Source organism: Pseudomonas sp. BNK-7 (genome assembly GCF_048072025.1).
Taxonomy (GTDB): Bacteria; Pseudomonadota; Gammaproteobacteria; order Pseudomonadales; family Pseudomonadaceae; genus Aquipseudomonas; species Aquipseudomonas danubii.
The window spans coordinates 2962786-3191532 of sequence record NZ_CP182252.1 but is presented as its reverse complement, the minus strand read 5'-3'; the positions used below and the strand labels follow the sequence as shown (position 1 = coordinate 3191532).

The following is a 228747-nucleotide window of genomic DNA, read 5'->3' as shown; positions in this document are numbered from 1 at the left end:
TCGACCCCTTCGGGCAACGCCTGGGCAATCGCTACCCGGTGCAGCACGTTGAGAATTTCCGAGAGCACGCCGTTCCAGTCCGGGCCCTGCTCCGCCAGATGGCGCACAGCCTCCAGCAACGTCTTGGCGTCACCATTGATCAGGGCATGGAGAACGTCATAGACCTGGCCGTGATCGAGGGTGCCGAGCATCGCTCGCACGTCGGCGGCCATGACCTTGCCTTCACCGAAGGCGATGGCCTGATCGGTCAGGCTCATGGCGTCACGCATCGAGCCGTCGGCGGCGCGGCCCAGCAGCCACAATGCGTCGTCTTCGAACGGCACGTTCTCTACACCCAGCACGTGGCTCAGGTGCTCGACCACCCGTTCGGGGGTCATGTTCTTCAGGGAGAACTGCAGGCAACGGGACAAAATGGTCGCCGGCAGCTTCTGCGGGTCGGTGGTTGCGAGGATGAACTTGACGTAGGGTGGCGGCTCTTCGAGGGTCTTGAGCAAGGCGTTGAACGAGTGGCTGGAAAGCATGTGCACTTCGTCGATCAGGTAGACCTTGAAGCGCCCGCGGCTCGGCGCGTATTGCACGTTATCCAGCAGTTCACGAGTGTCCTCGACCTTGGTCCGGCTCGCGGCGTCGATCTCGATCAGGTCGACGAAGCGTCCTTCGTCGATCTCGCAGCACACCGAACAGGTGCCGCACGGCGTGGAAGTGATGCCTGTTTCACAATTCAGACATTTGGCAATGATCCGCGCGATGGTGGTCTTGCCCACCCCGCGGGTGCCGGTAAACAGATAGGCGTGGTGCAGCCGCTGGCTGTCCAAGGCATTGATCAGAGCCTTGAGCACATGGGTCTGGCCGACCATTTCGCGGAACGAGCGCGGACGCCATTTACGTGCAAGAACCTGATAACTCATCGAAAACCGTCGCAACTGGAAAGCGGAAGCCGGTAATGCTAGCGGAGCAAGGGCGAAATTGCATCCGGCGCGCTCGTCTAATCTGTCTAAGCTGCATTTCGCAAAGGATTGCTCGGTCGTTGGAACCGTGGGAGACCGTATGCATTTGACCTGGGGCGCCCTGCTACTCTTGAGCACCAGCCTGGAAGCCGCCGAAGCGCCTTTACGCTTTGTCATCGCCGACAGCTGGGCCATGCCGACCATCGAGGTCGATGGCGAGCAACCCACCGCCGGCATCCTTTACGACACCATGAACAGCCTCGCCCGGCATATGGGCACCCGTGCCGAGTTCCACGTCCTGGCTCGCGCCCGGGTGCAGAACGCCATGGCCCAGGGCGAAGTCGACGTGCGCTGCTTCGCCGCACAAGCCTGGCTGCCGAACCTGTCCGGGGATTACCTGTGGAGCGTGCCGCTGTTCGTGCAACGTAACCTGCTGGTCAGTAACCGCTACCATCATGAGCAGATCAACCCGCAGCAGTTGCCCACTCAGCACATCGGCACCGTACTGAGCTACACCTACACCTCGCTGCAACCTCTGTTCGAGAGCGCCCAGCTGATTCGTGACGATGCCCGCAACGAGGAGCAAGTCCTGCAAAAGCTCCAGGTAGGACGCTACCAGTACGCTATCGCCAGCCAGTGGACCCTGGACTGGTTCAACAAGACCCAGTCCTCCGGCAACCCCTTGCACCGCGTCGCGCTGCTGCAGGAGCAAGCCGTGGGCTGCTACGTGCGCAATGACCCGGCAGTGCCGGCCCAGCGAATTCTGCGGACCCTGCTGAAGATGAAGATGTCCGGCGAGATCGAGGCCATCGTCCAGCGCTACGTCGACCCGCAGACCGGCGCTCAGGCCTCCGACACCGTGTCGCCCTGAAGCGTGCCGCACCGCCACGACAGCGGCGGCTCGAAGTTGCTTACCCACTCCAGCACGGCGTCAGCGGGCATGGGCGCAGCAATGAACTCACCCTGAGCCACCTCACATCCGAGGGCCATCAATCGCTCACCATGGGCCAGGCTTTCCAGGCCCTCGGCCACAACTTGGCGGCCAAACGCCCGGGCCAGTCCGACCAGAGCCTGAATCAGGGCCTGGTCATCCTGGTCGTGAAGCATGTCGCGGACAAACAATCGATCGATCTTGATGGTCTGGGTACGCAGACGTTTGAGGTAGCTCAGGGACGAATGCCCAGTACCGAAGTCCCCCAGGGAAAACTGCACACCAAAGCCCTGGCAGGCATCGAGGCAATCGCTGACTCGCTGGATATTGTCGATGGCCACCGACTCGACGATCTCCAGATCCAGCAAGACGGGTGACACATCCGGGTAGCGATCGAGCATCCCCTTGAGCCGCTCGACAAAATCCGTGCGCTGGAAATGCCGGGCCGCGACGTTCAGGCTCACCGGCCAGACATGGCCTGCCGCCTGCCAGCGTTGCAGCTGACTCATCACCTGATCCATGACCCACTCGCCGATATCGACGATGAGGTCGGTCTCTTCCACCTGAGGCAGGAAATCCTGGGAACCCAGCATCCCGCGCTGCGGGTGCTGCCAGCGCAACATGGCTTCAAACCCCACCACCGCGCCGCTGCGCATGTTGACCTTGGGCTGGAAATACAGCTGCAGCTCGCCGCTGTTCAGCGCCTGGCGCACGTGCTCCACCGTCTGGTAGGTGACCATCACTTCACGATCACGCAGGACATCGAACAGGTGGAAGCGATTGCGTCCGCTTTGCTTGGCCACGTACATCGCCTGGTCGGCGTGGCGCAGCAAGGTATCGGCATCATGGTTGTCGGTGGGAAACAGGGTCACCCCAATGCTGGCAAACACATTGATGTCCTTGCCCTGGATCGAATACGGCTGGGAAATGGTCGCCAACACCCGCTGCAGTGCCGCCCGCAGCTCCAGCATGTCCCTGACGTAACGCAGGATCAGCACGAACTCGTCTCCGGCCAGGCGTGCCACCACATCTTCACCCCTGATGATCGAACGCAGGCGCGCAGCCACTTCCACCAGCAGCAGGTCACCACAGGCGTGACCGTAGCCATCATTGACCGCCTTGAAACCGTCCAGATCGAGCATGCATACCGCCAGGGGAATATTCTCCTGGCGGGAGAAGTCCAGCGCCTGGTGCAACAGGTCGGAAAGGAAGGCCCGATTGGGCAGACCAGTGAGCACGTCATGCCCAACTCGCCATTGCAGCGAATGCAGCAACTGACGCTTCTCGCTGACATCGAAGCGGATCGATACATAGCGCATCACCTTGCCGGAGCGCTGATCCACCAGGGGCACCATGGTGCTGTCGACCCAGTACAGGCTGCCGTCCTTGGCACGGTTGCAGATCTCACCTTTCCACACCCGCCCCTGGATGATGGTCTGCCACAGCTCGGTAAAGAACTCCGGTGGATGCAGACCCGAACTGAGCATCCGGTGATTGGCTCCGATCAGCTCTTCACGGCTGTAGCCCGAGATCTGGCAGAACAGGTCGTTGACATAGGTGATGCAACCGCCGAGATCTGTCTCGGAGAAGATGGCGGCGGCATCGACGGCCCTGCGGTATTTCTCATCCATGAGTCGAACTCACTGTCGCTAGCGGTTGAACCGCTCGACCAAGGCACGCAGCCCGGAAGAGATGTTTTCCAGCTCCGCGCCGCGAACGACTCCGGCGCTGGCATTCTCGGCAGTGCGCTGCACCGTGGCGGCGACACTGTTGATCTGTTCGGAAACCGATTCCGCTACATGGGACTGCTCCTGGGACGCCGCAGCCATCTGCTGACTCATGTCGGTGATACGCTCCACCGCCGCGCCTATGCCCTGCAAGGCTTGCTGCGCCTGCAAGACCTGCTGCACCCCTTGCTCGGCTTCCTCGATGCCCAGGCTGGCGATCTGCACCGCCTCATCGGCACCGGCCCGCAGGCTCTGGATGATGCCCTGGATCTGCTGGGTGGACTCACGAGTCTTACCGGCCAGGGCGCGCACCTCATCGGCCACCACGGCAAACCCGCGCCCCTGCTCTCCGGCCCGAGCGGCTTCGATGGCTGCGTTCAAGGCCAGCAGGTTGGTCTGGTCGGCAATCGCCTGGATCATGCTCGCCGCCACCATGATGTCCTGGGTCTGCCCGGCCAGATCACCCACCGCCTGATTGATCTGGGTAACAGTGCGGGCCAGCAACTGGATGGCGTCACGGGAAGTGCCCGCCACCTGGCTGCCTTGCTGGGCCAGCAGGTTGGCAGTGTGAGCCTCACTGGCGGTGTGCTGTACGTGTTCGGCAACCTCGGTGATCGAAGCGGCCATCTGGGTCATGGCAGCGGCCGTCATGTCGGTCTCTGCTCGCTGCTCCAGCAGCGCCGACTCAGTGCGGCTGGACAACTGACTGGAATCGGCCGCCGCCGTAGCCATCTGTCGAGCCAGGTCGCTGAGTCGGGTCAAGGCGGTTTTCAGCCGCGCCTCTTCACTGGCCAGGATCAGTTGCAACTGCGCCGCCGGCCCCAGCGCGTCGCTGTAAGCCAGGGCACAGATCGGATCGGCAAAGGTGTTTGGAGTGCTACGGACAATCTGCTTGAGCTGCTGCCCCAAACGGCGCTGGGCCATCAGCCCGACCCCCACGAATCCCGTGACCGTCAGCCCCTGGGCCAGCAGCGTCGGCAACCAGGTGAACGCCGCCAGGCAACCCACCGCCACCGCAACCGGCAACAGCAATGGCCTGGCTGCTGCCTCCAGGTGCCGCCAGGCCGAGACCGGTGCCTTGTCAGCACGCAATCGCGCATAGAGAATTTCAGCGCGGTTCACTTGCTCCCGGGTCGGCTTGACCCGCACCGACTCATAACCCACCAGTCGACCCTCTTCGAGGATGGGCGTGACATAGGCGCTGACCCAGTAGAAATTGCCGTTTTTGCAGCGGTTCTTCACCACGCCCATCCAGCTCTGCCCTGCCTTGAGATACCCCCACATCGACTCGAACACCGCCGCCGGCATATCCGGGTGACGCACCAGGTTATGGGTGCTGCCAATCAGCTCGGCCTGGCTGAAACCACTCATCGCGGCGAATTCGGCATTGCAGTAGGTGATGTGGCTGTTGGTATCGGTGGCGGATATGAGCCGCTGCTGGTCGGGAAAGGTCTGCTCAACAGAGGTGACCGGCAAATTGAGACGCACTTTAGAACTCCATAGACAGCCTGCGATCAACAGCACCGGGAAGCCGGCAACAGGTTGATTCGAAATGTACTTTCCTGGCGGTACGACTCAATCGAAAGGATCGCCCTGATTGCGGCCGTACAGCGGTTTGCGCGGCAGTTGACCGTCGATTCGACGAAGATCAACTAGGATCAGATAAGGCGTCAGGTGGGGGACGGCGGACGGTGCGTTGGCGGGATTTACGAGACGGTCGAGCCTCTGCCAAGTCCTCGGTTTAGGTGAACAAGGGAAATGCAATGATTTCTTGTTTCATAAACCTGCCCTCTGAAACTAGATCACCAAATACCTGTCCGAAGCGCCGATTCTACGAAATGCATCACATTTTGCAAAGCAAGGTGATGAATCATGGTGTTGTCTAATGCCAATATTTATCGTTAAGTTCTTGATTCTAAATGGGAATTGAGCGATGCAAATTTCAAGTTTGGGTGCAGCCATCAAGCGTTATCGAAAGGTAGCGGGGCTTACTCAGGCTGAACTAGGTGAAAAAACCGGTTTTGACCCAAAAACCATCAGCCGCTTCGAAACCGGCACCTACACCCCCAGCGTTGAAGCTCTATTTCTGCTAGCCGAAGTACTGGGAGTGAAGCTGAAAGCCTTCTTCGCCGATCTGGGCGACGAAGAGGAACAGCGGGCTTATTTGTTCGGTGTCATTCACAAAGCCACCCCGAAGGATCTGGGAAAGCTGATAGCAGCGGTAGACCAGGCCTTGTCCAAGCCTTGAGCCCCGCAACAAATCAACGAGAAGAGGCACGCTTATCACCCCTGATAAGTTGGCCTCTTTTTTAATCCACGACTCCTGACAGGAACTGACAGACCCAGCCCATAAGCTTGTGCCCACAGCACAGCCCAAAGGCCCCTGGAGTCGTCATGATCAATAACACCTACTTCCTGCTTTATGTGGACAGCCCGCCCCTCAGTGCAGAGTTCTACAGCCGCCTACTGGACAAACAGCCGGTGGAATCATCCCCATCCTTCGCCCTGTTCATCCTCGACTCGGGGATCAAGCTCGGCCTCTGGTCCCGGCACACGGTTGAACCGAGCGCCCAATCAACCGGTGGTGGCGGCGAACTGGGCTGGGCCGTGGACAGTCGAGAAGCCGTGGACAAATTGCATCGCCGCTGGCAGGCGCTGGACATGACCATCGCCCAGCCCCCCACCCAGATGGACTTCGGCTACACCCTGCTCGCCCTTGATCCGGACGGACATCGCTTGCGCGTGCTCTATCTCACTGCCGACTGAATCCATGCCCCAACAGAGGCGCTATACCAGCGCCTTCCCCGCCAACGCTGAGAGATTACTAGAAACACCTCATTGAGCCCTCCAACACTCATCGCTATCCTCCCCTCCGACTTGTCACAATTTGTAAGGGAATACGATGAAGTACCTGCGCCTCCTCATGGCGATGGCCGTCCTCTGCGCCACGCCCCTCCTTGCCTTTGCCGCCGCGCCGAACGAGAACAAGGACGCCGAACCCCAGACCGCCGAACAGTTTCTCGCCTCGCTCTCCCCACGCCACGGCAACGTCAAGCTGCCCGGTGATATCGCCAGCCTCGACCTGAGCCAGGAGTTCTACTACCTCAACCCCAAGGACACCGAGAAGCTGCTGACCGAGGGCTGGGGCAACCCGCCCGGCTTCACCACCCTGGGCATGATCGTGCCCAGCGCAGTCAGCCCGCTGTCCGCCGAAGGCTGGGGCGTGATCATCAGCTACAAGAATGACGGCCACATTTCCGATGACGACGCGGCGAAAATCGATTATCAGGACCTGCTCAAGCAAATGCAGGAAGCGGACGAGGAAGACAATAAGCAACGCAAGGAACAGGGCTATGGCGCCATCCACTTGCTGGGCTGGGCCGAACAGCCAAGCTATGACGCGCAATCCCACAAGATGTACTGGGCCCGCGAACTCAAGGCTGAAGGCGCCGAGAGCCACACCCTGAACTACAGCATCCGGGTGCTGGGACGCGAAGGCGTGCTGGAACTCAACGCAGTCGCCTCCATGGACGACCTGGCAACTATCAAGCGCGAAATTCCCAAGGTACTGGCCTTCACCAACTTCACCGACGGCAACCGCTACGCCGACTACAACCCAAGCACCGACAAACTGGCGTCCTACGGCCTGGCCGCCCTGGTGGCCGGAGGCCTGGCCAGCAAGGCTGGCTTGTTCGCCAAGCTGGGGGTACTGCTCCTGGCCGGCAAGAAGTTCATTGTCATCGGCGTGCTCGCACTTGCCGCGTTCGCCGGCCGGCTGTTCAAGAAAAAAGGCTGACTGCAAGGTGCAACGCCTCCCGCATGATGAGGGGGCGTTGCAACTCATCAATCACCCTGTTTTACCTGCACATCTCGCTCCTTCGCCGGCAAGGCCCGCAGCCGCCAACGCCCTTCCAATTGCATGGCCATCACACTGCCCAGCACCACGGCCGCCCCCAGCATCACAGAAGATTGCACCCGCTCTCCCAGGACCATCGCAGCCAGCAGCATCGCCACCGGCGGAATCAGATACATGGCGATCGATGCCCGACTGACCTCCACCCGCTCCAATACGTAAGCCCAGGCCAGATAGGCCAAAGCACTGGGAAACAACCCCAGCAACAGCACCGCCAGATTTACCCGCCACGACGCCTGTGCCACCGCCTCGGGCAACCCGGGTGCGTACACCGACAACAGCAACGTACCGCCCCAAACCATGTAGCACACCGTGGTCAACACGCCATAGTGCCCGGAAAAGCGCCGCTGCAAAACGAAGTACAACCCCCAGGAAAAAGCCGCCAACAACACCAGCAATCCGCGCGGTTCGACCGAGCCCAGCCCCTTGTCGGCCGCCACCACCAGCACCGCTCCAAGCAAACCCACCCCCACGCAGCCCCAGCGCCAACCACTGACCGGCTCCTTGAGCCAGAAGAAGGCGATCAGCGTGCTGAAGATCGGTGCCGACTGCGCCAGCACGCTCGACGCGCCGGCACTCAAGCCCTGCTGACCATAATTGAGGCTGACGTGATGCAGGGTGATAGCAAAAAAACCCAGCACCAGCAGCCAAGGCAGATCACGCCAGCGCGGCAGGGATATTTTCAACGCCACTGCCATTGCCGCCATGAACAGCGAAGCGATCAGGAAGCGCAGCAGCGCCAGATGCCCCGGACTGTAGCCCTCAAGGCCAATATGGATACCCACCGGTGAATAGGCCCAGCACAGAATGACCGCAGCGGTAGCCAGCAATGACTTGAACCCAGGTAAGCGCTTCACGGCACAGGCATCCAGACAATAAGAAGAAACGCAGTCTCTCGCCCCCCCATAACTCACCACAACTAACCGATACTAACGCCACCCATCACTGGAAATGAGCAATGGAACTGACCCAATTGAAGATGGTGAAAGCCGTGGCCCGCTCCGGCAGCATTGCCCGCGCAGCCGAGCAATTGCATTGCGTGCCCTCCAACATCACCAACCGCCTCAAGCAACTGGAGAACGAGCTCGGGACCCCGCTGTTCACCCGGGTCGGGCGCGGCCTGAAGATCAGCCCGGCCGGGGAAATATTCCTCGGCTACAGCGAGCGAATCCTGGCTCTGGTCGACGAAGCCAAACGCGCCGTGGACAGCCAGGCGGAGCCCAGCGGATTGCTGCGCCTGGGCTCGATCGAGTCCTGCGCTGGCGGCCGCCTGCCACCGCTGCTGGCGCAATACCACCGACGCTACCCCAAAGTGAACGTGGAACTGGTAACCGGCACCTGGTCGCAACTCTTTGAAGAACTGCAACACCAGCGTATCGACGGCGCCCTGGTGGCCATCGACACCTTGCCGCCCAAGCTTCAGCAAACCGTGCTCTACCACGAGCCACTGGTGCTGATCTCCAGCGCAGGCACCGCCGCCATCCGCAGCGCCAGCGATTTGCAGGGGCAGAATCTGTTCATGTGGCCACCGGGCTGCCCCTATCGCCGCGCCCTGGAAACCTGGCTCGCCAGGCACGGCCTGAACCTGCCCATTACTGGGTATGCCAGCTGGGGCACCATTATCGGCTGCGTCAGTGTCGGTGCCGGCGTCTCGCTGATACCGGAAGGCGTGCTGGAGCGCTATTCGCAATCGGCGACCCTGAACGTGCAGCGTTTCAGCGACCTGCTGCCGGTGGACAACCGCTTTGTCTGGCACCAGGACGTGCCGCGACACAGCGCGCGGGACGCATTTGCCCAGTTGTTGCGGGAACAGCTGGGAGCATGACGCCCTTTCCCGGCAAGCCGGCGAGCGTTTCGGCACAATGCACGAGCGCCCCGGCACAACAACGGACTCAGCCGGCCAATAGACTCGTCTTTCATCACCAACACCCAGACGAGCCCCTCATGAAAAACCGACTTTTACTCAGCGTGCTTTCCTTGGGTCTGAGCCTTGGCGCCCACGCCGCCGAGTTCAGCATCAGCAGCCACGACATCAGCGACGGCCACCCCTTGAGCCCTCGTGAAGTGTTCCAGGGCTTTGGCTGCGAAGGCGGCAACACCTCTCCCGAACTGTCCTGGAAGAATGCCCCACCGGGTACTAAAAGCTTTGCCATCACTGTTTATGATCCGGACGCCCCCACCGGCAGCGGCTGGTGGCACTGGACCCTGGTCAACCTCCCGACGTCCACCCAGCAATTGCCCAGGGGCGCCGGTAGCGCCAACGGCGAGCAACTGCCGCCCGGCGCCATTCAGGGGCGTACCGATTACGGCCAACCCGGCTTTGGCGGCGCCTGCCCGCCAGTGGGCGATAAACCGCATCGCTATCAATTCACCGTCTGGGCATTGAAGGTGGATAAACTGCCCCTCGATGCCCAGGCCAGCGGTGCATTGGTGGGCTACATGCTCAACGCCAACGCCTTGGCCAAGACCACACTGACCGCTACTTACGGACGCTAGTAACGATGAATGCTCCTGCCGGCCTGCTGCATCATGAAAGCCGTATCGACACCTGCGTCATCCGCGCCCGGCAAGCCCATGTCCTGCAACGGGTACCGATTTTCGTCAGTGCTCTGTGCCGGGTGCGCCAGGGCGAGAAACGCATGGAGTGGGACGACCGCCAGATGCGCGTGGGCGGCCAGCACCTGATCCTGCTGCCGGCGGGACGCGAAGTGGGCATCAGCAACTATCCGGGCGCGCAGGGTCACTACATCGCCGATGTCGTGACCTTTCCTGCACCGGCCTTGCGGGCGTTCAGCCTGCGCTACCGCCAGCAGATCATTACCCGTCCCGGGCGCAGCGGCGCGGACCTCTGCGTCCCCCTGGAGCGGCACACCGCCCTGGCCTGGGACAACCTGCTGGAGTGCATTGCCAGCGATGCACCGGACGCCCTGCGCAGCCACTACGGCGAAGCGGTGCTGCTGGCCCTGGCCCTTGGCGGCTGGGCCGGCCCATTGCTACTGGATCGTCACGACCCACTGTGCGAACGGGTGCAACAGATCCTCATGAGCAACCCGGCGCGGGACTGGACAGTAGCCTGCGTCGCCGAGCGCCTGAACCTTGGGGCTTCCACATTGCGTCGCCAGCTGGCGAACGAGAACGACAGTTTCAGCAACATCCTCGAGAACGTCAGGCTGGGCCTGGCCCTGCAGTGGCTGCAAACCACGCCACGCCCCATCGGTGAAATCGCCGCAGCCAGCGGCTACGCCTCGGCATCACGCTTTGCGGTGCGCTTTCGCAAACATTACGGGCTTTCGCCCCGAGAACTGCGGGCAGCGATCTAGCCAGCGCGCATCACTGCGACAGGCCATCCATCACCGCATCGATGAAGGGCGCCTTTTGCGCGAGATACTCGCCAATGCCCTCGCGATTGCCGGCTTCAAGCCGAAGCTTAAGATCCTGATACTGCTGACGGATGCCGCTGTCCTGACGCAACAGATCACGAAAACGCAGCATGCGCCCGATCTGCTCATGACCACAGATGCAGACATGCACTTTGTGGGTGCGCACGCCCTCGACATCGCGGCGGTAAAAGTGATGCCCCGGGGACAGATCACTGCCCCGGACATAGCCCAGGGTTGCCATGAAGGCGTTGCGCGCAACCTCATCCCGATGCTCCACGACCACTGCCAGAAGATCGATTTCCGGCTTGGCCGCCAGCCCAGGCACAGCCGTGCTACCCACGTGATGTACCGCTATCAGTTCGCAACCGAAACCTTTGGCTAGGCGCCCCTTCTCAGCGCTGAATGCACCAGGCCACTGATCGTCATAGAGGGAAATCTTACTGGTAAGCGCCATGACCACTCCTTGATGCAAAGGCGTTGGATATTCCAGAAACGAACCGCACGGGCTTGCTGGACAAGGGATTAGCGAACCAGAAATCGGGCGCACGACAAAAAACACGCCAACAGGGATGCTGCGCGGCTTCGAAGACTTTCAGGTGCTTTAAGAATTTTGATCAATCTCGCTGAGGACCAACGAGAAGCGTTATGGAGGCAACCCCACCAGCCACACCCCGGCACACAATGTTCCCGCTGTGGCTGCTGCCTTCCGGCTCTGACCAGGTTCACGGGTAATCGTTGCGGGGGGACCGATGGGGTCACCATAACGACGTTCGCCTGACGGCGAGCCGCGCCATTGTACCTATCTGAGTTGAACTTACAACCGCTCGTTGCAGATTAAAAAATCCGATGAGCTTCAAGCACTTGGATACACCTCTGGGTAAAAGCCTTCCCCCACCGCCTGAAGGACGGTGGAGTCAGTCCAGGGACAGCACTTCGTCGGCGCGGCCGCCTTCTTGCTGGATCACCAAATGAATGAAATGCAGCTTGGCAATCACCGCCGGCGACAGGATGAAGGGGTAGAAATCCGGCTGGCCCATGCTGCGGGACAGTTCGTTGAGCATGCCAGCCAATTCGATCCAAGCGTTGACGAAGGCCAGGAACGCCGGTCCGCCAGGATGCTGCGGGTCGTACAGGCTGCTCAGGGGAAACGGCTGGTAGTCGAGATCGACGTCGCGGGCACTCATGCCAAAGCCCAGGGCGGTGTCCACCGCGTCCATCATGTGCAGGTAGTGAGCCCAGGTTTCCGCCCAGTCCTCCCAGGGGTGCATGGTGGCGTAGGCGCTGACGTGACTTTGCTGCCAGCCGTTTGGCGCGCCCTGCTGATAGTGCTGCTCCAGAGCCTCGGCGTAGCTGTAGCGCTCGTCGCCGAACAAGCTGCGAAACGACTCCAGCCAGGGGCTGTTGGCAATCAGCCGATCCCAGTAGTAGTGCCCCACTTCATGGCGAAAGTGCCCAAGCAGGGTGCGGTAAGGTTCGTGCATCTGCGCCCGCACCCGCTCGCGATGGGCATCATCGGCTTCCTTGATATCCAGGGTGACCAGGCCATTGGCATGCCCGGTAATCGGCGTCCTTCCCTCAAGATCAACACCAAGGAAGTCGAAAGCCAGGCCCCGCTCCTCGTCGTCGCTCTTGGGGATCACTTGCAGCCCGAGGGCGATCAGTTGGGCGACCAGGCGGCGCTTGGCGATTTCCACTTTGCGCCAGCGCTCAGGATTCTCCGGGACGGACAAGTCGGGGATCGTGCGGTTGAGGCTGCAGGCTACGCACAGATTGCCGGTCAGGTGGGCCGGCAGCAGCCAGTTACAAGCGGCGGGCGTATCGAGGTTGGCGCAGCGCTTGAAGGCACCCGCCTCAGGCTCGGCATCCAGCAGCCAGGTCCCGGCGGCGGGCCCTGGCTGCAGGGACGACAGACAGCCTGATTGCGGCGCATAACCGAGCAAGGCAGAGCACGCCAGGCACTGGCTGTTGCGAAAGAACAGCGACTGCCCACAGCGGCATGACCAGAGTTTGCTGTTGCGTGAGCGGTCGCCGACGAAGGGCGCGGCGATCCGGGAACTGAGCTGCTCGAAGAAACGGTACATGACGCATCCTCCCTGGGGCTTGCCAAGACTAGATCATCCTGGCTGCCTCATCGTTCCCTCGGCCTGTCAGGAGCCGGCTTGCCGGCGAAACCATCGCTGCCCAGCCGGCTCCCAAGGATCACGCGGGGATGGGGATGCCGTGGTCGACGAGAAAGGCGACAAAGGCCGCTTCATCCAGGACCTTGAGCCCCAGCTCATTGGCCTTGGCCAGTTTGGAGCCGGCTCCGGGGCCGGCGACGACGCAGTGGGTTTTCGCCGAAACGGACCCCGCCACCTTGGCCCCCAGGCTTTCCAGCTTTTCCTTGGCCACATCGCGACTCATCAACTCCAGGGAGCCGGTGAGCACCCAGGTTTTGCCAGCCAACGGCAGGCCTTCGACCACCTTCTTCTCGCTCTGCCAATGCATGCCAAAGGCCTTGAGCTGCTCTTCGATGGCCTGGGCCAACCGGGCATTGGCCGGGTTGTCGAAGAACTCCCGCACCGACTTGGCCTGCTTCTCCGGCAGGGCCTGGCGCATATCCAGCCAGTCAGCCGCAATCACGCCCTGCAGGGAACCGAACTTGTCTGCCAGTTTCTGCGCCGCACCCGGCCCCACCGAGGGGATATTGAGCTTGTCGAGCATGCCGCCCAGCGTGGTGCTGGCGGCAAACTCTGCCCCCAGCTCACCCTGATCCTGCAACACCAGGCCGCATTGATCCTCGGCCAGCAAGGCACCAATCACGCTCTGGTTATGACTGTCTTCGAAAAAGCTGTGAATCTCGTGGGCCACTTCCAGCCCCACATCCGGCAGGTAGGTCAGCACCTGGGGCAAAGCCTGCTGGACCCGTTCCAGGGTTCCCAGGGAACGGGCCAGGACCTTGGCGGTTTCCTCACCCACATCAGGAATACCCAAGGCATAGATGAAGCGAGCCAGGGCCGGACGCTTGCTGTCCTCGATGGCCTTGAGCAGCTTGTTGCTGGAAACCTCGGCAAAACCTTCCAGATCGATGATCTGTTCGTACTTGAGCTGATAAAGATCCGCAGGCGAAGCAATGAGCTTTTCGTCCACCAGTTGCTCGATGGTCTTGTCCCCCAGGCCTTCGATGTCCATGGCTCGACGGGAAACGAAGTGGATGATCGCCTGCTTGAGCTGGGCACCGCAGGCCAGACGACCAACACAGCGATACACCGCGCCTTCGCTGACGGTTTCCCGGCCCTTGCTGCGCTTGACCAGTTGCGTGCGTTCGACATGAGAGCCACAGACCGGGCAGCTTTGCGGAATCTGTACCGGCCGGGCGTTTTCAGGGCGACGCTCAACGACCACCTGCACCACTTGCGGGATCACGTCACCGGCGCGGCGGATGATCACCGTGTCGCCGATCATCAGCCCCAGGCGCGCCACCTCATCCATATTGTGCAAAGTAGCGTTGGACACAGTGACTCCCGCCACCTTGACGGGCTTCAGGCGTGCCACCGGCGTCACGGCACCGGTGCGGCCGACCTGGAATTCCACATCCAGCAACTCGGTGAGCTCTTCCATGGCCGGGAATTTATGGGCAATGGCCCAACGCGGCTCCCGGGCACGGAAGCCCAGTTCACGCTGAGAGGCGATGCTGTTGACCTTGAACACCACACCGTCGATCTCATAGGGCAACGCATTGCGCCGCTCGCCGATCTCACGGTAATAGTCCAGGCATTCATCAACCCCTTTGGCCAGGCGCAGCTCACGACTGATGGGCATGCCCCACTGCTTGAGTTGCTCCAGGTTGCCGATATGCGTGTCGGCAATGTCGGCACTGACTTGGCCCAGGCCGTAGCAGCAGAACTCCAGCGGCCGGCTGGCAGTGATCTTCGAATCCAGCTGGCGCAGGCTACCCGCCGCCGCATTGCGCGGGTTGGCGAAGGTCTTGCCGCCCGACTCCAGTTGCGCCGCATTCAAGCGCTCGAAACCGGCCTTGGACATGAAGACTTCGCCGCGCACTTCCAGGGTCGCCGGCCAGCCGCTGCCTTGCAGCTTGAGCGGAATGTTGCGCACGGTACGCACGTTGACGCTGATGTCTTCACCGGTGGTGCCGTCGCCACGGGTGGCGCCACGGACCAGCACACCATCCTGATACAGCAGGCTGACTGCCAGGCCGTCGAGCTTGGGCTCGCAGCTGTACTCCACCGCCGCACCGCCACCAAACAGATCGCCCGCCGGCAGGTCCAGGCCCTCGTTGACCCGGCGATCAAACTCGCGCATGTCGACTTCTTCAAAGGCGTTCCCCAGGCTGAGCATGGGGATTTCATGGCGCACCTGGGTGAAGGCCGAGAGCGCCGCGCTGCCCACACGCTGGGTTGGAGAGTCACTGGTGACCAGCTCCGGGTGCTCGGCCTCCAGGGCCTTGAGCTCGTGGTACAGGCGGTCGTACTCGACGTCCGGAATGCTCGGTTCGTCCAGTACGTGATAACGGTAGTTGTGTTGGTCCAGCTCGGCGCGCAGCTCAAGAATGCGGGTTTCAGCGGCGGTCATGGGGGTTCTCTCATAAAGCAAAAGAGCAGCCTAGGCTGCTCGATCTGAAGATGGGGGCGTGGGCTTCGCTGGCAAGCCAGTTCCTGCACAGTCAGCTCCTGCGAGAGGAACTGACTGTGGAAGCTTAGCGCTTCTGGGTCAGAGCGCGGCGTTCGAATTCGACGATACGCTGGCGGTAGTGCTCGATGGTCTGGGCAGTCAGCACGCTGCGCTGGTCGTCCTTGAGTTCGCCATTGAGCTCCTGGGACAGCTTGCGCGCCGCCGCCACCATCACGTCGAAGGCTTGCTTCGGGTGACGCGGGCCAGGCAAGCCGAGGAAGAAGCTCACCGCCGGAGTGCTGAAGTGATCGATATCATCCAGATCGAACACGCCGGGCTTGACCGCATTGGCCATGGAGAAAAGCACTTCGCCATTGCCCGCCATGCTTTCGTGGCGGTGGAAGATATCCATCTCGCCAAAACGCAGGCCACTTTCAAGGATATTCTGCAACAGCGCCGGGCCTTTGAAACCGGCGCTGTCACGGCAGATCACACTGATCACCAGCACTTCTTCGGCCTGCGGCTGTTCCTTGTCGCTGTGACTGGCAGCCTTGCCTTCATCCGCCGGGAAGTCATCGTCGCGGCTACTGAAGCTTGGGCCGCTATCCAGATCCAGGTCCAGATTGAGGTCACCCTGATGAGGCTCGCCCCCACGCTTGCCGCGCTTGGACGAAGAACTATCCCGAGGCTCGCGGGCAGGCATGCTCACCGACGGCAGATCGTGCTCGTCCAGTTGCGGTTCTTTATGAGTATCCAGCACCCGAGGCGGACCCAGGAGTTCGGCACTGCCTTCATCGTCCGGCAGATTGGAAAGACTTCGATCAAGACGGAACTTCAACTTCCCCTTGCCGCCGCGCATACGCCGCCAGCCATCAAAAAGAATACCGGCGATAACAATAATGCCGATGACGATCAGCCACTCGCGCAGACCGATTTCCATGTAATCCCGTGCCTCTATAAAAAATGCTGAAAAATAAGGGGTTTACAATCTGCAAACCGCTTTAAAACGTGGCGCCAACTCTATGTTCTGAATGGCGTTTTGCCCACGCATAGGAAAAATTGACATTAAACTAGCACGACCAAAGGCAACTTTACACCGTCTGTCGCAACGGTTACGGCCAATATGTCGATTGGCCAGCTTGGTAATGGGAAAAATCCCCCGGCTTGCCGTCCAATAGTCGCCTTAGTCGCACAGACTCAAGCGTCCACCATCGCCATCGCCTCCTCGACATCCACGGCTACCAGGCGCGAACAACCGGGTTCGTGCATCGTCACACCCATCAACTGATCGGCCATTTCCATGGCGATCTTGTTGTGGGTGATATAGATGAACTGCACAGTCTGCGACATCTCTTTAACCAATCTTGCATAGCGTCCAACGTTAGCGTCATCCAGCGGCGCGTCAACTTCATCGAGCATGCAGAATGGCGCCGGATTCAACTTGAAGATGGCGAATACCAGGGCCAAGGCAGTCAATGCCTTTTCGCCCCCCGAGAGCAAATGAATGGTGCTGTTCTTCTTCCCGGGAGGACGCGCCATGATCGTTACCCCTGTATCGAGTAGATCTTCGCCCGTCAGTTCCAAATAAGCGCTGCCGCCACCGAAAACTTTTGGAAAGAGTGCCTGCAAACCGCCGTTGATCTGATCAAAGGTATCTTTGAATCGATTGCGGGTTTCCTTGTCGATCTTGCGAATCACGTTTTCCAGGGTTTCCAGGGCCTCCACCAGATCGGCGTCCTGGGCATCCAGATAGCGCTTGCGCTCGGACTGCTGCTGATACTCGTCGATGGCCGCAAGGTTGATTGCGCCCAAGCGTTGAATTCTTGCCGCAATGCGCTCCAGCTCTTCTTCGGCGGCCTGCTCGCTGGCCTCCCCGGCCAGGGTCGCCAGCACGCCGTCCAGGTCGTAGCCATCGGCCAGCAACTGCTCCTGCAAGGTCTTGCGGCGCACGGTCAGGGCTTGCCATTCCATGCGTTGCTGTTCGAGCTGGCCGCGGATCAGTTGGGATTGCTGCTCGGCCTGGTTACGGCGCTTCTCGGCATCGCGCAGTTCGCGATCGGCATCTTCCAGGGCGATCTGCGCGGTCTTGAGCTCGACATCTACGGTCATGCGCTTTTCCAGCAGCTCTTCGAGCTTGAGGCGCAGTTCTTCCAGCGGTGCCTCGCCCTCCTCCAGGTTGAGGCTGAGCTGTTCGCGCTTCTCGGTCAGGCGCTCGGACTGCAGCTCCAGGCGCTCCAGGGCCTGACGCGTGGAATCGTGCTGGGCCTTGAGGGAGCCCATGCGCACCGCCAATTGATGAGCGTGATCCTTGTGCTGGCGTGCTTCCTGGCGCACCCGATCAAGGCGCTCGCGCAAGCTGTCGCGCTGGGCCAACAGCAGCTCACGCTGCTCGGTGTCCAGGGCCATGCTGTCGAGGGCCTCCTGCAATTGCAGGCGCGCCTCGCCCACTTGTTCATGCTCCAGCTCACGCTGCTCGCCGAGCTCTACCAGTTCCTCATCGAGGCGGGTACGACGCAGATTCAACTGCTCGGCCTTGGCCTTGCCGGCGGACAGCTTGGCTTTCAATTCACCCTGCTGGCGAGCCTCATCCTGCAACAGGCGACGCAAGTGTTCGCGACCGTTCTCCTGCTGACGTTGCTGGGCCCGCAGGTTGAGCAATTGACTCTCCAGGGCTTCGACACTGGCTTCGCGCTCATCGCGCTCCAGGGTCAGTTGCTGGATTTCCTGGCCTCGCGCCAGCACGCCACTTTCCGCTTCGCTGGCCCGCCGTACCCGCAGGAAATGCCGGCCGACCCAGTAGCCGTCGCGACTGATCAGGCTCTGCCCGGCTGCCAGTTGCCCACGCAAGGCCAGGGCCTGCTCGAGGTTTTCCACCGGTTTGACCTGCCCCAGCCAGGGCGACAGATCGACCGTGGATTCCACCTTGTCCAGCAAGCTGCCGGGCATGCGCAGCGCATCGTCTTGCAGGCTCAGCAGACGCAGGTCGCCTTGCTGGAAACCGGCCAGATCGATACCGGTGAAATCATCCACCAGCACCGCTTGCAGATCGGCGCCAAGCACGGTTTCCACCGCCAGCTCCCAGCCCGCCTCCACCTGCATGCCATCGGCCAGGCGCGGACGCTCGGCCAACTGCTGTTCACGCAGCCACTGTGCAGTACCGGTGCCCGGGTCCAGCGCGGCTTGCTGCAGGGCCTCCAGAGACGCCAAGCGGCCATTGAGCCGCTGCAATTCACCCTGGGCCTGCTGCTGGGCCTGGGTCGCCTGCTGCAATTGCTGACGCAGTTGCTCCAGGCGCTCGACCTGGGATTCCTCACTGGCTTGCAGGTCTTCCAGAGTTGCTTCGCTGGCGGCTAGTTGTTCGTTGAGTTCGAGGATCGCCGCGTCTTCCGGGTCGGCCGAGAGCAATTCGCGCTCCTCCCCCAGGCGTCGCTGACGCTCGGCCAGCCGCTCCATGCTGCTTTCGAGCTGCTGGATGCGCGACTGCTGCACTTCCGCCTGGCGCCGCGGCTCGGCGGAACTCAGGTTGAAGGCGTCCCACTGCTCCTGCCAGCCGTGCATGGTGGTTTCGGCTTCTTCCAGGGTCGCGGCGGCTTCCTCGGCGGCGGCTGCAGTGACCTCCTGCTCGGGCTCGAGCATGGCCAGCTCTTCCCCCAGAGTTGCCAGCAAGGTGCGGTCGTGGCCCAGGTGTGACTCGGTCTCCAGGCGCGCACGCTCGGCTTCCTTGAGATCATCCTGCAATTGCCGCAGGCGCTGCTGGCCGTGCTGGATGCTTTGCTCGACCCGGGCAATGTCGCCGCCCACCGAATAGAAGCGCCCCTGCACCAGATTGAAGCGCTCGGACAATTCATGGTGACCGTCACGCAAGCGTTCGATAGCAGCATCGGCATTGCGCTGCTCAGCCACCAGGGCCTCGAAGCTGACTTCCTGGCTACCGATCACCGACTCGCGCTGGCCGACCTGCTCATTCAATGCCTGCCAGCGCAGAGCCGACAGTTGCGCCTTGAGCTGGCGCTCCTCGGCCTTGTATTCCTGATACTTCTCGGCGGCCTGGGCCTGGCGATGCAGGCGTTCCAGCTGACGCTCCAGCTCTTCGCGCAGATCGGTCAGGCGGGCGAGGTTCTCATGGGTGCGGCGGATGCGGTTTTCCGTCTCGCGCCGGCGCTCCTTGTACTTGGAGATGCCCGCGGCTTCTTCAATGAAGTTGCGCAGGTCCTCGGGCTTGGCCTCGATCAGCTTGGAGATCATGCCCTGCTCGATGATCGAGTAGCTGCGTGGCCCCAGGCCGGTACCAAGGAAGATGTCGGTGATGTCCCGACGGCGGCACTTGGCGCCGTTGAGGAAATAGCTGTTCTGGCTGTCGCGTGTGACCTTGCGGCGAATGGAGATCTCGGCGTAGGCCGCGTATTCACCCACCAGGGTGCCGTCGGAGTTGTCGAACACCAGTTCGATACTGGCCTGGCTCACCGGCTTGCGACTGGTGGAGCCATTGAAGATGACATCGGTCATCGACTCGCCACGCAGGTTTTTCGCCGAGCTTTCGCCCATCACCCAGCGCACGGCGTCGATGATATTCGACTTGCCGCAGCCATTGGGCCCCACCACCGCCGCCATGTTACTGGGGAAGTTCACCGTGGTCGGATCGACGAAGGACTTGAACCCCGCCAGCTTGATGCACTTGAGTCGCACGCTTAAGCATCCGCCAACGCAGACACCACCAGATCGCTGCTGCGCTGGGCGTAGGCCGTCAACACCTGGCGGATCTGCTCCAGATCACGGGCCAGCACTGCAGCCAGCAACTGCTCGAACAACTCCAGGTACTCGCTCATCGACGCCTTGCGCTGCTCCAGTGCCAGGTAATAGGCACGGCTCATGGCCGGCTGCAGATTCTCGACGGTTTCCTGCAGGTAAGGGTTGTTGGCAAAAGGATAGGCCGCGCGCATCACGCTGAAGCTGTCCTCGACGAAGGCCCGGATGTCCTGGCGCTCGTAGGCACCCTCCAGACGCTGCTGGATCTGCAGGAACGGCGTCATGTCGCTCTGCTGCACCCAGCCACTGGCCACGCAGTTGCCCAGCAGGATGTACAACTCGCTCATCAGGGTGCAAAGACTGCGGACCTTGTGCTCGGTGAGCTCGGTCACGTGGGCACCACGGCGCGGCAGGATGGCAATCAGATGGCGGCGCTCAAGAATCAGCAAGGCCTCGCGGACCGAACCACGACTGACATTGAGGGCCAAGGTGACCTTCTGTTCCTGAATGCGCTCTCCAGGCTTGAGATCCCCGCGAATGATACGTTCGGCGAGGTGGTGAGCAATCTGCTCGGCGAGGCTGTCCGGCGCCTTGAACGTCATGGTTTTCCTTCAAAATCTTTAATCGGCACAAGCGGCGCAGTGTAGCGCAATTGCTACCTCATCGCGGAGTGCTCCGACAGGGGAATTTGGCATGAAACAAGCAGATTGATGTTGATTCAAGGGTTTCTCAAATGCCGTTCATACTTGAAATGTTGAGCACAGAAATTTCCTGACCCAAAGGTCAGAAAATCATTGACCGAAAAGTCAGACATGACTAAATTCGGCTCAGTTCGCTTAACAACAATAAAGAGTCTGCGAGGCCTTCCGTGATCCAGTTTTTACTCAACCAGGAACTCCGTAGCGAGCACGCCCTGGACCCAAACCTGACCGTGCTCAACTATCTGCGCGAGCACCTGGGCAAACCCGGCACCAAGGAAGGCTGCGCCAGCGGCGACTGCGGCGCCTGCACCGTGGTGGTGGGCGAGTTGCAGGTGGATGCCCAGGGCGGCGAATCCATTCGCTATCGCAGCCTCAACTCGTGCCTGACCTTCGTCTCCTCCTTGCACGGCAAACAGCTGATCAGCGTCGAAGGCCTCAAGCACCAGGGCCAACTGCACAGCGTGCAGCAGGCCATGGTCGAATGCCACGGTTCACAATGCGGCTTTTGCACCCCGGGCTTCGTCATGTCGCTGTTCGCCCTGCAAAAGAACAGCAGTGAACCCGACGCCCACAAGGCCCATGAGGCCCTGGCCGGCAACCTGTGCCGTTGCACCGGCTACCGGCCGATCCTCGCTGCTGCCGAACAGGCCTGCTGCGGCCAGCAGAGCGATCAGTTCGACGCCCGCCAGACCGAGACCATCAGTCGCCTCAAGGCCATCGCTCCCAAGGACACCGGTGAACTCAACAGTGGCGACAAGCGCTGCCTGGTGCCGCTGACCGTGGCCGACCTGGCCGACCTCTACGACGCCTACCCCCAGGCACGGCTGCTGGCCGGTGGCACCGACCTGGCCCTGGAAGTCACCCAGTTCCACCGCACCCTGCCCGTGCTGATCTACGTCGGTAACATTGCCGAGATGAAACGCGTCGAACGCTTCGACGATCGCCTGGAGATCGGCGCGGCCACGGCCCTCACCGACTGCTACGACGCACTGCGCGCCGAGTACCCGGACTTCGGCGAATTGCTGCAGCGCTTCGCCTCGTTGCAGATCCGCAACCAGGGCACCCTGGGGGGCAACATCGGCAACGCCTCGCCCATCGGCGACTCACCGCCCCTGCTGATCGCCCTGGGTGCGCAGATCGTACTGTGCAAGGGTGAAGTACGCCGTACCCTGGCCCTGGAAGACTATTTCATCGATTACCGGGTCACGGCCCGTCAGGACAGCGAGTTCATCGAAAAGATCATCGTGCCCCGGGCCAGCGCCGAACGGCTGTTCCGTGCGTACAAGGTCTCCAAGCGCCTGGACGACGATATCTCTGCGGTCTGCGCGGCATTCAACCTGCAGATCGAAAACGGCGTGGTCAGCGACGCGCGCATTGCCTTCGGCGGTATGGCGGCGATCCCGAAACGAGCCAAGAGCTGTGAAACCGCACTGATTGGCGCGCCCTGGAACCTGTCCACGGTGGAGCGCGCCTGCGCGGCCCTGGCGGAGGATTTCACCCCGCTTTCGGATTTCCGTGCGAGCAAGGAATACCGCCTGCTGAGTGCGCAGAACCTGCTGCGCAAGTACTTCATCGAACTGCAAACACCGCACATCGAGACCCGGGTGACCGCTTATGTCTAATCATCACAAAGTCGAGAAGACTCAAGCCGAACTGACGGCCCTGTTTCACCAGGACCTGACCACGGGCGTTGGCCGCAGCGTCAAGCACGACAGCGCCGACAAACACGTGTCCGGCGAGGCGCTGTACATCGACGACCGCCTGGAATTCCCCAACCAGTTGCACGTCTACGCGCGACTGTCGGACCGAGCCCATGCCAAAGTCATCAGCATTGACACCGACCCCTGCTACGCCTTCGAAGGCGTGCGCATCGCCATTACTCATGAAGACATTCCCGGCCTCAAGGACATCGGCCCGCTGCTGCCCGGCGACCCGCTGCTGGCCATCGATACCGTGCAGTTCGTCGGCCAGCCGGTGCTGGCGGTGGCCGCCAAGGACCTGGAAACCGCGCGCAAGGCGGCCATGGCCGCGATCATCGAGTACGAGGACCTGGAGCCGGTGCTGGACGTGGTGGAAGCCCTGCGCAAGCGCCACTTCGTGCTGGACAGCCACACTCACCAGCGCGGCGATTCCGCCGGCGCCCTGGCCAGCGCCGAACACCGCATCCAGGGCACGCTGCATATCGGCGGCCAGGAGCATTTCTACCTGGAAACCCAGATCTCCTCGGTGATGCCCACCGAAGACGGCGGCATGATCGTCTACTGCTCGACCCAGAACCCCACCGAAGTGCAGAAACTGGTGGCGGAAGTGCTCGACGTGTCGATGAACAAGATTGTGGTCGACATGCGGCGCATGGGCGGCGGCTTCGGCGGCAAGGAAACCCAGGCCGCCAGCCCCGCCTGCCTGTGCGCGGTGATCGCCCGCCTCACCGGCCAGCCCACCAAGATGCGCCTGCCCCGGGTCGAAGACATGCTCATGACCGGCAAGCGTCACCCGTTCTACATCGAATACGACGTGGGCTTCGACAGCAACGGCCGCCTGCACGGCATCCAGCTGGAACTGGCGGGCAACTGCGGCTGCTCACCGGACCTCTCGGCGTCCATCGTCGACCGGGCGATGTTCCACTCCGACAACGCCTACTACCTGGGCGATGCCACCATCAACGGCCACCGCTGCAAGACCAACACCGCCTCCAACACCGCCTACCGCGGTTTCGGCGGCCCGCAAGGCATGGTCGCCATTGAAGAGGTGATGGACGCCATCGCCCGCCACCTGCACCTGGACCCGCTGGCGGTGCGCAAGGCCAACTACTACGGCAAGACCGAACGCAACGTCACCCACTACTACCAGACCGTCGAGCACAACATGCTCGAAGAGATGACGGCCGAACTGGAAGCCAGCAGCCAGTACGCCGAGCGTCGCGAAGCCATCCGGCTGTACAACGCCAACAGCCCGATCTTGAAAAAGGGCCTGGCACTGACCCCGGTGAAGTTCGGCATCTCCTTCACCGCCAGCTTCCTCAACCAGGCCGGCGCACTGATCCACATCTACACCGACGGCAGCATCCACCTGAACCACGGCGGCACCGAAATGGGCCAGGGCCTGAACGTCAAGGTGGCCCAGGTAGTGGCCGAGGTGTTCCAGGTGGACATCGAGCGGGTACAGATCACTGCCACCAACACCGACAAGGTGCCCAACACCTCACCGACCGCGGCATCCAGTGGCGCCGACCTCAACGGCAAGGCCGCGCAGAACGCGGCGCAGACCATCAAGTCGCGCCTGGTGGAGTTTGCCGCGCGCAAGTACCAGGTCAGCGAAGAGGATGTGGAATTCCACAACGGCCACGTACGGGTCCGCGACCATATCCTGACCTTCGAGGAACTGATCCAGCAGGCGTATTTCGCCCAGGTGTCGCTGTCCAGCACCGGTTTCTACAAGACCCCGAAGATCTACTACGACCGCAGCCAGGCTCGGGGTCGGCCGTTCTATTACTTCGCCTTTGGCGCAGCCTGCGCCGAGGTGATAGTCGATACCCTGACCGGCGAGTACAAGATGCTGCGTACCGACATCCTGCACGACGTCGGTGCCTCGCTGAACCCAGCCATCGACATCGGCCAGGTGGAAGGCGGTTACATCCAGGGCATGGGCTGGCTGACCACCGAAGAACTGGTGTGGAACGCCAAAGGCAAGCTGATGACCAATGGTCCCGCCAGCTACAAGATCCCGGCGGTGGCTGACATGCCCCTGGACCTGCGGGTCAAGCTGGTGGAGAACCGCAAGAACCCGGAAGACACGGTGTTCCACTCCAAGGCCGTGGGCGAGCCGCCGTTCATGCTTGGCATCGCTGCCTGGTGCGCCATCAAGGACGCAGTAGCGAGCCTGGGCGACTACCGCCATCAACCGCAGATCGATGCCCCGGCGACACCGGAGCGAGTGTTGTGGGGCTGCGAGCAGATGCGTCGCTTGCAGGTGACCAGGGCCGCGGATCAGCAAGTCGAGCTGGCGCCGCTGTAACGGCCTTCACGGGCAAGCCCGCTCCTGCACCGCGCCCGTAGGAGCTGGCTTGCCGGCGAAGCAGCCCGAACAGACCACCAAGATGTCGAGGTGAACATGTACAACTGGATCAGCGCCCTCGCCGACCTGCAGACCCAGGGTGAACCCTGCGTGTTGGTGACCATTATCGAGGAGCTTGGCTCAACGCCGCGTAATGCCGGTTCGAAAATGGTTGTCAGCGCCACCCAGGCCTTCGACACCATCGGTGGCGGGCACCTGGAATACAAGGCCATGCAGATCGCCCGTGACCTGCTCGCCAGCGGCCAGCAGGCCACCCACCTGGAGCGCTTCAGCCTCGGTGCCAGCCTCGGCCAGTGCTGCGGCGGCGCCACGGTGCTGCTGTTCGAACCCATGGGCCAGGTGCAAGCGCAAATCGCCGTGTTCGGTGCCGGCCACGTCGGCCGCGCCCTGGTGCCACTCCTGGCCAGCCTGCCGTGCCGGGTACGCTGGATCGATTCCCGGGAACAGGAATTCCCCGAACAGATTCCCCAGGGCGTGAGCAAGATCGTCAGCGAAGAACCGGTGGAGGAAATCGATAACCTGCCACCTGGCAGCTATTGCATCGTCATGACCCATAATCACCAGCTGGACCTGGAGTTGACCGCCGCCCTGCTCAAGCGCAACGACTTTGCCTATTTCGGCCTGATCGGCTCGAAGACCAAGCGGGTGAAGTTCGAGCACCGCTTGCGCGATCGCGGTTTCGACGCAACCACCTTGCAGCGCATGCGTTGCCCGATGGGGCTCGCTGAAGTCAAAGGCAAGTTGCCCGTGGAAATCGCCATCTCCATTGCCGGTGAGATCATCGCTACCTACAACGCCCATTTCGGCCAGTCCAGCGCCAGCGCCGAACCCATTGCCAAGCTGCTGCCGGTCTCGCGCCGCAGCCAGACTTCGAACTGACACGCCACACACTGAGAACGACCATGCCTTTGACTCGCAAAGCCTACCGTGCCGCCATCCTGCACAGCATCGCCGACCCGGCCGAAGTCGGAATCGAAGCCTCCTACGAGTATTTCGAAGACGGCCTGCTGGTGGTCGAGGACGGCCGGATCAGCGCCCTCGGCCACGCCAGTGAACTGCTTGCCGGCCTGCCCGCCGATGTAGAGATCAATCATTACCCCGATGCCCTGATCACCCCGGGCTTCATCGACACCCACATCCACCTGCCCCAGACCGGCATGGTCGGTGCCTATGGCGAACAGTTGCTGGACTGGCTGAACACCTACACCTTCCCCTGTGAACGCCAGTTCGCCGATCAGGCCCACGCCGATGAAGTGGCGGACATCTTCATCAAGGAATTGCTGCGCAACGGCACCACCACCGCGCTGGTGTTCGGCAGCGTGCATCCACAGTCGGTCAACGCCTTCTTCGCCGCCGCCGAGAAACTCGACCTGCGGATGATCGCCGGCAAGGTGATGATGGACCGCAACGCCCCGGACTACCTGACCGACACCGCAGAGTCCGGCTACCTGGAAAGCAAGGAACTGATCGAACGTTGGCACGGCAAAGGGCGCCTGCACTACGCAGTGACCCCGCGTTTCGCCCCGACCAGCACCCCGGAACAACTGACCCTGGCCGGCAAACTGCTGACCGAGTACCCCGATCTCTACATGCAGACTCACATCAGTGAAAACCTGCAGGAGATCGAATGGGTCAAGGAACTGTTCCCGGAGCGCAAGGGTTACCTGGACGTTTATGACCACTATCAACTGCTGGGGGAACGCTCGGTGTTCGCCCACGGCGTGCACCTGTGCGATGACGAATGTGCGCGCATGGCGGAAACCGGTTCGGCCGTGGCCTTCTGCCCAACCTCGAACTTCTTCCTCGGCAGTGGCCTGTTCAACCTGCCCATGGCGGAAAAACACAAACTCAATGTCGGCCTGGGCACCGACGTCGGTGGCGGCACCAGTTTCTCGCTGCTGCAGACCCTGAACGAAGCCTACAAAGTCATGCAGTTGCAAGGCGCACGCCTGAGCCCGTTCAAGTCCCTGTACCTGGCGACCCTGGGCGGCGCCCGCGCCCTGCGCCTGGAGGAGCGAATCGGCACTCTGCACCCTGGCACCGACGCCGACTTCGTGGTCCTCGACTACCACGCCACTCCCTTGCTCAGCTATCGCCTGAAGCAGGCCAACAGCATCGCTGAAACCCTGTTTGTACTGATGACCCTGGGGGACGATCGCACCGTGCTGCAGACCTACGCCGCCGGCCAGCCAGTCCACCAGCGCTAACCCCGCAAACGAAAAATCCCCCGCTCGCGAAACATCGAACGGGGGATTTTTCATGCCTGAGTCCCAGGCGATCAGGTGCAGATCTAGAACGTCACTTCCATGTTCAAGGTCGGCGCCGTGGTCCGCGTACCCCGTCCACCGTCCACCCCGAACTTGTTGTGCCAGTACTCGTAGCCAACACCCAGGTACAGGTTGGGCTTGACGTTCTTGCCGGGCAACACGGCCACCATCAGCGACGTCCGCACCAGGGTTTCCGCTGCGGTGTCACGATAGTTGTAGTCGTGGCCCTTTTCCCCGGTGTAGTTGACGAAGCCCTGGAACTTGGCGGCGTGACTGCCAACTTCGAAGGGACGCATCCAGGCCAGGTTGAGCATGTATGTATCGTCGAAGGTGTGATCCGGGTCCTTGGCCCCGGGGATGCCGGAATGGTTGTTTTCCTTGTAGTACAGCAAGCTCAGGTCCAGCACGCCGACGGTGTTGAATTTCAGGGTTGGACCGAAGACCAGGGCGCGTTTCTTGGCCGAACCCAGGTTGTTGTTGCGACTGGCATCGAAGCCCAGGGTCAGCGCGTAGTCCTTGACGAGGCCGGTGCCCAAGGGGGTATCGAACACCCGGGATGCGAAGAGCTGGTGACGATAGACGCCATAGACTTCGCTGCTGCCCTTGTGGGTGCCCTTGCGCGGATCGTCGCTGTCAGAGAGCAGCAGGTCCAGGTGCAGGTAGTTGCTGCCGTACTGGTAGCCACTGGCGTGGGTGAAACTGTAGATGCGCTTGCTGATGTAGTGCGGATTGTTCGGGTTGGTGAACTCCTTGCCGTACCGAAAGCCGACGCTGTTGTTCATCCACTCCAGGGCGGCTGCTTCCCCTGCTCCGATCAGTGTCATCAGCAGGGTTGCGCCTTGTAATGCCTTTTTCATTTTTATTATGTCCTGTGGCGGTGTGGCGTAAGGCAGCTTCGCTGGCTGCCATCCACACGCAGTATCGGCACAAGCGCCACAGGCCCCAAAGCACAGAATATCGATCAGCGCGCTGCCAAAACGGCAACAGCCGCCCACAACCATGGACTCAGAGCGTTAGCTGGCCGAAAGCGCGCTCGGCCCGCTCGCGAATGGCGATCTCCTCGCCAAGCAGATGCGCCAGCGCCTCCACCGCGCTGGGCAGATCGCGACCGCTGCGGGCATAGAGCCCCAGGTCGCTGTAGATACCTCCCTGATCGCTCAGCGGGATATGCACCAGTTCGCCCTTGCTCAGGTCGCCCTCGACCCCGACCCGGGTCTGGAAGGCCACCCCCATGTTGTGCCGGGCCATCTGCCGCGCCAGCTCCATGGAGTTGCTCTGCAAGGGCGGTTTGTCCAACAGCCCCAGGCGCTTGTGCAACGGCGCCAGCAAGTGATGGATCGACAGCTCGCTCTTGGCCAGGATCAGCCCGTGCTCGGCGCAGGTGGCGAAATTGACGCTGCCCCGCTCGGCCAAGGGATGATCGGGACTGACCAGAGCCCCCAGGCGAAAATGACCGACGCTCAACGGGCGGATCTCCGGCGCCCTGGGCAAGGCGAACGCCAGGCCCAGGTCCGCACGACTGTTGATCAAGGCCTGGGGAATGGATTGCGAGCCCTGCACCGTGACGCCGATGGTCACCTGTGGATACAGATCGCGCATGCGCTTGAGCACCGAGGGCAGCAAATCCACCGTCGCGCCTTCCACAGCGGCAATCTCCACATGCCCGCTCTTGAGGCCACGCAGAGCATCGAACTCCAGGCGCACCCGCTCCAGGTCCTGCAGCACCAGATTGACATGACGGCTCATGACCTCTCCCGCCAGGGTCAGGCGCAGGCCGCCCGGCAGGCGTTCGAACAAGGGCGCGCCGATTTCATCCTCGATCTTCAGGATCTGCCGGTTCACCGCCGAAGACGCGACATTCAGGCGCCGAGCAGCTTCGCGGATCGAATGACAGCGACGAACCATGTCGAAGTAATGGATGGCGGAAGAATGAATACGTAGCGTTCTGCCGATCATGCCGCGGGCTCCTTTCGCAGGACCAGAGGCGCACGGATTGCCGGCCGTGAGCCTCGAAGCAGGCACTGTATACAATCTTAATTGAAATTTAAAACAATCTTCCTGATCAGCAGGCAGACCCGCCGCCAAACAAAAATCCCCCGCTGCATAGGGCTACACAGCGAGGGATTTTCAGTCTGATCGAAGCTTACAGCTTGGCCGTCGGCCGCCCCGGCTTCTTGGTCTGCAGCAGGTGCGAGAACACCGCATGCAGGTCGTCCGAGGCGCTTTCCTCGTCGAGGTTGAGCTTGCTGTCGATGTGATCCATGTGATGCATCATCAGGTTCACCGCCAGCTCGCCGTCCCGGGCCTCGATGGCGTCGATCAGTTGGGTGTGCTCATCGTAGGAGCAGTGGGAGCGGTTGCCGCTTTCATACTGGGCAATGATCAGCGACGTCTGGGACACCAGGCTGCGCTGGAAGCTGATCAGCGGTGCATTCTTCGCAGCTTCCGCCAGCTTCAGGTGAAACTCCCCGGACAGGCGGATACCGGCACCACGATCACCTCGGGAAAAGCTGTCGCGCTCCTCGTTGACCATCTGCCGCAACTCCAGCAGCTGTTCGGCGGTGGCATGCTGGACCGCCAGCTCGGTAATGGCTCGCTCCACCAGACGCCGGGCGAGAAAGACCTGACGGGCTTCCTCGACGCTCGGACTGGCAACCACCGCCCCCCGATTGGGCCGCAACAGGACTACGCCTTCATGGGCCAGCCGCGACAATGCACGACGGATGATGGTCCGACTGACTCCGAATATTTCCCCAAGCGCCTCTTCACTCAACTTGGTGCCGGGCGCCAGGCGCTGCTCGAGGATGGCCTCAAAGATGTGCGCGTAGACAATATCGTCCTGGGTTCCGCTGCGACCGGCTTTGCCTGCTCGCGGTTGTTTCTTGAGAGGTTGCAACTGTTCGTTCATGGGCACTCGGGTCGGGAGGACTGCGGCGATTTCGGCGTGACTTTAATACGCCACGGTGGGTCGCTGGCAAGTATCGCGTTAAAACAGGGGCACATTGTACACAACCGCTGGGGATCACTAGCAAAAAGTGTTATCGGCCCCACCACTTATTCAACGACTGTACGGCTATTTGTAGTCACGGCTGTATTGCAATGCAAAGTTGCTTTTAAGTTTAGGCTTGAACCTTGAACCCTATTACCGGCTCGTTGCTTGCGCAGGCTGCAAGCAGCGTTCGCCGGGTATGGGTTTTGCGTCTTTCAAGAACAAGGAACAGCAGTAATGTCCGATGCCACCCCCGCGCAATTACGCCCCCTCGCGGACACTTCGCCCTCCGCCATCGTTGCCGGCTTCATCGCCATGATGACCGGCTACACCAGTTCACTGGTGCTGATGTTCCAGGCTGGACAAGCCGCCGGCCTGACCAGCGGTCAGATCTCCTCTTGGATCTGGGCCATCTCCATTGGCATGGCGGTGTGCAGCATCGGCCTGTCTCTGCGCTATCGCACCCCCATCACCATCGCCTGGTCCACACCCGGCGCTGCCCTGCTGATCACCAGCCTGTCGGGGGTGACCTATGGCGAAGCCATTGGCGCCTACATCACTTGCGCGGTCCTGGTGACCATTTGCGGACTCACCGGCAGCTTCGAGCGCCTGGTGAAAAAGATCCCGGCATCCCTGGCAGCCGCCTTGCTGGCGGGAATCCTGTTCAAGATCGGCAGTGAAATCTTTGTGGCGGCCCAACACCGCACCGGTCTGGTACTGGGGATGTTCCTTACCTACCTGGTGGTCAAGCGCCTGTCGCCACGTTATGCCGTTCTCGCGGCCCTGCTGATCGGCACTGCACTGTCCGGGCTGATGGGCTTGCTGGACTTCAGTGGCTTCCACCTGGAAGTGGCGACGCCGGTATGGACCACGCCGCACTTTTCCCTGGCGGCCACCATCAGCATCGGTATTCCACTGTTCGTGGTCGCCATGACCTCGCAGAACATGCCCGGGATCGCGGTGCTGCGCGCCGACGGCTACAACGTCCCGGCCTCGCCACTGATCACCGCCACCGGGCTGGCTTCGTTGCTGCTGGCGCCGTTTGGTTCCCACGGCATCAACCTGGCGGCGATCAGCGCGGCGATCTGCACCGGCCCCCACGCCCACGAAGATCGCAGCAAGCGTTACACCGCCGCAGTGTGGTGCGGGGTTTTCTATGGCATCGCCGGGGTCTTCGGCGCCACCCTGGCTGCGCTGTTCGCGGCCTTGCCCAAGGAACTGGTGCTGTCCATCGCCGCCCTGGCACTGTTCGGCTCGATCATCAACGGCTTGAGCATCGCCATGAGTGAAGTGAAGGAGCGAGAAGCGGCGCTGATCACCTTTATGGTGACGGCCTCGGGGCTGACGCTGTTTTCCATTGGCTCGGCGTTCTGGGGAATTGTCGCTGGGGTCGTGACCTTGATGATTCTGAATGGGCGCAATGCCTGAAGAACTTCGCCGGCCTACCTGTTCCTACCCAAGGCAGCACCCACTGTAGGGGCCGACTTGCCGGCGAACGGCGCCCACGAGCATCTCCCGGGCAAGCCCGCACAGAGACAAGGAACACAAGGGAAAATTCGAAAGGCCGCCCAGGGAGGGCAGCAACGCATGAGCGGCCCGGACGGGCCGCTCACACATGACATCACGCGACTGGGTTGATCGCGTTGTCCGGGTACCAGACGTCCAGCAGCGGGCTGACTTCAACGCTGGTCAGCTCGGTACGACCTTTGAGCCAGGCTTCAACAGCTGCACGCTGTGCTTCGCTGACGGAACCGCGCTTGCTCAGGCAAACCAGACCGAAGTCATCGCCGCCAACATAGCCCAGACCGTTGGCTTCCATCGCTTCTTTGAGGAACGCGTCGAGGAAAGCGTCAATAGCTTCTTCAGCCAGATCTTCTTTGAAATCCAGGTTCAGCTCAAAACCCAGCTCCTGAAATTCATCTACGCAGAGTTTTTTGCGCAGACGGCGGGAACGGTTAGTGGCCATGGAACAATCCTCATAAGTAATAACGGGCGGCACTTTACCAGTTTAGGCGGGCGATTGCCTGACTCTATGAGGATGCGGGACCGCCATTGGTAAAAAAAATACCGCCACGGCGGCCCGTGGCACGGCACAAGCCGCTATACCTTGGGGCATAATGCCGACACTTTCATGATCACTGAGGGATTTTATCTGCATGCCCTCGCCTTTTTTCCCCTCGACTGCAGGGTTCCACTTCATATGATCAAATCGTTGCGTCCTCTGTTGCTTGCCAGTGTTTTTCTTCCCCTGGCATTTCCTGTCTCTGCGGCTCCGGTCAACACCACCCTGACCCCCAAGGTTCAACAAGCCCTCAAAGCCAGCAAGCTCCCGAACAACGCCCTGTCGCTGGTGATGATTCCCCTGAACGGCCCTGGCACGCCGACGGTTTTCAACGCCGATGTCTCGGTCAACCCGGCCTCCACCATGAAGCTGGTGACCACCTACGCGGCCCTGGAAATGCTTGGCCCGACCCACCAGTGGAAGACCGAGTTCTACACCGATGGCACCCTCAGCGGTGGCATTCTCAACGGCAATCTCTATCTCAAGGGCGGCGGCGATCCCAAGCTGAACATGGAGAAGCTCTGGCTGCTGATGCGTGACCTGCGGGCCAATGGCGTGCAGCAAGTCACCGGCGACCTGGTACTGGACCGCAACTACTTCGTGCAACCGCAGTTGCCTGAGTTCAATGACGACGGCAACGACGAGAACAAGCCGTTCCTGGTCAAGCCCGACGCGCTGATGGTCAACCTCAAGGCCCTGCGCTTCGTCGCCCGCAATGACTCCGGCCGGGTGCTGGTGTCGGTAGAGCCGCCGATTGCCAAGATCCGCATCGACAATCAGGTCAAGGCAGTCAACACCAAGCAGTGCACCGGCGACGTTCGCTACAACCCCGTGCCCCAGGCCGATGGCAGCGTGATCGTCACCGTTGGCGGCCAGTTGGGTGATGGCTGCAGTTCCCAGACCTACCTGTCGCTGCTGGACCACGCCACCTACACCGCCGGTGCGGTGCGGGCGATCTGGAGCGAACTGGGCGGCAGCATCCAGGGCAAGGACCGCCTCGCGGTAGTACCCAAGGATGCCAAGGTCCTGGCCCGTGCCTTCTCTCCGGACCTCGCGGAGGTCATCCGCGACATCAACAAATACAGCAACAACACCATGGCCCAGCAGCTGTTCCTGAGCCTGGGCGCCAAGTACCGCAATGAAGCCGACGGCGATGACGCCAAGGCGGCCCAGCGTGTGGTGCGCCAGTGGCTGGCGAAAAAAGGCATCACCGCGCCGCATCTGGTAATGGAAAACGGCTCCGGCCTGTCCCGTGCCGAACGGGTCAGCGCCCGGGAACTGGCCGGCCTGCTGCAAGCGGCCTGGAAGAGCCCCTACGCCGCCGAGTTCATCAGCTCCATGCCGATTGCCGGCATGGACGGCACCATGCGCAAGCGCCTGAAACGCACCGCCATGTCCGGTGAGGCCCACATCAAGACCGGCACCCTGAACACCGTGCGCGCCATCGCCGGCTATAGCCGCGATGACAACGGCAACACCTGGGCGGTGGTGGCGATCCTCAACGATCCGCGCCCCTTCGGCGCCTCTTCGGTGCTGGATCAGGTGCTGCTGGATCTGTATCGCCAGCCAAAACTGGCCACCAGCGCATCCGTTCTCTAACTCGCTGTTGCGACAGTGGCGGACCCGCTCCGCCGCTGTCAGCGATCAGGGCAGCTCTGGCTGGACTCGATCGCGTCCGGCCTGCTTGGCGGCATAGACCCCGGAGTCGGCCCGCAACAACAAACCGTCCGCCCCCTCGCCTTCGCGCCAGCTGGCAATGCCGAAACTGGCGGTGACACTGCCCACCGGCTCGATCGGCGAACTGCGCAGTCCCTGCCACAGTTCCTGAGCCAGGATCAGCGCCTGCTGGGCGTTGGTGCCCGGACACAGCACCATGAACTCCTCGCCGCCGAGACGGCAGAACACATCGGTACGCCGCAGACGCCCACCAATGCGGACACAGAGCCCCCGCAATACCTGATCCCCGACGCCGTGTCCGTACTGGTCGTTGATCCGCTTGAAATGATCGATATCCAGCATGATCACCGCCATCTCGCCTCCAACACGCTCAAGACGCTGCATTTCGCTCTGCAACTGCTCCTGGAAATAGCGCCGGTTGTGAATGCCGGTCAGGGAGTCAGTCACTGACAACGCACGCAACTCTTCCTCGACCCGCTTGAGGTCGGAAATGTCCGAGATATAGCCGTGCCAGAGCACGCCGCCGCCCTGCAGGCTTTCCGGGGTCGCCGCGCCACGCATCCAGCGCAGCCCCCGTTGCGGCAGGCAGACCCGATACTCCTCGCGCCACGGACTGAGCTGCTTGGCGGAAACCTGGATCGACTTGCGCACCCGCTGCACATCCTCAGGATGGATACGCTCGAACACTGCCTCGGCATCCTCCTGCAACACTTGCGGCTCGATCTCGTAGATTTCGCGTATGCCATCGCTGGCATAGGTGAAGCTCGCGTGTCCCTCGGCATCCAGCTTGAACTGGTAGATCCCTCCGGGAACATGGGCACTGAGCCTTTTCAACAGGCGGTCCCGGGCCGCCAGGGCCTCGTGCACCCGCTTGCGCTCGGTGATGTCGATACAGATGGCCAGGTGGCCGATCCACAGCCCCTGATCATCCAGCACCGGGGTCGCCAGCATGTTCACTTGCAGGTGGCTGCCGTCACGCCTGACCAGCGTCCACTCTCGCGCCTCATGGCCACCGGCCAGGCCTTCTTCCACCAGCATGGCCCGGGACACTGGAATGGCCTTGCCATAGCGCTGGGTAAGGCTCTGAGCCCAGCTTTCCAGCTCCCGGGGCAGGTGCAGGCTTTCCAGGGTCAGGTGGCCTACCGCTTCACTGCTGCTGTAGCCGAGCATCTGCTCGGCCCCGGCATTGAAGGTACTGATGACACCACGCAGGTCCGTGGCGATGATCGCCACCTGGGTCGCGGCATTGAGCACGCAGCGCAACTGACTGTGAGTGCCGCGCAATTCCTGCTCGCGACTGCGCAGCTCCCCCGTGCGTTGCTCCACCAGGGCCAAGGCCCGTTGCCGCTGACTCACCAGCACATAGAGCAAGGCGCTGAGCAGCAGACTGAGCAAGCCACCGAGAATCACCAGGCTGCTCAGGGAAGATTGGTTGGCATGCAGGAACGCCGCGCTGGGGCGGATATCAACCTGATAATCCCGGTCCGCCAGGCGCAACAGACGGCTGGCCGTCAGGTGACTGGCGATCGGCGGGTTGTTCGATTCATAGAGCACCTCGTGCTGGCCCTCGGTGGACAGATCGAGAATGCGCACCGACAAATTGTCGCTGGCCGGCACTGGCAAGCCGTCCGCCACCAGTTGCCGCAGGCTGATCACCGCCAGCACATAACCGTAAGGCCTGGCCTCGGGCAAGGGGCTGTCCTGGGGGCGCCTGACCGGCGCCGCCAGCAGCACGCCCCGGGCATAGGCCGGGTCCACGGCAACCAGGTGCAAAGGCGGCGAAACCGCCAGGCCGTTGAGCTCCCTGGCCCGCTCCAGAGTAGCCCGGCGCTGAGGCTGGGCCAGCAAGTCGTGCCCCAGGGGCGACCCCAGAGGGCTTTGCGTCTGGCTGTACAGAATCGGCGCAAAGTCTTCTTGCTCACCGGCGGGCTCCATCTGGCCGCTGGCGTTCAATTGCAGGATGGTGAACCCCGCCACCCCCTGATCCCGCACCGCCTGTTCGAACGCCGGCCGCTGGGCACGACTCACCAGAGGCGCCCAGGCATAGGCCTGAGTGTGGCGCAGCAGAGGCTTGGCGTAACCATCGAAGTCCTGGCGGGTCACCAGGTCGGAATTGACAAAGAAACGCCGCAGACCGTCCAGGCGTTGCTCCTGGTCTTGAAAGCGCTCTTCGATACGGCTGTAGCGTTCACTGGCGAGCAATTGGAAGCGCTGGCGCAGTTGCTGTTTGTTCGAGTTGTAAGTGGACCAGGCCAGCAGCCCGGTGAGAATGCCGCCCGCAAGCAACACCAGCACAGCCACTAGCCAGGCAGAGACTTCTTCACTAATGAAACCCAGGATCTTCGGGCGTACCACATGCAACGGCATAAGTAGAACTCATCACGCCAGCGAGTTTGGGTGTCATCCGGACTTGGTGTGAGTTATAGCTATTAGCCACTAATTTGACCAGCGCTAAACAGCCCCCAAAGCCCGAAAAAACGGGCGTCGGGGACTTATCCGGCCATCAGCGGGCGCTGATTTTCCAAGCACGGTGAATTTTGCTGTTACGGGCAAAATCCGGGTCGATGGTTTTCGCCGTGATCTCCTCGACCTGATAGCGCGCGGCGAGGTTCTCGTCCAACTGGAACTTGCGGAAGTTGTTGGAGAAGTAGAGCACGCCACCCGGCGCCAGACGGGCCATGGCCAGGTCCAGCAACTGCACCTGGTCACGCTGCACGTCGAACACCCCTTCCATGCGCTTGGAGTTGGAGAAGGTCGGCGGGTCGATGAAGATCAGGTCGAACTCGTCACGGCAACTGTCCAGCCAGGCCATCACATCACCCTGCTCCAGACGGTTCTTGTCGGAGAAACCGTTGAGGGAGAAGTTGCGTCGCGCCCAGTCCAGGTAGGTTTTCGACAAGTCGACGCTGGTCGTGCTGCGGGCTCCACCCTTGGCCGCGTGCACACTGGCGGTGGCGGTGTAGCAGAACAGGTTGAGGAAACGCTTGCCAGCAGCCTCTTTCTGGATGCGCATGCGCATCGGCCGATGGTCGAGGAACAGCCCGGTGTCCAGGTAGTCGGTCAGGTTCACCAGCAGCTTGACCCCGCCTTCGCGAACTTCGGTGAACTGGCCCTGGGCGCTCTGGCGCTCGTATTGCTTGGTGCCGCTCTGGCGCTCGCGACGCTTGATCACCACCCGGCTCTTATCCACGTTCAGTGCCTGGGGAATCGCTGCCAGGGCATCGAACAGACGCGCCTGGGCCTTCTCCGGGTCCACCGACTTGGGCGCCGCGTATTCCTGGACGTGCACCCAATCTTGGTACAGGTCGATGGCCAGGGAGTATTCCGGCATGTCCGCGTCATAGACCCGATAGCACTCGACACCTTCGCGCTTGGCCCATTTGCCCAGCAGCTTGAGGTTCTTTTGCAGGCGGTTGGCAAACATCTGCCCGCCCTCGCTCAGACGGGCCTGCTCGACCACCGGCGCCGGCGCAGGAGCCGGCTTGATCGGGTTGCCATTCTTGTTGTACTGGCGCACCGGCGGCTCGTCTGCAGCGGCCTGGGCCTGCTCGCGTTCCACCTGGCGCTGCTCGGCGGTGCGTCGCTCACCGGTGACGAACTGGTCCGGCAGCACCTTGATCAGCAGCAGCTTGCACGGCAAGGCGCCGTTCCAGAACGAGTACTGCTTGTGGCTGCGAATGCCCATGCGCTTGCCCAGGTCCGGGGCGCCGGTGAACACCGCCGCTTCCCAGTTCAGGCAGGCCTGACGCAGGCGCTCGCCGAGGTTCTGGTAGAGGTACAGCAGGCTGGCTTCGTCACCCAGACGCTCGCCGTAGGGCGGGTTGCAGATCACCAGGCCCTTCTGGTTCTGGTCCGGACGCGGTTCAAAAGTCCCCACTTCGCCCTGGTAGATCTTGATCCAGTCGCTCAAGCCCGCGCGCTCGACGTTGTTGCGACCCGGCTGGATCAATCGTGGATCGGCCTCGTAGCCGCGAATCCACAGCGGTGGCTTGGCCAGTCCGGCCTGGGCCCGAGCCTGTGCTTCATCGTGCAGCTTGCGCCACAACGCCGGCACATGGCCGAGCCAGGCGGTAAAGCCCCACTGCTCACGCTTGAGGTTGGGAGCGATGTCCGCGGCAATCATCGCCGCTTCCACCAGGAAGGTGCCGACACCGCACATCGGGTCGGCCAGGGCCCCGCCGTCTGCGGCGATGCGCGGCCAGCCGGAACGGATCAGGATCGCGGCCGCCAGGTTTTCCTTGAGCGGCGCGGCGCCTTGCTGCAGGCGATAGCCGCGCTGGTGCAGGCTGTGGCCGGACAGGTCCAGGGACAGGATGGCTTCGCCGCGATCCAGGCGCAGGTGGATGCGCAGGTCCGGATTGAGCTTGTCCACCGAAGGACGCTCGCCGGTGGGTGTGCGCAGTTTGTCGACAATGGCGTCCTTGACCTTCAGGGCACCAAAGTGGGTGTTGTCGATGCCCGAACCGTGGCCGCTGAACTCCACCGCCAGGGTGCCATCGGCCAGCATGTGGTCCTGCCAGTCGACGTCGAGCACGCCGTGGTAGAGGTCCTCGGCGTCCTTCATTGGAAAGCGCTTGAGGACAAGCAGCACCCGGTTGGCCAGGCGCGACCACAGACACAGCCGATAGGCCGTCTCCATGTCGGCCATGCCGCGCACGGCAGAGGTGTGCTCACGTGCTTGCTCAAGGCCAAGCCCGACGGCTTCCTCGATCAGCAGGCCTTCAAGGCCTTTGGGGCAGGTGAGGAAGAGTTCGTAACGATCCGACATGGGAGTACCAGGGCCTTTAGCAATAAGTGAACGGACAACGCATCGCCCGTTCGGTTTTCAATCAAGCGCTTTTCTTCAAGAGCGCTCGTGTGGCACGAAACTGTGCCGTCCCACCCCGGCAGACAGGCTTTCTTGCAGGGCAAAAAAGCTTAGAGGCCGGGACAGATAAAAAAGTCAGGGCAACAAAATGACATAAGTCGACCCTTCGTCGAATAGTAGTTGAGTGCAACCGTTCGACATTCTCACTAAAGCATTAACCTCATCATCTAGTGAGAGGCTGATCACAGCGGGCTTTGCCTGGCAAACAAGCTAAAAAACCCGTCCCGGCTTATGGCCTGGACAGCATTATCGTTACGTCCTTATGACAAAACGATCATTCACTTGCTGTGACCTATTGGTTAGAACTCAACACAGGTTGACGCCGCAATGGCGTCAACATCAAGGCTCGCCACGCCGGCAGCGAGCACCAACGGCAGAGACAATCTGCCCGACCTCAGAAGAAGGTCGACGGGACATAAGACAGTCAACAAGTGAGGGAAACACCCTATGAGAAGACTAAAGCGTGATCCGTTGGAAAGAGCATTTTTACGCGGATATCAGTATGGCGTTAATGGCAAGTCCCGTGAGCTTTGCCCATTTACTCTACCGTCGGTACGCCAAGCCTGGATTAACGGCTGGCGAGAAGGACGCGGCGACAACTGGGACGGTATGACTGGCACTGCGGGCATCCACAGACTCAACGAACTTCGCGCTGTCGGCTGATCAGGGCACATTCCGACACCTACAACTTGAATAGATGACGACTTAACCACGCACGCCCCATCCGGGCGGCGGGCTTCGGCCCAGGGGCTCCTTCGAGGAGCCCTTTTTTATGGCCGCGCTGGCGCCCGTTCTTATCGGCCCATGGCCGCGATGGCATCCACCGACTCGCGAATCAACGCCGGCCCCTTATAGATGAAGCCCGAATACAGCTGCACCAGGCTGGCGCCCGCGGCGATCTTCTCAGCCGCGTGCTTGCCTTCCGTGATGCCGCCCACGGCAATGATCGGCAAGCGACCGGCCAGTTCAGCGGCCAGTACCTTGACAGTGTGGGTGCTCTTGTCGCGCACCGGCGCGCCGGACAAGCCGCCAGCCTCATCGCCGTGTTCCATACCTTCGACGCCTTCGCGACTCAAGGTGGTGTTGGTGGCGATCACCGCGTCCATGCCGGTTTCCAGCAAGGCCCGAGCCACTTCAACGGTTTCCTCATCGCTCATGTCCGGCGCGATCTTGATCGCCAGGGGCACGCGTTTGCCATGAATGCTCGCCAGCTCCTGCTGACGCTGGCTCAGAGCCGACAGCAGCTGCTTGAGGGACTCGCCAAACTGCAGGCTGCGCAAGCCCGGGGTATTGGGCGAGCTGACATTGACCGTGACATAACTGGCATGGGTATAGACCTTGTCCAGGCAGATCAGGTAGTCGTCCACCGCCCGCTCCACCGGGGTGTCGAAGTTCTTGCCGATATTGATCCCCAGCACGCCCTTGTATTGGGAGGCGGCCACACGCGCCAGCAGATTATCGACCCCCAGGTTGTTGAAGCCCATGCGGTTGATGATGGCTTCGGCCTGAGGCAGGCGGAAGATCCGCGGCTTGGGGTTGCCCGGCTGCGGACGCGGAGTGACGGTGCCGATCTCGACAAAGCCGAAGCCCAGTTGAGCGAAGCCATCGATGGCGGCGCCGTTCTTGTCCAGACCGGCAGCCAGGCCCACCGGGTTCGGAAACTCCAGGCCCATGACCTGCACCGGCAACTGCGCCGGCGCCTTGCACAACAGACCGTTAAGGCCCAAACGCCCGCCCGCACCGATCAGGTCCAGGGACAGATCGTGGGAGGTTTCCGGGGAGAGTTTGAACAACAGCTGGCGGGCCAGGGTATACATGGGCGGGATGAACTCGGTTGGCGGCGAAATAAGGCGCCGATTATAGCCGCGCCCAGGGCTTGCAGGCGAGGCGCAGAATGAAATCCCCGACAATGGCATATGCCTTGCACCCACTTGCTCATCAGACCTGGGCCAATGGCGGCCCAGGTTCAAGGACAACGGCGTCGTCACCCACACAGGCTTTGCCTGGCCAGTGGGTACGACGCTTTTTTATGCAAGGTGCCAAGCCATGACTGAACACCCCAACTGCGCACTGGCCTGGGTCAACGGCAGCGATGCCCCGGAAAAGTCCGCCATCAACCTGGGCTTCATGGCCCTGACCGATTGCGCCTCGGTGGTGGTCGCCGCCACCCAGGGCTTTGCCCAGCCCTACGGCCTGACCCTGAACCTCAAGCGCCAGAGTTCCTGGGCCGGGCTGCGGGACAAGCTGGTGAGTGGCGAACTGGACGCTGCCCACAGCCTGTACGGCCTGATCTACGCCGTGCACCTGGGCATCGGCGGGACCCATCCCTGCGACATGGCGGTGCTCATGGGCCTGAACCAAAATGGCCAAAGCATCAACCTGTCCCGGGAACTGCAAGCCCTCAAAGTGACCAGCCCTGAAGCATTGGACCACCATGTGCACCAAAGCCGGGCACGACTGACCTTCGCCCAGACCTTCCCCACCGGGACTCACGCCATGTGGTTGTACTACTGGCTGGCCAGCCAGGGCATCCACCCGCTGCGGGACGTCGACAGCGTGGTGGTGCCGCCGCCGCAGATGGTGGCTCACCTGCAGGCCGGGCGCATCGACGGGTTCTGCGTCGGCGAACCCTGGAGCGCCAGTGCAGTGCAGCAGGATCAGGGCTTCACCCTGGCCACCAGCCAGGCAATCTGGCCGGACCACCCGGAAAAAGTCCTCGGCTGCACCCGCGCCTTCGTCGAGCAATACCCCAACACCGCCCGGGTCCTGGTCATGGCGATCCTCGAGGCCAGCCGCTTTATCGAACAAAGTCCGGAAAACCGCCGCAGCACCGCCCAGTTGCTGAGCGCCGCCGATTACCTGAATGCACCGCTGGACTGCATCGAGCCGCGGCTGCTGGGGGCTTACGCCGACGGCCTGGGCAATCGCTGGCAGGACCCCCACGCGCTGCGCTTTCACCACCATGGCGCCGTCAACCTGCCCTACCTATCCGACGGCATGTGGTTCATGACCCAGTTCCGGCGCTGGGGCCTGCTGCGGGAAGACCCGGACTACCTGGGCGTCGCTCGCCACGTGCAGCAGCTTGAACTCTATCGCGAAGCCGCCAGCGCGCTGGGCATCACCACCTCGGGCCCGGACATGCGCAGCAGCCAGTTGATCGATGGCAAGGTGTGGGACGGCTCTGAGCCTGCCGCCTATGCCCGCAGCTTCCGCCTGCATGCCCTCAACGACAGCCCTGCCCTTGCCGCCCAGCGCTGACCGGAGTCCGCGAACATGCTGCGTATCCTGCTGATCAACGACACCGCAAAAAAAGTCGGAAGGCTCAAGGCCGCCCTCAGCGAAGCCGGCTTCGAGGTGATTGACGAATCCGGCCTGACCATCGACCTGCCGGGCCGCGTCGAAACGGTGCGCCCGGACGTGATCCTGATCGATACCGAGTCACCCAGCCGTGATGTGATGGAGCAAGTGGTGCTGGTCAGCCGCGATCAACCCCGGCCCATCGTGATGTTCACCGATGAACACGATCCGGGGGTGATGCGCCAGGCGATCAAGTCCGGGGTCAGCGCCTACATCGTCGAGGGCATCCAGGTCCAGCGCCTGCAACCGATCCTCGACGTGGCCATGGCGCGCTTTGAAAGCGACCAGGCCCTGCGCGCGCAACTCCAGGCCCGGGACCAGCAACTGGCCGAGCGCAAGCGCATCGAGCTGGCCAAGGGCCTGTTGATGAAGATGAAGGACTGCGACGAAGAACAGGCCTACACCCTGATGCGCCGTCAGGCCATGGGCAAGCAGCAGAAGCTGATCCAGGTCGCGGAACAGATCATCGCCATGCAGGAACTGCTGGGCTGACCTGCGCCCCGTAGGAGCCGGCTTGCCGGCGAATAGGCCTCTGAACCTTGTGCCAGTCTTGAGGGCGCCTTCGCTGGCAAGCCAGCTCCTACAGCGAGCCTGCCCATGCCAGCCAACATGGCCGCCGGTTGGCTCGGCTCTTGCTATCAAATCCACAACGGTAACCAACGGCGGTTGCCCCACCTACGACAAAGACGTCGCGCACTCTGCTCGCCACAACGAGCCGGGTGCCGACGTTTTTTCGTTTTGGCCCCACTGACCGGGGTCGGTGGCGCGGCCGTGGCGGCGCTCCACCTGCAAGCTCATGACGACTCCAACGATTCTTATCAGCTGAGGTGCGCGATGAATTCAAGCTTCTGGAAATCCGGCCACACCCCGACCCTGTTCGCAGCCTTTCTGTATTTCGACCTGAGCTTCATGGTCTGGTACCTGCTGGGCCCCCTGGCGGTGCAGATTGCTGCCGACCTGCACCTGAGCCCCCAGCAACGCGGGCTGATGGTGGCCACACCGATCCTCGCCGGCGCAGTGCTGCGCTTCATCATGGGCCTGCTGGCCGATCGCCTGTCGCCCAAGACCGCCGGCCTGATCGGCCAGGTGATTGTCATCGGCGCGCTGTTCGGCGCCTGGAAGCTGGGCATCCACAGCTATGAGCAAGCCTTGCTACTGGGGGTATTCCTCGGCATGGCCGGCGCCTCCTTCGCTGTGGCCCTGCCCCTGGCCTCCCAATGGTATCCGCCGCAACACCAGGGCAAGGCCATGGGCATCGCCGGTGCCGGCAACTCCGGCACGGTGTTCGCCGCGCTGCTCGCTCCGGTGCTGGCAGCGGCTTTCGGCTGGAGCAATGTCTTCGGCTTCGCCCTGATCCCGCTGCTCCTGACACTGGTGCTGTTCGCCTGGCTGGCGAAGAACGCCCCCGAGCGGCCACGGGCCAAATCCATGGGCGACTACTTCAAGGCCCTGGGGGACCGCGACAGCTGGTGGTTCATGTTCTTCTACAGCGTGACCTTTGGCGGATTCATCGGCCTGGCCAGCGCACTGCCCGGCTATTTCAACGACCAGTACGGCCTGAGCCCGGTGACTGCTGGCTACTACACCGCCGCCTGTGTCTTCGGCGGCAGCCTGATGCGCCCTCTGGGCGGCGCCCTGGCGGACAGTTTCGGCGGTATCCGCACTTTGCTGGCGATGTACAGCGTGGCGGTGGTCTGCATCGCTGCCGTGGGATTCAACCTGCCCAGTTCCTACGCCGCCCTGGCCCTGTTCGTCTGCACCATGCTGGGCCTCGGCGCCGGCAATGGCGCGGTGTTCCAGCTGGTACCGCAACGCTTTCGTCGGGAAATCGGGGTCATGACCGGGCTGATCGGCATGGCCGGCGGCATCGGCGGTTTCGCCCTGGCGGCAGGCATGGGCGCAATCAAGCAGAGCACCGGCAGCTATCAACTGGCACTGTGGCTGTTCGCCAGTCTCGGGGTCCTGGCCTGGTTCGGCCTGCACGGGGTCAAGCGCCGCTGGAGAACCACCTGGGGCTCCGCCGCCGTAACTGCGGCACGGGTCTGAGCGCGCCATGGGCCTGCAACTGAGCCATGCCGAGGCCAGCGCCACCGGACCGCGGGCGGAAAATCAGGACGCCTTGCGCCGGGTCACCCCGGCGCCGGATCTGGCGGCGAGCAAGGGCCTGCTGTTCGCCATCGCCGATGGCGTCAGTCAGTGCGCCGACGGCGGCCTGGCAGCGCGTTCGAGCCTGCAGGCCCTGGCCCTGGATTACTACGCCACCCCGGAAACCTGGGCCGTGGCCCAGGCCCTGGAACGCCTGCTGAGCGCCCAGAACCGCTGGCTCCAGGCCAACGGCGGCGGCCAGCCCCTGCTCACCACCCTCAGCGCCCTGGTACTGCGGGGCCGACGCTTTACCCTGGCCCATGTCGGCGACTGCCGGGTCTACCGTTGGCACCAACAGCAGTTGCAACGCATCAGCGAGGACCATGTCTGGGACCAGCCGGGCATGCAGCATGTGCTCAAGCGCGCCCTGGGCCTGGACCAGCATCTGGTACTGGACTTCCTCGATGGCGAACTGCGCCAGGGCGAAAGCTTCCTGATGCTCAGCGACGGGGTCTGGGCCACCCTGGGCGACAGCGCCATCGCCGCCATTCTGCGGGACCAGCCCGACCTGGACAGCGCGACACAGACCCTGGTCAACGCAGCGCACCTGGCCGGTAGTCAGGACAATGCCAGCGCGCTGCTGGTGCGGGTCGACGCGCTTGGCGAAAGCAGCCTCGGCGATGCCCTGCTGCACTTGCAACAATGGCCCCTGCCGCCGTTGCTGAAACCCGGGCAACGCTTCGAAGGCTGGCAGGTGGAGAGCCTGGTCAGCCAGAGCCAGCAATCGCTGCTATACCGCGTGCGTGATGAACAGCACCAGGCCTGGCTGCTGAAAACCCTGCCGGCAGCCCTGCACAACGACCTGGCGGCCTGCCAGGGGCTGCTGTCCGAGGAATGGCTGCTGCGCCGCGTTGCCGGGCGGTATTTCCCCCAGGTGCACGGTGGCACTGCGCGCCAGCACCTGTATTACCTGATGCGCGAATACCCCGGTCGCACCCTGCAACAGCTGTTTCGCTACAACGGCCCCCTGCCCCTGGACCAGTGGCAGTCCCTGGCCGAGCGCCTGCTGCGGGCCATTGGCCTGCTGCACCGCCGGCAGATCCTGCACCGCGACATCAAGCCGGACAATCTGCTGCTGGGAGACGATGGCGAACTGCGGATTCTGGATTTCGGCCTGGCCTACTGCCCGGGCTTGTCGGCGGACCTGGCGCACCTGCTGCCCGGCACCCCGAGCTATATCGCCCCGGAAGCCTTCGCCGGCGAACCTCCCAGCCCGCAACAGGATCTCTATGCGGTGGGTGTCAGCCTGTATTACCTGCTGACCGGGCACTACCCCCATGGCGAGATCGAAGCCTTCCAGCGCCCGCGCTTCACCGCTGCTGATCCCCCCAGCCGCTACCGCCCGGATCTGCCGCAATGGCTGGAGCAAAGCCTGGAACGCGGGGTCTGTGCCGACCCGGCCCAGCGCTATGAAACCGCCGAAGAATGGCTGTTGGTGCTGGAACAGGGTGAACGCCGCAGCCTGAGCCTGCGGCCGCGCCCCCTGCTGGAACGGGAGCCGCTGAAGGTCTGGCGCGGCCTGGCCCTGCTCGCCCTGCTAGTCAACCTGATGTTGCTGCTGGCACTGCTGCATCGCTGAAGCCAACAGGTGGCGGGCACAGCCGATCAATCTCCCGATAACCTCCAGCCTCCTCAGCCCCTCCTGTGCCTCCTGCGCCTCCTGCGGAGCCGTTCGCAGCCTGCGGCAGCGGCTACACCCCCCTTCGGCATTGGCAACAGGTGTAGCCGCTGTCGAGCCATAGCGAGGCTGCGAAACGCTCCGCAGGACCTTGCTTGGCGATCCCCCAGGCCATTCATCGCCCCCAGCAGCCGCCGCAAAGAGCCGAAAGAGGGCGTGACGCCTCGATTCGGTGCAACAGCCGAACTCGGCCAGGGCAGAATCTTCATCGGAGCCCCATAAAACCGCGCCCTCGGCAACTTGGCACAAGCGCTGCATGAGAGCGGACAACAGACATAAAGCCCGGCCTTCAACGACGAAGGCAGGCTTCCCGAGAGAACGGGATCGGACAAAGGCGTCCTCGTCAGGCCACTGACGGGACGCCTTTTTTGTTTGCGCGCAGTTTTTCGAGCCAGGCCGCACTGAACCTGCCTGAGCTCCGGAGAAGCCCATGAAAAGACTCAAACTGGTAATGATCGGCAACGGCATGGCCGGGGTCCGCACCCTGGAAGAGTTGCTCAAACTGAGCGACGAGCTGTACGACATCACCGTGTTCGGTGCCGAACCCCACACCAACTACAACCGCATCCTGCTCTCGCCGGTGCTGGCCGGTGAACAGACGTTCGAGGACATCGTCCTCAACGACCTGGACTGGTACCTGAACCACAACATCAAGCTGCTGCTCAATCGCAAAGTGGTGGAAATCGACCGGATCAAGCGCCGGGTGATCGCCGAGGACGGCAGCGAAGCCGAGTACGACCGCCTGCTGATCGCCACCGGCTCCACCCCCTTTATCCTGCCGATTCCCGGCAAGGACCTGCAGGGGGTGATCGGCTATCGCGACATTGCCGACACCCAGGCGATGATCGACACGGCCAAGACCCACACGCATGCGGTGGTGATCGGCGGCGGCCTGCTGGGCCTGGAAGCCGCTAACGGCCTCAAGCTGCGGGGCATGGACGTGACCGTGGTGCATATCGGCGAATGGCTGCTGGAACGGCAGCTGGACCAGACCAGCGGCCAGTTGCTGCAAGGCGCCCTGGAAAGCCGTGGCCTGAAGTTTCGCCTGTGCGAACAGACCCAGGCCCTGATCGATGCCGGCAATGGCCGGGTCGGCTCGGTGCAGTTCAAGAATGGCGAGATCATCCCCGCCGAACTGGTGGTGATGGCCGCCGGCATCCGCCCCAACACCGAGCTGGCGGAACGGGCCGGCCTGCACTGCAACCGTGGGATTCTGGTCAACGACACCCTGCAAACCTTCGACCCGCGTATCTACGCCATTGGTGAGTGCGCCAGTCACCGCGGTATCGCCTACGGCCTGGTGGCGCCGCTGTTCGAACAGGCCAAGGTTTGCGCCAACCACTTGGCCCAACTGGGCTTTGCCCGCTACCAAGGCTCAGTGACCTCGACCAAGTTGAAGGTCACGGGCATCGATCTGTTTTCCGCCGGGGATTTCATGGGCGGCGACGGCACCGAGACCATCACCCTCTCCGACCCCATTGGCGGGGTGTACAAGAAGCTGGTGATCAAGGACGACATACTGGTGGGCGCCTGCCTGTACGGCGATACGGCGGACGGCGGCTGGTACTTCCGGCAGATCCGCGAACAGCACGGCATTGGCGAAATCCGCGATCACTTGATGTTCGGCGAGCAGGCCCTCGGGGATGTCGGCCACCAGGGCCAGGACAAGGCCATGAGCATGGCCGACAGCGCCGAAGTCTGCGGCTGCAACGGCGTGTGCAAGGGCACCATCGTCAAGGCCATCCAGGAACAGGGGCTGTTCAGCGTCGACGAGGTCAAGAAGCACACCAAGGCCGCCAGTTCCTGCGGCTCCTGTGCCGGACTGGTGGAGCAGATCCTGATCAACACCGTGGGCGGCGCGGCGGACGTCAAACCAAAAAGCGAAAAAGCCATCTGCGCCTGCAGCGACCTGAACCACGGGCAGATCCGCCAGGCCATTCGCGACCAGCATCTGCTGACCGTCGCCGGCACCATGAGCTACCTCAACTGGCGTACCCCCAACGGTTGCGCCACTTGCCGCCCGGCGCTGAACTACTACCTGATCTCCACCTGGCCGGGAGAAGCCAAGGACGATCCGCAATCGCGGCTGATCAACGAGCGGGCCCACGCCAATATCCAGAAGGATGGGACCTACTCGGTGGTGCCGCGGATGTGGGGGGGCGTGACCAATCCGTCCGAGCTGCGACGCATCGCCGATGTCGCCGACAAGTACCAGGTGCCCATGGTCAAGGTCACCGGCGGCCAGCGCATCGACCTGCTGGGCATCCGCAAGGAAGACTTGCCCGGAGTCTGGAAAGACCTGGACATGCCGTCCGGCCACGCCTATGGCAAATCCATCCGCACCGTGAAGACCTGTGTCGGCAGCGAGTTCTGCCGCTTCGGCACGCAGAACTCCACCCAGCTGGGAATCGAGCTGGAACACGACCTGTTCAACATGTGGTCGCCGCACAAGGTCAAGCTGGCGGTCTCCGGCTGCCCGCGCAACTGCTCGGAAGCCGGGATCAAGGACGTAGGCATCATCGGCGTCGATTCGGGCTGGGAGATGTACATCGGCGGCAACGGCGGGATCAAGACCGAGGTGGCAGAGTTTTTCGTCAAGCTCAAGACCGCCGAAGAAGTCCGCGAATACAACGGCGCCTTCCTCCAGCTGTACCGCGAAGAGGCCTTCTACCTCGAACGCACGGTGCACTACCTGCAACGGGTCGGCCTGGAGCACGTGAAAAAGGCCGTGCTGGAAGACCCGCAACGGCGCAAGGCGCTGAACGAGCGCCTGCAGTTCTCCCTGTCCTTCGAGCAAGACCCGTGGCAGCAGCGCCTGGCCGAGCCGCAGCTGAAAAAAGAGTACGAGTCGATCCCCGTGAAACAACTGGAGGTGCCGGCATGAACTGGCTGGATATCTGCGCCCTGGAAGAGATCAATGCCCTGGGCTCGCGCATCATCAAGGGCCCCAAGGGCGATATCGCGATTTTTCGTACCAGCAACGATCAGGTCTTTGCCCTCGACGATCGTTGTCCGCACAAGGGCGGCCCCCTGTCCCAGGGATTGATCTACGGCAAGCGCGTGGCCTGCCCGCTGCACAACTGGCAGATCGACCTGGAATCCGGCGAAGCCCAGGCCCCGGACACCGGCTGCGCCCATCACCATCCGGCGCGGGTGGCAAGTGGCCGGGTGCAGTTGGCCCTGCGGGATGCCGGCTGATGAAGCCGCAGAGCACGGCCTCGACCTGTTGCTACTGCGGGGTCGGCTGCGGTGTGCTGATCGAGCATGACGGCCGGCAGATCCTCGGGGTCAGCGGCGATCCGGCGCACCCGGCCAACTTCGGCAAGCTGTGCAGCAAGGGCGCCAGCCTGCATTTGACCGGCGACCGCAACGCCCGCGCCCTGTACCCGGAACTGCGCCTGGGCAAGGACCTGGCTCGCAGCCGCTGCGACTGGGACAGCGCCCTGGAGCATGCCGCCGGGGTGTTCGCCCAGACCATCGCCGAGCATGGCCCAGACAGCGTGGCATTCTATGTCTCCGGGCAACTGCTGACCGAGGACTACTACGCCTTCAACAAGCTAGCCCGGGCCCTGGTGGGCACCAACAATATCGACAGCAATTCCCGGCTGTGCATGTCCTCGGCGGTGGTGGGCTACAAGCGCAGCCTGGGGGCCGATGCGCCGCCTTGCAGTTATGAGGACCTGGAGCACAGCGATTGCGTGGTGATCGTCGGCAGTAACATGGCCTACGCCCATCCCGTGCTGTTTCGGCGCCTGGAACACGCGAAAAGCCAGCGTCCGGACATGAAAGTCATCGTCATCGACCCGCGTCGTACCGACACCTGCGATCTGGCCGACCTGCATCTGGCGATCCTCCCCGGCACCGATGTCGCACTGTTCCACGGGATTCTCCACCTGTTGCTGTGGGAGGACTGGGTCGATCGTGACTTCATCCGCGAACACACCGAGGGCCTGGCCGAGCTGAAGGTGCTGGTCCGCGACTACACCCCGGCGATGGTGGCGCAACTCTGTGGTATCAGCCTTGAGCAACTGCAGCTGTGCGCCCAATGGATAGGGACGGCGCCCAGTTTCCTGTCGTTGTGGTGCATGGGCTTGAATCAGTCCAGCGCCGGCAGCGCAAAAAACAGTGCGCTGATCAATCTGCACCTGGCCACCGGACAAATCGGCCGAAAGGGTGCGGGGCCCTTCTCCCTCACCGGTCAGCCCAATGCCATGGGCGGGCGCGAAACCGGCAGTCTGAGCAACCTGCTCCCCGGGCACCGGGAAGCTGCCGATCCCCAACATCGCGCTGAGGTCGCCGCTTATTGGGGAGTGGAACAGGTGCCAGCCAGCCCCGGACTGACCGCTATCGAGTTGTTTGAACAGCTGCAAAGCGGTCGCATCAAGGCCTTGTGGATCGCCTGTACCAACCCGGCGCAGTCGTTGCCGGACCAGAACGCGGTGCGTGCGGCCCTGCAGCACTGCCCGTTCGTGGTCCTGCAAGAAGCCTTCGCCACCACGGAAACCGCGGCCTTTGCCGACCTGCTGCTACCTGCCGCCAGTTGGGGCGAGAAGGAAGGCACAGTGACCAACTCGGAACGGCGGGTTTCTCATGTGCGTCAGGCGGTAATCGCACCCGGTGAGGCACGGCCTGATTGGGCCATTACCGTGGATTTCGCCCAACGTCTGGAGCGACGCCTGCGGCCCGGGCTGCCGAGCCTGTTCGACTTCGACTCCCCAGCCCAGCTGTTCGATGAGTACAAAGGCCTGACCCAGGACCGCGATCTGGACCTGTCCGGCCTCAGTCACCAGTTGATCGACCGTCTCGGCCCACAGCAGTGGCCCTTCCCCAGCGGCGCGACACAGGGCACGCCGCGCTTGTATGGGGATGGGCGTTTTCCCACCGCCAGTGGCCGTGCGCACTTTGTCTGCGACCCTTACCTGCCCGCCAAGGAACAGCGCGATGCCCGCTTTCCCCTGACCCTGATCACCGGTCGGCTGCGGGACCAATGGCACGGCATGAGCCGCACCGGCACCGCGGCGCAGCTGTTCGGCCATGTCAGCGAAGCACTGCTGAGCCTGCATCCGGACGAACTGCGGCGCCAGCGGCTACGGGAGGGAGATCTGGTCAACCTGAAAAGCCGCCGTGGCAGTGTGATCGTCGCCGTCAGCAGCGATGACAGCGTGCGTCCCGGCCAGGCCTTTGTGCCGATGCACTGGGGGGATCGCTTCCTCAAGGGCGGGATCAATGTCGTCACTCAGCCGGCCTTTGACCCTCTGTCCAAACAGCCGGAACTCAAACACAGCGGCGTGCGCCTGGAGCCGGTGCAACTGCCTTGGCAATTGTTTGCCCTGATCGAAGGCGACGTGCAGGCGCACTTCAGGGCTCTGCGCCCCCTGTGCGAAGCCTTTGCCTATGTCAGCCTGAGCCTGACCGGTCGCGAACATCCGGCCCTGGTGATTCGGGCCGCTCACCAGGAAGCACCGCCGCCGGCATTGCTCAAGCTCATCGATCAGCACTTGGGGCTCGAAACTGGGCCGGTGCTGGCCTATGACGATCCGCGTCGGGCCATCGGCAAGCGGGTGCGCATCGAACAAGGGCGGATCACCGCGATTCGCCTGACCGGCGAAACCCTGGCCCAGCACTGGCTGCAGGAACTGTGGCTCGAGGGGCGCGCCGATGAGCAACTACGACGCTGGTTGCTGGCACCGATGAGCAGTCCGCCGGGGGCCAGCGGCCTGGGCGGGGAACGGGAGCGGACCCTGTGTAACTGCAAGAACGTCAGCTACCGGGCGGTCTGTGCCGGTATCGCTGAAGGCCTGAATCTCGACCAACTGAAACAACAACTGGGTTGCGGTAGCCAATGTGGCTCCTGCGTGCCGGAGATCAAGCGCCTGCTGGCGGCTCCGGTGCAACCTGTCGCCGCCATCCCTGTGTGAGGAAAACGTATGAGCGCAAAAGTCTGGCTGGTAGGTGCAGGGCCTGGAGACCCCGAGCTGTTGACCCTCAGGGCCGTACGCGCCCTTGGCGAAGCCGATGTGGTGTTGATCGATGATCTGGTGAACAGCGCGGTGCTGGACCATTGCCCCACAGCGCGGGTCATCCCGGTGGGCAAGCGCGGTGGCTGTCGCTCCACGCCCCAGGCCTTCATTCATCGCCTGATGCTGCGCTATGCCCGGCAAGGGCGCTGCGTGGTGCGCCTCAAGGGTGGCGATCCATGCATTTTCGGGCGAGGTGGCGAGGAAGCTCAGTGGCTGAAGGAACGTGGGATCGAGGTGGAGTTGGTCAATGGCATCACCGCGGGGCTGGCGGGTGCAACCCGTTGTGATATTCCCCTGACCCTGCGAGGCGTGGCTCGGGGCGTGACCCTGGTGACCGCCCACACTCAAGATGACAGCAGCCTGAACTGGCAGGCTCTGGCTCAAAGCGGTACGACCCTGGTGATCTACATGGGGGTGGCGAAGCTGGCGGAGATTGCCGGGCACTTGCGTGACGGCGGTCTGGCAGCCGATACGCCGGTGGCGATGATTGAAAATGCCTCGCTGCCTGAACAGCGGGAATGCCGCAGCGATCTGGCGGGGATGGAGCGCGATGCCCTGCGCTTCGAGTTGAAGAGCCCGGCGATCCTGGTGATCGGTGCAGTGGCGGCCACTGAGTCCGCTGTCCAAGCCTCTGCGTGCCAAGCCTGAGCGCGCCTCTGGGCCAGGTAAATCGCAGACAAAGAAAAACCCGGCCTAGGCCGGGTTTTTCCAAGCTACAAGGCTAATTACTTAGCTTGAGCTTCAACCGATGCTTCTACGCGACGGTTAACTGCGCGACCAGCTTCAGTTGCGTTGTCGGCAACTGGGCGGGACTCACCGTAACCAACGGATTGAACGCGGTTAGCGCCAACGCCGTACTGGTTGACCAGAACTTGTTTAACGGCGTTTGCACGACGCTCAGACAGCTTCTGGTTGTAAGCGTCAGGACCGACGGAGTCAGTGTGACCTTCAACAACAGTGGTGGTCTGTGGGTACTGATTCATGAAATCAGCCAGGTTCTTGATGTCAGCGTAGCTGTTAGGCTTAACGACCGACTTGTCGAAGTCGAACTTAACGTCCAGCTCAACACGAACAACTTCAGCAACTGGAGCTTCTGGAGCTGGCTCAGGAGCTGGAGCTGGAGCTGGAGCAACTGGAGCTGGAGCGACTTTGCCGCCGCTGCCACCGAAGTTCACACCCAGACCGATAGTAGGAGCGTAGTCCCACTTGCCGTTGTCCAGCTTGTAGTCAGCTTCAACGCCGGCACGGGCGAACAGGTTGTCGGTGAAGTAGTACTTAACACCAGCGCCTGCAGTCAGGAAAGTCGACTGGTCGCGGCCGCTGTGACCGTCAGCGATCACGTTGGTCATGCTCTTGTGAGCAACACCGCCGGAAACGTATGGACGCAGAGCGTCACCCACGGTACCAAAGTGGTACTGAGCGTTCAGGCCGAAGTTGTCGCCTTTGATTTTCTGGTTACCAGTACCGTCGTTAGAACGGGTGTGGTTGGTCTTGTCGTAGGTGGCGTTCAACGACAGATCGTCGGTCAGGAAGTAACCGATCGATGCGCCTGGGTTGAAGCCGTCTTCAACGTGATTAACGCTGTCGTTGTACTGTTTTTTGTAAAACAGTTCACCCTCGACCGCGCCTTGGCCTTGCGCCAGAACGCCGAACGAAGTCACGGCAACAATAGAACCAATGGCAATGCCCAAGGTGTTTTTCAGTTTCATCCGTTAAATCCCCATCTGGTGATTGTAAAGCAGTCCCACATACCGGGGGACAACTCGGCGGTAAGTCTATCAGAACTCACCTAGACGTAAGAGATATTTGCGCCGAACTAAGTTTCAGCAATGCCTGCAAATTTCTCACGCAATTTATCAAGAGCACGTTTGTAACGCATTTTTGTAGCACTCAAACCCATATGCATGATGTCCGCGATCTCCTGAAACTCCAGTTCTGCGACAAATCGTAGCACCAGAATCTCTCGATCAATCGGGTTCACATGCACTAGCCATCGGTCAAGTCCGCCCTTCTCCTCAGGTTTCGGCGCCTTCTCTTCAGAGGCCTCCTCGAGGGGGTCAAGACTTAAAGCGTCCATCAACCGACGCTTGCGCCGCTCCTTGCGATACTGCGTGATGCATTCGTTGTACGTGATGCTATATAGCCATGTCTTGAACTTCGATTTGCCCTCAAAGTTCTTAAGGCCATACAGCACCTTCAACATCACCTCCTGACAGACATCATCCGCATCACGATCGTTCCCTAGATAACGCGCACAAACATTAAATAGGGTCCGCTGATAGCGTCGCATCAACTCTTCATAGGCGCGTGTTACGTGAAACAGCTCCGTATGTGAGCGCGCAACCAACTCCTCATCAGAGAGCTCACGGGGGTCATAGCGCGTGGATAGCGATTGGGTTTTATTCAAAACGAGTCGTGCCGACAGTCAGGTCAATGTCCGCCGCAGCCCGATGAGGGCATTTTGCGGCGGCATACATTAGCAGGGTTTGCCGGGTTAGCGGCTACTTACATGCTGCTCCAGCAAGATCCGATTGGACAGAGAGACTAGCTCACCCTCCTCGGTCAGCAATGTAGTTTTAACCGTGCCGATCTCTTCGATCTGGCCTTCGACCTCACCAACACGTACTTGTTGCCCAACCTGGTACAACTCACGCACATAGATTCCCGCAAGAATCTGTCCGGCAATTTCCCGGCTTCCCAAACCCATCGCCAGCGCAACGGCCAGACCAACGGTAATCAATACGATCACGATCACATGGTTGAGCAGGTCGGTTTTGACCTCCAACTGACTGATCGCAACGGAAATACTGATGATGATCACCAGCCCCTGGGCAATCCGTCCCAGGCCACTGGCGTAATCGAGGCCTACACCTTCCGCCGCTCCGCGCACCAGACCGTTGGCCAATTGCGCCAGCAGAACCCCCACCAACAGCACCAGCGCAGCACCGAAAACCTTCGGCAAATACAGCGCAAGCATGTCGAGCGTAGCCGAAACTCGCTCAAGGCCAAGGGATTCAGCAGCAGAAACCAGAAAAATAAGCAGAACGAACCAATAGACGATCTTGCCGATCAAGGTCGAGATCGGTACTTGCAAGCCCGCGCGGGACAGCAATTTGGTCAAGCCGGTACCGCCCATCAGGCGATCCAGGCCCAGCTTGGCCAGCAATTTCGACAACAAGGTATCCAGCAGCTTGGCCACCACGAAGCCCAGCAACAGCACCACCAGCGCGCCGAACAGGTTCGGAATGAAGTTCGCTACCTTGGTCCACAAGGCAGTCATCGCCGTGACGAGGCTCTGCGTCCAGAGATCAAGTTCCATATTCAATCAGCCTTATCAGCAGTGCGAGCAGAAGATTTACGACGGGAAACCGGCGCGATATGGGCCGATCCGTTATTCAAGGCGATCATCAGCGCCGGCAGCCAGCGGCCCAGCAGGCTGAACAGATCCCCCGCCCCAACCTGGCGGTTGGCGGTTTTCAGTACGCGGCCCAGGCAGGCATCGTCATCGCGGCTCGATGGCGAAGCTTTGAGCATGTCACGCAAAGACTGTTCAAACGGATCGTGCATACGCACCTCGGGTGATGTCTGGAAAAGACGCGATCAGATTTATTCGGGTCACATGACGCATCATCACACCCAGCGCAAACGGCGAAACAACCACCATTGTCCTAGGGCCACAGACACCAGCAGCAGGCAGGCAATGATGAATCCGTAAGGGCTGGCGGAGAACGGAATGCCGCCGACGTTGATCCCCAGAAGACCGGTGAGAAAACTCATGGGCAGGAAGATCCCGGTGATGATCCCGAAGCGATACATGGTTCGATTCATGCGTACGCTCAAGCGCCGGTCTTCGGCCTCCAGCACAAGCCCCACGCGCTCTCGAGTCAACTCCAGCTCTTCCAGGTAACGGGTAAGGCTGTTGTGCAGTTCATTCCAATAATCACCATCATCGACGGCGAACCAGGGCAGTTTTATCCGACTCAGTTGGGAGAAAATATCACGCTGCGGCGCCAGGAAACGCTTCAGTCCGGCAGCCCGGCGACGGATCTGCAAAATACTCCCATGCTCCGGGGTATACCGTTCGTCGGCATCTAGCTTTTCTTCCTCAGCATCGACCACTTCAGAGAGATCGCTGACCAGATCCTGCACTTTATGGGTCAGGTATTCGGCCATATAGAGGAGGAGCTCGGCGGCGGTTTTCGGCCCCTTGCCCTCGGCCAGTTGCACCAACAGCTCATCGGTGGCCCGCAAAGGCCGCAAGCGCAGAGAAATCACCCGTTGCGCGGACGCAAAGATGCGTACCGAGACCATGTCTTCAGGCTCAGCTCCCGGATTGAGATTGATGCCCCGCAGAAACAGCAGCAGTTCCGACTCCGGCAAGGCCAGCAAGCGCGGCCGGGTATTTTCCTCCAGCAGCAGATCACAGCTGAATTCGCTCAAGCCGCTGGAGCGGCGCAACCAGGTCTGGGTTTGTGGATGACTGCGATCCCAATGCAGCCACAGGCTTTCATGGGCCTGTAGCTGCAGATCGTCAAGCTCAGTCCGGGCTATCGAACGCGCACCACCTTCACCATCCAGCACCAGGGCATGCACCAGCCCCCATTGCGCGTTTTCTTCCTCGAACATCCTCATCCCTTGTCAGGCCAACTACTTATTCAGGCATTTTCAGCGGGCTCGGCGACACGATCACGCCGTTGTTATCGGCGTAGACATACTGGCCCGGACGGAAAGTCACACCGGCAAAGGTCACTGCCACATTGAGATCACCAATGCCACGCTTGTCGGTCTTCATCGGGTGGCTGGCCAGGGCCTGGACACCGAGATCAGTCTGCGCGATGACATCCACATCGCGAATGCAACCGTAGATCACCAGACCTTCCCAGCCATTTTTCGCCGCCTTCTCGGCCAGCAGGTCGCCCAGCAGCGCGCGACGCAGGGAACCACCGCCATCAACCACCAGTACCTTGCCGTGCCCCTTGAGTTCGACTTGCTCCTTGACCAGCGAATTGTCTTCGAAGCACTTGATGGTGACGATTTCCCCACCAAAGGAATCGCGACCACCAAAGTTGCTGAACATGGGCTCAACCACCTGTACCAGGTCCGGGTAGGCGTCGCACAGGTCGGGAGTGAGGTAATGGTTCATCGAGAAACTCCTGTAGCAGAAAGAACACGATCGAAGGTATCGGCAAGTTCCAGGGCTGCCTTGGAAATACGAACTCAAGCGGCAGATGTTTAACCCACAGTGCCTGAGAAGCTGATCGGCCTGTCGCGTATTTTGCAGCCATCTCACTGGAACGGAAAGTCGACTCAAAAACTGAATGTGACCAAAACAGCACAATGCGTCATATCTTAGCCGCAAGCGTTATCGAGCGAAATGCCCTTCTCAGAGCCTTCGCATCAGACCGCAGCCACCTGCTCGGGCGCTGAAACCAGCAACGGCGTGTGCTGATCCTTGAGCCAGCGCTCCACTAACGGCCAGACCTCAGTCTGCGCCGGCTTGCTCACCAACATCTCGACATGACCGAAATTGCTACTGAACCCTAGCTCACGACCCAGGCAGACAAATTGTTTCTGCTCGCTGGCCAACTGATCGAACAACTTGCGACAGGCCCAGGTCGGGTCCTGGTGATCCCCGGTTGCGCTGACCGCCAGCACCGGCACTGAAACCTCCGCTAGCCCTGCCCACCAATCCTTATCAGCATCGCCAAAACGACCGAACAGGCCATGCCAGCGCATGCTTTCCAAGGCCAGGCCAATGGGCTCGTCTTCCGGACCGCGCTTGAGCCGGGAACCGGAGAGTTGGGCAAAACGCTTGATGACCAGGCGCCCGCCCCACTCCACCATAGGAATTTTCAGCGGCCAGTAGGTGCGACTGACCTGGGTGCCAAAAAACGCCGCCGAAGCCACCCCTGCATCCCCCAGATACTGCCCACCCAAAGCCGCCGCCAGGGTGGTCCCCCCCAGGGAATGGCCAATCCAGTGGGGTATTTGCGCACTTTGCTCACGAACGAAGGCAGCAATCGCCGGCAGATCGTAACGCGCGTAGTCAGCCACCCGATTCTTGCGGTAATCGGCATTGCGTCGCGACAGACCGTGACCGCGCATCTCGGGAATCCACACATCAAAGCCCGCTCGGGCCAGATAGGCCCCGAGGCCAATGCCCTTGGGCGAGTACCAGAAACGCCGGTTGGAAAAACTGCCGTGAAGCAAGACCACAGGCACACCCCGGGCCTCGGGCTCATCGGCCAGCCCCAGGCGGGTCACCGCCAGCTCTACGGAGCTGTCCGGACTGTTGCCGGGTTTCAAGCGATAGACATCTTCGCTGAGGTCGCCTCGACGCTCGGCACTGATCAAGGCGACGGGAAATAGATTGCTGCTGCTTTGCATATTCTTCTTGCACAAAAAAGGGCGGCATCCAGAAGAAGCACGCCCTGCTTGAATCTTCAAGAGCCGGCCAGCCTCACGAGCGACCGGCTCTTCGTTCACCGATTACGCCGCGCCCTGGCCTTCAGCCAGGAAGAACCAGGTTTCCAGCACCGAGTCCGGGTTCAACGAAACGCTTTCAATGCCCTGCTCCATCAGCCACTTGGCCAGATCCGGATGGTCCGAAGGCCCCTGGCCGCAAATGCCGATGTACTTGCCAGCCTTGTTACAGGCGGCAATGGCATTGGCCAGCAGTTTCTTGACCGCAGGATTACGCTCGTCGAACAGGTGGGCGATGATCCCGGAGTCGCGGTCCAGGCCCAGGGTCAGCTGGGTCAGGTCGTTGGAACCGATGGAGAAACCATCGAAGTACTCGAGGAACTCGTCAGCCAGAATGGCGTTGGATGGCAGTTCGCACATCATGATCACGCGCAGGCCGTTTTCGCCACGCTTGAGGCCGTTTTCAGCCAGCAGATCAACCACTTGGCTGGCTTCGCCCAAGGTACGCACGAACGGCACCATGATTTCGACGTTGGTCAGGCCCATCTCGTTGCGCACGCGTTTCAGCGCGCGGCACTCGAGCTCGAAGCAGTCACGGAAGGATTCGCTGATGTAACGCGAAGCACCGCGGAAGCCCAGCATCGGGTTTTCTTCTTCCGGCTCGTAGAGCTTGCCGCCGATCAGGTTCGCGTACTCGTTGGACTTGAAGTCCGACAGACGCACGATGACCTTCTTCGGCGTGAACGCTGCCGCCAGGGTGCTGATACCCTCGACCAGCTTGTCGACATAGAAGTCCACCGGATCGTGGTAACCGGCGATGCGCTTGTCGACGCTGTCCTTGATCTCCTGCGGCAGCCCGGCGTAATTCAACAGCGCCTTGGGGTGCACGCCGATCATGCGGTTGATGATGAATTCCAGGCGAGCCAGGCCCACGCCGGCATTGGGCAGTTGGGCGAAGTCGAAGGCGCGATCCGGGTTACCGACGTTCATCATGATCTTGAACGGCAGCTCCGGCATGGCATCCACAGAGTTCTTCTTGATGTCGAAGCCCAGTTCGCCTTCGAAGATGAAACCGGTGTCGCCCTCGGCGCAGGAAACGGTCACGCCCTGGCCATCTTTCAGCAGCTCGGTGGCGTTGCCGCAACCGACCACCGCAGGAATACCCAGCTCGCGAGCGATGATCGCCGCGTGGCAGGTACGGCCGCCACGGTTGGTGACAATGGCGCTGGCGCGCTTCATCACCGGCTCCCAGTCCGGGTCGGTCATGTCGGAGACCAGCACGTCGCCCGGCTGGACCTTGTCCATCTCGGAAACGTCCTTGATGATCCGCACCTTGCCAGCGCCGATGCGCTGGCCGATGGCACGACCTTCCACCAGCACGGTGCCGGTTTCCTTGAGCAGGTAGCGCTCCATGACATTGGCCTGGGTGCGGCTCTTCACGGTTTCCGGACGGGCCTGGACGATGTACAGCTTGCCGTCGTCGCCGTCCTTGGCCCATTCGATGTCCATCGGGCACTGGTAGTGCTTCTCGATGATCATCGCCTGCTTGGCCAGCTCGCTGACTTCCGCATCGGTCAGGCAGAAACGCGCGCGATCGGCCGCGTCCACGTCGACGGTCTTCACCGAACGCCCGGCCTTGGCTTCATCGCCGTAAATCATCTTGATCGCCTTGCTGCCCAGGTTGCGGCGCAGAATGGCCGGACGACCGGCTGCAAGGGTGTTCTTGTGGACGTAGAACTCGTCCGGATTGACCGCACCCTGAACCACGGTTTCACCCAGGCCGTAGGCGCCGGTAATGAATACCACGTCACGGAAGCCCGACTCGGTGTCGAGGGTGAACATCACGCCAGCGGTGCCGGTTTCCGAACGGACCATGCGCTGCACACCCGCAGACAAGGCCACCAGCTTGTGGTCGAAACCCTGGTGCACGCGATAGGAAATGGCGCGATCGTTGAACAGAGAAGCAAACACTTCCTTGGCCGCGCGAATCACGTTATCCACGCCACGGATGTTGAGGAAGGTTTCCTGCTGGCCGGCGAAGGAGGCGTCCGGCAAGTCTTCAGCGGTAGCCGAGGAACGTACGGCTACGGCGATGTCCGGGTTGCCCGCCGACAAAGCGGCGAAAGCGGTGCGGATTTCGGTGTTCAGGCGCTCGGGAAACTCGGCTTCCATGATCCATTGACGGATCTGCGCGCCGGTCTTGGCCAGGGCATTCACGTCATCGACATCCAGCGCATCGAGGGCGGCATGGATCTGGTCGTTCAGACCGCTCAACTCAAGAAAATCACGATAAGCCTGAGCTGTCGTGGCAAAGCCACCAGGGACCGATACGCCCGCACCTGCGAGGTTGCTGATCATCTCGCCCAGGGATGCGTTCTTGCCCCCCACATGCTCAACATCGTGTTTGCCGAGCTTATCGAGGGAAACTACGTACTCTACCAAGGTGATCTCTCCACTAACTGTGTTGGAAAAGCTCAGAAGCCGGCTGCTCTTTGGAGCGTTTGCCCGCTATATGGCCTGGACCTGGAAAATAAGTGAGAATGCGGGCCATTCCCGGCCGACAAATCGCGCCTATCATATCCAAGAATCGTCACTAGCTTAAGGCCCAAGCCGCAAATGAAACGATCTGCTTTCTTTATCTCCGACGGTACCGGCATCACAGCGGAAACCCTCGGCCAGAGCCTGTTGGCGCAGTTCGAAAACGTTACCTTCAGCAAATTCACGCGGCCGTATATCGACAGCATGGAAAAAGCGCGGGCCATGGTACAACAAATCAATATAGCCGCCGAAAAAGACGGCTATCGGCCGATTATCTTCGACACCATCGTCAATCAGGACATTCGTGAGATCCTCGCCACCTCCAATGGTTTCATGATCGACATCTTCTCGACCTTCCTCGCTCCCCTGGAACAGGAACTCAGCGAGCACTCCTCCTACTCCGTCGGCAAGTCCCATTCCATTGGCCACAACTCCAACTACATGGAACGGATCGAGGCGGTGAACTTCGCCCTGGACAACGACGACGGTGCCCGCACTCACTATTACGACAAGGCCGACCTGATCCTGGTGGGCGTGTCGCGCTGCGGCAAGACCCCGACCTGCCTGTACATGGCCATGCAATTCGGCATCCGTGCGGCCAACTACCCGCTGACCGAAGAAGATATGGAGCGCCTGCAACTGCCCAACGCCCTGCGCGCCCACAAGCACAAGCTGTTCGGCCTGACCATCGACCCGGACCGGCTCACCGCGATCCGCAACGAGCGTAAGCCCAACAGTCGCTATTCCAGCTACGCCCAGTGCGAGTTCGAAGTGCGTGAAGTGGAAAATCTGTTCCGCCGCGAAAACATTCCCCACATCAACTCCACGCATTTCTCGGTGGAGGAGATCTCGGCCAAGATCCTCGTGGAAAAAGGCGTGGAACGGCGCTTCAAGTAAGCATCGACGCCACTTCAGCCGATCCGATGTGGCAAGGACGCACCCTTGCCACATCCACACCGCCTTCAGCGTCTCACCACCCCGGCAATCCAGGCTCCTGGCTTAACGCCGCAGCCAGCGCAGCAAAGCCCTCAGTCAGTTTCCGATCATCGGCCGTGGTATTGCAGACACTGGCACGAATGAACTGCGGCACCCCTGCCTGGCCTACGGCAAAGGCCTCGGCCGTGGCCACCAGATAGTGCTGCTGCTTCAGATGCGCTTCGATCTCCGAGGCCCGCCAGGGCTCGGGAACCTGAATCCAGAAATGCGGGCATGCCTGCGGACTGCGCCACTCCAACCCTTGCAGCAAACCCGCCACCAGCCCCTTGCGGCGAGTGATCTCGGCCATTTGCTGCTGACGCAGGCGTTCGGCAATACCGTCGTCGATCCACCCGGCAGCCAGCTCCAGGACCAACGGCGTGGCCATCCAGCAGGTTGCCCGCAGCGCTGCGGCCAATCGTCCCACCAGTGGCGGCGGCCCGCACAGGAAACCGACCCGCAACCCAGCCGCCACAGCCTTGCTCAGGCTGCTGATCAACACCGTGCGCTCCGGGGCAAAATGCGCCAACGGCGCCGGGCGCCGATCCATCAGCACGGCATGGGTTTCGTCTTCAAGAATCAACAGATTGTGTCGCCGACAGACCTCGGCAATGGCCTCCCGCCGCGTCGGGGACTGCACCGCCGTGCTGGGATTCTGCAAGGTCGGCGTGCAATACAGGGCCGCCAGCCGGTGATGCCGGCACGCCTCCTCCAGCGCCTCGGGCAACAGCCCCTGCTCATCCATGGACAGCCCCAGCAGCTTGATCCCCAGCATCCGTGCAGTGCTGATCAGACCCGGATAGGTCAGGTGTTCGGTAGCCAGGGTATCCCCGGCCTTGAGCAGCGCCAGCAAGGCGACATGCAAGCCGTGCTGAGCCCCGTTGACGCAAATGACCTGCTGGGGATCAACCTGCAATCCCTCTTGGCTCAGCCAGCGGGCGCCGGCCTCGCGATAGCGCGCCAGCCCGGCTTCCGGACTGTAGCGAGCCACCTCCAGCAACCCCTGAGGATCGTCAGCCAAAGCCCGCAGACTCTGGGCGATGAAACGGCTCTCCGGCCCGGGGATATGGGTGTTGCGGCTCATGTCGAACAGCTCGGGCGACTCCGCACCCACATGACGAAAGCCGGTGTCGCGCTGACGCTGCAAACCGTCCTGACGCACGTACGTACCATCACCGACCCGCGCCACCACCTGCCCCAGGCGCTCCAGTTCGGCATAGGCACGGCTGATGGTGCCGATGGTCACGCCCAGTTGATCGGCCAGCAGCCGGTGGGGAGACAGTTTGCTACCGGGCGCCAGCAGGCCTTGCTCGATGCCCTGGTCCAGGGCCTCTGCCAGCCGCTTGTACTTGGGCCCCGAGCCCTCCTGCAACGCGGAACGCAACATTGACACCATGTCAATACTTACTTTGACAGCCATCATTTACCCCAATAACGTGCTTTACAGGTTCAATCACCGGAAATGACTCGCCAAATATAGGGGTCAATTGCCAATCACGAAAGGAATGTCAGTGTGAACACCCTCACGGCAGCGCCTAACACGCCTGTGTCATCGCGCCAGTGGCTCGCCACGCTGGTGACCTGCACCCTGTTCCTGATTGTCTGCCTGAGCTGGGGCACCACCTGGCTGGGCATCAAGATTGCCGTGGAGAGCGTGCCGCCGCTGACCGCCGCCGGGCTGCGCTTTCTGATCGCCTTCCCGCTGTTCGCCTGCTTTGCCTGGCTGCGCCGCGAACCACTGATGTTTCCCAAAGGTAGCCGCGGTTTCTTGCTGTTCGTCACCCTGTGCTACTTCAGCCTGCCCTACACCTTGCTCAACTACGGCGAGGTCCACGTCTCCTCGGGCCTGACCGCGCTGCTGTTCAGCTGCATGCCGGTGTTCATCCTGATTTTTTCCGCCTTGCTGTTGCGCGAGAAGATTCATCTGGCACAACTGCTGGGCATCGCTGTCGGCTTCGCCAGCCTGTTCCAGATCATCCGCGGCCAGGGCCTGCTCAGCGATCACAACGAACTGTCGGGGGTACTGGCGATTCTCGGCGCGGCGCTGCTGCATGCACTGTGCTACGTGGTCACCAAGAAACACGGCAGCGCCATCAGTGTCATCACCTACAACACCTTGCCAATCGGCATCGCCGGTTTACTGCTGTGCCTGGCGGGGCTGGGGATTGAGCAACCGGACTTTGCCGCCATCAGCCCGCGTTCCTGGGGCGCCTTGCTGTATCTGGGGCTGGCCGCTTCGGTGGGCGGGTTCATTGTCTACTTCTTCCTGCTCAAGCGACTGAACCCGGTGATCCTGTCCTTCGTGTTCATCATTTTCCCGGTGTTCGCGATGATCATCGGCGCCTGGTACGAAGGACAGAGCCTGTCCCGGGACTTGCTGCTGTACTCCGCCACCCTGCTCGGCGGCTTTGCCATCACCAAATTGCCATTGGATAAATGGCTGTCCAGAACACCTGCCCAAGACTAAAGGAACTCAGTAGCGGCGAGTTTGCTCACCAACCCCATCGGAACGCCGGGTCCGCCCGGCGAACCGGTGTCATCACTGACATTCATCGCGAGCAAGCTCGTCCCTACAAAGGGAGAAGGTTGCCTCAGATCACCAGCAGATCGACGAACCTATGCACCGGTGTTGCCTCCAGGCGTGCCGGGTCCTTGCACAGTTGGAAAATCTGCGTCGAACGCTGGGCGGTGAAGCGCGTGGCCAGGTTGGCCTTGAACTTGTCCTCCAGCAATGGAATGCCTTCGGCGCGGCGACGACGGTGACCGATGGGATATTCCACCGCCACCTGCTCGGTACTGGAGCCGTCCTTGAAGAACACCTGCACGGCATTGGCGATGGAGCGCTTGTCGGCCTCCAGGTATTCCCGGGTGTAACGCGGGTCTTCGACGATCTCCATCTTGCCCCGCAACTGATCGATGATCGGATGCGCAGCGTGGAAATCATCTTCGTAGTGCTCGGCCACCAAGGTGCCGAACGCCAGGGGCACGGCGGTCATGTATTGCAGGCAATGATCACGATCGGCGGCATTGGCCAAGGGGCCGACCTTGGAAATGATGCGGATCGCCGATTCATGGGTGGTGATGACGATCCGGTCGATCTCGGGCAAGCGATTGCGCACCAGGGGATGCAGAGTCACCGCCGCTTCACAGGCAGTCTGCGCGTGGAACTCCGCTGGGAAGCTGATCTTGAACAGTACGTTTTCCATCACGTAACTGGCGTACTTCTGCGGCAGGCTGAAACAGCGCTGCGCCTCGGGCTTCAACGCCAGGTCCTTGTTGGTGTGACTGAACAGCACGTCATAGAAGCCCCATTGCGGCGCCGTCAGGACGCCGGGAATCCCCATCTCGCCACGCAGGGCGATGTCCGCCAGGCGCACCCCACGGCTTGAAGCATCGCCCGCCGCCCAGGATTTGCGCGAACCGGCATTGGGGGCATGACGATAGGTCCGCAGCGCCTGGCCGTCGACAAAGGCATGGGACAGCGCCGCCAGCAACTGCTCGCGGTTGGCGCCCATCAACTTGGCGCAGACCGCTGTGGAGGCCACCTTTACCAACAGCACATGATCGAGACCGACCCGGTTGAAGGAGTTTTCCAGGGCCATCACCCCCTGGATCTCATGGGCCATGACCATCGCTCGCAACACATCGCCCATGGTCAACGGCGCTTCACCATTGGCCACACGCTTTTGCGAGAGATGGTCGGCCACCGCGAGAATGCCGCCGAGGTTGTCCGAAGGATGCCCCCATTCGGCCGCGAGCCAGGTGTCGTTGTAATCCAGCCAACGCACGATGCAGCCGATGTCCCAGGCCGCCTTGACCGGGTCCAGACGATAGCTGGTGCCGGGAACCCGGGCACCGAAGGGCACCACCGTGCCTTCGACAATCGGTCCCAGGTGCTTGGTGCATTCAGGGAAACGCAGGGCCAGCAAGCCGCAGCCCAAGGTATCCATCAGGCAATTGCGGGCGGTATCGAGGGCTTCCCGGGAGTCGATGACGTAGTCCAGGACATAGTCGGCAATGTCCTGCAAAACCGGGTCGTAATCGGGACGGTTGTTCAGGTCAACGTTGGCGCTCATGAGTGCTTCACTCCTGTTGCAAGGTTGTGAGTGGCGGTAATTCCTCAGGTACAGGTCAATAACGGCATGGCAGGTCTGCGCCTGCTCAGCGATTCAATAACAACATCACGACTGGCGGTGGTGGCGAGGGAGCAAGCCCCACCACCACGCCAGCGTGGCTCTGCTTAGAAACTGTCGCCAGGCACTCGCACCCAGCCTTCCATCAGCACTCGGGCGCTGCGGCTCATGATGGCCTTGACCACGGTCCAGTCAGCGCCGCTTTGAGTGGCTTCGGCGCCGACACGCAAGGTGCCCGAAGGGTGACCAAAACGCACCGCGCTGCGCGCACCGCCACCGGCCGCCAGATTGACCAGGGTCCCGGGAATTGCCGCCGCGGTGCCGATGGCCACCGCGGCGGTGCCCATCATCGCGTGATGCAGCTTGCCCATGGACATGGCCCGCACCAGCAGGTCGACGTCCCCGGCCTTGATCGCCTTGCCGCTGGAAGCCTGGTAATCCGCCGGCGGCGCCACAAAGGCCACTTTCGGCGTGTGCTGACGCTGGGCGGCTTGGTCAAGGTGCTGAATCAGGCCCATGCGCAGGGCACCGTGGGCGCGGATGGTCTCGAACATCGCCAGGGCCTTGGGGTCGCCATTGATGTCGCCCTGCAGTTCGGTGCCGCGATAACCGATGTCCGCCGCGTTGACAAAGATCGTCGGAATCCCGGCATTGATCAGAGTCGCCTTGAAGGTGCCGACACCGGGGACTTCCAAGTCGTCCACCAGGTTGCCGGTGGGGAACATCGAACCACCGGCGCCCTCTTCCTCGGCCGCCGGATCGAGGAATTCCAGCTGCACTTCGGCCGCCGGAAAGGTCACCCCATCCAGCTCGAAATCACCGGTTTCCTGAACCTCGCCGTTGGTGATCGGCACGTGGGCGATGATGCTCTTGCCGATATTCGCTTGCCAGATGCGCACCACCGCCACGCCGTTCTGCGGAATGCGCGCCGGGTCCACCAGGCCACTGCTGATGGCGAACGAACCGACCGCCGCCGAGAGGTTGCCGCAGTTGCCGCTCCAGTCGACGAAGGCCTTGTCGATGGCCACCTGACCGAACAGGTAATCGACGTCGTGATCGGCCTTGATGCTCTTGGACAGGATCACCGTCTTGCTGGTGCTGGAGGTGGCACCGCCCATGCCGTCGATCTGCTTGTCATAGGGATCGGGGCTGCCGATCACCCGCAGCAGCAGGGCATCGCGGGCCGCGCCCGGCAACTGCGCGGCCTCGGGCAGGTCCTGCAGGTTGAAGAACACACCCTTGCTGGTGCCGCCACGCATGTAGGTGGCGGGAATCTTGATCTGCGCTACAAATGCCATGAATTTCAGGTCCCGATAATGACCGGGGGCGGTGCCTTGCGACCCGCCCCCGGTACGTTGCTTAGCTGGCTACGGCCGATTCCAGGAAGTCCTGGGCGAAGCGTTGCAGCACCCCACCCGCCTCGTAGATCGACACTTCTTCGGCGGTGTCGAGGCGGCAGGTAACCGGCACCTCCAACCGCTCGCCGTTGCGGCGGTTGATCACCAGGGTCAACTGCGCCCGTGGCGTGCGTTCGCCGATCACGTCGTAGGTTTCAGTGCCGTCGATGCCCAGGGTCTTGCGGTCGGTGCCCGCGAGGAACTCCAGGGGCAGCACGCCCATGCCCACCAGGTTGGTGCGGTGGATGCGCTCGAAGCCTTCGGCGACGATGGCTTCCACGCCCGCCAGGCGCACGCCCTTGGCCGCCCAGTCGCGGGACGAGCCCTGGCCATAGTCGGCGCCGGCAATGATGATCAGCGGCTGCTTGCGCTGCATGTAGGTTTCGATGGCTTCCCACATCCGCGTCACTTTGCCTTCCGGCTCGATGCGCGCCAGGGAACCCTGCTTGACCTTGCCGTTTTCCTCGACCATTTCGTTGAACAGTTTCGGGTTGGCAAAGGTCGCGCGCTGAGCGGTCAGGTGGTCGCCACGGTGGGTCGCGTAGGAGTTGAAGTCCTCCTCCGGCAGGCCCATTTTCGCCAGGTACTCACCCGCCGCACTGTCGAGCATGATGGCGTTGGACGGCGACAGGTGGTCGGTGGTGATGTTGTCCGGCAGCACTGCCAGCGGGCGCATGCCCTTGAGGCTGCGCTCGCCGGCCAGGGCCCCTTCCCAATACGGCGGACGGCGAATGTAGGTGCTCTGCGGGCGCCAGTCGTACAGCGGCTCGACTTTCGGACCGGTGTCTTCGTGGATGGCGAACATCGGAATGTAGACCTTGCGGAACTGCTCCGGCTTCACCGCTGCCTTGACCACGGCGTCGATTTCTTCGTCGCTCGGCCAGATGTCCTTGAGGCGGATTTCCCGGCCGTTGGCGTCCAGGCCCAGCACGTCCTTCTCGATATCGAAGCGGATGGTGCCGGCAATCGCGTAGGCCACCACCAGCGGCGGCGAAGCCAGGAACGCCTGCTTGGCATAGGGGTGGATACGCCCGTCGAAGTTGCGGTTGCCCGAGAGCACAGCGGTGGCGTACAGGTCGCGATCGATGATCTCTTTCTGGATCACCGGGTCCAGGGCGCCGGACATGCCGTTGCAAGTGGTGCAGGCAAAAGCCACCACGCCAAAGCCCAGCTGTTCCAGTTCATGGCCCAGGCCGGCTTCTTCCAGGTACATGGCCACGGTTTTCGAACCTGGAGCCAGGGACGACTTGACCCACGGCTTGCGGGTCAACCCCAGCTTGTTGGCGTTGCGCGCCAGCAGGCCGGCAGCAATCACGTTGCGCGGGTTGCTGGTGTTGGTGCAACTGGTGATGGCGGCGATGATCACTGCGCCGTCGGGCATCTGCCCCGGCACTTCGGACCACTGCCCGGCAATGCCCTTGGCCGCCAGGTCGCGGGTGGCGACCCGGGCGTGGGGGTTGCTCGGCCCGGCCATGTTGCGCACCACCGACGACAGGTCGAACTGCAGGCCGCGCTCGTAACGCGCGCTCTTCAGGCTGTCGGCCCACAGGCCGGTGTGCTTGGCGTAGCTCTCCACCAGACGCACTTGTTCGTCTTCACGACCGGTGAGCTTGAGGTAATCGATGGTCTGCTGGTCGATGTAGAACATCGCCGCAGTGGCACCGTATTCCGGGGCCATGTTGGAGATGGTGGCGCGGTCGCCCAGGGTCAGGGCCGCGGCGCCTGCGCCGAAGAACTCCAGCCAGGCCCCGACCACTTTCTGCTTGCGCAGGAACTCGGTCAGCGCCAGCACCATGTCGGTGGCGGTGATCCCCGGTTGCAGCTTGCCGGTGAGCTCGACACCGATGATTTCCGGCAAGCGCATCCACGAAGCGCGACCGAGCATGACGTTCTCGGCTTCCAGGCCGCCGACGCCGATGGCGATCACGCCCAGGGCGTCCACGTGCGGGGTGTGGCTGTCGGTGCCGACGCAGGTATCCGGGAAGGCCACGCCGTCGCGCACCTGGATCACCGGGGACATTTTCTCCAGGTTGATCTGGTGCATGATGCCGTTGCCCGGCGGGATCACGTCGACGTTCTTGAAGGCTTTCTTGGTCCAGTTGATGAAGTGGAAACGGTCTTCGTTGCGCCGGTCTTCGATGGCGCGGTTCTTGTCGAAAGCGTCCGGATCGAAGCCGCCGCACTCCACGGCCAGGGAGTGGTCGACGATCAACTGGGTCGGCACCACCGGGTTGACCAGCGCTGGATCACCGCCCTGGTCGGCGATGGCGTCGCGCAGGCCGGCCAGGTCCACCAACGCAGTCTGGCCAAGGATGTCATGGCACACCACGCGGGCTGGGAACCAGGGAAAGTCCAGGTCGTCACGACGTTCGATCAACTGGCCCAGGGACGCCTTGAGGGTCGCCGGATCACAGCGACGCACCAGGTTCTCCGCCAGCACGCGGGAGGTATAGGGCAGGCTGTCGTAAGCGCCTGGCTGAAGCGCATCGACCGCCGCACGGGCGTCGAAGTAGTCCAGCTGGCTGCCGGGCAGCGTCTTGCGAAATTCAGTGTTCATGGTCAGGGGACTCGATCACGGTAGTTTCAAAGGGAGCGCCTGGCACCGTGTTGAATGGACATCTATCCCTTGTCGGAGCGAGCTTGCTCGCGATGACTGAATCAGATCCGACATTGCTGTCGGCTGATCCATCGCTATCGCGAGCAAGGTCGCTCCTACAGGTTTGTGGTTCATTCAAGCCACAGTGCCGGCGCCCTCCCGGTCAGCGGCGTTCGATTGGCACGAACTTGCGCTGTTCAACGCCGATGTACTCGGCGCTTGGACGGATGATGCGGTTGTTGCCACGCTGTTCGAACACATGAGCAGCCCAGCCGGTCAGGCGCGAACACACGAAGATCGGCGTGAACAACTTGGTGGGAATACCCATGAAGTGGTACGCCGAGGCGTGGTAGAAGTCGGCGTTGGGGAAGAGTTTCTTCTGCTCCCACATGGTCTTGTCGATGGCTTCGGATACCGGGAACAGCACCTTGTCGCCCACTTCGTCGGCGAGCTTCTTCGACCAGCCCTTGATCACCTCGTTGCGCGGGTCGTTGTCTTTGTAGATCGCGTGACCAAAGCCCATGATCTTGTCCTTGCGCTCCAGCATCCGCAGCAACTCGGCAGTCGCCTCCTCGGGGCTCTGGAAGCGCTCGATCAGCTCCATGGCTGCCTCGTTGGCACCACCGTGCAGCGGGCCGCGCAGCGAACCGATGGCTGCAGTAATGCACGAGTACAGGTCCGACAGGGTCGAGGCACAGACCCGGGCGGTGAAGGTGGAAGCGTTGAATTCGTGCTCGGCGTAAAGGATCAGCGAGACGTTCATCACCTTGACGTGCAAGTCGCTGGGCTTCTTGCCGTGCAGCAAGTGCAGGAAGTGGCCACCGATGGTCTGCTCGTCGCTGACACAGCTGATGCGCACGCCTTCGTGGCTGAAGCGGTACCAGTAGCACATGATCGCCGGGAAGGCCGCCAGCAGGCGGTCGGTGACGTCATGCTGTTGGGAGAAGTCCTTCTCCGGCTCGATGTTGCCGAGGAACGAGCAACCGGTGCGCATCACGTCCATCGGATGGGCCTGGGCCGGAATCCGCTCCAGCACTTCCTTGAGCGCCTGAGGCAGGTCCCGCAGCTTGCTCAGCTTGGCGCTGTAGGCGGCCAACTGTTCCTGGGTCGGCAGATCGCCGTACAACAGCAGGTAGGCCACTTCCTCGAACTGCGCATCGGCCGCCAGTTCGCGCACGTCATAGCCGCGATAGGTCAACCCGGCACCGGCCTGGCCCACGGTGGACAGCGCGGTTTGCCCGGCCACCTGGCCGCGCAGACCTGCGCCACTCAATACTTTTGCTTCGGCCATTGCTCTCTCCAATCTTGAATTTGTTAGGGACTTGGCAACTTCATCAACGGTTTGTTCGTGGTTCGCGAATCAACCTTTCTTCTGCGCGAACAGCGCGTCGAGCTTCTGCTCGAAGCTGTGGTAGTCGATGCGCTCGTAGAGCTCCATGCGGGTCTGCATGGTGTCGATCACGTTCTGCTGGGTGCCGTCGCGACGGATCGCGGTGTAGACGTTTTCCGCCGCCTTGTTCATGGCGCGGAACGCCGACAGCGGGTACAGCACCAGGGAAACATCCACGGATTTCAGTTGTTCGGTGGTGTACAGCGGGGTCGCGCCGAATTCGGTGATGTTGGCCAGGATCGGCGCCTTCACCCGGTCGGCGAAGATCTTGTACATCTCAAGCTCGGTGATGGCTTCCGGGAACACCATGTCGGCACCGGCCTCGATGCACGCCGCGGCGCGCTCCAGGGCCGACTCCAGGCCTTCCACCGCCAAAGCATCGGTACGCGCCATGATCACGAAACTGTCGTCGGTGCGAGCATCCACCGCGGCCTTGATGCGGTCGACCATTTCCTGCTGGGACACGATCTCTTTATTAGGACGGTGACCGCAGCGCTTGGCGCCGACCTGGTCCTCGATGTGGATCGCCGCCGCGCCGAACTTGATCATCGACTTGACAGTGCGGGCCACGTTGAAGGCCGAGGAGCCGAAGCCGGTGTCCACGTCCACCAGCAGCGGCAGGTCGCAGACGTCGGTGATGCGGCGCACGTCGGTGAGGACGTCGTCGAGGCCGGTGATGCCCAGGTCAGGCACGCCGAGGGAACCGGCGGCGACCCCGCCGCCAGACAGGTAGATCGCCTTGAAGCCGGCGCGCTTGGCCAGCAGGGCGTGGTTGGCGTTGATCGTGCCCACCACTTGCAATGGCTGTTCGCTGGCGACCGCATCGCGGAAACGCTGGCCTGGAGTGCTCTTGTTGGAACTCATGACTCACCTCGTGGAGTGGCTGTCTGATGGGCGCTGTCCTGGTAGTGACGCGCGATGTTGCGTTTCGAGGCGCCGATGTGGCGGCGCATCAGTAGCTCGGCCAGTTCGCCGTCGCGATCGGCAATGGCGTCGAGAATCCGGTGGTGTTCGGCAAAGGCCTGGTGCGGGCGGTTGGGGGTCGCGGAGAACTGGATGCGATACATGCGCACCAACTGATACAGCTCGCCACAGAGCATTTGCGTGAGGGTGCGGTTGCCCGCGCCCTGGATGATCCGGTAGTGGAAGTCGAAATCCCCTTCCTGCTGGTAGTAGCCGACCCCGGCCTGGAACGCCGCATCGCGCTCATGGGTATCGAGCACCCGGCGCAATTCGTCGATTTCCTCGCTGGTCATGCGCTCCGCCGCCAGGCGACAGGCCATGCCCTCCAGGGATTCGCGGATTTCGTAGAGTTCGATCAGCTCGGCGTGGCTCAGGGATACCACCCGGGCCCCGACATGAGGCACACGCACCAACAGGCGCTGGCCTTCCAGGCGGTGGATGGCTTCGCGCAGCGGGCCGCGACTGATGCCGTAGGTTCGGGCCAGCTCAGGCTCGGAGATCTTGCTGCCCGGGGCGATCTCGCCCTTGACGATGGCGGCCTGGATGCGCCGGAAGACGTTTTCGGACAGGGTCTCAGAATCGTCCTGTGTCGGCAGCGGATGTTCCAGTTGATCCAACATATTGTCGACACCTTTAAAATCAATGAGGCAAAAACTAGCCAATACCCCCAAAACAGTCAAAGGAAAAATTGAGATTGTCGACAATCGTCTAATAACCCTTTGCACCCAAACGAGACAAAAGGCCCGCCCCCGACGCTGGCGCCATAAAACCAGCATGCTAGAATGCTGCCCGCATTGGCCTGTCATCTTTTTATGACACGCATACGAGGGAGCTTGCGCAGCAATGCCGGTCGCCTTGAACTGAAGAACCCAAGCCCATCAGGATCTATGAGACTCAAGGCCCTTCCCCTACTCCTCTGTCTGCCTGCCCTGCCCGGTCTCAGTGCCGCCGCCGGCAAGACGGTCTACGGTTTGAACGAGTACGCGCATCTATCAGGTATCGACCTGGAAGTTGCTGCCAAGCTCGACACCGGCGCCAAGACTGCGTCCTTAAGTGCCCGCGACATCAAGCGCTTCAAGCGCAATGGCGAGTCCTGGGTGCGTTTCTACCTGGCCATCGACACCGCCCATTCCCACCCCATCGAACGGCCCCTGGCCCGGGTCAGCAAGATCAAGCGCCGCGCCGGCGACTATGATCCCGATGAGGACAAGAACTACACCGCGCGCCCGGTGATCGCTCTGGATGTCTGCATGGGCAGTGCCTTGCGCAGCATCGAAGTGAACCTGACCGACCGCAGCACTTTCCAATACCCGCTGCTGATTGGCTCCGAAGCGCTGAAACGCTTCGATGCGCTGGTCGACCCCAGTCTTAAATACGCTGCTGGCAAACCCGCCTGCGCCACCGACGCTCATACCGCAGAGTAATTCCAATGCGCTCTCTTACCCTTCATCTGAAAGTCCTGATCGCCATCCTGGTGGTGCTGGGCATTTCGATCACGGCCTATCAGATCTTCGTGCTCGGCATTCCGGTGACCGAAGACGCCACCGACGATCTGTGGAACATCGACGCCAAGGTCGAGTTCGTCGCCAACGGCAAGGACCCGATCAAGATCCAGATGTTCGTGCCGCCCCTGAGCCGCGACTACGTGAGCCTCAACGAGAGCTTCATTTCCAACAACTACGGGGTGGCGGTCAACCGCGTCGACGGCAACCGCAAGGTCACCTGGTCGGCACGCCGGGCCAAGGGCAACCAGACCCTGTACTACCGCCTGGTGCTGACCAAGCGCTACAGCGCCGAGAAGTCCAAGGTCAAGGGCCCGACCTTCCGCGACAGCATGGCCGTGGAAGGCGCGGAAAAGATCGCCGCCGAAGCCCTGCTGGCGCCAATCCGCCAGCACTCGGCGGACGTCGAGACCTTCATCAGCGAAGCCATCAAGCGCGTCAACAACGCCAATGACGACAACGCCAAGCTGCTGCTGGCCGGCGACCCCTCCAGCGCCAACAAGGCCAGGATCGTCGAGCTGCTGCTGTCCATCGCCCACGTGCCGATGGAGAAGGTCCACACCATCCGCCTGGTGGCCGATCAGCCGCAGACCCCGGAACTCTGGCTGCGCAGCTTCAACGGCACCGACTGGCTGTACTTCAACCCGGAAACCGGCGAACAGGGCATGCCCAGCGACCGCCTGCTGTGGTGGACCGGCGATGACAACCTGATCACCGTCGATGGCGGCAAGAAGGCCAACGTCACCTTCAGCCTCAACAACAGCGAAATGAACGCCATTCGCCTGGCCAAGCTGACCGACGAGAACACCGACGCCAACTTCCTCGAATACTCGCTGTACGGCCTGCCGCTGCAGACCCAGCAGACCTTCATGATCATGGTGATGATCCCCATCGGCGTGCTGGTGATCCTGGTGTTGCGCAACCTGATCGGCCTGCAGACCCTGGGCACCTTCACCCCGGTGCTGATCGCCCTGGCATTCCGCGAGACCCAGTTGGGCTTCGGTATCGTACTGTTCACGGTGATTACCGCCCTGGGCCTGTCCTTGCGCTCGTACCTGGAACACTTGAAGTTGCAGATGCTGCCGCGGCTGTCGGTGGTGCTGACCTTCGTCGTGGTGCTGATCGCCGCCATCAGCCTGTTCAGCCACAAGCTGGGCCTGGAGCGCGGCCTGTCGGTGGCGCTGTTCCCGATGGTGATCCTGACCATGACCATCGAACGCCTGTCCATCACCTGGGAAGAGCGCGGCGGCGGCCACGCGATGAAAGTCGCCATTGGCACCCTGTTTGCCGCGTCCCTGGCGCACCTGATCATGAGCGTGCCGGAGCTGACGTACTTCGTCTTCACCTTCCCGGCAATGCTGCTGATCCTGGTGGGCTTCATGCTGGCGATGGGTCGCTACCGCGGCTACCGCCTGACGGAGCTCGTGCGTTTCAAAGCCTTCGTCAAGGCTGACTCCTGATGTTCGGCCTGTGGAAGACCTGGAAAGCCCTGGAAGCGCGGGGAATCATGGGCATCAACCGGCGTAATGCCGACTACGTGCTCAAGTACAACAAGCGCAGCCTGTACCCCATCGTCGATGACAAGATCATCACCAAGGAGCGGGCGATCAAGGCCGGCATCCATGTGCCGGAACTGTACGGGGTAATCTCCACCGAGAAGGAAATCGACAAGCTCGACGAGATCATCGGTGGGCGCAACGACTTCGTGATCAAGCCGGCGCAAGGCGCCGGTGGTGACGGCATCCTGGTGATCGCCGACCGCTTCGAAGGCCGCTATCGCACGGTGTCCGGGAAGATCATCAGCCATGAGGAGATTGAGCATCAGATCTCCAGCATCCTCACCGGCCTGTATTCCCTGGGCGGCCACCGCGACCGGGCACTGATCGAATACCGGGTGACCCCCGACCAGATCTTCAAGAGCATCAGCTACGAAGGCGTGCCGGACATCCGCATCATCGTGCTCATGGGCTACCCGGTGATGGCCATGCTGCGCCTGCCAACCCGCCAGTCCGGGGGCAAGGCCAACCTGCACCAGGGCGCCATTGGCGTCGGTGTCGATCTGGCCACCGGCCTGACTCTGCGCGGCACCTGGCTGAACAACATCATCACCAAGCACCCGGACACCACCAACGCCGTGGACGGCGTGCAACTGCCCTACTGGGACGGTTTCATGAAGCTGGCAGCCGGCTGCTACGAGCTCTGTGGCCTGGGTTACATCGGCGTGGACATGGTGCTGGACCAGGACAAGGGCCCGCTGATTCTCGAGCTCAACGCCCGGCCAGGGCTGAATATCCAGATCGCCAACGACTGCGGCCTGACCCAGCGTACCCACGCGATTGAAGCCCACCTTGAGCAACTCAAGGCCCGGGGCATCAAGGAAACCGTCGAAGAGCGAGTGCGCTTCGCCCAGGAGCTGTTCGGCCACATTCCGCCGGTGGAAGGCTGATAACGGCTGCCGCGGGGTGCGAAGGCAATTTTCGCAGCCTGCGGCAGCGGCTACAGGTCGGTGAATGCGCCCTGAATCAGGCAATCGCCGACATACCCTCTAGGAGCAATTCCTGCACAGGCATACAATCGCCAACCGCGCTCCGATGGCTGATTTGCCCCGCATGTTGACCTGTTCCGTACACCCGCTTCCTTATCGCGCCAACCCCGCCGAGTATTTCGCGGCAATCGAACACGCCCCCGGTGCCGTGCTGCTGGACAGCGGCCGGCCCAGTGCCGAGCGCGGTCGCTATGACCTGCTCAGTGCCTGGCCACTGGCCGAGCTGACGGTGGCCGACGACGAACGTGGCGGCGACTTCCTCCAGCGTCTGCGGCACAACCTGCAGCAGCTGGGCCCGGCCGAGGTCCCAGCGCCCTATGAACTGCCCTTCGCCGGCGGCCTGATCGGCTACCTCAGCTACGACTTCGGTCGGCATCTGGAGCGCCTGCCGAGCCAGGCCCGGGATGACCTGCACCTGCCGGACGCGCGCTTTGGCCTGTATGGCTGGGCGCTGATCAATGACCACCAGACGGGTACCAGCCAACTGCTGTTCCACCCCAGCCTGGACGCCGCCGAACGCCAGCGCCTGATCCAGCTGTTCAACCAGCCACTGCCCGCGTCGCAGTCGGCATTCAAGCTGACCAGCGCCATGCAGCCTGATCTGAGCGCCGAGGATTACCGCCAGGCCTTCCAGCGCATCCAGCACTACATCCAGGCCGGCGACTGCTATCAGGTGAACTTCGCCCAGCGCTTTCGCGGCCAGTACCAGGGCGATCCCTGGGTCGCCTACTGCGCGTTGCGCGCGGCCTGTCCGACGCCCTTCTCCGGTTTTCAGCGCCTGCCGGACGGTGGCGCGGTGCTCAGCCTGTCGCCGGAGCGCTTCGTCCACGTCAGCCAGGGCCGGGTGGAAACCCGGCCGATCAAGGGCACTCGTCCCCGGGGTCGGGACGCTGCAGAAGACGCCGCCAACGCCGCCGAGCTGCTGGCCAGCCCCAAGGACCGCGCGGAAAACCTGATGATCGTCGACCTGCTGCGCAACGACCTGGGGCGCACTTGCCGCACCGGCTCGGTGCGCGTGCCGGAGCTGTTCAGCCTGGAAAGCTACCCCAACGTGCACCATCTGGTGAGCAGCGTGACCGGCGAGCTGGCGCACGACAAGGACGCCCTGGACCTGATCGCCGGCAGCTTCCCCGGTGGCTCGATCACCGGCGCGCCGAAGATCCGCTCGATGCAGATCATCGACGAACTGGAGCCCACGCGACGGGCGCTGTACTGCGGCTCGCTGCTGTACCTGGACGTGCGCGGGGAAATGGACAGCTCGATCGCCATCCGCAGCCTATTGGCCAAGGACGGGCAGATCTGTTGCTGGGGCGGTGGCGGAATCGTCGCGGATTCGGACTGGCAGGCGGAGTACCAGGAATCCATCACCAAGGTGCGGGTGCTGCTGGAAACGCTGCAGGGGCTCTGAACCCCTGTAGCCGCTGCCGCAGGCTGCGATCGACTGCGAAGCAGGCGCCGCTCTTGAGGCCTTGAAGCCCCTGCGGGGCTTGTCGCAGCCTGCGGCAGCGGCTACAGGTGCGGTTTACAGGCTCAAGGTGCGGTTGGAAGCCTTGATGAACTCCTGCTTCAGCTCGGCAAAACTGTGCACCGCGGGGAACTGCGGGAACTCGCGGATCACGTTGTCCGGGGCATGGAACAGGATGCCGGCATCGGCCTCGCCGAGCATGGTCGTGTCGTTGTAGGAATCCCCCGCCGCGATCACCCGGTAGTACAGGCTCTTGAAGGCCAGCACCGATTGACGCTTGGGGTCCTTCTGGCGCAGCTGATAACCGGTCACCCGACCAGCGTCATCGGTGATCAGGCGGTGACACAGCAAGGTCGGGAAACCCAGCTGGCGCATCAAGGGCTGGGAAAACTCATAGAAGGTGTCGGAGAGGATCACCACCTGGAAACGCTCGCGCAGCCAGTTGACGAACTCCACCGCGCCGTCCAGGGGCTTGAGGGTGGCGATCACTTCCTGGATGTCGGACAGCTTCAGGCCGTGCTCGTCGAGAATCCGCAGGCGCTGCTTCATCAATACGTCGTAGTCGGGAATATCCCGGGTGGTTGCCTTGAGGGATTCAATCCCGGTTTTTTCGGCAAAGGCGATCCAGATTTCCGGGACCAAGACACCTTCCAGATCGAGACAGGCAATTTCCACAAGACACTCCCATTGGTTCTGATTATTGAAGTTGAGCGAGCAAAAGGACTGCCGAACTCTAGCGATTCGCCTGCGCAGGCGCAACGCAGAGGAGCGCGCCAGGGCCGGGTGGATTTTGTTAAGATCGCCCCCCTATAGAGCGCACAGCGCCACCGACCTGTAGGAAACCGCCCTGATGACCCCATCGTTCGACGTCGCTGAACTCGCCGCGACCTATGCCAACAAATCCGCCCAGGACATTCTCAAGCTGGCCTTTGCCCAGTTCGGTGACGACCTGTGGATCTCCTTCAGCGGCGCCGAGGATGTGGTGCTGGTGGACATGGCCTGGAAGCTGAACAAGAACGTCAAGGTGTTCAGCCTGGACACCGGGCGCCTGCACCCGGAAACCTACCGCTTCATCGATCAGGTGCGCGAACACTACAAGATCGACATCGAACTGATCTCGCCGGACCACAGCAAGCTCGAACCCTTCGTCAAGGAAAAGGGCCTGTTCAGCTTCTACAAGGACGGCCACGGCGAATGCTGCGGCATCCGCAAGATCGAACCGCTGCGGCGCAAACTGTCCACCGTCAGCGCCTGGGCCACCGGCCAGCGCCGCGACCAGAGCCCGGGCACCCGCAGCCAGGTGGCGGTGCTGGAGATCGACAGCGCCTTCTCCACCCCCGAACGCCCGCTGTACAAGTTCAACCCGCTGGCGCAGATGAGCAGCGAAGAGATCTGGGGCTACATCCGCATGCTGGAACTGCCGTACAACAGCCTGCATGAGCGCGGCTTCATCAGCATCGGCTGCGAGCCCTGCACCCGCCCGGTACTGCCCAACCAGCACGAGCGCGAAGGCCGCTGGTGGTGGGAAGAAGCCACCCAGAAGGAATGCGGCCTGCACGCCGGCAACCTCATCAGCAAAGCCTGAACCTCCCCCTTCTCCCCTGGAACCGGCTTGCCGGCGAAAGCCCCTCACCCTGAGGACGCGTTCGCCGGCAAACGGAACGCCAACCGACGCACCCGCAAAACCTGTACACATAAATGTCACCAAGGGTGCCATTTATGTGTGCACTTTCAGCACCCTCCGCCCCAAAAAGTGACAGTCCTTTCTGCCGTCAACATTCATACGACAGCCAATCGCATCCGCCGAAAAATAAATACCTGTTCAAACGGTCAATTTTTAATCCATCTGTTTCATACAGTTAGGAGCAGACTATAACAAAACGAAATCAGCAGCCGATTTCATAGCTTCAAAACTGGCACAGAAGTGGCTTTAGTCGACCTATGTTTTGTATACAAAAATAGCAAAACATACATACACTAACCGTCCGCACGCCTGATCCACAACTCAAGCTGCAGATGCCCAGAACCCAGTGATTCCGCCCCTGCGACGAAGATTGTCGAGCCTTGCGCTCAAGCACAGTCATCCGGGGCCGGAATCAGGAGCCGCCGGAATGCACACCAGCCCTTCCAACAACATCGCACTGGATCTGCCCTCCTCGCCGCACTCGCACCGCCTGCAACAGCCCATCGCCACAACCGACCCGGACAGCGTCATCCTCAGCCCGCGCCTGCACAACCGCGACCTGGCGCCAACCAAGGTCGAAGGCCGGCGCTGGGGTGGCTACAGCATCTTTGCCCTGTGGACCAACGATGTGCACAACATCGCCAACTACTCCTTTGCCATCGGCCTCTACGCCCTGGGCCTGGGTGGCTGGCAGATCCTCCTGTCGCTGGGAATAGGCGCGGCGCTGGTGTACTTCTTCATGAACCTGTCCGGCTACATGGGACAGAAGACCGGGGTGCCGTTCCCGGTGATCAGCCGCATCAGCTTCGGCATCCATGGCGCGCAGATACCGGCACTGATCCGCGCGGTGATCGCCATCGCCTGGTTCGGCATCCAGACCTACCTGGCCTCGGTGGTATTTCGCGTGTTGCTCACGGCCATTCATCCGGGGTTCGCCGACTACGACCACAACTCGATCCTCGGCCTCTCGACCCTGGGCTGGGCCTGTTTCGTGGTGATCTGGCTGGTGCAACTGGTGATCCTCGCCTACGGCATGGAGATGATCCGCCGCTACGAAGCCTTCGCCGGGCCGATCATTCTGCTGACCGTGGCCTGCCTCGCCGGGTGGATGTACACCCAGGCCGACGGGCAGATTGCCTGGTCGATCCGCGAACCTTTGACCGGCGGAGAAATGTGGCGGCAGATCTTCGCCGGCGGCGCATTGTGGCTGGCGATCTACGGCACGCTGATCCTCAATTTCTGCGACTTCGCGCGCTCCTCGCCGTGCCGCAAGACCATCAAGGTCGGCAACTTCTGGGGCCTGCCGGTGAACATCCTGGTGTTTGCCACCATCACCGTGCTGCTGTGCGGCGCGCAGTTCCAGATCAACGGCCAGGTCATCGAAAGCCCGACCCAGATCATCGCCTCGATCCCCAATACGCTGTTTCTGGTGCTGGGCTGCCTGGCCTTCCTGATCGTCACCGTGGCGGTGAACATCATGGCCAACTTCGTCGCCCCGGCCTTCGTCCTCAGCAACCTGGCCCCCAAGTACCTGACCTTCCGCCGCGCCGGGCTGATCAGTGCGGCGCTGGCGGTGCTGATCCTGCCGTGGAACCTGTACAACAGCCCGCTGGTGATCGTGTACTTCCTCTCCGGCCTGGGCGCCCTGCTCGGCCCGTTGTACGGGGTGATCATGGTGGACTACTGGATCCTGCGCAAAGCCCAGATCCACGTGCCGCAGCTGTACAGCGAAGACCCGCAAGGCGCGTACTTCTACAGCCGCGGGGTCAATCTGCGGGCGGTGGCGGCCTTCGTGCCCGCGGCGCTGATTGCCATCGTGCTGGCCCTGGTGCCGGGCTTCGCCAGCGTCTCGCCGTTTTCCTGGCTGATCGGTGCCGGTATCGCCGGCCTGCTGTACCTGATCATCGCCAAGCGCCAACCCGGGTACGCCGATGTCAGCGGCGAATCCATCGCCGTGGACAACGTCAGTCATTGAACCTGAACGGCCCGGTACGCCGGGCCTTGAACTGCCCAACCAGTAAGGAACCCCCATGCGCATTCTCGTGGTCAACGTCAACACCACCGACTCCATCACCCAGGCCATCGCCCGCCAGGCGCAAAGCGTGGCGGCGCCGGGAACGGAAATCGTCGGTTTGACCCCCTACTTCGGCGCCGAATCGGTGGAAGGCAACTTCGAAAGCTACCTGGCGGCCATCGCCGTGATGGATCGGGTGCTGGCCTACGACCAGCCCTATGACGCAGTGATCCAGGCCGGTTACGGCGAGCACGGCCGCGAGGGCCTGCAGGAGTTGCTGAATGTGCCGGTGGTGGACATCACCGACGCCGCCGCCAGCACCGCGATGTTCCTCGGCCATGCCTACTCGGTGGTAACCACCCTGGATCGCACCGTGCCGCTGATCGAGGACCGGCTCAAGCTGTCCGGCCTCTATGAGCGCTGCGCTTCGGTACGAGCCAGCGGCCTCGCGGTGCTGGAATTGGAGGAAGACCCGCTGCGGGCGGTGGAGTCCATCGTGCACCAGGCCGAACTGGCGGTAACCCAGGACAAGGCCGAGGTCATCTGCCTGGGCTGTGGCGGCATGGCCGGGCTGGATGAACAGATTCGCCAGCGTACCGGAGTGCCGGTGGTGGATGGGGTCACGGCGGCGGTGACCATCGCCGAGTCCCTGGTACGCCTGGGGCTGTCCACCTCGAAGGTGCGGACCTATGCGACGCCGCGACCGAAAAAGGTGGTTGGCTGGCCGCTGCGTTTGGGGCGCTGAGTTAGCCAGCGCCCGGGGTTGCCAGCCAGACGGCGCCTACAGGGCGCTGAAGGTTTGCGCCAGGCCCTGTTCGGCGAACTGCTCGATGACGAAGTCGACAAAAGCCCGGGTCTTGCCCGGGAGCATCTTGTGCTCGGCGTAGTAGATCGAGGTGTAGCCATCATCGACGTACCAATCCGGCAAGACCCGTTGCAGCGCGCCGGAACGCAGGTAGTTGACGGCAAACGGCATGCTCACCAGGGCCAACCCCAGGTCCTGGGCGGCCGCCACGCAGGCGGCTTCGGAATCGCTCATGGTCATGCTGGCCTTGAGCTCCAAAGGGCGCACGCCACCGCCGCGCCCGCTGAGTTGCCAGGGACGGATGCGGCCGGTCTGCGGAGAACGGATCAGGATCCCCCGGCAATGCTGCAGGTCCTCCGGATCACGGATCGGCGCTCGCCCCGCGAGATAGGCCGGGCTGGCCACCAGCACCCGATGGGCCGGTGCCAGGCGCCGGGCGACCACCCCTTGTGGCAACTCGAAACCGCCACCGATGGCGGCATCGAAGCCCTGGCCGATCAGGTCCACCTGGCGATTGTCGAAATGCCAGTCCGGCTGGATGTCCGGGTAACACTGCAGGAAGCTGGCGAGCATCGGCACGATGTAAAAACAGCCAAATACCGTTCCCATGCTGACCTTGAGCGTGCCTGCCGGGCGCCCCTGGACGGTGGACAGGCTGCTCACGGCATTCTGGATGGTCTGCAGGCTGTCGCTGACTTCTGCCAGGAACAAGCGTCCGGCCTCGGTCAGGGTCAAACGCCGGGTACTGCGCTGGAATAGACGCACACCCACCCGCGCCTCCAGCTTGGCTACGCTCTTCCCCACCGCGGCCGGGGTCAATCCCAGGCGTCGCGCCGCCTCGGCAAAGCTGCCGACTTCAGCGCTGCGGACAAAACATTCGATACTGCCGAAAGCTTCCATCACCGACCATTCCATACTTTTGGTTTACACAGAGTATAGGAATTACCCGCTACACAGCGGCCAATCAGCAGTCGATACTCGACGCCAAGCACAAGGCAACCCGACCTTGAATCTCTGGAGAAACACATGAGCAAGCACAACCTCAGCGGAAAAGTGGCCTTGATCCAAGGCGGTTCCCGCGGTATCGGCGCCGCCATCGTCGAGCGCCTGGCCGCCGAAGGCGCCAGCGTCGCCTTCACCTATGTCAGCTCCGCGAGCAAGGCCCAGACCCTGCAGGACAGCATCATCGCCAAGGGCGGCAAGGCCCTGGCCATTCAGGCCGACAGCGCCGACGCCGACGCCATTCGGGAGGCCGTGCAACGTACCGCCCAGGCCTTCGGCGGACTCGACATCCTGGTCAACAATGCCGGGGTCCTGGCAATGGCCCCGCTGGACGAGTTCAAGCTGGAAGACTTTGACCAGACCCTGGCCATCAACATCCGCAGCGTGTTCATCGCCACCCAGGAGGCTGCGCGGCACATGGGCGAAGGCGGACGCATCATCAATATCGGCAGCACCAATGCCGAGCGCATGCCCTTCGCCGGTGGCGGTCCCTACGCCATGAGCAAGGCCGCGCTGGTAGGCCTGACCAAAGGCCTGGCGCGGGACCTGGGACCACGGGGCATCACTATCAACAACGTCCAGCCCGGCCCGGTGGACACCGACATGAACCCGGCCGACGGCGCCTTTGCCGAAAGCCTGCTGGATCTCATGGCCGTGCGTCGCTATGGCCGCGCCGAAGAAATCGCTGGCTTCGTGGCCTATCTCGCCGGGCCCGAAGCGGCCTACATCACTGGCGCCAGCTTGAGCATCGACGGCGGTTTCAGCGCCTGATCCGTCAACGCAAAAAAAACCGGGCCACCTGTAGCGGGTGGCCCGGTTGCTTGCGCGGCATCCGCCAACGGCTGCCGCAGAGGGCGAACCGGCTGGCAACGCCTTCCTTTCTCCCTACCCGTTTCCTTGCGACCTCAGGCCCACACCAGATGCGGCAAACCACAGGCGGCGGGCTGAAACCCCGTGAGCGAGCGCAGAATCCCGTCAGCGTGGGCGAACTTGCTATCCGCCATGGCCGGATCGGGCACCGCAAGCACCCGCATCCCTGCGGCCTTGGCAGCCGTCACGCCGAAGGGCGAGTCCTCGAACACCAGGCACTCCCCTGGGGCTACCCCCAGGCGCCGGGCCGCGGTGAGGAAGATATCCGGCGCCGGCTTGGCCGCCGTCACTTCCGGGTCATCGGCGGTGACAATGGTGTCGAACAGCGCAAACCAATCGCCATGGCGGGTGATTTTCTCGCCGAAGGACTTCTGCGACGAGCTGGTGCCCACTGCGATTGGCACCTGGTGCTGCTTCAAATGGCGTACCAGTTGCTGAGCCCCCGGCATGGCCTCGGCGCGAGGAAAGCGCTCACGCATCAAGGGCTCGCGCATGACCAGGAACTCTTCGGCGCTGATGGGCAGGTCCAGGGCCTCGACCACGTAACGCGCCAGATCGGCGGCACCACGTCCGATGATGTTTTGCTTGATGGTCCAATCGTAGGTGCGGCCATAACGCTCGGCGATCAACTGCGTGATCTCGGTGTAGATACCTTCGGTATCCAGGAGCAGACCGTCCATATCGAAAATGACCGCCTTGATCGGTCCCAAATCATTCAACTGTGCATTCATCGCATCTGATCCGTTAGCAAAAGTACATTCCAGGGAGCGGCTCAGGTACGGCCCGTTATGTTCGGCAACGCGTCAATTAAAGGATTCAGCAGCATAGCGGCGGGGCTGGGTCAGGAGCAACCGAGGGGCAAGGCACAGAGTGCGAGAGGCGGGATAGTTTCAGTCGCCAGGATCGAGCTCGCTCTCTCCTTCTTCAGGCCCTTCCTGCAGTGGCACCAGCGCATCATCCATCAAGGAGCCGGGATCTTCATTCCCCGGGTCGTTGATCACCAACGGTGACGCTGGGCCGGGCTCGACATTAGCGGGCATTTCACGGGGCATGATCCTCTCCTTAAACAGCGGGACGGGCTGCATCAAGTATGGCGAAGCCCTGGGCAACGCGCACAAAAAACCCGGCGCGGGGCCGGGCTATTTTTGAACGAGAGCCTAAATCAATGACGCTTCTTGTGCCCCATGCTGCTCCCCAGGGCACCACCCGCTGCACCACCAATGCCGGCACCCACGGTGGACCCAGTGCTGCCGCCCAGGCGATTGCCGATCAGCGAGCCACCGGCCGAGCCCAGGCCACCGCCAATCGCAGCCTTGGTCCGACTGCCCTTGCGCGCACCCGCCGCACTACCGGCCGCCCCGGCCACACCCGCACCAATAGCCGCCCCAGTGCTGCCGCCGAGCTGTTGCCCGACCACATTGCCCAGCGCACCGCCAAGACCACCACCAATGGCGGCAGTGCCATCGCCAGCCATCGCACCTTGAGCCAGCAGAAGTCCTACAACCAGGGCAGGTAAAGTTGAACGCATGACTTGAACCTCAAAAAAAGACTGTCGAACTGACACAAAAGCCCAGCGCGCGCCACCCGCTGCGGAGCGTAACGGCAACACCCGGTTGCTCTCCGGTGGGTTGGACCGCGGATTCTAAAAGAGTTTTATCGTCGCGCAAAAAAAAGCCCGCTGGGGAACGGGCTAGGGGTACTGCTTTTAACGGATGGTTTGAGCGTACGCAGGCAGATGTGAAGATTCTGTGAAAAGTACCCGCGACTGGGAGCAACAGACGCGGATCACAGAATTTCCAATCCTGCCAACATCTTCAGTTCACCTTCTGAAGATGCTCGAAGCCGATCAATACAGGCCAGCCCCTTGGTTGGCTACCCCGCCACTGCTTCGATAACGGCCTGATCGCTCACTGGCAACAGTGATCTCAGCGAATGCTGCGAATGCTGCCCTTGTTGCCTTTGACAGTGACCGAGACTTTCTTGAAGACGAAGTAGTTTTCTTCGCTGACTTCATAGCGTGGAGCCACGATCAGGTCGGCACCGGAAGACTTGACTGCCTTGAAGGCAGCAGCCGACTTGACCGCACTCACTGGATCCAGGCCCAGACCACCCAGGCCGCCGCCAGTATCGCCACCGTAGGTCACGCCATCAGCAAACTGGCTATCGCCACCAAACTGCAGGAAACCAAAGAGGATATTCACCGACGACTGGCCCGAGATTGCCTCGCCCACTGCTACATCTGCCTTCAGGTCAGCCTTGACCTGGCTATCGATGGGCGACGATGGCTGGCTGATGTTGTAGCTGGTGCAACCAGTGGCTGCGGCTACGAGAGTGGACAGTGCGAGGAGTTTGAAAATAGCTTTCACGTTTATTTCCTTATCGCTTTTCATATAAAGGCATCATCGCTGGATGCGCAGCCCCGTTTGAATCGGGATAAGGAACATATCGCCAGTTATAGCCAATTGAGATAAGAGATTTCCCAAAAACACAAAGGATCTCTCTTTACTTAAGCCATCTCACTGGCGACAAACAATTAATACGACTACCCAAAATCTAAAAAAAGATTAATACACAAACAATGACAAGAAAGTTATGACCTCAACCAACCACCGCAAATGGACCGGGCTGCTTGGCGACCAGCCCTCAGCTCTAGCAGCGCGACAGAAAACCCATCACAGAGTATCGCGCGGTGCAAACGGGAAACTTTATCGCCAACAGGACTATTGGCAATATCTGGACCTCTCTCAAATCACCCATCTTTTCGGATTACAACTATCAATCCTGATAGACATCCAGATTTAACATTTTGCGGACAATAAAAAGCCCCGCATCTAACGGGGCACTCAAAACTTAAAATCACTTTCTCTTTGGCGTTGCCTTGGGAAAGAACATGGTATTACTGGCTACCGGCAGCGGCGCAGTTTTCTTTCTGCTACTGACTCGGGATTGTTCTTCGACTTCAAATGCGGCCTGACCGCAACGCACCAAGTTGTTGATTGGGAACTCATCCCCGTTGTCTTCGATATAGGCAAGACTCCTCATATCCCAGCTCCCTCCAACAACCGATCAGTACCGGCAAGCTCCTGATTGCCTGGAAAATACTGACCGTCACGGCAATTCAGACTAGCCAGTCATTTGTCGACCTGCCCTCCAAACCAGACAAGTGCCGACGAGTGGCAAAGCATCAGAGGAAAAAATGATCCAGAGCACATTTCCGGGCTCATGAACCCGACGACCGCCTGATATGGCAGCACGTCCATTCAGAAATCAGCGGGGGCTTGGCATCCAATTGCCTTATGAAGTGGTGGCGTACAAGTCTAGAAATGGAGACATTTTCAGGGAGAGCATCAACACCAGGCTCATCAAATTCGGACCCTTGGGCAGCTCTTTCCATGAGAAAAATCCAGACCATTACCAGCTTGTCAATAGTGCTGTTGAGCGACTGAACAGGAGGTCGCGCGGTGGTAGGCTTTCATGGCGTCACATTACGCGCGTGCCCGATCTGTTCGGATTACTGATAAAGGCAGGTCAGGCTATGCATAAGCCGCATATCAGCCAACTGAAAGGATTCGAACATGAAAAATTCCATAACTGTTCTGGCCGTTTCCGCGACGCTCGCTTTCACCGCAACTGTCGCGAACGCCTCCGTGCATCAGGCCCCGATCAAGGCTCCCCAGACCGTCAATCAGATGACAGCCTCAGTTGACACTCCTTTCGGACCCCATCAGACAACTGGCGAAATCCAGATGGCCAGCCTGGCCAGTAGTTGCTCTGATGATCGATATTCCTGGTGGGAATACAGCGGCTGGGAAATCGTCGGCTGTCTCATAAGCGGCCAGTGGTAACTATTCTGACAGGCCTGGTGCGCGACTTACGCGGTCAACACGCACCAGAGCCTGTCAACCCAGCCACACACGACTTCGAAGATACAGACGCCCTCATACTTTTTACCCGGCAATAGCCCTCGCCAGCAGACAATTGCTTCTGGTTTAGAGGAAACCCTTGTTGCGTCTTCGAAATGGGACTTGAGCAACAAAATACCTTTCCATGTGTATGCTGCCGCGGACAACGCTCGGTGAATTCGACCTCGGCCATTTCGCCGAGATACATACAGCTCATTCACTGCGCAAAGGGGGTAACGCTTAACCAGTTGTTATCCACCCAACGCCACTGAAAAACACCCACCGGCCCCATGCGGGTTCCAGAGGGAGATTTTTCAGACGCCAAAAACCACAAACCCCCGACTTTCTCTAGGAAAATCAGGGGTTTGTGTTTGTAGAATGTGGCGGTGAAGGAGAGATTCGAACTCTCGATACAGTTTCCTGTATACACACTTTCCAGGCGTGCTCCTTAAGCCACTCGGACACTTCACCGTATCTCTTCAAACCGATTCAGTCTGTCGAGGCGCGCTAATGTAGTCGATAGCTTTTCAGATGGCAAACTTTTTTTTCAGAATTTTCATGCGCTTAAGGCCGATCCCTGCTTGAAGGGGATTCGCCCTCCATCGACGACAAGGCAAACCGGCCATTCTCCAGCCTTGCCTACAGTTATATAGAAGAAACCACCCGTTACCCGCAGCGCCATACAGGCCGATGTCAGGTCCCAAGCCTGACTCACCAGTCAGTCACGGCGCTTTACCAGATCTATCGTGGTGGGTAACTTCTGCTGCACTTCAATACAAGGAATTGCGTCATGAGTGAGTTGATTTCCTACCATCTCGAAGACGGTATCGCGACCCTGACCTTGAGCAATGGCAAGGTCAATGCCATCTCCCCGGACGTGATTGCCGCTTTCAATGCCGCGCTGGATCAAGCAACGGCCGATCGCGCAGTGGTGATCATTACCGGTCAGCCAGGGATTCTTTCCGGTGGCTACGATCTCAAAGTGATGACTGCCGGCCCTAAAGAAGCCGTGGCGCTGGTGACCCTGGGTTCGACCCTGGCTCGCCGCCTGCTGTCCCACCCCTTCCCGGTGATCGTCGCCTGCCCCGGCCATGCTGTGGCCAAGGGCGCGTTCCTGCTGCTGTCGGCGGACTACCGTATCGGCGTCGACGGGCCGTTCAGCATCGGCCTCAATGAAGTACAGATCGGCATGACCATGCACCACGCGGGGATCGAGCTGGCCCGTGACCGTCTGCGGCGCTCGGCCTTTCATCGCTCGGTGATCAATGGCGAGATGTTCGATCCCCAGAGTGCTGTGGATGCCGGCTTCCTCGACAAGGTGGTGAGCGCCGAGGAACTGCAAGGCGCCGCCCTGGCTGCCGCGCGTCAACTGAAGAAAATCAACATGCTGGCCCACAAGAACACCAAGCTGAAAGTGCGCAAGGCGCTGCTGGAGACTTTGGACAACGCCATCATCCAGGATCAGGAACACCTGGGCTAAAACACCTGCCTTCCCCGATCCAGCCCGACCTGCGTGTCGGGCTTTTTGCATTGGCCTGAACACCCAGCGCCCACCGCTCTAGACTGCTGCCAGCCATCGCAGTCGGAAACATGCCCTTAAACATCGCCCATCTCCCGGCTGAGAACGGTAATTGCCGAAAACAGTGCACATCCGTACACTGCGCCACCTTTTGTCCCCGGTGGGCCGTTTAGATGCTGTATCTGTTTCGTATGTCGTTGATGGGCCTGCACTTTATCCTGGCCGGCAGCCTGGGCCTGCTGCTGGGGCTGTGCCGCCCGTTCAACCCCGACAACAGCCGCCTGTGCGCCCGCCTCTACGCCTGGCCGGCGATGTGCATTCTGCGCCTGCGGGTCAAAGCCGAAGTCGGGCCACTGATGGACAAACCCGAGAGCTGCGTGATCATCGCCAACCACCAGTCCAACTACGACCTGTTCGTGTTCGGCAACGTGGTACCACGGCGCACCGTGTGCATCGGCAAGAAGAGCCTGAAATGGGTGCCTTTGTTCGGCCAACTGTTCTGGTTGGCGGGCAATGTTCTGATCGATCGCGGCAACCCGCACAAGGCCCGACGCTCGATGCTCACCACCACCCACACCCTGCAGCACAAGAACACCTCGATCTGGGTCTTCCCGGAGGGCACGCGCAACTTCGGCGAAGACCTGCTGCCCTTCAAGAAAGGCGCCTTCCAGATGGCCATCGCCGCCGGCGTGCCGATCGTGCCGGTGTGCGTCAGCAGCTACATCAAGCACATGCACCTGAACCGCTGGAACAGTGGCAAGATCCTTATCCGTTCGCTGCCGGCTATCCCCACGGCCGGGCTGACCATGGACGACATGCCCTTGCTGATTGCCCAGTGCCGCGAGCAGATGCGCGAGTGCATTGCCAACATGGATCGCCAACTGCAAGCGGCCTGAAGCTGCCGGCCCATCTGTGACGCCACCAAGCCCGCCTCGTGCGGGCTTTTATTTGTCGCCGAACTCAAGCTGCGCCAGTGACTCTGATGCTGCATTGCAGGCTAAGCTGCTGCTGATCTGTCATCGCCACCATTGATAAGAAGAAGTGAACCGCAACCATGGGTAGAGTTGTTGCTGCCGCCGTTTATAGCGGCGGGAAGAAAGTCGCTGATATCAGCCTCGACGAAGGGGCTGCCTGGGCCGCAAAACCCGGCCACTTCGTCTGGATCGGCCTGGAAGAACCCAATGCCCACGAGCTGGCCAATCTGCAGCGCCAGTTCAACCTGCACGAACTGGCCATTGAGGACGCCCTGGAGAAACACAGTCGGCCCAAGCTGGAAACCTTCGGCGACGCACTGTTCATCGTCACCTACTCCCCCGTGCGGACCGACGGCAAGCTGGAGTTCATCGAAACCCACATCTTTGCCGGCAACGGTTACATCATCACCGCCCGCAACGGCCAATCGGCTTCCTACGGCTATGTCCGCCAGCGCTGCGAGGCGCGCCCACTGTTGCTCGAGCACGGCGAAGACTTCGTCCTCTATGCCTTGCTGGACTTCGTCACCGAGAACTACCAGCCGGTCAGCGAGGCCATCCACGGGGAAATCGACGAGCTGGAACGCAATGTGCTGAGCAACTCACTGAACGAGCGCGATATCCAGAACCTTCACGGCCTGCGCCGCGACGTGCTGCGCCTGCGCCGTTATGTGGCGCCCATGGTGGAGATCAGCGAGGAGTTGCAGAAGCTCAGCTTTCCGTTCATCGACAAGAACATGCGCCCGTACTTCCGTGATGTGCAGATTCATGTCACTCGGCAGATGGAAGACCTGTCGACCCTGCGCGACATTGCCAGCCAGACCATCGAGATCGGCGTGCTACTGGAGGCTTCCCGGCAAAGCATCGTGCAACGCAAGTTCGCCGCCTGGGCGGCGATCCTGGCGTTTCCAACAGCGGTAGCCGGGATCTACGGGATGAACTTCCAGAACATGCCGGAACTGAGCTGGCACTACGGCTACTTTGGGGTATTAGGCTTCATCAGTGTCGGCTGTGTCGGTCTCTGGGCCAGCTTCAAGCGCTCAGGCTGGCTCTGAGGGACGATGGCCCTGCCCTTGCGGCAGGGCCACAGGCGCACTCAGGCGGCTTCAGGCTTGTGAGCGACGAAGCGCATCATCCACTCCGCAACGGTGGTGCCGTGATGATCGTGCTCAAGGCTGGCCACGCCTTTCTGGTAGATCTGCTCGCCGAGAAACTCCTGGCGCAGATCCAGCAGGGCCCGGGAGTAATCGTGGATGAACTCGGGATGCCCCTGGAAGCACAGCACCTGGTCGTTGATGTGGTAGGCCGCGAAGGGGCAGAAATCGCTGGAGGCGATCACCGTGGCATTTTCCGGCAACGCGGTGACCTGGTCCTGGTGACTGATCAACAGGGTCAGTTCCTCCACCACCGGGCTCATCCACGGGGCCTTGGCCGCCAACTTGTAGCTGTGGGTTCCCACGCCCCAGCCCTGAACCGCCCGCTCGCTCTTGCCCCCCAGGAGCAACGCCAGCAACTGATGACCAAAGCAGATGCCCAACAGCTTGTCGCCGCGCTCGTAGCGACCCAAAAGGTAGGTCCTGAGGGTTTCGATCCAGGGATCGGTACCGAAGGAATCGGCCTTGCTGCCCGTCACCAGATAGGCATCGAACTCCAGCTCATCGCCGGGATACTCGCCCTGGACCACGTTGTAGACGCTGAACTGGGCGGCGATGGGCTGCTGGGAAAACAGACGCTGGAACATCTGCCCGTAACCCTGATATTGATCGACCAGTTCGGGACGCAGGATATCGGTTTCAAGAATGCAGATGCGTAGCGACATAAAAAATTCCTGACAAGGCGATGGCAATAATGAACACCCCAGAGCCTGCCTTGAAATACCACGGCAAGGCAAGCCCCGGGGCGGGTCATTTACTGCATGTCTGCGTCAGAACAACTGGCCCTGGCGGGCCTTTTCCAGAAGCAGCGTCGGCGGAGTGAAACGCTCGCCGTACTGCTCCGCCAGGTACTGCGCACGAGCGACGAAATCCTGCACCCCGTACTGATTGATGAACTGCAGGGCACCACCGCTCCAGACCGCAAAACCGATACCAAAGATCGAACCGATATTGGCGTCAGCGGTGGACTGCAACACGCCCTCCTCCACACAGCGCACAGTTTCGATGGCCTGGATGAACAGCAGGCGGTCGCGCACATCCTGGGGCGAGATCTGCCCGTCGGCCTTGTAGAAGCGCGTGTGCAATTGTGGCCACAGGTGCTTCTGGCCGCCGGCCGGGTAGTCGTAGAAGCCGCCTCCGGCAGCCTTGCCCGCTCGCTTGTATTCGTTGAGCAACAAATCGATCACGGCAAATGCCGGATGCTCGATGGCGGGCCGGCCTTCGGCCTGCAAGTCCTTGGTGGTCTGCTGGCGAATATGGCTCATCAGGCTCAGGGAAACCTCATCGGAGATTGCCAGCGGTCCGACGGGCATCCCGGCCTTGCGCGCCTCGGCTTCGATCATCGGTGCCGCGATGCCTTCGCCCAGCATGGCGATGCCTTCGTTGGTAAACGTACCGAACACCCGGGAGGTGAAGAAACCGCGGCTGTCATTGACCACAATCGGGGTCTTCTTGATCTGCAGGACGAAGTCGAAACCTCGAGCCAGGGTTTCATCGCTGGTCTTCGCCCCTTTGATGATTTCCACCAGAGGCATTTTCTCCACCGGGCTGAAGAAATGCAGACCGATGAACTTGTCCGGATTGGGTACTGCGGTGGCCAGCCCGGTAATGGGCAAGGTGGAGGTGTTGGAGGCAATCACGGCGTCCGCGCCGACCACCTGCTGGGCAGCCCTGGACACCTTGGCCTTGAGTTCTCGATCCTCGAATACGGCTTCGATGATCAGGTCGCAGCCGGCCAGGTCGGTCTCTTCAGCCGTGGTGAGAATCCGCGCCAAGATTGCCTCGCGCTGCTCGTTGCTCATGTGTCCGCGCGCGACTTTTTTCTCCAGTAACGCTGCCGCGTGGGCCTTGCCCTTCTCCGCCGCTTCGCGGCTTATATCCTTGAGCACCACCTCGATGCCTGCGACGGCACTGACGTAGGCAATTCCCGCGCCCATCATCCCGGCACCGAGTACCCCGAGTTTGTTTGTGGTCTGCGGCGCTATGCCTTGAGGACGTGAACCGCCGGCATTGATCTCGTTGAGCTGGAACCAGAAGGTGCCGATCATGTTCTTCGCCACCTGGCCGGTGGTCAGCTCGGTGAAGTAGCGGGTCTCGATCAGTTGCGCGGTGTCGAAGTCCACCTGGGCGCCTTCAACGGCGGCGCAGAGGATCTTCTCCGGTGCCGGGAAGCAGCCCTGGGTCTTGTTCCGCAGGATCGACGGGGCGATGGCCAGCATTTGCGCCACTTTCGGGTTCGCCGGCGTGCCTCCGGGAATCTGATGACCGCGCAGATCCCAAGGTTGCCTGGCGGCCGGGTTGGCCTGAATCCAGGCCCGAGCCTTGGCCAGCAGGTCGTCGCGGTCTGTCGCCAGTTCATCGATCAGGCCAGCCTGCAGCGCCTGCTGCGCACGCACTTTCTTGCCCTCCAGCAAATAAGGCAAGGCCTTCTCCAGGCCCAGCATGCGCACCATGCGCACCACGCCACCGCCACCGGGCAGCAGGCCCAGGGTCACTTCCGGCAGACCGATCTGTAGCGACTTGTCGTCCAGTGCGATTCGGCGATGGCAGGCCAGACAGATCTCCCAGCCACCGCCCAGGGCGGCGCCGTTGATCGCGGCGACCACGGGCTTGCCCAGGTTCTCCAGGGCACGCAACTGGCCCTTGAGGGTCAGCACCATGTCGTAAAAGGCCTTGGCCTGCGGCTTGCCGACCTTGATCAGCTCATTGAGGTCACCACCGGCAAAGAAGGTCTTTTTCGCCGAGGTAATGATCACCCCGGCAATGGAATCCTGTTCGGCCTGCAGCCGGGCCACGGCAGCGGCCATGGCATCGCGGTACACCGCGTTCATGGTATTGGCGCTCTGGCCCGGCATATCGATGGTCAGGACAACGATCTGGTCCTGGCCCTTTTCGTAACGGATGGCATCGGTCATGAAGGAAATTCCTTGAAGTCGGGGCTCAGAGGCGTTCGATGATGGTGGCGATACCCATACCGCCGCCGACACACAGGGTGGCCAGGCCATAGCGCTGGCGCCGGACTTCCAGCTCGTCGAGCAAGGTGCCGAGAATTGCGCAACCGGTGGCGCCCAGTGGATGGCCCATGGCGATGGAGCCGCCGTTGACGTTGACCTTGGCCGGATCGATGGCCATGTCCTTGATGAACTTGAGCACCACCGAGGCAAAGGCTTCGTTGACCTCGAACAGGTCGATGTCCTCGACTCGCAGCCCGGCCTTGGCCAGGGCCTTGCGAGTGGCCGGTGCCGGGCCGGTAAGCATGATGGTGGGATCGGTGCTGGTCACCGCAGTGGCAACGATCCGCGCCCGGGGCTTGAGTCCCAGCTCCCGGCCCTTGGCTTGCGAGCCGATGAGCATCAGCGCCGCACCGTCGACGATTCCTGAGCTGTTGCCCGGGGTGTGCACATGGTTGATGCGTTCCACATGGCTGTAGACCCGCAGCGCAGTGGCGTCGAAGCCCATCTGCCCCATCATCTCGAAACTCGGCTTGAGGTTACCCAGGCCTTCCAGGGTCGAATCGGCACGAATGAACTCGTCGTGGTCCAGCAGCACGATGCCGTTCTGGTCCTGAACCGGCACCAGGGACTTGCCGAAGGCACCGCTGGAGCGCGCACGGGCAGCCTTCTGCTGGGATTGCAGGGCAAAGCGGTCGACGTCCTCGCGGGAGAAACCTTCCAGGGTCGCAATCAGGTCGGCACCTATCCCCTGGGGCGTGAAATGACTGTGCATGTTGGTCTCTGGGTCCAGTACCCAGGCGCCGCCATCACTGCCCATGGGGACCCGCGACATGGACTCGACGCCACCGACCACCACCAGTTCCTCGAAGCCCGAGAGCACCTTCATCGCGCCCAGGTTGACCGCCTCCAGCCCCGAGGCGCAGAAGCGATTGATCTGCACCCCCGCCACGCTCACATCCCAGTCCGCTGCCTGGACGGCGGTCTTGGCGATATCGGCCCCTTGATCGCCGATGGGGGTCACGCAGCCCAGGACCACGTCGTCCACCTGGCTGGTGTCCAGCTCGCAACGTTGTTGCAGGGCCCGCAACAGGCCGGCTACCAGATTCACCGGTTTCACACTGTGCAAGGCGCCATCAGCCTTGCCTTTGCCACGGGGCGTGCGTAACGCATCGAATATCAAAGCTTGGGTCATGACGTCCTCGAACCGCTATCCAGGGGGGAAAAGTCGAGCTCCCACATTAGGCGCGGCAGCGACGGATTCAATGACCGATGCGCTCAGCCGCCTTGACGGTGACGCTCAGACGAACGGTAGGCAGCTAAGCGATCCACCGATGAAGGGTCGCGAGCTGTCTAGCCAAAGGGCGGCCACCCGGTATGCGGGCGGATTTATAGCTTTTTCAGGAAGTGCAGCTATAACTTCATACGAATTGGATCTAAGCCAGAGGATTCAAGGCCCCTAAGGTAGAAACTGTAGGAAGTCCCAGACGGATTCTGCGCCGGGACAGATCAGAAAAAGGACACATAGCCGGCTCATCGTAAAAAGAACAGCGGCCGGCGTGCATAGATGCTCAGGAATAACAACAAAAGGCATTCAGCCATGTTCAAACATTCGAAAGTACGCCAGGCGGGGCTCATTCTCTTTGCAACCACACTGCTGCTGATCTTGCCGAACCTCACCAAAGTGATCGGCTGATCTGTGGCTGCTCGACCAACGAGATAGAAAATCGCCCCCCGGTTCCTACCGGGGGACAGTTTTGCGTGCCAGTCTTCCCGAGGAACTGGAGGACGTTAACAGCATCGGTGCCGAGGGCCTGGCCCAGCAGTTGCGCAACGTGGTGCTGGCCCCCAACGCCACGGTGGTGAGCTAAAGCGACACTGGCCAGCATGCCCTGGAAGCCGAAGATACGCTGGCCAAACGCGGCCATTTCGGTATCGTCAACGGCGGTAACCATGAAAAACTCCGGGCTGCCCTGTTCGACCATGTGTCGCAACCAGAGGATGTACTCCCCGGCGACGAACCCACTGACGACGATCCGATGGACATCAATTGAAAGCTCTCATCCTTTGCGCTGCTCTGTTGTCGAGCAGTCCGCTACACGCTGCGCAACTGCTGATCGACCTGGGCTCAGACAGCCGCACCTGGCAAACCGAAGAACTGCTCAAGCACCCCGAAGCCCGGGACATCCGCATCAAGGACGATGTGTCCTACAAGCGCGAGATGCAGTACCGAGCCGTGCCCATGGCGGCCCTGCTCAAGGGCCTCAAGGCCGAGGACCATCTGCAAGCCGTGGCTCTGGACGGCTTTGCCGCAGAGTTGAACGCCGCGCCCCTGCTCAATCGCAAGGGCGCCCAGGCCTGGCTGGCCATTGAGGCCCCTGACAAACCCTGGCCGTCACTGGCAGCGGACAAGCCCAGCGCCGGACCTTTCTACCTGGTATGGAGCAATCCTGCGGCCGGGCACATCAGCCCCGAGCAATGGCCGTTCCAGGTTGCACGCATTCAGCGCCTGGCGCCGGTGGCGGAGCGTTTCCCGGCCCTGGGCCCGGACCCGAAGCTGGCGGTCGATGATCCAGTCAACCAGGGGTTCGCCCTGTTCCAGAAAAACTGCCTGGCCTGCCACCGACTCAATGGCGCTGGCGACTCTCAGTTCGGACCGGACCTGAACATTCCCTATAACCCCACCGAGTATTTCGGCAGTGATTTTCTCAAGCGCTATATTCGCGATCCGCAAAGCCTGAGGCGCTGGCCCCAGGCGAAAATGCCTGGGTTCAGCAACAGCGTCCTGCCGGATGGGGAGCTGGAATTGTTGCTGGAGTACCTCCGGCATATGGCGGGGCGCAAGCAGATTCCTTGAGTCCCTTTCGCCAGCGAGCCGGCGCTTGCAGAAGTGACTGCTGCTTGCACCATCCTGGTATGCATCTGTTCGCCGGCACCGCCCCGGCGAAAGCCTCGGCCGCGCAGGTAGCCACATCCATTGCCCTCAATGTGTAGGCCATGAGCTGGTTAAGCCCTGCATCAGCTCGACCAGAGCGGCACGATCACAGCGCCTTGCGCATTGCTGACTGGCAAATTCACGCAACGCTTCATCAGCCTCGCTCAGGCGAGCACCTGCTGGCGCTCACTGTCGTGGGGCGTCAGGCTCAAGTAGTGGGTGCTGGTTCGTACCGGATGCTGGTGCTGGTAGCGATAGGCGGTTGCGTGGCTGATGGAGAGTCTCACGCCGCCTCCAGGTAGGCACGGTGAATGGCATCGCCCAACTGGCGCACCCGGGGAATGAAGTCGGTGAGCCAGGCATGCAGGCCCTCGTCGAGAATTTCATCAATGCCGATGCAGCGCAGACGCGCATTCATCTGCGCCGCAAGACGCTGGGCCGGAAGCCCGTTGTCCCCTGGCAGGCTGGCGAGGATCTGGTCGATCTCCTCGATGCAGGCGCGCAACGAGCGCGGCACATCGGCATGCAACAGCAGCAACTGGGCGACATGCCGGGCTCCGGGAGCTTCGCGGTAGATCTCGGTATAGGCCTCGAAGGACGACAGGGCGCGAAGCAAGGCGCCCCATTGGTAATACGCACGGGCGGTACCGTCACCGACCGCATCAACCTGGTCGCCAGTCATCTCGTAGCGAGCATCCAGCAGGCGCAGGGTGTTGTCGGCCCGTTCGATAAAGGTGCCCAGGCGGATAAACCGGAAGGCATCGTTGCGCATGATGGTGCCGTAGGAGGCTCCGCGAAACAGGTGGCAGCGCTCCTTGATCCATTCGCAAAAGCGGTTCATGCCGTAGGTACTGAGACCTTGGCGGGCAATCTGTTGAATATCCAGCCAGGTGGCGTTGACGTTTTCCCACATATCGGCGGTGATCCGCCCGCGTACCGCGTGGGCACAGGCCCGGGCCGAACCCAGGCAACTGTAGATACTGGCCGGATTGGCAGCATCCAGGGCAAAGAACTGCAACAACCGCTCGGCAAGCAGCGTCTCATGGCGAGCCTGGTAGTCTTCAAGGGTGCCGGTGATCAACAGCGGCATGGCCAGTTCGTGCAGGCCGTCACCGTGCCCATCCTGAGGCATCAGCGACAGCGAATAGCTGACGTCGAGCATCCGCGCGAGGTTTTCCGCGCGCTCCAGATAACGGGACATCCAGTACAGGTCTGAAGCGGTTCGACTCAACATGGCAGGCGTCCTTAATCCTCCACTACCCAGGTGTCCTTAGTGCCGCCAACCTGGGAGGAGTTCACCACCAGGGAGCCTTCACGCAGGGCCACACGAGTAAGACCACCGGACACCACACGGGTTTCGCGATCGGCGAGGACAGGCAGCAACCTGGCGTGTCTACCCTCGCTGCGCGAAGCCGCTGCCCCTCCTTTGTACGTAATGGCCAGGCGCAGGTTTTGGCTATCACCAGCATAGTCAGAGTTGATTTCACCGCCGGGGGACACACGGGGATAATCGCCCCATCGAGCAAACACTTCACCAAGCCTGATGAAGTTGCTGCTGCAACCTTGATGACGCCGATGACAACCGGGTCCGGGCTCTCCCGACCGGTTCCCTCTCCTGACCGGTCTTCCCTTTTAGCCACCCTATCGGGTGGCTTTTTTTTTGCCTTTGCGGCCCCTGAAAACACAATTGGCCGACCCGCAGGCCAGCCAATTGTCAGTCTCGATGCACACAACCTTAGCTATAACAGACGCCCACGGATCTCCTGTTTCACCCCCCAGCCTTCAATGATACCGCCCAGGGGTTCGACCACTGCCTCGAAGTCCTGTTCAAAATCCCCGATGCCGCCATGGGTGGCGTACATCACCTTGCTCAACTCCAGATACCAGGCGCCGTCGTCACGCACGCTGACCTGGGCATTCAAGGATTCACCGCGAAACTGTCCTGCCGCCCTGCGTGCCCGCTCCTCATCCGGGAAAATGGCGTAGAACTCGATGGGATGGAATCGTGAAAAGTCAAAACCGCCTTCTTTCATGCGGCGCAACACACTGCTGCTGAGGTCTTCTTGAAAGGCTGTGCTCATGAAACGTCCTCCTCAAACCGATGGATAGACTTTCCGTGCTTCCCGACCCGCCGGCCAAAAGTGACCGACATCACGACCCGGGGCGGGTCGTCAGGAAACAAGCATGGAGCTGACAAGATCAGAGCTTAGCGAAGAATTCGCTGATCTCGTTTGCAGATTAGCGCCAACACCTGGACGACGCCAGAAATTGCTGTCGGAGCCCTCTCTGCTCTCATTACATCGGCGTAATGCTGAGAATCTGAATGCTGTTCTGCTCTTTCAAACTCTTGAGGGTGGGGGCATCGGTGCGCCCATCCAGATCATTGAGATCCAGTTCGGCACTCACAGGCAGCAACCTGGCCCGGACCAATTGTGCGGCGCGTTCCAACGTCGGTTGCTGATCGCAATCGAACTGCTCGACGGACTGGACGCCATGATCATCCACGAAAGTGACTTGCCACTTTTGCATCAACGCCTCCTTGATAGCCCCATGAGTGGACCTACAGCATCTCGACCTTGAGTGCGAGGCAAACGTTCCACAGTGCTGGCGGGGACAAACCAATAAAAAGACCGCCCGGAGGCGGCCTTGATGAATCCCGTGGACAATCAGCCGATTACGGCTTTTCGGCACGGGCCTTGAGCGCCTTCAAAGTGTTGAAGGGCGCGTCCACCACGAACTTGTTGGCCAGCCAGGACGGCACGCTGCCACCCGGCTCGGTATGCACCTGGTAGGTCACTTCCACCTGATCGGCCCCTTTGGGCACAAACTTCCAGTAACCCTCAACCTGGGACACACGCACGAAGCCTTTCTCTTCGGGAATGTAGGTGGGCACGCCTTCCAGCTTACGGGTCAGGCTGCCATCGGCGGCCTCGCTGGAGGTAATGTGCAGCACCGAGTCACGGGCAGTCACTGGCCAGGGGGTATTGAACTGAGTGTAGGTCCAGCTTTGATCGCCCTCATGCTTGAGCAGCTTCTGGCTCTTGCACTCATGAATCCAGGAGCAGGCACCGGCCACGTCTTCCTGCAGCGCGCGAAGCTTGGCGATGGAGGTCTTCATGGTGGTGACGCCGCGATAGGCCTTGTATTTGGAACCGGCCACTTCACTCAAGGAAATCTTGATGCCGTCTTCATCCTTGGCCGTTTGCCAATCTTCGGCGTGGGCCGTTGCCGACAGCAGCACGGTTAAACCACAGAGCACAGCAATTCGATGCAGCGAACCCATTGTCTTATTCCTTATTGTTGAAGTTCCGTTCATTAAAACTAAGCAGCCGTCACTTGTTCCCACCAACCGAGCAAACGGATGGCGTCTTCTCGACTTTCGCCACACACCTCAGGGTCCGCCTGAAATGCCCCACAAACCGCTGGCCGCTCCGGCCTACCGAAAAGACCGCACAGGTGTTCGACAGAAAGGTGCAGGCAACGTTCTCCCGCCGGCTTGCCATTGGGCATTCCGGGAATCGGCGTACTGATAGAAGGGGCAATGCAGCAAGCGCCACAACCTTCACGGCAGTTCATGACGAAAAGCTCCTCGCGACAAGCATAGTGTTGAATGAGGCCGGACAAGAGTAACCGCTAAAACAGCCGTTTAAAATTACTCAAAGAACGGATTTGACGCACAACCGTGCGTGACTGATCAGTCTCCGACAAAGTGCCGGTCAACTCGGTCACAGAGTGGTTGATGAATTTACTGCTTGAACTCGAAATCCAGGGCAGCACCCTCGATATCCCGACGCTCCTCGTTGCGTAACTGCAGCTGCATTTCGTTGCTGAGCAATCGACCGTTGAGTTGGAACGGACTGCTGTCCTTGGGCTTCTCGCCAAACATCTGCGGCAGCAGAGGCTCGCGCTTGGGCAGCGGCAGCGCTCCCAAAGGCTGCAAGTGCTTGACCATTTCCGGTGGCAGGCTCAAGTCGAGCTTGGGGCTGGCCAGAGGTGTGTTGATATCTTGATAGGCCCACTTGGACTTGGCCTTCTTGGGCGCAGGCTTGGTCTTTTTCTTGGGCTGGGCTTTGCTGGCATTGGCGGACGGCTTGGTCTTGCTCGCTGGAGCCTGCTTGGTGCTGGAGGCCTTGCTTGAATGAGTAACGCTGGCAGCCGGTTTATCCGGGGTCGAGGCCGCCTGGACAGGCGCCGCAACGACTCCCAAGAGGCAGGCACTCAACCAGATGGCAGGAAAAAAGGCTTTCATAAAGGCAGGTAGATCGACAAAAGGTGCCCTATGCTCGCTTGTTGCAAGCCCCATGACAAGCATGGGACCGCACTGTCTAGAATCCGCCGGACGCTTCTTGGCATAACTGACTGGCGAGCATGCCCAGGGTCATCAAGGCTCGCTCGGCCTCGCGGTTCCAAGGTGTCCCGCAATTCAGGCGCACGCAGTGGTTGAACTGTTCGGTGTTACTGAAGATCAACCCCGGAGCGATGCTGATGCCCTGCTGCAAAGCCCGCACGTGCAGTTCCTGGGTGTTGACCCGTCCCGGCAGGCTGACCCAGAGAATGAACCCGCCGTTGGGCCGGGTAATCTGCGTACCTTCCGGAAAATGCTGCTGCACCGCCAGTTGAAAGGCGCTGAGGTTCTTGCGGTATTCCTGGCGGATGTAGCGCAGATGACGGTCATAACCACCGTTCTCCAGATACGCCGCAACCCCCATCTGCGTCACGCTGCACGCGGAATGGGTACTGAAGGTCTGCAGGCGCTGGATCTCCTGCTGATACTTGCCAGCAATCATCCAGCCGATACGCACTCCCGGCGATAGGGTCTTGGAGAAGCTTGAGCAGTAGATCACCCGGTCCAGGCGGTCATAGGCCTTGAGGGCCTTGGTGCGCCCTACTTCGAACATCAACTCGCCGTAGATATCGTCCTCGACCACCTGGATATCGAAGTCCGAAGCCAGGCGCAGCAGTTGCTTCTGCCGCTCCTCCGGCATGGTTCCACCCAGGGGGTTGCTCAGGCGCGTAGTCAGTACCAGGGCCTTGATCGACCATTGGTTGGCCGCCAGCTGCAGGGCCTCAAGGCTCATGCCCGTAGAGGGGTCGCTGGGAATCTCGATAACCTTGAGCCCCAGCAGGTCCGCCAGTTGCAGCAGCCCGTAATAGGTCGGCGATTCCGCGGCGATCAAATCACCCGGCCGGGTCAGGACCCGTAGGGACATCTGCAAGGCATCGACGCATCCATGGGTAATCACCACTTCCGAAGGGTCGACCACGACCCCGGCATCGCGCATGCGAATCGCCACCTGACGCCGCAAGGGCTCGAATCCCGGGCTGAACATATAGCTGAACGCCCGCGGACTGTGAAAACGCGTGACCTTGGCCAATTGCTGGTGCAGCGCCCGCACCGGCAAATAGTCAACGCTGGGCACTGCCGCCCCCAGGGGAAACACTCCCTCGCGACGGGACTCCACCAGCACCTGCTGAATAATGCTGCTGCGCGTGACCAGTCCCGGACGTTCGACCCGAGCAATATCCGGGGTCGGCGCGGTCAGAGCCGGAGTCTGGTGCACGTAGTAACCCGATTGGGGACGCGCGCGGATCAGTCCCTGATCTTCCAGATTGGCGTAGGCCTGGAGCACCGTGGCGTGGCTGACATTGAGCTGCGAGCTCATCTTGCGCACCGACGGTACGCGCTCCCCCGGCTGGTAGACACCACGGCGAATATCCTCAGCCAGTTGCTGAGCGATACGTTGATAGAGCAAGAGATTGGTCATGGCGCAGCACTCGATTTCACGGCGTTTTATTCTTGTGTGAAACAATACCGGCACAGTTTAGAAGTGTACTGGGACAGTTTCTACAATAGTCGAGGACACAGGGCAGTGAAAAGTAGAACTGTCGAGTTTTTGCGACACCCTCAGACATAAAAAAACCCAACGCTTGCGAGGCGTCGGGCTTTTCAGGGGCAAAAGGATCAGTGTTTCAGCGAGCAGCGCCGAGTTGGCCCTTGTCGTCGGAGAAGACGATTTCCACCCGACGGTTCTGCGCCCGGCCCCGCTCGGAGGCATTGGCTTCCACTGGGTACTCGTCACCATAGCCCTGGACATGGACACGCTTTTCGTCGATTCCCAGGTCCACCAGCACATCGGCCACCGCCTGGGCACGATCGCGAGACAGCTGCAGGTTGCTCTGACGCTCCCCGGTGTTATCGGTGTAGCCCTCGATGCGCACCACGCGCTTAGGGTTCAGCTGGAGGAACTGCACCACCTTGAGCACCGTGCGGTTCGCCGAACTCTTCAACTCGGCTTCACCGGTGTCGAACAGCACGTCTCCCAGAGTCATCACCAGACCACGATCGGTCTGGGTGGTGGCCAGGCTGATGATCTGCTCTTCGAGCCATTTGCCCTGCTGCTGCACACTCAGCAACTTGGCCTCACGCAGGGCCAGTTGCAGACGTTGACGCTCCAGCTCGAGCTTGGCCGCACGCTCCTGATTCAGCGCCTGCTCGGTGTGCTCACGGGCGATTTCGCTGTAACGACGGCTCAGGTAGGCATAGTGCTCCACGTCGCCACCGCTGCCCCAGTAGGTCGACAGACGATCGGCGCGAGCCAGGGACTCACCCGCACGTATCACGTCCTTGGGCGCGATACGCAGCACATTGGAGTCTTCCTTGACCTTCTGGAAGTCGTTGCCGGCTTGCTGCAAGGCCTCCTCACTGTGCTGGCCGGCGCAGCCATAGAGACCGGCGCAGGCCAACAGCACAGCGCCGCCGAAGATACGGATAGAGAGGCTCATTGGGCGTCTCCCAACTGCTTGCGCAGGCGCGTAATGCGAGTATTGAGCACATTCACCTGCTCCTGGCTTTTCTGAGTCAGGACCTTGGCTTCTGCCAGACGCGCATCCAGCTCGGCCTGCTCGGCGCGCATCCGCGCCTTCTTGTACGACTCATCCTGCATATTGCCCTGGGCACGGGCGAACTTGTCTTCGGCCAGTTTCAACTCAGGCATGTCCTCGGCCGAAGCCCCCACGGCCTTGGCTTGTTCCAGGGCCTGGGCAGTAAGGCGCATCTGCTCGTTGGGCGCCGGATCGGTTGCACAACCCGCCAAGGCCAACAGGGCCAGGGCAGCGAAAAGAGGTCGAATAGTCACACGTGATTCCTACGGTTTTGGGCTGCTGACGGGTTGCTGCAACTGGGCCTTCCAGCGCTCCAGATTGCGCTGCAGCAAGGCCTCCGTCAGACCGGACGCGGGCAATTCTGTCATCTTTTTTGCCAACTGTCCGCGCAACCATGGATCATTGCAGGCGGAGTTGTGGGACAAGGCCAGGAACAGCCCCGGTTTGTCGACAGGCTGGGGAAAGGACACCAGATCCGCCGCCATCCCCAAGGACTGGGCCATGGCCATGCCCGCGTAACGCGGCGCCAGAACATAGTCCACTTCCCCCAGGAGCAAGGTCTGGAAAACCTGGGTCAGATTCGGTAAAGGCTTGAGTTGCAGATGCTCCTTGGCCATAGCCTGAAAGGGCTGGGTCAGCCTGGCCTTTTCCGATACCGCGCCGGGATGGCCGACAAGATCCAACGGCTGGGTGTAGCTCAGGGTGGAGTCCTTGCGGGTCCACACCAGGTAGTCGTTCTGCACCAGGGCCGGATGGATGTAGTCCAGGGACTCCAGTTCGTTCAAGGTCAGGGGCGCGTCAGCTAGCAGATCCATGCGCCCACTGCGCACTTCATCCAAGGCCTCGGAACGTTTGCCGGCGTACAGCAACTCGATCTTGAGCCCCAACTCTCCCGCCACCTGCTGCAATAGATCGGCACTGGCCCCTATCAGGTGCTTGGGATTCTGCGGATCGCGCCACAGGTAGGGTGGTGCATCCGGGCTGCCGGTGACCACCAGGCGTTCGCACTTGCCCGCAGCCATCGACAGCGATGGCAACAACGCCAGACCCAACAGCGCTGACCAGCCCCTCATGCGGCGCAGATCCATGGCGAAATTCTCCCCAACAAAAAACAGACAAAAAAAAGCCCGGCCAAAGGGCCGGGCTCTTTATAAGTGAAGCCGCCGGATTAGACCAGCTTCTCCAACTCAGGTACGGCTTCGAACAAGTCCGCCACCAGACCGTAGTCGGCCACCTGGAAGATCGGAGCTTCTTCGTCCTTGTTGATCGCAACGATCACCTTGGAATCCTTCATGCCTGCCAGGTGCTGGATCGCGCCGGAGATACCGACGGCGATGTACAGCTGTGGCGCGACGATCTTGCCGGTCTGGCCGACCTGCATGTCGTTGGGCACGAAGCCTGCGTCCACGGCTGCGCGGGAGGCGCCGACCGCTGCGCCAAGCTTGTCGGCCAGGGCGTACAGGTGCTTGAAGTTGTCACCGTTCTGCATGCCACGGCCGCCGGAAACGACGATCTTGGCAGCGGTGAGTTCAGGACGATCGGACTTGGCCAGTTCTTCGCCAACGAAGCTCGACTTGCCGGCATCGTGAGCAGCGCCAACGGCTTCAACCGCAGCCGAACCACCTTCAGCAGCAACGGCGTCGAAGCCGGTAGCCCGCACGGTGATGACTTTCACGGCAGCCGAGGACTGCACGGTAGCGATGGCGTTACCGGCATAGATCGGACGCTTGAAGGTGTCAGCGCTTTCTACCGAGATGATCTCGGATATCTGGTCAACGTCCAGCTGAGCGGCAACCCGCGGCAGGATGTTCTTACCGTTGGAGGTAGCGGCAGCCAGGATGTGGCTGTAGCCAGCACCCAGCTCGGCCACCAGCGGCGCAACGTTTTCCGGCAGTTGGTGAGCGTAGGCGGCATTGTCCGCCACCAGCACTTTGGCCACGCCAGCGATTTTTGCAGCGGCTTCGGCCACAGCGCCAACGCCCTGGCCGGCTACCAGTACATGAACGTCACCACCGATTTTGGCGGCGGCGGCAACGGTGTTCAGGGTGGCCGGAGCCAGCGCCTTGTTATCGTGTTCGGCGATTACCAAGATAGTCATGATCAGATTACCTTCGCTTCGTTTTTCAGTTTCTCGACCAGTTCAGCCACCGACTTGACCTTGATACCTGCGCTGCGTGCAGCCGGCGCTTCGACTTTCAGGGTCTTGTTAGTGGAGGCGGTGGAAACACCCAAAGCATCAGGAGTCAGCGTTTCAAGCGGCTTCTTCTTGGCTTTCATGATGTTTGGCAGAGACGCATAGCGCGGCTCGTTCAGACGCAGGTCGGTGGTGACGATGGCTGGCAGGTTCAGCGCAACGGTCTGCAGGCCGCCGTCGATTTCGCGAGTGACGTTGACCTTGTCGCCGGACACTTCGACCTTGGAGGCGAAGGTGCCTTGAGCGTAACCGCTCAGGGCCGCCAGCATCTGGCCGGTCTGGTTGTTGTCGCTATCGATGGCCTGTTTGCCGAGGATAACCAGATGTGGCTGCTCCTTGTCGACCACAGCCTTGAGCAGCTTGGCCACAGCCAGGGAGTTCAACTCTTCAGCGGACTCGACGAGGATTGCGCGATCGGCACCCAGTGCCAGGGCGGTACGCAGTTGCTCTTGAGCAGTAGCAGGACCGATGGAGACGACGACGATTTCAGTCGCTACACCTTTCTCTTTCAGGCGTACGGCTTCTTCCACTGCGATTTCGCAGAAAGGGTTCATCGACATCTTGACGTTGGCGAGGTCGACGCCGGAGTTGTCCGCTTTGACGCGAACCTTGACGTTATAGTCGACCACTCGTTTGACAGCTACAAGAACCTTCATGGATTCCTCGTTACTCTCCGGTGAAAAGAAAGTCGCCTAGGCGAGAACCTGGCGGTTGATGCTCATCGGCACAAGGGCACCTCCAAAAACGCTGGCGTACATCAGGTTGACCTTGCTCACGGGGTGATGACCGTTCGTCAGTGGTGACCGACGAGTCATTCATTATCGCGGCGTGTAGACTGCGCACTTTCAAGTTGCGCGGTGCGTCACCTTTATTGCCTTTGCCCTGTCTTTAGAGGTGCTCTTGAAACCAACAGTCAGCCTACGGCGAGCGCAAAACCGACCGTATCTTGACCGGAACGCCTTTTCCGGTCAATACGGCAAAATAGCCGTTTATAAGCCGCGCTTCTTTGATTTATCTGGGCTGCGGCAAATTCAAACAAACGTTTGTATTGGACGCTGAGAGTGGTGTAGATATAATGCGCCGCCCAGAGAGAAAGGTCGGCCATCCTCCCCTTCTCCCCCCATTTGTAATGGGAGAAAGCGCGGATGCAACGCCAAACCTCCAATTAGAAAAAACCGTTGAGCCTTGAGTAGGAGATAGCCTAGTGGAACGCGAATACATGGAATTCGACGTGGTCATCGTCGGTGCCGGCCCCGCAGGCTTGTCCGCCGCTTGCCGCCTTAAGCAGAAGGCCGCTGAAGCCGGTAAGGAAATCAGCGTCTGCGTGGTTGAAAAAGGCTCCGAAGTCGGTGCTCACATCCTTTCCGGTGCCGTGTTCGAGCCTCGGGCCCTGAATGAACTGTTCCCGGACTGGAAGGAACTGGGCGCCCCGCTCAACACCCCGGTCACCCGCGACGACATTTATGTCCTGCGTAGCGGCGACACTTCCACCAAGGTTCCAGACTTCTTTGTGCCCAAGACCATGCACAACGAAGGCAACTACATCATTTCCCTGGGCAACCTGTGCCGCTGGCTGGCCCAGCAGGCCGAGAACCTGGGCGTGGAAATCTACCCGGGCTTCGCCGCCCAGGAAGCCCTGATCGACGAAAACGGCGTGGTCCGCGGGATCATCACCGGTGACCTGGGTGTCGACCGTGAAGGACAGCCGAAAGATGGCCTCTACACCCCAGGCATGGAACTGCGCGGCAAGTACACCCTGTTCGCCGAAGGCTGCCGCGGCCATATCGGCAAGCAACTGATCAAGCGCTTCAACCTGGACAGCGACGCCGACGCCCAGCACTACGGCATCGGCCTCAAGGAAATCTGGGAAATCGATCCGGCCAAGCACCAACCGGGCCTGGTGGTCCACACCGCCGGCTGGCCGCTGGACATCATGAGCAACGAGAACACCGGCGGTTCCTTCCTCTACCACCTGGAAAACAACCAGGTCGTGGTGGGCCTGATCGTCGACCTGTCCTATGCCAACACCTACCTGTCGCCGTTCGACGAATTCCAGCGCCTCAAGCATCACCCGGTGCTCAAGCAGTACCTGGAAGGCGGCAAACGCATCAGCTACGGCGCCCGTGCACTGGCCAAGGGCGGTATCAATTCGCTGCCGAAGATGGTCTTCAAGGGCGGCGCTTTGATCGGCTGCGACCTGGGCACCATGAACGTGGCCAAGATCAAGGGCAGCCACACCGCCATGAAGTCCGGCATGCTCGCCGCCGATGCCGTGGCCGACTCGCTGTTCGCCGGCTCCGAAGGTGCCGATGAGCTGAAGAGCTACGTCGACTCCTTCAAATCCAGCTGGCTGTATGAAGAGCTGTTCGCCAGCCGCAACTTCGGTCCGGCCATGCACAAGTTCGGTCCGATCATCGGCGCCGGCTTCAACTGGATGGATCAGAACATCTTCGGTGGCAAGCTGCCCTTCACCCTGCACGACACCAAGCCGGACTACGCCTGCCTGAAGCTGGCCAAGGACTGCGCGAAGATCGACTATCCCAAACCCGACGGCAAACTCAGCTTCGACAAACTGAGCTCGGTGTTCATCTCCGGTACCAACCATGAAGAAGAACAGCCTTGCCACCTCAAGCTGACCGACCCGAGCATCCCTCTGGGCCGCAACCTGCCGCTGTACGACGAGCCTGCTCAGCGTTACTGCCCAGCCGGCGTGTATGAAGTGATCACCCAGGAAGACGGCGAGAAGCGCTTCCAGATCAACGCCCAGAACTGCGTGCACTGCAAGACCTGCGATATCAAGGACCCGGCCCAGAACATCACCTGGGTCACTCCGGAAGGTGCCGGCGGCCCGACTTACCCGAACATGTAAGTCGCCGCGGTACACAAGAGGCCCCCTTTATGGGGGCCTTTTTCATGCCCGGGATTTGCCGGCACAGCCTCCGGCAGGAGCCGACTAGTCGGTGAAGAGCCCCTCAAGCCTTGTACCGACCCAAAGGCGTCGTCGCTGGCAAGCCAGCGCCTACGAACAGCATCTACAGAGCTACGGCCCGCTCATCCCCGGGATTACGCTCAAAGTAGCGTTTGTACTCGCGACTGAACTGCGAGGTGCTCTGGTAACCCACCCGATGCGCTACCTGGGCCACACCCAGCCCTTCTCCCACCAGCAACTGCTGGGCCTTGAGCAACCGCAGGCGCTTGAGGTACTGCACTGGCGACAGCAGGGTGCTGCGCTTGAAATGCTCGTGGAAGGTCGACGTGCTCATGTTGGCGCAACGGGCCAGGGTCTCGACGTTCAACGGCTCGGTGTAATGCTCGTGCAGATGATTGAGCGAAGCCGCGACCCGCGCGAACTGCCCCTGCTGCTCCACCAGTGCCCGCAACGCATCGGCCTGAGGCCCGCGCAGGGCAGCAAAGAGCAGCTCGCGCACCCTGGACGCCCCCATGACCTTGCACTCCAGAGGATCGAGCAGGCAATGCAGCAGGCGCTCCACGCAACCACGCATGACGTCGTCAAGCACCGCCGAGGTCATCGATTCCAGGGTTTGCGCCGAAGCCGCCCGGCCTTCGGCGATCCCCATGGCCAGCACCAGCTCGCTCAGGACTGCCCGGTCGATGGCAATGGAAATCCCCAGCAGCGGTGCATCGGGCAAGGCGAAGGTTTCGCACTCGAAGGGCACCGACAAGGCCTGGATCAGGTAGTGCCCGGCGCCGTATTCCAGGGTCCGCGTGCCCAGGTAGGCCAGTTTGCTGCCCTGGACAATGATCATCAGGCTCGGTTCATAGATCTGTGGACCTCGCGCCACATCACAGCTGGCCCGCAGCACCTGGACCCCAGGCAAGGCGGTGGCAACGAAACCATCTCGGCTGGCAAGGGGCTGGATCAGCGAAACCAGGGTGGCATTGGCGTCAAGGTGACGGGTCAGCAGCATGCAGAAAACTTCACGAAAAAAGGGATGAAAACATCATCGCAGGTCTGCTGGCCAATGCCGCGCAAAAACCGCCAATACCGGAGGAATAGGCATGACATGCCGAGGAATCGCCATGGCCGCCCTCAGGCTCGACGCCGAGAATGCACCGCCTCACTTGTCAGCGCTTTTGCGAGGTTCTTCATGTACACCACCATCGGTTATGCCGCCCAATCGGCCACCACTCCCCTCGCCCCCATGAGCTTCCAGCGCCGCAGCCCACGCGCGGACGACGTCGCCATCGAGATCCTCTACTGCGGCGTCTGCCACTCCGACATCCACCAGGCCCGCAACGAATGGGGCATCGCCGTGTACCCGCTGATGCCGGGCCACGAGATCGTCGGCAAGGTCACCGCCGTCGGCGCCAACGTCAGCAAGCACAAGGTCGGCGACCTAGTGGGCGTCGGCTGCATGGTGGACTCCTGCCGCCATTGCGAAGCCTGTGCTGCGAATCTGGAACAGTACTGCCTGGAAGGTCCGACCATGACCTACGCCACCCCGGATCGGGTCGATGGCAGCAACACCATGGGCGGCTACTCCGACAGCATCGTGGTCAGCGAGCACTTTGTCGTGCGCATCCCGGAGAAACTCGACCTGGCCAGCGCAGCACCGATTCTCTGTGCCGGCATCACCACCTACTCGCCCCTCAAGCACTATGGCGTCAAGGCCGGCGACAAAGTGGGGATTCTCGGCATGGGCGGCCTGGGCCACATGGGCATCAAGTTCGCTAAGGCCCTGGGGGCCGAAGTGACCCTGTTCACCCGCTCGGCGAGCAAGGCCGAAGAAGCCCGCCGCCAAGGCGCGGACCATGTGATCGTATCCACCGATGCGGCGCAGATGCAGTCGGTAGCCGGGCATTTCGACTTCCTCCTGGACACCATCCCGGTGCCCCACGACCTCAATCCCTACCTCGACACCCTGCGCTTTGACGGCGTGCACATCCTGGTGGGCCTGATCGAGCCGGTGGACCCGGCACTGCACGCCGGCAAGCTGGTGATGAGCCGTCGCGTACTGGCCGGATCGCTGATCGGCGGCATTGCCGAGACCCAGGAGGTGCTGGATTTCTGCGCCGAGCACGGCATCACCTGCGACATCGAGATGCTGGATATTCGTCAGATCAACCAGGCCTATGAGCGCATGATCAAAGGGGATGTGAAGTATCGCTTCGTGATCGATATGGCGACCTTGAAGCTCTGAATCTCGATGCCATGACGGCCCGGCTTGTCACGAGGAGGCGCTCCACGCAATACGCCTTCGCCGACAAGCCGGCTCCGGCACGGGCCAGCTGGCGCCAGCCCATGGGGGCTGTCGTCAGCCCCGGGCGAACGCCCGCAGCACTTCGCCGTCCATGCGGTACTTGACCCACTCCTCCTGAGGCTGGGCGCCCAGGGACTTGTAGAACTGGATCGCCGGTTCATTCCACTCCAGCACACTCCATTCGAAGCGTCCGCAATCGTTGTCACAGGCGATCTGTGCCAGATGCCGCAACAGTTGCTTGCCCGCCCCGCCACCGCGTTGTTCCGGGGTGATGTAGAGATCCTCCAGGTACAGACAGTTGCTGCCCAGCCAGGTGGAATAACTGAAGAAAAACACCGCAAAGCCAATCGGCACGCCGTCACGCAGGCAGATCAGGCCGTGGGCCGTAGCCCCCTCACTGAACAAGCTGCGCTCAATATCGGCGACGCCGGCAATCACTTCGTGACGAGCCCGCTCGTAGTCGGCGAGCTCAGTGATGAAAGCAAGAATCTGTGGGGCATCGCTGGGCAGTGCAGGACGGATTACGACGGTCATCGACGGTTCTCTAGGCGGAATCAGGTGGCCATATTAGAACGACAGCCGAAATACATGCACGGCCATTTACGCGCAAAGCTGATTCCCCGGCTCGCGGCTTACTCCGCTGTCGGCTAACCCTGAGGCCTGCAGGATCAGAACAAACAGCGCAAAAGGCCATGCTAGAAAGCCCTCCACGACTACAAGCATAAGAGAGGAGTTTTCATGTCCGTGCGGGCTATGCAGAAATCCAGGGGGCCAGGGCCATTGTTCGGGTTGTTCTGTCTGGGCAGCTATCTGTTGTCACTGTCTTACGGATCGACCTTTCTCCTGTCCTTGCTGATCAGCAGCCGCGGCGGCAATGAGCACGACGCCGGCAGCGTGATTTCGGCAGCGATGCTCAGCACCTTCGTCGCGGTGATCGGTTCCGGGCACCTATCGGACTGGCTTGGCGCCGCACGTTCGGTGGCGCTGTTCGGCTGCCTGCTGGCCCTGGCCAGCCTGGGCTTTGCCCTGACCCCCGGGTTCGGCCACGCCCTGCTGCTCTTCGGCCTGACCCTGGGCCTGGGCTGGGGAGTGTTCTACACCCTGGGGCCAATCATCGTGGCGATGCTGGTGGAGCCCGCGCAACGAGCCCGCTACTTCGCCCTGCTGTCGGGCAGCATGATGACCGGCATCGGTTCCGGGCCGCTGCTGGGACGCCTGGCCAGCGCGCTGGGCTATCCCGTGACCAGTGCTTTTTTCATTGCTGCGGCAGCCAGTCTGGTGGGGGTGCTGATCTTTTGGCGACTGGGCGCCCGCCTGAGTCGCCAGCCCAATCATCTGGGGACTTCAGCGGCCCGGATCACCAGGAGCGGTGCGGCACGCGTACTGTCTTCCAGGGCCCTGTGGCCAATCCTGATGGTGGGCCTGGGTGGCTGTGTGTTCGGCGGGCTGTCGAGTTTCCAGACCAGCTACGGTGTATCCCGAGGCGTGGACTACTCGCTGTTCTTCCTCGGGTTCATGAGCGCCGCCATCGCCAGCCGGATGCTGATCGCCGGCATCGTGGTCAAGCGTGACCCCTATCGCGCATCCTGCCTGCTATCGGGGCTGATGGTGGTGTCGATCCTGCTGTTTCTGTTTGTCGTCGACAGCAGCGCCAGCTACCTGTTGGCCGCAGTGATACTGGGGATTGGCTATGGCCTGACGTATTCAGTGATCAACGGCCTGGCCGCCAACGAAGCACCTGCCGGCAGCACCTCGCAAGCACTGCTGTTGTTCAGCCTGTCCTATTTTGTCGGGGTATTCGGCTTTCCCTGGCTGGCCGGGCGGATCATCGTCGAGGCCGGCATGCAGGCGCTGCTGTTCACCGTACTGGCTATTGCTCTGCTGAACTGGCTGATCAGCCTCGGCCGCCTGGGCTGGCGCCGAGCGCTCCAACTGCGTATCGCCCACAACCCGTAGCGCCGTTCGTCGATCATCCGGCACCAACCCCACGCCAGGACAGACCAATATCAGGTAACGACTCTAACAATGGAGGCGACACCATGATCAAGGTCCAACTCTCAGCCCTGGCCCTGGCCGGACTGTTGTCCAGCGCCGCCCTGGCGGGCACCACAGGCCCCACCAATCCGGTAGAAGGCCCGCAATCCCCCGCCCCCCAGAGCACACCGAAGATCAACATCAACCCGCCGGCCACCGGCACCGACCCGCGAATCCAGGGCAACGACAACGGCCGCCAGGGCGGCGCCGGCACCCTGGATGCCACGACTCCGGACAATGGCAAGACCGGTAGCGGATCGAAAACCACCACCGGCGGCTCAGGCTCAGAGGGCAGCAGTCAGTAACACCCGGCGCCGGCTCAATCCAGCTGGCGCTGCGCAAGGCTGGTGACGGTCCATCAGGCCCGCAACATTGCGTCCACTTCCGCGCTGCACGGTGCGGTGGCCGGGCCACGGCGGGTCACCGCGATGGCCGCCGCCGCATTGGCCCGACGGGCCGCTGCCTGCGGCTCATGACCCGCAGCAAGCGCGGCGACAAAGACACCGGCATGGGCATCGCCGGCTCCATTGCTGTCCACTGCCTCGACCTTGAATCCCGGCACCAGCACAGCACGCCCCTCTTGATTGATCCAGCAACCTCGGGGACCGTCACGCAGTACCAGCATGGCCTTGGACGACAACATTGAGCCCAGCCGCTGCACGGCTTCGACCATTTCCGAGCTGGCACTCAAGCGCAGGGCCTCGACCCGGTTACTGCTCCAGATGTCGATACGTGGCAACAAAGCCGCCATCAAGGGAGAATCCAGCGAGCCCACCAGCGGCCCCGGGTCGAACATCAGGGGCACCGAGACTGGCAACGCCAGCACCCAGTCGACCAGGGCCTTGGCCTTGCTCGCCTGAAGCAGGCTGTAGCCACTGACGTAAAGGTAATCCCCCGCTCTCACCTGGACCTGCGCCAAGTCTTCGACCGTCAGTTCGCCCTCGGCACCTATATGGGAAATGAAAGTGCGTTCGGCAGAGGCTTCGGTCAAGGCCACGCATAGACCCGTGTCGGCCCCGAGACTGGGTTCCAGGCTCATCTGGATGCCTTCGGCCTGCATCGCCTGCCGTGCCAGATCACCAAAGCGCCCCTGGCCGTGACGACCGAGATAGACCACCGGCAGGCCATTGCGCGCGGCCGCCGCCATGACATTGAAACCGCCACCCGCCTCGAAACTGGCCGACTGCGCCAGCACATCACCGCCAGACTCCGGCAGTCGATCAACGGCCATCACCAGATCGACGATCACCTGGCCACTGTGGAGCAATCTAGGCATTGGCATTCTCGACAAAAGCCCGACGCCGGTCACGGGCGCCGCCCAGCACGCCATAGACGCCGCCGGCCACCAGGAAGGTGATGATCCAGCCCAGGCCGTTATGCCCGAGCCAGGAATCGGCCAATGGTCCCGTGAACCAGACGTCCTCGACCGTGGTGCCAATGCTGGTGAAACAGAAGCCCAGGACGATGGCCAGCACCCAGGCACCAAAGGCCCGCCATTCGATGCCGCCCTGATACCAGTAGGCGCTGCTCGGGCCCACATTCAATAAATCATCGGCGCTGTAGTAGTGGCGATGGATCAAGTCCACCACGAAGATTCCCACCCAGGCCGTGATCGGCACCGCCAGCAGGGAAATGAAGCTGATGAAGGGGCCGTAGAAACTGTCAGCGATCAACATGAAGTAGATCGACCCCATGAAGATCGCCACGATATCCACCAGTACTGCGTAGACCCGCTTGACCTTGAGGCCCAGGGTCAGCGCGGTGAGACCGGCGGAATACACCGACAGGTTGTTGGACAACAGCAGACCGCCGAAGGCAGCGATCAGGTAAGGCACGGCCATCCAGGTTGGCAGCATGTCGCGGATCGCAATGATCGGGTCCACCGCTGAGGCCAGATGATCGTTACCGACCGACAGCAAGCCTCCCAGAGTGATCAGCAGCACCAGCGGAATACCGGCACCGAAGGCCGCCGAGGCCACCAGGCGCCCGGCAGTGACCGAACGTTGCTGATAACGGGACATGTCCGCCCCAGAGCTGGCCCAGCCGATCCCGGTGCCTGCGGCCATGGTGCCGACGCCGATGATCATCGCGCTCATGGGCGCAGGGGAGGCATTGAACACTGCGGTCCAGTCGATGGTGGCACAGAGAAAGCCGCCCACCAGGACGTTCAGCGCGCCGAATCCGTAGGTGGCCCACTTCTGGATCACCAGCAACGTGGCGTGGCCCAGACCGGACACACTCAGCGTCATGAGCACAAAGATAGCGATGAACAGCAGGGTCAACAGTGGCGCGTCCTTGGCCGAGGCCGGGGTGTGGAACAGGATCGAACTCAAGGACAGGAGAACAAAGGCTGCGGTGGTGGTATTGACCGTTTCCCAACCGACTCGCGACAGCATGGACACCAGGGTGGGGCCGATATTGCCGCGCACACCGAAAATGGCCCGAGACAGGGTCAGACTCGGCGCCCGGCCACGACGGCCGGCCACGGATATCAGCCCGACCACGGCGAACGATCCCACCGAGCCCAGGACCGCCACCAGCACCACCTGCCAGATCGACAGGCCGCGAAACGCCACCAGGGTCGCTCCCAGGGGCAACCCGAGGATGCTGATATTGGCCGCAAACCAGACCCAGAACAGCTGCAAAGGATGACCGTTGCACTCCGCTTCCGGGACCGGCTCGATGCCACGGGTTTCCAGTTGTCCGACACCTGACCCGGCGGTCGATGAACTCATGAATAAGGCTCCTGTTGCCATCGTTGTGGTTATTGGCAATTTCGGAAGTCGCTGAACATCCCGGCATTCCTGGCCGTGTTTTTTAGCTTTCCATAGCCATGGGTGTTCTCAGAGCAAGCTGGCTCAGCGCAGAGCCAGCAGCTCTTGTACCAGCGGCTGCAAATCCAGTTCATTGACTTGCTGCACCCGGTCGATCAAATCCCTGGGCCACGCCTCCAGCCCAAGGCAGGCGCCGAGCATGGCCCCGAGAATCGCGGCGATTGTGTCGGTATCGCCCCCCAGGCTGGCAGCCATGCACAAGGCCTCGAAGGCTTCCAGATGACCAAGCGCCACTTGCCAGGCCAGGGCAAAGCTCGTTACCACCGACTCTTGGGATGCCACCGAGGTCCCCACCAGCTCATAGAGCATCCGGGCAAACCCCTGCTTGTCGCCATCCACGCTCAGAGTGGCGGCCCACTCCAGGCGCGCAGCAATACTGGCACCGGCGACCCAGTAACCTTGCGCCTGTGCCTGCCAGGCAACCTGCCTCCCAAGGGGCAAAGCGTCCGCCAGGCAAGCGCCATTGACACCGGCGGACACGACTGCCGCCACCGCTGCCGCACTGGCAATGCCCAGGCTGGTGTTGTGGGTGACCTGGCAGGCCTGGACCACCGCCTGGATGAAACGATCGGGGTGGGCAACATCGCTGGCGATGCCCACTGGCGTGATACGCATCGCGGCGCCATTGGTGGTGCCGTAGCGGCCAGCCTCTTCCACCGAGTGACCGGCGAGGATCAGTTCAATCGCGTGCTTGGTGGAAGGCCCAAGCAGGTCCTGGGAGCCTTTGGCCTGCATCGCGGCCTCCCATTCAATCAGGCTGCTGGCCAGCGCGGTCGGAGCGATACGGCCTTGGCCCTGGACCAGCAGGCGGCCCACCAGGATCGCCTGTTCAGTGTCGTCGGTAATGGAGCCGGCAGGCATGTTCGCCGCGATCGGCTGGTCCGGGCCGGCATCTTCCAGGGTATCGATAGCGCCGAAGCGTTGCTGGATCTGTTCACGACTCAGGGACTGGGTCGGCATGCCCAAGGCGTCGCCCAAGGCCAATCCATAAAAAGCGCCAAGCGCCCGCCGGAGCTGGCTCACCCTGACTCTCCAAATTGCAGGTGCAGGCGAAAATGCTGCGGGTCCAACAGGCTCTCCACCTGTTCCATGAAGCGTCCCTGGCGGTCATAGGTAGTGCGCAGGGCCTTGAGGAACACTTCTCCGGGAGCACGGCCCAGCAGCTCGGCGTCTTCGGCATTCAAGGGTTCGGCACCGATCCACTGATCGCCACGCGCGCCGATATAGCCGTAGGCGGCCAGGGTAATGGTCAGGGAATCATCGATCAGGCCAACCCGCGGCAGGCCTTCAAGCTCGCCGGATGCAGGGATCAGGGAGCGCTCAAGAGACAGCACCCGCCCCTCAGTGCTGCGGCGACGGCGGTCCAGGGCAATGAATTGGTCAGTGCCCAGGCGGTGCTTGAGCTCGGGACGGCAGATCGCCTCCAGGCGCAACACCTCGGTATTGACCAGCGCTCCACTGTCGGCCAGCGCCTGGGCCCAACCGTGATGTTGGTCCAGGGCCACGCCATCGAAGGTGACAATGGAGCCGACGCCGCTCTGTGTGGCGATGTAGTTGCGACGCTTGAGCTCAGCCAGGGCCTCACGCAAGGTGCCGCGACTGACACCGAACTCTTCGGCCAACTGATGCTCCCCCGGAAGCTGGAAGCCGTCTTCCATGAGACCGCTTTCAATGCGCCGGATCAGCTCGTCGACCACTCTTGTTTTCTTATCGAATCGGACATGTTTGATCATGTCCGGTTGATACATGAAAGATCGGATCAAGAGCAAGAAATATCTTTTTACACCGGCTTGAAACGTCCGTCTAAGGCTCAAGACCTATGGGGAAAAACGTTCCGCCGCTCCACACTCCCAGCCAGTTCTGGCCTTCAAGGGTGCGCGTCTGAGCCAGTTCCACCAGTTGGTAGAAGACGTTGCGATGGATCAGCGCCTCAAGATTGTGTCGAACCAGGATATAGGGCGCAGGCTCCTGGGTCTGAGGATCGATCACCACGCGCAGGGGATGTTCAGCGCCGGCAACCACCTGTTCATCGACCTGGGTAGTGAAGCGCAACACCTGGTTTTCGCCCTGCCCTTCGACCTCCAGGGTCACGGCAACGAAAGGTGCGTCATCAACCTTGATCCCCACTTTCTCAACCGGAGTGATGAGAAAGTACTGGTCGCCATCACGGCGGATGATCGTGGAGAACAGCTTGACCATGGGCTTGCGGCCGATGGGTGTGCCCAGGTAATACCAGGTACCGTCACGAGCGATGCGCATGTCGATATCGCCGCAGAAATCGGGGTTCCACAAGTGGACCGGCGGCAGGCCCTTCTCAGCCTTGGGAATCTGCGCCAACAGGTCGTTGGCCTTGCCTGGACCACTCATACCGCTCTCCTCAATCAATCAGTCACTCAAGCCCAGCAAACCGCGCGCGTATTGCTGCAAGGGTGGGCCGAGCAGATCCTGGGGCTTGTTGTCGTGGAACGTCAGTAAACCGCCACGACTGCGAATACGTGCCGAATCGATCAGATACTGGGTACTGGTTTCGATCAGCATGATCTGGATGGTACTGGTATCGACCCCCAGGCGGTCCACGGCTTCCTGATCCAGCCACTCATCGGAGTTGCCGATGCGGTCATCCGCCTTGGCAAAACGGGCGTAAAGCAGATAGTGCGCTCCTAGCTCCCGGGCTTCGGCCATGGCTTCGTTGAGGCCTTCGGCTGCTCGGGCGCGACGCACCATGGGGAAATATTCGATAAAGCCGTTGAAGGCTTCCTCCGCCACCACGTTGGGCCGCGGGTACGCGCTGCCTGGAGGAGCGAAAGGCCCCTGGGCGATGAAAATGAACGAATCCGGCTGAATGCGGAATGAGCTGGTACGGCGGGTATCACTGTGGTCGAGCACCCCGGCGTCACTCAGGTGATAACGCACCCCTTCGCCCATATCACTGACATTCATGCAGCCGCCAAGTGCCAAAAAGGCCAGCAGCAAAACCAGGCTACGCATCCTACCCTCCAAAATCCGGTGACGGAAAACCGGCGAATGGCCACGGGATGCAGCTTCCGCGCCAGCTACGCGATTGAAGGAAACTCACGGAAAATCAGCATCAGCCACCGATGATCTTCATCACCGTGGCTCCGCCGGAGAAGGCCACATCCTGCTTGTCTCCCAAGGCCTTGACCAACAGGCGCTGCAGGGCCGGCAAAGCTTGATGGCGCGGCTTGTCCAGCAGATCGCCAACATAGTGACGATTGCTCGAAGACAGGCAGCCGTGCAACCAGCCAGTGGAAGACAGTCGCAGGCGCGAGCAAGTCCGGCAGAACGGCACACTCTCGTTGGCAATCACTCCGAAATGGCCAAGCCCGGGAATCTCGTAGCGTACGGCCGTGGCATCCAGTGGCGCGTCGGCCTGCAGGTAGTCGTAGCGCTGGCCGATCAGGTCCAGCAACTGCTGCAGGCTGACAAACTGCTGCAGGAAAGCATTGCCGTCACTGGCCAGGTGGCCCATGCGCATCAACTCGATGAAACGCAATTCATAGCCCTGCTGCAGACAGTAATCGAGCAACGGCATGACCTGGTCCAGGTTCTGTCCGCGCAACGGCACCATGTTGACCTTGATCTTCAACCCCGCCGCACGGGCTTGCTGCATGCCATCGAGCACAGTGGCCAGATCCCCGCCGCGGGCGATGCTGCGAAAGGCCTTGGCATCCAGAGTGTCGAGAGAAACGTTGATTCGACGGATCCCTGCTTCCAGCAACAATGGCAGCTTGCGCGCCAGCAACTGACCGTTGGTGGTCAGACTGATGTCTTCCAGATCCATCCGCCCCACCGCCGTCATGAAAGCTTCCAGCTTGGGGCTGACCAGGGGCTCACCGCCGGTGATGCGCAAACGCTCGATGCCGGCTGCTTCGATCAGATACGCCACGCCCCGGGCCATCGCCTGGGCCGACAACTCATCCTGGGCAGCCACCAGCCGCTTGCCGTTGGGCACGCAGTAGGTACAGGCGTAGTTGCAGGCAGACGTCAGGCTGATCCGCAAGTTGCGAAAGCGCCTGCCTTGACGATCAACGATCATGGATGACTCCGGCGTAAGAAGGGAGAACCGGCAAAACCTGACTCAAAAATCAGGTTTTAGCAAGTCCCATGCCTGAGTATATTCCTCGGACACCGCGCCATACAGTTACCCGATGGCGCAATACAACGGGCGAATGCCTCAGCTGTTGGAAGTGTCGGGGTCGCGCTTGCGCTTGTTGCCCATGCGCACGCCGATGTCCATCAGGAACTGAAAGAAACCTTCCTGATCCTCGAGCACATTGCTCCAGAATGGCGAGTGATAGAGCGCCACGGCACCGTGCACCAGCGCCCAGGAAGCGCAGTAGTGGAAGTAAGGCGGCACGTCTTCCAGCTTGCCTTCGCTGATTCGCCCCTTGATCAGCAGGGTCAGGCGCTCGAAGTTGGAAGCACGGATCTTGTGCAGTTCCTCGACCATCTCCGGCACCTGATTGCCCTTGACCACCTTCTCTTCCAGGCGGTCGAACAATCGGTAGCGCTGCGGATCGCGCATGCGGAACTCGAAGTAGGCCCGAGACAGAGCCTCCTTGTCCTTGTCGACATCGGCAGAGTGCAGCAACTCGTTCAGATCCCGCTCATAGTCGAGCATCAGGCGCAGGTAGATCTCCGCCTTGGACTTGAAATGCTTGTAGATGGTCCCTTTGCCGATACCCACGGCATCCGCAATCATCTCGACGGTGACACTGTCTTCACCTTGTTCGAGGAACAGCTTGAGCGCGGTATCGAGAATTTCTTGCTCACGGCGACGAAACTCACGGACCTTACGAGGTTCTTTTTGCATAAGAAAAGGTCTGTTCGGGGTCAAAATCGAAGCCGCGTATTATGCCTAACTTGCGCCAAAATGCACGGATCATCCGTCGTTGCCACTGTTTCTGACGTAAAAGCCCTCGAGGCGAAAAGACACAGATGAGTCGCAAGCGTCCGGAAAATCCAGTGAATACGGGGCCGGCAAGCGGTTCAAATAGAAAACATCTACAGCTGTAAAGCCTCGTATCAGACCGTAAAGTCTCGATTTTTCTGTAATCGGGTCTCGATACCGACCTCAGCCCCACACTCGACGAAAATACCGCAATGAGTCGTAATTGCTTCACTGCTTCGCAGAAGTGTTGCCTTTATCATCATCAGGAAATGTTACCGATAAGCCTTGAAAGCTCCATCCAGGACAGGTGAAAGGTCTGAATGTATCGATACCATTGATGGGGATCAGGCTTCTCGGGAAACAAAACTGCAACAGCTTGTGTGTTTACCGAAGGGTGAAAACCGTCAAATTCGTGCAAATTTTGCGCAAACAGACTGATTTTTTTGGATTTTCAACGAAATAAGCCCCAAAACACCGCAAATGAGAACTCAACCGAAGCGCTCGTATTCCAAATTTGTTTAAAAAACGAACAGGAGCAACTGGACTGAATGCAATAGTGATCAATACTTGAATTGTCGGCGGGACATCTCCCCCAAGTGAAACGCCGATCAAGGTACCGAAGGACCGCGTGCCTTAGTTTTACTCCTAATGGTCTTAACCCGGATTCACCCCCCAGAACCCGGGTTTTTTTTGCCTGAAATTTGCTCTTCCACACACCGGCGACTCAGGCCTCGCCCTTGACTCGCGCCAGGGGAAACAGACGTTTGAAGTTGGCTGTGGTCTGTTCGGCAAAGGCGTCATAGGCTTCGCCCCGCAACATTGCCAGGAACTCCGCCACTTCACGTACGTACTGCGGCAGGTTGGGCTTGCCGCGATAGGGGATAGGCGCCAGATAAGGTGAATCGGTTTCCACCAGCAAGCGATCGGCAGGCACCTGCCGCGCCACATCGCGCAAAGCGTCGGCATTGCGGAAGGTGACAATGCCCGACAGAGAAATATAGAACCCCAGGTCCAGAGCCGCCTTGGCCATGTCCCAGTCCTCGGTGAAGCAATGCAACACGCCGGCATTGGGCAATGCAGCTTCACGCAACAGCTCCAGCGTATCGGCCCGGGCACCGCGGGTATGCACGACCACCGGCTTGCCAGTCTGCTGCGCGGCCTGCAGGTGCAAACGGAAGGACTCCTGCTGCAACTCGGCCGCTTCCGGCTCGTAGTGATAGTCCAGGCCGGTTTCGCCGATAGCCACCACTCGCGGATGGTTCAATTCATCCAGCAACCAGTCCAGCGCCGGAGCCGCCCCCGGCTGCACATCCAGCGGATGCACCCCCACCGAACAATCGACGTCGTCATAACGCTCGGCCAGCGCTTTGACGTCCGCCGCGTTGTCGGCACTGACGCCAATGCACAGAAAATGCCCGACACCGCGCTGACGGGCGGCATCGAGCGCGGCATCCAGTGAGCCGTCGTGGGCGGCAAGGTCGAGACGATCAAGGTGGCAATGGGAATCTACGAGCATAAGAGACTGCAACTACATCCGATAAATGAAAGGGCCGGACTGCACAGTCCGGCCGGATACAGGCTTGATTTTAGGCGCTGCCTGTCAGCGCTGGGTAGGCAACGCCGACCATTGCACCAACAGCGCTTCCAGCAGCAACACGCGATTGAGGTTGGCCTTGCTCAGAACCTTTTGCCGCTGGGCCAGGATCCAGTCCTGGATCGCCAGCACCTTGTCCTGGCCGGACTTTTGCGCCAGGTACTGCAGCACCTTGCGCATGTCCTGCAACCCCAGCCCGTCTTCGTCCTGGGTCAGTTGGTAGCGCAGGATCAGGTTCGACCAGTCACAGAACCAATCGAACAGCAGCAACAAGGGGATGGCATTCCAGGCCTCGGCCAACTGGGTTGGCGACTGTTGCTGCTTGAGCAACTTCTTCACCCCCTCTACCACCAACGCCCGCTGTTCACGCACCCCTTGGGCCTGCAAGCCGACGGCAGCCAGCGGCGATCCCGCCGCGAGGGTCAGCAGCTCCAACCGCTCCTCCTCGGTGCATTCAGGCAAGGCCTGGGACAGCCACTGCTGACTCATTGCCGCGCTGGGCAATGGGCACGCCTGCTGCACACAACGGCTCTTGATGGTGGGCAACAGCCGGCTGGGCTGATGGCTCACCAGCAACAGCACGGTGTCGCCTGAAGGCTCCTCAAGGCTTTTCAACAGGGCGTTGGAGGCGTTGATGTTCATCGACTCCACAGGCTCGATCAGCACCACCTTGCGTCCGCCCAGCTGCGCAGTCTGGACCACGAAACTCACCAGCTCGCGAACCTGGTCGACCTTGATCGCCTTGTCCGCCTCTTCGGGTTCCAGCACGTAATTGTCTGGATGACTACCCGCCTGCAACAACAGACAAGACTTGCACTGACCGCAGGCATCCAGCCCGTCGGGGCGCTGGCACAACAGGCGCGCCATCAGGCGTTCAGCCAGGGCCCGCTTGCCAATTCCCGCCGGGCCGTGCAGCAGGTAGGCGTGAGCATGCTGCGCGCGCCCCGCCAACTGTTGCCAGAGGCCGTCCTGCCAGGGAAAGACCTCAGCCACGGGCGCGCTCCAGCAATTGTGGCAGCAAGGCATCCAGGGACCGCTGGACCTGCGCCAGTGGCTGCGCCGCATCCACCAGGAAATAACGCTGCGGAGCAGCTTCAGCTCGCTTCAGGTAAGCCTCACGCACCTTCTGGAAAAACGCCTGGCCTTCCTGCTCGAAGCGATCCAGCCGGCCACGGGCACTGGCCCGGGCCAGGCCAACGTCCACTGGCAGGTCAAACACCAGGGTCAGGTCCGGGCGCAGCTGGCCCTGGACGAAATCCTCAAGGGCAGCGATGCGCGCAAGGCTCAGGCCACGACCGGCCCCCTGATAGGCGTAGGTCGAGTCGGTGAAGCGGTCGCACAACACTACCGCGCCCCGGGCCAGTGCCGGGCGAATTACCGAGGCCAAGTGCTGGGCGCGGGCCGCGAACACTAACAGCAGCTCGGTATCGGCGCTCATGACCTCCTCCCCCGGAGTCAGCAACACTTCGCGAATCCGTTCAGCCAGGGGCGTGCCACCAGGCTCGCGGGTCAACAACACTTCGATGCCTGCAGCGCGCAAACGCTCGGCGAGGTACTCGCGGTTGGTGCTTTTGCCGGCACCTTCCGGGCCTTCCAGGGTAATAAACAAGCCAGTCACAGGCAGTCCTTAATCAAAGTCATTGCGGGCGTTTCGGCGCGGGTTCGGGCTCCACCGGAGCCGCAGCCGGCGTAGGTGACGCTGGTGGCGAGCTGTCCGGCGCCGCCTGAGGCGCAACTGCCGGCGCCGAACTCTCGGCTTCGGGAGCGGCCGGAGCAGTTACTGGCGCCGGGCTGGAACGATAGTCGGCGCGACGCTTGAGCTGGAACTCGCGCACGGCGCTGTTATGGGCATCCAGATCATCGGAGAACACATGGCTGCCGTCACCTCGGGCAACAAAATACAGGCTCTTTCCCGGCACCGGATTGAGAGCGGCATGAATCGCCTCGCGCCCGACCATGGCAATCGGCGTGGGTGGCAACCCGGCAATCACATAGGTGTTATAGGGCGTGGCTTCCTTGAGATGTGCCCGGGTCAGCTTGCCGTTGTAGCGCTCACCTAGACCATAGATCACGGTAGGATCGGTCTGCAGCAGCATGCCGATCTGCATGCGCCGTACAAAGACCCCGGCGATCTGTCCACGCTCATGGGGCACGCCGGTTTCCTTTTCCACCAGCGACGCCATGATCAGCGCCTGATAGGGATCACTGTAAGGCGCATCATCAGCCCGCCTGCTCCACTCCTTGGCCAGTACATCGTCCAGGCGGTCATAGGCTTTTTCCAGAAGCTCGGCATCGGTCATGCCGCGCACAAAACGATAGGTATCGGGGAAGAAACGCCCCTCGGGGAACACGCCGCCGTGTCCGAGCTTCTCCATCACCTGGCTGTCGCTGAGACCGGTCAGGGTCTGTTGCAATTTGTCGCTCTTGGCCAGGGCATTGCGCACCTGACGGAAGGTCCAGCCCTCCACCAGGGTCAGGCTGTACTGCACCACCTCGCCTCGCTGCCAGAGACCGATCAGGCCTTCGGCAGTCATGCCCGGTGTCATGCGGTACTCGCCGCTGTGCAAAGGCTGCCCCGGCAAGTTGAAGCGCCAGTAAAGGCGCAGCCAGAACGCGTCCTGGATCACGCCATCAGCCTGCAGACGATTGAAGGTTCCGGTGGGCGTGGAACCGGCGGGAACATCGAGCAGTTGCTCCTGACTCAGGTTCAGCGGTTGTTCCAGGGCCGAGTGCAGTTTCCAGGCACTCGCGCCCAGCAGCAGACCTGCCAGGACCAGTCCGGTTTCCAGCAGGAGCAGTAATTTACGTCTCACGAATCAAGCATCCAGTAGTGCGCGGGTAATGCCCTGCAGTTTACGGGTGAGCGCACCCGCCGACCAGCTCATCCCGGCGCAGCCAAGCACTGGCCAAATGCCGTAGACACTGTTGCAGACGAAGACCTCGTCCGCCTGTTGCAGTTGATCAAGGCTGATATCCGTCACTTCAAAGGGGATGCCTTGTGACTCGGCCTGAAACAAAATTTCAGCGCGCATCACTCCAGCCACACCGCAGCGACTCAGATCAGCCGTCAGCAGACGCCCCTGACTGACCAGAAACAGATTGCTGAATACACCTTCGATCACCCGTCCGGCAGCGTCGAGCATCAAGCCTTCGGCGTGCTCGGGATCGCTCCATTCAGCGCGAGCCAGAACCTGTTCAAGGCGATTGAGATGCTTGAGGCCGGCCAACAGCGGCTGCTCGGATAAACGCGTGACGCAAGGGAACAGCACAACCCCCTGATCGGCATGAGCCGCCGGATAAGCCGGCAAGGCCCCGCCCTGGAGAATCCGCCGCGCAGCACCTGCAGGATCGGCGGCATATCCTCGCAGGCTGTCGCCCCGGGTCAGGATCAGCTTGAGCACGCCCTCCCCCAGGGCCGCCGCATAGGCCAGCACTTCGTCGCGAATCAGCGCCTGATCCGCGCTCAGCGCCAGACGTCGGCAGCCTTCGGCCAGACGCTGCAAGTGCCGCTCCAGCAGTTGCGGTTGCCCGGCTCGGACAGCGATGGTCTCGAACAGACCATCGCCATAGGCCAGGCCGCGGTCCCTGAGCGACAGCGCGTCAGCTGGCCGACCGTCGACCCAGCTATGCATTACTCGGAGAACCGGCGGAACACCAGGGAGCCGTTGGTGCCACCAAAGCCGAAGGAGTTGGACAGCACCACATCGATGTCCATGCTGCGCGCAGTGTGCGGCACGAAATCGAGGTCGCAACCCTCATCCGGTTCATCCAGGTTGATGGTGGGCGGCGCAGCCTGACTGTTGATTGCCAGTACGCTGAAGATCGCCTCGATCGCCCCGGCAGCACCCAGCAGGTGACCGGTCATGGACTTGGTGGAACTGACCGCGAGCTTGTAGGCATGGTCGCCGAACACGCTCTTGATCGCTTCGGCTTCCGCCAGGTCACCGGCCGGAGTCGAAGTACCATGGGCGTTGATGTACTGCACTTGATCGACATTGAGCTTGGCGTCACGCAAGGCGTTGGCGATGCAGCGAGCGGCACCGGCGCCATCGGCGGGTGGCGACGTCATGTGATAGGCATCACCGCTCATGCCGAAGCCGATCAGCTCAGCGTAGATGGTGGCGCCACGAGCCTTGGCGTGCTCCAGTTCCTCAAGAACTAGGGCACCCGCACCGTCGGCCAGCACGAAGCCATCACGCCCCTTGTCCCACGGACGGCTGGCACGGGTCGGCTCGTCATTGCGAGTCGACAGCGCACGGGACGCACCGAAGCCCCCCATACCCAGGCCACAGGCGGCCATTTCGGCGCCACCGGCAATCATCACGTCGGCTTCGCCGTAGGCAATGTTGCGCGCGGCCATGCCGATGCAGTGGGTACCAGTGGTACAGGCAGTAGAAATGGCATAGTTCGGCCCCTGGGCACCCAGATGGATGGACAGGAAGCCGGAAATCATATTGATGATCGAACCGGGCACGAAGAACGGAGAAATCCGCCGTGGGCCGGAATCGTGCAGGATGCGGCTGGTTTCTTCGATATTGGTCAAACCGCCAATACCCGACCCCATGGCCACACCGATGCGCTCGCGGTTGGCATCGGTGACTTCCAGGCCGGCGTTACGCACCGCCTGAAACCCGGCCGCCAGACCGTATTGAATGAACAGGTCGAGTTTGCGGGCCTCTTTGGCCGACAGGTACTCCTCGACATTGAAGCCCTTTACCGAGCCGCCAAAACGGGTGGAATAGGCAGAAAGGTCGGTGTGTTCGATCAGACCAATGCCACTTTGGCCAGCCAGAATGCCCTGCCAGCTACTCGGTACATCCGTACCCAGTGGCGACAACATACCCATACCGGTGACTACGACGCGTCTACGCGACACAGCACTCTCCTTTTTCTAATGACGACACTTTGTATCAGGCCTAAAGAAAAAACCGCACGCCGTAACGGCAGTGCGGTTTTTCCATGACAGCAAAAGACGACTACAAACGATTAAGCCTGGTGGCTGGTAACGTAGTCGATAGCTGCTTGAACGGTAGTGATCTTTTCAGCTTCTTCGTCAGGGATTTCGGTCTCGAATTCCTCTTCCAGAGCCATCACCAGCTCAACGGTGTCAAGGGAGTCGGCACCCAGGTCTTCAACGAAGGAAGCGGTGTTCACAACTTCTTCTTCTTTAACGCCCAGTTGCTCAGCAACGATTTTCTTGACGCGCTCTTCGATGGTGCTCATACCTTGTTTTCACTCCTAATGGACAAATTCAGGCAGCTGGCCAGTGGGTAAGTGTATAGAAAGGCTTTTCAGCTTTTCAACTGAAAGCTTCATCCCTCAAACCCTTTGGCCATCTGCCTATAAATTGATTGCAGCTTTATAACGGATTTTAGACAGCTCGTATGACATTTTTTTGAAGCAATCCGTCACATTTGACTCACATATACATCCCGCCGTTGACCGGGATTGTAGCCCCAGTAACGTATGCCGCACCGTCGGATGCCAGAAAAGCGACCACTTGCGCGATCTCTTGAGCCTGACCCAGACGACCCAGCGGAATTTGCGTCAGCAGGGCTTCACGTTGTGCTTCCGGCAACTCGCGGGTCATATCGGTATCGATAAAACCGGGAGCAACCGAGTTCACAGTGATCGACCGCGAACCCACTTCACGCGCCAGGGCACGGCTGAAACCTTCCAGACCGGCTTTGGCGGCGGCGTAGTTTACTTGGCCTGCGTTGCCCATGGCACCCACAACAGAGCCAATACTGATAATTCGACCCCAACGAGCCTTGGTCATGCCACGCAAAACACCCTTGGACAGGCGATACAGACTATTCAAGTTGGTATCGACCACGTCGTACCACTCGTCATCTTTCATGCGCATCATCAGGTTGTCGCGAGTGATACCGGCGTTGTTCACCAGGATCGCCGGCGCACCGAACTGCTCGGTGATGCTGGCCAGAACCGCAGCCACGGACTCGTCGCTGGTGACATTGAGCTCAAGGCCGGTGCCTTGAATGCCGTTTTCCTTGAGGGTAGCGGCGATGCGCTCGGCCCCCGATGCGGAAGTGGCAGTACCCACCACGGTGGCGCCCATACGCCCCAGCTCAAGCGCGATGGCCTGGCCGATCCCACGGCTGGCGCCGGTCACCAGTGCAACTTTACCTTGCAGACTCATGCAAGCTTCTCCTAGTTCAGGCCAACGCTGCACGAGCGGCAGCGAAAGCATCTGGGGTATTCAGGTTAGAGGTCGACACGCCTTCGGCGCAGCGCTTGTTGAGACCGGCCAGGACCTTGCCCGGACCGCATTCCACCAGCTGGGTGGCGCCCTGATTCGCCAGGGTCTGCACCGACTCGACCCAGCGCACAGGCTTGTACAGCTGTTCCAGCAAGTCGCGCTTGAGAGTATCTAGGTCGGCCGCCACGGCGGCGCTGACATTCTGTACCAGCGGAATCTGCGGTGCCTGCCAGTTGATCGCAGCAATCGATTCAGCGAAACGCTCAGCCGCAGGACGCATCAGCTCGCAATGGGACGGCACGCTGACCGGCAATGGCATGGCGCGCTTGGCTCCGCGCGCCTTGCAACCCTCGATAGCACGGTCCACCGCCGCCTTGGCACCAGCGATCACCACCTGGCCCGGGGAGTTGTAGTTCACCGCACTAACCACTTCACCTTGCGCAGCTTCTGCACAGGCCGCCACGACATCGGCGTCGTCCAGACCAAGAATGGCCGCCATGCCGCCTTGACCTGCCGGCACGGCTTCCTGCATCAGCTGACCACGACGCTCGACCAGCTTGACCGCTTCGGCCAGAGTCAGACTGCCAGCGGCCACCAGAGCGCTGTATTCACCCAGACTGTGACCCGCGACGAAGGCCGGACGCGCACCACCCTCAGCCAACCAGACACGCCATAGGGCGATGGAGGCGGTGAGGATGGCCGGTTGAGTCTTGTCGGTTTGGTTGAGCAGCTCTTCGGGACCTTGCTGGGTCAGAGCCCAGAGGTCGTAGCCCAGAGCATCGGAGGCTTCCTTGAAGGTATCGAGGATCAGTGGGTACTGCGCGCCCAACTCGGCCAACATGCCGAGGGACTGCGAGCCCTGTCCTGGAAAGACGAATGCGAGGGATGCAGACATGTAACAAGCCCCTAATGATCTTGTCGTAGGAGAATTGACGTCACACCGCGGTGGACGCAAGAAACTGACAGTTGGATGGCCAATTGAACTGAGCGGTCACATTTAAGCACTCCACAGGATAAACGCCTAAAGCAACAGATCTTCAAGGCGCCCATGCAGGCGTCGCGGCAGGTCTTCCTGGATTTCGATCAATGCACGCTGAATCGCACTCTGAAACCCCTGAACACCCGCAGAACCGTGGCTTTTCACCACTATTCCCTGCAACCCGAGAAAGCTCGCACCATTGTGCCGAGCCGGCGCCAGGTCCGCCTGTAATCGCCGCATCAGCGGCAAGGCCAGCACACCTACGGCGCGGGATAGCAGATTGCGCCTGAACAATGCCTCGATACGAGCAGCAATCATGGTGGCCAGCCCCTCGCTGGACTTGAGCAGGATGTTGCCGACAAAACCGTCGCACACCACCACATCCGCCTCGCCGCGATACAACCCGTCACCTTCAACGAAGCCTATGTAGTTCAGCCCTCGCGCCTGCTGAAGCAGACTCGCCGCCAGCTTGACCTGCTGATTACCCTTGATGTCTTCGGTACCGATATTCAGCAAGGCCACTCTTGGCCGCACGATGCCCAGGCTTTGTGCCGCAACCGACCCCATGATTGCGAACTGCAACAGGTGCTCGGCACTGCAATCGACGTTGGCCCCCAGGTCCAGCAACTGGCAATAGCCGCGCTGAGTGGGAATGGCAGCCACCATCGCCGGACGATCGATGCCGGGCAGGGTCTTGAGCACGTAACGCGACAGAGCCATCAGCGCCCCGGTATTACCTGCACTGACACAAGCCTGGACCTTTTCATCCCGCAACAACTCGAGCGCCACCCGCATCGACGAATCAGACTTGCCACGCAATGCCTGGGCAGGCTTCTCGTCCATGGCAATCACTTCGCTTGCCGGAGTAATCGTCAGGCGTGCGCGATCCACGGCCGAATGACCGGAGAGCAGCTCTTCAAGTAGGGAGGGTTGACCGACCAGGGTCAGGTGCAGCGAGGGGGTAGCAGACAGGCAAGCAATACTGGCCTGAACAATGCTGCGGGGACCGAAGTCCCCGCCCATTGCGTCAATCGCGATGACTTGAGCGGACAAGGATTACTCGTCAGCGCCCTTGTCGATCACTTTACGACCACGGTATACGCCTTCTGGCGATACGTGGTGACGCAGGTGAACTTCACCGGTGGTCTTTTCTACGGACAGGGTGCTAGCCTCGAGAGCATCGTGGGAGCGACGCATGTCACGGGCAGAGCGGGATTTTTTGTTCTGCTGAACAGCCATAATTGATTAACTCCTAAACGTTTGGGTCACGCTTTAACTGCGCCAATACACTGAACGGGTTGGACCGCGTTACCTCGTCCTCGCTCGGTTCGGGCTCATCGAGCCCCGCCGGCTGCTGGCATTCTTCCGGATGATGAGCAGGCACGATGGGCAAGGCAAGCAAAAGCTCTTCCTCGACCAACGCCTGCAGATCCAAAGGATCTTCGCCCAGTTCCAGCACGTCATAACCTTTCGGCAACGACTGGGTATTCGCACCCTCCTTCACCACGGCGTAACTGCACTCGCTGTGGATCGGCAGGGTGACCAGCTCAAGACAACGCTGGCAAACCATTTTGACTTCGACGTCGATGGAGCTGTGGATAACTACAGCTTTACGCTCGTCACGCTCGAAAACGAATTTAGCCTGCACCGTACCGACATTGTCGGAAAGCGGGTCGCAGAGTCTCTCCAAATCGGCCAGCAGCAGTTCACCTTGAAGGGTGGTGCCACGGTCAGCCAATTTGCGCGGGTCAACGTGAGGTGGAATCGGGTCATTCAACATAGGCGCAGCATTATAGGGATGCCCCCGGCCATGTCAAAGGAAATTCAGCCCTGTCCGTCACTTGCGACCCCCGCTAGAATTCCCGCCCCACCCCAGGAGATGCGCATGCTGCCTTTATTACTAGCTTCGAGCTCGGTGTACCGCCGAGAATTGCTCTCTCGCCTGCAACTCCCCTTCACTTGCAGCTCTCCTGACATTGACGAAAGCCACCGCCCAGGCGAGCACGCCATAGAGCTGGTGAAGCGCCTGGCCGAGGAAAAAGCCCGCGCCCTGGCAACCACCCACCCAGCACACCTGATCATCGGCTCGGATCAGGTGGCGATACTGGGAGAGCGCGTCATCGGCAAGCCTCACACCTTCGACAAGGCCCGCCAGCAGTTGCTGGACGCCAGCGGCGCGAGCGTGACCTTCCTCACCGGCCTAGCACTGCTCAACAGCAAGAGCGGCCAATGCCAGGTGGACTGCATCCCCTTTACGGTCAACATGCGCCACCTCGACAGCGCCCGCATCGAACGCTACCTGCACGCAGAGCAGCCCTTCGACTGCGCCGGCAGCTTCAAGGCCGAAGGCCTGGGTGTCAGCCTGTTCCAGAGCACCATCGGCAGCGATGCCACCAGCCTCATAGGACTGCCACTGATCCGCCTGGTGGACATGCTACTGGCCGAAGGCGTGGAAGTGCCCTGAGCAGACACTAAAAAGCCGGCACTGCGGCCGGCTTTTTACCCCCCCCCGAAGTCAACGCAAGGTTGGCCCCTGAAAGCCCATCCACATGGCGATCTGCTCAGCCACGCTGGCGCCCAGCTTCTTCGAGAAACGATCGAAAGGCGACTCCTGAACAGTAAAATCCACCACTTCCTTCTCGCCGATCACATCCCGCGCCACCGAACTGGTGCTGCCCAGGCCGTCAATCAAGCCCAACTGCAGTGCCTGCTCACCAGACCAGACCAGCCCGGAGAACAGCTCAGGATGCTCCTTGTCCTTGAGACGCTCGCCACGCCCCTGCTTGACGCTGGCGATGAACTGACGATGAGTTGTATCCAGCACACCTTGCCAGAACTGGGTCTCTTCAGGCTTTTGCGGCTGAAACGGATCAAGGAACGACTTGTGCTCGCCAGAGGTATAGGTACGGCGCTCGACCCCCAGCTTCTCCATGGCACCGACAAAACCGTAACCGGCAGCCGTAACCCCAATGGAGCCCACCAGACTCGCCTTGTCGGCATAGATCTGATCAGCAGCACTGGCAATGTAATAAGCGCCAGAAGCACCGAGATCAGAAATCACCGCATACACCTTGGTGTCCTTGTGCAGAGCCCGTAAACGGCGAATCTCGTCATAAACATAGCCAGACTGCACCGGACTGCCGCCAGGACTGTTGATACGCAAAACAACGCCCTTGACCTTGGGATCATCAAAGGCCGTGCGCAAGCTACCGACGATATTGTCCGCGCTTGCAGACTCCTTGTCGGCAATCACCCCCGTGACATCGATCACTGCGGTGTAGCTACCACCACGAGCGGCGCTCTTCTCCATGGTCATCAACGGAGTAAACAACGCCAGCGCGACAAACAGGTACACAAAGGTCAGCAGCTTGAAGAAAATCCCCCAACGCCGCGAACGACGCTGCTCCTGAACACTGGCCAGGAGGGTCTTTTCCAACAACTGCCAGCTTTTATCGTCACCACCTTCAGCGCCGGCCTTGCTTGGCGCCTTCCATTCATCAGACATGCTTGCTACCCCAACGAAAACTTAATCGACACCCTGACTGAGCCAGGCGTGCAACTCAGGAAAACGATCGATGGACAGGCGCGGCTCAAACACCTGCAAGGCCTCAATGGACTGAGCACCGTAGCTAACCGCCACCGAATCCATGCCAGCATTACGCGCCATCAACAGATCAAAGGACGAATCCCCGACCATCAATGCCTGCCGAGGCCCAACACCGCAATGAGCAAGAATCTCCTCCAGCATCAAGGGATGGGGCTTGCTGGCAGTCTCATCGGCAGCCCGGGTGATATCGAAATACTCTTCCCAGCCATGAGACTTCAGCACCCGATCCAAGCCCCGGCGCGCCTTGCCCGTAGCGACCGCCAACCGATAACCCTCAGCCCGAAAAGCCTCAAGAGACGACACCACTCCAGCAAACAACGGTGAAGGCTCAGCCTCAAGCGCGATGTAGTGTTCCGCGTAATGCTGACGAAAGGCGACCAACTGGCCGTCGTCGATTTCCGGATACAAGGTACGAATCGCCTCCGGCAACCCAAGCCCAATGATGCCCTTGACGGCAAAATCATCACGCCGAGGAAAACCGGATCGATCGGCAGATACGTGCATCGACTCAACAATCCGACCAATGGAGTCAGCCAGAGTGCCGTCCCAATCGAAGATCAGCAGTTGGTAATCAGGGTGCACTCAAGCGCTCCACGGTTTTGGCCCACATGTCGTCCACTGGGGCCTGCAACTTCAGCTCACCACCATCCGGCAGCGGCACCGTCAACATATAGGCATGAAGAAAGAGGCGCTTGCCGCCCAACTCGCGAATCTCACGAGTGAAATCATCGTCGCCGTATTTGCTGTCGCCAGCGATGCAGTGCCCGGCGTGCAGGGTGTGCACACGAATCTGATGCGTACGCCCGGTGACCGGCTTGGCCTCGACCATAGTGGCGAACTCACCGAAGCGGCGCAGCACCTTGAACACCGTCAAGGCCTCCTTGCCCTCCTCGTTCACCTCCACCATGCGCTCGCCTGAGCGCAGATTGCTCTTGAGCAACGGCGCCCGCACCTGCTTCAGCGCAGTAGCCCAGTGACCACGAACCAGCGCCATATAGCGCTTATCCACACCATCACCGCGCAAAGCGGCATGCAGGTGGCGCAACATGCTGCGCTTCTTCGCGATCATCAACAGGCCAGAAGTATCGCGATCGAGGCGATGCACCAGCTCCAGCTCCTTGGCATCCGGGCGCAACTGACGAAAGGCTTCGATTACCCCGAAATTCAGGCCGCTTCCGCCATGCACAGCAATGCCTGCAGGCTTGTTGATCACAATCAGGGCCTTGTCTTCGAAGACGATCGACGCCTCAAGACGCTGCAGCAAACCTTGCGCCAGCGGCACCGGCTCGTCGCGCTCAGGCACGCGCACCGGCGGCACGCGCACCACATCACCCGCCTGCAGCTTGTATTCGGGCTTGATCCGCCCCTTGTTCACCCGCACTTCGCCTTTGCGCAAAATGCGATAAATCAAGGTCTTGGGCACGCCTTTGAGCCGAGCGAGAAGGAAGTTATCAATTCGTTGGCCGGCATATTCCGGCGAGACCTCAAGCATTTGAACGCCTGGGGTCGAGGGGGCAGTAGTCGTCATGGCGCGAATGATAACAATTTTTTATGGATTTGAAGCACTTAATGATTGCTGCTATAGTCGCGAACGCCGCCAAAAGCGGCTGGACAGCGGAACAGCGGCAACTAGCCGGCCCTGACCAACGCAATTCATAAGGACGCAAGGCCGTCCTACGCAGCTCTCGCTACATACCGGAAGAGTCTGACGTTGTAACAAGCGCAGGTGACATGAGGCCTGAAACCCGTAGAAAGCAGAGTTATCACTCGCCTTTTACGCAGCGATTAACGGCCAGTTCACAAAGTGCAGTCGGCGACAGACAACCCCGAGCGAAGGTTACGGAAACAACGCCTTTAGCCATGATGCGTGACCTCCCCTTTCGGAGTTCACGGTAAATGCCAACCCGCTGCGGATTCTGCGCGCGGCAGCACCCGAATTATCAGGGATACGTGTAGGGTGGAGATGCACAACCGTCGGACTGTGTAGCATTAGGCTTTATTCAAGACGCTTCATCTCGTCCACAGTCGCCGGTTGATTCCTCCTCCTGACAGACTTTTGCTTAAGCGGTGCCTTAGTCACCACAGCAAGCAGGACGCGTGAGTCGCGACTTCGTTCTTAGTTATTCGGACGAACCTCGCTAGACACTCGAGTGGTCAACCACTCCTGACGCACCTGACACCGACCGTGAGAAGTCGTGTGTGCCGAACGCCGTTTCCGGCAGCCCGGAAACCGACGGTACTACATGAAAAGAATGCTGATTAACGCAACTCAACCCGAAGAGTTGCGTGTTGCCCTGGTAGACGGCCAGCGCCTCTACGATCTGGACATCGAGTCCGGTGCACGCGAGCAGAAAAAGGCCAACATCTATAAAGGCCGCATCACTCGTATCGAACCAAGCCTTGAGGCTGCCTTTGTCGATTTCGGCTCTGAGCGCCACGGCTTCCTGCCCCTCAAAGAAATCTCCCGCGAATACTTCAAGAAAGCCCCCGAAGGCCGCGTCAACATCAAGGACGTCCTGAGCGAAGGCCAGGAAGTCATCGTCCAGGTCGAAAAAGAAGAGCGTGGTAACAAGGGCGCCGCCCTGACCACCTTCATCAGCCTGGCGGGCCGTTACCTGGTACTGATGCCGAACAACCCACGTGCCGGCGGCATCTCCCGCCGCATCGAAGGCGAAGAGCGCAACGAACTGCGTGAAGCGCTGAACGGCCTGGTAGCTCCTGCCGACATGGGCCTGATCGTGCGCACTGCCGGCCTGGGCCGCAGCAGCGAAGAGATGCAGTGGGACCTGGATTACCTGCTGCAACTCTGGACCGCCATCAAAGAAGCATCGCTGGATCGCTCCGCGCCATTCCTGATCTACCAGGAAAGCAACGTGATCATCCGCGCGATCCGCGACTACCTGCGCCAGGACATCGGCGAAGTGCTGATCGACAGCGTTGAAGCCCAGGACGAAGCCCTGACCTTCATCCGCCAGGTGATGCCGCAGTACGCCAGCAAGATCAAGCTGTACGAAGACAGCGTGCCGCTGTTCAACCGTTTCCAGATCGAAAGCCAGATCGAGACCGCCTTCCAGCGCGTGGTTGAACTGCCTTCCGGCGGCTCCATCGTCATCGACCCGACCGAAGCCCTGGTGTCCATCGACATCAACTCGGCCCGCGCCACCAAAGGCAGCGACATCGAAGAAACCGCCCTGCAGACCAACCTGGAAGCAGCGGAAGAAATCGCTCGCCAACTGCGCCTGCGTGATATCGGCGGCCTGATCGTCATCGACTTCATCGACATGACCCCAGCCAAGAACCAGCGCGCCGTGGAAGAAAAAGTCCGCGAATGCCTGGAAGCCGACCGCGCCCGCGTGCAGATCGGCCGCATCTCGCGCTTTGGCCTGCTGGAAATGTCCCGTCAGCGCCTGCGCCCATCCCTGGGTGAAAGCAGCGGCATCGTCTGCCCACGCTGCAACGGCACCGGCATCATCCGTGACGTCGAGTCGCTGTCCCTGGCGATCCTGCGCCTGATCGAAGAAGAAGCCCTGAAAGACCGCACCGCCGAAGTTCGCGCCCAAGTGCCGATTCCGGTCGCCGCCTTCCTGCTCAACGAAAAACGCAACTCGATCACCAAGATCGAACTGCGCACCCGTGCCCGCATCGTCATCCTGCCGAACGATCACCTCGAAACGCCGCACTTCGAAGTTCAGCGCCTGCGCGATGACAGCCCGGAAGCCAACACCAATCAGTCCAGCTACGAAATCGCCGCTGCCGCTGCCGAAGCCGAAGAAGTTCAGCCAACCGCCGCCACCCGTACCCTGGTTCGCCAGGAAGCCGCAGTGAAGACCGCTCCGGCCCGCGCCAACGCACCAGTGCCAACCGAAGCCCCTGCACCGGTTGCCGCTCCAGCTCCGGTTGTTGCCGAGCCGAGCCTGTTCAAAGGCCTGGTGAAGTCCCTGGTCAGCCTGTTCGCCACCAAGGAAGAGCCAGCGGCTCCAGTTGTGGTCGAGAAGCCAGTGACCGAACGTCCTGCGCGCAGCAACGAAGAACAACGTCGCAACGGCCGCCAACAGAGCCGCAACCGTAACGGTCGCCGCGATGAAGAACGCAAGCCGCGCGAAGAACGTGCTCCGCGTGAAGAACGCGCACCACGGGAAGAGCGTCAGCCACGGGAAGTTCGTGAAGCCCGTGAAGAAGTACAAGGCGTAGCCCGCGAAGAACGCGCTCCACGCGCACCTCGTGAAGAACGTCAACCACGCGCCCCTCGCGAGGACCGCAAGCCACGTGGCGAGCGTGAAGAACGTGTTCGCGAACTGCGTGAACCTCTGGATGCCGCTCCGGCTGCAGCCGCCGCTACCGCCGCTGCTGTGACTGAAGAGCGTCCAGCTCGCCAGCCACGTGAAGAGCGCCAGCCGCGTCAACCACGTGAAGAGCGCCAACCACGCGCCGAGCAGGCTCAAGCCGCTGCCGCCAGCGAAGAAGAAGTGCTGCCGAACGAAGAGCAACTGCAGGAAGAGGGCCAGGACAACGCCGAAGGCGAACGTCCACGTCGTCGCTCCCGCGGCCAGCGTCGTCGCAGCAATCGTCGTGAACGTCAGCGCGATGCCAACGGCAATGTGATCGAAGGCTCGGAAGAGAACGGCGAAGAGCCGAGCAGCGCCGACCTGGCTGCCGGCCTTGCGGTTACCGCTGCCGTTGCCAGCACCGCCATCAGCGCCAACGCTGAAGCCGAAGCGCATCAGCAAGCCGAACGTGCTACGGCCGCGGTTGAAGAAAAAGCTCCGCAAGCGCCTGTTGTTGAAGCCACCACTGCAGTGGAAGCTCCAGCAGCTCCAGCGGTTGAAGTTGCTCCAGTAGCCGAAGCAGCTCCGGTTGTTGCAGAACCCGCCCAGGTTGAAGTCGCTGCCGAACCCGCCGTGGTTGTGGAAGCACAGCCAGTGGTTGCCCAGCAGCCCGTGGCAGAACCTGTAGCCCCAGCGCCAGTGACTGAAGAAAAGGCCATCGAGCCGGCTCAGGAAACTCCAGTGCCTGCAACTGAGCCTGTAGCTGTCGAACAGCCAGTGGTCGCCCAGCAACCAGCACAGGCCGAAGAGCCTGCTCCGGTTGCCGCCCCTGTGGTTGCCGAAGCACCCGCTCCAGTGATCGAGGCCGCTCCTGCCAGCGCCCTGACCAGCAACGGTCGCGCACCAAACGATCCGCGCGAAGTGCGTCGTCGCAAGCGTGAAGCCGAGCGTCTGCAGAAGGAAGCCGAACTGGCTGCCGCAGGTGCCCCGGTTGAAGCCGTGGTCGCTGCCGAACCCGCTCCGGTAGAAGCGCCAGTGGTCGTCGAGGCCGCTCCAGCGCCTGTCGAAGCAGCCGAAGCAGCACCTGCGCCTGTCGCCGAACCTGCGGTCGAGCAAGCTGCCCCAGCCGTGGAAGAGGCTCCGCACAACGTCGAGCACGCCGTTGAGCACGTAGCCCACACCGAGGAGAAACAGCACGAGCCTAAACCTCTCGTCTGACTCCATCGGCAATGAAAAAGCCCCGCCCGGTTAACCGAGCGGGGCTTTTTCATGCCTGCCATTCAGCGTTCCCGATAGACCAGCGCCTCGGGTCGATCCACATCCCATACCACTCCCGGGTCGGTCACTGACACCTCGACCACCTTGCCCGAGGCAAACAGGCACTTGGCACCGCGATCACCGGACAAGCCTTGCAATGCGGCGCCATAAGCCCGACCAAACCCCACCGGATGCCCCAGATCGTCACCCAGCCGAGGCACGCTGATGGCCTCCTCGGTCAACGCCTCGATTACCCGCGTTATGGTGCCTGGCAAGATAAAGGGCATATCCCCGAGCAAAATCACCCAACCACCGGCATCGGCACTAGCAGCCACTGCCGCCGCCAGACTCTGGCCCATGCCAAGGGAATCCAGCAACAGCACCTGGCAGCCATAAGCCTGCGCCAGTTCCGCCACCTGCGGCCGTCCCGGCGTCGTGACCAGCACTCGCCGATGCATTTCCACCGGCAGGTTGACCAGCACCTGTTCCAGCACCGGTCGCAATACACCATCGCGACCTCTGCAAGGTGCCAGCAACTTATCCTGATCGCTCCCTGCCACCTCTCGATAACGACTGCCCTGCCCCGCCGCCAGGATGACGGCGCAAGGCGGGGCAATCATGTGGTCGCCTCGGCCACTCGGGCCAACGGCTTCTTCTGCAAGGGCTCAATGCCGTTCTTGATCGCCACGATCTCCGCCATCAGCGACAAGGCAATCTCCGCCGGCGTATGACTGCCGATGTGCAACCCCACCGGGCCATGCAAACGCTCGATGGCCGGCGCTGACAATCCCAAGAGCGCCAGGTTGTCCCGACGTTTCTGGCTGTTGACCCGAGACCCCAGGGCTCCGACATAAAACGCCGGGGAATCGAGCGCCGTCAGCAGGGCCATGTCATCCAGACGCGGATCATGAGTCAGCGCCACCACCGCCGTGCGCTCATCGGGCTTGATACTCAGCACTGCATCGTCGGGCATGCCGGCGACAAAGCGCCCATCCTGATCCTCCCACCCTTGCACGAACTCCTGGCGCGGATCACAGACCAGCACCTCGAAGTCCAGCAGACGGGCCATTTGCGCCACATAACGGGAAAGCTGCCCGGCGCCGATCAGCAACAGACGCCAGCGCGGCCCATAGATCGCCCGCAGAGTGAGCCCGTCGAACGCCAGCTCATCCGTCTTGCTCGCCGCCTTGAGCAGCACCTGGCCGCTACTCAGGTTCAATTCCCGAGCCACGATCTGGTGCGCTTCGCAGCGCTCCAGCAACTCGGCGACCCAGGAAGGATCGCCAACCCGCTCCTCGGTCAGGCGCAAGGTGCCGCCACAAGGCAGGCCAAAACGTGCCGCCTCCTCCAGGGTCACACCATAGGTCAGCAACTGCACCGGCGGCCCGGACAGGGACAAGCGCCCATCCGCCAGGCGCGTGATCAAGTCGTCCTCGATACAACCACCGGATACCGAGCCAATCACCACCCCATCGTCGCGCAAGGCCAACATGGCACCCGGCAACCGGGGCGCACTGCCCCAGGTCTGCACCACGCTATAGAGCACCACCGTGCGCCCGGCGCGGCGCCACTCCAGAACACTGCGCAGGACATTCAGGTCGACGCTGTCCATCAGGCACCCGCCTGCTGCCAACCCTGCAGCTGGTAGCGCACGGGCAGATTGCGGATGCGCTTGCCGGTGGCGGCGAAGATGGCGTTGCACAGGGCCGGCGCAATGGGCGGTACACCTGGTTCACCAACGCCTCCCAGCGGCACCTCGCCCGGCGGAGTCAGCAAATGCACCTGCACCTCTTTCGGTGCCAGGGACATGCGTGCCACCTCATACATATGGAAATTGTCCTGCTGCACCTTACCGTCCTTGAAGCTGATCTCTCCCAGCACCGCATTGCCCAGGCCCATGACACAAGCCCCCTCGAACTGCGAACGAATACGCTCAGGGTTGATCTGCGGACCGCAATCCACAGCGATATCAGCCTTGTGCACAATCAGCGTGCCGTCCTCCTTCACCTCCACATCGATCACCGCTGCCACATAGGTCACGAAGCTGTAGTGCACCGCCAACCCCAGGCCACGCCCCTTGGGCAGCGAGCGCCCCCACCCGGCGGCCTTGGCCGCGGTTTCCAGCACCGCGCGCATGCGCCCGGTATCGATCGGGTAACGCTCAGGGGACTCGCCGTAATTCCATTCTTCGCTCAGGGTTCGCGGATCGATCTGACGGTCCGGCCCCAACAGCTTGAGCTGGTACTTCAGTGGGTCCTGGCCCGCCTTGTGGGCCAGTTCGTCGACAAAACTCTGAATGGCAAAACCGTGGGGAATGTTCGACACCGAGCGATACCAACCTACCCGGGTATGGGCCGCAGCTTCGGGGTTTTCCAGGCGCACATTGGGGATCGCATAGGCCATGTTGGTGAAGCCCATGCCCAGCTCGAAGGCGCCTTCATGGTTCATCCCCGGGGCAAACAACGCGGTAATGCTAGGCGCCACGGTGCGATGCAGCCAGGCGGCAGGCATGCCGTCCTCGCTTAACCCGGCCTTGAGGTACTCCGCCGACACCGTATGGAAGTAGGAGTGGTGGATATCATCCTCCCGGGTCCACTGCACCCGCACCGCCTTGCCGGGAAACGCCTTGGCCAGGATGGCCGCTTCAAGAATGAAGTCCGGCTTGGATTTGCGTCCGAAGCCGCCGCCCAGCAGGGTGACATTGACCGTGACCTGGTCAAAGCCGATGCCCAGGCGCTCGGCAATCCGCTCGCGGGTGACCTGAGGCGCCTGACTCGGCGCCCAGGCCTCGCAACGGCCATCCATGAAGCGCGCCACGGCCACCATCGGCTCCATGGGCGCCTGGGCCAGGTGCGGCAGGTAATAGGTGACTTCCAGGCTGCTCTGCGCACCACTCAGGGCTTCATCCAGGTTGCCGGTGCTGCGCACCACCTTGCCCGGCTTTTGCGCAGCCGCCTCCAACTCCTTGCGATATTCGATGGAGTTGTACCCGGCATTGACTCCATCGTCCCACTCGATCTTCAAGGCATCGCGGCCCTTGATCGCCGCCCAGGTGTTGCTCGCCACCACCGCCACACCGCCCAGGGGCTGGAACTCGGAAGGCAACGGGCGGCCATCGATGGGCATGACCTTGATCACCCCAGGCACCTTCAGCGCTGCACTGTCATCCACGGACTTGACCTTGCCGCCATAGACTCGGGGCCGCGCCACTGCCGCAAACAGCATGCCTTCAAAGTGCACATCGGCGCCGTACACCGCACGACCATTGACGATGTCCTCGCCGTCGATGGCCCGGGTCGCCTCTTTACCGATATAGCGAAACTCCGACGCCTGCTTCAGCCGCAGGCTGTCCCGGGCCGGCACCGCCAGAGCCCCCGCCGCTGCGGCCAGAGCGCCATAGCCCAGTTCGCGCCCGCTGGGTTGGTGAACCACTTTGTGCAACTGCGCCCGGCACTCGCTCAGCGGTACTTGCCATTGCTCGGCGGCGGCCTGTTCCAGCATGGTTCGCGCAGCGGCGCCGCAACGACGCATGGGCTCGTACCAATGGCGCATGCTGCGCGAACCGTCGGTGTCCTGGTTGCCAAAGCGCGCTTCGTCCCCGGGCGCCTGCTTGACCTTGACCTGAGCCCAATCGGCCTCCAGCTCATCAGCCACCACCATGCTAAGGCTGGTCCGCACCCCCTGGCCCATCTCCGAGCGGTTGCAGATCACCGTCACGCTGCCGTCACTGGCGATGCTCACATAGACCTTGGGATCGTCGACCCAGCCATGGGGCATGCCGTCGGCACCGAACTTCTGGTCTTCGGCAAACGCCTGCTGCCAGCCCCAACTGGCCGCCAGCACCAGGGCTCCGGTTGCCCCCACGCCCTTGAGAAAACTCCGGCGACTGAGGTTGCTCAGGGCAAAATCACTGGGTAGGTGGTTCATGCCTTGGCCTCCTGCAGATGGTTGGCTGCCTGGCGAATCGCAGTCTTGATCCGGTTGTAGGTGCCGCAGCGACAGATATTGCCGAGCATCGCCTCCTCGATCTGCTCGTCGCTGGGATTGGGATGGATCTTGAGCAATGCAGTGGCGGACATGATCTGTCCGCCCTGGCAATAACCGCACTGGGCCACCACTGTATCCAGCCAGGCCTGCTGCACCACCTGCCCGACCGGATCGTTGTGCAGGTTATCGATGGTGCTGATGTTCTTGCCCAGCACCGAGCCGGCCGGGGTGATGCAACTGCGCGCCGGATCACCGTCGATATGAACGGTGCAGGCGCCGCACAGGCCCATGCCGCAGCCGAATTTGGTGCCGCTGTAACCCGCCACATCGCGGATGGCCCACAACAGTGGCATGTCCTCGGTGACGTCCAGTGGATGATCTTGACCGTTGAGCTTCAGGGTAATCATGGGCACGCCCGCATTCTATGAGGTGATGGGGTCGAGCCATCTGCCACGCAGCAGCGCGGCTGCGGTGCGCGCAGATCGGCTCAGGCTAATCGGGCTCTCTTGTGAAGACGGGGCTTCACCGGGCCTTTGGCGACGACAAATACTCACATTGTTAGCAAGCTAAGTTAAGTCGTCATGCATAAAAAAGCCTTGCAGGGTGTAAACCGTGCAAGGCTTTGGACTCAAGCGCTGAGCTTAGTTCAAGAGCTGCCTCAATACAGATTCGGCTCCATCTCCAGCTCGACACCAAAGCGCTCGGCGATATCGCGCTGGATGCGCCGGGCCAACTCCAACAGTTGCAAGCCTGTGGCCGTACCGTAGTTCACCAGCACCAGGGATTGCAGGCGATGCACACCGGCATCGGCATCGCGAAAGCCTTTCCAGCCCGCCTGTTCGATCAGCCAGCCAGCCGCCAGCTTGACCTGCCCGTCGGCCTGGGGATAACCCACCAACCCCGGATGCGACTGCTTGATCTGCGCCGCCAGCACCGCCGACACCACCGGGTTCTTGAAAAAGCTGCCGGCATTGCCAAGCACCGCCGGGTCCGGAAGTTTCTCGCTGCGGATGCTGCAAATCGCCCGGCTGACATCCCTGGCGGTCGGCTGTTCGATGCCCTGCTCACTCAGGCGCTGACGCACCGGACCGTACTCCAGATGCAGATGATCGACACGATTGAGGGCAAAACGCACCCGCAGAATCAGCCAGCGGCCGGCCTGATGCTTGAACAGGCTGTCGCGGTAGGCGAACTGGCACTGGGCCAGGTCGAAGTCCCGCAGTTCGCCGGTCTGCCGATCCAGGGCGGTGAGACCGACGAACACGTCCTTGATCTCGACACCATAGGCACCGATGTTCTGCATCGGCGCGGCGCCGACGGTGCCGGGGATCAGGCTGAGGTTCTCCAGCCCGGACAAGCCCTGGTCCAGGGTCCATTGCACGAAGGGATGCCAGGTTTCGCCAGCCTCGGCTTCCACCACCACCCGCAGCCCGTCATCGCTAAGCAAGCGAATCCCACGGGTGGCCATGCGCAACACCAGTGCCTGGATATCCGTCGTCAGCAGCAGGTTGCTGCCGCCGCCGATCACCAGCAGTGGCAACTGCTGATCGGCGCAATAGGCCAGGGCCTCGCGTACGTCGTCATCGCTGTGGGCCTGGGCGAACCGCTGCGCCTTGACCTCGACCCCGAAACTGTTGAACGGCTTGAGGGACACATCGGATTGAATGTCCAGGCTCATAACCGCCCCTTCAGTTCGATCACCAACCGATCACAGGCATCCTCGATCAGGTCCAGCACCTGCTCGAAGCCCTGCTCACCGTCGTAATACGGGTCAGGCACTTCATCCAGCGGCGCCTCGTAGCGGCGCAGGAACAGATCCAGCTCGGCCTTGCCCAAAGCCGGCTGCAGAGCCTTGAGGTTGCGCAGGTTGCTCTGGTCCATGGCGAAAATCAGGTCATACACGGCGAAATCGGCACTGCCAACCTGCTGCGCCCGTTGCGCAGAAAGGTCGTAGCCGCGCCGCAAGGCCGCCTGCTGGCTGCGCTTGTCCGGCGCCTTGCCAACGTGCCAGTCGCTGGTGCCGGCAGACGCGACCTGAACCTGATGACCCAGGCCGGCTTCTTGCAACTTATGGCGCAACACGCCTTCGGCGGTGGGCGAGCGGCAGATATTGCCCAGGCAGACGAACAGAACCCGCATCACGCCTCCAGCAGGCGCCGAACGCGCTCAAGGTCTTCAGCGGTATCGACGCCAGTGGGAGGTGCTTCCAGGGCATCGGCAACGTGGATGCGCACGCCGTGCCACAGGGCACGCAACTGCTCCAGGGACTCGGCGTTTTCCAGCCAGCACGGCCCCCAACTGACGAAGTCATGGAGAAAACCTGCACGGTAGGCGTAGATACCGATGTGTCGGCGATAAGGCACGCCTTCCGGCAACTGATCATGACTCTTGGCAAAGGCATCCCGGGCCCACGGCAAGGGGGCGCGACTGAAGGTCAGGGCCAGGCCGTTGAGGTCAGTAACCACCTTGACCACGTTCGGATTGAACAGAGTCTGTGCGTCCTCGATCGGCTCGGCCAGGGTAGCCATGCGCGCTTCGGTATGGGCCGCCAGGTTGGCCGCCACCTGATCGATCACCGAAGGTGGAATCAGCGGCTCATCACCCTGGACGTTGACCACAATGGCATCCGCCGCCAGGCCGAGCTTGCCCGCGACTTCCGCCAAACGATCGGTACCCGAATTGTGGTCTTCCCGCGTCAGCAGCGCTTGCGCGTCAAAGCCCTGGCAGGCCTCGACGATACGCTGATCATCGGTGGCCACCACCACTCGCTCGGCGCTGCTCTTGCAGGCCTGCTCCCAGACCCACTGGATCATCGGCTTGCCGGCGATCAGTTGCAGGGGTTTGCCTGGCAGACGGGTGGAGGCGAAACGCGCCGGGATGACCACGGTGAAAGCGCTGCTCATTTGTCCAGGCGCTCTTCGGTGGTCAGGGTACGGGCCTCGCTTTCCAGCATCACCGGGATGCCGTCGCGAATCGGGTAGGCCAGGCCGGCGCCCTTGCTGATCAGCTCGGTCTTGTCGGCGCTGAGTTTGAGAGGGCCTTTGCAGATCGGGCAGGCCAGGATGTCGAGCAGTTTGGTGTCCATGAGGTTTCCCTGGATAAAAGCGATTAAGGCAACAGACGATCAGGCAGCAGGCGCATCAGCTGGGTATCGAACCAGGCGATGAAGGCTGCGGACGGCACGGCGTCCACCGCCAGGTACCACCAGTCGGCTGCCGCGAAGTCACGGCACTTGACCGCATCTTTTTCGGTCATGACCAGCGGCAATGACGGGGTGAAGGCCAAGGCCTGCGCACTGTATTGGGCGTGATCGGCAAATGCATGGGGGACAGGCCGCCAGTGTAGCGTTTCAAGGGTATTGAAGAAACGCTGGGGGTTGCCGATACCGGCCACCGCGTGCACCGCTTGCCCTGGCGCGAAGTGTTCCACCGGGCGACGCTCGCCGCTCTGCAGATTGACCAGCACCGAAGGCTTGAGATGGAAGGCAAAACCATCGGTGCGATCATCAAAGGCGCCGTTGTAGAGCAGGGCATCGACACTGTGCAGACGCTCCACCGGCTCACGCAGCGGGCCGGCCGGCAAACAGCGACGATTGCCCAGGCCGCGGGCCGCGTCGATCAGCACCAGTTCCAGATCACGGGCCAGACGGTAATGCTGCAGGCCGTCGTCGGAAAGAATCAGATCCAGCGGTTCGGCAGCCAGCAAGGCCTGCACCGCGCGGCTGCGATCCGGGTCGATCATCAGCGGCACGCCACAGCGCTGAACGATCAGCAGCGGTTCATCACCAGCCACGGTGGCGCTGTCGTCGGCCGTCACTCGCCAGGGCAGTTGCGGCGGCTTGGCGCCATAGCCACGGCTGACCACCCCGACCCGCAGGCCAAGGCGCTGGCAGTGCTCCACCAACCACAGGATCAACGGCGTCTTGCCAGTGCCTCCGACGGTGATGTTGCCCACCACGATCAAAGGCACCGGCGGTTGATAGATCGCCCCCTCACCTGCCAGAAAACGCTGGCGCTTGCCCACCACCACGCGGCGGTACAGCCATTCCAGGGGCTGCAGCAGTTTCAGCGCAGGATGGCCGTTGTACCAGGCGGCAAGCAGACGATCAGAAAGTGCCATCAGGGTGCCGGCGCCGCCTCGACGGTGGTCATGCGCAAATGGCTGAAACCGAGCTTGCCGGCCGCGTCCATGGCAGTGATCACCGCTTGATGTTGTGTCTTGCCGTCGGCACTGATGGACAACGGCAGGTTGGTGTCTCCCGCCGACTCTTTCTGCAAGGCGTCCATCAGGGTCGCCAGGTCATTCTTCGGCAGCACCTGATTGTTGACCGAGAACACGCCATCAGCGCTGATGGCGATATCCAGCTGCTTGACCTGCTGGTCTTCGGCGGGCGAGCCGCTGACCGCTTCCGGCAGATCGACCCGCAGTTGGGTCTCCCGGGTAAAGGTGGTGGTAACGACGAAAAACAGCAGCAGGATGAACACCACGTCAATCAACGAAGCAAGGTTGATGTCCACGGTTTCCCGGGGTTTGCGACGGAATTTCACGCTTTGCCCTCAGCCAGGTCGACATCGCGGTCGCCCTGGATCACTTCCACCAGCTTGATCGCTTCCTGTTCCATGCCCACCACCAGCTCATCGACCCGGCGTTGCAGGAAACGGTGGAAGAACACCGAAGGAATACCCACCATCAAACCGGCGGCAGTGGTGATCAGTGCCTTGGAAATACCACCGGCAAGCACTGCAGCGTTGCTGGTCATGCCCGAACCCATGAACGAACTGAAGATATCGATCATGCCCAGCACCGTACCCAGCAGGCCCAGCAAGGGCGCCATGGCGGCGATGGTGCCGAGGGCGTTGAGGTAGCGCTCGAGTTCGTGAATGACCCGGGCCGCCGCCTCCTCGATGCATTCCTTCATGATCTCGCGACCATGCTTGGAGTTGGCCAGGCCCGCTGCCAGGATCTCTCCCAGGGGCGAATCGGCACGCAGTTCCTTGAGTTTCTCCTTATTGAGTTGCTTGTCCTTGATCCAGCGCCAGACCTGGCCCAGCAAATGGGGCGGGGTGACTCGGCTGGCCCGCAGGGTCCACAAACGCTCGGCGATGATGCCCACAGCCGCGATGGAACTCAGAATGATCGGCAACATCATCCAGCCGCCGGATTTGACCAATTCCCACACAGTGACAGTCCCCTCGAAAAAGTGCGCCACTCTAACATAGGGGCTGGACGCACCGAAGACCGTGATGTCGCATGCTCAGTGGCTTTAATAACCCACGGTTATTTAAGGCATTGCTGGCCATTCGCGCCAGAAGCGCCGCTGTTGGCGCAGGCTTTCAGGCTGGCCGAAAGTCCCCAGCCGCAGCTTCAGTGCACCTTGCTCGGCACTGTCATGAATCACCATGCCCAATTGCCGGTAGCGCGCCACCACCTGGGGATGAGGATGGCCAAAGGCATTGCCCCGCCCCCGGGAAATCAGCACCGCCTTCGGCGCCAGCCGCCGGAGCAAGGCCATGGAGGATGAGGTACGGCTGCCATGATGGGGCGCCTGCAACCAGTGAATGCGAACCGCCAGCGGACTGTCGAGCAAGGCACGCTCAGCATGGACATCGATATCGCCGGTGAGCAGCAGGCGTTCGCCGCCGGCCTCGACCAGCAGCACACAGGAAGCCTGGTTGCCGTCTGCCGCCCCCGCCCACTGCCACAGCGTGAAGCGAGCGCCATTCCAGTGCCAGCTCAGCCCGCTATCACAGGGGGCCGACTGCAGGGCAGCCGGCAAGGCCTCAGGCTCGCCGCTGCGCACCTGGCTCACCGGTATCCCGCGCTGGACTGCCAGGGCGCCTCCGGCATGATCGTTATCGGCGTGGCTGAGCAGCATCAAGTCCAACCGTCGAATGCCAAGTTTATGCAGCGTCGGCAGCACCACTCGCTCCCCCAGGTCGAAATCCGCGACTCGCGCACCGGTGTCATACAACATCGCGTGATCACGGGTGCGCAGGATGAACGACAACCCCTGCCCCACATCCAGCTGCCAGATCTCCACCTCACCCTCGGGTACAGGGTCCTGTGGAGGCCAGACTGCCAACAGCAACAACGGCCAACCCAGCACCCGCAGTGGCACGCCCTTGGGCAACAGCAACAACAGCGCGCCCAAGCTGCTCAGGCCCCAAACCCAAAGGGGGATCAACGGCGCCACCCAGGCTGGCCAAAATCCGGCCATCGCCCCCAGTAAGCGGAACAGCCCATCCAGCAGGCCACCCGCCAGCCATAACAGGCCTTCGCCCACATATGGCACAGGCAACAACAGACAGCCCAGCAAGGCCGGGGGCAGGACCAGCAGACTGATCCAGGGCACCGCCAGCAGGTTGGCCAGCGGACCACTGAGACTGATGGGCAAGCCAAGGGCCAGCAAGGGGGGCAACAGGCCAATACCCATCAACCACTGGGCGCGGGTCCAACTCTGCCACCAACGCCAGGAACCCAGGCGCCCGGCAAAGGTGAAGATGAGCACCGCCACCGCGGCATAGGACAGCCAGAACCCTGGCTGCAAGCTGGCCAGGGGCTCGAACAACAGCACTGCATTCAACGCCAGCAACAAGGGCCACCAAGCCCGCAGGTGACGAAAGCGCCAGCGCCAGAGCAGCACCAGCGCAACCATCACGCAGGCCCTCTGCACCGGCACATCGAACCCTGCCAGCAGGCCGTAGCCCAGCGCCCCGACAAAGGCCAGGGCGCAGGCCCAAGGCAGCCAGGGCCAGCGCGCGGGCCAAAGCCCGTAACGAGCCAGCCCTGCCACTGCAAGGTAGATCACTGCGGCCAGCAGGCTGATGTGCTGTCCGGATATCACCATCAGGTGCACCGTGCCGGTGTCCTGCAACAGTTGCCAATCTTCCCGCGTCAGCCCCGAACCGTCGCCCATCACCAATGCCGCCAGGCCTGCGGCGCGGCCGTGGGCCTCGACCGCGAGTACACGCTGGCGCAGCCCATCACGCCAGGCGTGGCGTGCCGGCGCCAGCAGTTGCCCATCCTTAACTGTGCCGGTGGCCCCAATGCGCCGGGCCAGCAGCCAGGCTTCGTAATCGAAACCGTGAAGATTGAGCAGACCGGCAGGACGCCGCAGCTTGACCGCCAGGCGCCAGCGTTCGCCGCTATTGACAGGTGGCCCACCGTGCCAGGCCAGGCGAATTCGCCGCGGCAGGCGCTCTCGTCGGGACTGGGCATCCCTGAGCTCAAAGCGCACCACGCCCGCCCCCGGTTCCGGCAAGCCGACCACCCGCCCTTCCAGCCAGCGGGTTTGCCCATCCAGGAACTGGGGCAGGCGATCATCCAGCGCCCATTGCCCGGATGCACAGGCCCAGGCCAAACCGAACAAAAAAAATGCCACCGGATGTGTACGAAAAGGCAGCAACATCAGCCCCGCTATCGCCATCAGCAGCAACAACCAGCCGGGCGGCAGCACCGGCATGAAACCCAGCGCCAGCAGTCCTGCGGCCAGGGCCAGCATCCCTGTAACCATCCATCAGCCCATCCTTGGCAGTTCCTAGTCTTGGCTTAGCCGAGGATCGCAGGCGCGGCTTTATCATTTGTCACAATGTCTGAATTTGCGCTGGCTAGAATCCAGTCATAATCCTCGTCTGACCTGACCGAGAAGCCTTATGCCCCGGCACTTATTCAAACGTTACATGCCAGATCCGGTCAGCATCCGGGAACACAAGTCCTTACGCTTTCTTGGCACCCTGTTGCATGACGCCAACCTCTGGCACCTCAATCGGCACTCGGTGGCCCGAGCCATGGCTGTCGGCCTGTTCGCCGCCTTTATCCCGATCCCGATGCAGATGCTGCTGGCCGCGGTACTGGCCATCTGGCTGCGGAGCAACATGCCCATCAGCGTCAGCCTGGTCTGGCTGACCAACCCCATTACCATGCCGCCGGTGTTCTTCTGCACCTATCAACTGGGCGCCTGGCTGATGAATGTGCCGACGCGCACCTTGCCCGACGAACTGACCTGGGAATGGATCAGCAGCCAGCTCAGTACCCTGTGGCAACCCTTCCTTCTCGGCTCGGTGGTGGCCGGATTGGTGCTGGGAGCCCTGGCCTATTGCCTGACCATGCTCTACTGGCGCTGGTGGGTCGGCCGCCAATGGCACAGACGCAAGCAACAGCGGCGATGACAAACGAAAACGGCCTCCCAAAGGAGGCCGTTTTCAGTACACCATCACGGCGTTTACTGACGCATGCCGCGGCCACTGACCAGCAGTCGGGCACAACCGATATAAAGCACCACGGTGGCCACCAGCATGAAGGTGATGGCCACACTGATCTTGATGTCCGAAACCCCGAGAATGCCGAAACGGAAGGCGTTGACCATGTGCAGCACCGGGTTGGCCAGGGACACGGTCTGCCAGAACGGCGGCAGCAGATTGATCGAGTAGAACACTCCGCCCAGGTAGGTCAGGGGCGTCAGCACGAAGGTCGGGATAATCGAGATATCGTCGAAGTTGCGCGCAAACACCGCGTTGATAAAGCCCAACAGCGAGAAGATGGTTGCCGTCAGCACCACCACCAGCACGGTCACACCCAAGTGATGCACCTGCAGCTTGGTGAAGAACAACGACAACAGGGTCACGATGATTCCCACCATCAAGCCCCGCAGGACCCCACCCAGGGTGTAGCCGATGAGAATGGTGTGGGGCGATACCGGCGACACCATCAATTCCTCGATGGAGCGCTGGAACTTGCTGCCGAAGAAGCTCGACACCACGTTGCCGTAGGAGTTGGTGATCACCGACATCATGATCAGCCCCGGCACGATGTACTCCATGTAGGTGAAACCACCCATATCACCGATCTGCCGACCAATCAGATTACCGAAGATGACGAAGTACAGAACCATGGTAATGGCCGGCGGCAGCAGGGTCTGTGGCCAGATCCGGGTAAAGCGTCGGACCTCGCGATAGACAATGGTGTTGAGCGCCACCAGATTGGGTTTCAACTCAGAACTCATACCGCCACCTTCGACAGATTCTTCTCCACCAAGGACACGAACAACTCCTCAAGTCGGTTGGTTTTGTTACGCAGGCTCAAGACCTCGATGTTCTGCAGGGCCAGTTGACCGAACAGCGCCGTAATCCCCACAGCCTTGTCCACCTGGACTTCCAGGGTGTGGCTGTCCACCAGCCGGGTCGGGTAGCCCGCCAGCTGCGGCGCCACACTGAGATCGTGCTTGAGATCGAGAAGGAAGGTTTCCACATGCAACTGGCCCAGCAACTGCCGCATGCTGGTGTTCTCGACGATGGTGCCGTGGTCGATGATGCCGATGTTGCGGCACAGCTGCTCAGCCTCTTCCAGGTAATGGGTGGTGAGGATGATGGTGATGCCTTTCTGATTGAGCTCGGTGAGGAAGCTCCACATCGAACGGCGCAGCTCGATATCGACCCCGGCAGTGGGTTCGTCGAGGATCAGCAGGCGCGGCTCATGCACCAGCGCACGAGCGATCATCAGGCGGCGCTTCATGCCACCGGACAGGGAACGCGAAGGCACATCGCGCTTGTCCCAGAGGCCGAGCTGGGTCAGGTACTGCTCGGCCCGCTCCTTGGCGATCTTCGCCGGAATGCCGTAATAGCCGGCCTGAGTGACGACGATGTCGAAGGTCTTCTCGAACTGGTTGAAGTTGAACTCCTGCGGCACCACGCCGATGCAGCGCTTGAGCGCCGCAGGCTCACGATCCAAATCGTGACCGAAGACATTCACGGTGCCGCTGGTCTTGTTCACCAGGGTCGAAAGAATGCCGATGGTGGTGGATTTACCGGCCCCGTTAGGACCAAGCAGGGCGAAAAAGTCACCTTCGGCGACATCCAGATCGATACCACTCAGGGCCTGGAAACCGTTGCCGTAGGTTTTGGTTAGCTGCCGGATGGACAGAGCGGAACTCATATCGGATTCATGCACCAAGAAGAGGGAATTGTATAAGTGAGGGCAGCCTGGCTGGATTGCAACGACGCCAGGCGCTCGCCATGTTGCGGGTCGAGGCCACGCAAGTACAGTCACGCGTATCGATAGTGGGTATTAAGTCAACGCGGTCATCACCGCCTGACGATAAGCCGGACGCTGCTTCAAGCGCTGGTACCAGGCCTCAAGATGAGGCATCGAAGGCCGCTCGATGGGCATCTCGAACCAGGCATAGATGAAGCTGCCCAGCGGGATATCGCCCACGCCGATTTCTTCTCCCGACAGAAAGGGCTGCCCAGCCAACGCCTGATCGACCCGGGCCAGCAACTCGGCGCAAGTGGCCTTGGCGGCATTGATCTGTTGCCAGTCCTGCTGCGCCGCGGGAGTACGCAACACGCCCCAGAACAACTGCCGGAACGGTTCGGCGAAGGTCGAGGTGGTCCAGTCCATCCACTTCTCGGCACTGGCCCGGACCTGCACATCGGCCGGATACCAGTGGCTATTGGCGGCATGCCGGGCCGCCAGGTAACGCACGATGCTGTTGGACTCCCAGAGCACGAAGCCATCGTCTTCAATCATTGGGATGCGCCCATTGGGGTTCAGCGCCCGATACTCCGGGGTGTCCACTACGCCGAAGGCACCGCCGGCATCCAGGGACTCATAGGCCAGCGCCAATTCTTCAGCACACCACAACGCCTTCCTGACATTCGAAGAGTTCTTGCGACCCCAGATCTTCAGCATGACCATCCCTCAGTAATGAATGCCGGGGCAGTCTACGCCTGATCAGCCGCGACTCAAATCGCCGTGCATGCCCCCCAGCAACCCTGGGCTCTGCTCACTGAACAGATGGGGATAGCACTTTTCCAGGTGGCCAAAGAACAGGCTCTGCGGCACATCGGCGAAGCGCCCATGGTCCACCAGGTACTCCATAGATTGGTCACCCTGGCGGTTGAAGGGGTGGAAAACACTGTCCTGCACACCGTCAAAATCCAGCGGCGCCACGTCGAACAACTCGCACAGACTCTGATTGAACGCCGGCGTCGCCTTGACCCAGCGTCCGTGCAGGTACAACTCGGTGTAGCCGTGCATGGCGAACACATCGCTGCGCAGCAACTCCAGCAGACGGGGCGTCGACAGATGATTGCGCACATCCGCCAGACCGATACGCGCCGCAATCCCGCAATGCCTTGCGCAGCCGGCGAGCAAAGTGGCCTTGGGCACGCAATAGCTTTCGCCGCTGGCCAGGGCATGGCTGCCTCGCAAGGTCTCGGGATCGCGACTGAAGGAATAGAAGTTGTAGCGCACGGCCTCACGCACGGCGTAGTACAGACTCACCGCCTGCTGTCGCGGATCACCACTGGCACCGCGATGAGATTCGGCGAACTCCACCACTGCAGGGTGGTCACTATCGATGAAGCGGCTGGGACGCAGGTACTCGTGCATGGGCAAAACCTCCGAGCGAAGCCTGGAGTCTATCGAGGCGTGCGCCCCAGCGATAACGACGTTTCGGCCAAAGGTCAGGGTCGGCTCGATCCAATCGGACCGGGTTTGCCAGCCTTGGCTCGACGGCAAAGCCTAGCGCTGTACTCGCACCGCACCGATCACCCGCTTTGTCGGAGGCCGACTAAGCTCTGAAGGTGATTTGGCCCCTGGTTTCATGGAGGATTGAATATGCTGTTGTTGTGGATACTGGTTCTGCTGGTTGGAGTGGCCTACCTGGCGCACCGCCGCACTGCCCCTCTGCCCGCCCTGGGTGCAGTGGCCGTTTTCCTGCTGGCCATGGGCGCCTTCAGCCGAGCACCCGGCTGGTTGTTGCTGGTTTTCTGGGTAGTGCTGGCGGCCGTCGCCGCGCCTTTGCTGCTACCGGACCTGCGACGCAAGTACTTCAGCGCACCGCTGTTCGCCTGGTTCCAGAAGGTCCTGCCGCCGATGTCGCAGACCGAGCGCGACGCCATCGACGCCGGCACCGTGTGGTGGGACGGCGAGCTGTTCAGCGGCCGCCCGGACTGGAACACCTTGCTGGCCTACCCCAAGGCCCAGTTGACCGATGAAGAACAAGCCTTTATCGACGGCCCCACCGAAGAACTCTGCGCCATGGTCAGTGACTGGCAGATTGGCCAGCACATGGACCTGCCGCCCGCGGCCTGGACCCATATCAAGGAACATGGCTTCTTTGCCCTGATCATTCCCAAGGAGTACGGCGGCAAGGGTTTTTCCGCCTACGCCCACTCTCAGGTAGCGATGAAGCTGGCGACCCGCAGCGGCGACCTGGCCTCCACGGTCATGGTCCCCAACTCCCTGGGCCCGGCGGAACTGCTGCTGCATTACGGCACCGAAGAACAACGCAACCACTACCTGCCGCGCCTGGCTCGTGGTGACGACATCCCCTGCTTCGCCCTCACCGGCCCATTGGCAGGCTCCGACGCAGGAGCCATGCCCGACACTGGCATCATCTGCAAGGGCCAATGGCAAGGCGAGGAAACCCTCGGCCTGCGCCTGAACTGGGAAAAGCGCTACATCACCCTGGGCCCGGTGGCCACCCTGCTGGGGCTGGCCTTCAAGGCCCACGACCCGGATCACCTGCTGGGGGACGAGGAAGACCTGGGCATCAGCCTGGCGCTGATCCCCACCGATACCCCGGGGGTCGAGATCGGCCGCCGCCACCTGCCCCTGGGCGCGGCCTTCATGAACGGCCCCAATTCCGGCAAGGACGTGTTCATTCCCCTGGACTACTTGATCGGCGGCCGGGAAATGCTCGGCAAAGGCTGGATGATGCTGATGAACTGCCTGTCGGTGGGACGCTCGATCTCCCTGCCGGCGGTGGGCACCGGCGCCGCCAAGTTCACCAGCCTGGTGACGGGCCAGTACGCCCAGGTACGGGAGCAGTTCAATGTGCCCCTCAGCGCCTTCGAGGGGATTCAGGAGGCCCTGGCCCGCCTCGGCGGCAATGCCTGGCTGATGGACAGCGCGCGCATGCTGACCGCCAACGCCGTGGACCTGGGAGAGAAACCCTCGGTGCTGTCGGCCATTCTCAAGTACCACCTCACTGAGCGCGGACGCGAGTGCATCAGCCACGCCATGGACGTGCACGGTGGCAAGGGCATCATCATGGGGCCCAACAACTACCTGGGCCGCAGTTGGCAGGGCGCGCCGATCTTCATCACCGTGGAAGGCGCCAATATCCTCTCGCGCAACCTGATGATCTTTGGCCAGGGGGCCATCCGCTGCCATCCGTTCGTGCTCAAGGAAATGGCCCTGGCCGGACGCGAGGACCATGACCAGGCCCTGCAGGAATTCGACGCCCTGCTGCTGCAGCACATTGGTTTTGCCGTGAGCAACGCCGCCAGCACCCTGGTGCTGAACCTGGGCCTGGGCCACTTCGAACAAAACCCGGGAGACAAGCTCAGCCAAGGCTACTTCCGCGCCCTGAACCGCCAGGCTGCGGCCTTCGCCCTGCTGGCCGACGTGTCCATGATGCTCCTGGGGGGCGAGCTCAAGCGCCGCGAGCGCCTGTCGGCGCGCCTGGGCGACGTGCTCAGCCACCTGTACCTGGCCTCGGCGGCGCTCAAGCGCTATCACGATCTGGATTCACCGGAGTACTTGCGGCCCCTGCTGGCCTGGGCCCTGGAAGAAAGCCTTGGCCACTCCGAACGCGCCCTGGACGAGTTGCTCAGCAACTTCCCCAGCCGAGTGTTCGGCTGCCTGCTACGGGTATTGGTGTTCCCCTTCGGCCGTCGCCATACCGGGCCGTCGGACCGCCTGGATGCCGAAGTGGCGGCGATCATTGGCCGCGCCCAAGGCGACCCGGCCCTGGAAGCGGTGCTCGCCGGCTGCTATCGCCCGCAATCGACGGACGATCCGGTAGGCGCCCTGCAGCACGCCTGCGACCTGCTGAGCGCGACCCGTCCGCTGCAGAAAAAACTCCACGAAGCGCTGAAAAGCGGCCAGGTCAAACCGGCGGCGGGCGAGTCGCCCATCGATGCGGCCCTGGACGCCGGCGTGCTGCAAGCGGCCGAAGCCCAGAGCCTGCGAGACGCCGAAGCGGCGCGACGCAAAGTCATCGACGTGGATGATTTCGCCAAGGAGGAACTGACCTTGAGCGAGGGCAAGACCCGCTAAACGGGCCCCTGGGGACAGGTCGATTATGAAACCGGGCGCGAGGGCTATATACTCCCGCGCCCGTTTTGCTCTTGAGGACCCTGTCATGTCCAACGTCGTCGCCGATCATCTCGTCCTCCTGGACCACCTGCGCAGCATCCTGGTGGCGGTGGGAGAAGCCGAACAGGTTCCCGAAGAAAGCCATGCGCTGTTCCTGGAGCGCTTCGATGAACTGCGCGCCTCGCTGCCGATCGACCCGATCGAAAGCCAGTACCTGGGCCAGGACCTGCTGTGCCAGATCATGCAGCGCTATCCGCAGATCGCTCATCTGGTGCCGCGCGACCTGCTGTGGTTCTTCGCCGGTGACTGCCTGCACTACATGCCCGATGAAGAAATCGACCTGTACCAGGCCCTGGAAGAACGCCGTTTCGAAGCCGAGCAGAACGACGAGCCCTTCGACTGGAACCAGGAAAAACAGCTGCTGGCGCTCTCCGCCCAGGACAGCAAGCACTGATTGCCGCGCCTCGCGCAACCAAGGCCCGCCCGGCTTTTCCGGCGGGCCTTTTTTTATGCCCGCCTTATCGCGTCGTCCTCGTAGGAGCCGGCTTGCCGGCGAAGAGGCCCTTGGGTTTTTGCATCGCCCTCAAAGGCATCTTCGCTGGCAAGCCGACAGTTTCTACAAGATGCGTTCGGCTTTGCCGGGGCGGTTCAAGGTCGGCTCCCGAGCCAGGCACTCCACCAGATAGTCGATGAAGACCCGCAGCTTGGGCGGCAGGTAGCGGGTTGGCGAATGCAGGAGCCAGGCACCGCCGTGATAGGACGCAAGAAAGGTCCACTCCGGCAACACCTGGACAATCAGCCCCTGCTCCAGAGCATGACGCGCGGTGAAATACGGCAGGCTGCCAATGCCCAGATGCTGCAGCACCGCATCCAGGCGCACACCCGTGTGGTTGGCGGCATAACGCCCGCGCACACCAACAGTCACCGCCTTGCCGCCTTGGGTGAACTTCCACCGCGCATCGCTGGGGGTTTCCCCGAGATAGATGCAACTGTGCTGGCGCAGGTCCTGAGGATGCTGCGGCGTACCCTGCTGCGCCAGATACTGCGGGGTGGCACACAGCAGGTGATCAATGCGCAACAACTGACGACCAATCAAACCTGGCGGCGGGCGATCGGTGATGCGAATCGCCAGGTCGACATTGTCTTCAATCAGGTCGATATCCCTGTCTTCATGCAGCAGTTCGACATCCACCTTCGGGTAGCGCCGAAGAAACTCCGGCATATGGGGATGCACCACGAAGCGCCCCACTGCCTTGGGCACACTGACCCGCACCACGCCCTCGGCCTCGTGGGTGAACTGTCCGCTGATCTCCATGACCGAACGGGCCGCACTGACCATCTCGCTGCAGCGCTTGAAAACCTCTTCGCCGCCGTCGCTCAAGCGCAACTTGCGGGTGGTGCGTTGCAGCAGGCGCGTGGCCAGGGCCTTCTCCAGCCGCGAGATGCTGCGGCTCACCGCTGACGGCGAGGAACCCAGCTGACGCGCCGCTTCGGAAAAGCTGCCGGTTTCAACGACCCTGACGAAGATGGCCATTTCTGCCAGCAAAGGCAGGGGGAGATTTATGCTCATGACGCAATAGTCCATTGAGTTTTGAACGGATTATCACGCAATTACCCAAGCCTCATAATAAAAAAACACTTGGTTCCAGGGTTTGAGAAATGACGCTTCGCCTGTACTACGAACACGACCTGCTGACTGCCCCAGTAGAACTGCTGACCTGCGTGCCCCGGGACGATCTGTTCGCCGCGACCTTGCACGCCACACCCTTTCATCCCCAGGGTGGCGGCCAACCCAGCGACACCGGTTGGATTGGCGAGGCCCGCGTGCTGCGAGTCACCCAGGAAGGCGAGCAGATCGTGCATTACCTGACCCAGCCGCTGACGCCGGGAAGCCATGAAGCTCGCGTCGATGAAGAGCAGCGCCTGTTCAACAGCCGCATGCACTCCGCCGGACACTTGATTGGCCACTTCGTACAGAGCCTGGGCTGGATACCGATCAAGGCTCATCACTGGCCGAACGAGGGACGGGTGTCGTTCAAGCCCGGCGAACAGCCTCAGGCAATCGACTGCGCCCGAGTGCAGAACGCCCTCGCACGATGGATCAGCGAGGATTTTCCAAGGCATATTTCCCTGGCCGCCGGATCGCGCCAGATCAGCTTCGGCCAGTTGCCCGCCTACGGTTGCGGCGGCACTCACGTCCGGCACCTGCAACAGCTGGGACGGGTGATCATCGACTCGGTCGCGGAGAAGAAAGGCACCCTTTCAGTCAGCTACAGCCTCGGCTGAGCCACCCACGCTTTACCCACCTTCCTGCCTTGCGGAGTCCGCATGCTGTCCAATTATCTTGGGGAATTTCTTGCCCTGGCCGTCGTTCACTTTCTTGCCGTGGTCGCCCCGGGCCCGGACTTTGCCGTCACCATTCGCCAGAGCGTGCGCTTTGGCCGAATGACCGGTGTCTGTACCGCCCTGGGAATCGGCGCCGGCATTTCGGTGCATGTGCTCTACACCCTGCTGGGGGTCGGCGCACTGATGCACGCTACGCCCTGGCTGCTGAGCGCCGCCAAGCTGCTGGGCGCGGCCTACATTCTGTACCTGGGCGTCAGCCTGTTGCGCAGCAAGGCCAAGACCAGCATCCCAGGCGACACCGCGCCGGATGAGCCGCAGCAGACGTTGCTGCGAGCCTTTATCACCGGTTTCCTGACCAACGCCACCAACCCCAAGGCGACCCTGTTTTTCCTGGCGATCTTCACCACCCTGGTCAGCGCCACCACGCCGTTGAGCATTCAGGCGCTGTATGGCGCCTGGATGTGCCTGGTGAACGCCCTGTGGTTCGTCATCGTCGCGCTGTTCTTTTCCAGCACCCGGGTCCGCCTGCTGTTCATGCGCCTGGGGCACTGGTTCGAGCGCTGTATGGGGCTGATCCTGCTGCTGTTCGCCGGACGCCTGCTGCTGTCGCTGTAAGCGACCCACGACAAAGGCCCGCACAGTCGTCTGACTGGCGGGCCTTTTTTTGTCCACGGCTGGACGAAGCGTTGAATCGCAGACAAACAAAAACGCCGCTCAGTGAGCGGCGTTTTTGTGAAATTGGAGCGGGAAACGAGACTCGAACTCGCGACCCCGACCTTGGCAAGGTCGTGCTCTACCAACTGAGCTATTCCCGCAAATGGCGTCCCCTAGGGGACTCGAACCCCTGTTACCGCCGTGAAAGGGCGGTGTCCTAGGCCACTAGACGAAGGGGACACGCTACCCGGAACACATGGTGTGTGTTTCGGTGTCCAGATCCTCATCCGAAGAATTCGGTTCTGGTTTCACTCGACCCCGCCCTAAAGCAGTGCCGTTTAAAATTGGAGCGGGAAACGAGACTCGAACTCGCGACCCCGACCTTGGCAAGGTCGTGCTCTACCAACTGAGCTATTCCCGCAAATGGCGTCCCCTAGGGGACTCGAACCCCTGTTACCGCCGTGAAAGGGCGGTGTCCTAGGCCACTAGACGAAGGGGACACGCTACCCGGAACACATGGTGTGTGTTTCGGTGTCCAGATCCTCATCCGAAGACTTGGTTCTGGTTTCACTCGACCCCGCCCGAAAGCAGTGCCGTTTAAAATTGGAGCGGGAAACGAGACTCGAACTCGCGACCCCGACCTTGGCAAGGTCGTGCTCTACCAACTGAGCTATTCCCGCATTGGCGTCCCCTAGGGGACTCGAACCCCTGTTACCGCCGTGAAAGGGCGGTGTCCTAGGCCACTAGACGAAGGGGACACGCTACAACATTCACTACCTTCAACGTTTCGCGCTTTGCTTTCCGTTGAAAGTGGCGCGCATTCTATGGATGCTTTGGGAGGCCGTCAACCCCCAGATATAATTTTATTTAAATCAATGACTTCGGAGTGGTTTTAGGCTCACTTCGAGCTTTTCTGCCGTCCGCGCTTTGACGCCTATATTCTGGCACTCGACAAGACGCTATAGTCCCCCGCAGCCGGTGATGGCAATTTGAACCTGGGGCTCACCCTGGTGGTTCTATACCTATATAAGCAGCACAACTCATGCCCGGCTCGTCGAGCGGCGCTATGCGTCTAAATGCCAAGCCACTACACTCGCACGCGAATCCTATAACGAGGTTTTAACGGTGACACCACTCATGATCACCCTGCTGGTAATAGCCGGGATCGCACTATTGATCGCCATTGGCTACATGAACCATGTGGTGGAAAACAACAAACTGGAAAAGGCCCGCACCAAAGTCGAACTCAATGATCGCCTGCGTCGCTGCGGCGAGATCACCGAAACCTTCCCCGGCCAGTTCATGACACCGGCCCTCAAGCTGCTGCTGACACGACTGGAACTCAACGTTGTGCAGCGCATGCTCAACCTCGACAAGACAGACACCGCCCTCAAGGCACGTCAGGCCGAGCTCAATACCTTGATCGGTCAGGGCGAATCGATTCCGGTGAATAATCCACCGTCGCCGATCCAGACCGAAGCCAAGGCCAAGGATGTTCGCTTCCTGCTGGAGGCCATGCACGGCCAGGTCACCCGTGCCGCCCACGATGGCTTCCTGCAACCCAATGAAGCCAAGCGCTGGATCAAGGAGATCCGCCATATCCTGGTGCTGCTGCATATCGAGTTCTTCAACAACCTGGGGCAATACGCCCTGCAACAGAACCAGCCGGGCCAGGCCCGCCTGGCCTTCGAGCGCGGCGTGCAATACCTGCGCAAGCAACCGGACCCGGCGGTCTACAAGGAACAGCTGGAATACCTGGACAAACTCCTGGCCCGTGCCAACGCCATGGTGCTATCGACCCTGGAGCCCGCGCCAGACGAGGACAACGAGCTGACCCAAGGCCTGAAGACCGTGGAAGCCGACGCCGACTGGAAGAAGAAAGCCATCTACGACTGATATGAAAAACCCCTGCCTGGTGCATCCAGCGCCAGGCAGGGGTTCGATGCAACAGCGCCCTCTTCGCCGCTACAAGCGGAAATGCCCCACCATCCCCTTCAACTCCACACCCAACTGCGCCAGCTCGATGCTCGACGCAGCATTGCCTTGCATGGCCAGGGAAGACTGATCGGCACTGGCACGAATGCTGGTGACACTGCGATTGATCTCTTCAGCCACCGAACTCTGCTGTTCGGCGGCAGCGGCAATCTGCTGGTTCATCTGCTGAATCAACGACACCGCCGCGGCAATACTGCCCAGGGCACTTTCAGTCTGCAGGGCATCGCTGACCGCCAGCTTCACCAGCTCGCCGCTGCTCTGGATCTGCTGCACGGAAGAATCGGCAGCCGCATGCAATGCCGTCACCAGACGCGCGATCTCCTCGGTGGACTGCTGGGTACGTTTGGCCAAGGCCCGCACTTCATCGGCCACCACCGCAAAGCCCCTGCCCTGCTCCCCCGCCCTTGCCGCCTCGATGGCGGCATTGAGGGCCAGCAGGTTGGTCTGCTCGGCAACGCTCTTGATGACATCCAGCACGCTGCCGATGTTGTCGATCTCTGCGCTCAGGCTCTCGATGCCGCTGCTGGCCCGGGTCGCGGAATCCGCCAACTGCTCGATGCGCTGCATGCTCTGGCGCACGACCTGCTGGCCACTCTCCACCTTGTCATCCGCCGCCTGGGCGGCCTGGGCCGCTTGCTCGGCATTGCGCGCCACATCGTGCACCGTGGCGGTCATCTGATTCATGGCGGTGGCCACCTGCTCGGTTTCTTCCTTCTGGGTACTGACTTCAAGGTTGGTCTGCTCGGTCACCGAGGACAGTGACTGCGCCGAACTGGCCAGTTGTTCGATCCCGGCCTGCAGGCCACTGACGATACCGCTCAGGCCACTGCCCATCTGCTGCATCGCCTGCATCAACTGGCCGATCTCGTCACGCCGGGTGACCACCACCGTGGCACTCAGGTCCCCCGCCGCGATCTGCTGGGCCACATGCATCACACTGCGTAGCGGACGAACGATCAGGCGAGTGATGCTCAAGGCCGCCAGCAGCCCCACCAGCAATGCCAAGGCCGAGGAGCCGATGATCAGCAGGGTGTTTTTCTCCAGTTCCCCCTGCATCGACAGATCTTCAGCGGCATAAGCCTGGTCGACCCGTGCCATCACCTGGGCGGCGCGCTCATGCAACGTCTGATAGACCTGTTGCTCCCGAGCCAACAGGCCGGTGTATTCGTTGAGTTTTTCGCTGAAGTTGCCGATGTGCCCAGCGACCTCGTTGAGCACCGTCTGGTAGCCCGCATCCTTGACTGCGCTCTTCAACTGCTCGGCTTGAGCCAGGGCCTGCTCGGCCTGCTCGATATTGCCCTGCTCGGCACTGCCTTGCTCATCCCCCTTGCGATTCTGGTCCAGGCGCACCCGAGCTTCGTTCATGGCTTGCAGCATCAGGCGCGAAACCTGGCTGATCTGATTGGCCTGTTCGATGAACTCCGCGCCCTCCTTGCCCAGGGAATCCTTGAGCGTATAGGCGCCGTCATCCGCCAGACCGGCCTGCAGCACATCAAGGTTGTTGGCCACACTGGACACCGACCAACTGGCCATTTCCAGGGCCAGGTCCTTGGCCTGGGTCAGCTCGACGAATTCATCGAAGGCCTTGCGGTAGTCCGCCAGCGCCAGTTCGACCTCCCCCATCACTGACTGGTTGGCGGTCGACTGCCCCTTGAGCTGCTGGGCCAGGAGCAACAATGCATCCAGGCTTTCATGCAGGCTGTCCACCGTCTTGCTGTCGCCGTGCAAGGCATAGTCCTGCTCCAGCAATCGCACCTTGAGCACGCCACTGTTGAGCTGGGACATCTGCTTGAGGCCATCGAAACGCTGGCTGACGGTTTGCAGGGACCAAACACCGATGCCGGCCACCAGGGCCGTCAAGAGCAACACCAGGGCAAAACCGATACCCAGTTTCTTTGCCATGCCCAGGTTGGCAAAACGTCCACTCGCGGCCGAAGTCATGGTGCGCAGTCCCCTTACTATCCCCAATGGCAATAAGGCCATTTTGTCTTTGCGAAGGGTCGCAACGGCGTGCACCGGCGCACAAGTCTCTGACGTCGGAATAATGGCAAAAAGCTACGCCGAGGTCGTTTTCAGGACACTGGAGGTCGATTCCATCGGGCCCCGGCGGGCTGTCGCACCAAGGCCCGAGCCTGCATTCAGATGGCCGTGGCGCCGCCGTCGACAGTCAAGGCGTGTCCAGTGGTGAAAGCGGCACCATCACTGCACAGATAGAGCACCGCACTGGCAATCTCCTCGACTTTGCCGATACGCCCCACCGGGTGCATCGCCGCGGCAAATTCGGCCTTCTTCGGGTCAGCCTCATAGGCCCGGCGGAACATGTCGGTGTCGATCACTGCCGGGCAGACGGCATTCACCCGAATCTTCTTTTTGGCGTACTCGATGGCCGCTGACTTGGTCAGGCCGATCACGGCATGCTTGGACGCCGCATAGATGCTCATCTTCGGAGCGGCGCCCAGGCCAGCCACCGAAGCGGTGTTGACGATCGCGCCGCCGCCCTGGGCAAGCAGCAGCGGCAGCTGGTATTTCATGCACAACCAGACCCCTTTGACGTTGACCCCCATGATGGCGTCGAACTCATCCAGGGAGCCTTCCGCCAAGCGCCCCTTCTCGATCTCGATCCCGGCATTGTTGAAGGCATAGTCCAGACGGCCATAAGCCTCGATTGTCCGGGCCATGAGGTTCTGCACATCCGCCTCCCGGGTGACGTTGCAAGACACGAACAGCGCCTCGCCTCCAGCCGCCTGGATAAGCGCCACCGTCTCTTCGCCTCCGAGCACATCCAGATCCGCCACCACCACTTTCAAACCTTCTGCGGCGAATGCCTGGGCAGTCGCCCGGCCGATACCGTTGGCCGCGCCGGTCACCAGGGCCACCTGGCCGGAAAACGTCATGCTCATTGCAAAGATCCTCGATCAAGTACGGGTCAGCTACCCAATCCAATCTAGCCACAGCCGGCCATGGTCGCGTCAGCACTATCAAAAGGCCGGTTGAGGTCTTATGCCTGCTGGTGATGAACGCCCCCCTCTCTACATCACTACACTGGATTGGCTCCCATTCGCTGGACTGGCAAACCTTGCGACAACGTCCTTGAGGGTCTATCAACTAGAGCTTCATTCACCCCTTGAGTGCCTGTCATGACCACCCTGACCAATCGCCAGTTCCTGCTCGCCAAACGTCCCGTCGGGGCAGCCACCCGCGAGACCTTTACCTACCTGCAGGTCGCCGTCGGCGAACCGGCAGCGGGGCAGATTCTGGTGAAGAACCAATACCTGTCCCTGGACCCGGCGATGCGCGGCTGGATGAATGAAGGCAAGTCCTATATCCCGCCGGTGGCGATTGGCGAGGTCATGCGCGCCCTTGGGGTGGGCCAGGTGATTGCCTCGAACAACCCGGGATTCGCAGTCGGCGATTACGTCAATGGTGCCCTGGGTGTGCAGGACTATTTCCTGGGCGAGCCCCGGGGCTTCTACAAGGTCGACCCCAAGCTGGCCCCTCTGCCGCGCTACCTTTCAGCCCTGGGCATGACCGGTATGACGGCCTATTTCGCCCTGCTGGATGTCGGCGCGCCCAAGGCCGGTGACACCGTGGTGCTGTCCGGTGCGGCAGGCGCGGTGGGCAGCATCGCCGGGCAGATCGCCAAGATCAAAGGCTGCCGGGTGGTGGGCATCGCCGGCGGCCAGGACAAGTGCAAATTCCTCATCGACGAACTGGGTTTTGACGGCGCCATCGACTACAAGAGCGAAGACGTGCACGCCGGGCTCAAGCGTGAGTGCCCCAAAGGCGTCGATGTGTATTTCGACAACGTTGGCGGCGACATTCTCGATGCCGTGCTCAGCCGCCTGAACCTCAAGGCCCGGGTGGTGATCTGTGGCGCCATCAGCCAGTACAACAACAAGGAAGCGGTCAAGGGACCGGCCAACTACCTGTCGCTGCTGGTCAACCGTGCGCGCATGGAGGGGTTCGTGGTGATGGACTACGCCTCGCAGTTCGCCGCCGCCGGACAGGAAATGGCCGGCTGGATGGCCAAGGGGCAACTCAAGAGCAAGGAGGATATTGTCGAAGGCCTGGAGACCTTTCCGGAAACGCTGACCAAGCTGTTCAGCGGTGAGAACTTCGGCAAGCTGGTACTGAAGGTCTGACCTGCAGGAGCCGGCAAGCCGGCTCCTGCAAGAGGAGGCGTGTTACAGGGCCAGTTCGGCCACTACGTCGGCCAGGGCCTTGGCCGGATCGGCCGCCTGGCTGATGGGACGACCAATCACCAGGTAATCGGAGCCTGCGTCCAGAGCCTGACGCGGGGTCAGAATCCGCCGCTGGTCGTCCTGGGCGCTGCCCGCCGGACGAATACCCGGGGTCACCAGTTGCAGGGTCGGATGGGCGCTCTTCAGTGCCTGGGCTTCCAGGGCCGAGCACACCAGGCCGTCCATGCCGGCCTTCTGTGCCAGGGCGGCCAGGCGCAGGACCTGTTCCTGGGGCTCGATGTCCAGGCCGATACCGGCCAGGTCTTCACGCTCCATGCTGGTGAGCACGGTGACGCCGATCAACAGCGGTTTGGGACCTGTGCGCTGATCCAGCACCTCGCGGCAGGCAGCCATCATGCGCAGGCCGCCGGAGCAATGCACGTTGACCATCCACACGCCCATTTCCGCAGCAGCCTTGACCGCCATGGCGGTGGTGTTGGGAATGTCGTGGAACTTCAGGTCCAGGAACACTTCGAAACCCTTGTCACGCAAGGTCCCGACAATCTCGGCGGCACAGCTGGTGAACAGTTCCTTGCCGACTTTGACCCGGCACAGTTTCGGGTCCAGTTGATCGGCCAGTTTCAGTGCGGCGTCACGGGTGGGGAAATCCAGGGCGACGATGATAGGAGTCTGGCAGGCGGACATGAAGGGGCTCTCAGGCAAGTCGAAATCGGCGCGGATTGTAGCGCAAGCCGCGGCGGTCCGGGACCCGATGAAAGGTAAAACATCCTCAACGGTGGTCGCGAATGCCGATCCGGCCGACAAATCCCTCGGGAGGCGCGGACTTTGTATCAAGCCGGATACACTGACGACACGTCAGCAACAACCCCCGACGCTACCCTCCCCAGCCGCAATACCCTCGAACAGCACTTCCAGCCCCCGGGCCGGACGCCTATGCTGAAGCCACAACCCCGCCGTCACCTTCTAGTGGCGGCAAGCCTACCTGGCAGATGAACGCCCCATGCACAACACTCCAGCCCCTCTCAACGACTCCAAAGCAGCAGTCAATGCCGATGACAAGCGCTGGAACACCCGGGCCCTGATCGTCGACGACGACGTACCGATCCGCGAACTGCTGATCGACTACCTGGCGCGCTTCAACATCCATGCCAGTGGCGTCACCGACGGAACAGCAATGCGCCAGGCCCTGCTGGCCGAACACTTTGACGTGGTGGTACTGGATCTGATGCTGCCCGGGGAGGACGGCCTGTCCCTGTGCCGCTGGCTGCGCACCGAATCGGATATTCCGATCCTCATGCTCACCGCCCGCTGCGAACCCACCGACCGCATCATCGGCCTGGAACTGGGGGCCGACGACTACATGGCCAAGCCCTTCGAACCCCGAGAGCTGGTGGCGCGAATCCAGACCATCCTGCGTCGGGTCCGTGATGATCGCAGCGAACAGCGAGCCAATATCCGCTTCGACAGCTGGCGCCTGAACAGCGTCCTGCGCCAGCTGATCTCGGCCGATGGGCTGGTGGTGCCGCTGTCCAATGCCGAGTTCCGCCTGCTGTGGGTATTCATCGAGCGCCCGCGCCGGGTGTTGAGCCGCGAACAACTGCTGGACGCCGCCCGCGGACGCTCCATCGAAGCCTTTGATCGCAGCATCGACCTGCTCGTCTCGCGTCTGCGGCAGAAGCTCGGGGATGATCCGAAATCGCCGCAGTTGATCAAGACCGTGCGCGGAGAGGGCTACCTGTTCGACGCCCGAGATATCGGCTGATGCGTGGGCGTTTCGATACGCTGTTCGGCCGCCTGTTCGGCGTCCTGCTGATCGCGATCGTACTCGCCCACCTGCTGGCGTTCTTCTGGTTTCACCATTACGGGCCGCCGCCCCCACCGCCGCCGCCCCCTGAGTCGGCGACGCTCGGCAATGGCCAGCCTCCAGCTCAGCCGCAGCATTTCCCGAGACGCCCGCCACGGCCCTGGTTCGGTGGCCCGCTGGTGCCCCTGACTTTCCAGTTCATTTCCTTGATCATCGCCGCCTGGTACGGCGCCAAGCTGCTATCGCGCCCCATCCAGCGCCTCAGCGATGCCGCGGAACGCCTGAGTGAAAACCTCGACAGCCCGCCCCTGGAAGAAGTCGGCCCCCGGGAAGCGCGACAAGCGGCCAGCGCCTTCAACCAGATGCAAAAACGCATACAGGAACAGGTTCAGCAACGGGGGCGCATGCTCGGCGCCGTGTCCCATGACCTGCGCACGCCACTGTCACGCCTCAAGCTGCGCCTGGAACAGATCGAGGACAGCAAGCTGCAAGGGCAAATGCGCCAGGACCTGGACGACATGATCAAGATGCTCGATGCCACCCTCAGCTATCTGCATGAACAGCGCACCAGCGAGGCGGCGCAATGGATGGATGTGCAGGCACTGGTGGAGTCGCTGTGCGAGAACGCCCAGGACCAGGGCGCCGACGTCCAGGCCCAAGGCCATTGCGCGCCCCTGCTGGTACAGCCGATGGCCCTGCAGTCCTGCCTCAACAACCTGCTGGACAACGCCTTGCGCTATGCCGGGCAGGCCACCCTGACCCTGGAAGACAACCGTGAGCAGTTGCTGATCCGGGTCATCGATCACGGGCCGGGGATTGCCGCCGACAAGCGTGAGGCCGTGTTCGAGCCCTTCTTCCGCCTCGAAGGCTCGCGCAACCGCAACTCCGGCGGCGTGGGCCTGGGCATGACCATTGCCCGCGAGGCGGCGGAGCGCATGGGGGGACAATTGCTGCTGGACGAAACCCCGGGCGGCGGCCTGACTGCAGTATTGCACCTGCCCCGCCCCTGAGCGCCTTGTGTAGCGACGGGTACAAAACTCAAGTACGCAGGACAGCGACGCCCAAACCCAGCAGGCCAACATCGCCAAAGCCCTGGGCAAGATGATCGCCAACCTCAGCAAGCAGTATCAGTTGACCCCCGACAGCAGCGTCAACGTCGCCGTCTGTTGGCCCCTTGCCGCTCCCTCGGGGAGCGGCAATCCGCACGTCAGCGCGGTTCCTGGGCCCGGGCCTGGCTGGCACTCCAGTCCAGCAGCAGGCTGTAGGCCACCGCCAGCAGGGTCGGCCCGATAAACAGGCCGATAAAGCCAAAGGCAATCAGGCCGCCGAACACGCCCAGCAGCACGATCACCAGGGGCAGATTGCCACCGCGACTGATCAGATACGGCTTGAGCACGTTGTCGACGCCGCTGATGATGAAGGTGCCCCAGATTCCCAGGAACACCGCCATGCCGTATTCGCCCTTCCAGGCCAGCCAGGCCGTAGCCGGAATCCATACCAGGGGCGGCCCCATGGGAATCAGGCTGAGCAGGAAGGTGACGATACCCAGCACCAGCGCCCCGGGAACGCCGGCAATCAGGAAGCCGATCAGCGCCAGCACGCCTTGGGCCGCGGCAGTGCCTATGACTCCGTTGACCACCCGCTGCACAGTGCCGGCCACCAGTTCGATGTAATACCCGGCCCGGTCGCCGATCAGGCGCTCCAGCAGCTTGTGCACGAACAGCGCCAGGCGCGGACCGTCGCGGTAGAAGAAAAACACGAAGACAATACTCAGGGTCAGCTCAAGAATGCCCCCGCCAATCTGCGCACTGCGGGCCAGCAACCAGTTGCCCACCTGCCCCAGGTACGGCTTGACCGCCAGCATCAGGGCCGCGCCCTGCTGGTCGATGCTGTCCCACAATGCCACCAAGCGCTCTCCGACCAATGGCAAGCCACCGAGCCAGGCGGGAGCCTCGGGCAGCCCGTCCACCTGCACGTCCTTGATAAAGGCCGTGGCATCGCGCACATGATCCGCCAGGTTGAGGCCCAGCCAGACCAGGGGCGCCGCCACCAGGACCATCCAACCCAGGGTCAGCAACGCTGCGGCCAGGGATTCGCGGCCATTGAGCCAACGGGTCAGCAATCGCATCAGAGGCCAGCTGGCAAAGGCCAGCACCGCGCCCCAGAACAGCGCCGACCAGAAAGGCGCCATCACCCAGAAGCTGGCACCGAACAACACCAGGAGCAGGATCTGCACCAGCAGGCGATCGTTATTGGGCATGAAATGTCTCGCGCAAGAAGAGTCAGAGAAGAGTAGGCGAACCCGCGAATGCGGGCCGCCTGAAACAGCTTAACGCAGCCGCTCGACGTGCAAGCCGCTCACTTCGGTGTTGCCGGTCTCCATGCGCGTGGCCAACACGCCCTGGCTGATCAGGGCCTGGCGCCAGGCTTCAGCCTGCTTGCCGGACAGGCTGATCCGCATCGTGGTGTCCAGATTCAAGCCCCGAGAGAGCAGATTGAGCCAGACGGGCTGGGGGTCCGTCAGTTTTGGCAGATCCAGTTTTCCCGTGTCCTTCAGTTGCCGTAGCAAGGTCGCCGAGGTGGGCAGCAGGTCGCCCAGAGGCGCTGCAGCATCAAACTGTTCCACATGGAGGTAGGCCCGGCGATTACCCCGGGTGATGCTATACAAGGCCACCAGGGTGTTCTCCTGGGGCTCCGCCAGGCGCAACAGCAGATAGGCCTGCTGCTCATCGGCGCCGTACAGCTTGGCGTTGCCGAACACTTGATTGGCCCACAGGCTGCTCTCGCCGCAATCCCTGGCCTGGCACCAGAACAACAGCTCGGCCCCCTGCTTCTGCAGGGCCTCCCGGGCCAGGGTGAAGGCCTCGTTGGAGGTGCGCTCGGCGGGTAATTGGTAGGTAATGGCGGTGAGTTTGCCCCTGGCATTGACCTGTCCGTCAAAACGCAGCTGGCCGCTGATCCTGCGGACCGACCCCAAGGGGTAGACGCGCTCCTGCTCCACTTCGGGGCGGTAGTCGACGATTTGTGCGTCGGTCAGACGGGGAACCAAAGGCAGGTCATGACTGCCCGGCAGATCGGCGGCAAGCGCCAGCGAGCTTAACAAGGCCAAGCTCAAAGCACTGATTGAACGCATGAACACTCTCATCGGATAAGCATGGCCTGGGCGCCTTTGACGACGCTGGCGTCATCATTGCGCTGCGGAACCTGCAAGCCGCGCTGGACCGCAGGCCGGGCCTCCAGGGCCGCCATCCAGCGCTGCAGGGCCGGCAATCCCTGTACCGAGACACCGGACCATTCATGACCGCGCACCCAGGGGAAGGTGGCGATGTCGGCAATGCTGTAGTCCCCGGCCAGGTATTCGACCTGCTGCAGACGAGTATCGAGCACCTCGTACAGGCGCCGGGTTTCATGCTGGTAGCGGTCGATGGCGCCCTGGAGCTTTTCCGGGAAATAACGGAAGAATACGTTGGCCTGGCCCTGCATGGGCCCCACCCCGCCCATCTGGAACATCAGCCATTGCATGACGATGGAGCGGCCCTTGGGGTCGGCGGGCAGCAACTGGCCACTGCGCTCGGCCAGGTACACCAGGATCGCGCCGGATTCGAACACGGGGAAATCACCATTGTCGCGGTCGACGATGGCCGGAATACGTCCATTGGGATTGATCTTCAGAAACGCTGGCGCCTTTTGCTCCCGCTTGTCGAAACTCAGGGCGTGCACGGTATAGGGCAGGCCGAGCTCTTCGAGCAGGATGGAAACCTTGTGGCCATTGGGGGTCGCAGCGGTGTACAGATCTATCATGGTTGTCTCCCATTTCAACCCGCCCAGCCTCGACAGTTGACCCCGTCAAGTCAAGGAACGGCGAAAAACCGATTGAAACAGTCTGCGACAAAGCTGGCACCGGTCTCATCGTTGAGATGCAGATGGTGGCCGCCTGGCAGCTGCTCACGGCTAAAGGGTAGACGCTGCAACAGCGCTTCATGCCTGGCCAACATGCCATCGGCCGCTACCACCAATTGAGTTGGACAACTGACACGCTGGACGAAGGACATGGCCTGTTCCTCGGTCAGCCGCAGCGGCGAGGCTAGGGTCAGGCGACTGTCACTGCGCCAGGTGTAGCCACCGGCAACCGGCATCAGGCCACGCTGGGCCAACAGTTCGGCCGCCTCGCGACTGACCGCGACCAATCCCTTCATCCGTGCTTCGATGGCCCGCTCCAGGGTGCTGTAGACCGGTTTGCTCTTGTCCTGCAGGTTGATTTGCGCCTGCAGGGCCATGCCCAGGCGTTCGGCGGCGTCCTCGCCCTTGGCGGTCGGTGGAATGACCCCGTCGATCAAGGCTAGATGGCTGACCCGCTCCGGCAGCGCGGCCGCCAGCACCAGGGATACGATCGCCCCCAGGGAATGGCCCATCAGGGCGAAACGCTTCCAGCCCAGCTGTTCAGCGACTTGCAGCACATCGTACACGTAGTCCCACAAGGCATAGCCGGCCCCCAGGGGGCGATGCCCGGAATGACCATGGCCGGCCAGGTCCAGGGCAACGATACGCAGACCTTTGAGCTTGGGCGCCAGCCGGGCAAAGCTGTTGGCGTTGTCCAGCCAGCCGTGCAGGGCGATGACCGGTAAACCGTCCTCGGGCCCGAACAGATGAGCCGCCAGTTCGATGTGAGGCAGACTCAGGCGCACTTCCTCGACGGTATGGCTCATGCACAACTCCGTTGCTGGCGATCGTCCCAGCGGCTGAACAGCTCCTTGAGCAAGGCCGCCGTGGCAGTGGGCCGCTCAAGAGGAAACATGTGGCCGCCGGGCATGGTCAGCGACTCCCCATGGGGCATGCGCCCCACTGCACTGGTGTGATGACGCATCACCACCCGGCTCTGCTGCCCCCGCACCACCGCCAGGGGCACCTTTAGCTGGTGGGCGCTGCCAGGGCTGGTGTGGGGCACGCCGCGATAGATGCTGATCTCGGTAGCCGGATCGAAGCGCAACCGCAGGCGGTCGCCCACTTGCTGCAGGCCATGCTGCAAATAAGCGTCCAGACAGTCCGGATCGAACGCGCGAAACAGGGTCTTGCGCGAGAAGTAGCTGCGGGCCGCTTCGATATCGGCAAATTCCTCACGACGTCCCAGGGTGCGCCCGGCGGGAGTCAAGCGGTCGATGAAACCAAACCGCTTGGCGGCGCGGATCACCCATTGATCGGCACGGGTCAGCACCGGGGAATCGAGCATGACCACGCCCCGATACAGTTCCGGACAACGCAAGGCCGCATGCAAGTGCAACACCCCGCCCAATGAATGGCCGACGCCCCATACCGGCTGGGCCTGCTGTTGCAGGTGGTGAATCAATTCGTCCACCAGGCTGCGCCAGTTATCGTCCACCGGAAAACGCGGGTCATGGGCGTGCTGCTGCAAATGGCTGACCTGGAACTCAGGCGCCAGGGCAGCGAACAACTTGCCGTAAGTCCCGGAGGGAAACCCATTGGCGTGAGCGAAAAACACCTGTTGCGACATACCGACTCATCCATCCACCAAACCAACAACGATTGTCCGCAAGGCCCCGTACCAGGGCAATGACCGTAACGGACAGGAATGCTGACACCCGGGCTCAGCCTATGACCCGTTGCTTCAAGCCAGCGGCGGCTTCTGTCCCAGCGGCACCACGGCCATGGTCAGGCGCGAGACGCAACTGGCCTTGCCTTCATCACTGCTCAAGCGGATGTCCCAGACATGGGTAGTGCGCCCGATATGAATGGCCCTGGCTACCGCTGTCACCCGACCGCTGCGCAAGCCCCGCAGGTGGTTGGCGTTGATCTCCAGGCCCACGCAATAGAACTGGCTGGCATCGATGCACAGATAGCTGGCCATGGAGCCGACGCTTTCCGCCAGCACCACCGACGCGCCGCCATGCAACAGGCCATAGGGCTGGTGGGTGCGATGGTCGATGACCATGCTCGCCGTCAACGACTCCTCATCGTAGGACTCGAAGCGAATATCCAGCACTTCGCCGATGGTGTTCTTCTGGATTGCGTTCAGTTGTTCGATGTTCGGAGTGGTACGCCACAGACTCATCGCCGCTTCCTTCTCTCGGGTTGTTCTTGTCGATCAATCCTGCCACAGCACGGCTTCGCCACGCTCGCTCCAGGTTTGAAAACTGGCGCCATAGGTGGCTTCGATCACATTGCGCTTGATCTTCAGGGTCGGGGTCAGAAAGCCGTTCTCCACGGCCCAGTTGTCCTTGACCACCACTAGCCGATGCAAACGCTCGTGTTTGTCCAGACTGCCGTTGACCTGAACCAGGAGACTTTCCAGGCTGCTGTGCAGCCCTTCCCGGGAGCTGCCGCCAGCAGCCTGCAAACCGGCCGCCGAAAGCACACACAACCCCAGGGGCGCGCTCAAGCCATCGCCCACCACACACACCTGCTCGATATGGGCATGCACCGCCAGGCGATTCTCGATGGGGGCCGGGGCCACATACTTGCCCTTGCTGGTCTTGAAGATTTCCTTGAGCCGGCCAGTCAGGCGCAAATTGCCGGCAGCATCCTGCTCCCCCTTGTCCCCCGTGCGCAAAAAACCATCCTCGGTGATGGTTTCCGCCGTTTTCTGCGGGTCCTTGTAGTACCCCAGCATGGTGGCCCCGCTGCGCACCTGGACCTCCCCCGCCTCATCGATACGCACTTCGACCTCCGGACAGGGCCGGCCGATCCAGCCCGGAACATGCTCCCCGGACCGCCCGATATGGGAATAACCGCAGCTTTCGGTCATGCCGTAGACCTCCAGCACGTCCAGGCCCAGGCGGCGATACCAATGCAACAGGGTCTGAGGTACCGGCGCCGCGCCCGACAAGGCCACGCGCAATGCGTCGAGCCCCAATCCGGCCAGCACCTTGTGACCGACGCGCCTGCCGATAAAAGGTAGGCCCAAAAGAAAATCCAGACGCTTGGCCGGCACCTTGCTGTACACCCCCATCTGGAACTTGGTCCAGATCCGCGGCACGCCAAACAGTGCAGTGGGCCGGGCCCGCTGCAGGTCAACCAGGAAAGTGTCGAGGCTTTCGGCAAAGAACACGGTCTGCCCGGTGTAGATCGCCGCCATCTCGACGAACATGCGTTCGGCCACATGACACAACGGCAGGTAGGACAGCAACCGATCCTCGGGGCCCAGGCCGAAAAGCCCGACGCCGTGGCTGGCGGCAAAGCTCAGGTTGCCGAAACTGTGCATCACGCCCTTGGGCAGGCCGGTGGTGCCAGAGGTGTAGATGATGGTGGCCAGTTGATCCGCAGGTGGGCAAGGGCTATCCGCCAGGGGCTGGCTACGCTGCACCTGTTCCCAGTCGAAATCGAAATGCCCCTCGGGGCCCAGCGGCAGACGGATGGTGGGCAACCCGGGTTTCAATCCCGGGGCCATGCCCGGCCAGTCATCGAGCTTGCCGATGAAGGCCAGGGCCGACTCGGAATGCTCCAGCACCTGGGCCACCGAATCGGCTGTGAGGTTGGGATACAGCGGCACCGACACATGCCCGGCCATCCAGATCGCCAGGTCGCTGATGATCCAGTGCGCAGAGTTCTTGCCAATGATTGCAATGTGGCTGCCAGGAGCCAGCTGCCGTTCCCGCAGCCACTGGGCGGCACGACGGGCCTGCTGGCCGACGTCGAACCAGCTCAACGCCTGCACCTGCCCTCCGGCGCTGGGCTGCACCAGGAAACGTTGCTGGGGATGACGAGCTTCGCGCTCGTAGAACACTTGCAGCGGCAAACGAAAAGCAGCAGCCATGACTCGCTCCTTTGTTTTTATTCTGTTCGCGACACCAACCAAGCACTTGCTTGGCTGACTATTCCACGCACAAAGGAGCGCTGCAAGTTAAGAAATGTAGCGGATCACGACCCGATACCGAGCGGGGGCAAAAGGTCATGACGGCCAGGGGATTCCCTGGCCGCCGCCAGCATCAAGGGTGCTTGACGCCGTTGAGGGTCATCAGCCCCGCCAGAGGCCAGTCGCCTTCCAGCTCCGCCAGGCTGGCGGTGTTCATGGGCTGGGGATCACGCAGATGGCCATGCTGCAACAGGCCGATCAGGCTACCCACCAGGGGTTGATGGCTGACCAGCAGCAGATTGTCCGCACCGTCCAGTTGCTGCAGCACCTGCAGCGGATTGGCCTCCGGCGTCAGCCAGGACACGGTGCGGATCTCTGCTTCGAACCCCAGGGCCTCGCGTACCAGCTGGGCCGTTTGCTGGGCTCGTACATAAGGGCTGGCGATGATTGCGCTGATGGGCTGGCCAATCAGTTGCGCGGCGCTGCCCAGCACTTCCTCACGACCGTGGGCGGTGAGATTGCGTTGGGCATCGGTGGGCGCGTGGGATTCGGCCTGGCCATGGCGCAGGACCCACAGTTTCACAGCTTGGGCTCCTCATCGCGCACCGGATGGGGCGCTGGCGGCACGCTATGGGGAGCCTCGCCTTCAGGTGCTCGTGGGGTTGGCCAATCCGAGAACGGCCAGGGCTTCTGTTCGGTATGGAAGCTGCCGAAACGGCCGATCTGAGCCAGGAACTGACTCAGGCTGTCACCGAAGTTCATCAGGCCGGCATTGGGTGCGCCGTAGATCAACCGATAAACAAGCTGCACCAGGACCAGGGCGCCAAGGAGGAACTGCGCTACCTGCCACACCATCACGAACACCAGCATCCACAGCACGCGCAGGAGGATGGATTCGTATTTGGCTTCGGAATTCGTATCGTTCATGTCTGGCTCCTGTGCTACTCAGTTGAATCCGCTGGTGGAGATAAAATCGACGTCGGTTTTCGGCTCGCCGCGCATCAAGAGTTCGATCACCTGATTCAGCGTACGCCCTTCGAACAGGATCGCGTGCAGCCCGGCTACCAGCGGCATGTAGACCCCCAACTCCTGAGCCTTGACCTTGAGCACCTTGAGGGTATTGACGCCCTCCGCCACTTCGCCAAGACGCGTCACCGCCTCTTCCAGGCTCAGGCCCTGGCCCAGGGCAAAGCCCACCTGATAGTTGCGGCTCTTGGGCGAGGAACAGGTGACGATCAAGTCACCGACACCCGCCAGACCGAGAAAGGTCATGGGGTTGGCACCCTGGCTCACGGCAAAGCGGGTCATTTCCGCCAGCGCGCGAGTAATCAGCATGCTCTTGGTGTTTTCCCCCATGCCCAGGGCCACCGCCATGCCGGCGATGATCGCGTAGACGTTCTTCAGCGCTCCGCCCAGCTCCACGCCAAAACGATCGGCACTGGCATAGACGCGGAACGTCCGGCCATGCAACACCGCCTGGACCCGCTGGCACAGTTCTTCGTCTTCGCTGGCGACCACGGTGGCGGTCAGGGCGTGCTCGGCCACTTCGCGGGCCAGATTAGGCCCAGAGAGCACGCCGATCCGCGCTTGCGGGGCGATATCCTCGAGGATCTCGCTCATCAGCTTGAAGGTCTGGGCCTCGATGCCCTTGGTCAGGCTGACCAGCATCTTGCCGCTCAACAGTTGTGCGTGGGGGGCCAGTACCGAGCGCAGGGCGCTGGAAGGCAAGGCGACAAAGCACAGGTCACTGTCATTCAGGGTGGCCAGCAGATCGGTGACCGGCTCCACCGCCGGATGAATCTTGATGCCCTTGAGATAGCGCGGATTCTCGCGATTGACCCGAATGGCCTCGGCCTGTTCGGGGTCTCGCATCCACTGCCGCACCGGGTGACCGTTCTCGGCCAGCAGATTGGCCACGGCGGTACCAAAACTTCCGCCTCCCAGGACCGCAATAGGGCGCTGTTGTGTCATATGCAATCCGTTTATCCATAGCAGTGGCGATGGCGGCATTATACGGGGCGGTTTTCCCACCACCAGCCCCAGCGGCCATTCAGACGATCTGTCGGGAACGGGTGGACTCATTCGGGGAATGTCGGGCTTATCGACTGGAAAACTCGACTTTCTCGGTTAACATGCGCGCCATCTTTCAAGATTCAAGGCTGTGCCGTGTCCATTGGCCCCTCACCTCTTCGTCTGTCACTGCTGCTGGGCATGTTGTTCGGCTATCCAGCGCTGGCCGACGATTTGTTCATGGATGGCAGCGCCCTGCCCGAGGTCCTCACCGCCACGCGCCTGAAGCAATCCCCAGCCGCAGTGCCCGGCAGCATGACGGTGCTCGACAATGAACTGATCAAGGCCAGCGGCGCTCGGGACATCAGCGAACTGCTGCGCCTGGTGCCGGGGATGATGGTCGGCGCCATCAGCGGCAATCAGGCCACGGTCAACTACCACGGCACCAACGCCAGCGAAGCCCGGCGCATGCAGGTACTGATCGATGGACGCTCGGTGTATCGCGCGGGCCTGGCCACGGTGGACTGGAGCGATATTCCGGTAGCCATGGAAGACATCGAGCGCATCGAAGTGTTTCGCGGCCCCAACACCGTCAGCTACGGCGCCAACGCGCTGATGGCGGTGGTCAACATCATTACCCGCTCACCCGCCAACAGCCACGGCACGCGCTTCAAGGTGACCAGGGGCCAGCGCGGCATCAACGACTGGTACGCCAGCCAGGGCACTGGCTGGGAAAGCGGCGACCTGCGGCTGTCGTTGTCGGGGCAGGAAGACGATGGCTTCGACAGCCGCCTCGACGGTTCGGACTACCGCGACAGCAGGCGCTTGAATCGTGTCAGTCTGTCGGTGAGCCAGATGATCAATGAACAGCAGAGCATCGATTGGCAATTGAACGCCAAGGAAGGGACTAATCAGCGGCCTTATACCTACAAGCCGGTGTTCTATGGCGTGTCCCAACAGGGCAACAACTCCGATGTGGTGGCCAAGGACTACGCCGGGTCACTGCGCTGGAACCTGGAACTCAATCCGCAGCACAGCCTTTATGTCCAGGGCTCGGCCCAGCACTGGGATCGCCAGCAGACTTGGCGCGCCTGTGACGCGGCGATTTCCTTCAGCCCCGAGCTGACTCGCCTGTGGCAAATCAATCCGAATTACGCCGAGCGCCTGGCGCGCGGCATCAAAGGTTTCAGCGATGCCGGTACCCCGCCCCCGGGATCTCCCGCCGAGCAGGCCATAGCCCAGCAGGTCCTCACCCAGTGGAGCGCCGGCGGCAAGCAAACCGTCTGCGGCAATATCGACCAGAGCGCCCGGGAGACCCGCTACGACCTGGAGTTGCAGGACACCCTGAGCCTCAGCGATAACCTGCGGCTGGTCAGCGGCATGAACTATCGTTACGACCGGGCCGACTCCGAAACCTACTTCAACGGCACCCTCGACGACACCACCTGGCGCCTGTTCGGCCAGTTGGAGTGGCGGGCCAGCGAACACTGGCTGATCCAGGGCGGGGCTATGTACGAAGACACCCAGCTGACCGGCAACTCGCTGACGCCACGGATCGCCGTCAACTACCTGATCAACCCGCGCCACGGGCTGCGCGCGGTGTATTCGGAAGCCATCCGCTCTGCGGACATGTTCGAGAACAACGTCAACTGGAGCTACCGGGTCACCGGCCTGAGCGCTCCGGTCTATGGCCAGAACAGCGCCCAGTACTTCGTCAGGACCCGTGGCCCCGGCAATCTTGACCAAGAGCACATGCGCTCTCGGGAGCTGGGCTACAACGGCTATTTCAGCGACCAGGCACTGAATCTGGACATCAAGCTGTTCTACGACGAAATCAGCGGAATGATCAGCGAACCGCTGCGCAACAACCAGTACATCGCCAGCAACAACAACTCGGCGCGCTTCTCCGGCACCGAGGGCCAGCTGGACTGGCAACTGAGCCGCGCCGACCGCCTGCGCCTGACCTACGCCTATGTCCACGCGCAAGCCAGCAATCGCCTGGACCAGCACCTGACCGCCAGCAACAGCGGTTCTGCCGGCTGGCTGCGCAATTGGGGCCAGGGCTGGTCCAGCGCCCTCTTCTACTATGGTGACAACGCCCTCAACGGCTACCGCTTCCAGCGCATCGACACCCGCATCGCCAAGCGCCTGGCCCTGGGCAAGGCCAGCCTGGAACTGGCAGGCACGCTGCAACAGCGGCTTGACCATGAGCCCACCACCTTCGCCGACAACCTCTACGACTCACGGCACGTGGCCTACCTCAGTGCCGAGCTGGAGTTCTAGCATGGGCCAGCGCGGGCCCTGGAAGGCCCTGGGCATTCATCGCTGTCTCGGTATCTGCCTGATCCTCCTGGGCATGCTGCTGGCGACTCCGCTGCGAGCAGCCGACGTGTTGCTGACCGCCAGTGAAGGCAGCGACAGCGTGCACACCTTCACCGAGGAACTGGCCACCCAGCGGCCTCAGGATCAGGTGCGCTTCGTGCCCTTGGCACAACTGCCGGCACCGAGCCAACTGCCCGCAGCCACGCGCCTGATCCTGCTGGACCTGCAAAGCCTCGACTGGCGCCTGCAAGACCCGCAAGGGCCGGCCACCCTGGTCCTGCGGATCAGCCGCCTGCAGGCCCAGCAGCGTCTGCAAGGCGCGCCTCACCCCAAACTCAGCCTGCTCTGGAGCGACCCGCCCTTGAGCCGCCAACTGCGGCTGATCCACAAGGTGCTGCCCCAGGTGCGCCGGATCGGCGTGCTGTACAGCGAGGACAGCCAGTTCCTGCTCAGGGAACTGCGCGACGCAGCGCAATCCATGGACATGGAAATCGTCGCCGAAACCTGGGACAGCACCAATGACAGCCGCCCGCTGCAGAACCTGTTGCGCAACAGCCAGGTGCTGCTGGGCCTGGACGACCCCAAGCTGTACAACCCGAAAACCGTGAAGAACCTGCTGCTGAGCAGCTACGCCCGGCAACAGGCGCTGATCGGGCCCAATGCCGGCTTCGTCAGGGCCGGCAGCCTGGCCAGCACCTACAGCGACCAGCAGGACTGGCTGCAGACCCTGGACAGCCTGCTGGATCAAGCACCAGCCCACTGGCCCAGGGAGCTGTACCCGGCGGCCTTCAAAGTACTGAGCAATCCACAGGTGGCACGCTCCCTGGGCATCGAGGAAATCGACCCGCAAGCCGTCGCGCACCAGTTGAGTGAAGGAGAGAAACGCCCATGACATTGCGTCGCCGGTGGGATATCCAGACCCGCACTCAGCTCATCAGCCTGGGCCCGGCCCTGCTCCTGACTCTGCTGCTGATCAGTTTTTTCACCTTCGTGCGTCTTCAGGATCTGCGCCAGGAGTTGAACCATACCGGCCAACTGATCGCCAACCAATTGGCCCCGGCCACTGAGTACGGGGTGATCTCCGGCAACAACGAGGGCCTGGAAAGCCTGTTGCAAGCCACTCTGGCCACGCCTCATGTGCACTTTCTGGAAGTCCAGGACAGTGCCAACAACATCCTGGTGTATGTCGAGCAGCCGTCCGCCAGTCACAACCATGCCCAGCAGATCAAGGTCTTCCAGGCGCCGGTGCGCTTGCAGCGCATTCAGGTGCACAACGACTTTCTGCAGAATGATCCAGCCAGCCTGAGCCCCCAGGGCGACGGTTACCTGGGGCGGGTCATTGTCGGCATGTCCAATGACGCCTTCAGCCAGCGTCAACAGGAAATCCTCCTCAAGGCCGGGATTCTCGCCCTGTTCGCCCTGCTCTTCACCTTCTTCCTGGCCCGACGCCTGGCAGCCGGCCTGGCGCAACCCATCAGCGCCATGGGCCACGCGGTGAAGGCGATTCAGGAAGGCGACTTCAAGACGCCGCTGCCGATTGTCGACGACGGCGAGCTGGGCAATCTGGCGCGACATATCAACAACCTCGCCGCCGGCCTGGAACTGGCCAGCCGTGAGCAGCAACAGGCAATGTCACAACTGATCCAGACCCGGGAAGATGCCGAGCGGGCGAACAAGGCCAAATCGGACTTCCTGGCGATGATGAGCCATGAGCTGCGTACCCCGATGAACGGCGTACTGGGGATGCTGCAATTGCTGGAAACCACCGAGATGACCCAGGAGCAGAGCGAGTACGCGGCATTGGCCTCGGAGTCCACCGAGCACCTGCTGAAGGTGATCAATGACATCCTCGACTTCTCGCGCATCGAACGCTCGGCCCTGGAGCTGGAACACATTCCGTTCAACCTCGCCGAGTTGATCAGCAGCTGCGCCCAGGCCTTCCAGCACAGCGCATTGCAACGAGGCCTGGACCTGCAACTGCAGCTGCCGCCGGGCATGGAGTCGCTGCAGGTCAAGGGCGACCCGACGCGAATCCGCCAGATCCTGGTCAACCTGATCGGCAACGCGCTGAAGTTCACCGAACAAGGCAGCGTCACCATCGAGCCCCAGTGGCAGACCCTGGATCACGAACTCCTGTGGTTCACCTGCTCAGTGCGCGACAGCGGGATTGGCATCAGCCCGGCCAGCCTGGAACTGATGTTCGATGCATTCCAGCAGGCCGACAGCTCGATTTCCCGACGCTACGGCGGCACGGGCCTGGGCCTGCCGATCGCCCGGACCCTGGCTGAACGCATGGGCGGCACCCTGCGGGCCCAGAGCGAGGAAGGCCAGGGCTCGGTGTTCACCCTGGAAATCCCCCTGGCGCTGTTTCAGCAAAGCCTGCCCGTGCTGGCGCCGCGAGTGAACACAGCCGCTCACCAGGGCGAAGGCCGCAACGTGCTACTGGTGGAGGACAACCCGGTGAACCAGACCGTGATCCAGGCCATGTTGCGCAGCCTGGGCTTCACCGTCAGCATCGTCACCGACGGCGCCCAGGCGGTACGCAGCGCCGAAAGCCTGATTTTCGAGGCCATTCTGATGGACTGCCGACTGCCACTGGTCGACGGCTACGAAGCCACCCGGCAGATCCGCCAACTGCCCGGCTGCGCTGATTTACCGATCATCGCCCTGACCGCCAACGCCTTGCAGGGCGACCGCGAAGCCTGCCTGGCGGCGGGCATGAACGACTACCTGGCCAAGCCGTTCAAGCGGGCTGATCTGCAGCAAATTCTCCAACGTTGGGTGCAGTAACAGGCTATTTTCCAACAGGTGCGACTGGCGTGACGGGCGAAAGTGCGGCAGTCTTAGGCACCCGACGGGCCCCGAAAAGGCCCTCAAAAAAAATTTCAGTGCACAAGTGTACATTCATGCCCTTTGCGCTGTGACTTTCACTACAACGCAATAGTCTATGAGTAGGCTGCCGGCTCGAGGCATGAACGCTTCGATCGGCCGGGAAGATTGCCCAACCCTGCCGCACGGGACTATTGAGGAGCTCGCATGACCAAACAAAACGCCTTTACTCGGGAAGACCTGCTGCGCTGCAGTCGCGGTGAGCTGTTCGGCCCAGGTAACGCGCAACTGCCCGCCCCCAACATGCTGATGGTGGATCGCATCACCCATATCAGCGAAGAGGGTGGCAAGTACGGTAAAGGTGAATTGGTCGCTGAGCTGGATATCACTCCAGACCTGTGGTTCTTCGCTTGCCACTTCGAGGGCGATCCGGTGATGCCGGGCTGCCTGGGCCTGGATGCCATGTGGCAACTGGTCGGTTTTTTCCTCGGCTGGCAAGGCCTGCCGGGCCGCGGCCGCGCCCTGGGTTCGGGGGAAGTGAAATTCTTCGGCCAGGTACTGCCGACCGCGAAAAAAGTCACCTATAACATTCACATCAAGCGCGTGCTCAAGGGCAAGCTGAACATGGCCATCGCCGATGGTTCGGTCAGCGTTGACGGCCGCGAAATCTATACCGCCGAAGGCCTCCGGGTCGGCGTGTTTACCTCAACTGACAACTTCTAAGGGTTATCCGCATGCGCCGCGTCGTTATCACTGGTCTGGGCATTGTTTCGTGCCTGGGCAATGACAAAGAGACCGTCTCCGCTAACCTGCGTGCAAGTCGCCCTGGCATCCGCTTCAACCCGGAATATGCCGAAATGGGTCTGCGTAGCCAGGTTTCCGGCTCCATTGACCTGAATCTTGAAGAACTGATCGATCGCAAGATCTATCGCTTCGTCGGCCACGCAGCGGCTTACGCCTACCTGGCCATGAAAGACGCCATCGCCGACTCCGGCCTGAGCGAAGAGCAAGTGTCCAACCCCCGCACCGGCCTGATCGCCGGCTCCGGCGGCGCTTCGACCCTGAACCAGATGGAAGCACTGGACATCCTGCGCGAGAAAGGCGTCAAGCGCGTTGGCCCGTACCGTGTAACGCGGACCATGAGCAGCACCGTTTCCGCCTGCCTGGCCACGCCGTTCAAGATCAAGGGCCTGAACTACTCCATCGCTTCTGCCTGCGCCACCAGTGCTCACTGCATCGGTACCGCCATGGAACAGATCCAGATGGGCAAGCAGGACATCGTCTTCGCCGGCGGCGGTGAAGAAGAGCACTGGACCCAGTCGTTCCTGTTCGACGCCATGGGCGCCCTGTCCACCCAGTACAACGAAACCCCGGAAAAAGCCTCCCGCGCCTACGACGCCAAGCGTGACGGTTTCGTCATCGCCGGCGGTGGCGGCATGGTGGTGGTCGAGGAGCTGGAACACGCTCTGGCCCGTGGCGCGAAGATCTACGCGGAAATCGTCGGCTACGGCGCCACTTCCGATGGCTACGACATGGTGGCTCCAAGCGGCGAAGGCGCAATCCGCTGCATGCAGATGGCCATGTCCACCGTCGACGCACCGATCGACTACCTGAACACCCACGGCACCTCGACTCCGGTCGGCGACGTTGCCGAGATGAAGGGCGTGCGTGAAGTGTTCGGCGACAAAGCTCCAGCCATCAGCTCCACCAAGAGCCTGTCGGGTCACTCCCTGGGCGCCGCCGGCGTTCATGAAGCGATCTACTGCATGCTGATGATGGAAGGCAACTTCATGGCCGGTTCGGCCAACATCGACGAGCTGGACCCGGAAGTGGCCGACATGCCGATCCTGACCAAGACTCGCGAAGACGCCACCATCAACACCGTGATGAGCAACAGCTTCGGCTTCGGTGGCACCAACGCTACCCTGGTGCTGAAACGCTGGCAGGGCAAGTAAGCCCCGCCGCTTCGCCGAATGAAAAAGCCCCGACTGGTTCGGGGCTTTTTTTCGCCTGGCGTTCGCCGGTAAGCCGACGCCCAAGCAACCTGCACGAGCCTGCTTGCCAGCGAAAGCGCCTCACACCGAGAAGCGCGCCACCATGGTGTTCAGATCCACCGCCAGCCGCGACAGCTCCTGGCTGGCGGCGCTGGTCTGGTTGGCCCCCGCCGAGGTCTGCAGCGCCAGATCGCGGATGTTCATCAGATTGCGATCCACTTCCCGCGCCACCGCGGCCTGCTGCTCCGAGGCACTGGCAATCACGATATTGCGCTCGTTGATCAGGGTGAAGGCCGAAGCGATTTCCTCCAGCGCCTGACCTGCCGCCTTGGCCACTTCCAGGGTCGAGCGGGCCCGGCTGTTGCTGTGCTGCATGGAACTGACCGCCTGGTCGGTGCCTTGCTGGATCCCGCCAATCATCTGCTCGATTTCCTGGGTCGACTGCTGAGTCCGATGGGCCAGGGCCCGCACCTCATCCGCCACCACGGCAAACCCGCGCCCGGCATCCCCGGCTCGCGCAGCCTCGATGGCCGCGTTCAGTGCCAGCAGGTTGGTCTGTTCGGCGATGGAGCGAATCACATCCAGCACCTTGCTGATGCCATAGACCTTCTGTGCCAGCTCTTCCACCTGGCTGGCATTGGTCGTCACATCCTCGGCCAGCAACTCGATGGAGAGCACCGTCTGATGCACCTGCTCACGCCCATGCTGGGCGATCCGGTCCGACTCCCGAGAGGCTTCGGAGGTGGCCACGGCATTGCTGGCCACCTCCTCCACCGCGGCGGTCATCTGATTCACCGCAGTGGCCGCCTGCTCGATTTCCAGGCTCTGCTGATGCAGGCCCCGGGTCGCATCCTCGGTCACGCAACTGAGCTCTTCCGAGGCGGAGGCCAACTGGCTGGAAGAGTCGGAAATGCGCCGGATGGTTTCCCGCAGGCTGTGCTGCATGGCCTTGAGCGCCTGCAACAGACGCGCCGGCTCATCCTTGCCAACCACCGTGATGTCACCCGTCAGGTCGCCGCCGGCCACCACCTCGGCGACACTCAGGGACTGGGCCAGGGGCAGGACGATGCTGCGGGTCAGCAACAATGCCAGGCCAATGGTCACCAGCGCCGCCACCGCGATCATGCCCACCACCCAGACCCGCGACTTGCTGAACACGGCCTGGGCCAGGTCCGTGGCCTGGGTCGCGCTCTGCTTGTTCAACTCGACCAGTTCATGCAGGGTCGCCGCCATTTCATCGGCCAATTGATTCATTTCGCCATTGACCACCTTGATCGCCTCTTCCAGCTGGTTCTGGCTGGAAAAGGCCATGACCTGGGCCTGGCGCTGCAGGTACTGCTTCTCAATGGCCTTGAAACGATCGAACAGGACCCGTTCCTGGGGCAGCACGATCAATGACTCATAGCGCCCCTGGGCAACCCCCAGGCCAGTCTTGATGTCGTTGATCTTCTTTTCGTTCTGGACAAGCGCTTGCGGGTCGCGATTGATCAGCAGACGCAGGGTCAGGGCACGGATGCGCAGCAGGTCCTGACTCATGTCACCGACGAACATGACGCTGGGCAGCCAGTTGCTTTCCACTTCATCGGACTGCTGGCGCATATTGGCCATCTGCATCAGGGCGAATGCCCCGAGGGCAAACACCATCAGCGCCAGCAAGCCGAAACCCAGGCCTGCGCGCGGCGCGATATTGAGACTTCTAAGGCTCATTCCTCTGGCTCCTTCCTAGAGCGCTGCAAGAACTTGCAGCAGGGTGCTCTTAGACGGTATCGGGCCGTTGGAAAATTGCGTAAGACAAAAACGTGATATCAAAACGCCCTAGCACTCCAATACTTGGGCGTAAAACGATTCAGCGCACAGAAAATCGCTGTTCTGCCAACAAACGGTCACCCTGAAAGACCATGAAGTGCCATTCGCCGGGCACCACTTCATGGTTCTCCGTGAATTCGTAGGCCATCACATCCTGAGGTGCATTGGGTACCAGTTTCTGGGTGATCTCGAACTTGTCGTGGCGCGCCCCGTCCGGGGTACGGATGCCCGGAGTCAGGTAGAGCAGAGTCAGGGGCTGATCCTCGGCCACCTTGCCCAGCAACTGGTAACGCATACCGAACTTGGTCCCCAGCTTGGCGGGCACCACCGAGGTTTGCTGGATCTTCTCGTTGCTGCGGCGCAGCACCCGCTCCCCCGATTGCAGCTCGGCCTTGGGCCCTTCGAACACGCCGTATTCCACCGGTCCTTCAACACGGACTTCGGCACTGGCCAGGCCAGTGAAGATCATCAGCGCTGCCAATGCGCTTAAACGAGTGAGGTGCATATCGCGCTCCTTGATTGAGATGGCGCGAGCTTATGAAGCAGGCGTGACAGGCTGATGACAGACTGGGGCCTGCTAGGGGCGACTTTTGGCGGGAAGGATGGCGAGGAAATTGTCATGGGCCACCTTGCGCGCCACCTCCTCCGGCAAGGCATCGAGGAAGACATCGAAGCTGTGCAGCTCGCGCCCCAGCTTGTTGAAGCGCCCGACCACATCCGAACCGAGCATGAAGCGCTCCGGGAAGCGCTCCACCAACTGCAGCCAGGCCTGGCTGGGGTTGCCCTGCTCATCCAGCAGATAGGGCGTGAGCAGGCTCCAGGACAGGTCGATGTAAAGATTGGGGTAGCTCTCCAGCAGCCGCGTCAGGGTCGGCAGCAAGAATTCCAGGCGGGTCTGGTGACGATGGATCTCGGCGCTGGTGCCAGCGTGGGCCCAGATAAAGCGCGTATGGGGGTGATTGCGCAGCGGCGCTTCGATTTCTGCCAGGTACAGCGGGTTGCGTTCGCGCTTGGAGGTGATGTTGGAATGCAGCATGACCGGCAGGTCGTTCTCCGCCGCCAGGTGATAGACCTTGGTCATCGCCTCGTTGTTGGCCCGTGGCGTGTCTCCGGCAGTCAAGGCCGTGAGGTCGTCATGGCGGGTGAAGACCTCACCGATGCCCTGCCACAGCCCAGGATCAAGGTCGAGCATGCGCTGGATATGCGCCGCGGAGTTCTTGTCATTGGGATTGAAACCGGACAGGAAGGGATGAAAACGCTGACGCTGCTCAGGGGGCAGTTGCTTAACCGCAGCCGCCACCAGCACGTCGGTGGCGCTGTACCAATAGGCATCAGCATCATCACCGGCGTAATAGCGTGGACGCTTGGGTTCATCCTCGTGCCATTTCTTGGCCACCGGAATTCCGGAAATCATCACCTGTTCAATACGGTTGTCAGCCATGGCCTCGAGCAACGCATCCATGCCCGCGGATTCCTGGAAGAAGTCCACGTAATGCAAGTGAGCATCGCTGTAGCGGTAATCCCGTGCCTGGGCCGCCACGCCGGGCAGCAGCATCAGCAACGCTGCGAGGCAGGTTCCGTATAAATGATTCCAGTACACCGCAGCGTCTCCAAAGGGTTGCAGCCGGGTAGACCCTGCACCCCAGCAGCAGGTTCAGAAAAAAGGGGAACGCCTGTGGCTCCCCATGCTCTATAACTTCAGCACCTTTACAGCCTGATCCGATATTCATCACTGCCTGAGGTTTGCCATGACCATTACCGTCAATACCGAGTCCAGCGAAGGTTTCCGCCACAGCATCCAGGTGGATGACCACCAGTTGTTCACCGACCTGCCCCAGTACGCCGGTGGCGAAGGCACCGCCCCCGAGCCCCATGACTACTTCGATGCCGCCCTGGGGGCCTGCAAGGCCCTGACCCTGAAGCTCTATGCGCAGAAGAAGAACATCCCGCTGACCGGGGTCACGGTGGAGCTCAAGCACGACAACAGCCAGGAGCCGCAAGGCAAATACGCCCTGCATGTAAAGCTGACCCTCAAGGGCGTGCTCACCGACGCCCAGCGTGAGGAGTTGCACCGGGTGGCCGACCGTTGCCCGATCCACAAGCTGATGACCACCAGCGAAGTCAGCATCGAGACTCACCTGTCCGAAGGCGCCTTCAGCCAATAGCGGCAAGGCTGGCACACGCGGGTTATGCTCCCGGGCATAACCCGATCAGCCTGGAATCCGCCATGAACTCACCCCTCGTGATCCGTCCCCGTGCCGAGGACGTTGAAGGCCAGCCCATCCTGCGCCCCCTGCCTTCGGCCCAGTGCCGCAGTGTCGGGCCTTTCGTGTTCTTCGACCATATGCTGGAAACCCGCTACCCGCCGGGCAAGGGCATGAATATCCGCCAACATCCGCATATCGGCCTGTCCACCTTGACCTACCTGTTCGCCGGGCAGATCCAGCACAAGGACAGCCTGGGCTCCGACCAGATCGTGGAGGCCGGAGACGTCAGCTGGATGACCGCCGGCAGCGCCATCGCCCATGTCGAACGCACGCCAGCCCCCTTGCTGGCCCAGGGGTTCGCCATGCACGGCCTGCAGGTCTGGCTGGCCTCGCCCCAAGAGCAGGAGCAAGGCCCGGGGCATTACAGCCATCACCCGGCCAGCAGCCTGCCGGTGAGCGACAACCTGGGGGTGAGCATCCGCATGATCGCCGGCAGCGGCTTCTGCCTGGAATCGCCGGTGCCGGTACTCTCCCCCACCCTGTACGCCGAACTGCGACTGCAGACCGCCACCAGCCTGCTGATTCCCACCGAGCACCCGCAGCGCGCGCTGTATGTACTGGGCGGCGCGGCACAACTGGACGGCGAGCCTTTGCCCGTGCACGCGCTAGTGGTATTGCCGGAGGGGGAGAACGCCACGCTGTTCGCCGAAAGCGATTGTCACGCAGTGCTGATCGGCGGCGCGCCCCTGGACGGTCCGCGCCGGATCAATTGGAACTTCGTGGCCAGCGATCCGGCGCGTATCGAGGAGGCGCGCCAACGCTGGGCGGCCGGTGATTGGCCGCAGGTGCCGGGAGAAAGCGAGCGCATCGAATTGCCACCCGCCCGCCACTGATCGCTAGGAGCCGGCTTGCCGGCGAACAGGCCCGTGAGTCTGGCGTTGCTCTCACTGACGCCTTCGCTGGCAAGCCAGCTCAGGAATCAGGGGCGACAGGTCAGCCGCGGAAAACTTCGTCCAGCAGGTAATGCATGGTGGCGAAGGCCCGCGCCGAGGTCTTGGCGTCGTACATCATCTTGCCCGGTACATTGGCGTGGGTATCGGTGAAGGAATGCACCGCACCGCCATAGCTGACCAGTTGCCAGTCCACACCCGCCGCATCCATTTCCGCCTCGAAGGCCGGCAGTTGCTCCTTGGCCACTAACGGGTCCGCCGCACCGTGCAGTACCAGTACCGAACCCTTGATATTGTTCGCGTCGCTAGGGGTGGGGGTGTCCAGGGTGCCGTGAAACGACACCGCCGCCTTCACTGGCGCGCCACTGCGGGCCAGCTCCAGGGCGCAGCAGCCACCAAAGCAGAAACCGAAGGTGGCCAGCCTGGAAGTGTCCACCGCTGCTTCGCCCTGACTCTGCAAGGCCGCAAAGGCCGCCTGCATGCGCTTGCGCAACAACGCCCGGTCATCCTTGAGCGGCATCATCGCGGCCCCGGCCTCACTGGCATCGCTGGGACGCAGCGACTGGCCATACAGATCAGCGATCAGTACCACGTAGCCCTTGGCCGCCACCGCCTCGGCGATCTTCTCCGCGCCGGCGCTGACGCCCATCCAGTTCGGCGCCATCAGCAACCCCGGGCGCGACGCCTTGATGGGCGGCATCGAAGGCCAGTCGACCTTCATAGGGCTGGCCATCGATCTGATAGACCACGGAACGCACTGTGATTTGACTCATGACTCAGCTTCTCCAGTAGAGGAACACCAGAATGAAAAAACCCGCCGAAGCGGGTTTTTCTTGCAACGTGGTTAAACCGACAGTTCAACCAGCAGCTTGTTCAGTCGGCGCACATAGGCCGCCGGGTCTTTCAAGCTGTCACCGGCCGCCAGGGCCGCCTGATCGAAGAGGATGTGCGACAGGTCGCCAAAGCGCTCTTCGCTCTGCTCACCGTCGAGTTTCTCGATCAGCGGGTGAGTCGGGTTGAACTCGAAGATCGGCTTGGAATCCGGAACCTTCTGCCCGCTGGCTTCAAGGATCTGGCGCATTTGCAGCCCCAGGTCCTGCTCGCCGATGGCCAGGATCGCCGGGGAGTCGGTCAGGCGGTGGGAAACCCGAACTTCGCTGACGCTCTCGCCCAGGGCGGTCTTGATCCGCTCCACCAGGCCTTCCTTGGTCTTGGCGACTTCCTCGGCAGCCTTCTTGTCCTCTTCCGAGTCCAGGTTGCCCAGGTCCAGGTCACCACGCGCCACATCGACAAAGCTCTTGCCGTCGAATTCGTTGAGGTAGCTCATCAGCCACTCGTCGATACGGTCGGTGAGCAGCAGCACTTCGATGCCTTTCTTGCGGAAGACTTCCAGATGCGGGCTGTTCTTCACCTGAGCGTAGGATTCGCCGGTGAGGAAGTAGATCTTGTCCTGACCTTCCTTGGCGCGAGCCAGGTAGTCGGCCAGGGACACGTTCTGCTCGCCGTCGTCGCCCTGAGTGGACGCGAAGCGCAGCAGGCCGGCGATCTTTTCCTTGTTGGCGAAGTCTTCGGCCGGGCCTTCCTTCATCACCTGGCCAAAGTTCTTCCAGAAGCCCTTGTATTGCTCTGGCTCGTTCTTCGCCAGTTTTTCCAGCATGTCGAGGACGCGCTTGGTCAGTGCCGATTTCATCGAGTCGATGATCGGGTCTTTCTGCAGGATTTCCCGCGAGACGTTCAGCGACAGGTCGTTGGAATCCACCACGCCCTTGATGAAGCGCAGGTACAGCGGCAGGAAGGACTCAGCCTGATCCATGACGAACACGCGCTGTACGTACAGCTTGAGGCCCTTCGGCGCTTCACGCTGGTACAGATCGAACGGTGCACGGGCCGGCACGTAGAGCAGCGAGCTGTACTCCAGCTTGCCTTCGACCTTGTTGTGGCTCCAGCTCAGCGGGTTCTCGAAGTCATGGGCGATGTGCTTGTAGAACTCCTGGTATTCCTCGTCCTTGATCTCGGTACGCGGACGGGTCCACAGGGCACTGGCGCGGTTGACGGTTTCCCACTCCAACGCCGGTTTCTCTTCGCCTTCGGCGGCAGCGGCTTCTTTGGGCAACTCGATCGGCAGCGCGATGTGGTCGGAGTACTTCTTGATGATGTTGCGCAGGCGCCAGCCATCGGCGAACTCGTCTTCACCGGATTTGAGGTGCAGGACGATGCGGGTACCGCGCTCGGCCTTGTCGAGGGTCGCCACTTCGAACTCGCCTTCGCCCTTGGACGACCAGTGCACGCCTTCGCTGGCCGGCAGGCCGGCACGACGGCTGAACACTTCAACCTGGTCGGCAACGATGAACGCGGAGTAGAAACCCACGCCGAACTGACCGATCAGGTGCGAGTCCTTCTTCTGGTCGCCGGTGAGGTTCTTCATGAAATCAGCAGTGCCGGACTTGGCGATGGTCCCCAGGTGAGTGATGACATCTTCACGGCTCATGCCGATACCGTTGTCTTCGAGGGTGACGGTTTTCGCGTCCTTGTCGAAGCTCACACGGATTTTCAGTTCGGCGCCACCTTCCAGCAACTCGGGCTTGGACAGGGCTTCGAAACGCAATTTGTCGACGGCGTCAGAGGCGTTCGAGATCAATTCGCGAAGGAAGATTTCCTTGTTGGAATACAACGAATGGATCATGAGGTGCAGCAGTTGCTTCACCTCGGTCTGGAAGCCCAGGGTTTCCTTTTGAGTTTCCACACTCATGGTCATCAAACTCCAATCAGATGGCTGTGGTCGCGCTCCGGAAGCGGAGAGCGGCGGGATGACATGGAAGTGGGGGTAGCTGACTGGATTTCAAGGGGCGAGACTCTCTTCAATCTTGAAATGTGCCCGGGCGGTAGCAATTGGCTCGTCGGCGGTGCTCTGCCAGGCCGTGATGGCGACGTTGGCCACTCTCCTCCCCTGCCGCCACACCTGGCAGCGAGCGAAGGTGTCACGAAACTGTCCGGCACGCAGGTAGTCGAGGGAAAAATCGATGATCTTCGGCACGCCGGGCGAGCCGGTGAGAATCAGCAAATGCAAGGCTGCCGCCAGCTCCATGAAACCGGCAATCACCCCACCGTGCAGGGCCGGCAGCAGAGGATTGCCGATATTGTCCTTATTGGCCGGCAGGCGAAACAGCAGCTCATCCCCCAGCGGCGTGCACTCGATGCCGATCAGTCTGGCGTAGGGAATCTGCTCCAGCAACGCAGCGTAATCGCCCTGCTGACGAGCCTGCTCCAACAACCCTGCAAGACCCACGCTCATGCCCGCTCTCCCTTGATGGAGCCGGCGAACCCACGACTGCCCTTGAGCCCCTTGCCCATGCGCATGAAGGTTCCGACCACGTGGGCCACGGGGCGTTCGGGATCGTCCTGATAGGCAAAGCCACGGGTGAAGATCACGTCAGTGGTGACCCGGTAACACTGGGCAAAGCCGTGCACGTCGTGATGAGGCATCGCCGGATGCATATAGTCTATGCGCAGGTCCAGGGTCGGACACACTTCGAACTCCGGCAGCACACAAAGCGTGGCCATGCCGCAGGCGCTGTCCATCAGCGTGGTCAAGGCGCCGCCATGAATGATCCCGGTTTGCGGGTCACCGACAATCTGCGGGCTGTAGGGCAAGGTCAGAGTCATGCCTTCCACCGAGGCGCTGTGTACCCTGATATCCAGCACCTGACAGTGGCGCAGAGCGGAAAGAAAGCGCGTCGCACGCTCGAAAATTGGGTTCTGCACCATGGCTTATGCCTCTTGTTATTGTCAGGAATGTGCATTGAATGAAGCAGACAAAAGTTCCGTGAAACGAATACTTAATATATCTGTGAGCCTCAAGGAACTTAAATCACAAGGCCATGATCGAAAGGCCAGTAGATATCTTCACTAAGGAGAAACACCCCATGCGTAAGACTTTAGCTATTGCCCTGATGCTGACCGCTTCCCTCGGTCTGGCTGCCTGCGACAAAAAATCCGAGGACAAAGCTCAAGATGCCAACCAACATGCTGAGCAAGCTCAACAAAAAATGAACGAAGCTCAGGATAAAGTGAACGAGGCAGCGAAAGAAAACGCCGAAGCCGCCAAAGATCAGGCTGAATCCAACAAGGCCGCTGCTGAAGAAAGCGCCAAGGAAGCAGCACCTAAAACCAACTAAGTCGGTTTTAGCGCAACACCAAAAAGCCCGCCAAGTGCGGGCTTTTTCTTGTCTGCAAAACAACAGCTCAATACAACGGTATTTAGTTGTCGAATAGATAACTAAGCACTGACGCTCAATACCCTGATTCCAGGAACAACTCATTCTGGAGCGGCTCTGCCTGCAACGGGTGTCCAGACACTCCACTGGCTGAAGTCTCCAACCCATAGCGCAAGGAACTGGATACGGGCAATAGCCTGATGGGAAAGTCGTAGTGGGCGGTAAAGGGTGCCAACCACTGGCGAGTCTGGTAATCGACCGCGGTGATACTCATGTAGCAAGGGTGCGGGGTGTCCTGGGGCGCGCGGCCAGCCAGCACCATCACCAGCTCCCAGTCGGTTGCCTGCTCGACCTGGAAGCGTCCGTCCTCGCCAGTCAGGAACTGCGCCCCACACAAGGTGCCCCTGGCTCCGGCGATCGGCATGCCGCTCAATGCATCCACCACCTGGCCACGGGCGTCGCCATTCAGATACAGGGTTTGCACCCGGCAACCGGACAACAAAATGAATGAAAGGCACAGGCACATCAGGGCACGCAGCTTACTCATTGGCCAACTCCTTTTAACCGGGCAACAGATCAATCGATCAGCCCTCCCCGCTCAGACTGCGTCTTTGGAGCTATCGGCCAAAGGCTGTTCAGTCGGGGTATAGACCATGACGTCAAGTACGTCGGAATGAAACTCCCGCCGGTACAGGACGAACACCACGCCTGCACTCATCAGCATGAACAACCAGGGGCTGACGAACCAGGCCAGCATGGTCATGCCGAAATAGTAGGAACGCAGCCCGAAGTTGAACTGGTTGGCCGCCATGGAAATCACCCGGGCTGCCCGCAAAGCAAACGCCTTGCGCTCCTGTTCGGAGACATGTCGCTCGCCGATCATCGGCGCCGACCCCACCAGCACCGCCGCAAAGTTGTACTGGCGCATGCACCAGCTGAAGGTGAAAAAGGCATATACGAACACCAGCGCCAGGCACAGCAACTTGATCTCCGACATGCCCTGGGACGCCTGCTGCACCAGCGGAATGTCCGCCAGCAGCGACACCGCGCGCTCCGATGCACCGAGCACTGTGAGGATGCCTGCCAGGATGATCAGGGTACTGGAAGCGAAGAACGAAGCGTTGCGCTCCAGGTTGCCGATCACACTGGCGTCGGCGATACGGTTGTCCCGCAGCAGCATGCGACGCATCCAGTCCTCGCGGTACAGGTGCAGGACACTGGCCAGGCATGCCGTGTCCCGGCCCTTCCAGGTGGCATAGCGGGTATAGCCGCCCCAGCAGACGACGAACCACAGAGCGGCCAGTAGATGAATCAGGTTGGCTTGGACAAACGACATGCAAATTCCTGTAAGGCGTTGGCAAAAGACAAGGACACTGCTTCGACGCCACGCCGAGGAAAAAGACACCGCCCAAGCCCCATAAAAAATGCCCCGTATCGATGGATACGAGGCATTTTCCTTGGCGCTCATGGATCGCTTGTGGCGATCCAGAGCCATCAGCGGCAGATCAAGCCAGGGCTTGGGCCGGCTTGCCCAGAATACGGTCGAAAACCACCGCAACCGCCAGGACGATCACCGAAGGCACCAGCCAGGCCAGGCCTTGCTCGCTCAACGGCAAGTGGGCCAGCTGGCTAGGCAAACCATCGGCCAGGCCGGCCCCCTTGAGCGCATCGATCAGACCGAACACGAAAGACACCAGCATCACCGGGCCAACGATACGCCGCTGGTCCCGCCAGAAGTCCTTGCAGAAGCTCAGGGCCACCAGGGCAATGCACGGTGGATAAATGGCGGTCAGTACCGGGATCGAGAAGGCGATCAGCTTGGTCAGGCCAAGGTTCGACACCAACAGCGAGAAGACCGCGAGGATCACCACCAGAGTCTTATAGGACAACGGTGTTACGCGGCTGAAATACTCGGCGCAGGCACAGGTCAGGCCCACAGCGGTCACCAGGCAAGCCAGGGAGATCAGTACCGCGAGGAAGCCGCTGCCCAGGGAGCCAAAGGTGTGTTGGACATAGGCATGCAGCACCGCAGCGCCATTGGTGGCACCGGCGGCCACTTCATGGCTGCCCGAACCGAGACGGAACAGGCTGATATAAACCAGGGCCAGACCAACCCCGGCGATCAGACCGGCGATCACCGCGTAACGGGTGATCAGTCGAGGCGACTCGACTCCTCGCGAGCGAATGGCGTTGACGATAACGATACCGAACACCAGAGCGCCCAAGGTATCCATGGTCAGGTAACCATTGATGAAACCTTGAGAAAACGGCGCTGCCACATATTCGGGCGTGGCCTCGCCAACAGTACCCGCTGGCAGCGCGACCGCTGCAATACCCAGAACCGCCAGCGCGATGATCTTCAACGGCGCCAGGAAACGGCCAACGGTATCCAACAAGCGGCCCGGATACAGGGAGATGAAGAACACCAGCAGGAAGTAGGCCGAGCTGTAGAGGAACAGCGCCAGCGGGCTCTCGCCAGTCAGTGGCGCCAGGCCCACTTCAAAGGACACAGTGGCCGTGCGCGGCGTGGCGAACAGCGGGCCAACCGCAAGGTAGCAGACCGCCGCCAACAGACCGCCAGCGACTTTACCGATGGGGCTGCTCAGGGCATCCATGGCGCCACCGACCTTGGCCAGGGCAACCACGGTGATCACTGGCAGGCCGACCGCCGTGATCAGAAAACCTAGCGCCGCCATCCAGACATGGGGTCCGGACTGCAAACCGACGATAGGAGGAAAGATGATGTTGCCAGCCCCAACGAACAGGGCAAAAGTCATGAAGCCGAGTGCCAGAATGTCCTGGCCTTTCAACACTTTCATTAAGGAAATACCACACTACTGAATCGGAATTTAGAGAGGGATTTCCCTTATGGGTGAGGGAAATGCTGTCAATCCGTATAAGACTGACCCGTTTAGCGCGCAGTTACCTTGTGGGCAGCAGACGCAAAAAGAGGCGGCTAGCCTACCGAATCTGCAAGACGAACGCACCGGCGCAATGAGAATTTTCTGATATGCGACATTGGGATGTCGCATTTTCGAAATTATATTTCCATCGGGCTTAATCCCATCCCCGCACACCAGCCAGCATGCTGGGAGCCGAAGCCTATAGAAGCCGAATTAGGTCAGCGCGGCTTGTATAGGAGCTGGCTTGCCAGCGAAGCCCTCCCCCAAGGCAGCAACTGAACTGAAGGCCTCTTCCCAGCAAGCCGGCTCCTACGGCAGAAAGCACAAAGGCCACCCGAAGGTGGCCTTTGTGGTTGAAGCGTCAGTTAAGCGCGAGGCTTACTTGACAGCCCAACCGGTCAGCTCGGCCAGGGCCTTGCCGATGTCTGCCAGCGAACGCACGGTTTTCACGCCTGCGTCTTGCAGCGCAGCGAATTTCTCGTCTGCAGTGCCTTTGCCGCCAGAGATGATTGCGCCAGCATGGCCCATGCGCTTGCCCGGAGGAGCAGTCACACCAGCGATGTAGGAAACAACCGGCTTGGTCACGTGAGCCTTGATGTAGGCAGCCGCTTCTTCTTCAGCCGAACCGCCGATCTCGCCGATCATCACGATCGCTTCGGTCTTCGGGTCTTCCTGGAACAGCTTCAGGATGTCGATGAAGTTGGAGCCTGGGATCGGGTCACCACCGATGCCGACGCAGGTGGACTGACCGAAACCGGCGTCAGTGGTCTGCTTAACGGCTTCGTAAGTCAGGGTGCCGGAACGGGAAACGATACCGACCTTGCCTGGCAAGTGAATGTGACCTGGCATGATGCCGATCTTGCATTCGCCTGGAGTGATCACGCCTGGGCAGTTAGGGCCGATCAGGGTAACACCCAGCTCGTCGCACTTAACTTTAGCGTCCAGCATGTCCAGGGTAGGAATGCCTTCGGTGATGCAGACGATCAGCTTGATGCCGCCGAAAGCTGCTTCCAGGATCGAGTCCTTGCAGAAAGGAGCCGGAACGTAGATCACGCTGGCGGTGGCGCCAGTGGCAGCTACAGCGTCTTTCACGGTGTTGAACACTGGCAGGCCCAGGTGCTCGGTGCCGCCTTTGCCAGGAGTTACGCCACCCACCATCTGGGTGCCGTATTCGATGGCTTGCTGGGTGTGGAAACTACCTTGCGAACCGGTAATACCCTGGCAGATAACTTTGGTGTCTTTATTGATCAGGACGCTCATTATTTGCCCTCCGCAGCTTTGACAACTTGTTGAGCAGCGTCGGTCAGGCTGGTAGCAGCGATGATGTTCAAGCCGCTTTCTGCCAGTACTTTAGCGCCCAGTTCAGCGTTGTTGCCTTCAAGGCGAACAACAACCGGGATTTTCACGCCGACTTCTTTCACAGCGCCGATGATGCCTTCGGCAATCATGTCGCAGCGAACGATGCCGCCGAAGATGTTGACCAGTACTGCTGCGACGTTGGTGTCGGACAGGATGATCTTGAAAGCTTCGGTCACGCGCTCTTTGGTAGCACCGCCGCCCACGTCGAGGAAGTTGGCTGGCTTACCGCCGTGCAGGTTGACGATGTCCATGGTACCCATGGCCAGGCCGGCACCGTTGACCATGCAGCCGATGTTGCCTTCCAGGGCTACGTAGTTCAGTTCGAACTTGGCAGCGTGCGCTTCGCGCGGATCGTCCTGCGACGGATCGTGGAAGGTCTTCAGCTTAGGCTGACGGTACATGGCGTTGGCGTCGATGTTGATCTTGGCGTCCAGGCAGTGCAGATCGCCGTCAGCCTTGATCACCAGCGGGTTCACTTCCAGCAGGGCCAGATCGTGATCCTGGAACAGTTTGGCCAGACCCACGAAGATCTTGGCGAACTGGGCAACTTGCTTGCCTTCCAGACCCAGCTGGAAAGCCAGCTCGCGACCCTGGAATGGCTGAGCGCCAACCAGTGGGTCGATAGTGGCTTTCAGAATTTTTTCTGGAGTGTCGTGAGCGATTTTCTCGATGTCCACGCCACCTTCGGTGGAAGCCATGAACACGATGCGACGGCTCGAACGGTCAACGACAGCGCCCAGGTACAGCTCTTTAGCGATATCAGTGCACGATTCAACCAGGATCTTGGTGACAGGCTGGCCATTGGCGTCAGTCTGATAGGTCACCAGACGCTTGCCCAACCACTGCTGAGCGAATGCCTTAGCGTCTTCTTTGCTGCGAACCAGCTTAACGCCGCCCGCTTTACCGCGACCACCGGCGTGAACCTGGGCTTTGACAACCCACTCGGAGCCGCCGATTTTGTCGCAAGCTTCTGCTGCTTCTTCCGGGGTGTCTACCGCGTAGCCTTTGGATACTGGCAGGCCGTATTCAGCGAACAGCTGCTTACCCTGATACTCGTGAAGATTCATGCTTTTTACCGTCTTCGTTAGGTACTGCGCATTCGGCGCTGCGCTCAAGATTGAGTGCCGCACCACCTGTGACCGCTACTCTCAAACCAGCGCCACACCTGAACCCGGAGCCTGGGCCCCGGTCCAGTGTGTGGCGCTACCTCAAGAGGTCGAGTCCAGCGGATATTCCGCGGTGAGTCTTGCGCACAAGGCTCACGACGGGCCAACCGCCGTGGTTTCTTATTATTGCTTAGCGTTTCTTGCGGTTGGCAATGTGGATGGCAGTGCCATTCACAGCCAGAGCTGCTTCGTGCAGGGCTTCGGACAGGGTCGGATGAGAGAAAACCATCATGCCCAGGTCTTCGGCGCTGGTGCCGAATTCCATGCCGATTGCACCTTGCTGAACCAGTTCCGCAGCGCTTGGGCCAATCACGTGGACGCCCAATACGCGGTCAGTCTTGGCATCGGCGATGACTTTGACGAAACCACCGGTGTCGTTGGCTGCCATGGCACGGCCGCTGGCGGCAAACGGAAAGGTGCCGACGTTAACTTCAACGCCTTCAGCTTTCAAGGCCTGCTCGGTTTTACCGACCCATGCAATTTCCGGGTGAGTATAAATAACCGAAGGGATCAGGTCATAGTTCATCTGGGCCTTGTGGCCCTTGATGCGCTCGGCAACCATGATGCCCTCTTCCGAGGCCTTGTGAGCCAGCATCATGCCGCGCACCACGTCACCAATGGCGTAGACGCCCGGTACGGTAGTAGCGCAGTGATCGTCAACGTGCACGAAACCGCGCTCGTCGAGGGTTACGCCGCAGTCGGCAGCCAGAAGATCGGTGGTCACCGGACGGCGACCAACGGCGACAATCAGCTTGTCGAAAGTGATGGTCTGTTCGCCGTTGGCGTCGGTGTAGGTCACCACGACTTCTTCGCCGTTGACCTTGGAGCCGGTCACGCGAGCGCCCAGCTTGATGTCCAGACCCTGCTTGGTCAGGGTTTTCAGCGCTTCCTTGGAAACAGCGGTGTCAGCTGCCATCAGGAAGGTATCCAGGGCTTCCAGGACAGTCACTTGCGCGCCCAGACGCGACCAGACCGAGCCCAGTTCCAGACCAATAACGCCAGCGCCGATCACGCCCAGACGTTTTGGTACGGCCTGGAATTCCAGGGCACCGGTGGAGTCGACGATGACATTCTGATCGACCGGGGCCGGTGGAATGTCGATTGGACGCGAACCTGGGGCCAGGATCACGTTTTCAGCTTCGATGACTTCAACCGAACCGTCCGGCTTGGTGACTTCGACTTTCTTGCCGGCCAGCAGTTTGCCGTGGCCTTGGATCGAAGTGACGCCGTTGGCTTTGAACAGGGTGGCAACACCGCTGGTCAGGCCTTTGACGATGTTGGCCTTGCGACCGACCATGGCCGGTACGTCCATGGTCACGCCAGCGTGGCTGATACCGTGGATGGCGAAACCGTCCTGGGCCTCATGGAATTTCCAGGAGCTGTCCAGCAGCGCCTTGGAAGGAATGCAACCGACGTTCAGGCAAGTACCGCCGAGGGCCAGCTTGCCCTCTTTATCGGTGTACTTCTCGATGCAAGCAGTCGTCAGACCAAGCTGTGCTGCCTTGATTGCAGCTACATAACCGCCTGGGCCCGCGCCAATCACTACTACGTCGAATTTCTGAGTCATAAAAAGGTTCCTTTTAACGGCAAGCTAGAAGCCGCAAGCCGCAAGCTTGAAGTCCCTTGCCTTAAGGGCTCGGAACTTGTCGCTTGCAGCTTGCAACTGCTTTTTAGATGTCCAGGAGCAGACGCGCCGGGTCTTCCAGCAGGTTCTTGATGGTCACCAGGAACGTCACAGCTTCTTTACCGTCGATCAGACGGTGATCGTAGGACAGCGCCAGGTACATCATCGGACGGATTACTACCTGGCCGTTGATCGCCATAGGACGTTGCAGGATGTTATGCATGCCCAGGATAGCGGCTTGCGGTGGGTTGACGATCGGGGTCGACATCATCGAACCGAAAGTACCACCGTTGGTGATGGTGAAAGTACCACCGGTCATCTCTTCCATCGACAGCTTGCCGTCGCGGGCCTTCTTGCCGAAGGTGGCGATGCCGCCTTCGATTTCGGCCAGGCTCATCAACTCGGCGTTACGCAGAACCGGAACCACCAGGCCACGGTCGCTGGACACCGCAACACCGATGTCGGCGTAGCCGTGGTAGACGATGTCGGAACCGTCGATCGAAGCGTTGACCGCAGGGAAGCGCTTCAGCGCTTCGGTGGCGGCCTTGACGAAGAACGACATGAAGCCCAGGCGCACGCCATTGTGGGACTTCTCGAACAGGTCTTTGTACTTCGAACGCAGAGCCATGACTTCGGTCATGTCGACTTCGTTGAAGGTGGTCAGCATGGCCATGTTCGACTGGGCTTCAACCAGACGCTCGGCAACCTTGGCACGCAGACGGGTCATAGGTACGCGCTTCTCGACGCGATCGCCGGCAGCGAAGACTGGAGCAGCAGCGGCTGGAGCCGGAGCCTTGGCAGGCGCGGCAGCCGGAGCGGCTTTCTTGGCGGCAACGGCAGCCACCACGTCTTCCTTGGTCACACGACCGCCTTTGCCGGTACCGGCAACGGAAGCGATGTTGATGCCGTTTTCTTCAGCCAGCTTGCGCGCGGCAGGAGCGGCGATTGGATCGTCTTCGCCGTCAGCGGCAGCCGGGGCAGCAGCGGCAGCGGCCGGAGCGGCGGCAGCAGGAGCAGCGGTAGCGGCACCGCCTTCAACGATGGAGCCCAGAACCTCGTCGGACAGAACGGTGTCGCCTTCGTTCTTGACGATAGCGCCCAGCACGCCGTCAGCGGTGGCCAGCACTTCCAGCACAACCTTGTCGGTCTCGATGTCGACGATCAGCTCGTCGCGCTTGACGGCTTCGCCCGGTTGCTTGTGCCAGGTGGCAACGGTGCCATCGGCAACCGATTCCGGGAAAGTGGGGGCTTTGATCTCGATAGCCATTATCAGTGGTTCCTTAAATTCGGTTTCAGGTGCGCGAAGGCGTTAAACAGTGAAGGCATCTTGCAGCAGTTTTTCCTGCTGCTCGGCGTGCATCGACGCGTAGCCACAAGCAGGCGCAGCAGAGGCGTCACGGCCCGCGTACTCGAGTACGAGCGACTTGTCGTGATTGCCTACGATGCGACGCATATGGTGCTGGCTGCAGTACCAGGCGCCCTGGTTCATCGGCTCTTCCTGACACCAAACCACATGCTTGAGGTTGGTGTACGGAGCCAGGACTTCGTTCAGATCGTCCTCAGGGAACGGGTACAGCTGCTCAATACGCACGACGGCGATGTCTTCACGACCTTCGGCACGGCGTTTTTCCAACAGGTCGTAGTAGACCTTGCCGCTACACAGAATCAGGCGCTCGACCTTTTTCGGGTCCAGTACGTCGATTTCCGGAATCACGGTCTGGAACGAACCTTCGGCCAGATCTTCCAGAGTCGAGATGGCCAGCTTGTGGCGCAGCAGCGACTTCGGAGTCAGAACCACCAGCGGTTTGCGCAGAGGGCGGATCACCTGACGGCGCAGCAAGTGGTAGATCTGTGCCGGAGTGGTCGGCATGCACACCTGAATGTTGTGCTCGGCACACAGTTGCAGGTAACGCTCCAGACGCGCCGAGGAGTGCTCAGGGCCCTGACCTTCGTAACCGTGCGGCAGCAGCATGGTCAGACCGCAGAGACGGCCCCACTTGTGCTCGCCGCTGGTGATGAACTGGTCGATCACCACTTGTGCACCGTTGGCGAAGTCGCCGAACTGGGCTTCCCAGATCACCAGCGCGTTCGGCGTGGTGGTCGAGTAGCCGTATTCGAATGCCAGTACCGCCTCTTCCGACAGGAAGGAGTCGTACAGGTCAAAGCGCGGCTGCCCTTCGAACAGATGCTTGAGCGGCACATAAGTGCTGGCATCTTTCTGGTTGTGCAGAACGGCGTGGCGGTGCGAGAAGGTGCCGCGGCCGATGTCCTGGCCGGTCATGCGGATCGGGTGACCTTCGAACGCCAGGGTCGCGTACGCCATGGTTTCAGCGTAACCCCAGTTGATCGGCAGGCCGCCGGCTTGCATCTTCTGACGGTCTTCGTAGATCTTCGCAACCTGACGCTGAACCACGAAGCCTTCCGGCAGCTCCAGCAACTTGGCGGACAGTTCCTGCAGGGTCTTGAGATCGAAGGTGGTGTCGTGACGTGCGGTCCAGGTGTGGCCCAGGTATGGACGCCAGTCCACGAACAACTCTTTGTTCGGTTCCTTGACCAGGCTCTTCACTACGTGCAGACCGTTGTCCAGCGCATTGCGGTACTCATCGACTTTCGCCTGAACACGCTCTGCGTCGAGCACACCGCTCTGGATCAGGCGATCGGCATACAGCTCACGGGTGGTGCGCTGCTTGATGATCTGCTGATACATCAGTGGCTGGGTGCCGCTTGGCTCGTCGGCCTCGTTGTGGCCGCGACGACGGTAGCAGACCAGGTCGATCACCACGTCGCGCTTGTACTGCATGCGGTAGTCAATGGCCAGCTGGGTCACGAACAACACGGCTTCCGGATCATCACCATTCACATGGAGAATCGGCGCCTGGATCATCTTCGCAACGTCGGTAGCGTACTCGGTGGAGCGCGAGTCCAGCGGGTTGCTGATGGTGAAACCTACCTGGTTGTTGATCACGATGTGCACAGTGCCGCCGGTGCGGAAACCGCGGGTCTGGGACATCTGGAAGGTTTCCATCACCACGCCCTGACCGGCAAACGCCGCGTCACCGTGGATCGAGATCGGCAGAACCTTGTCGCCGGTCTGGTCGTTGCGACGATCCTGACGGGCGCGCACCGAACCCTCGACCACTGGAGAAACGATTTCCAGGTGGGACGGGTTGAACGCCATGGCCAGGTGAACTTCGCCGCCGGCGGTCATCACGTTGGACGAGAAGCCCTGGTGATACTTAACGTCACCGGAGCCCAGCTCGACCTTCTTCTTGCCTTCGAACTCGTCGAACAGCTCGCGCGGGTTCTTGCCGAAGGTGTTGACCAGCACGTTGAGACGGCCACGGTGAGCCATGCCGATCACGACTTCCTTGGTGCCGTAGGAACCGGAACGCTGGATCAGCTCGTCGAGCATTGGAATCAGGCTTTCACCACCTTCCAGACCGAAACGCTTGGTGCCCGGGTATTTGGTACCCAGGTATTTTTCCAGGCCTTCGCCGGCGGTGACGCGCTCGAGCAAGTGGCTCTTGATGTCGGCGGAATAGGTCGGACGGCCGCGTACGCTTTCCAGACGCTGCTGGAACCACTGACGCTGTTCGGAATCGGTGATGTGCGTGAATTCAGCGCCGATGGTGCGGCAATATGTCTGCTGCAACGCTTCGTGAATTTCGCGTAGGCTCGCTTCCTCTTTGCCGATGAACAGGTCGCCGGCACGGAAGGTCGTATCAAGATCGGCATTGGTCAAGCCGTAATGATTGATCGACAGGTCTGCAGGTGCAGGACGCTGCCACAGCCCCAGCGGGTCCAGCTGGGCTGCCTGGTGGCCACGCATCCGATAGGCCTGGATCAATCGCAGCACTTCAACTTGCTTCTTCTCGTGCTCACTGCTCACGCTGCCGGCGGATACCGGTTGGGCGCGGCGCTGGTTCTTTGCCAGCAAGACGAAATGATCGCGGATTGTCGAGTGCGAAACATCGATGGCAGTGCTGCCGTCGGTAGGCAACTTCTGAAAGTAAGTGCGCCACTCTTCTGGCACAGCGTTAGGGTCGTGCAGGTAGAGCTCGTAGAGCTCTTCCACATAGGCAGCGTTACTACCGGATAGGTAGGCGCTGTTCCACATGCGCTGCATCACGCTTTCTTGCATGCTTGGTCACCCTCGGTTAGGGGAACACCACCGGCGAAGACACCGAGCAAGCTTGCAGAAGTCCGAATGCAGCGACCAAAACAAGCCACTTAGGATCACGCTGATAGTCCGGGTACCAGCCCGGATGCCCCTGCTTGTCTCATTTCTTCAAAAATAAAAGCAGCCACTTTGTGAGCTGCTGCTCAGGTTAGAGCCATGACGCGGGTTGAAGCCCGCGCCTTGGCTTTTACGGGTACAGCGGTCCTACGGGTACAACAGCTGAATCACACGCCACTCTGCAGCAACATGTTACGAATGTGACCGATGGCCTTAGTCGGGTTCAGGCCCTTCGGACAAACGTTGACGCAGTTCATGATCCCCCGGCAGCGGAATACGCTGAACGGGTCGTCCAGGGAAGCCAGACGCTCGGATGTCTTGGTGTCACGGCTGTCTGCCAGGAAGCGATAGGCTTGCAGCAGAGCAGCCGGCCCCAGGAACTTGTCCGGGTTCCACCAGAAGGACGGGCAAGAGGTCGAGCAGCAAGCGCACAGGATGCACTCGTACAGACCGTCGAGCTTTTCGCGCTCTTCCGGGGACTGCAGACGCTCGATGGCCGGAGCCGGCGTGTCGTTCTGCAGGAATGGCTTCACCTTCTCGTATTGCTTGTAGAAGATGCTCATATCGACGACCAGGTCACGGATAACCGGCAGACCTGGCAGCGGACGAACAACCAGCTTGTTCTTCTTGACCACGGCGGACAGCGGCGTGATGCACGCCAGGCCGTTCTTGCCGTTGATGTTCATGCCATCGGAACCGCAAACGCCTTCACGGCAGGAACGACGATAGGAGAAACCCTCGTCCTGCTCTTTGATCAGCGCCAGCACGTCCAGCACCATCAAGTCCTTGCCACCAGTGTCGACCTGGAAAACCTGGGTTTTCGGAGCCGAGTCGGTGTCAGGGTTGTAACGATAAACTTCAACTTGCAACATATCGATCACCCTTTAGTAAGTCCGGACTTTTGGTTCAAAAGTCGGAACAGTCTTCGGCGAGAAGTTGACCGCACGCTTGGCAACGCGCTTCTCACCCGGGAAGTACAGGGTGTGGCACAGCCAGTTTTCGTCGTCACGGTCTTCGAAGTCTTCACGGGCGTGAGCGCCGCGGGACTCTTTACGCACTTCGGCAGCGATGGCAGTGGCTTCAGCCACTTCCAGCAGGTTCTGCAGCTCAAGTGCTTCGATACGCGCAGTGTTGAAAGCTTGAGACTTGTCGTTGATCTTGACGTTGGCGATACGCTCGCGCAGCTCAGCCAGCTGAGCAATACCCTTCTGCATGTACTCGCCGGTACGGAATACACCGAAGTAGTTCTGCATGCAGTTCTGCAGCTCGCGGCGCAGGGTTGCAACGTCTTCACCGGTGGTGCGCTCGTTGAGCTTGGCCAGGCGGTTCAGGGCAACGTCGACGTCGGTGTCGCTGGCATCGCGGTATTCGATACCGTCGGTCAGCGCTTTTTCCAGGTGCAGGCCAGCTGCACGACCGAACACCACCAGGTCCAGCAGCGAGTTGCCGCCCAGACGGTTGGCGCCGTGTACCGATACGCAAGCCACTTCACCCACTGCGAACAGACCAGGGATGATGGTGTCTTCGCCAGCAGCGTTCTGAGTGATCGCCTGACCATGAATGTTGGTGGCAACGCCGCCCATCATGTAGTGGCAGGTTGGAACGACCGGAACCGGAGCAACCACCGGGTCAACGTGGGCAAAGGTCTTGGACAGCTCGCAGATGCCAGGCAGGCGGCTGTGCAGTACTTCTTCGCCCAGGTGATCAAGCTTGAGCATCACGTGGTCGCCATTCGGGCCACAGCCGTTGCCGGCGATGATTTCCTTGACCATGGAGCGCGCAACAACGTCACGACCTGCCAGGTCCTTGGCGTTCGGAGCATAACGCTCCATGAAACGCTCGCCATGCTTGTTGATCAGGTAACCGCCTTCACCGCGGCAGCCTTCAGTCACCAGTACACCAGCGCCGGCGATGCCGGTCGGGTGGAACTGCCACATTTCGATGTCTTGCACCGGAACGCCGGCACGCAGCGCCATGCCTACACCGTCACCGGTGTTGATCAGGGCGTTGGTGGTGGAAGCATAGATACGACCTGCACCGCCGGTAGCCAGAACGGTGGCCTTGGAGCGGATGTAGGTGGTTTCGCCGGTTTCGATGCAGATCGCGATCACGCCGACAAAGGCGCCGTCCTGGTTCTTCACCAGATCGACCGCGTACCACTCGTTGAGGAAGGTGGTGCCGGCTTTCAGGTTGCCCTGATAGAGGGTGTGCAGCAGCGCGTGACCGGTACGGTCGGACGCAGCACAGGTACGAGCAGCCTGGCCGCCCTTACCGTAATCCTTGGATTGACCACCGAAAGGACGCTGATAGATACGACCGGTTTCAGTACGAGAGAACGGCAGACCCATGTGGTCCAGCTCGAAGACCGCAGCCGGACCTTCCTGACACATGTATTCGATAGCGTCCTGGTCACCGATGTAGTCGGAACCCTTGACGGTATCGTACATGTGCCAGCGCCAGTCATCGTTCGGGTCCGCCGAGGCGATCGCGCAAGTGATGCCGCCTTGGGCAGACACAGTGTGCGAACGGGTCGGGAACACCTTGGTGATCACAGCAGTCTTGTGGCCGCCCTGGGCCAGCTGCAGTGCGGCACGCATGCCGGCGCCGCCGCCGCCAATGATGATGGCGTCGAAAGAAATGGTTGGAATGTTAGCCATGAATCAGATACCCCAGAGAATCTGCACACCCCAGACGAAGTAAGCGAACATTGCAACGCCGCATACTGCCTGGAAAAGGAAACGCACTGCTGTCGCCGACTTGCCCAGCGCCATCGGCGTCAGGTAGTCAGTCGAGATGGTCCACATGCCGACCCAGGCGTGAGCGCCCAGGGCCACCATGGCCAGCAGACTGAAGATACGCATCCAGTTGTTTGCGAACAGGCCATGCCACTGGGTGTAGTCAATGCCCGGATTCGCTACGAGGTATCCGATCAGGAAAATGAAATAAGCCGCGAGAACGACCGCAGACACACGCTGTGCCATCCAGTCATAAAGGCCCGAACGCGACAGGTTCGTAACGCTGGTTACCATATCCAAACTCCCGCCAGAACGATTACCACCACGGATACGGCGATAACGATTTTCGAGCCCAGCTTGCCGCCTTCCAGCGTCTCACCGATGCCCATATCCATAATCAGATGGCGTACACCGGCCACCAAGTGATACAGCAAGGCGGACAGGAGGCCCCACGCAACGAATTTGGCCAGCGGACTGGTCAAGCACGCCTTCACCTCGGCATAGCCTTCCTCGGAGCCCAGGGATTTGCTCAATGCATAAAGCATGATGCCGATGCCCAGGAAGAGGATGATGCCGGAAACACGGTGAAGAAACGACGTAACGCCGGTGATGGGGAGTTTGATGGTCCTTAGGTCTAGGTTTACAGGTCGTTGGCTATTCACGGCTTTTTTCACACTGAAGAGCCCCTAACAATCAGGGCAAAGTTGTTGGGGAGTGCACTGGTCAGGTAACCACTACCCAGGGAGTGCGACCCCCAATAAAGCGGGCCCAGAAGCCTACGGAGGTCGGTGGCCGAGTATAGACAGTTAGGCTACTAATGACAACGCAAACACCTTCCCCTAATAGCTGATTGCGTTAGCCTTATAAAAGGCGTAAATGGCGCTGAATTTCGCTAAAAAATCCCTCCCAAAGCCTTCTGGGACAAGACTTTAGGCAAATTGACATTCAGATTTATCTCACTATAGTGGTGCGGGCCCTGCGTGGGGGGTCTGTCTGATGATTTCAAGCATAAATAGGAGGCCACATGGCTGACAAAAAAGCGCAGTTGATCATCGAGGGCGCAGCCCCCGTCGAGCTGCCCATTTTAACCGGCACCGTTGGTCCCGATGTAATTGATGTTCGGGGCCTGACGGCCACGGGCCGCTTCACTTTTGACCCGGGTTTCATGTCGACCGCCTCCTGCGAGTCGAAAATCACCTATATCGACGGCGACAACGGCATTCTGCTGCACCGCGGCTACCCGATCGAACAGCTGGCTGAAAAGTCGGACTACCTGGAAACCTGCTACCTGCTGCTCAACGGTGAATTGCCCACCGCCGAACAGAAGGCCCAGTTCGTCAGCACCGTGAAAAACCACACCATGGTTCACGAGCAGCTGAAGAGCTTCTTCAACGGTTTCCGCCGCGACGCCCACCCAATGGCGGTAATGTGCGGCGTAGTGGGCGCACTCTCGGCGTTCTACCACGACTCCCTGGACATCAATAACCCGCAGCACCGCGAAATTTCCGCCGTGCGCCTGGTCGCCAAGATGCCGACCCTGGCAGCGATGGTTTACAAGTACTCCATGGGCCAGCCGATGATGTATCCGCGCAACGACCTGTCGTACGCGGAAAACTTCCTGCACATGATGTTCAACACCCCGTGCGAGATCAAACCGATCAGCCCGGTACTGGCCAAGGCGATGGACCGGATCTTCATCCTCCACGCCGACCACGAACAGAACGCCTCGACTTCCACCGTACGCCTTGCCGGCTCCTCGGGCGCCAACCCGTTCGCCTGTATCGCTGCCGGTATCGCCGCGCTCTGGGGCCCTGCCCACGGCGGTGCCAACGAAGCCGTACTGACCATGCTCGACGAAATTGGCGATGTCTCGAACATCGACAAGTTCATCGCCAAGGCCAAGGACAAGAACGATCCGTTCAAACTCATGGGCTTCGGTCACCGCGTGTATAAAAACCGCGACCCGCGCGCCACCGTAATGAAGCAGACCTGCGACGAAGTCCTGAAAGAACTGGGCATCAACAACGATCCTCAGCTCGAACTGGCCATGCGCCTGGAAGAGATCGCCCTGACCGATCCGTACTTCATCGAACGCTCCTTGTACCCGAACGTCGACTTCTACTCGGGGATCATCCTCAAGGCGATCGGCATTCCAACCAGCATGTTCACCGTGATCTTCGCCCTGGCGCGGACCGTCGGCTGGATCTCCCACTGGAAGGAAATGCTCTCCAGTCCTTACAAGATCGGCCGTCCTCGTCAGCTGTACACCGGCTACGAATCGCGCGACATCACCAAGCTGGAAGACCGCAAGTAAGACCTGCCTTGCGCACACGTCTTAGCTGCACCGGATACGGCCTCTAACAGAGGTCGTATTTGTTTCTGCCCCCCTCCCCTCACCTACCCCCTGTCGGAACCGGCTTGCCGGCGAAGAACTCCGCAGCCCTGCATCCCCCTCGAATAAGCCTTCGCTGGCACGCCAGCTCCTTGTATCTCGACCATCGCTGCGCCCGCAGCCGAGGGTATCTGAACAGGGCGTGCAGACAAAAAAATGCCCCGATCTTTCGAACGAGGCATTTTGCTATTACACAGCTTCTATATAGAAGCCGATACACAGGCCGAGCTTAGTGCGACACCGCCCCACTGGCGCCCAGGCCGGTCTGCGAACGCACGAACTGCGGGAAGAACAAGGCCCGCTCATTGGCCGCCGAGGCCGATTTGTCAGTGATGGAGAAGAACCAGATACTGACAAAGGCAATGATCATCGAGAACAGCGCCGGGTACTCGTACGGGAAGATTGCCTTCTCGTGGTGCAGGATCTGCACCCAGATGGTCGGACCGAGAACCATCAATGCCACCGCACTGACCAGGCCCAACCAGCCGCCAATCATGGCGCCACGCGTGGTGAGCTTCTTCCAGTACATGGAAAGCAGCAGCACCGGGAAGTTGCAACTGGCAGCGATGGAGAACGCCAGGCCCACCATGAACGCAATGTTCTGACTCTCGAAGAGAATGCCCAGGCCGATGGCCAGCACGCCCAAGGCCACGGTAGTGATCTTGGAAACGCGAATCTCATCCTTCTCGTTGGCCTTGCCCTTCTTGATCACACTGGCATAGAGGTCGTGGGACACCGCCGAAGCACCTGCCAGGGTCAGGCCCGCCACTACCGCCAGAATGGTGGCGAAAGCCACCGCCGAGATGAAGCCGAGGAACACGCTGCCGCCCACCGCATTGGCCAGGTGCACCGCCGCCATGTTGTTGCCACCCAGCAAGGCGCCTGCGGCATCCTTGAAGGCCGGATTGGTGCTCACCAGCAGGATCGCGCCAAAGCCGATGATGAAGGTCAGGATGTAGAAGTAACCGATGAAGCCAGTGGCGTAGAGCACGCTCTTACGAGCTTCCTTGGCATCGCTCACGGTGAAGAAGCGCATCAGGATATGCGGCAGGCCGGCAGTACCGAACATCAGCGCAAGCCCCAGGGAGAATGCCGAGATCGGGTCCTTCACCAGACCGCCAGGGCTCATGATCGCCTCACCTTTGGGGTGAACCTTGATCGCCTCGGAGAACAGGGTGTTGAAATCGAAGTTGACGTGCTTCATCACCATCAGCGCCATGAAGGACGCACCGGACAGCAGCAGCACTGCCTTGATGATCTGTACCCAAGTGGTGGCCAGCATGCCGCCGAACAGCACATACAGGCACATCAGGATCCCCACCAGGATCACCGCCACATGGTAGTCGAGGCCGAACAGCAGCTGGATCAGCTTGCCGGCACCCACCATCTGCGCGATCAGGTAGAACGCCACCACCACCAGCGAACCACAGGCCGACAGAGTGCGGATCTGAGTCTGCCCGAGGCGATAGGACGCCACGTCGGCAAAGGTGTACTTGCCCAGGTTGCGCAGGCGCTCGGCGATCAGGAACAGAATGATCGGCCAGCCCACCAGGAAGCCAATGGAGTAGATCAGGCCGTCATAGCCGGAAGTGAACACCAGCGCGGAAATCCCCAGGAAGGATGCCGCCGACATGTAGTCACCGGCAATCGCCAGGCCGTTCTGGAAGCCGGTGATCTTGCCACCCGCGGCGTAATAGTCGGCAGCCGACTTGTTACGCTTGGAGGCCCAGTAAGTGATGCACAGGGTGGCCCCGACGAAGACCACGAACATCACGATCGCCGAGACGTTGAGGGGTTGCTTGTGGACTTCGCCAGTCAAAGCGTCAGCGGCCCACAGGGCAGGAGCGAAAGCGGCAAGACCGAGTGCTGCGAATAGACGTCGGATCATTGCTGAGCCTCCTTCAGGATCGCATTGTTCAGGTCATCGAACTCGCCGTTGGCGCGTCGCACATAGATACCGGTCAGGATGAAGGCCGAGACAATCAAGCCGACACCAATGGGAATGCCCCAGGTGATGGATGAAGTTGGACTGAGTTTGGCGCCCAGGATCTGCGGACCGTAAGCGATCAACAGAATGAAGCCCGAGTAAAGCCCAAGCATGATCGCCGAGAGAATCCAGGCGAACCGCTCTCGCTTACTGACCAGCTCCTTGAAACGCGGGCTGTTTTGAATCGAGAGGTAAATGCTGTCGTTCATTGTTTTTATCCTCGCAGCACAGATTTTAGGTAGAACCTAATCCACTCTATGCGGCTGTGAGGCAGGTTCCAGACGACCTTAGTATTAGAACGACATTAGCCACCTCGCCAACTTCCCCCCCAAAAAAACACAAGGCCGGCCGCTGATTTCAGCGGCCGGCCTCACAACCCTCGTTCTAGACACCTGACGGCTATTTAGCAGTCCACTCGGCAACCCGCTCCGGGTGCTTGCTCACCCAGTCCTTGGCTGCCACATCCGGTTTTGCGCCATCTTGAATGGCCAGCATGACCTCGCCGATTTCATCCTTCGACGCCCACTGGAACTTCTTCAGGAACGCTGCCACCTCTGGCGCCTTCTTCTCCAGGCCCTTGCTGCCGATGCTGTTGACGGTTTCAGCGGCGCCATACACCTCTTTCGGATCTTCGAGGAAGCGCAGTTTCCACTTGGCGAACATCCAGTGCGGTACCCAGCCGGTCACGGCGATGGATTCCTGCTTATCCTCGGCCCGGGTCAGTTCGGCGATCATCGCCGCACCGGAACTGGCCTGCAGCTTGTAGTCCAGGCCGTAGTCCTTGATCGCCTGGTCGGTCTTGAGCATCACCCCTGAACCGGCGTCGATGCCGACAATCTTGTTCTTGAAGCTGGTATCGGTCTTGAGGTCCTCAATGGTCTTGGCCTTGACGTACTCCGGCACGATCAGACCGATCTTGGCGTCCTTGAAGTTGGGACCGTAGTCGACAACCTTGTCCTTGTTCTTGGTCCAGTATTCGCCGTGAGTCACCGGCAACCAGGCCGAGAGCATGGCATCGAGCTTGCCGGTGGCCACGCCCTGCCACATGATCCCGGTCGCCACCGCTTGCAGTTTGACGTCGTAACCGAGCTTCTGCTTGATCACCTCCGCCGCCACATAGGTAGTCGCCACGCTGTCGGACCAGCCGTCGACGTAGCCGATGCTCAGGGTTTTGCTGTCGGCACTGGCCAGAGTGGAGCTGATGGCAAGTACCAGTGCGGCACCTGCGCCTAAGAGTCGTCGCATCTTCATCGTTACTTCCCCGAAAAGTGCAGTGCCAGGCGGCTGCCGGGCACGTCAACGTATGGTTATGGTGCTCAGCGCCCCCATCACGCCTCACCGCGAACGCGTTCGATCATCAGCGGAGTACTGATGCTTCGATCATCAACCCGCCACCGCCCGCGACCTGCTCTGCCTGCGACCTCAAGGCAACCAGCAACGACATCAGATAGCCAGTAACCAGGTGCTGCGACCTCCCCGACTGAGGGCCCGCCCAAACTTTGCATGTCAAAATCATGCAGGCCACCAAGCTATGGACAAATGCGGGTAAGATGCCCCGCTTTGTTCCACTACGGCCTGACCATGTCCGCCACAGCCCGCTTCCCCACCCTCGCTTATCTGTTCGCCTGCCTGCTCGGCCTGCTGGCCCTTGGTAGTTACTGGTACGGCCTTGGCCGGCCGGTGTCGCTGCCGGACGTCGCCAGCGCCAGCCACAAACTGCAATGCGCCTCCTATACGCCGTTCGACAAGGACCAATCGCCCTTCGACCAGCCGTTCAAACTGCGCCCCGAACGCATGGACGCCGACCTGGCATTGCTGGCCACCCGCTTCGAATGCATCCGCACCTATTCCATGACCGGCCTCGAAGCCCTGCCCGAGCTGGCGCGCAAGCACGGCCTGAAGCTGATGATCGGCGCGTGGGTCAATAGCAACCCGGTAGACACCGAGAAAGAAGTCGACCTGCTGATCGCCTCGGCCAATGCCAACCCGGATGTCGTCAGCGCGGTGATCGTCGGCAACGAGGCGCTGCTGCGCAAGGAAGTCACCGGGCCGCAACTGTCGCGGCTGATCCTCAAGGTCAAGGCCGGGGTCAAGCAGCCGGTCACCTATGCCGATGTCTGGGAATTCTGGCTCAAGCACCCGGAGATCGCGCCAGCGGTGGACTTCCTCACCATTCACCTGTTGCCGTACTGGGAAGACGACCCCTCGAACATCGACGCGGCCCTGAACCACGTGGCCGAGGTACGCCAGGTATTCGGCAACCGCTTTGCCCCAAAGGACGTGATGATCGGTGAAACCGGCTGGCCCAGCGAAGGCCGCCAGCGGGAAACGGCGCTGCCGAGCCGAGTCAACGAGGCCAAGTTCATTCGTGGCTTCGTTGCCCTGGCGGAACACAACGGCTGGCACTACAACCTGATCGAAGCCTTCGATCAGCCCTGGAAACGCGCCAGCGAAGGCGCAGTCGGCGGTTACTGGGGGTTGTTCGATGCCGATCGCCAGGACAAGGGCATCCTCGCAGGCCCGGTGTCCAACCTGCCTTACTGGCCACAATGGCTGGGGGCGGGCGCAGTGATATTCCTCGGCACCCTGATCCTGGGTGGCCGGGTTCGCAGCCGACGCGCTGCGCTGCTCTTGCCGCTGCTGGGCGCATTGGCGGCGTGCACCATCGGTACCTGGGGCGAACTGGCGCGGGTCACCAGCCGCTTCACTGGCGAATGGTGCTGGGCCGGACTGCTACTGGGCCTGAACCTGCTGATTCTGGCCCATGCCACCCTGGCCTTGAGCCCTCGCGAAGGCTGGCGTCTGCGGGCCTTCAATGCCCTGGAAAAGCGTGCAGGCTGGTTGCTGGCAACGGCAGGATTCGCCGCCGCGGTGATGATGCTGGAGCTGGTGTTCGACCCGCGCTACCGCAGCTTCCCGAGCGCGGCCCTGCTGCTGCCGGCGCTGGTCTACCTGTGCCGCCCGGTGCGCGTGCCACGCCGCGAAATCGCCTTGCTGACCTTTATCCTGGGTGCCGGCATCGCTCCGCAGCTGTATCAGGAAGGCCTGGCCAACCAGCAGGCCTGGGGCTGGGCTCTGGTCAGCCTGCTGATGGTGGCCGCGCTGTGGCGCAGCCTGCGGGCCCGCATCGCCTGAACTACAGCCCTAGCCGCAGGTTTCGCCTGCGGCTAGGGCTTGGCGGCGCGCACCAGGCGCAAGGCCGCAATCACCACCGCAAACACCGCCAGCGTAGTGTTATACAAGGCCAGGGCCGGAATGCCCGCCAGCAAGGCCAGCACCGCCAGCCACCAGCCCGCCCGACCGGGCACGACAAACCCCAGCAGCGCTGCGCCCAAGGCACTCCAGCCCAGCACCTTGAAGTGGATCATCCAGCCCAGGCTGGAACGTAGCGAACACTCCCAGCGACCGGCCTCATCGACACAGACGCCCACCCACCGAGCATCCTCCATAAAGCCATAGCGCAGGCCATAACTGGCGGCCAGCCACAGCGGCAGGACAACGAGCAGCACAATCACGGGAAGGCGGCGGGACATGAAACACTCCGAACAATCAAAACGGCGCCCAGCATAATCGCCCACGGACGCTTGGCAAGCACGACGCACAGATAACTGTTCAGCAAATAGCGGCAAAGTGTATCGTCCGACTACTATCACCCCCCAACAGGCCTGTGGCCGGGGTTATTTGTGCCCACCCATGGCACTTCGGCAGCAGCGCGGTGGTCATAGCCTGCGAACCTCATTCGGTACCTTCCTTCTAGGGATACAGTCATGCTTCGTTCCTTGCGCCTCGCTGCCCTGTTCGGCGGCCTTATCCTGAGTGCGTCCGCACTGGCGGTGGATGTCGACCCGGCCAGCTATGGCTACCCGTTGACCAACCCCTTTGAAGCCACCATTGCCACCACCCCCCCGGAGTTGCGCCCGGAACTGCCCGCCAACGATGACATCCGTCAGTCCGACTACAGCCTGAACCTGCGGCCGGAGCGCGAGTTCATCCTCCCGGACAATTTCTGGGCGGTGAAGAAGCTCACCTACCGCATCGCCACCCAGGACCACGCCGCGCCACTGATCTTCCTGATCGCCGGTACCGGCGCGCGCTACGACAGCAGCCTCAACGAGTACCTGAAGAAGCTCTACTACAAGGCCGGCTACCATGTGGTGCAGCTATCCTCGCCCACCAGCTTCGACTTCATTACTGCCGCCTCGCGCTTCGCCACCCCCGGGGTGAGCCAGGAAGACGCCGAAGACATGTACCGGGTCATGCAGGCCGTACGGGCCCAGCACCCCAAGCTGCCGATCACCGAGTTCTACCTCACCGGCTACAGCCTCGGCGCCCTGGACGCGGCGTTCATCAGCAAACTGGATGAGACCCGACGCAGCTTCAACTTCAAGAAGGTGCTGCTGCTCAACCCGCCGGTCAACCTCTACACCTCGATCACCAACCTCGACAAACTGGTACAGACCGAGGTCAAGGGCATCAACAACAGCACAACCTTCTATGAACTGGTGCTGGGCAAGCTGACCCGCTACTTCCAGCAGAAGGGCTACATCGACCTCAACGACGCCCTGCTCTACGACTTCCAGCAGTCCAAGCAACACCTGACCAACGAACAGATGGCCATGCTGATCGGTACCTCCTTCCGCTTCTCGGCAGCAGACATCGCCTTCACCTCGGACCTGATCAACCGCCGCGGCCTGATCACCCCGCCCAAGTACCCGATCCGCGAAGGCACCAGCCTTACCCCGTTTCTCAAGCGCGCCCTGCAGTGCGACTTCGACTGTTACCTGACCGAACAGGTGATCCCGATGTGGCGCGCCCGCACCGACGGCGGCAGCCTGCTGCAACTGATCGACCAGGTAAGCCTCTACGCCCTGCAGGACTACCTCAAGGCCAGCCCGAAGATTGCCGTGATGCATAACGCCGATGACGTGATCCTCGGCCCCGGCGACCTGGGCTTCCTGCGCAAAACCTTTGGCGACCGCCTGACCGTCTACCCCCATGGCGGGCATTGCGGCAACCTCAACTACCGCGTCAACAGCGACGCCATGCTGGAGTTCTTCCGTGGCTAAACATCTCCTGCTTATCGCTGCGTTGCTCTGCGCAGGCTATGCCCAAGCCGACAACAGCAAGGCCCACACCCCCACGGTTCAGGACCCCGACGGCTTCACCGAGCCGTTGAAGAAACTCAAGTTCAACCCGGGGCTGGACCAGCGCGAGTTCGAGCGTTCGACCCTCAATGCACTGAATATCTATGACCCGCTGGAGTCATGGAACCGCCGGGTCTACCACTTCAACTACCGCTTCGATCAGTGGGTGTTCCTGCCGGTGGTGGACGGTTATCGCTATGTGACCCCGAGTTTCCTGCGCAGCGGGGTCAGCAACTTCTTCAATAACCTCGGCGACGTCCCGAACCTGATGAACAGCCTGTTGCAGTTCAAGGGCCAGCGCTCAATGGAAACCACCGCGCGCCTGCTGCTCAACACCACCATCGGTGTTGCCGGCCTGTGGGACCCGGCGACCAAGATGGGCCTGCCGCGCCAAACCGAAGACTTCGGCCAGACCCTGGGCTTCTATGGCGTGCCCGCGGGGGCCTATCTGGTGCTGCCGATCCTCGGTCCGTCGAACCTGCGGGACACCGCGGGGCTGGCGGTGGACTACACCGCCGAATCGGCGATCAACTTCCTCAACGTCTCGGAAGTCAGCAGCAATCACCCCGAGATCTGGGCGCTGCGTGGTGTCGACAAGCGCTACCAGACCAGCTTTCGCTATGGCCAGCTGAACTCGCCGTTTGAATACGAGAAGGTGCGCTACGTGTACACCGAATCGCGCAAACTGCAGATCGCCGAGTAACCTGCTGTACCGGTTGCCGACCGCAAGAGCGGCAACCGGCTGACTCGGATCTCAGCCGCGCAAGGCGCGCCAGCCTTTGCCCAGTAGCGTCACGGCCAGCAGTACCAGCCCACCGGCAATGATCCCGGCCACGGCATTGAGCAGGGTCGGCATGATCACCGACACCGGGCCCATGACGGCGGCACTACGCTCGGCCAGGCCCTCGATCAGATGGTGCACGGTAGGGACCCCGTGGGTGAGGATGCCGCCGCCCACCATGAACATCGCCGCCGTGCCGATCACCGACAGACTCTTCATCATCCACGGCGCCGCTCGCAGGATGGCACCACCGATGCGTTTGGCCAGAGCGCCCGGTTTCTGCGCCAGCCACAACCCCAGGTCATCGAGCTTGACGATGCCCCCCACCAGACCGTAGACGCCAACGGTCATGACAATCGCAATCCCCGAGAGCACCACCACCTGCTGGCTCAGGGAGGCGCCTGCCACCGTGTCCAGAGTAATAGCGATGATTTCCGCGGAAAGGATGAAGTCGGTACGAATCGCGCCCTTGATCTTGTCCTTCTCAAAGGCCACCAGATCCACCTGAGGGTCTGCCAGCGCCTGCAAGGTCCGCTCATGTTCGGCCGCATCGTCGCCGTGGGGCAGGTACTTGTGCGCCAGCTTCTCGAAGCCTTCGAAACACAGGTAGGCCCCGCCGATCATCAGCAACGGCGTCACCAGCCAGGGCGCCAGGGCACTGATGGCCAGCGCCGCCGGCACCAGGATCAATTTGTTGCGAAACGAGCCCTTGGCCACGGCCCAGACCACGGGAATTTCCCGCTCCGCGCGAACCCCGGAAACCTGCTGGGCATTGAGCGCCAGATCGTCGCCCAATACCCCGGCGGTCTTCTTCGCCGCCATCTTGGTCATCAAGGCTACGTCATCGAGAACTGCGGCGATGTCGTCGATCAAAACCAGCAAACTGCTTCCTGCCATGGGCCAGGCTTCCCTGCGTGAAATAAGGCGCGCAGCATAGCGCGTCAAAGGCCGGACAAGCGAGATGTCAGAAGCAGGAAAACCGCGGCCAACGGGCATTCTTGAGCCCCTCGCGACCCCGGTGCTACCATGCGCAACCGCCCGAACAGGCAAGGAATCCCCCGGTTTATGAGCACCATCCGCGAGCGCAATAAAGAACTGATCCTGCGGGCCGCCAGTGAAGAGTTTGCCGACAAGGGCTTTGCAGCGACCAAGACCAGCGACATCGCCGCCAAGGCCGGGTTGCCCAAGCCCAACGTCTACTACTACTTCAAGTCCAAGGAAAACCTCTACCGCGAGGTGCTGGAAAGCATCATCGAACCGATCCTCCAGGCTTCCACTCCGTTCAATGCCGACGGCGTACCCAGTGAAGTGCTCAGCGGCTACATCCGCTCGAAGATCCGCATCTCCCGCGACCTGCCTTTTGCCTCCAAGGTGTTCGCCAGCGAAATCATGCACGGTGCACCGCACCTGAGCCCGGACCAGGTGGAACAGCTCAACGCCCAGGCCAAGCACAACATCGAATGCATCCAGACCTGGATTGATCGCGGCCTGATCGCCCCGCTCGACCCCAACCACCTGATGTTCAGCATCTGGGCCGCGACCCAGACCTACGCCGACTTCGACTGGCAGATCTCGGTGGTCACCGGCAAGAGCAAACTTGACGAAGACGACTACGAAGCCGCGGCGCAGACCATCATCCGCCTGGTGCTCAAAGGCTGTGAACTGGATCGCTGATCGCGTTTCGGCCCCTTCCCGTGCATTTGTGCTGTTGCTGCAAACTGCGCACAGGAATATCAAGACACCAGCAAGGTCCTGCGGACCTTTTCGCAGCCTCGCAGCCTCGCGGGCTCGGCAGCGGCTACGGGCCAGGGCCGGGCCCGCGAGGTTAAGGGCTAAGCGCTGACGCCGGCGTCAGCCGCCAGGCCCTGAGCCTCGATCGCGCTGATCGCGCATTGCTCATCGATGTCCGAGGTATCGCCACTGATGCCGATCGCTCCCAGCACCGCCCCCGCCTGATCCCGAATCAACACCCCGCCCGGCGCGGGCACCACGCTGCCCTGTCCCAGGCCATTCAACGCACCGATGAACGCCGGGCGCTGCTGCGCATCCAGCGCCAGCAGGCGCGAGCCCTTGCCCAGGGCTACCGCGCCCCAGGCCTTGCCGATGGCGATCTGCGGACGCAACAGGCTGGCGCCATCCTCCCGTTGCAGGGTCACCAGGTGCCCGCCGGCATCCAGCACCGCGATGGTCAGCGGGGCCGCGTTGATCTTGCGCCCCGCATTGATGGCCTGATTGGCCAGGTTGACTGCGACTTTCAAGGTTAAAGCGCTCATGGGTGCCGTCCTTATCTTGTTATTGAGAAAGCCTGGTGGAAGCTTCTTGCAGGAGAAGTCCGATGCAGCAAATAGAACACAATGAATTTATTTTTTGTATACAATAATTCGAGAAAGGTAGCTCATGCGACAAAAGGACGCCGGTTTATAGGGCCCCATCGAAAGCCGCTACCGTTCAAGAAAATGGATTGACCTGCGCCATCCGCCGTGAATACACTTTGCGCAAAACCACTTGTATACAATTACAAAACGCAAGAGGCACAAAACCATGAGCAAAATGAGAGCAATCGAAGCCGCCGTTCTGGTGATGCGCCGTGAAGGGGTCGATACCGCTTTTGGCATCCCGGGTGCCGCCATCAACCCGCTGTATTCCGCGCTGCAGAAGGTCGGAGGCATCGATCACGTCCTCGCTCGCCACGTCGAAGGCGCCTCGCACATGGCCGAGGGCTACACCCGCACCAAGGCCGGCAACATCGGCGTGTGCATCGGCACTTCCGGCCCGGCAGGCACCGACATGGTCACCGGCCTGTACAGTGCCTCGGCCGACTCGATCCCGATTCTCTGCATCACCGGCCAGGCGCCCCGGGCCCGCCTGCACAAGGAAGACTTCCAGGCCGTGGACATCACCAGCATCGTCAAGCCGGTGACCAAGTGGGCCACCACCGTGCTGGAACCGGGCCAGGTGCCCTACGCCTTCCAGAAAGCCTTCTATGAAATGCGCTCCGGCCGTCCTGGTCCGGTGTTGATCGACCTGCCGTTCGACGTGCAGATGGCGGAGATCGAATTCGACATCGACGCCTACCAGCCACTGCCCCTGGCCAAACCGGCGGCCACCCGGCTGCAGGCGGAAAAGGTTCTGGCCCTGCTGGACCAGGCCGAACGCCCGTTGCTGGTGGCCGGTGGCGGTGTGATCAACGCCGATGCCAGCGATCTGCTGGTGGAGTTCGCCGAACTGACCGGCATTCCAGTGATCCCGACCCTGATGGGCTGGGGCACCATCCCTGACGATCACCCACAGATGGTGGGCATGGTCGGCCTGCAGACCTCCCATCGCTACGGCAACGCCACCCTGCTCAAATCCGACACGGTGCTGGGCATCGGCAACCGCTGGGCCAACCGCCACACCGGCTCGGTGGACGTCTACACCGAAGGCCGCAAGTTCATTCACGTGGACATCGAGCCAACCCAGATCGGCCGGGTATTCACTCCGGACCTGGGCATCGTCTCCGACGCTGGCAGCGCCCTGACCGTGCTGCTGGAAGTGGCTCGCGAATGGCAGACCGCCGGCAAGTTGAAAGATCGCAGCGCCTGGCTGCATGACTGCCAGCAGCGCAAGGCCAGCCTGCATCGCAAGACCCACTTCGACAACGTGCCGGTCAAGCCGCAACGGGTCTACGAAGAGATGAACCAGGTCTTCGGCAAGGACACCTGCTACGTCAGCACCATCGGCCTGTCGCAGATTGCCGGTGCGCAATTCCTCCACGTCTACAAGCCACGCCACTGGATCAACTGCGGTCAGGCCGGCCCATTGGGCTGGACCATCCCCGCCGCCCTCGGCGTGGTCAAGGCCGATCCGAACCGCCAGGTGGTGGCCCTGTCCGGCGACTACGACTTCCAGTTCATGATCGAAGAGCTGGCAGTAGGAGCACAGTTCAACCTGCCGTACATCCACGTGGTGGTGAACAACTCCTACCTGGGGCTGATCCGCCAGGCCCAGCGCGGCTTCGAGATGGACTACTGCGTGCAGCTGTCCTTCGACAATCTCAACGCGCCGGAGCTCAACGGCTACGGCGTGGACCACGTCGCGGTCGCCGAAGGCCTGGGCTGCAAGGCCCTGCGGGTGTTCGAACCCAAGGACATCCAGCCGGCCCTGCGCCAGGCCCAGGAAATGCTCCAGACCTTCAAGGTACCGGTGGTCGTGGAGATCATCCTGGAGCGCGTGACCAACATTTCCATGGGCACCGAAATCAACGCGGTCAACGAGTTCGAAGACCTGGCGCTGGTGGGCAACGACGCCCCTACCGCCATTTCCCTGCTCGACTAAACCCTGTAGCCGCGCCTCCAGGCTGCCATCAGGTTCGCAGAACCTGGCCGGGATCTGCCCCGCACCCTCTTCAAGAGGCACTGCCGGGGCAACTCGACTGCAGCCTTGGCCTGCTCTACAGGCTTCACCGATTCACAGGAGACCACCATGCCGCGTTTTGCCGCCAACCTGTCCATGCTGTTCACCGAACAGGACTTCCTCGCTCGCTTCAAGGCCGCCGCCGATGCCGGTTTCAGCGGCGTCGAATACCTGTTCCCCTACGAATTCAGCTCCGCCGAGATCAAGGCGCAACTCGATGCCCACGGCCTGACCCAGGTGCTGTTCAACCTGCCCGCCGGCGACTGGGGCAAGGGTGAGCGCGGAATCGCCTGCCTGCCCGACCGGGTCGAGGAATTCCGTGCCGGCGTCGACTTGGCCATCGCCTACGCCCAGGTCCTGGGCAACACCCAGGTCAACTGCCTGGCCGGCATCCGTCCCCAGGGGGCTGACGCCGCGCTGCTGGAAAAGACCTTCGTCGCCAACCTCAAGTACGCCGCCGACAAACTGCAGGCGGTCGGCATCAAGCTGGTGATGGAAGCCATCAACACCCGCGACATTCCCGGCTTCTACCTCAACAACACCGCCCAGGCGCTGTCGATCCGCGAACAAGTGGGCAGTGCCAACCTGTTCCTGCAGTACGACATCTATCACATGCAAATCATGGAAGGTGACCTGGCACGGACCATGGCCAACCACCTCAGCCAGATCAACCACATCCAGCTGGCAGACAACCCAGGACGCAACGAACCCGGCACCGGCGAGATCAACTATCGCTTCCTCTTCGAGCACCTGGACAGCATCGGCTACCAGGGCTGGGTCGGCTGCGAGTACAAACCGCTGACCACCACCGAAGCGGGCCTCGGCTGGCTGAAAACCCACAACGCAATCTGAACCTGGACCTGCGTAGGAGCCAGCTTGCCGGCGAACAGGCCCGCAAGCCTTGCAGCGGCCTTGCGGCCACCTGCGCTGGCCAGCCAGCTCCTGCAAGGTCCGTTTGAATAGAGGATTTTTATCATGGCTAAAATCGGATTTATCGGCACCGGCATCATGGGTCATCCCATGGCGGCAAACCTGCAGAAAGCCGGTCACTCCCTGCTGCTCTCGGAACACCACGGCAAGGCCCCGGCCGACCTGATCGCCGCCGGCGCGGTGGCCCTGGCCTCGCCCAAAGAAGTGGCCCAGGAAGCCGAATTCGTCATCATCATGGTGCCCGATACCCCTCAGGTCGAAGACGTGCTGCTGCGTGCCGACGGCGTTGCCGCCGGGATCGGCAAGGGCAAGATCGTCATCGACATGAGCTCCATCTCCCCCACCGCGACCAAGGCCTTCGCCGCCAAGATCAACGAGAAAGGCGCGCAGTACCTGGACGCACCGGTATCCGGCGGTGAAGTCGGGGCCAAGGCCGCGACCCTGAGCATCATGGTCGGTGGCGACAGCCAGGCCTTTGAGCGCGCCTTGCCGCTGTTCCAGAGCATGGGCAAGAACATCACCCTGGTGGGGGGCAACGGTGACGGTCAGACCGCCAAGGTGGCCAACCAGATCATCGTCGCCCTGAACATCCAGGCCGTGGCCGAAGCCCTGCTGTTCGCCTCGAAGAACGGTGCCGATCCGGCCAAGGTGCGTGAAGCGCTGATGGGCGGTTTTGCCTCCTCGAAGATCCTCGAAGTGCACGGTGAACGCATGATCAAGGGCACCTTCGATCCAGGCTTCCGCATCAACCTGCACCAGAAGGACCTGAACCTGGCCCTCAGTGGCGCTCGCGAGCTGGGGATCAACCTGCCCAACACCGCCAATACCCAGCAAGTGTTCAGCACCTGCACCGCTATTGGTGGCGGCAACTGGGACCACTCGGCCCTGATCAAGGGCCTGGAACACATGGCCAACTTCTCGATCCGCGATAAGCACTAAGCAGCATCCGTAGCCGCTGCCACAGGCGGCGCCAAGGTTCGCAGGAAACGCCTCACGGCGGGCCAGGGACAGGCCCTGCTGACCTTGTCGCCGCCTGAGGTGGCGGCTACACCCGTTTCAAGCCCCCCATAACAAGAAATCCGGGAGCCCGCCATGTCGGTCGATCCGCAACAATTCCTCCGAGAGCTGTTCGCCACAGCCATCGACGCCGCCCATCCGCAACAGGTTCTCGAAGCCCATCTCCCCAGCGACCGCAGCGGTCGCGTCATCGTCATCGGTGCCGGCAAGGCAGCGGCGGCCATGGCCCAAGTCGTGGAACGCAGCTGGCAGGGCGACGTCTCCGGACTGGTGGTTACCCGCTACGGCCACGGCGCCCCGTGCTCCAAGATCGAAGTGGTCGAGGCCGCTCACCCGGTGCCCGACGCGGCCGGCCTGGCCGTGGCCAAGCGGGTACTGGAGCTGGTCAGCAACCTGTCAGAACAGGATCGGGTGATTTTCCTGCTGTCCGGCGGCGGTTCGGCGCTGCTGGCCCTGCCCGCCACGGGCATCACCCTGGCCGACAAGCAGGCCATCAACAAGGCCCTGCTGAAATCCGGCGCCACCATCGGCGAGATGAACTGCGTGCGCAAGCACCTCTCGGCGATCAAGGGCGGACGCCTGGCCAAGGCCTGCTGGCCGGCCACGGTCTACACCTATGCCATTTCCGACGTCCCTGGCGATCTGGCCACGGTCATCGCTTCCGGCCCCACAGTGGCCGATCCGAGTACCTCGGCCGAAGCCCTGGCGATTCTCAAGCGCTATGCCATTGAAGTACCCGCAGCAGTACGCAACTGGTTGCAGAACCCCGACTCGGAAACCGTCAAGCCCGGCGACCCGTGCCTGGAACGCAGCCACTTCCAGTTGATCGCCCGCCCCCAGCAATCCCTGGAAGCCGCCGCGGTCAAAGCCCGCCAGGCCGGCTACAGCCCGCTGATCCTCGGCGACCTGGAAGGCGAATCCCGGGAGGTGGCCAAGGTTCACGCCGGCATCGCCCGCCAAGTGGCCTTGCACGGCCAGCCCCTGGCGGCGCCCTGCGTGATCCTTTCCGGTGGTGAAACCACGGTTACCGTGCGCGGCAAAGGTCGCGGCGGCCGCAACGCCGAGTTCCTCCTGAGCCTCACCGACAGCCTCAAGGGGCATCCCGGGATCTACGCCCTGGCCGGCGATACCGACGGCATCGACGGCTCCGAAGACAATGCCGGGGCGATCATGACCCCGGACAGCTACGCTCGGGCTGCGGCCCTGGGCCTGAGCGCCAGCGACGAGCTGGACAACAACAATGGCTATGGCTACTTCGCAGCCCTGGACGACTTGATCGTCACCGAGCCGACCCGTACCAACGTCAACGACTTCCGCGCCATCCTGATCCTCGAGAACCCCAAACATGACGCCTGACAAGAAAGTCAAAATCCTCGCCACCCTGGGGCCGGCCACCGACAGCATCGAGGACATCCGCGAACTGGTGCAGGCCGGCGTAAACATCTTCCGACTCAACTTCAGCCACGGCAGCCATGCCGACCATGCCCAGCGATATGAGTGGATTCGCCAGATCGAACGCGAACTGAACTACCCCCTGGGCATCCTCATGGACCTGCAAGGACCGAAACTGCGGGTCGGCACCTTCGCCGAGGGCAAGGTGCAGTTGGTACGCGGCCAGGCCCTGCGCCTGGACCTGGACCCGACGCCGGGGACCGCCCAGCGGGTCAACCTGCCGCACCCGGAAATCATCGCGGCCCTGGAGCCCGGAATGGACCTGCTGCTGGACGACGGCAAGCTGCGCCTGCGGGTCATCGCCAAGCACGCGGACGCCATCGAGACCACCGTGCTCAATGGCGGCGAACTGTCGGACCGCAAGGGCGTCAACGTGCCCCAGGCCGTGCTCGACCTCAGCCCGCTGACCGCCAAGGACCGCCGCGACCTGAGCTTCGGCCTGGAATTGGGCGTGGATTGGGTGGCGCTGTCCTTCGTGCAACGTCCGGAAGACATCCGTGAAGCCCGTACCCTGATTGGCGACAAGGCCTACCTGATGGCCAAGATCGAAAAGCCTTCCGCCGTGGCCCAACTGCGGGAAATCGCCGAACTGAGCGACGCGATCATGGTGGCCAGAGGTGACCTGGGGGTGGAAGTCCCGGCGGAAAGCGTGCCGCAGATCCAGAAGAACATCATCAGCACCTGCCGTCAGCTGGGCAAACCCGTGGTGGTCGCCACCCAGATGCTGGAGTCCATGCGTTTCTCCCCGGCGCCCACCCGAGCCGAGGTGACCGACGTCGCCAATGCCGTGGCCGAAGGCAGCGATGCGGTGATGCTCTCGGCGGAAACCGCCTCCGGGGAATACCCGCTGGAAGCGGTGCAGATGATGAGCAAGATCATTCGCCAGGTGGAAACCGGCCCCGACTACCAGACTCAACTGGACGTCAGCCGCCCCCAGGCCGAAGCCACGGTATCCGACGCCATCAGCTGCGCGATCCGCCGGGTGTGCAGCATCCTCCCCGTGGCGGTGCTGGTGAACTACAGCGAGTCCGGCAGTTCCACCCTGCGTGCCGCCCGGGAACGTCCTTCGGTACCTATCCTCAACCTGACGCCGAACCTGCAGACAGCGCGCCGCTTGAGCCTGGCCTGGGGTGTGCACTCGGTGGTCAATGACCGCTTGCGCCAGGTGGACGAGGTCTGTGCCACGGCCCTGGAAATCGCCCAGGCCCAGGGCTTGGCCAAACGCGGGGATACCGTGGTGATCACCACCGGCGTGCCGTTCGGCCAGCCGGGAACCACCAACTCCCTGCGCGTCGAAACCCTTCTCTGACCCGCCGCAGCGCCCGCGACCTGCAGCGAGCCTCCCAAAGAGGATGCCGCTGGGGTCGAACGCTGCGGTACGACAACCACCGCATTCGCCGACTCTCGTCATGCCTGCACAGTCTTTCAATGCCTTCTGCCCCGACTGGGCCACTGCCTTGCTCAACGGTTTCAGTCAGATTTTCCTCCAGCGCCACCCGCTGTGCGGCCTGCTGTGCCTGCTGGCGATCCTGATCAGCGCCCCGGCCCTGCTCGGGGGTGCCCTGCTGG

The 228747-nt window shown here is 61.4% G+C and carries 204 protein-coding genes, 7 tRNA genes, 1 other RNA gene and 5 pseudogenes (2 of these 217 cut by a window edge); 71 read left to right on the top strand and 146 right to left on the bottom strand.

The annotated features are described in order from the left end of the window. A protein-coding gene (gene dnaX, locus ACMGF8_RS14885) for a DNA polymerase III subunit gamma/tau (RefSeq protein ID WP_416760072.1) crosses the window boundary here: on the bottom strand, positions 1 to 908 show its start. The gene continues 1204 nt to the left of window position 1, outside the view; only the first 908 of its 2112 coding nucleotides appear in the window; it begins with the start codon at positions 906 to 908; its stop codon lies off the left edge, out of view. Between the two features lie 139 nt (positions 909 to 1047). Here dnaX and ACMGF8_RS14880 point away from each other — a divergent pair, with 139 nt between their 5' ends. Continuing rightward, a complete protein-coding gene (locus ACMGF8_RS14880) occupies positions 1048 to 1818 on the top strand; it encodes a substrate-binding periplasmic protein (RefSeq protein WP_207816207.1) in 771 nt (256 codons plus the stop codon). Here ACMGF8_RS14880 and ACMGF8_RS14875 read toward each other — a convergent pair. Both ACMGF8_RS14875 and ACMGF8_RS14870 read right to left on the bottom strand, forming a co-directional pair. Then, positions 1791 to 3509: a putative bifunctional diguanylate cyclase/phosphodiesterase gene (locus ACMGF8_RS14875; protein WP_102863814.1), complete on the bottom strand. Its 1719-nt coding sequence runs from the start codon at positions 3507 to 3509 to the stop codon at positions 1791 to 1793. The genes ACMGF8_RS14880 and ACMGF8_RS14875 overlap by 28 nt on opposite strands. Before the next feature lie 18 nt (positions 3510 to 3527). Further along, positions 3528 to 5093 (bottom strand): methyl-accepting chemotaxis protein, encoded by a 1566-nt coding sequence (locus ACMGF8_RS14870; RefSeq protein ID WP_102863815.1) that lies wholly within the window; start codon positions 5091 to 5093, stop codon positions 3528 to 3530. Between the two features lie 445 nt (positions 5094 to 5538). Here ACMGF8_RS14870 and ACMGF8_RS14865 point away from each other — a divergent pair, with 445 nt between their 5' ends. The 3 genes from ACMGF8_RS14865 (at position 5539) to ACMGF8_RS14855 (ending at position 7401) form a co-directional block, all read left to right on the top strand. Beyond that, entirely contained in the window at positions 5539 to 5853 is a 315-nt protein-coding gene (locus tag ACMGF8_RS14865; RefSeq protein WP_011060220.1) for a helix-turn-helix domain-containing protein, read from the top strand. A gap of 146 nt (positions 5854 to 5999) precedes the next feature. Further along, positions 6000 to 6371 (top strand): VOC family protein, encoded by a 372-nt coding sequence (locus ACMGF8_RS14860; protein WP_416760068.1) that lies wholly within the window; start codon positions 6000 to 6002, stop codon positions 6369 to 6371. Positions 6372 to 6507: 136 nt separating this feature from the next. Next, complete coding sequence (locus tag ACMGF8_RS14855) at positions 6508 to 7401, top strand: DUF2167 domain-containing protein (protein WP_416760066.1); 894 nt, start codon at positions 6508 to 6510, stop codon at positions 7399 to 7401. 47 nt (positions 7402 to 7448) lie between these two features. Here the strand turns inward: ACMGF8_RS14855 and ACMGF8_RS14850 are convergent, their stop codons facing one another. After that, positions 7449 to 8375 (bottom strand): DMT family transporter, encoded by a 927-nt coding sequence (locus ACMGF8_RS14850; RefSeq protein ID WP_416760064.1) that lies wholly within the window; start codon positions 8373 to 8375, stop codon positions 7449 to 7451. A 101-nt stretch (positions 8376 to 8476) separates the two neighbouring features. On the opposite strand from ACMGF8_RS14850, the gene ACMGF8_RS14845 reads away from it, so the two are divergent. The 3 genes from ACMGF8_RS14845 to ACMGF8_RS14835 all read left to right on the top strand — a co-directional run bounded on the left by ACMGF8_RS14845 (position 8477) and on the right by ACMGF8_RS14835 (position 10838). Further along, positions 8477 to 9343: a LysR family transcriptional regulator gene (locus ACMGF8_RS14845; protein ID WP_416760062.1), complete on the top strand. Its 867-nt coding sequence runs from the start codon at positions 8477 to 8479 to the stop codon at positions 9341 to 9343. Between the two features lie 119 nt (positions 9344 to 9462). Continuing rightward, on the top strand, positions 9463 to 10014 hold the full coding sequence (locus tag ACMGF8_RS14840) for a kinase inhibitor (RefSeq protein ID WP_102863820.1): 552 nt from the start codon (positions 9463 to 9465) through the stop codon (positions 10012 to 10014). A 5-nt stretch (positions 10015 to 10019) separates the two neighbouring features. Then, positions 10020 to 10838 carry a helix-turn-helix transcriptional regulator gene (locus ACMGF8_RS14835; RefSeq protein ID WP_305948250.1) on the top strand — a complete coding sequence of 273 codons (819 nt, stop codon included), beginning with the start codon at positions 10020 to 10022 and terminating at the stop codon, positions 10836 to 10838. 10 nt (positions 10839 to 10848) lie between these two features. Here ACMGF8_RS14835 and ACMGF8_RS14830 read toward each other — a convergent pair whose 3' ends face one another. The 7 genes from ACMGF8_RS14830 to ACMGF8_RS14800 all read right to left on the bottom strand — a co-directional run bounded on the left by ACMGF8_RS14830 (position 10849) and on the right by ACMGF8_RS14800 (position 20857). Next, a complete protein-coding gene (locus ACMGF8_RS14830) occupies positions 10849 to 11352 on the bottom strand; it encodes a GrpB family protein (protein WP_102863822.1) in 504 nt (167 codons plus the stop codon). A gap of 201 nt (positions 11353 to 11553) precedes the next feature. Continuing rightward, an RNA gene (gene ffs, locus ACMGF8_RS14825) (signal recognition particle sRNA small type) lies at positions 11554 to 11650 on the bottom strand. A gap of 162 nt (positions 11651 to 11812) precedes the next feature. Next, positions 11813 to 12979 (bottom strand): zinc-binding metallopeptidase family protein, encoded by a 1167-nt coding sequence (locus ACMGF8_RS14820; RefSeq protein ID WP_416760058.1) that lies wholly within the window; start codon positions 12977 to 12979, stop codon positions 11813 to 11815. A 118-nt stretch (positions 12980 to 13097) separates the two neighbouring features. Then, positions 13098 to 15470, bottom strand: coding sequence for an NAD-dependent DNA ligase LigA (ligA, locus tag ACMGF8_RS14815; protein WP_115581944.1), 2373 nt, complete (start codon positions 15468 to 15470; stop codon positions 13098 to 13100). A 124-nt stretch (positions 15471 to 15594) separates the two neighbouring features. Then, positions 15595 to 16449 (bottom strand): cell division protein ZipA, encoded by an 855-nt coding sequence (gene zipA / locus ACMGF8_RS14810; protein WP_102863825.1) that lies wholly within the window; start codon positions 16447 to 16449, stop codon positions 15595 to 15597. Between the two features lie 257 nt (positions 16450 to 16706). Continuing rightward, positions 16707 to 20195: a chromosome segregation protein SMC gene (gene smc, locus ACMGF8_RS14805; RefSeq protein WP_416760055.1), complete on the bottom strand. Its 3489-nt coding sequence runs from the start codon at positions 20193 to 20195 to the stop codon at positions 16707 to 16709. A gap of 2 nt (positions 20196 to 20197) precedes the next feature. Then, positions 20198 to 20857, bottom strand: coding sequence for a GntR family transcriptional regulator (locus ACMGF8_RS14800; protein WP_102863827.1), 660 nt, complete (start codon positions 20855 to 20857; stop codon positions 20198 to 20200). A gap of 266 nt (positions 20858 to 21123) precedes the next feature. Here ACMGF8_RS14800 and xdhA point away from each other — a divergent pair, with 266 nt between their 5' ends. The 4 genes from xdhA (at position 21124) to guaD (ending at position 27237) form a co-directional block, all read left to right on the top strand. Continuing rightward, entirely contained in the window at positions 21124 to 22578 is a 1455-nt protein-coding gene (gene xdhA, locus ACMGF8_RS14795; protein WP_416760053.1) for a xanthine dehydrogenase small subunit, read from the top strand. Beyond that, a complete protein-coding gene (xdhB, locus tag ACMGF8_RS14790; protein ID WP_416760051.1) occupies positions 22571 to 24970 on the top strand; it encodes a xanthine dehydrogenase molybdopterin binding subunit in 2400 nt (799 codons plus the stop codon). The genes xdhA and xdhB overlap by 8 nt, the downstream gene beginning before the upstream one ends. A gap of 96 nt (positions 24971 to 25066) precedes the next feature. Further along, a complete protein-coding gene (xdhC, locus tag ACMGF8_RS14785; protein WP_102864103.1) occupies positions 25067 to 25909 on the top strand; it encodes a xanthine dehydrogenase accessory protein XdhC in 843 nt (280 codons plus the stop codon). A 23-nt stretch (positions 25910 to 25932) separates the two neighbouring features. After that, complete coding sequence (gene guaD / locus ACMGF8_RS14780) at positions 25933 to 27237, top strand: guanine deaminase (protein ID WP_416760049.1); 1305 nt, start codon at positions 25933 to 25935, stop codon at positions 27235 to 27237. 83 nt (positions 27238 to 27320) lie between these two features. On the opposite strand, the gene ACMGF8_RS14775 is transcribed toward guaD, so the two are convergent. From ACMGF8_RS14775 to ACMGF8_RS14765, 3 genes are all read right to left on the bottom strand, one after another. After that, on the bottom strand, positions 27321 to 28154 hold the full coding sequence (locus ACMGF8_RS14775) for a nucleoside-binding protein (protein WP_102878982.1): 834 nt from the start codon (positions 28152 to 28154) through the stop codon (positions 27321 to 27323). A 148-nt stretch (positions 28155 to 28302) separates the two neighbouring features. Continuing rightward, the gene (locus ACMGF8_RS14770; protein ID WP_102863832.1) at positions 28303 to 29253 is read right to left on the bottom strand and encodes a LysR family transcriptional regulator; all 951 of its coding nucleotides are present in this window, start codon (positions 29251 to 29253) and stop codon (positions 28303 to 28305) included. Between the two features lie 187 nt (positions 29254 to 29440). Then, complete coding sequence (locus ACMGF8_RS14765) at positions 29441 to 30205, bottom strand: GntR family transcriptional regulator (RefSeq protein ID WP_025128787.1); 765 nt, start codon at positions 30203 to 30205, stop codon at positions 29441 to 29443. A 318-nt stretch (positions 30206 to 30523) separates the two neighbouring features. On the opposite strand from ACMGF8_RS14765, the gene ACMGF8_RS14760 reads away from it, so the two are divergent. Further along, the gene (locus ACMGF8_RS14760) at positions 30524 to 31714 is read left to right on the top strand and encodes a benzoate/H(+) symporter BenE family transporter (RefSeq protein ID WP_102863833.1); all 1191 of its coding nucleotides are present in this window, start codon (positions 30524 to 30526) and stop codon (positions 31712 to 31714) included. Between the two features lie 193 nt (positions 31715 to 31907). On the opposite strand, the gene ACMGF8_RS14755 is transcribed toward ACMGF8_RS14760, so the two are convergent. Next, positions 31908 to 32252 (bottom strand): YggL family protein, encoded by a 345-nt coding sequence (locus tag ACMGF8_RS14755; RefSeq protein WP_102863834.1) that lies wholly within the window; start codon positions 32250 to 32252, stop codon positions 31908 to 31910. Between the two features lie 234 nt (positions 32253 to 32486). Here ACMGF8_RS14755 and dacB point away from each other — a divergent pair, with 234 nt between their 5' ends. Beyond that, on the top strand, positions 32487 to 33947 hold the full coding sequence (gene dacB / locus ACMGF8_RS14750) for a D-alanyl-D-alanine carboxypeptidase/D-alanyl-D-alanine-endopeptidase (RefSeq protein WP_102863835.1): 1461 nt from the start codon (positions 32487 to 32489) through the stop codon (positions 33945 to 33947). Positions 33948 to 33992: 45 nt separating this feature from the next. On the opposite strand, the gene ACMGF8_RS14745 is transcribed toward dacB, so the two are convergent. Together ACMGF8_RS14745 and rlmKL are read right to left on the bottom strand one after the other, a co-directional pair. Beyond that, the gene (locus ACMGF8_RS14745) at positions 33993 to 36392 is read right to left on the bottom strand and encodes a diguanylate cyclase (RefSeq protein WP_115581939.1); all 2400 of its coding nucleotides are present in this window, start codon (positions 36390 to 36392) and stop codon (positions 33993 to 33995) included. 136 nt (positions 36393 to 36528) lie between these two features. Continuing rightward, positions 36529 to 38793 carry a bifunctional 23S rRNA (guanine(2069)-N(7))-methyltransferase RlmK/23S rRNA (guanine(2445)-N(2))-methyltransferase RlmL gene (gene rlmKL, locus ACMGF8_RS14740; RefSeq protein WP_102863837.1) on the bottom strand — a complete coding sequence of 755 codons (2265 nt, stop codon included), beginning with the start codon at positions 38791 to 38793 and terminating at the stop codon, positions 36529 to 36531. A 546-nt stretch (positions 38794 to 39339) separates the two neighbouring features. On the opposite strand from rlmKL, the gene rmf reads away from it, so the two are divergent. Continuing rightward, complete coding sequence (gene rmf, locus ACMGF8_RS14735; protein WP_016965693.1) at positions 39340 to 39555, top strand: ribosome modulation factor; 216 nt, start codon at positions 39340 to 39342, stop codon at positions 39553 to 39555. Between the two features lie 131 nt (positions 39556 to 39686). Here the strand turns inward: rmf and ACMGF8_RS14730 are convergent, their stop codons facing one another. After that, positions 39687 to 40709: a quinone-dependent dihydroorotate dehydrogenase gene (locus tag ACMGF8_RS14730; RefSeq protein WP_250329347.1), complete on the bottom strand. Its 1023-nt coding sequence runs from the start codon at positions 40707 to 40709 to the stop codon at positions 39687 to 39689. 229 nt (positions 40710 to 40938) lie between these two features. On the opposite strand from ACMGF8_RS14730, the gene ACMGF8_RS14725 reads away from it, so the two are divergent. From ACMGF8_RS14725 to cobA, 8 genes are all read left to right on the top strand, one after another. Beyond that, positions 40939 to 42150, top strand: a complete 1212-nt coding sequence (locus tag ACMGF8_RS14725) for a CmpA/NrtA family ABC transporter substrate-binding protein (protein ID WP_305948244.1) — start codon at positions 40939 to 40941, stop codon at positions 42148 to 42150. A gap of 15 nt (positions 42151 to 42165) precedes the next feature. Then, positions 42166 to 42741: an ANTAR domain-containing response regulator gene (locus tag ACMGF8_RS14720; RefSeq protein ID WP_102863840.1), complete on the top strand. Its 576-nt coding sequence runs from the start codon at positions 42166 to 42168 to the stop codon at positions 42739 to 42741. Positions 42742 to 43083: 342 nt separating this feature from the next. Next, positions 43084 to 44295 carry a nitrate/nitrite transporter gene (locus ACMGF8_RS14715; RefSeq protein ID WP_416760042.1) on the top strand — a complete coding sequence of 404 codons (1212 nt, stop codon included), beginning with the start codon at positions 43084 to 43086 and terminating at the stop codon, positions 44293 to 44295. A gap of 7 nt (positions 44296 to 44302) precedes the next feature. Continuing rightward, positions 44303 to 45973, top strand: a complete 1671-nt coding sequence (locus tag ACMGF8_RS14710; RefSeq protein ID WP_416760040.1) for a protein kinase domain-containing protein — start codon at positions 44303 to 44305, stop codon at positions 45971 to 45973. Positions 45974 to 46502: 529 nt separating this feature from the next. After that, positions 46503 to 48956 (top strand): nitrite reductase large subunit NirB, encoded by a 2454-nt coding sequence (gene nirB, locus ACMGF8_RS14705; RefSeq protein ID WP_416760038.1) that lies wholly within the window; start codon positions 46503 to 46505, stop codon positions 48954 to 48956. Next, complete coding sequence (gene nirD, locus ACMGF8_RS14700; RefSeq protein WP_416760036.1) at positions 48953 to 49270, top strand: nitrite reductase small subunit NirD; 318 nt, start codon at positions 48953 to 48955, stop codon at positions 49268 to 49270. Before nirB ends, nirD begins: the two co-directional genes overlap by 4 nt. Continuing rightward, the gene (locus ACMGF8_RS14695) at positions 49270 to 51990 is read left to right on the top strand and encodes a molybdopterin-dependent oxidoreductase (protein ID WP_416760034.1); all 2721 of its coding nucleotides are present in this window, start codon (positions 49270 to 49272) and stop codon (positions 51988 to 51990) included. Before nirD ends, ACMGF8_RS14695 begins: the two co-directional genes overlap by 1 nt. 9 nt (positions 51991 to 51999) lie before the next feature. Then, complete coding sequence (gene cobA, locus ACMGF8_RS14690; protein ID WP_115581934.1) at positions 52000 to 52740, top strand: uroporphyrinogen-III C-methyltransferase; 741 nt, start codon at positions 52000 to 52002, stop codon at positions 52738 to 52740. 77 nt (positions 52741 to 52817) lie between these two features. Here cobA and ACMGF8_RS14685 read toward each other — a convergent pair whose 3' ends face one another. From ACMGF8_RS14685 to ppsA, 8 genes are all read right to left on the bottom strand, one after another. Next, positions 52818 to 53801 carry an OmpA family protein gene (locus ACMGF8_RS14685; protein ID WP_416760031.1) on the bottom strand — a complete coding sequence of 328 codons (984 nt, stop codon included), beginning with the start codon at positions 53799 to 53801 and terminating at the stop codon, positions 52818 to 52820. 107 nt (positions 53802 to 53908) lie between these two features. Then, entirely contained in the window at positions 53909 to 54499 is a 591-nt protein-coding gene (gene sigX, locus ACMGF8_RS14680; protein ID WP_011060195.1) for an RNA polymerase sigma factor SigX, read from the bottom strand. Positions 54500 to 54586: 87 nt separating this feature from the next. Then, positions 54587 to 55411: a mechanosensitive ion channel family protein gene (locus ACMGF8_RS14675; protein ID WP_016964357.1), complete on the bottom strand. Its 825-nt coding sequence runs from the start codon at positions 55409 to 55411 to the stop codon at positions 54587 to 54589. A gap of 2 nt (positions 55412 to 55413) precedes the next feature. After that, the gene (locus ACMGF8_RS14670) at positions 55414 to 55659 is read right to left on the bottom strand and encodes a hypothetical protein (RefSeq protein WP_011060193.1); all 246 of its coding nucleotides are present in this window, start codon (positions 55657 to 55659) and stop codon (positions 55414 to 55416) included. Positions 55660 to 55722: 63 nt separating this feature from the next. After that, positions 55723 to 56718 carry a zinc transporter ZntB gene (locus tag ACMGF8_RS14665; RefSeq protein WP_102863847.1) on the bottom strand — a complete coding sequence of 332 codons (996 nt, stop codon included), beginning with the start codon at positions 56716 to 56718 and terminating at the stop codon, positions 55723 to 55725. A gap of 25 nt (positions 56719 to 56743) precedes the next feature. Beyond that, positions 56744 to 57235, bottom strand: coding sequence for a ribonuclease E activity regulator RraA (gene rraA / locus ACMGF8_RS14660; RefSeq protein WP_102863848.1), 492 nt, complete (start codon positions 57233 to 57235; stop codon positions 56744 to 56746). A 254-nt stretch (positions 57236 to 57489) separates the two neighbouring features. After that, positions 57490 to 58479, bottom strand: a complete 990-nt coding sequence (locus tag ACMGF8_RS14655) for an alpha/beta fold hydrolase (RefSeq protein WP_102878971.1) — start codon at positions 58477 to 58479, stop codon at positions 57490 to 57492. A gap of 102 nt (positions 58480 to 58581) precedes the next feature. Next, complete coding sequence (gene ppsA, locus ACMGF8_RS14650; protein WP_102863850.1) at positions 58582 to 60957, bottom strand: phosphoenolpyruvate synthase; 2376 nt, start codon at positions 60955 to 60957, stop codon at positions 58582 to 58584. A 174-nt stretch (positions 60958 to 61131) separates the two neighbouring features. On the opposite strand from ppsA, the gene ACMGF8_RS14645 reads away from it, so the two are divergent. Then, positions 61132 to 61950, top strand: coding sequence for a pyruvate, water dikinase regulatory protein (locus ACMGF8_RS14645; RefSeq protein WP_102863851.1), 819 nt, complete (start codon positions 61132 to 61134; stop codon positions 61948 to 61950). A gap of 73 nt (positions 61951 to 62023) precedes the next feature. Here the strand turns inward: ACMGF8_RS14645 and ACMGF8_RS14640 are convergent, their stop codons facing one another. Further along, a complete protein-coding gene (locus tag ACMGF8_RS14640) occupies positions 62024 to 63448 on the bottom strand; it encodes a PLP-dependent aminotransferase family protein (RefSeq protein WP_115582487.1) in 1425 nt (474 codons plus the stop codon). Between the two features lie 93 nt (positions 63449 to 63541). On the opposite strand from ACMGF8_RS14640, the gene ACMGF8_RS14635 reads away from it, so the two are divergent. After that, on the top strand, positions 63542 to 64495 hold the full coding sequence (locus ACMGF8_RS14635; RefSeq protein ID WP_416760026.1) for a DMT family transporter: 954 nt from the start codon (positions 63542 to 63544) through the stop codon (positions 64493 to 64495). A 124-nt stretch (positions 64496 to 64619) separates the two neighbouring features. On the opposite strand, the gene prpD is transcribed toward ACMGF8_RS14635, so the two are convergent. The 6 genes from prpD to ACMGF8_RS14605 form a co-directional block, all read right to left on the bottom strand. Beyond that, the gene (gene prpD, locus ACMGF8_RS14630) at positions 64620 to 66104 is read right to left on the bottom strand and encodes a 2-methylcitrate dehydratase (RefSeq protein WP_207167306.1); all 1485 of its coding nucleotides are present in this window, start codon (positions 66102 to 66104) and stop codon (positions 64620 to 64622) included. A 164-nt stretch (positions 66105 to 66268) separates the two neighbouring features. Beyond that, positions 66269 to 67459 (bottom strand): 2-methylaconitate cis-trans isomerase PrpF, encoded by a 1191-nt coding sequence (gene prpF / locus ACMGF8_RS14625; protein ID WP_102863854.1) that lies wholly within the window; start codon positions 67457 to 67459, stop codon positions 66269 to 66271. Between the two features lie 61 nt (positions 67460 to 67520). Next, a complete protein-coding gene (gene acnD, locus ACMGF8_RS14620; RefSeq protein WP_102863855.1) occupies positions 67521 to 70115 on the bottom strand; it encodes a Fe/S-dependent 2-methylisocitrate dehydratase AcnD in 2595 nt (864 codons plus the stop codon). 202 nt (positions 70116 to 70317) lie between these two features. Next, a complete protein-coding gene (prpC, locus tag ACMGF8_RS14615) occupies positions 70318 to 71445 on the bottom strand; it encodes a bifunctional 2-methylcitrate synthase/citrate synthase (RefSeq protein WP_115581930.1) in 1128 nt (375 codons plus the stop codon). Positions 71446 to 71514: 69 nt separating this feature from the next. Then, a complete protein-coding gene (gene prpB / locus ACMGF8_RS14610; RefSeq protein WP_102863857.1) occupies positions 71515 to 72408 on the bottom strand; it encodes a methylisocitrate lyase in 894 nt (297 codons plus the stop codon). Further along, complete coding sequence (locus ACMGF8_RS14605; protein WP_102863858.1) at positions 72405 to 73127, bottom strand: GntR family transcriptional regulator; 723 nt, start codon at positions 73125 to 73127, stop codon at positions 72405 to 72407. Before ACMGF8_RS14605 ends, prpB begins: the two co-directional genes overlap by 4 nt. 267 nt (positions 73128 to 73394) lie before the next feature. On the opposite strand from ACMGF8_RS14605, the gene ACMGF8_RS14600 reads away from it, so the two are divergent. The 4 genes from ACMGF8_RS14600 to pabB all read left to right on the top strand — a co-directional run bounded on the left by ACMGF8_RS14600 (position 73395) and on the right by pabB (position 77962). Further along, positions 73395 to 73931 carry an ATP-dependent zinc protease gene (locus ACMGF8_RS14600; RefSeq protein WP_102863859.1) on the top strand — a complete coding sequence of 179 codons (537 nt, stop codon included), beginning with the start codon at positions 73395 to 73397 and terminating at the stop codon, positions 73929 to 73931. Between the two features lie 5 nt (positions 73932 to 73936). Beyond that, on the top strand, positions 73937 to 75469 hold the full coding sequence (locus ACMGF8_RS14595; RefSeq protein ID WP_102863860.1) for an inactive transglutaminase family protein: 1533 nt from the start codon (positions 73937 to 73939) through the stop codon (positions 75467 to 75469). After that, positions 75469 to 76455, top strand: a complete 987-nt coding sequence (locus tag ACMGF8_RS14590) for an alpha-L-glutamate ligase-like protein (protein WP_102863861.1) — start codon at positions 75469 to 75471, stop codon at positions 76453 to 76455. The genes ACMGF8_RS14595 and ACMGF8_RS14590 overlap by 1 nt, the downstream gene beginning before the upstream one ends. A 163-nt stretch (positions 76456 to 76618) precedes the next feature. Then, positions 76619 to 77962, top strand: a complete 1344-nt coding sequence (gene pabB / locus ACMGF8_RS14585; protein ID WP_102864105.1) for an aminodeoxychorismate synthase component I — start codon at positions 76619 to 76621, stop codon at positions 77960 to 77962. Positions 77963 to 78076: 114 nt separating this feature from the next. Here the strand turns inward: pabB and thrH are convergent, their stop codons facing one another. Continuing rightward, complete coding sequence (gene thrH, locus ACMGF8_RS14580) at positions 78077 to 78694, bottom strand: bifunctional phosphoserine phosphatase/homoserine phosphotransferase ThrH (protein WP_102863862.1); 618 nt, start codon at positions 78692 to 78694, stop codon at positions 78077 to 78079. Between the two features lie 175 nt (positions 78695 to 78869). Between thrH and ACMGF8_RS14575 the strand changes: the two genes are divergently transcribed. From ACMGF8_RS14575 to ACMGF8_RS14565, 3 genes are all read left to right on the top strand, one after another. Continuing rightward, complete coding sequence (locus tag ACMGF8_RS14575; RefSeq protein WP_102863863.1) at positions 78870 to 79604, top strand: phosphoadenylyl-sulfate reductase; 735 nt, start codon at positions 78870 to 78872, stop codon at positions 79602 to 79604. 526 nt (positions 79605 to 80130) lie between these two features. Further along, on the top strand, positions 80131 to 81678 hold the full coding sequence (locus ACMGF8_RS14570) for an NCS1 family nucleobase:cation symporter-1 (protein WP_416760020.1): 1548 nt from the start codon (positions 80131 to 80133) through the stop codon (positions 81676 to 81678). A 55-nt stretch (positions 81679 to 81733) separates the two neighbouring features. Continuing rightward, positions 81734 to 82462 carry an aspartate/glutamate racemase family protein gene (locus ACMGF8_RS14565; RefSeq protein ID WP_102863865.1) on the top strand — a complete coding sequence of 243 codons (729 nt, stop codon included), beginning with the start codon at positions 81734 to 81736 and terminating at the stop codon, positions 82460 to 82462. Positions 82463 to 82498: 36 nt separating this feature from the next. Here the strand turns inward: ACMGF8_RS14565 and ACMGF8_RS14560 are convergent, their stop codons facing one another. After that, positions 82499 to 83422, bottom strand: coding sequence for a LysR family transcriptional regulator (locus ACMGF8_RS14560; RefSeq protein WP_207167303.1), 924 nt, complete (start codon positions 83420 to 83422; stop codon positions 82499 to 82501). 126 nt (positions 83423 to 83548) lie between these two features. Between ACMGF8_RS14560 and ACMGF8_RS14555 the strand changes: the two genes are divergently transcribed. Then, positions 83549 to 84295, top strand: a complete 747-nt coding sequence (locus ACMGF8_RS14555) for a 3-oxoacyl-ACP reductase family protein (RefSeq protein ID WP_102863867.1) — start codon at positions 83549 to 83551, stop codon at positions 84293 to 84295. Positions 84296 to 84429: 134 nt separating this feature from the next. On the opposite strand, the gene ACMGF8_RS14550 is transcribed toward ACMGF8_RS14555, so the two are convergent. From ACMGF8_RS14550 to ACMGF8_RS14535, 4 genes are all read right to left on the bottom strand, one after another. Further along, positions 84430 to 85125, bottom strand: a complete 696-nt coding sequence (locus ACMGF8_RS14550) for an HAD-IA family hydrolase (RefSeq protein ID WP_115581927.1) — start codon at positions 85123 to 85125, stop codon at positions 84430 to 84432. Between the two features lie 159 nt (positions 85126 to 85284). Beyond that, a complete protein-coding gene (locus ACMGF8_RS14545) occupies positions 85285 to 85446 on the bottom strand; it encodes a hypothetical protein (RefSeq protein ID WP_162884120.1) in 162 nt (53 codons plus the stop codon). A 110-nt stretch (positions 85447 to 85556) separates the two neighbouring features. Next, the gene (locus ACMGF8_RS14540; protein WP_102863869.1) at positions 85557 to 85922 is read right to left on the bottom strand and encodes a glycine zipper domain-containing protein; all 366 of its coding nucleotides are present in this window, start codon (positions 85920 to 85922) and stop codon (positions 85557 to 85559) included. A 397-nt stretch (positions 85923 to 86319) separates the two neighbouring features. After that, positions 86320 to 86784 (bottom strand): hypothetical protein, encoded by a 465-nt coding sequence (locus ACMGF8_RS14535; protein WP_243433774.1) that lies wholly within the window; start codon positions 86782 to 86784, stop codon positions 86320 to 86322. A 1185-nt stretch (positions 86785 to 87969) separates the two neighbouring features. Between ACMGF8_RS14535 and ACMGF8_RS14530 the strand changes: the two genes are divergently transcribed. Then, positions 87970 to 88239: a hypothetical protein gene (locus ACMGF8_RS14530; protein WP_102863872.1), complete on the top strand. Its 270-nt coding sequence runs from the start codon at positions 87970 to 87972 to the stop codon at positions 88237 to 88239. A 438-nt stretch (positions 88240 to 88677) separates the two neighbouring features. Here ACMGF8_RS14530 and ACMGF8_RS14525 read toward each other — a convergent pair. Further along, positions 88678 to 88767, bottom strand: a tRNA-Ser gene (locus ACMGF8_RS14525). Positions 88768 to 89086: 319 nt separating this feature from the next. Between ACMGF8_RS14525 and ACMGF8_RS14520 the strand changes: the two genes are divergently transcribed. From ACMGF8_RS14520 to ACMGF8_RS14510, 3 genes are all read left to right on the top strand, one after another. Next, complete coding sequence (locus ACMGF8_RS14520; protein ID WP_102878956.1) at positions 89087 to 89776, top strand: crotonase/enoyl-CoA hydratase family protein; 690 nt, start codon at positions 89087 to 89089, stop codon at positions 89774 to 89776. 212 nt (positions 89777 to 89988) lie between these two features. Next, the gene (locus tag ACMGF8_RS14515) at positions 89989 to 90711 is read left to right on the top strand and encodes a lysophospholipid acyltransferase family protein (RefSeq protein WP_102863874.1); all 723 of its coding nucleotides are present in this window, start codon (positions 89989 to 89991) and stop codon (positions 90709 to 90711) included. Between the two features lie 158 nt (positions 90712 to 90869). After that, positions 90870 to 91841, top strand: coding sequence for a magnesium and cobalt transport protein CorA (locus tag ACMGF8_RS14510; RefSeq protein ID WP_102863875.1), 972 nt, complete (start codon positions 90870 to 90872; stop codon positions 91839 to 91841). Between the two features lie 41 nt (positions 91842 to 91882). Here ACMGF8_RS14510 and ACMGF8_RS14505 read toward each other — a convergent pair whose 3' ends face one another. From ACMGF8_RS14505 to ACMGF8_RS14495, 3 genes are all read right to left on the bottom strand, one after another. Beyond that, positions 91883 to 92605 carry an amidotransferase gene (locus ACMGF8_RS14505; RefSeq protein WP_102863876.1) on the bottom strand — a complete coding sequence of 241 codons (723 nt, stop codon included), beginning with the start codon at positions 92603 to 92605 and terminating at the stop codon, positions 91883 to 91885. Between the two features lie 105 nt (positions 92606 to 92710). After that, entirely contained in the window at positions 92711 to 94855 is a 2145-nt protein-coding gene (locus ACMGF8_RS14500) for a 3-hydroxyacyl-CoA dehydrogenase NAD-binding domain-containing protein (RefSeq protein ID WP_416760014.1), read from the bottom strand. Between the two features lie 25 nt (positions 94856 to 94880). Further along, positions 94881 to 96086, bottom strand: a complete 1206-nt coding sequence (locus ACMGF8_RS14495) for an acetyl-CoA C-acetyltransferase (RefSeq protein WP_102863878.1) — start codon at positions 96084 to 96086, stop codon at positions 94881 to 94883. An 855-nt stretch (positions 96087 to 96941) separates the two neighbouring features. Here ACMGF8_RS14495 and ACMGF8_RS14490 point away from each other — a divergent pair. Then, the gene (locus ACMGF8_RS14490; RefSeq protein ID WP_102863879.1) at positions 96942 to 97748 is read left to right on the top strand and encodes a c-type cytochrome; all 807 of its coding nucleotides are present in this window, start codon (positions 96942 to 96944) and stop codon (positions 97746 to 97748) included. 82 nt (positions 97749 to 97830) lie between these two features. On the opposite strand, the pseudogene ACMGF8_RS14485 reads toward ACMGF8_RS14490, so the two are convergent. From ACMGF8_RS14485 to ACMGF8_RS14415, 15 genes and pseudogenes are all read right to left on the bottom strand, one after another. Next, positions 97831 to 98113 (bottom strand): annotated as a pseudogene (locus ACMGF8_RS14485) (transglutaminase N-terminal domain-containing protein); the annotation flags it as partial. Then, positions 98110 to 99060: an alpha-E domain-containing protein gene (locus tag ACMGF8_RS14480; RefSeq protein ID WP_102863880.1), complete on the bottom strand. Its 951-nt coding sequence runs from the start codon at positions 99058 to 99060 to the stop codon at positions 98110 to 98112. The pseudogene ACMGF8_RS14485 and the gene ACMGF8_RS14480, both read right to left, overlap by 4 nt. An 11-nt stretch (positions 99061 to 99071) precedes the next feature. Next, positions 99072 to 99179, bottom strand: a pseudogene (locus ACMGF8_RS14475) (hypothetical protein); the annotation flags it as partial. A gap of 386 nt (positions 99180 to 99565) precedes the next feature. Beyond that, on the bottom strand, positions 99566 to 99907 hold the full coding sequence (locus ACMGF8_RS14470) for a ribonuclease E inhibitor RraB (protein ID WP_102863882.1): 342 nt from the start codon (positions 99905 to 99907) through the stop codon (positions 99566 to 99568). A gap of 214 nt (positions 99908 to 100121) precedes the next feature. Next, positions 100122 to 100355, bottom strand: coding sequence for a hypothetical protein (locus ACMGF8_RS14465; protein ID WP_102863883.1), 234 nt, complete (start codon positions 100353 to 100355; stop codon positions 100122 to 100124). 145 nt (positions 100356 to 100500) lie between these two features. Continuing rightward, a complete protein-coding gene (locus tag ACMGF8_RS14460; RefSeq protein ID WP_102863884.1) occupies positions 100501 to 101109 on the bottom strand; it encodes an START domain-containing protein in 609 nt (202 codons plus the stop codon). 38 nt (positions 101110 to 101147) lie between these two features. Next, the gene (locus ACMGF8_RS14455) at positions 101148 to 101402 is read right to left on the bottom strand and encodes a YkgJ family cysteine cluster protein (protein ID WP_102863885.1); all 255 of its coding nucleotides are present in this window, start codon (positions 101400 to 101402) and stop codon (positions 101148 to 101150) included. Between the two features lie 169 nt (positions 101403 to 101571). Beyond that, on the bottom strand, positions 101572 to 102075 hold the full coding sequence (locus ACMGF8_RS14450) for a translation initiation factor 2 (protein ID WP_416760009.1): 504 nt from the start codon (positions 102073 to 102075) through the stop codon (positions 101572 to 101574). Between the two features lie 76 nt (positions 102076 to 102151). Then, positions 102152 to 103591 (bottom strand): PLP-dependent aminotransferase family protein, encoded by a 1440-nt coding sequence (locus tag ACMGF8_RS14445; RefSeq protein ID WP_102863887.1) that lies wholly within the window; start codon positions 103589 to 103591, stop codon positions 102152 to 102154. Between the two features lie 205 nt (positions 103592 to 103796). Beyond that, on the bottom strand, positions 103797 to 104609 hold the full coding sequence (locus ACMGF8_RS14440) for an OmpA family protein (protein ID WP_102863888.1): 813 nt from the start codon (positions 104607 to 104609) through the stop codon (positions 103797 to 103799). Further along, positions 104606 to 104962, bottom strand: a complete 357-nt coding sequence (locus ACMGF8_RS14435; protein ID WP_102863889.1) for a DUF4398 domain-containing protein — start codon at positions 104960 to 104962, stop codon at positions 104606 to 104608. The genes ACMGF8_RS14440 and ACMGF8_RS14435 overlap by 4 nt, the downstream gene beginning before the upstream one ends. 9 nt (positions 104963 to 104971) lie before the next feature. Beyond that, positions 104972 to 105796 (bottom strand): substrate-binding periplasmic protein, encoded by an 825-nt coding sequence (locus tag ACMGF8_RS14430; RefSeq protein WP_102863890.1) that lies wholly within the window; start codon positions 105794 to 105796, stop codon positions 104972 to 104974. Between the two features lie 80 nt (positions 105797 to 105876). Further along, complete coding sequence (locus ACMGF8_RS14425; protein ID WP_025128724.1) at positions 105877 to 106806, bottom strand: electron transfer flavoprotein subunit alpha/FixB family protein; 930 nt, start codon at positions 106804 to 106806, stop codon at positions 105877 to 105879. A 2-nt stretch (positions 106807 to 106808) separates the two neighbouring features. After that, positions 106809 to 107558: an electron transfer flavoprotein subunit beta/FixA family protein gene (locus ACMGF8_RS14420; RefSeq protein ID WP_115581917.1), complete on the bottom strand. Its 750-nt coding sequence runs from the start codon at positions 107556 to 107558 to the stop codon at positions 106809 to 106811. Positions 107559 to 107815: 257 nt separating this feature from the next. Further along, positions 107816 to 108007: a hypothetical protein gene (locus ACMGF8_RS14415; protein WP_102863892.1), complete on the bottom strand. Its 192-nt coding sequence runs from the start codon at positions 108005 to 108007 to the stop codon at positions 107816 to 107818. Between the two features lie 99 nt (positions 108008 to 108106). On the opposite strand from ACMGF8_RS14415, the gene ACMGF8_RS14410 reads away from it, so the two are divergent. Continuing rightward, on the top strand, positions 108107 to 109771 hold the full coding sequence (locus ACMGF8_RS14410) for an electron transfer flavoprotein-ubiquinone oxidoreductase (protein WP_102863893.1): 1665 nt from the start codon (positions 108107 to 108109) through the stop codon (positions 109769 to 109771). A 163-nt stretch (positions 109772 to 109934) separates the two neighbouring features. Here the strand turns inward: ACMGF8_RS14410 and ACMGF8_RS14405 are convergent, their stop codons facing one another. Next, positions 109935 to 110831, bottom strand: coding sequence for an AraC family transcriptional regulator (locus ACMGF8_RS14405; protein WP_102863894.1), 897 nt, complete (start codon positions 110829 to 110831; stop codon positions 109935 to 109937). 180 nt (positions 110832 to 111011) lie between these two features. Here ACMGF8_RS14405 and ACMGF8_RS14400 point away from each other — a divergent pair, with 180 nt between their 5' ends. Further along, a complete protein-coding gene (locus ACMGF8_RS14400) occupies positions 111012 to 112064 on the top strand; it encodes an NAD(P)-dependent alcohol dehydrogenase (RefSeq protein ID WP_102863895.1) in 1053 nt (350 codons plus the stop codon). A gap of 114 nt (positions 112065 to 112178) precedes the next feature. Here ACMGF8_RS14400 and ACMGF8_RS14395 read toward each other — a convergent pair whose 3' ends face one another. Then, entirely contained in the window at positions 112179 to 112658 is a 480-nt protein-coding gene (locus tag ACMGF8_RS14395) for a GNAT family N-acetyltransferase (protein WP_102863896.1), read from the bottom strand. A gap of 204 nt (positions 112659 to 112862) precedes the next feature. Here ACMGF8_RS14395 and ACMGF8_RS14390 point away from each other — a divergent pair, with 204 nt between their 5' ends. Continuing rightward, the gene (locus ACMGF8_RS14390) at positions 112863 to 114080 is read left to right on the top strand and encodes an MFS transporter (protein ID WP_240321962.1); all 1218 of its coding nucleotides are present in this window, start codon (positions 112863 to 112865) and stop codon (positions 114078 to 114080) included. 83 nt (positions 114081 to 114163) lie between these two features. Continuing rightward, positions 114164 to 114463 carry a hypothetical protein gene (locus ACMGF8_RS14385; protein WP_416760003.1) on the top strand — a complete coding sequence of 100 codons (300 nt, stop codon included), beginning with the start codon at positions 114164 to 114166 and terminating at the stop codon, positions 114461 to 114463. Positions 114464 to 114516: 53 nt separating this feature from the next. On the opposite strand, the gene ACMGF8_RS14380 is transcribed toward ACMGF8_RS14385, so the two are convergent. The 20 genes from ACMGF8_RS14380 to ACMGF8_RS14285 form a co-directional block, all read right to left on the bottom strand. Beyond that, positions 114517 to 115434, bottom strand: coding sequence for a PfkB family carbohydrate kinase (locus ACMGF8_RS14380; RefSeq protein ID WP_102863899.1), 918 nt, complete (start codon positions 115432 to 115434; stop codon positions 114517 to 114519). Continuing rightward, positions 115427 to 116893 carry a purine-cytosine permease family protein gene (locus ACMGF8_RS14375; RefSeq protein ID WP_102863900.1) on the bottom strand — a complete coding sequence of 489 codons (1467 nt, stop codon included), beginning with the start codon at positions 116891 to 116893 and terminating at the stop codon, positions 115427 to 115429. Before ACMGF8_RS14375 ends, ACMGF8_RS14380 begins: the two co-directional genes overlap by 8 nt. 123 nt (positions 116894 to 117016) lie before the next feature. After that, on the bottom strand, positions 117017 to 118015 hold the full coding sequence (locus ACMGF8_RS14370; RefSeq protein WP_416760000.1) for an ADP-ribosylglycohydrolase family protein: 999 nt from the start codon (positions 118013 to 118015) through the stop codon (positions 117017 to 117019). Beyond that, positions 118012 to 118725 carry a GntR family transcriptional regulator gene (locus ACMGF8_RS14365; RefSeq protein ID WP_416759998.1) on the bottom strand — a complete coding sequence of 238 codons (714 nt, stop codon included), beginning with the start codon at positions 118723 to 118725 and terminating at the stop codon, positions 118012 to 118014. The genes ACMGF8_RS14370 and ACMGF8_RS14365 overlap by 4 nt, the downstream gene beginning before the upstream one ends. A 70-nt stretch (positions 118726 to 118795) precedes the next feature. Continuing rightward, a complete protein-coding gene (locus tag ACMGF8_RS14360) occupies positions 118796 to 119359 on the bottom strand; it encodes a DUF1285 domain-containing protein (protein WP_102863902.1) in 564 nt (187 codons plus the stop codon). Between the two features lie 18 nt (positions 119360 to 119377). After that, a complete protein-coding gene (locus tag ACMGF8_RS14355) occupies positions 119378 to 119980 on the bottom strand; it encodes a DUF4823 domain-containing protein (protein ID WP_102863903.1) in 603 nt (200 codons plus the stop codon). A gap of 100 nt (positions 119981 to 120080) precedes the next feature. Further along, the gene (locus ACMGF8_RS14350; RefSeq protein WP_305948229.1) at positions 120081 to 121049 is read right to left on the bottom strand and encodes a GTP 3',8-cyclase MoaA; all 969 of its coding nucleotides are present in this window, start codon (positions 121047 to 121049) and stop codon (positions 120081 to 120083) included. A 138-nt stretch (positions 121050 to 121187) separates the two neighbouring features. Beyond that, positions 121188 to 121826 carry a TetR/AcrR family transcriptional regulator gene (locus tag ACMGF8_RS14345; RefSeq protein WP_011060125.1) on the bottom strand — a complete coding sequence of 213 codons (639 nt, stop codon included), beginning with the start codon at positions 121824 to 121826 and terminating at the stop codon, positions 121188 to 121190. Positions 121827 to 122628: 802 nt separating this feature from the next. After that, positions 122629 to 123420: a TatD family hydrolase gene (locus tag ACMGF8_RS14340; protein ID WP_102863905.1), complete on the bottom strand. Its 792-nt coding sequence runs from the start codon at positions 123418 to 123420 to the stop codon at positions 122629 to 122631. Between the two features lie 84 nt (positions 123421 to 123504). Further along, positions 123505 to 124491, bottom strand: a complete 987-nt coding sequence (locus ACMGF8_RS14335; protein ID WP_102878935.1) for a DNA polymerase III subunit delta' — start codon at positions 124489 to 124491, stop codon at positions 123505 to 123507. Next, positions 124484 to 125116: a dTMP kinase gene (gene tmk / locus ACMGF8_RS14330; protein WP_416759994.1), complete on the bottom strand. Its 633-nt coding sequence runs from the start codon at positions 125114 to 125116 to the stop codon at positions 124484 to 124486. The genes ACMGF8_RS14335 and tmk overlap by 8 nt, the downstream gene beginning before the upstream one ends. Positions 125117 to 125135: 19 nt before the next feature. Then, positions 125136 to 126311 carry an endolytic transglycosylase MltG gene (gene mltG / locus ACMGF8_RS14325; protein ID WP_416759992.1) on the bottom strand — a complete coding sequence of 392 codons (1176 nt, stop codon included), beginning with the start codon at positions 126309 to 126311 and terminating at the stop codon, positions 125136 to 125138. 3 nt (positions 126312 to 126314) lie between these two features. Further along, positions 126315 to 127130 (bottom strand): aminodeoxychorismate lyase, encoded by an 816-nt coding sequence (pabC, locus tag ACMGF8_RS14320; RefSeq protein ID WP_207167295.1) that lies wholly within the window; start codon positions 127128 to 127130, stop codon positions 126315 to 126317. Beyond that, on the bottom strand, positions 127130 to 128374 hold the full coding sequence (gene fabF, locus ACMGF8_RS14315) for a beta-ketoacyl-ACP synthase II (protein ID WP_102863910.1): 1245 nt from the start codon (positions 128372 to 128374) through the stop codon (positions 127130 to 127132). Before fabF ends, pabC begins: the two co-directional genes overlap by 1 nt. 110 nt (positions 128375 to 128484) lie before the next feature. Continuing rightward, positions 128485 to 128721 carry an acyl carrier protein gene (acpP, locus tag ACMGF8_RS14310; protein ID WP_003175607.1) on the bottom strand — a complete coding sequence of 79 codons (237 nt, stop codon included), beginning with the start codon at positions 128719 to 128721 and terminating at the stop codon, positions 128485 to 128487. Positions 128722 to 128917: 196 nt separating this feature from the next. Continuing rightward, positions 128918 to 129658, bottom strand: a complete 741-nt coding sequence (gene fabG / locus ACMGF8_RS14305) for a 3-oxoacyl-ACP reductase FabG (RefSeq protein WP_011060118.1) — start codon at positions 129656 to 129658, stop codon at positions 128918 to 128920. A gap of 16 nt (positions 129659 to 129674) precedes the next feature. Continuing rightward, positions 129675 to 130613, bottom strand: coding sequence for an ACP S-malonyltransferase (fabD, locus tag ACMGF8_RS14300; protein ID WP_102863911.1), 939 nt, complete (start codon positions 130611 to 130613; stop codon positions 129675 to 129677). 126 nt (positions 130614 to 130739) lie between these two features. Beyond that, positions 130740 to 131750, bottom strand: coding sequence for a phosphate acyltransferase PlsX (gene plsX / locus ACMGF8_RS14295; protein WP_416759988.1), 1011 nt, complete (start codon positions 131748 to 131750; stop codon positions 130740 to 130742). Positions 131751 to 131753: 3 nt separating this feature from the next. After that, positions 131754 to 131936 (bottom strand): 50S ribosomal protein L32, encoded by a 183-nt coding sequence (rpmF, locus tag ACMGF8_RS14290; protein ID WP_003179396.1) that lies wholly within the window; start codon positions 131934 to 131936, stop codon positions 131754 to 131756. Between the two features lie 13 nt (positions 131937 to 131949). After that, a complete protein-coding gene (locus ACMGF8_RS14285; RefSeq protein WP_011060115.1) occupies positions 131950 to 132477 on the bottom strand; it encodes a YceD family protein in 528 nt (175 codons plus the stop codon). Positions 132478 to 132582: 105 nt separating this feature from the next. On the opposite strand from ACMGF8_RS14285, the gene ACMGF8_RS14280 reads away from it, so the two are divergent. After that, the gene (locus ACMGF8_RS14280) at positions 132583 to 133161 is read left to right on the top strand and encodes a Maf family protein (RefSeq protein ID WP_207167294.1); all 579 of its coding nucleotides are present in this window, start codon (positions 132583 to 132585) and stop codon (positions 133159 to 133161) included. A gap of 51 nt (positions 133162 to 133212) precedes the next feature. Here the strand turns inward: ACMGF8_RS14280 and sppA are convergent, their stop codons facing one another. Genes sppA through rluC form a run of 3 tightly spaced genes read right to left on the bottom strand, consistent with a single transcriptional unit; the run spans position 133213 to position 135832 of the window. After that, the gene (gene sppA / locus ACMGF8_RS14275) at positions 133213 to 134202 is read right to left on the bottom strand and encodes a signal peptide peptidase SppA (RefSeq protein ID WP_207167293.1); all 990 of its coding nucleotides are present in this window, start codon (positions 134200 to 134202) and stop codon (positions 133213 to 133215) included. Between the two features lie 21 nt (positions 134203 to 134223). Continuing rightward, the gene (locus ACMGF8_RS14270; RefSeq protein WP_102863915.1) at positions 134224 to 134886 is read right to left on the bottom strand and encodes an HAD-IA family hydrolase; all 663 of its coding nucleotides are present in this window, start codon (positions 134884 to 134886) and stop codon (positions 134224 to 134226) included. After that, entirely contained in the window at positions 134876 to 135832 is a 957-nt protein-coding gene (gene rluC / locus ACMGF8_RS14265) for a 23S rRNA pseudouridine(955/2504/2580) synthase RluC (RefSeq protein ID WP_102863916.1), read from the bottom strand. The genes ACMGF8_RS14270 and rluC overlap by 11 nt, the downstream gene beginning before the upstream one ends. A 715-nt stretch (positions 135833 to 136547) precedes the next feature. Between rluC and rne the strand changes: the two genes are divergently transcribed. Further along, a complete protein-coding gene (gene rne / locus ACMGF8_RS14260) occupies positions 136548 to 139787 on the top strand; it encodes a ribonuclease E (RefSeq protein WP_207167292.1) in 3240 nt (1079 codons plus the stop codon). A gap of 62 nt (positions 139788 to 139849) precedes the next feature. Here rne and ACMGF8_RS14255 read toward each other — a convergent pair whose 3' ends face one another. The 12 genes from ACMGF8_RS14255 to ACMGF8_RS14200 form a co-directional block, all read right to left on the bottom strand. Further along, complete coding sequence (locus tag ACMGF8_RS14255; protein WP_207167291.1) at positions 139850 to 140446, bottom strand: nucleotidyltransferase family protein; 597 nt, start codon at positions 140444 to 140446, stop codon at positions 139850 to 139852. After that, entirely contained in the window at positions 140443 to 141438 is a 996-nt protein-coding gene (locus tag ACMGF8_RS14250) for an XdhC family protein (protein ID WP_102863919.1), read from the bottom strand. Before ACMGF8_RS14250 ends, ACMGF8_RS14255 begins: the two co-directional genes overlap by 4 nt. Then, positions 141438 to 143753: a xanthine dehydrogenase family protein molybdopterin-binding subunit gene (locus tag ACMGF8_RS14245; protein ID WP_102863920.1), complete on the bottom strand. Its 2316-nt coding sequence runs from the start codon at positions 143751 to 143753 to the stop codon at positions 141438 to 141440. Before ACMGF8_RS14245 ends, ACMGF8_RS14250 begins: the two co-directional genes overlap by 1 nt. Next, entirely contained in the window at positions 143750 to 144220 is a 471-nt protein-coding gene (locus tag ACMGF8_RS14240) for a (2Fe-2S)-binding protein (RefSeq protein ID WP_207167290.1), read from the bottom strand. Before ACMGF8_RS14240 ends, ACMGF8_RS14245 begins: the two co-directional genes overlap by 4 nt. A 251-nt stretch (positions 144221 to 144471) precedes the next feature. Next, the gene (gene murB / locus ACMGF8_RS14235; protein WP_115581895.1) at positions 144472 to 145491 is read right to left on the bottom strand and encodes a UDP-N-acetylmuramate dehydrogenase; all 1020 of its coding nucleotides are present in this window, start codon (positions 145489 to 145491) and stop codon (positions 144472 to 144474) included. Continuing rightward, positions 145488 to 145952, bottom strand: coding sequence for a low molecular weight protein-tyrosine-phosphatase (locus ACMGF8_RS14230; RefSeq protein WP_102863923.1), 465 nt, complete (start codon positions 145950 to 145952; stop codon positions 145488 to 145490). Before ACMGF8_RS14230 ends, murB begins: the two co-directional genes overlap by 4 nt. Then, complete coding sequence (gene kdsB / locus ACMGF8_RS14225; protein WP_416759982.1) at positions 145952 to 146716, bottom strand: 3-deoxy-manno-octulosonate cytidylyltransferase; 765 nt, start codon at positions 146714 to 146716, stop codon at positions 145952 to 145954. Before kdsB ends, ACMGF8_RS14230 begins: the two co-directional genes overlap by 1 nt. Further along, complete coding sequence (locus ACMGF8_RS14220) at positions 146713 to 146898, bottom strand: Trm112 family protein (protein WP_011060103.1); 186 nt, start codon at positions 146896 to 146898, stop codon at positions 146713 to 146715. Before ACMGF8_RS14220 ends, kdsB begins: the two co-directional genes overlap by 4 nt. Positions 146899 to 146921: 23 nt before the next feature. Further along, entirely contained in the window at positions 146922 to 147932 is a 1011-nt protein-coding gene (gene lpxK, locus ACMGF8_RS14215; protein ID WP_416759979.1) for a tetraacyldisaccharide 4'-kinase, read from the bottom strand. Next, complete coding sequence (locus tag ACMGF8_RS14210; protein WP_102863926.1) at positions 147932 to 148360, bottom strand: ExbD/TolR family protein; 429 nt, start codon at positions 148358 to 148360, stop codon at positions 147932 to 147934. Before ACMGF8_RS14210 ends, lpxK begins: the two co-directional genes overlap by 1 nt. Beyond that, positions 148357 to 148992, bottom strand: a complete 636-nt coding sequence (locus tag ACMGF8_RS14205; protein WP_162884118.1) for a MotA/TolQ/ExbB proton channel family protein — start codon at positions 148990 to 148992, stop codon at positions 148357 to 148359. Before ACMGF8_RS14205 ends, ACMGF8_RS14210 begins: the two co-directional genes overlap by 4 nt. Before the next feature lie 102 nt (positions 148993 to 149094). Further along, on the bottom strand, positions 149095 to 151326 hold the full coding sequence (locus tag ACMGF8_RS14200; RefSeq protein ID WP_416759974.1) for a DNA internalization-related competence protein ComEC/Rec2: 2232 nt from the start codon (positions 151324 to 151326) through the stop codon (positions 149095 to 149097). Between the two features lie 139 nt (positions 151327 to 151465). Between ACMGF8_RS14200 and ACMGF8_RS14195 the strand changes: the two genes are divergently transcribed. After that, positions 151466 to 151981, top strand: coding sequence for a DUF2062 domain-containing protein (locus tag ACMGF8_RS14195; RefSeq protein WP_102863929.1), 516 nt, complete (start codon positions 151466 to 151468; stop codon positions 151979 to 151981). A gap of 53 nt (positions 151982 to 152034) precedes the next feature. On the opposite strand, the gene ACMGF8_RS14190 is transcribed toward ACMGF8_RS14195, so the two are convergent. The 4 genes from ACMGF8_RS14190 to ACMGF8_RS14175 all read right to left on the bottom strand — a co-directional run bounded on the left by ACMGF8_RS14190 (position 152035) and on the right by ACMGF8_RS14175 (position 155201). Next, positions 152035 to 152814, bottom strand: coding sequence for an ABC transporter permease (locus ACMGF8_RS14190; protein ID WP_102863930.1), 780 nt, complete (start codon positions 152812 to 152814; stop codon positions 152035 to 152037). Then, on the bottom strand, positions 152811 to 153743 hold the full coding sequence (locus tag ACMGF8_RS14185) for an ABC transporter ATP-binding protein (RefSeq protein ID WP_102863931.1): 933 nt from the start codon (positions 153741 to 153743) through the stop codon (positions 152811 to 152813). Before ACMGF8_RS14185 ends, ACMGF8_RS14190 begins: the two co-directional genes overlap by 4 nt. A 132-nt stretch (positions 153744 to 153875) precedes the next feature. After that, the gene (locus tag ACMGF8_RS14180) at positions 153876 to 154499 is read right to left on the bottom strand and encodes a glutathione S-transferase (protein WP_416759971.1); all 624 of its coding nucleotides are present in this window, start codon (positions 154497 to 154499) and stop codon (positions 153876 to 153878) included. Between the two features lie 42 nt (positions 154500 to 154541). Beyond that, positions 154542 to 155201, bottom strand: a complete 660-nt coding sequence (locus tag ACMGF8_RS14175) for a transglutaminase-like domain-containing protein (protein WP_250329322.1) — start codon at positions 155199 to 155201, stop codon at positions 154542 to 154544. Positions 155202 to 155429: 228 nt separating this feature from the next. Between ACMGF8_RS14175 and ACMGF8_RS14170 the strand changes: the two genes are divergently transcribed. Next, positions 155430 to 157877, top strand: a complete 2448-nt coding sequence (locus tag ACMGF8_RS14170) for an acyl-CoA dehydrogenase (RefSeq protein ID WP_115581891.1) — start codon at positions 155430 to 155432, stop codon at positions 157875 to 157877. An 85-nt stretch (positions 157878 to 157962) separates the two neighbouring features. Next, positions 157963 to 158370 carry a PA2817 family protein gene (locus ACMGF8_RS14165; RefSeq protein ID WP_016968255.1) on the top strand — a complete coding sequence of 136 codons (408 nt, stop codon included), beginning with the start codon at positions 157963 to 157965 and terminating at the stop codon, positions 158368 to 158370. Between the two features lie 162 nt (positions 158371 to 158532). On the opposite strand, the gene ACMGF8_RS14160 is transcribed toward ACMGF8_RS14165, so the two are convergent. Then, a complete protein-coding gene (locus ACMGF8_RS14160) occupies positions 158533 to 159486 on the bottom strand; it encodes a LysR family transcriptional regulator (RefSeq protein ID WP_102863935.1) in 954 nt (317 codons plus the stop codon). An 89-nt stretch (positions 159487 to 159575) separates the two neighbouring features. Between ACMGF8_RS14160 and ACMGF8_RS14155 the strand changes: the two genes are divergently transcribed. After that, positions 159576 to 160202, top strand: coding sequence for an alanyl-tRNA editing protein (locus ACMGF8_RS14155; RefSeq protein ID WP_115581890.1), 627 nt, complete (start codon positions 159576 to 159578; stop codon positions 160200 to 160202). 42 nt (positions 160203 to 160244) lie between these two features. Next, on the top strand, positions 160245 to 160877 hold the full coding sequence (locus ACMGF8_RS14150) for a LysE family translocator (RefSeq protein ID WP_102863937.1): 633 nt from the start codon (positions 160245 to 160247) through the stop codon (positions 160875 to 160877). A 124-nt stretch (positions 160878 to 161001) separates the two neighbouring features. Here the strand turns inward: ACMGF8_RS14150 and ACMGF8_RS14145 are convergent. From ACMGF8_RS14145 to ACMGF8_RS14120, 6 genes are all read right to left on the bottom strand, one after another. Further along, positions 161002 to 161077, bottom strand: a tRNA-Gly gene (locus ACMGF8_RS14145). A 3-nt stretch (positions 161078 to 161080) separates the two neighbouring features. Further along, positions 161081 to 161156: transfer RNA gene (locus ACMGF8_RS14140), tRNA-Glu, on the bottom strand. Positions 161157 to 161261: 105 nt separating this feature from the next. After that, positions 161262 to 161337 (bottom strand) — tRNA-Gly (locus ACMGF8_RS14135). Between the two features lie 3 nt (positions 161338 to 161340). After that, positions 161341 to 161416: transfer RNA gene (locus tag ACMGF8_RS14130), tRNA-Glu, on the bottom strand. A gap of 104 nt (positions 161417 to 161520) precedes the next feature. After that, positions 161521 to 161596: transfer RNA gene (locus ACMGF8_RS14125), tRNA-Gly, on the bottom strand. A gap of 2 nt (positions 161597 to 161598) precedes the next feature. Then, a tRNA-Glu gene (locus ACMGF8_RS14120) sits at positions 161599 to 161674 on the bottom strand. Between the two features lie 379 nt (positions 161675 to 162053). Here ACMGF8_RS14120 and ACMGF8_RS14115 point away from each other — a divergent pair. Continuing rightward, a complete protein-coding gene (locus ACMGF8_RS14115; protein WP_180988587.1) occupies positions 162054 to 162812 on the top strand; it encodes a hypothetical protein in 759 nt (252 codons plus the stop codon). Positions 162813 to 162881: 69 nt separating this feature from the next. Here the strand turns inward: ACMGF8_RS14115 and ACMGF8_RS14110 are convergent, their stop codons facing one another. From ACMGF8_RS14110 to ACMGF8_RS14100, 3 genes and pseudogenes are all read right to left on the bottom strand, one after another. After that, positions 162882 to 163745, bottom strand: a complete 864-nt coding sequence (locus ACMGF8_RS14110) for a methyl-accepting chemotaxis protein (protein WP_371826160.1) — start codon at positions 163743 to 163745, stop codon at positions 162882 to 162884. Further along, positions 163743 to 163967 (bottom strand): annotated as a pseudogene (locus ACMGF8_RS14105) (HAMP domain-containing protein); the annotation flags it as partial. The gene ACMGF8_RS14110 and the pseudogene ACMGF8_RS14105, both read right to left, overlap by 3 nt. Positions 163968 to 165049: 1082 nt before the next feature. Further along, entirely contained in the window at positions 165050 to 165811 is a 762-nt protein-coding gene (locus ACMGF8_RS14100) for an SDR family oxidoreductase (protein ID WP_102863940.1), read from the bottom strand. Between the two features lie 237 nt (positions 165812 to 166048). Between ACMGF8_RS14100 and ACMGF8_RS14095 the strand changes: the two genes are divergently transcribed. Further along, positions 166049 to 167053 (top strand): NADP-dependent oxidoreductase, encoded by a 1005-nt coding sequence (locus ACMGF8_RS14095; RefSeq protein WP_416759967.1) that lies wholly within the window; start codon positions 166049 to 166051, stop codon positions 167051 to 167053. Between the two features lie 42 nt (positions 167054 to 167095). Here the strand turns inward: ACMGF8_RS14095 and pyrF are convergent, their stop codons facing one another. After that, positions 167096 to 167797: an orotidine-5'-phosphate decarboxylase gene (gene pyrF / locus ACMGF8_RS14090; protein ID WP_162884117.1), complete on the bottom strand. Its 702-nt coding sequence runs from the start codon at positions 167795 to 167797 to the stop codon at positions 167096 to 167098. Between the two features lie 316 nt (positions 167798 to 168113). Between pyrF and ACMGF8_RS14085 the strand changes: the two genes are divergently transcribed. Both ACMGF8_RS14085 and ACMGF8_RS14080 read left to right on the top strand, forming a co-directional pair. Further along, positions 168114 to 168875 (top strand): response regulator, encoded by a 762-nt coding sequence (locus tag ACMGF8_RS14085; protein ID WP_102863942.1) that lies wholly within the window; start codon positions 168114 to 168116, stop codon positions 168873 to 168875. Beyond that, positions 168875 to 169927 (top strand): sensor histidine kinase, encoded by a 1053-nt coding sequence (locus tag ACMGF8_RS14080; protein ID WP_102863943.1) that lies wholly within the window; start codon positions 168875 to 168877, stop codon positions 169925 to 169927. The genes ACMGF8_RS14085 and ACMGF8_RS14080 overlap by 1 nt, the downstream gene beginning before the upstream one ends. A 197-nt stretch (positions 169928 to 170124) precedes the next feature. Here the strand turns inward: ACMGF8_RS14080 and ACMGF8_RS14075 are convergent, their stop codons facing one another. From ACMGF8_RS14075 to ACMGF8_RS14030, 10 genes are all read right to left on the bottom strand, one after another. Then, a complete protein-coding gene (locus tag ACMGF8_RS14075; RefSeq protein WP_102863944.1) occupies positions 170125 to 171177 on the bottom strand; it encodes an AI-2E family transporter in 1053 nt (350 codons plus the stop codon). 69 nt (positions 171178 to 171246) lie between these two features. Further along, entirely contained in the window at positions 171247 to 172050 is an 804-nt protein-coding gene (locus ACMGF8_RS14070; RefSeq protein WP_180988588.1) for a DUF4892 domain-containing protein, read from the bottom strand. Positions 172051 to 172058: 8 nt separating this feature from the next. Next, positions 172059 to 172718 carry a glutathione S-transferase family protein gene (locus ACMGF8_RS14065; RefSeq protein WP_102878906.1) on the bottom strand — a complete coding sequence of 220 codons (660 nt, stop codon included), beginning with the start codon at positions 172716 to 172718 and terminating at the stop codon, positions 172059 to 172061. A gap of 50 nt (positions 172719 to 172768) precedes the next feature. Continuing rightward, positions 172769 to 173623: an alpha/beta hydrolase gene (locus ACMGF8_RS14060; protein ID WP_102863947.1), complete on the bottom strand. Its 855-nt coding sequence runs from the start codon at positions 173621 to 173623 to the stop codon at positions 172769 to 172771. Next, on the bottom strand, positions 173620 to 174426 hold the full coding sequence (locus ACMGF8_RS14055) for an alpha/beta fold hydrolase (RefSeq protein ID WP_416759962.1): 807 nt from the start codon (positions 174424 to 174426) through the stop codon (positions 173620 to 173622). The genes ACMGF8_RS14060 and ACMGF8_RS14055 overlap by 4 nt, the downstream gene beginning before the upstream one ends. A gap of 114 nt (positions 174427 to 174540) precedes the next feature. After that, positions 174541 to 174984: a hotdog fold thioesterase gene (locus tag ACMGF8_RS14050; RefSeq protein ID WP_207167279.1), complete on the bottom strand. Its 444-nt coding sequence runs from the start codon at positions 174982 to 174984 to the stop codon at positions 174541 to 174543. A 33-nt stretch (positions 174985 to 175017) separates the two neighbouring features. Further along, complete coding sequence (locus ACMGF8_RS14045) at positions 175018 to 176685, bottom strand: AMP-binding protein (protein WP_416759960.1); 1668 nt, start codon at positions 176683 to 176685, stop codon at positions 175018 to 175020. A gap of 172 nt (positions 176686 to 176857) precedes the next feature. After that, positions 176858 to 177307 (bottom strand): phosphohistidine phosphatase SixA, encoded by a 450-nt coding sequence (gene sixA / locus ACMGF8_RS14040; RefSeq protein ID WP_102863951.1) that lies wholly within the window; start codon positions 177305 to 177307, stop codon positions 176858 to 176860. Beyond that, positions 177304 to 177651, bottom strand: a complete 348-nt coding sequence (locus ACMGF8_RS14035; protein ID WP_102863952.1) for a DUF4389 domain-containing protein — start codon at positions 177649 to 177651, stop codon at positions 177304 to 177306. The genes sixA and ACMGF8_RS14035 overlap by 4 nt, the downstream gene beginning before the upstream one ends. Positions 177652 to 177669: 18 nt before the next feature. Further along, the gene (locus ACMGF8_RS14030; RefSeq protein WP_102863953.1) at positions 177670 to 178695 is read right to left on the bottom strand and encodes an NAD(P)H-dependent glycerol-3-phosphate dehydrogenase; all 1026 of its coding nucleotides are present in this window, start codon (positions 178693 to 178695) and stop codon (positions 177670 to 177672) included. Positions 178696 to 178890: 195 nt separating this feature from the next. Between ACMGF8_RS14030 and ACMGF8_RS14025 the strand changes: the two genes are divergently transcribed. The 5 genes from ACMGF8_RS14025 (at position 178891) to fabB (ending at position 185840) form a co-directional block, all read left to right on the top strand. Beyond that, on the top strand, positions 178891 to 181017 hold the full coding sequence (locus ACMGF8_RS14025; protein ID WP_416759957.1) for a TonB-dependent receptor plug domain-containing protein: 2127 nt from the start codon (positions 178891 to 178893) through the stop codon (positions 181015 to 181017). Between the two features lies 1 nt (position 181018). Continuing rightward, positions 181019 to 181948: an ABC transporter substrate-binding protein gene (locus tag ACMGF8_RS14020; protein WP_416759955.1), complete on the top strand. Its 930-nt coding sequence runs from the start codon at positions 181019 to 181021 to the stop codon at positions 181946 to 181948. Beyond that, positions 181945 to 183846, top strand: a complete 1902-nt coding sequence (locus ACMGF8_RS14015) for an ATP-binding protein (RefSeq protein WP_102863956.1) — start codon at positions 181945 to 181947, stop codon at positions 183844 to 183846. Before ACMGF8_RS14020 ends, ACMGF8_RS14015 begins: the two co-directional genes overlap by 4 nt. Positions 183847 to 184092: 246 nt before the next feature. Next, positions 184093 to 184608 carry a 3-hydroxyacyl-[acyl-carrier-protein] dehydratase FabA gene (gene fabA, locus ACMGF8_RS14010; protein ID WP_011060067.1) on the top strand — a complete coding sequence of 172 codons (516 nt, stop codon included), beginning with the start codon at positions 184093 to 184095 and terminating at the stop codon, positions 184606 to 184608. A gap of 11 nt (positions 184609 to 184619) precedes the next feature. Continuing rightward, entirely contained in the window at positions 184620 to 185840 is a 1221-nt protein-coding gene (gene fabB, locus ACMGF8_RS14005; protein WP_047302756.1) for a beta-ketoacyl-ACP synthase I, read from the top strand. A gap of 120 nt (positions 185841 to 185960) precedes the next feature. On the opposite strand, the gene ACMGF8_RS14000 is transcribed toward fabB, so the two are convergent. From ACMGF8_RS14000 to ACMGF8_RS13985, 4 genes and pseudogenes are all read right to left on the bottom strand, one after another. Next, positions 185961 to 186824 (bottom strand): methyl-accepting chemotaxis protein, encoded by an 864-nt coding sequence (locus tag ACMGF8_RS14000; protein ID WP_375538615.1) that lies wholly within the window; start codon positions 186822 to 186824, stop codon positions 185961 to 185963. Next, positions 186816 to 187586: pseudogene (locus ACMGF8_RS13995) on the bottom strand (MCP four helix bundle domain-containing protein); the annotation flags it as partial. The gene ACMGF8_RS14000 and the pseudogene ACMGF8_RS13995, both read right to left, overlap by 9 nt. 139 nt (positions 187587 to 187725) lie before the next feature. Then, positions 187726 to 188190, bottom strand: coding sequence for a DUF3859 domain-containing protein (locus ACMGF8_RS13990; RefSeq protein ID WP_102863958.1), 465 nt, complete (start codon positions 188188 to 188190; stop codon positions 187726 to 187728). A 72-nt stretch (positions 188191 to 188262) separates the two neighbouring features. Continuing rightward, a complete protein-coding gene (locus ACMGF8_RS13985; protein ID WP_305948218.1) occupies positions 188263 to 189240 on the bottom strand; it encodes an amidohydrolase family protein in 978 nt (325 codons plus the stop codon). A 193-nt stretch (positions 189241 to 189433) separates the two neighbouring features. On the opposite strand from ACMGF8_RS13985, the gene ACMGF8_RS13980 reads away from it, so the two are divergent. Beyond that, positions 189434 to 189850 (top strand): OsmC family protein, encoded by a 417-nt coding sequence (locus ACMGF8_RS13980; RefSeq protein WP_102863960.1) that lies wholly within the window; start codon positions 189434 to 189436, stop codon positions 189848 to 189850. Positions 189851 to 189912: 62 nt separating this feature from the next. Beyond that, positions 189913 to 190785: a pirin family protein gene (locus tag ACMGF8_RS13975; RefSeq protein WP_416759951.1), complete on the top strand. Its 873-nt coding sequence runs from the start codon at positions 189913 to 189915 to the stop codon at positions 190783 to 190785. A 100-nt stretch (positions 190786 to 190885) separates the two neighbouring features. Here the strand turns inward: ACMGF8_RS13975 and ACMGF8_RS13970 are convergent. From ACMGF8_RS13970 to ACMGF8_RS13955, 4 genes and pseudogenes are all read right to left on the bottom strand, one after another. Continuing rightward, positions 190886 to 191615, bottom strand: a pseudogene (locus ACMGF8_RS13970) (dienelactone hydrolase family protein). A 71-nt stretch (positions 191616 to 191686) separates the two neighbouring features. After that, the gene (gene htpG / locus ACMGF8_RS13965; RefSeq protein WP_102864108.1) at positions 191687 to 193591 is read right to left on the bottom strand and encodes a molecular chaperone HtpG; all 1905 of its coding nucleotides are present in this window, start codon (positions 193589 to 193591) and stop codon (positions 191687 to 191689) included. Positions 193592 to 193681: 90 nt separating this feature from the next. Then, positions 193682 to 194134, bottom strand: coding sequence for a PaaI family thioesterase (locus tag ACMGF8_RS13960; RefSeq protein WP_115581881.1), 453 nt, complete (start codon positions 194132 to 194134; stop codon positions 193682 to 193684). Then, the gene (locus ACMGF8_RS13955; protein WP_102863964.1) at positions 194131 to 194607 is read right to left on the bottom strand and encodes a PaaI family thioesterase; all 477 of its coding nucleotides are present in this window, start codon (positions 194605 to 194607) and stop codon (positions 194131 to 194133) included. The genes ACMGF8_RS13960 and ACMGF8_RS13955 overlap by 4 nt, the downstream gene beginning before the upstream one ends. 158 nt (positions 194608 to 194765) lie before the next feature. On the opposite strand from ACMGF8_RS13955, the gene ACMGF8_RS13950 reads away from it, so the two are divergent. Then, on the top strand, positions 194766 to 195017 hold the full coding sequence (locus ACMGF8_RS13950) for a hypothetical protein (protein WP_016968094.1): 252 nt from the start codon (positions 194766 to 194768) through the stop codon (positions 195015 to 195017). 115 nt (positions 195018 to 195132) lie between these two features. On the opposite strand, the gene ACMGF8_RS13945 is transcribed toward ACMGF8_RS13950, so the two are convergent. From ACMGF8_RS13945 to sdhC, 12 genes are all read right to left on the bottom strand, one after another. Next, complete coding sequence (locus ACMGF8_RS13945) at positions 195133 to 195603, bottom strand: hypothetical protein (RefSeq protein ID WP_207167272.1); 471 nt, start codon at positions 195601 to 195603, stop codon at positions 195133 to 195135. Between the two features lie 51 nt (positions 195604 to 195654). Then, a complete protein-coding gene (locus ACMGF8_RS13940; protein ID WP_102863966.1) occupies positions 195655 to 196392 on the bottom strand; it encodes a DUF599 domain-containing protein in 738 nt (245 codons plus the stop codon). Positions 196393 to 196561: 169 nt separating this feature from the next. Next, entirely contained in the window at positions 196562 to 197875 is a 1314-nt protein-coding gene (brnQ, locus tag ACMGF8_RS13935; RefSeq protein ID WP_115581880.1) for a branched-chain amino acid transport system II carrier protein, read from the bottom strand. A 462-nt stretch (positions 197876 to 198337) separates the two neighbouring features. Next, positions 198338 to 199219 (bottom strand): succinate--CoA ligase subunit alpha, encoded by an 882-nt coding sequence (gene sucD, locus ACMGF8_RS13930; RefSeq protein WP_068587916.1) that lies wholly within the window; start codon positions 199217 to 199219, stop codon positions 198338 to 198340. Continuing rightward, a complete protein-coding gene (sucC, locus tag ACMGF8_RS13925; RefSeq protein ID WP_009047768.1) occupies positions 199219 to 200385 on the bottom strand; it encodes an ADP-forming succinate--CoA ligase subunit beta in 1167 nt (388 codons plus the stop codon). The genes sucD and sucC overlap by 1 nt, the downstream gene beginning before the upstream one ends. A 229-nt stretch (positions 200386 to 200614) precedes the next feature. Next, positions 200615 to 202051, bottom strand: coding sequence for a dihydrolipoyl dehydrogenase (gene lpdA / locus ACMGF8_RS13920; RefSeq protein WP_102863968.1), 1437 nt, complete (start codon positions 202049 to 202051; stop codon positions 200615 to 200617). Positions 202052 to 202154: 103 nt separating this feature from the next. Continuing rightward, positions 202155 to 203375, bottom strand: a complete 1221-nt coding sequence (gene odhB, locus ACMGF8_RS13915; RefSeq protein WP_060838189.1) for a 2-oxoglutarate dehydrogenase complex dihydrolipoyllysine-residue succinyltransferase — start codon at positions 203373 to 203375, stop codon at positions 202155 to 202157. A gap of 42 nt (positions 203376 to 203417) precedes the next feature. Beyond that, on the bottom strand, positions 203418 to 206249 hold the full coding sequence (locus ACMGF8_RS13910; RefSeq protein WP_207167271.1) for a 2-oxoglutarate dehydrogenase E1 component: 2832 nt from the start codon (positions 206247 to 206249) through the stop codon (positions 203418 to 203420). A gap of 263 nt (positions 206250 to 206512) precedes the next feature. Then, complete coding sequence (locus ACMGF8_RS13905) at positions 206513 to 207217, bottom strand: succinate dehydrogenase iron-sulfur subunit (RefSeq protein ID WP_011060051.1); 705 nt, start codon at positions 207215 to 207217, stop codon at positions 206513 to 206515. Between the two features lie 12 nt (positions 207218 to 207229). Further along, complete coding sequence (gene sdhA, locus ACMGF8_RS13900; protein WP_102878886.1) at positions 207230 to 209002, bottom strand: succinate dehydrogenase flavoprotein subunit; 1773 nt, start codon at positions 209000 to 209002, stop codon at positions 207230 to 207232. 3 nt (positions 209003 to 209005) lie between these two features. Continuing rightward, complete coding sequence (sdhD, locus tag ACMGF8_RS13895; protein ID WP_011060049.1) at positions 209006 to 209374, bottom strand: succinate dehydrogenase, hydrophobic membrane anchor protein; 369 nt, start codon at positions 209372 to 209374, stop codon at positions 209006 to 209008. Beyond that, the gene (sdhC, locus tag ACMGF8_RS13890; RefSeq protein ID WP_015634665.1) at positions 209368 to 209754 is read right to left on the bottom strand and encodes a succinate dehydrogenase, cytochrome b556 subunit; all 387 of its coding nucleotides are present in this window, start codon (positions 209752 to 209754) and stop codon (positions 209368 to 209370) included. The genes sdhD and sdhC overlap by 7 nt, the downstream gene beginning before the upstream one ends. Before the next feature lie 350 nt (positions 209755 to 210104). On the opposite strand from sdhC, the gene gltA reads away from it, so the two are divergent. Then, positions 210105 to 211394 carry a citrate synthase gene (gltA, locus tag ACMGF8_RS13885; RefSeq protein ID WP_011060047.1) on the top strand — a complete coding sequence of 430 codons (1290 nt, stop codon included), beginning with the start codon at positions 210105 to 210107 and terminating at the stop codon, positions 211392 to 211394. A gap of 307 nt (positions 211395 to 211701) precedes the next feature. Here the strand turns inward: gltA and ACMGF8_RS13880 are convergent, their stop codons facing one another. From ACMGF8_RS13880 to ACMGF8_RS13870, 3 genes are all read right to left on the bottom strand, one after another. After that, entirely contained in the window at positions 211702 to 213360 is a 1659-nt protein-coding gene (locus ACMGF8_RS13880) for a cation acetate symporter (protein WP_102863972.1), read from the bottom strand. Further along, on the bottom strand, positions 213357 to 213668 hold the full coding sequence (locus ACMGF8_RS13875) for a DUF485 domain-containing protein (RefSeq protein WP_102863973.1): 312 nt from the start codon (positions 213666 to 213668) through the stop codon (positions 213357 to 213359). The genes ACMGF8_RS13880 and ACMGF8_RS13875 overlap by 4 nt, the downstream gene beginning before the upstream one ends. Positions 213669 to 213858: 190 nt before the next feature. Beyond that, positions 213859 to 214710 carry a glycine betaine ABC transporter substrate-binding protein gene (locus ACMGF8_RS13870; protein ID WP_207167270.1) on the bottom strand — a complete coding sequence of 284 codons (852 nt, stop codon included), beginning with the start codon at positions 214708 to 214710 and terminating at the stop codon, positions 213859 to 213861. A 330-nt stretch (positions 214711 to 215040) separates the two neighbouring features. Here ACMGF8_RS13870 and ACMGF8_RS13865 point away from each other — a divergent pair, with 330 nt between their 5' ends. Continuing rightward, the gene (locus ACMGF8_RS13865; RefSeq protein WP_102864109.1) at positions 215041 to 216594 is read left to right on the top strand and encodes a beta (1-6) glucans synthase; all 1554 of its coding nucleotides are present in this window, start codon (positions 215041 to 215043) and stop codon (positions 216592 to 216594) included. A gap of 32 nt (positions 216595 to 216626) precedes the next feature. On the opposite strand, the gene ACMGF8_RS13860 is transcribed toward ACMGF8_RS13865, so the two are convergent. Continuing rightward, positions 216627 to 216992 (bottom strand): hypothetical protein, encoded by a 366-nt coding sequence (locus tag ACMGF8_RS13860; protein WP_102863975.1) that lies wholly within the window; start codon positions 216990 to 216992, stop codon positions 216627 to 216629. A gap of 234 nt (positions 216993 to 217226) precedes the next feature. On the opposite strand from ACMGF8_RS13860, the gene ACMGF8_RS13855 reads away from it, so the two are divergent. Together ACMGF8_RS13855 and ACMGF8_RS13850 are read left to right on the top strand one after the other, a co-directional pair. Continuing rightward, a complete protein-coding gene (locus ACMGF8_RS13855; protein WP_102863976.1) occupies positions 217227 to 218525 on the top strand; it encodes a serine/threonine protein kinase in 1299 nt (432 codons plus the stop codon). Further along, positions 218518 to 219306: a VacJ family lipoprotein gene (locus ACMGF8_RS13850; RefSeq protein WP_102863977.1), complete on the top strand. Its 789-nt coding sequence runs from the start codon at positions 218518 to 218520 to the stop codon at positions 219304 to 219306. The genes ACMGF8_RS13855 and ACMGF8_RS13850 overlap by 8 nt, the downstream gene beginning before the upstream one ends. A 51-nt stretch (positions 219307 to 219357) precedes the next feature. Here the strand turns inward: ACMGF8_RS13850 and ACMGF8_RS13845 are convergent, their stop codons facing one another. Next, positions 219358 to 220281 (bottom strand): DUF808 domain-containing protein, encoded by a 924-nt coding sequence (locus ACMGF8_RS13845; protein ID WP_416759941.1) that lies wholly within the window; start codon positions 220279 to 220281, stop codon positions 219358 to 219360. A 168-nt stretch (positions 220282 to 220449) separates the two neighbouring features. Between ACMGF8_RS13845 and ACMGF8_RS13840 the strand changes: the two genes are divergently transcribed. Then, entirely contained in the window at positions 220450 to 221058 is a 609-nt protein-coding gene (locus tag ACMGF8_RS13840; RefSeq protein ID WP_102863979.1) for a TetR/AcrR family transcriptional regulator, read from the top strand. A 158-nt stretch (positions 221059 to 221216) separates the two neighbouring features. On the opposite strand, the gene ACMGF8_RS13835 is transcribed toward ACMGF8_RS13840, so the two are convergent. Further along, positions 221217 to 221657, bottom strand: a complete 441-nt coding sequence (locus tag ACMGF8_RS13835; RefSeq protein ID WP_102863980.1) for a GlcG/HbpS family heme-binding protein — start codon at positions 221655 to 221657, stop codon at positions 221217 to 221219. A 268-nt stretch (positions 221658 to 221925) separates the two neighbouring features. On the opposite strand from ACMGF8_RS13835, the gene gcl reads away from it, so the two are divergent. From gcl to ACMGF8_RS13805, 6 genes are all read left to right on the top strand, one after another. Next, a complete protein-coding gene (gene gcl / locus ACMGF8_RS13830; protein WP_102863981.1) occupies positions 221926 to 223701 on the top strand; it encodes a glyoxylate carboligase in 1776 nt (591 codons plus the stop codon). A gap of 147 nt (positions 223702 to 223848) precedes the next feature. Beyond that, positions 223849 to 224631, top strand: a complete 783-nt coding sequence (gene hyi / locus ACMGF8_RS13825; RefSeq protein WP_102863982.1) for a hydroxypyruvate isomerase — start codon at positions 223849 to 223851, stop codon at positions 224629 to 224631. Between the two features lie 123 nt (positions 224632 to 224754). After that, positions 224755 to 225648 (top strand): 2-hydroxy-3-oxopropionate reductase, encoded by an 894-nt coding sequence (locus ACMGF8_RS13820; protein WP_102863983.1) that lies wholly within the window; start codon positions 224755 to 224757, stop codon positions 225646 to 225648. 153 nt (positions 225649 to 225801) lie between these two features. Beyond that, positions 225802 to 227082 carry a glycerate kinase type-2 family protein gene (locus ACMGF8_RS13815; RefSeq protein WP_416759937.1) on the top strand — a complete coding sequence of 427 codons (1281 nt, stop codon included), beginning with the start codon at positions 225802 to 225804 and terminating at the stop codon, positions 227080 to 227082. Then, positions 227072 to 228487 (top strand): pyruvate kinase, encoded by a 1416-nt coding sequence (gene pyk / locus ACMGF8_RS13810; protein ID WP_115581874.1) that lies wholly within the window; start codon positions 227072 to 227074, stop codon positions 228485 to 228487. The genes ACMGF8_RS13815 and pyk overlap by 11 nt, the downstream gene beginning before the upstream one ends. 100 nt (positions 228488 to 228587) lie before the next feature. After that, positions 228588 to 228747: the beginning of an urea transporter gene (locus ACMGF8_RS13805; RefSeq protein ID WP_207167267.1), read on the top strand. 761 nt of this gene lie beyond the right edge of the window; only the first 160 of its 921 coding nucleotides appear in the window; the start codon lies at positions 228588 to 228590; its stop codon lies off the right edge, out of view.

Bases quoted from the DNA above. Each gene is read 5' to 3' on its own strand.
- ACMGF8_RS14880 (WP_207816207.1), top strand. From the start codon at position 1,048: ATGCATTTGACCTGGGGCGCCCTGCTACTCTTGAGCACCAGCCTGGAA.
- ACMGF8_RS14875 (WP_102863814.1), bottom strand. From the start codon at position 3,509: ATGGATGAGAAATACCGCAGGGCCGTCGATGCCGCCGCCATCTTCTCC.
- ACMGF8_RS14865 (WP_011060220.1), top strand. From the start codon at position 5,539: ATGCAAATTTCAAGTTTGGGTGCAGCCATCAAGCGTTATCGAAAGGTA.
- ACMGF8_RS14860 (WP_416760068.1), top strand. From the start codon at position 6,000: ATGATCAATAACACCTACTTCCTGCTTTATGTGGACAGCCCGCCCCTC.
- ACMGF8_RS14855 (WP_416760066.1), top strand. From the start codon at position 6,508: ATGAAGTACCTGCGCCTCCTCATGGCGATGGCCGTCCTCTGCGCCACG.
- ACMGF8_RS14845 (WP_416760062.1), top strand. From the start codon at position 8,477: ATGGAACTGACCCAATTGAAGATGGTGAAAGCCGTGGCCCGCTCCGGC.
- ACMGF8_RS14840 (WP_102863820.1), top strand. From the start codon at position 9,463: ATGAAAAACCGACTTTTACTCAGCGTGCTTTCCTTGGGTCTGAGCCTT.
- ACMGF8_RS14835 (WP_305948250.1), top strand. From the start codon at position 10,020: ATGAATGCTCCTGCCGGCCTGCTGCATCATGAAAGCCGTATCGACACC.
- ACMGF8_RS14830 (WP_102863822.1), bottom strand. From the start codon at position 11,352: ATGGCGCTTACCAGTAAGATTTCCCTCTATGACGATCAGTGGCCTGGT.
- ACMGF8_RS14820 (WP_416760058.1), bottom strand. From the start codon at position 12,979: ATGTACCGTTTCTTCGAGCAGCTCAGTTCCCGGATCGCCGCGCCCTTC.
- ligA (WP_115581944.1), bottom strand. From the start codon at position 15,470: ATGACCGCCGCTGAAACCCGCATTCTTGAGCTGCGCGCCGAGCTGGAC.
- zipA (WP_102863825.1), bottom strand. From the start codon at position 16,449: ATGGAAATCGGTCTGCGCGAGTGGCTGATCGTCATCGGCATTATTGTT.
- ACMGF8_RS14800 (WP_102863827.1), bottom strand. From the start codon at position 20,857: ATGACGTTCAAGGCGCCGGACAGCCTCGCCGAGCAGATTGCTCACCAC.
- xdhB (WP_416760051.1), top strand. From the start codon at position 22,571: ATGTCTAATCATCACAAAGTCGAGAAGACTCAAGCCGAACTGACGGCC.
- xdhC (WP_102864103.1), top strand. From the start codon at position 25,067: ATGTACAACTGGATCAGCGCCCTCGCCGACCTGCAGACCCAGGGTGAA.
- guaD (WP_416760049.1), top strand. From the start codon at position 25,933: ATGCCTTTGACTCGCAAAGCCTACCGTGCCGCCATCCTGCACAGCATC.
- ACMGF8_RS14775 (WP_102878982.1), bottom strand. From the start codon at position 28,154: ATGAAAAAGGCATTACAAGGCGCAACCCTGCTGATGACACTGATCGGA.
- ACMGF8_RS14770 (WP_102863832.1), bottom strand. From the start codon at position 29,253: ATGATCGGCAGAACGCTACGTATTCATTCTTCCGCCATCCATTACTTC.
- ACMGF8_RS14765 (WP_025128787.1), bottom strand. From the start codon at position 30,205: ATGAACGAACAGTTGCAACCTCTCAAGAAACAACCGCGAGCAGGCAAA.
- ACMGF8_RS14760 (WP_102863833.1), top strand. From the start codon at position 30,524: ATGTCCGATGCCACCCCCGCGCAATTACGCCCCCTCGCGGACACTTCG.
- ACMGF8_RS14755 (WP_102863834.1), bottom strand. From the start codon at position 32,252: ATGGCCACTAACCGTTCCCGCCGTCTGCGCAAAAAACTCTGCGTAGAT.
- dacB (WP_102863835.1), top strand. From the start codon at position 32,487: ATGATCAAATCGTTGCGTCCTCTGTTGCTTGCCAGTGTTTTTCTTCCC.
- ACMGF8_RS14745 (WP_115581939.1), bottom strand. From the start codon at position 36,392: ATGCCGTTGCATGTGGTACGCCCGAAGATCCTGGGTTTCATTAGTGAA.
- rlmKL (WP_102863837.1), bottom strand. From the start codon at position 38,793: ATGTCGGATCGTTACGAACTCTTCCTCACCTGCCCCAAAGGCCTTGAA.
- rmf (WP_016965693.1), top strand. From the start codon at position 39,340: ATGAGAAGACTAAAGCGTGATCCGTTGGAAAGAGCATTTTTACGCGGA.
- ACMGF8_RS14730 (WP_250329347.1), bottom strand. From the start codon at position 40,709: ATGTATACCCTGGCCCGCCAGCTGTTGTTCAAACTCTCCCCGGAAACC.
- ACMGF8_RS14725 (WP_305948244.1), top strand. From the start codon at position 40,939: ATGACTGAACACCCCAACTGCGCACTGGCCTGGGTCAACGGCAGCGAT.
- ACMGF8_RS14720 (WP_102863840.1), top strand. From the start codon at position 42,166: ATGCTGCGTATCCTGCTGATCAACGACACCGCAAAAAAAGTCGGAAGG.
- ACMGF8_RS14715 (WP_416760042.1), top strand. From the start codon at position 43,084: ATGAATTCAAGCTTCTGGAAATCCGGCCACACCCCGACCCTGTTCGCA.
- ACMGF8_RS14710 (WP_416760040.1), top strand. From the start codon at position 44,303: ATGGGCCTGCAACTGAGCCATGCCGAGGCCAGCGCCACCGGACCGCGG.
- nirB (WP_416760038.1), top strand. From the start codon at position 46,503: ATGAAAAGACTCAAACTGGTAATGATCGGCAACGGCATGGCCGGGGTC.
- nirD (WP_416760036.1), top strand. From the start codon at position 48,953: ATGAACTGGCTGGATATCTGCGCCCTGGAAGAGATCAATGCCCTGGGC.
- ACMGF8_RS14695 (WP_416760034.1), top strand. From the start codon at position 49,270: ATGAAGCCGCAGAGCACGGCCTCGACCTGTTGCTACTGCGGGGTCGGC.
- cobA (WP_115581934.1), top strand. From the start codon at position 52,000: ATGAGCGCAAAAGTCTGGCTGGTAGGTGCAGGGCCTGGAGACCCCGAG.
- ACMGF8_RS14685 (WP_416760031.1), bottom strand. From the start codon at position 53,801: ATGAAACTGAAAAACACCTTGGGCATTGCCATTGGTTCTATTGTTGCC.
- ACMGF8_RS14675 (WP_016964357.1), bottom strand. From the start codon at position 55,411: ATGGAACTTGATCTCTGGACGCAGAGCCTCGTCACGGCGATGACTGCC.
- ACMGF8_RS14670 (WP_011060193.1), bottom strand. From the start codon at position 55,659: ATGCACGATCCGTTTGAACAGTCTTTGCGTGACATGCTCAAAGCTTCG.
- ACMGF8_RS14665 (WP_102863847.1), bottom strand. From the start codon at position 56,718: ATGTTCGAGGAAGAAAACGCGCAATGGGGGCTGGTGCATGCCCTGGTG.
- rraA (WP_102863848.1), bottom strand. From the start codon at position 57,235: ATGAACCATTACCTCACTCCCGACCTGTGCGACGCCTACCCGGACCTG.
- ACMGF8_RS14655 (WP_102878971.1), bottom strand. From the start codon at position 58,479: ATGCAAAGCAGCAGCAATCTATTTCCCGTCGCCTTGATCAGTGCCGAG.
- ACMGF8_RS14645 (WP_102863851.1), top strand. From the start codon at position 61,132: ATGAAACGATCTGCTTTCTTTATCTCCGACGGTACCGGCATCACAGCG.
- ACMGF8_RS14640 (WP_115582487.1), bottom strand. From the start codon at position 63,448: ATGGCTGTCAAAGTAAGTATTGACATGGTGTCAATGTTGCGTTCCGCG.
- prpD (WP_207167306.1), bottom strand. From the start codon at position 66,104: ATGAGCGCCAACGTTGACCTGAACAACCGTCCCGATTACGACCCGGTT.
- prpF (WP_102863854.1), bottom strand. From the start codon at position 67,459: ATGGCATTTGTAGCGCAGATCAAGATTCCCGCCACCTACATGCGTGGC.
- acnD (WP_102863855.1), bottom strand. From the start codon at position 70,115: ATGAACACTGAATTTCGCAAGACGCTGCCCGGCAGCCAGCTGGACTAC.
- prpC (WP_115581930.1), bottom strand. From the start codon at position 71,445: ATGGCCGAAGCAAAAGTATTGAGTGGCGCAGGTCTGCGCGGCCAGGTG.
- prpB (WP_102863857.1), bottom strand. From the start codon at position 72,408: ATGAGTTCCAACAAGAGCACTCCAGGCCAGCGTTTCCGCGATGCGGTC.
- ACMGF8_RS14605 (WP_102863858.1), bottom strand. From the start codon at position 73,127: ATGTTGGATCAACTGGAACATCCGCTGCCGACACAGGACGATTCTGAG.
- ACMGF8_RS14600 (WP_102863859.1), top strand. From the start codon at position 73,395: ATGAGACTCAAGGCCCTTCCCCTACTCCTCTGTCTGCCTGCCCTGCCC.
- ACMGF8_RS14595 (WP_102863860.1), top strand. From the start codon at position 73,937: ATGCGCTCTCTTACCCTTCATCTGAAAGTCCTGATCGCCATCCTGGTG.
- ACMGF8_RS14590 (WP_102863861.1), top strand. From the start codon at position 75,469: ATGTTCGGCCTGTGGAAGACCTGGAAAGCCCTGGAAGCGCGGGGAATC.
- pabB (WP_102864105.1), top strand. From the start codon at position 76,619: ATGTTGACCTGTTCCGTACACCCGCTTCCTTATCGCGCCAACCCCGCC.
- ACMGF8_RS14575 (WP_102863863.1), top strand. From the start codon at position 78,870: ATGACCCCATCGTTCGACGTCGCTGAACTCGCCGCGACCTATGCCAAC.
- ACMGF8_RS14570 (WP_416760020.1), top strand. From the start codon at position 80,131: ATGCACACCAGCCCTTCCAACAACATCGCACTGGATCTGCCCTCCTCG.
- ACMGF8_RS14565 (WP_102863865.1), top strand. From the start codon at position 81,734: ATGCGCATTCTCGTGGTCAACGTCAACACCACCGACTCCATCACCCAG.
- ACMGF8_RS14560 (WP_207167303.1), bottom strand. From the start codon at position 83,422: ATGGAAGCTTTCGGCAGTATCGAATGTTTTGTCCGCAGCGCTGAAGTC.
- ACMGF8_RS14555 (WP_102863867.1), top strand. From the start codon at position 83,549: ATGAGCAAGCACAACCTCAGCGGAAAAGTGGCCTTGATCCAAGGCGGT.
- ACMGF8_RS14550 (WP_115581927.1), bottom strand. From the start codon at position 85,125: ATGAATGCACAGTTGAATGATTTGGGACCGATCAAGGCGGTCATTTTC.
- ACMGF8_RS14545 (WP_162884120.1), bottom strand. From the start codon at position 85,446: ATGCCCCGTGAAATGCCCGCTAATGTCGAGCCCGGCCCAGCGTCACCG.
- ACMGF8_RS14540 (WP_102863869.1), bottom strand. From the start codon at position 85,922: ATGCGTTCAACTTTACCTGCCCTGGTTGTAGGACTTCTGCTGGCTCAA.
- ACMGF8_RS14535 (WP_243433774.1), bottom strand. From the start codon at position 86,784: ATGAAAAGCGATAAGGAAATAAACGTGAAAGCTATTTTCAAACTCCTC.
- ACMGF8_RS14530 (WP_102863872.1), top strand. From the start codon at position 87,970: ATGAAAAATTCCATAACTGTTCTGGCCGTTTCCGCGACGCTCGCTTTC.
- ACMGF8_RS14520 (WP_102878956.1), top strand. From the start codon at position 89,087: ATGAGTGAGTTGATTTCCTACCATCTCGAAGACGGTATCGCGACCCTG.
- ACMGF8_RS14515 (WP_102863874.1), top strand. From the start codon at position 89,989: ATGCTGTATCTGTTTCGTATGTCGTTGATGGGCCTGCACTTTATCCTG.
- ACMGF8_RS14510 (WP_102863875.1), top strand. From the start codon at position 90,870: ATGGGTAGAGTTGTTGCTGCCGCCGTTTATAGCGGCGGGAAGAAAGTC.
- ACMGF8_RS14505 (WP_102863876.1), bottom strand. From the start codon at position 92,605: ATGTCGCTACGCATCTGCATTCTTGAAACCGATATCCTGCGTCCCGAA.
- ACMGF8_RS14500 (WP_416760014.1), bottom strand. From the start codon at position 94,855: ATGACCGATGCCATCCGTTACGAAAAGGGCCAGGACCAGATCGTTGTC.
- ACMGF8_RS14495 (WP_102863878.1), bottom strand. From the start codon at position 96,086: ATGACCCAAGCTTTGATATTCGATGCGTTACGCACGCCCCGTGGCAAA.
- ACMGF8_RS14480 (WP_102863880.1), bottom strand. From the start codon at position 99,060: ATGTTGAGTCGAACCGCTTCAGACCTGTACTGGATGTCCCGTTATCTG.
- ACMGF8_RS14470 (WP_102863882.1), bottom strand. From the start codon at position 99,907: ATGAGCACAGCCTTTCAAGAAGACCTCAGCAGCAGTGTGTTGCGCCGC.
- ACMGF8_RS14465 (WP_102863883.1), bottom strand. From the start codon at position 100,355: ATGCAAAAGTGGCAAGTCACTTTCGTGGATGATCATGGCGTCCAGTCC.
- ACMGF8_RS14460 (WP_102863884.1), bottom strand. From the start codon at position 101,109: ATGGGTTCGCTGCATCGAATTGCTGTGCTCTGTGGTTTAACCGTGCTG.
- ACMGF8_RS14455 (WP_102863885.1), bottom strand. From the start codon at position 101,402: ATGAACTGCCGTGAAGGTTGTGGCGCTTGCTGCATTGCCCCTTCTATC.
- ACMGF8_RS14450 (WP_416760009.1), bottom strand. From the start codon at position 102,075: ATGAAAGCCTTTTTTCCTGCCATCTGGTTGAGTGCCTGCCTCTTGGGA.
- ACMGF8_RS14445 (WP_102863887.1), bottom strand. From the start codon at position 103,591: ATGACCAATCTCTTGCTCTATCAACGTATCGCTCAGCAACTGGCTGAG.
- ACMGF8_RS14440 (WP_102863888.1), bottom strand. From the start codon at position 104,609: ATGAGCCTCTCTATCCGTATCTTCGGCGGCGCTGTGCTGTTGGCCTGC.
- ACMGF8_RS14430 (WP_102863890.1), bottom strand. From the start codon at position 105,796: ATGGATCTGCGCCGCATGAGGGGCTGGTCAGCGCTGTTGGGTCTGGCG.
- ACMGF8_RS14425 (WP_025128724.1), bottom strand. From the start codon at position 106,806: ATGACTATCTTGGTAATCGCCGAACACGATAACAAGGCGCTGGCTCCG.
- ACMGF8_RS14420 (WP_115581917.1), bottom strand. From the start codon at position 107,558: ATGAAGGTTCTTGTAGCTGTCAAACGAGTGGTCGACTATAACGTCAAG.
- ACMGF8_RS14415 (WP_102863892.1), bottom strand. From the start codon at position 108,007: ATGGCCGACCTTTCTCTCTGGGCGGCGCATTATATCTACACCACTCTC.
- ACMGF8_RS14405 (WP_102863894.1), bottom strand. From the start codon at position 110,831: ATGCTGCTGACCCGTCACCTTGACGCCAATGCCACCCTGGTTTCGCTG.
- ACMGF8_RS14400 (WP_102863895.1), top strand. From the start codon at position 111,012: ATGTACACCACCATCGGTTATGCCGCCCAATCGGCCACCACTCCCCTC.
- ACMGF8_RS14395 (WP_102863896.1), bottom strand. From the start codon at position 112,658: ATGACCGTCGTAATCCGTCCTGCACTGCCCAGCGATGCCCCACAGATT.
- ACMGF8_RS14390 (WP_240321962.1), top strand. From the start codon at position 112,863: ATGTCCGTGCGGGCTATGCAGAAATCCAGGGGGCCAGGGCCATTGTTC.
- ACMGF8_RS14385 (WP_416760003.1), top strand. From the start codon at position 114,164: ATGATCAAGGTCCAACTCTCAGCCCTGGCCCTGGCCGGACTGTTGTCC.
- ACMGF8_RS14380 (WP_102863899.1), bottom strand. From the start codon at position 115,434: ATGCCTAGATTGCTCCACAGTGGCCAGGTGATCGTCGATCTGGTGATG.
- ACMGF8_RS14375 (WP_102863900.1), bottom strand. From the start codon at position 116,893: ATGAGTTCATCGACCGCCGGGTCAGGTGTCGGACAACTGGAAACCCGT.
- ACMGF8_RS14365 (WP_416759998.1), bottom strand. From the start codon at position 118,725: ATGATCAAACATGTCCGATTCGATAAGAAAACAAGAGTGGTCGACGAG.
- ACMGF8_RS14360 (WP_102863902.1), bottom strand. From the start codon at position 119,359: ATGAGTGGTCCAGGCAAGGCCAACGACCTGTTGGCGCAGATTCCCAAG.
- ACMGF8_RS14355 (WP_102863903.1), bottom strand. From the start codon at position 119,980: ATGCGTAGCCTGGTTTTGCTGCTGGCCTTTTTGGCACTTGGCGGCTGC.
- ACMGF8_RS14350 (WP_305948229.1), bottom strand. From the start codon at position 121,049: ATGATCGTTGATCGTCAAGGCAGGCGCTTTCGCAACTTGCGGATCAGC.
- ACMGF8_RS14345 (WP_011060125.1), bottom strand. From the start codon at position 121,826: ATGCAAAAAGAACCTCGTAAGGTCCGTGAGTTTCGTCGCCGTGAGCAA.
- ACMGF8_RS14340 (WP_102863905.1), bottom strand. From the start codon at position 123,420: ATGCTCGTAGATTCCCATTGCCACCTTGATCGTCTCGACCTTGCCGCC.
- pabC (WP_207167295.1), bottom strand. From the start codon at position 127,130: ATGCATAGCTGGGTCGACGGTCGGCCAGCTGACGCGCTGTCGCTCAGG.
- acpP (WP_003175607.1), bottom strand. From the start codon at position 128,721: ATGAGCACCATCGAAGAGCGCGTCAAGAAAATCGTTGCTGAGCAACTG.
- fabG (WP_011060118.1), bottom strand. From the start codon at position 129,658: ATGAGTCTGCAAGGTAAAGTTGCACTGGTGACCGGCGCCAGCCGTGGG.
- fabD (WP_102863911.1), bottom strand. From the start codon at position 130,613: ATGTCTGCATCCCTCGCATTCGTCTTTCCAGGACAGGGCTCGCAGTCC.
- rpmF (WP_003179396.1), bottom strand. From the start codon at position 131,936: ATGGCTGTTCAGCAGAACAAAAAATCCCGCTCTGCCCGTGACATGCGT.
- ACMGF8_RS14285 (WP_011060115.1), bottom strand. From the start codon at position 132,477: ATGTTGAATGACCCGATTCCACCTCACGTTGACCCGCGCAAATTGGCT.
- ACMGF8_RS14280 (WP_207167294.1), top strand. From the start codon at position 132,583: ATGCTGCCTTTATTACTAGCTTCGAGCTCGGTGTACCGCCGAGAATTG.
- sppA (WP_207167293.1), bottom strand. From the start codon at position 134,202: ATGTCTGATGAATGGAAGGCGCCAAGCAAGGCCGGCGCTGAAGGTGGT.
- rluC (WP_102863916.1), bottom strand. From the start codon at position 135,832: ATGACGACTACTGCCCCCTCGACCCCAGGCGTTCAAATGCTTGAGGTC.
- rne (WP_207167292.1), top strand. From the start codon at position 136,548: ATGAAAAGAATGCTGATTAACGCAACTCAACCCGAAGAGTTGCGTGTT.
- ACMGF8_RS14255 (WP_207167291.1), bottom strand. From the start codon at position 140,446: ATGATTGCCCCGCCTTGCGCCGTCATCCTGGCGGCGGGGCAGGGCAGT.
- ACMGF8_RS14250 (WP_102863919.1), bottom strand. From the start codon at position 141,438: ATGGACAGCGTCGACCTGAATGTCCTGCGCAGTGTTCTGGAGTGGCGC.
- ACMGF8_RS14245 (WP_102863920.1), bottom strand. From the start codon at position 143,753: ATGAACCACCTACCCAGTGATTTTGCCCTGAGCAACCTCAGTCGCCGG.
- ACMGF8_RS14240 (WP_207167290.1), bottom strand. From the start codon at position 144,220: ATGATTACCCTGAAGCTCAACGGTCAAGATCATCCACTGGACGTCACC.
- murB (WP_115581895.1), bottom strand. From the start codon at position 145,491: ATGAGCCTGGACATTCAATCCGATGTGTCCCTCAAGCCGTTCAACAGT.
- ACMGF8_RS14230 (WP_102863923.1), bottom strand. From the start codon at position 145,952: ATGCGGGTTCTGTTCGTCTGCCTGGGCAATATCTGCCGCTCGCCCACC.
- kdsB (WP_416759982.1), bottom strand. From the start codon at position 146,716: ATGAGCAGCGCTTTCACCGTGGTCATCCCGGCGCGTTTCGCCTCCACC.
- ACMGF8_RS14220 (WP_011060103.1), bottom strand. From the start codon at position 146,898: ATGGACACCAAACTGCTCGACATCCTGGCCTGCCCGATCTGCAAAGGC.
- lpxK (WP_416759979.1), bottom strand. From the start codon at position 147,932: ATGGCACTTTCTGATCGTCTGCTTGCCGCCTGGTACAACGGCCATCCT.
- ACMGF8_RS14200 (WP_416759974.1), bottom strand. From the start codon at position 151,326: ATGGTTACAGGGATGCTGGCCCTGGCCGCAGGACTGCTGGCGCTGGGT.
- ACMGF8_RS14195 (WP_102863929.1), top strand. From the start codon at position 151,466: ATGCCCCGGCACTTATTCAAACGTTACATGCCAGATCCGGTCAGCATC.
- ACMGF8_RS14190 (WP_102863930.1), bottom strand. From the start codon at position 152,814: ATGAGTTCTGAGTTGAAACCCAATCTGGTGGCGCTCAACACCATTGTC.
- ACMGF8_RS14185 (WP_102863931.1), bottom strand. From the start codon at position 153,743: ATGAGTTCCGCTCTGTCCATCCGGCAGCTAACCAAAACCTACGGCAAC.
- ACMGF8_RS14180 (WP_416759971.1), bottom strand. From the start codon at position 154,499: ATGCTGAAGATCTGGGGTCGCAAGAACTCTTCGAATGTCAGGAAGGCG.
- ACMGF8_RS14175 (WP_250329322.1), bottom strand. From the start codon at position 155,201: ATGCACGAGTACCTGCGTCCCAGCCGCTTCATCGATAGTGACCACCCT.
- ACMGF8_RS14170 (WP_115581891.1), top strand. From the start codon at position 155,430: ATGCTGTTGTTGTGGATACTGGTTCTGCTGGTTGGAGTGGCCTACCTG.
- ACMGF8_RS14165 (WP_016968255.1), top strand. From the start codon at position 157,963: ATGTCCAACGTCGTCGCCGATCATCTCGTCCTCCTGGACCACCTGCGC.
- ACMGF8_RS14160 (WP_102863935.1), bottom strand. From the start codon at position 159,486: ATGAGCATAAATCTCCCCCTGCCTTTGCTGGCAGAAATGGCCATCTTC.
- ACMGF8_RS14155 (WP_115581890.1), top strand. From the start codon at position 159,576: ATGACGCTTCGCCTGTACTACGAACACGACCTGCTGACTGCCCCAGTA.
- ACMGF8_RS14150 (WP_102863937.1), top strand. From the start codon at position 160,245: ATGCTGTCCAATTATCTTGGGGAATTTCTTGCCCTGGCCGTCGTTCAC.
- ACMGF8_RS14115 (WP_180988587.1), top strand. From the start codon at position 162,054: ATGATCACCCTGCTGGTAATAGCCGGGATCGCACTATTGATCGCCATT.
- ACMGF8_RS14110 (WP_371826160.1), bottom strand. From the start codon at position 163,745: ATGGGCAGTGGCCTGAGCGGTATCGTCAGTGGCCTGCAGGCCGGGATC.
- ACMGF8_RS14100 (WP_102863940.1), bottom strand. From the start codon at position 165,811: ATGAGCATGACGTTTTCCGGCCAGGTGGCCCTGGTGACCGGCGCGGCC.
- ACMGF8_RS14095 (WP_416759967.1), top strand. From the start codon at position 166,049: ATGACCACCCTGACCAATCGCCAGTTCCTGCTCGCCAAACGTCCCGTC.
- pyrF (WP_162884117.1), bottom strand. From the start codon at position 167,797: ATGTCCGCCTGCCAGACTCCTATCATCGTCGCCCTGGATTTCCCCACC.
- ACMGF8_RS14085 (WP_102863942.1), top strand. From the start codon at position 168,114: ATGCACAACACTCCAGCCCCTCTCAACGACTCCAAAGCAGCAGTCAAT.
- ACMGF8_RS14080 (WP_102863943.1), top strand. From the start codon at position 168,875: ATGCGTGGGCGTTTCGATACGCTGTTCGGCCGCCTGTTCGGCGTCCTG.
- ACMGF8_RS14075 (WP_102863944.1), bottom strand. From the start codon at position 171,177: ATGCCCAATAACGATCGCCTGCTGGTGCAGATCCTGCTCCTGGTGTTG.
- ACMGF8_RS14070 (WP_180988588.1), bottom strand. From the start codon at position 172,050: ATGCGTTCAATCAGTGCTTTGAGCTTGGCCTTGTTAAGCTCGCTGGCG.
- ACMGF8_RS14065 (WP_102878906.1), bottom strand. From the start codon at position 172,718: ATGATAGATCTGTACACCGCTGCGACCCCCAATGGCCACAAGGTTTCC.
- ACMGF8_RS14060 (WP_102863947.1), bottom strand. From the start codon at position 173,623: ATGAGCCATACCGTCGAGGAAGTGCGCCTGAGTCTGCCTCACATCGAA.
- ACMGF8_RS14055 (WP_416759962.1), bottom strand. From the start codon at position 174,426: ATGTCGCAACAGGTGTTTTTCGCTCACGCCAATGGGTTTCCCTCCGGG.
- ACMGF8_RS14050 (WP_207167279.1), bottom strand. From the start codon at position 174,984: ATGAGTCTGTGGCGTACCACTCCGAACATCGAACAACTGAACGCAATC.
- ACMGF8_RS14045 (WP_416759960.1), bottom strand. From the start codon at position 176,685: ATGGCTGCTGCTTTTCGTTTGCCGCTGCAAGTGTTCTACGAGCGCGAA.
- ACMGF8_RS14035 (WP_102863952.1), bottom strand. From the start codon at position 177,651: ATGAACGATACGAATTCCGAAGCCAAATACGAATCCATCCTCCTGCGC.
- ACMGF8_RS14030 (WP_102863953.1), bottom strand. From the start codon at position 178,695: ATGACACAACAGCGCCCTATTGCGGTCCTGGGAGGCGGAAGTTTTGGT.
- ACMGF8_RS14020 (WP_416759955.1), top strand. From the start codon at position 181,019: ATGGGCCAGCGCGGGCCCTGGAAGGCCCTGGGCATTCATCGCTGTCTC.
- ACMGF8_RS14015 (WP_102863956.1), top strand. From the start codon at position 181,945: ATGACATTGCGTCGCCGGTGGGATATCCAGACCCGCACTCAGCTCATC.
- fabA (WP_011060067.1), top strand. From the start codon at position 184,093: ATGACCAAACAAAACGCCTTTACTCGGGAAGACCTGCTGCGCTGCAGT.
- fabB (WP_047302756.1), top strand. From the start codon at position 184,620: ATGCGCCGCGTCGTTATCACTGGTCTGGGCATTGTTTCGTGCCTGGGC.
- ACMGF8_RS14000 (WP_375538615.1), bottom strand. From the start codon at position 186,824: ATGCAGCACAGCCTGCGGGAAACCATCCGGCGCATTTCCGACTCTTCC.
- ACMGF8_RS13990 (WP_102863958.1), bottom strand. From the start codon at position 188,190: ATGCACCTCACTCGTTTAAGCGCATTGGCAGCGCTGATGATCTTCACT.
- ACMGF8_RS13985 (WP_305948218.1), bottom strand. From the start codon at position 189,240: ATGCTGCTGCCCGGCGTGGCGGCCCAGGCACGGGATTACCGCTACAGC.
- ACMGF8_RS13980 (WP_102863960.1), top strand. From the start codon at position 189,434: ATGACCATTACCGTCAATACCGAGTCCAGCGAAGGTTTCCGCCACAGC.
- ACMGF8_RS13975 (WP_416759951.1), top strand. From the start codon at position 189,913: ATGAACTCACCCCTCGTGATCCGTCCCCGTGCCGAGGACGTTGAAGGC.
- htpG (WP_102864108.1), bottom strand. From the start codon at position 193,591: ATGAGTGTGGAAACTCAAAAGGAAACCCTGGGCTTCCAGACCGAGGTG.
- ACMGF8_RS13960 (WP_115581881.1), bottom strand. From the start codon at position 194,134: ATGAGCGTGGGTCTTGCAGGGTTGTTGGAGCAGGCTCGTCAGCAGGGC.
- ACMGF8_RS13955 (WP_102863964.1), bottom strand. From the start codon at position 194,607: ATGGTGCAGAACCCAATTTTCGAGCGTGCGACGCGCTTTCTTTCCGCT.
- ACMGF8_RS13950 (WP_016968094.1), top strand. From the start codon at position 194,766: ATGCGTAAGACTTTAGCTATTGCCCTGATGCTGACCGCTTCCCTCGGT.
- ACMGF8_RS13945 (WP_207167272.1), bottom strand. From the start codon at position 195,603: ATGAGTAAGCTGCGTGCCCTGATGTGCCTGTGCCTTTCATTCATTTTG.
- ACMGF8_RS13940 (WP_102863966.1), bottom strand. From the start codon at position 196,392: ATGTCGTTTGTCCAAGCCAACCTGATTCATCTACTGGCCGCTCTGTGG.
- brnQ (WP_115581880.1), bottom strand. From the start codon at position 197,875: ATGAAAGTGTTGAAAGGCCAGGACATTCTGGCACTCGGCTTCATGACT.
- sucD (WP_068587916.1), bottom strand. From the start codon at position 199,219: ATGAGCGTCCTGATCAATAAAGACACCAAAGTTATCTGCCAGGGTATT.
- sucC (WP_009047768.1), bottom strand. From the start codon at position 200,385: ATGAATCTTCACGAGTATCAGGGTAAGCAGCTGTTCGCTGAATACGGC.
- lpdA (WP_102863968.1), bottom strand. From the start codon at position 202,051: ATGACTCAGAAATTCGACGTAGTAGTGATTGGCGCGGGCCCAGGCGGT.
- odhB (WP_060838189.1), bottom strand. From the start codon at position 203,375: ATGGCTATCGAGATCAAAGCCCCCACTTTCCCGGAATCGGTTGCCGAT.
- ACMGF8_RS13910 (WP_207167271.1), bottom strand. From the start codon at position 206,249: ATGCAAGAAAGCGTGATGCAGCGCATGTGGAACAGCGCCTACCTATCC.
- ACMGF8_RS13905 (WP_011060051.1), bottom strand. From the start codon at position 207,217: ATGTTGCAAGTTGAAGTTTATCGTTACAACCCTGACACCGACTCGGCT.
- sdhA (WP_102878886.1), bottom strand. From the start codon at position 209,002: ATGGCTAACATTCCAACCATTTCTTTCGACGCCATCATCATTGGCGGC.
- sdhD (WP_011060049.1), bottom strand. From the start codon at position 209,374: ATGGTAACCAGCGTTACGAACCTGTCGCGTTCGGGCCTTTATGACTGG.
- gltA (WP_011060047.1), top strand. From the start codon at position 210,105: ATGGCTGACAAAAAAGCGCAGTTGATCATCGAGGGCGCAGCCCCCGTC.
- ACMGF8_RS13880 (WP_102863972.1), bottom strand. From the start codon at position 213,360: ATGATCCGACGTCTATTCGCAGCACTCGGTCTTGCCGCTTTCGCTCCT.
- ACMGF8_RS13875 (WP_102863973.1), bottom strand. From the start codon at position 213,668: ATGAACGACAGCATTTACCTCTCGATTCAAAACAGCCCGCGTTTCAAG.
- ACMGF8_RS13870 (WP_207167270.1), bottom strand. From the start codon at position 214,710: ATGAAGATGCGACGACTCTTAGGCGCAGGTGCCGCACTGGTACTTGCC.
- ACMGF8_RS13865 (WP_102864109.1), top strand. From the start codon at position 215,041: ATGTCCGCCACAGCCCGCTTCCCCACCCTCGCTTATCTGTTCGCCTGC.
- ACMGF8_RS13860 (WP_102863975.1), bottom strand. From the start codon at position 216,992: ATGTCCCGCCGCCTTCCCGTGATTGTGCTGCTCGTTGTCCTGCCGCTG.
- ACMGF8_RS13855 (WP_102863976.1), top strand. From the start codon at position 217,227: ATGCTTCGTTCCTTGCGCCTCGCTGCCCTGTTCGGCGGCCTTATCCTG.
- ACMGF8_RS13845 (WP_416759941.1), bottom strand. From the start codon at position 220,281: ATGGCAGGAAGCAGTTTGCTGGTTTTGATCGACGACATCGCCGCAGTT.
- ACMGF8_RS13840 (WP_102863979.1), top strand. From the start codon at position 220,450: ATGAGCACCATCCGCGAGCGCAATAAAGAACTGATCCTGCGGGCCGCC.
- ACMGF8_RS13835 (WP_102863980.1), bottom strand. From the start codon at position 221,657: ATGAGCGCTTTAACCTTGAAAGTCGCAGTCAACCTGGCCAATCAGGCC.
- gcl (WP_102863981.1), top strand. From the start codon at position 221,926: ATGAGCAAAATGAGAGCAATCGAAGCCGCCGTTCTGGTGATGCGCCGT.
- hyi (WP_102863982.1), top strand. From the start codon at position 223,849: ATGCCGCGTTTTGCCGCCAACCTGTCCATGCTGTTCACCGAACAGGAC.
- ACMGF8_RS13820 (WP_102863983.1), top strand. From the start codon at position 224,755: ATGGCTAAAATCGGATTTATCGGCACCGGCATCATGGGTCATCCCATG.
- ACMGF8_RS13815 (WP_416759937.1), top strand. From the start codon at position 225,802: ATGTCGGTCGATCCGCAACAATTCCTCCGAGAGCTGTTCGCCACAGCC.
- pyk (WP_115581874.1), top strand. From the start codon at position 227,072: ATGACGCCTGACAAGAAAGTCAAAATCCTCGCCACCCTGGGGCCGGCC.